The following is a 230,686-nucleotide window of genomic DNA, read 5'->3' as shown; positions in this document are numbered from 1 at the left end:
GGAGAGCAAGATCGGATTGGCCGAGTGATCGGCTGCGCTGCCCGGTTCGCCCACCTTCAACAAGGTTGAGGAGGTTTGCTCGCCTGCCTCGATTACAAGCCCGGACACATTAACCCCGTCTACGTCGTCAACAACAATGACGTCTTGCCCGTTATCCGGAATCAACGTCGGCAGTCCGATACCGTATACAACGGTGTTGGGGTTGGTTACACGAATCGTGTCGCTCAGATGATAAATGCCGGGCGTGAAGAACAGGTTCTTCCCATCCTCCAAAGCCGCGTTAATCGCTGCGGAAGTAGCGGTGTCGGGCCTGGCGATATAGAAATCGTCGATCGAAATCGACTGCCCCGGCGTCTGGCCGTTCGCCCAGCTGACGCCCTGCGTATTCGTCTCAAGCGAAGGAACAAACACCTGGTATTGCCCTTGGTTATCGACATAAAGATAAGGCTTCTCTTTAACAACCGGCGTTTTATCGATGACCGTATAGGGAGGATCCGGAAATTCGCCGGATGGCGCGTTTTTATCCCCGACGAATACCATGTTCCATACGCCGTTCGACCAGCTGTTCCACTCGCTGTTGCGGGAGAACCATTGCTGCTGCGAAGCCGGAATGATATTGGCGTCAATCTTGGAGTCCGCCAAATATCCGCCGCTGGCCCAGCCCGCATCCCAGGAAGCCGTAAAATCAAACAGATGCATGTCCTTGCTTACGACATGAACGCGGCGCATCGGGGCCGCTTGAGAGACGGCGTATCTGACGGTTGCATTCGGATCCTGGGGAGCGATCTTCAAGTTCTCGATGGAACGCCAGAAGTTTCGGGTAGCATTGCCGTTATCCCACTTCGCGTCGACATTTAAGGCGCCCGTTATCGTAACATCATCCGGGTTCTGTCCAAGACCCGCTACGGATGTGTTGAAGCCGACATTCATATTGACGCTGTAGGTACCCGGCTTGAATAGCAGCGCATACCGTTCGTTGCCAAATTCATTTTTTTCCTGTTCGCCGTACACGGCGCTGGTAACGCTTTCAATATCGGTTTTAGACATGGCTGGGTCGAAGACATACACATTTGGACCAAATATCGTGGAGTTAGCGGAGGAGCTTGGAATTGCAGCATGCGTGACGGCGGGATAAACGGTGTTAAGACTGACGGCGAGCGCCACTGCGGATACAGCCGCGGTCACCTTCTTCATCTTCTTCATAATTGCCTCTTTACCTCCCAAATCATAATGGATGGAAGTCTAGTTGGCAGTTCTAGCTAAATAATAACGCTTTCATTTCCAAATGAAGAAGGGGTGAACTTTAGATTATAGGTGTTGTAAAATTAAGGACTTGATACGTAATGTCTCAAGTCCTTAACAATTGATCCCGCCATGACGGGTATTTAGGGGTCCAACCGTATTGCTGTTTTGCCTTTTCGTTGGAGGCCCCCCGCTCGCCGCGGTTCATGCCATCCTGCACAACCGGCTCCGGTGCGCCAAGCGACTTGGCGTATAAAGGCAGCCAGATCTTCCCTTCCACCGGTTCATCATCCACGATGTTTACGGGGCCAGCCGGCCAATCCAGCGCCTGTAGGGCAGCGCGGGCTGCATCTTCAATATGCAGGAATGAGGTCCGGCCATCGGTTGCCGGAACTTTGCCCAGCTTCACCTGCCCGGCAAACATCCCGTTATCACCATCATAAAACGTTCCCGGCCCGTATAAGGCCCCATAACGCAAAATAACGGAATGCGGCATTTCCGCGGCTGCCCGCTCCATCGCAATAACGCCGTCAACCGAGATTTTTCGCGGCAGAGGCGCTTCTTCGTCGAGACGATCCTTTTCGGTTGCGACCGATTCGCCGGGCTCGTAGGCCCAGGAAATGCTCTGCACAATCATTCGCGGCACCTCGGCAGCCAAAGCTGCATCAACCAGATTACGGGTTCCCTCCATGCGAATTCTCGCATTATCCGCCAGGTTCCATTCGCTGAGAGCGGTCAACTGATGAATTACAACATCCGGACGGTAATCCGCAAGCAGCTCGGACAATCTGTCCCTGTCGTATACATCGGCAACAACGGCGGCTGCTCCTGACTGCTCGATTTGCTTCAGCTTGGATGCGCTTCTGGTCAAACCCATCACCTCATGCCCCGCTTCGGTCAGCATAGGCAGCAGCAATCTCCCGACAACGCCGGCAGCGCCGGCAACAACGATTTTCATAGCGGCTTCTTTTCTCCCTTCAACTACGGAATTATTGCGGCTGCTCCTTGCGCGGGCTCTTCAGCTTGATTCGGAATAACAGGCGCAGCAGCGGCGGTACCGCAAAGAAAATAAAAAAGGTGCGGAATAATTGATAACCGGACACCATGGACAAATCCGCGTTGATCTCATGGGCGAGAATCCCCATCTGATCCATCCCGCCAGGCGCGAGGCTTAATAAAGCCGTGGACCTCGATACCGGATGAAGCAAGGTCATCAGCTCGCTCAGCCCCCATGCGCAGAGCATGAGCACCAGACCGCTTCCTATGGCAAAAGAAAACGTCCTTGCCTTCCGCTGAAGCTTGCCCGGCTTAAGCAGCAGACCCACGTACGTGCCGATCATTAGCTGCGCGGCGCTTGTTAGCGTCGACGGAAGCGACGGACCGTGCAGCCCGATTCCTTGCAGAACAGCTGTAGCAATCGCTGGCCCCAGCAGAAAAGCCGTCGGAAATTTGATCCGGTTGCCCGCAATGGCACAAATGACGCATGCCGGAGCGAAGATCAGGATGCTCGGAAACAGCGCTGCCCAGTTATCGTGCTTGGCCGCCAAAGGCGCGGCTGCGGCCGCTGCGTCATGCACCTGCCCGAAGATCGGACTAAACACGAGTAACGGAATCCCGATTACGATAATCATCAGCCGGACGACCTGCGTCACCGTGACAACCGTCAAATTTACGCCTTCGGTCTCCTCGGCCAGCGCCAGCACCTGCGACAAACCGCCGGGGACACTGCCAAGCAAAGCGGTCTTGAAATCCGTATCCGACAGCTTCGAAACCGCAAACGCGATTCCGCCGCATAACAAAAGCAAAATAACGGTCATCAGGCACATCGTGGGAAGCTGCTCGCCCATCTCTTTAAGCGCCGTTCCCGTCATGGACAAACCGATGGTGTACCCGACAATAATCATGCCGGAATTGCGGAATTGTCCGGGCCATCTATACTTGCCTTTCCGTACGTTTGTTCCGATTAACACTGCAATCATAGGCCCTAACAGCCAGGGAATAGGCGTCTTCAGAAGGTAAAAAACAATTCCTCCGCCCAAGGCGGTTAAAAGAGTAATCAAAAATTTGAATCCGTTAGTTTCCAGCATCGCTTGCCTGCCCATCGTTGGAATCCTTCCTTTCCTTACCCGTTAATCATACAGGAAAGTAACGATGCCTGCATATTCCTGCAGCGATTCTTTCTTCACGTCAAGCTCCTTCACTTCCTTGCTTGGCTTGCCGGCTGCCGAGATGAAACGTTCCACTTTATCGAACAAAAGCCTGCCGGGCAGTCCTAGCGCTTTGGTCCGGTAATGCATCGGAATCGTAATGGCCGGTTTCAGCTGGTTCATAACCGCAGCGGCATCCGAACCGTTTAAGGTCATTTTGCCGCCGGCCGGGACCATCAGAATATCCACCTTGCCGATTTGCGCGATTTGCTCCTCAGTCAGAAGATGTCCGAGGTCGCCGCAATGACATACCGTCAACCCCCCTGCCTTTATGACGTACACGATATTGGGGCCTCTTTTCTTGCCGCCTACTTTGTCATGGAAGGTTGGGATGCCCGTGATGGACACCTCCTTCTTCCCGTATGGCCTCGGTTGATTGACCAGCATATATTCGCCGGAAGCGACTTGAATCTGGTTATGATCCTTATGATCATGCGTGACGATCACGATGTCGGATTCGATGTTTTTCGGCATCCTGTAGCCTAAGAGTCGTCCGTAAGGATCGATTAAGATCCGCGTGCCTTCGTCTGTTGTCAGCATGAAAGAAGATTGGCCATACCATTTGAGCTTCATAATAAAAATTCCCCCTTAGAATTTGTGCGTAATTTTGCACATTTTGGAACAAGGTGAAACGGCTTGGCAAAGCGCGTTTCAATCCGTTAAAAACAGGCGATTGATCGATTCTAATCCAATAAATCGGATATCGTATAGTTGCCCAGCACAAAATAAACCTGGTCGGAAATATCCGCCATGATTTGCTTGAAAGACTCGTTTACTTTTTTGCCGAAATGATGATTCCCGGTTGTGTCCAGCATGCGGTCCCACGGAGGCTCCTCCTCATGCACGGTCTTGTACACCTCGCGGAGCGTAACAAGCTCCGGACGTCTGGCCAGCTGGTAGCCGCCCGTACGTCCTTGCTTCACCTCAATGATGCCGCCCTCCGCAAGCTGTGACAAAATCTTGCGCAAAGCGGTTGGCTCGCAATGAATCCGCTCCGCGATCTCGCTGCTTGTCAGCAGCTCTGTCTGGGAAGCCAATACGATTAAGGCCTGTACGCCAAATCCAAACCGTTTCAGTTGTGCCATAGCTGCGGGACTGATTCCTCCTAAATTAAAATATGTGCTAATTTTAGCACACTTTAAGTCATAAACAAAACGAAGCCCGTCCAAGACGTTATCGTCATGAACGGGCCGGTTGATTAATGCGCTTAATGGCTTTTGCGCTCGCTGTGCTGCTCGAAAATATAACCGCCGACGCTTTCATCTGCTAGCACGGGTGTTTCAACCCGATCGAAAATGTTGCGGATAATATAGATTTCATCCCCATCTACGCAATGAACGCCAATCGAAGAGTTCCGCATGACGTTGCTAGCGATAACAATGTTCTTGTTGTATTTTCCGCTGAAGCCCGCCGACTTGATTCCGATACATCCGGCTGCTCCGTAGCGTGGGAAGAAACCGCAGTTATCGAACTCGCAATCTTTAATTACGATATCCGTTGCATGACCTCCCTCCGAATGGACCGGCAGCTCCGCGCCAAGCAATACGCCGGGGTTCATCGTATTTTTATACAGATTGTTGATCAGATACAGGTGATCATTGCGAACGAGATGGCCTGCGCCGGCAATATTGATAAAAGTTGAATCCCTGCACACGTAACGGTGCGGCTCCCAGCATGCCGCAGCTGCCAAAGTGCCGATTGCCGCCCCCTCCGGCAGCTTTTCCCGGAATCGAATCCGGTATAGATGCCCAAGCCCCCTCTTGCCTTCATGCATCCAATCCGTAATGGTGAGCGGGAAGCTCTCCTCTCCTAAGTGAATATCCACGATACTTCCGCTAACGAGCGAAGCGAAAGTATATTTACAGAAGAACACCGCCTCCTTCTCGTCAAGCAGCTCCTCCAGCACCAGCCAGTTGCTGTGCATGTTCTGGCCGTCCATCCTTACGCCTTCGATATGCATCCGGGTTATTTGAATTTCACCGCTGCATTTGAAGAGCTTCCAGGCGTCGCGCGGTGCGGTGAATAAGTTATTCCCTTCCGGACGGAACACGACCCGGTCAGCCGTGATCCCCCGGCAGCTCTCTGCCAGCATCGCGAAGCCGTTTGCGTTCATCGTCCGTATATTGGAGAGCTTCAGCTTATCGCATCGGGCAAAATAAGTCTGAAAATCCGTTCTGGCACCTTGATGCCAGGACAAATATTCGCCTATCCGCACCTTCGAGGCGACTGCAGGATCGTCCAGGGTTAATTCCCGGTCGCCAGTGCGAATCCAGGGCTTCTCCGTTCCGTTGCCGTAGGTGACGCTCTCGCCCATCAATGCGCCGGTATCCGGATGAATCCGATTCATGCAATAAGCGCCCATTATCTCTTCGCATCGGTTTCCTTCAAATACCTTTACTACGGTATGCCTGTCATCTTTGCTCACGATAACACCCGCCGAAGCGAAGTTAGGCTCTCTCGTAAACGCAATGCTGTCGAGCGACAGCTCCGAACAATCCTCGCACCACAAAATGGCGGGAAGATAACCGTGAATGGTTCCGTCGTTCCGGCCAACCAGAACAGTTGCAGGCTCGCCTTGTTCGTCAATTGCCCCTTGAAGCGTTAATGTTTTGGCTCCTTTGATAATAAGGTGGCAGTCTTTGCTGCCACTCTCCGAGCTGCCCGCGTCATGCTCAAAGCCTTCTGTTTCAATAACGATCGCGCTGTCCAGCATATACCGGCCAGCTTCAAATACGACTTTGTCCGCATTCGAAGCAATCGCCCGGTCAATTGCCGCTCTGATGCGACTGGCATCGTCCCCGCCGGTAAAATCTTTAACGTATATCGTACGCTCCATTGGCTAGTCTCCTCGCAGTTGATCATGCGTTAAATCTACTAGATATCGTCTGTCATTGACATGTACGATTCTACGTTTAAATGAATTATTCTTCGGCCTCGCAGAATAATGCCGTTAATCGTTGAATCGTGTTATTTTCCGTGGATTCGCTAACTGTTTTGGAATTTGGCCTAACCTTATAATGAAATAGCCGATGCTGCCTATCGTTAAGGAGGAACTCCGTATGAAAACGCTAATTCTCGTGGATGACCAAGCGGTCGACCGCAGATGTCTTCCTTGGTCCGAGCGGGACTGTACCCTAGTCGGGAAAGCTTCCACCAACGAAGAAGCGTTAGAGCTTATCAGGCAACTGCTGCCGGATTACTCGTTGATTGAAATTAAACTGCCGGCCATGGACGATAGAACGTTGAAGAACAAGCTTGGCGATTCGGTACCATGCGCTATTCTGACAGCCCATCAGGATCTGAAGGATTTCAAAGTATCGAGCGCTGTGGAACATCCGCTGCGCAGGCATTTTATTTGGCAGCTGCTGTCCTCGGTCTATGAGAAGGATAACGAAATCAGACAGCAGGCAGCCGAGCTGGGCATTTGCCTGGAAGCGGACGCTTTTGTCCTGATTCTCGGTCAAGTCGACAATGTTGCCCGATACAAGTCCAAGTATTCGGTGAAAGATCATTACCTGATCGAATGCAGCATGCTTGATATCATCCGGGAGTCGCTGACACCTGTCTTCCCGGGGCAGTTCGAGCTCTTCCCCCTGGAGTTTGGCAAGTTCGCTATTTTGCTGCTGCAACAGCCTTCTCAAAGCACGGAAGAAATAAGGAATAAGTGCCTGCAGCTCGAACGGAGCATTGCCGGGCCGCTTCGGTCCTATCTCCAAATATCGGTTACCTTAGCCGCGAGCGGAGTCCTGAAATCCCCATCCATGATCCGCGAAGGCTTCATTCAGGCGGAAAAGCTGTTCATTTACCGGTTCTATCAGGAGAGCTCCCGCTCCATTTTCGCCGACGGAACACCGGATTTCCGCCCTCTTACGGAACCTTTGCGTTCCGAATTATCCGGGCTAAGTGTGTCTTTGCACAATAAAGCAGATTCCGCATCAACTCAGAAAAGCTTGAACAGCCTTTACGCGCTGCTTCTTTTATATAGACCGGAGCCCGGTGATGTGCTTGCCTGGCTGGAATCGCTTGGCTCCTCCCTCCGCCGGGACTCCGCTTTGCCGGAATGGCCGGCTTTTAGTCATATTGAGCGTTTGGCCGAAGCCATGGATCAATTGCGCGCTTGGCTGCGTCAACGCGACGCTGCATACGAGGCGGCTGAAGCCGCCTCCGTTCGGCCGGAAATTGCGCGTGCCCTGCATTATATCAAACAGCATCTCACAAGGAAGCTTACCATCAACGATATCGCTCATGAAGCAGGATTAAGCCCTTCTCACTTCAGTCTTTTGTTTAAGAAAGAGATTGGCAAATCAGCGATCGATTACGTCCTTGAAAGGCGGATCGAGCTGGCGAAGCAGTATTTGCGCGAAGGGAAATACCGAAATTACGAGTTGGCGGAGATGGCGGGCTTTGCCCATTATTCCTACTTCTCGAATACGTTTAAAAAATATACCGGAATGAGACCAAATGAATACAAAAACACATTGCGAATGAACATTCCTTTATAAACGGTATGAGAGCGCTTCGTCCTTGGACGGAGTGCTCTTTTTTATAGTATGGTTATTCATAACCGCCTACGAGGGATAATGAAGAAGAGGTGAACAGCATGTGGAGACCGGACAGACAGGATAAAACGCCGCTGTACCAGCAGATAGCGAATTATCTTGAGCAGAGAATATCGTTGGGTGAGCTTCCTCCGGGCAGCCAATTGCCATCGGAACGCAAGCTGGCCGGGCAATTGGGAGTTAACCGGAGCACGATCGTACAGGCTTACGAAAATCTTCGCGCTTCCGGCATGATCGAGAGTCTGGCAGGGAGCGGCACCCGCGTTTGCGGTCATTTATGGGGAATGGAACCTTATCCCAATTGGAACCGGTACGTGGAAGGCGGCATCCTTTTGCCCAATCTGCCTTTTATGCGGAGAATCAGAGAAGCCTCCCAGAGCGGAGACCCGTTTATTAATTTGGCGAACGGAGAGCTGGCTCCGGAGCTGTCGCCGAACGAAGAGATTATCAGGATTATGCGGAATCAGCCTTTTCATGAGCCGCTCGGCTACGGAGATCCTCAAGGCTACGTCCCGCTTCGGTCGGCGATTGCCCGTTTTCTGCAAGAGCAACGCGGGATTCAGGCAACTGACGATTCCATTCTCGTTACCTCGGGCTCGCAGCAGTCCTTGTATTTAATAACGCAATGCCTGCTAAGTCCCGGGGATGCCATCGCCATAGAGAACCCGTCCTACTGCTACTCCCTGCCCATGTTCCAGTCGGCGGGAATCCGGCTGTTTGGTTTACCCGTAAACGAAGATGGGGTTGATCCGGAGAAAATCCGAGCTTTTTACAAACAGCACCGGATTCGCATGGTGTTCTTGAATCCCAATTTTCAGAATCCAACCGGAACCGTAATGAGTGCAGAGCGCAAGGCTGAGGTGTTGAATTGCTGTGAACAGCTCGGGATTCCGGTCGTTGAGGATGATCCGTTCAGCTTAACCTCCTTTGATGACGCCGCGCCGCCTCCAATTAAGGCCATAGATCGGAACGGAAGCGTATTATATATCGGTTCTTTATCGAAGGTGGCTGCCTCCGGTCTAAGGATCGGCTGGATGGCAGCCCCCCATGCCGTTATCCGGCGTCTATCGGACGCACGTCAACAGATGGATTTTGGCCTGAGCCTGTTCCCGCAATGGATAGCGGCCCATCTGCTCGAATCCTCTTCGCTGGCTCCTCATCTGGAGCGGTTGAGAGATTCGCTGCTTCTCCGCCGCGACATTATGGCTGGAGCCCTGCACCGGGAGCTCGGAAACGAGGTTTCCTTCGAGCTGCCTCGAGGCGGATTAAATTTATGGTGCAAAATCAACAATACAGTCAAGGACTACCGCCTGTTGAACAACGGGATCAACAATGGCGTTTTGTTCATTCCGGGCAGCGTGTTTGGCGCAGATCCGGGTTATGTCCGGTTGTCCTATGCCCGTTCTTCGATTGACGACATTGAAGCGGGGGTAGATAAGTTCGCTCAAGCTTTAAGAGAAACTTTGTCCGAATCATAAACATTGACGTATGCCAGGTCCAGATTCCGGACTACAGGCATACGTCAATTTCTTTGTAGAGGCTAATGAAGTTTACTGTCCGCCTCGAGAAGCTCCTCGCCTCGGACTGCCATGCGTCCGAATAACACGATAAGAAACGGGCCGGAGACAAACGCCGCCGTCAGAAAGATAAAAGAGATAAGTTCCTTCATGCTGTACCACCCTTTGCTTTATGATGTTTGTGGACCCATCATAAAGTTCATTAGGCCTTCTGTAACCAGCCAATTCATCGGGAATTAAGCCATCCAATCCACCCGGTTTACGCGCGGCTTCCCCTCAATTCCATAATATCCTGTTCCTTGCTGGTGAGCTCCAGCTGCAAGCGTTTGATGGTTGCTTCCAGCTTCTCAATCGTTTCATGATCGCTGTCGGCAGCCATGGCGGTTTGCTCTAGGACAGCTGCAGGAACTTTCGCCGTCGATTCGGCTTTCCGGCTTTCTTCGGCATACGAAGGATCATACAGAAGCGGCAGCGCCGGCTTCGAAGACTGAATCACAATGCAGTCGGAAGCAAGACCCTGGCAGAATGCCTTCACTACAATTTCGCCCGGTTCGGTTGTCGCCCGGATGAATACTGTAGCTGTCCCAAACTGCGTACGCATCGGATTGGCCCCCGGTAACGGACCATCAATGATTTCTCCTGGTCCTTCCACAACAAAGTGGATGTACTCGTTACCAAGAACCTTCGTAACGCCTTTATGGTCCACGAGCGTGGCGCGAACCGGAATAAAATCGGATCCGTCGGCGGTCAAGCCGATATGGACGTCATCCACCTCCAGCGTCACGCCGGCAAGCCATTCCGAGTAAACCTTCTCTTCGCGGCATACCACTTCGCCGTTGATAAGTCCCTCGGCAATCATGACGATTTCGCCGGTCCGATGCCGCCATTTGGACGAAATCTCACGGAAGTTGAATACATCCTTAAAGATAACCGGAGGATGAGGCATTGACTTGTAATTCGGCTCAGGCTTCTGCGTGCCGATCACTTTTCCAAGCCAAGTCAGACGGACTTCTTCACAGTTCGTGAACAAGATGACGTCGCTGCCGGATACCTGCGTCAGCTCGTGGGTAATATAGACCATCGGGCCCGTTTGAATACCACTGAGCTTAAAGTCAGGCGAGTATTGGCTCTTGAACAGATAGTAGGAATAACGCGGAATGCGGTAAAGATCAAGCACGCCGCCCAGGAACGGATCCGGATGATAGCCGCGTTGATGGTCAATGCCGCACCATACCGTGGCGCCGACGCGCTTCGGAGGCGTGGCATACACGCCGTCGAGATCCCGCGCTCGAATCATTGCCTGATTAAGCATCGCTTGCTCGCCCCACTCGCGCTTCACGCGGGTCATGGCGTTCTGGGAGCCGAAGTTGTCTACCTCGCCGCCATCGCCGTATTCCCTCGTCAGCGAGCATTTCTCGTCCTCCATGCTGCCATGGTAATAGAAGTCGAAGCCGGCTTCTTTGGCGCTGTCAACGTCCGCGCAGGTGAAAGCCCCCGGGAACGGGAATTCTTCATGGACAATCCTGTGCATTTCCTTCAGCATGGATACCGGCTGATCGTCGGTTTCGTTAAGCGCCGTTTCCCACAGCAGAACGGCCGGACGGTTTCGATCCCGTCTAACCATCGCACGGGTATCCTCAAAGACACGCTGCTCGAACACCGGATCCTCGTGATTATAGAATTGCCAGCCTGGGTTCGCTACCGTGACAAGCAGTCCAAGCTCATCGCAAGCATCCATAAAAGCGGAAGCCAGAGGATAATGAGCCGCGCGCACAACGTTGGAGCCGCCTTCGCGGAGCAGCACCGCATCCCGCCATTGACCGGAGTTCGGCAGCGCATTGCCTACATAGACGTAGTCCTGATGGCGGTTGACGCCGCTCAGCTTCTCCCCGATATAGGATTTGTTGACGAAGAAGCCGTCGTCGCCGCGCATTTCGAACAATCGGATGCCGAATCGGGTCTTGAAGCTATCGACGATTTTCCCGTTTTCCAGCACTTCGGTCCGGATGAAATGGAGATACGGATCGTTAGGATGCCACAGCCTGACGTCTCTTGCATCCATCTCCTGAATGAAGGTACCCTTCTCGCCGGATTTCAGCTCCGCCAGCTCTTCGAAGACAAGCAATTCCTTGCCATCCTCATTCTCCAGCACGGTGCGCAGCGTAAAGCAGCGACTTGCTCCGTCCTCATTCACAACCTCCGTACGCACTTCAATGTCCGCCTGATTTTGCGACACATCGCGGATCCCGATAAATACGCCGCCGCCCGCAACGGTAGAGCTGAGCAGGTTATGCGTAACATGGAGCTGCTCGGTCGAGATCAGATACACATCGCGGTAAATCCCTCCGAGATAGCTGAAATCCAAGTAATCCTGCGGCTTGCCCGGCGGATAAGTCGGATCGTTGGAATTGTCTGCCCGCACGGCAATGACATTCTCCCGCCCATCCTGATAGACAAGGTGGCTGATGTCTGCCGCGAACGGAAGATAACCGCCCAAATGCTGTACGGCCGGCTGCCCGTTCACCCAGACATCCGCAATTCCCATTACCGCTTCGAAATGAACAACGGTCCGTTTGCCCGCAAGCTCGCGGGGAAGAATGAACCGCTTCCGGTACCATGCCGTACCTTGGTAATTGCGCATTCCGCTCGCATTCTCGCCAAGAATTTCGAGGCCGTGAGGCAGCGATGCTGCCTCCCAGTCTCCGTCGTTGAACTGCTCCTCGTGAGCCCCTGCGGCATCGCCTTTAAAAAAGCGCCAGCCCGGATTAAAATTAAATACCTGTCTCGGACTTCCTTCAATCCCGAAAAAGCCTGCCGTGGAATATTGCGGTACCCTCTTGTCATGTCTCATTGCAAAATCTCTCCTTCTCTTCTTAATCCAAGCCCAGTTCTTTGCGCAGACCTAAGGTATATTCGTTAAAATGCGCTGCTTGTTCGAAAATCGGCTTGTTCGGATCTTCGCCTTCTTTAAACGCATGCTGTACTTCGTCGCTCCACCATTGCACGTATTCCGAAGCGCCAACGATTTTGCCAACCGGCTCGGCTCTCATCTCAACGCCAATGGTGGCCAGGATATTCGTACCCTTCCAAATCGAAGTTTCGACTAGAGCATCCTTCAGCTCTTGGTCTTCCGTAAGCGGGAAGTCACCGTTTTCGAGCATCACCTTTTGAGCTTCAATCGTATTCATGAACGCGAGGTATTTCACTGCCGCATCCTGATGCTTGGAGCCGCTAAGCACGCCAATACCCGTGCCTACTGTATATCCAACCTGTTTCGCTTTGCCGCCTGGAAGCGGTAATACATCCCAGTTAAACTTGGCATTTTCCCGTTTGTTTCTGCCTTCCCAAACTCCGTGAATTTCGAAGGCAACGTTACCTTTCATCCAGCCCGAGCCGGATTTTTCAAGGTCTGCCCACAGCCCGATGGAGTGGTCTACGTCTTGCAGGTTCTTAATCCATTCGATGTCGGCCTTAGCTTCTGGCGTTGTGAGCAGGCTTTGCTTCCAATCTTGATCCATGAAATACAAGTTAGGAGATGTGCCGTTATCTACGCCTATTACGCCAGCAGTAATGATGGAGTTGAATTGGCCGTAAGAAATACCGTACTCGCCAACGCTAGGATCCGTTACTTTTTTCGCAATTTCGCGATAGTCATCCCATGTCCAGTTATTAGCCGGCATATCGATGCCGTGCTTAGCGAGCAGGTCCTTATTTACATAAACGATGATTGGATTTTCCGCGCGCGGAATACCCAGCTGCTGTCCTTTGAACTGCAGCGCTTCGAGCGAGCTTGCCGGAATTTTGGCCGTGCTGAGCACCGGATCCGACTTCATATACGGCGACAAATCAACAAGCAGATTGTCTTTTGCAAACGGAATGGTATCCTGCACCCAAATAATGTCAGCAGGAGTGCCTGCCGCTTGAAGCGCAGTCGCTTTCTCCAGCATATCGCCTACACCGCCGCCATCGGCGAGCGCGATATTGATCGTAATGTTCGGGTACTTCGCATGGAACATATCCAGAACCTTTTGCTCATTCGGAGAAACGGCGGAACCGCGAATGTACGTCAGCGTGATTGGCTCATCGGACGGTTGCTCCGATGCTTCCGTGCTTGCGGCAGCTGATTCAGCCGGCGAATTGCTTGGTGAGTTGTTTGGCTTGTTATTATTGTTCGAGCAAGCACTCAGAATAAGCGTGAACAGCATCATTACGGAAAATAGCATCATCGAAATTCTTTTCTTTGTCATGGACGAATCCTCCCGTTATATGAATCGTTTATTAAGATTGCGAACTGCCGTTTGCTCCCCTTATGATGTTTCACATGCTGCTGACCCCTGAAGTCCCCCGTATTCAGCCCCCCGCATCACCCCTTTCAAGCCCCTTTCAAGCCATTATCGCTATGCCGGTTAGTCCACGAGACCCGTACGTTCGATTCCTTCAACGAACCAGCGCTGAGCAATCATGTAGAGTACCAGCGGCGGGAACACAATCAGGAATGCGCCGGCCATCTTGGTGCCTTCCGTTACCGGATTCTGCGTCATCATCGCCATGCTTGGATTGTCGCCGAAGATCGCTGTCTCAAGACCCGCCAATTTGTTGGACAGCGGAATGAAATCACCCGACAGGAACATGGAGGTCAGATACCCTTCATTCCAGTACCAGATGAAGGAGAACAGGAAGACGACCAGGCACGCCGACGAAGCAAGCGGCATAATAATCCGGAAGAACAACCGGAACATCGAAGCCCCGTCAATCATGGCCGCTTCTTCGAGCGCCTTCGGAAGGGACAGGAAGAACTGCCGGAAAATAATGATAAAGAGCGCGCTCTTGATCCCTTGACCGAACAGCGCCGGCACGAGGAAGACAAACGGCGTGCCAAGCCAGCCCAGCTTGCTGAATATGACATATAACGGAATCATGATCACCTGCGGCGGTATCAAAAAAGTCAGAAAGACCAGCGCGAAGAAAAGCTTCTTCCCGGGAAATTGCAGCCTTGCCAGCGCATAGCCGGTTATGGCGCATACAAATACCTGAAGCAGGGATCCTCCAACCGCCAGCAGCATGGAATTCATGAAAGACCGCGGATAACTTAGCCCTTTGAACGCACGGGAGAGATTATCCCAGTCGATCGTCCGCGGAATCCATTTCACCGTAGGGTCCAGCAGATCGGACAACCCTTTCAGCATGGTGCTGATCATGTAGAAAAACGGCTGAAGATATAAGTACGCTATAATCGACAGCATAAAGTAAATGAACAGCTTGGCGAGCAGCCCGTCATTCATGTGCTGACCAAGTACCGCCAGCTTGATCCGCTGCGCCTTGCGGCTGTTGACATAGGAGCGGACCTGGCGCGTGTACCGCCGGACGACAGCTTCGGTCTTCATCTTTAAGCCCTCCTCGCCTTATTGGAGCTGTTAAGGAACAGCATAATGAGTGCAATCAGAATCATAATCAAGATAAAGTAGAGCCAAGCAATGGCGCTGGCGTAACCGTAACCGGTCGAGATATCAAACATGTTCTTTTTGATCTGTTCCATAATGGGATTAAACGGAAACGTAAACAGATCCACCATCGTGTACAGCAGGTTCAAGGCAATAAACGGCTTTATGCCAGGAAGCGTGATTTTCCAAAAGCTGGTCCACGGTGATGCTCCATCAATGCGCACGGCCTCGTAGATCGATTTGGAAATCGTTTGGAAGCCTGCGATAAAGATAAGAATCTGCACCCCCGACGACCATAGAATCAGAATCATCATGCCAAGTATGTCCAGCAGCGGTTTGGCGAGCGATTCGCTGAAGTTTTCCGTCACGTAAGTATCAATGCCATACTGGGCGATAAACGGTACGTCTCCCGCTCCCTGCTGGAACAGCTCCGTTAATACTTGGCCGGTAGAGAAGATAACCGGCAAGAAGAAGACGGCCCGGAAGAGAAAGCGTCCGGGAAACTGCTGATTCAGCAGGATCGAAACGCACAGCGAGAAAATGATGATGATCGGGATCATAAAAATCATCTGCTGCATAAAAACAAGAAGCTGGATGGTAAATTCGTTATCCTTAAATAACGCATCCTTAAAGTTCTGCATGCCAATGTAGGTATACTTGAATCCGGTGCCGGACAAGCTGACTTTCTGAAAGGACAGATACAGCGACCAGCCGATTGGAAAGGCCATAAATACGGCGAATCCGATCATCCAGGGCAGCATAAACAAATAGCCCGCTCCGTAGCTTTTCCACTTATAAACAAACTTGGCCATCACCTTCGCCCTGTCATTCATCGGCTCGCCTCTCTTTCAACATCGAATCTTCCATTGTTGTAGTCGACCGTCACGCGGACGCCGTTGCCGTACTCCGTCACGTAAACGCCGGCTGCACTCTCGTAATGATCCGTAATCGGCTGGTTATCGGTAGAGGCCATCCGTTTCATGTCCGCATATTCCTCAAGCGCTTGCTTCTTCCACTGCTCGTATCGGCTGCTGAAAATCCCATACGTGGTCGTATCCAGCAACGTTCGGCTTGACTCTGCCGTCAACATGAATGCCGGCACAGCGCCATATTCAATGCCTTTAAGCCTCTCAGCATTAATGTCGTTGCGAAGATTGCCGGGCGCCATCGTATAGGTCACGCTGCCGTGCAGGGCAATCGGCATGAATGGAACCATTTCGTCAACCATGTAGAAATGATTGGTGTCTCTTGGTATTCCATTGATGTGGTCGATGTGGCCGAAGGAATACGAGTTTCCTTGATATACGCCGCTAAATCCCAGCTCCTTGCGCGTCATATCCAGGATTGAGTTATAAATAAGGGCCGTATCGTCGCGGGTGTACCTATAATTCGGATTGTAGTCGCGGGTAAGAAAATTCCCCAGCTCCTCGTACAGCACTCCGTCGACGCCGACGGCTTTCGCTTCATGCACAAGCTTCTCCGCCAAATGATAGGTGACATTAGGCGTTAGAATAAAATCGCTTCCAAATAGCAGAACGTCGCCTTCGGCCGAACGAACGCCAAAGTTCTTTGGCGACAAATCGTCGATTTCGGAATCGGCATCGACAAAGTCAACATTAAGCACGATCTCATAACCGAGCTCATGAGCCTTGTTAACAAGCGCCTTCAAACCGGCTTTGCCGCCAAGCTTTTTCTCGACATTGAAGGGATCCGTATTATAAAGCCTGCCATGGCTTTGCCAGCCATCCAAGGTGATGCGCGCATGTTCAACGCCCGACTGCTTCAGGTCGTTTATGATTTTCTGGGCCTGACTGAAGGTAGTCGCCACTTCGTAATCTTTATTGTAAAAGTTCGAATTGCCGCATATAATCATCAGCTCAAAGGGCACATCGCCCTGTGCGGTCTGAATCGGCTGCAGCTTGCCTTCCGATGTCAGTTCGTCGCGATACCGCTTAGCCATCCCCACGTAATCCGCTTCTTTGCCCGTCAGGAAGGAGTACTCCACTTCCCCGTCAAGCGGTGTCCGCTCATCCTCGAAGACTCTTGTTGCTTTACCGCCCAAACTAAGACGGCGGTCATATTCCTCGCGATACACGAATTTGGCGCTAACCGAATTAAAGGAGCTTACAACCCCCGAAGGCAATGCGCGAATGGCCGCCTTTGATGCTCCCGCCTTGATTATGGCCAGGAAAGCATCTTCACCTTTTTTCATGCCGAATACCGGCACGGCAGGGTACACGGCCGTGGAATCATAATTCGGTGATTTCGTGGTAATCTCAGGCCCGTAAACCGGCTGATTATAACCTTTGCCAATCAGCTGACGGCTTCGCGGGAAATGCATAAGCGCGCCTGGTCCGTCAGGAACAAATAGATAACCTGCTTCATCCGTTCCATTCGCTCCGAAGAACGGCAGCACCTCGATTGACACGATTCGGTTATTTCCGTTCTCTTCCATTCCGCTGTCCGGGACAACCACCTTAAGGCCATTTTCAGTTAACGTATACACCATGGTGAACTTGATTTGAAGCTGGGTCAGGTCGTAATGGACGGCTATGCCGTCCTCCTGCTTGGCGACCGTCCATTTCACGCCGGAACCAAGCGCATTGGCGACCTTCCGCTGGATCGAGGCCTGCTCGTAATATTCCAGAATAAACGGCGATTCCAGGTTTGTGCGCAGATCGCCCTTTACCGTTTCCCCGGCAAGCGCCGACGGACTAGGATTGCTGTTCCAATACTCGCCGCTGTGAAGATTCTTCACTCTTATTTGCCCGGTTGACTGCTGAAATTCAAGTGCGTAACCCGCATTGCTCGCCGCTTCGGCAAATCCCTCGCCATTTACGGCATCCGCCTTCCAGGCATCTCCCGCAATGACTGCTACTGCTTCCGCTTTTCGCATATCGATACCGGTTTTGTCGGTCAGTGAGCTATCCATTTGGCTTTTCGCAAAAAGCACGATACCCGCTGCAGCAATGACGATGGCGGCTACGAGAAGGACTTTCCGTCGCGGCCTGATGTTAATGAAGCTACCCAAGGAAAGCCACCTCCTTATACAGCTGATAAATAAAATCCGAGAGGTTAAAGGTCAGTCCGGCGCTGATGACGACAAACAGCCAGATGACGCCAATAGTTCCGATCGTGATGGCTGAATTTTTGGAATTTTCAATAAAATCAAAGTTGTGAATCACCTGCGAGCTGACAAAGAACAACAACACGACCCATATCCACATAATGCTCGTAATCGAGGAGACGAGAATCCCTTCCTCCAGAACGAGGATATTGGTAAACGCGATGATCGGAATCGAGAGCAGTGCATAAGGCAGCAAGGCGAATATGCTGGCTTGCAGCACTTCCCGGAAACGGCCTTCCCCATCCTTGACCGTGCTGACCAAGTAGTTGGCGATAATCCAAGTGAACACAGGGACGAAGAAGAAAAGAATCTCTGACCAAGGCCTAATCTGCCTGAGATCAACCGGATGAAAGATATACCCGCTCCAATACAGGGATGCCAGCTTAACAGCGGTCACAAGCAGCAGGATAATGAGCAGACTCCAGTATGAAACGTTCCTTCCTTTGATCCGGTAAAACCCTTCATACGGATGCAGCATCGTATATCCGCAATCCCGCAAATCACGCGTAATACCTTTCAAAAATTCGGGAGTGTGCACGAGATAATAACGAATGAATCTCTTAATCCCGAACCGGTAGATCAGCCAAAAGCCAACGATGGCGGCAACCAAGTAGCCAAAATTCCGTTCGATCCAATTCATCCGGTATGACCAGAACGCCTCGGAATAGCCTTCTACGTCATAGGACGTTTTGAAATCACGCATGGCTTCCACGGTATGGCCTTCCTTCTGGGCAACCTCGCCTAGAGCGAGGTACGTCAGGTTGATGGTCTCGTTGAGCGAGCTTACCTTGCGCCAGTTATCCGCGCCTTTCTCGTAGTCGCCGACGTAATAGTCGGCTGCCGCATCGAGAATCGCATTGCCAAATGCGGTCCGGTCGTAAGCCTGCAGCATGTTCAAATCCGAATCAAGCACCCAGAGCCGGTCCTTCGAATCGATTCCGATACTGGAGGGATACGAAAGCACGCCGCGCCGTTCCGATTGCTTCCGAACGCTTCCGAAGGTAAACAATTGCGAGCCTTCCGGGCTGAATACGGAGATCATGCTGTCAATGTCATCGTCTCCCGTTACTTTGCGGTCCAGGACGTAGTAAAAGTCCCTCGAGTCGGCTGTAACATCAACGATCTGATCGGAACCGGAGATAAGTCCCGAGTTGCTGAGCCTGTTTTGTCCGCCGGCCGTCAGCTTTTTCACCTGATCGGACTTGACGCCCAGCGTTGTCGTGAATAAGAAGCCTGAATGATCCAATGTGATATTGCTGAGCTCGTGAGGCAGCTTCTTGTTCTCCTGCGCCATCTGCTCTTCCGTGAAGATCGCCTTCTTGACCCGGTCAAGCAGCGTCACGCTTGCTTTGTTACCACCCAGAAAGCCTGTAAATTCTCCGTTCTTGTCGACCCGGACAAGGCCTTGGTACGAACCCTTCGAAACAATGTACATCATGCCTCGGGCATCAACAGCCATTTTGACCGGCACGAAATAGAAGGATTTCGGCACCAGCGAATTGGTCGGCTTCTGGAATTCCTTCACGAAGGTCCCTTCCGCGTCAAATACCGCAACCCGGCGATTACCCGTGTCGGCGACATAAATCTCGCCTTCCGAGGTTACGAATACGCCTTCCGGCGCATTAAGCGCGCTTTTGCCTTCCTGTCCGCCTACTACCCGAAGAAAACGGCCGTTTCTGTCAAACACGACAATGCGGTTATTCCCCGTATCCGCTACGAACAGCTGATCATTCGAATCAATAAACAAGTCGCTTGGACCGCTTAGAGCATGCTCGCCAACATTAGTAACCGTCATCCCCGTCGCGTAGATATCCTGCATATAGTACAATCTGTCCCCTGCACCGCCGGTACCATGATCAAGATAGAACGTATAGTAAGGCTCCCTTGCGGATGCGGCGGTTGGAAACAACATCGCCAGCAAGAGCACCAGCCCTAACAACGGCATGTATTTACGCATATGAAACCCTCTTCTCTGGCTTTATTTCACACCGGAATGCACCATCGTCTCCATAATCCGCTTCTGGGCGAACAGGAAGATAATGAGATTCGGCAGAAACATGAGCAGGCCCGCCGCGGCCGCCATGCCTTGGCCTGCCACCGTATTATTGGCCCCGCTCGTGAGCGTCGTTATGTAGTAAGGCAGCGTCTTCATCGTCTCATCCTGCATGAAGAGAGTGGACGCCTGCCCGTCGCTCCATACGCTCTGAAAGGTAATGATCGCGATGGTGGCGAGTGCCGGCATCGCAAGCGGCATGACAATCTGAAGGAAGATGCGAAGCTCCGAAGCCCCGTCCACCTTGGCCGCCTCCACGAGCTCGTTTGGAATCTGGTCAACGAACTGCTTCATCAGAAATACGGCAACGGGCGACGCAATAAACGGCAGGATATGCCCGAAATACGTATTGTTAATCTGCAGCCAGCTGATGATCAGATACCGGGGAATGGCCACTGTCTCCGGCGCAAACATAAGAGACAGCATAATCATGGCCATTACGGCTTTCTTCAGGCCGAACTGATATTTGGACAATACGTACGCCGCCATGGAACAAGAAACGATAACAGCAACCAGCGATATGGATGTCACGATGATGCTGTTGAACAAATAACGAGAGAAAGGAACAACGCTTGCCGAGGAGCGCAGGAAGAGATCGTAGAAGTTGGATAACGTCGGCTCCTTGACCAGAAAAGTAGGCGGGAACATGAACAACTCGTTATAAGGTTTAAACGCATGGTTGATAATGAACACGATCGGCAGCGCAAGGAACGCCGCCAGGAGCAGCAGGCTGGCGAGCAGCGCAGCTTCAAACAACGTCATCCGCCTGATTTGGTTGAACAGCGTTTGCATGTCTACTCACCGTCCTTCGGGTTAAAAAGTTTGTAACTGATCTTTAAGGCCACATAAGACATGAGGAGCAGCACGACCGATACCATGGACGCATATCCAAGCTCAAAACGAATAAACGCATAATCATCGATATGGTTAAGAATGAGATGGCCGGAGTATTGCGGCGTGATCGGAAGCCCGGTCAGCTGGACGGAAATCGAGCCGGCCTTCAAGGTGCCGACAATGGCCATAACGGCGCTGAACAGCATTTGCGGCTTCATCGAAGGAATGGTGATGTAATACACCTCTTGCAGCCTGCTCGATATTCCGTCAATTTTGCCGGCCTCGTACAGTTCCTTGTTCACGGTGTCCAATCCGGCCAGCAAGGAGAGGAATCCGACGCCAAAGCTCATCCAGACCGTGACGATAATCATAATCGTGAGCAAATATTTCGGATCCTGAAGCCATAACACGGGCTTGGAGATCATGCCGAATTTCATCATAAAGTTGTTGACGTAACCGACATAATCTCCGCTAAAAGCGGCCTGCCAGACGACCGTCAGCGCCACGCCGCCCGCTAGAGACGGCGCGTACACGGCAAGCGTTACGATATCCCGGATCGACTTGGGCAGCTGATAGATCAGCCAGGCGATAAAGAAGCTGAGCGCATAGCCGCAGGGACCAACAAAAAAGGCGAATTTCAGCGTATTGGGCAAGGCGTATTTCATAAAGACGGTATCCTGCGTAATGAGTGCAATAAAATTGTCAAAGCCTACAAATTTCGGAGGGTTAAAAGCATCGTAAGAAGTGAGACTCATAAGCAGCGCCAGGGCAACCGGCACCAGAATGAAGGCAATAAAGCTGATCAGGAAAGGCGCGAGAAACAGGTAAGCGAGCTTCTCCTTCCAAGCTCTCGCGAGCATCCCCTTAATATCCGGCATCAATATCCGCCGCATTCTGCTTTTCATTCTTGGCTTGGCTGCCGGTCCCGGGACTGTCCGAACGACGGTCACATCTTTCATGGCTGCACGGTCCTCCAATCGTAAGGCTTATCAATGACAGGCATGCTGAGATCATAGCTGCCGTCCAGGTTTAAATTTTGCTGCTTGCGCACCATCTCGCGTTCCAGATCGGTAAACGATTTGTCCAAAGACTCTTTCGGAGGAACCTTCTGCACAACGGTTCTGTTCCAGGCAAAATCCATTTCCCTGGCTAGATAATAGCCGCCCGGGAGAGACGGAATGTTAAGGGTCCAGCGGTTCTGCTCCTCCATTGCGGAAATGTCCGCCGATGGCCAAGGCATTTCGGCCAGCGATTGCATATTAGCCGTATTCCAGCGGTATTCCGGACCGTTAAACGATTCGATGTTCCTGCCGTATTCGAGCTGGACCTCCTTCGACGTCCACCATTTGAGGAATGTCCACGCCTCATCCTTTTTGTTGCTCTTCTCCAAAATCATGCCTGCCTGCATATTGTTTGGCGCCCAGCGGGCCACCTCGCCATCCGGCTGCTCAATGCCCGGCATTGCCGCTACTCCCCAGTCTCCTCTGATTTCCGGAGCAGAGACGAGGAGTTGAATATACGTATTAAAGTCGGCTACGCCAATCGGCATATCTCCGCGTTTGAAGTGATTAAAGAAGGATGGCACATCCCGCGGCAGATCGTATTTGCCGAATAAATCGGTCCACATCGTAAAGGCTTTGTACGCCTCTTCCGTATCGAAGCCCGGCTTCAGCCCGTCTTTCGAATACAGCTGTGCGCCATTCTGAAGGAAGAACGGTGCATAATCCTTGGACGGATAGTAGAACGTCATCGCATTCTCCTGCAGCGACGGCAGCAGCTTGCGGACATCGTCCCAAGTTTGCGGCACCACTACGCCAAGGCTTTTCAATATACTTTTCCGGTAGTACATCAGATAATAAGACTGCGTTTCCGGCAAGGCATAAACTCCCTGGTTAAAGGTGAATGACCGCATCGCGCCCGGATTAAACCGGGAGAAGATTTCCTTGAAATCCGGGAATTGGCTTAGATCGGTCGAAGCCTTGCGAATCGCATAGTCCATCGGCATATCCATCGGCACGCCAAGGGCGGCATCCGGCTGGTCATCTCCCGCGTTGCTCAGGAGCAGGGCGTTCGGATCCGGCATCAGATTGATGTTTACGTTAATTCCGGTTTGCGGCGTGAAGTACTGATTCACCATTTCCTGCAGCAGGTCCGCGTAGTCACGCCCTCTGGCCACCCAAATTTGGAGGGTGTCGCCATTCTTCTCGCTGCGGGTATCGTATTTCAACTGGAAAGTCCGCAAAAAGTTAACCGCCGTGTACGGAATTTTGGTCGCCCAGTTCGATTCCTTCAGCTCTGGCTTTGCTCCAGGCGCTTTCACCACGAGATAATCCATGGTCATCCCTTGCTGAGAGAAGGAATCCAACCATGTGCCAAGCCGGGTCTGCAGGTCGGTCACTTTACCCATCTTTTGCGGGATTTTATCGATATCCGCTACCAGATCGTTCAGAACCTCAATGCCGATATTGATTGAATTGGTCGCATCGTTCGTATTCTGATTCAGACCGTTCATATAAGTCTCCACCGTCCGCAGCTGATCTCTCACACCCGTCAGGCGCGATTCAAGATCCGGAATATACGAGGCGAGATCCCATGTCCGGTTCGCGTCTCCTCCGGATGCGCCGTAATCGCCGGTAACCTTGCGGATCATCTGCTCCAGCTCGAACATCTCGGAGATGGCGCTGCGCAGCGACAGGATAGCAGGATCGAGCAGCGATGCGTCGGCCACGAACCGGATATTGTGCTTGCCTTTTTCCAGATAGAACCGGTACGGCTTGCCTTCCTTGTCCTGAATCGGATAAACGGTCAGCTTGCCGTTATAAGGGAATGCGTAGTGCAGCATCTCTTTGAACGGGGTTTCTCCGTCGATCTGGATCGTACGGTAAATGTTTGATTTGCCTTGAAACCGCTGCGTATACTTCACGTCAAGCTCATACCAGCCGGTCTCGGGAATGTCTACCGTCCATTCCGCCCATTGTCCAGCCTTCTGCCAACGGTTGCCGTCGATGGCATTATAGACAACCCGACCTTTCGGATCCGGGGATACATGCGGCTCGTTTACGCTGCCGACCTGAACGGACGGATGAGATTTGCTAGAGTAATTCTCCGCTTCCATAACGGAGAACCAGTTGGAAGCATTGCCGCCGGCCGTTTGGGCTTCAGCGGTTTTCTGGTCGTAGGAAGGCAGAACCTCGGGTGCAACGAGCCTGATCGCGCCCCATTTCATTGGCTCGTTAAGAGCCTGGAAGCGCAGCGTGTGCTGTCCTTTCTTCAAGCTGAAACGCAGAGGCTCGGAAGAAATCGCATAGTTGCGCAGCCTCTCGGTTTCCCAGCCTTTAATAACGATCTGCGCCGAGCGGATTTCATTGCCAATCGCATCCTTCGCATAAGGACGAGTCTGGTCCTTCCAGTACTTGACCAGCTCAATCGACTTTGCTTCCGCAAACGGATATTGGCCGTCAATCTGCAAGCCGTAAAAAATGGAGCTTGTGCTGTTCTCCTGCAACGGCTCATATTCCAACTCGATCTGGTAAAGACCGTCGGCCGGCACATCGACGTTCCATTCGATCCAGCCTTGGCCGTTATCCCAAGCTAACGATTCCGCACCAGCCGTGGAACCGTTTGCAACTGAATGTTTGGCTTGGTCGCCGCTTGCTGCAAAATGAAGAGGATTAATGCTTACCGGCTTTCCCTGATAATCGCCTATGCCCTCCGAGGCATATCCCTTAAGAACCTCATAATAATAAGGACTTCCTTCTCCGTCTTCAAACCCCTCGAGCTTAATGCTTTCCGCGGATAGAACGGGAAAAATTTTGTGTCCCTCGTCCATCGACCGATACGCGTAAAAGAGAACAATGAGAACGATTAGAGTCAAATAGACATATCTTTTCCGGACCTTCATAGCTGCCCCCGCCGGCTGTCCGAACGGAGATTGACGCCCGTCTCCGCATCAAAGAAATGAGCCTTCTCCATCTGGAATCCGATCTCGATCGTGGTTTTCAGCTCATACTTGTCGTCCGAATCGTCGATTCGGGCTACCACGCTTGTTTCCCCGAAATTCAGATACAAGTATGTATCCGCGCCCATATGCTCTTTAATATCGATTAAAGCGCTTACTTTATTCGGATTATCCTGGAGCCATACCGGATCACTGACCAGGTGTTCAGGACGAATGCCCAGAATTACGTTACGCATGGAAGGCGCTTCGCGAAGCTCCGGGTAGAAGCTCTCGGGAATTCGCAGCCTCACCCGCCTGTTATCGAAATAAAGACGGCCGTCGCTTTCCTTGATGCTGCCCGCAATAAAGTTCATGGCCGGCGAACCGATAAAGCCGGCAACGAATTGATTGGCAGGATTCTGATAAATTCGCTGCGGTGTGTCCGCCTGCTGGATGACTCCGTCCTTCATCACGACAATCCGCGTTCCCATCGTCATCGCTTCGGTCTGGTCATGCGTCACGTATACGGTAGTTGTTCCAAGCTCCTGATGCAGCCGTATGAGCTCCGCCCTTGTCTGCGCGCGAAGCTTGGCATCCAGATTGGAAAGCGGCTCATCCATCAGAAACACTTTTGGTTCCCGAACGATCGCCCTGCCCAGCGCGACCCTTTGCTTCTGACCGCCTGAAAGCTGGTTTGGTTTCTTGTCCAGATAATTCGTAATCTCAAGAATACGGGCTGCTTTCTTCACCCGCATATCGATCTCATGCTTAGCGGCCTTCCGCAGCTTAAGTCCAAGTGCCATGTTCTCGTAAATCGTCAGATTCGGATAAAGCGCATAGTTCTGAAACACCATTGCGATATCCCGATCCTTCGGCGATACATAATTTATGAACTTGTCTCCGATATAAATCTCTCCGTCCGAAATATCCTCAAGCCCGGAAAGCATTCGTAAAGTCGTTGTTTTCCCGCAGCCTGACGGCCCTACCAGGACAAGGAACTCGCCGTCCTCAATGTCCAGGTTAAAGTCGTTAACGGAAGGTTTCTTCTCTGAACGATAGGTTTTGTATACATGACGGAATGAAACGCTTGCCATAAGATCCCACCTTCAACCCCATACTGTTTACAAAAATATACTATAATTATTAAGTAAAATTGTCAATAATTTTTAGTTAAATTAAATACTAAATTATAGTTTAATTTATCGATCCATTATAAAGACTCCCGAATCACAAAGTCGGTCTGGAAGATATGATGAAGCGTATAATCAAGCTCGCCCTTCGACTTCGAAAGCGCGGCCTTGACGGAGTGAACGCCGATTTGGAAAGCAGGCACGCTGATCGTAGTCAGTCCCGGCGATACATAGCCGGCCACTTCAATATTGTCAAACCCGACAAGCTTAACCTGCTCAGGCACGGATATGCCCATCATCTGGAACGCGCTGAGTGCGCCAATGGCAATGGCGTCGCTTGCCGCAAAGAATACTTCCGGCAGCCTTGCGCCTTTATTAATCCACTTCACGACCGCCGCCCTTGCCTTCTCCATGTCGAAATCATCCAGCTCCACGATCGTATCCGGCTCGAAAGTCCGTCCCATAAGCAGATGCAGGTCCTTGAAGGCTTCAAAGCGGGCCTGCGAGCTGGGACCGATAAAGCCGATTCGGTCGAACCGGTTAAAAATTTCGGTCCTCAGCCAATAAAGCGTATCGGCATAAAAGTTCACGCCAACGTAATCAACATCGTCAGGCAGCATATTCTGCTCAATGCCGGCGATGACCACATGGATGTTGTTTTGCCGCAGCAAGGAGAAGTATTCCTCATCGGAGCCTGCGACCCAGATTACCGCCGTCACTTCCATTTCAAGCAGCTTGTCGCATAATGATCTTGCCGTATACAAGCTCAAATTCAGACAGGAAAAAGCCATTGTCACCCCAAGCCTGAACGCTTCCTTCTCTATGCCCTGAATAATCTGATACGTATAGGTGCCCGACAACACGTAATTGGGCATCCCGATGACGTAAGCCAGCTTATAGGCGGTTACGGCTCCGGGTGAGCCGTTCTTATCCATCCGCCTTGCCTTGTACCCCATTTCTTCCGCAAGCGACCAGATGAGGGCCTGCGTCTCCTCGCTGCATACGCTCGTATCGTTATAATTGACCACCTTCGAAATGGTCGTAACCGATACGTTCGCTTTCTTTGCTATGTCTTTAAGTCTTACCATCGTTCCACCTCAAGCCTTCCAAAATTACTCCTTCACGGCAGCAAGCTGCTGTATTTCCTTGCCGTTAATCCGGCTGACCAGCACGCCTTCCTGGCAGCGGTTGCCGGAAACCTCCACATAGCTGCAGGCTTTCAGATCTATCACATACGGAAGTTCGTCTGCCTGCCGATAACGGTCGCTGAGCTCGACGACGTTATTCGTGAAGGTGAAACCGGCGATGGAATGACCCGTCGCAAGCACGGGATGAAAAGTCCGGAACAGGTTCCGTTCAATCGCTATATTTTCGTGATACCGGCCTTCAAACGACTCCGGATTTGTGATCTCGGGATCGATGTCAATGATGCCTCTTCCCCAGAACGGATAACAGTAATTGCAATCCTCGAAAACATTTTCCCTGATGGCAACGCTTCGTACTGCCCCCGACTCGAACCAGTAATTCGCGTCCCCCGATATTTTGATGGCGGCACCCGGCGTGCTGATGACGTTGCCTTCGAACAGTACCTTGCCCGGCGTAGTGATGAGAAATCCCCTGGCGCGGTTTGCCCTCGCGACGCAGCCGTGCACGTGAAGATCCGGCGTCCGCGTCAAGTTCTCCAATCCGTCGCCGCCGTTGACATCTGCAGGAAGCGGCGCTTCCAATTCCACCAGCATATATTCGGCGTTAATGGCGCGGACCGCTTTCACCTGCGATTCGAAATAAGGCAGCAGCGAGTCGTTTCGGACCAGACGGACACGATCATCTGGATGAAAGACCTGAATTCCGCGCTGCTGCGGATGAACCAGCCTGCACAGAAGGTCCTCCCCATGGCGCTCGGATACTTGCGCATAAATGCTGTGGACGTTGCACGGATCGTCCATCTGATTCTCAAACAAGCAGTTTTCGAGTTCGATTTTTCCTTGGCAATTAACGAAATGCGTAGCGTCGGCTGAAGCGCTGAATAAGCGGTCTGAATGAGGGCGGGGCATTACGTTAAAAGCTCGAAGATGCAGGTACTCCGAATTTTGGGCGATAAAGCCCATGCCTATGGAGGCATGAAGATCAACGTCTTCGACAAGGATATTGCGGCTGTTATTCACGAAGATGCCCGGGCAATCCCGGTATCCGGACTGGAGCAGTACGATATCCCCGTTCTCCGGAGAATAATGATCAAACCCGCTGTAGCGGATGCGGCGCTTTCCGCTCTCTTCCACCGTGCCGCGATCGTAGTAGCCCCACATGAGGATGTCCCCAGAGCCTTGCTTTGGGGCTTTTGTATGAGGGTCCATTACGATAATCCCCTTAACAGGCTCCTTCCAGCCTTCGCCAACCGCGATAAGCTTCCCGCTGCTTACCTCATAGGGATAATCCTCCGATATGCTTACGTCGAAGCCCGATTCGTCAGCTTGAACAACGGTGCCTTGCGTGATCGTGGACCGCTCGTAATCGATCGTGAAACGGGTTAGCGTAATATCCGAACTGTTATCGATGACAAAAGGCGTCGTAAGACCATGCATCATAAAGGTTGAGCCCTGCCCGTCAAGCGTGAAGCCGTTCATCCCAATCAGCGGAAAAGCTATCTTTCTTGTTTTCTCCTGATCGTGATTGGAAATATAATACAGGCGTTCAAGAGCCTTCTCCGGCCAAAAATGGTAGGTCCCTTCGGGGAATACCAGCGTGGCGCCGGGAATGCCCCTGCAATAATCGATTGCCCGAAGGACGGCCAGCGCAGCGTCTTCTCCCCCGTCAGGCTGCAAACCAAACGATTCCATGGACACGTACAAAAACATCTCCCCGTTTCTAAAAGATCTGAATTTCGTAATCACAGTTTAGTCTCTTTCGAGATTATACTAACATTTAAGCTTAATTTCTTCAATATTTATCTAAAATTTTAGTTTAAATTAAACCTTTTTTTTAAATACGCAAAAAAAATCCGCCGCTTTGTTGAACAAAGCGGCGGATTTCCGGCCAATGGCTATTATAGCGACTGGCGCTCAATGTACTGCGTCGGGAACAGGTAGCGTACGGCAAAATCACGCTCCCCGCGAAGTCTCGACAAAGCGGCTTGCACAGCCATAACTCCAATCTTGTAGGTTGGCACTTCAATGGTGGTCAACTCAGGCACGAAATAACTGGACATCTCTATATTATCGAAGCCAAGTACGCGAATTTGATCCGGAATCTGAATGCCTTGTCCTTTAAGAACGGTCATGGCGCCAAGCGCAATGGAGTCACAGGCAGCAAAGATGGCATCCGGCAGAGCAGCGGCCCGCTGCAGATAGGATTGCATGACGATTTTCGCTTCTTCGATTGTCCAACCTTCCATATCAAGAATAAATTCTTCCTGAATCGGCTTTTGCAAAATGCCATGAGCATCTATAAAAGCATTGTATCGCGACAGTTTTTTCGGTCCGATATACCCTATGCGTTCAAAGCGGTTAGCGAAATGCGTCTTCATCCAGCGAAGCGTCTCCGAATAGAAATCAACGCCGACATAGTCAGCATTGTCAGGATAATAGCCCGGCTCGATGCCTGCAATCGTTATTCGAATCCCCAGCCGCTCAATCACCTCGAAGAAGGCTTCGTTGGTGCCGGCAACCCAGATAACGGCCTCTACGTTTGACGCTGCCAGCTTCTCGCCCAGCATCTCCGGCGTGTACAGATCCAAGTTCAGGCAAGTGAAAGTAATATCGGCCCCTCTTCGGATAGCTTCCGACTCAATGCCTTTAATAATCTCATAGCTGTAGGATTGCTGCATAACATAGGAAGCGGTTCCAAGAACATAAGCAATCGTATACGTGCGGTCGGTCTTGTTTGTCTCCTGCTTGGCATTAACTTTCTTCTTCACTTTGTATCCCATGGAATCAACGAGCGACCAGATCAGCTTCTGCATCTCTTCGCTGCAAACGCTCGTATCATTATAATTCACGACTCTTGACACGGTCGTTACGGATACATTTGCTTTTTTGGCAATCTCGCTAAGCGTAACCATAGCAAACCTCCGATTTTCTCATTTAATCTATATTTTTTTAGTATAATTGTATCGCGCAAATTTCACAATCTTTGTGTTTGTACTTGCGAATTTTATGTAACATTCTCGTTTGAAAATAGAAAGGGGCTGTCCCAAAGGTCATTCATATGACAACTGGGATAGCTCCTCTTTACTTTACGTTATTCACTTTTGCCGTCGACTGACGGATGTGGATTTCCGGCCGCAGCACGATTCTTTTTTTGACCGGCTCGGCTTCGTCCAGATTGGAAATTATTAATTGAAACGCCTGCTTCGCCATGCTGGCAATCGGCTGAGCGACGGTCGTGAGCGGCGGATCAACGACCGCAGCCAGAATCGTATCGTCAAAGCCTACAATCGACAGCTCCTCGGGAACCTTTATCCCGAGACTTCTCGCTTCCTGCATCGCCCCGATCGCAAGCACGTCGTTACAGCAGAATATCGCGGTGGGACGATCCTCCCGGCCCAGCAGCTCGCCGGCGCCGCGGCGTCCTTCCTCTACCATATAATCGCAGATGACGAGCTTACGGTCGTCGAACGAAATCTGATGGTCCTGCAGCCCTTGCTTGAAGCCGCGGATCCTTTCCCGGGCGCTGCTTACCTTCAATTGCTCCGACAAGATGGCGATCCGGGTATGACCCATCTCCGCCAAATGCTGCGCTGCCATCAAGCCGCCTACATAGTCGTCGGCTACAACCGTGTCTACCTCCAAAGCCGCCGCTTCCCGCGAGATCATCACGATCGGGATGTTCCTGGCTTGCAGGTTTGTCAGAATGTCCAGGTTGTCTACCCCGGTTCCGATAAGAATGCCGTCCACGTTCTTTTGTTCCAAGAGGGCAATATAACGTTCCACTCTCTCGTCTTTATTGTCCGTGCTGCACATGATCACGCTGTAGCCCAATTGATGCGCCTGATCCTCGATAGCCCTCGCAATCTCGGAGAAGAACGGATTGGATATATCCGGAATAAGCAGACCCAGCGTATAGGTCTTCTTCCCCATCAGCGCGGAAGCATTCACGTTAGGCTGGTAATTCATCTGCTCCATAATTTTAAAGATTTGTTCCCGTCTTTTCTTGCTGACGTTGCCTTTACCGTTAATGGCATTGGAGACAGTGGCAATCGAGACCCCTGCTTCTTTCGCCACATCGTATATGGTTGCTTTCATGCCGAATCCCTCTGAAAAGTAAGATGGGGGATAGATGACCTATCCCCATGATTTCCTATTATGAGTGTTTCTATCGGCAGTTGCAACCGTAGAGAGCGCCAATTGAAGGACTTACTTGGTCGCAGCGTTCAGGATCCATTGATGATCGGGATCATTGTGGAATTTCCATATCCGGCGAGGTCCCGCCATGACATTCAGGTAGTAGACCTCATAGCCTGGAGGTGCGGCAACCGGATGGTAGCCTCTAGGAACAAGCACGGCCTCGCCGTTCTTCACGACCAGCGTCTCATCCAAATCCCTTTCATCCGTATAGACGCGCTGAATCGCATAGCCTTGCATCGGATCTACCTTGAAGTAATAGGTTTCCTCCAGAAACGATTCCTCCGGAAGGTTATCCCGGTCATGCTTGTGAGGCGGATAGCTGGACCAGTGTCCGCTTGGCGTAAACACTTCTACGACTAGAAGACTGTCGGCCGGCTCCTGCTCCGGCAAAATATTCTGGACGAGGCGTTCGATATTGCCGGAACCCCGCACTTCCGTCCCTACCTGTTCGGGCGCGATCAAACGCGCTTCATGGTTTCCGTGGCCGGGCGCGGAACAAACGGCAACCTCCAGTTCCGTAAGAGCCTCGATCCCGTAAGATTGACCATTTGGAATATAGACGGAATACGGCGGAATTTTCTCGAATACGCTCATCCGTCGGCCGATTTCGTTCCATTCCTTGCCGGCGGCGTTAACATTCGCCAGCCCGCTCAGCAGAACAAGGCATACTTCCTTGTCTTCCGTTTGTCTCTCGACGGACTGACCCTTCCGCAATTTCAGAACCTCAAAGCCGACGTATGTCCATCCTGCCGATTCCGGCGTAATGGACAGGACGGAGCCGTCCGGACCCGCTGTCCTCTCTGGAGTGACGATAAGCTTGGACATGTTCGTATACCTCCGTTATAGTTTTGCGGACTGCAGCAGCAATTCGTCCAGCTCTGACAGCTTGATCGAACGGTTCAGCTTGCAGGACAGCTTCGCGGCGAGCGCGATCCGTTCCGCCTGCAAGCCGTCTTCCCCGGTAACCGGAAGTGCCGTGCCGTGCACTAGACTGTCGATAAATTGCTTCGATTCATCCGCATAAGCGCCCATATAACGCTCCAGGAAGAAATGCAGCGGTTTGTCGGAAATAATTCCTTCCGCCGTGCTGACAACAGCCGTATTCGGATGATCGTTGGCTATCGCAACGCTGCCTTTGGAGCCGAATACTTCAACGCGTTGATCGTAGCCGTACACCGCTTGGCGGCTGTTGTCGATGACGCCAAGCGCGCCGTTTGCGAACTTCAAGGTAACAATCGCGGTATCGATATCCCCGCATTCTTCAAATACCGGATCAACAAGCACGCTGCCTTGCGCGAATACTTCCACAACCTCGCTGCCGGATACGAAACGCGCGATATCGAAATCGTGTATGGCCATGTCCATAAACAATCCGCCGGAAACTTTAATGTATTCCTTGGATGGCGGGTTCGGATCGCGGGAAGTGATTTTCACGACATGCAAATCCCCGATGGTTCCCGCTTCCACATGCTCTCTTACCCGTTTGAAGTTGTGATCGAAGCGGCGGTTGAATCCGATCTGCAGCTTAACCCCTGCTTCCTTCACCGCTTTAATCGCTTCAGCCGTTTCCAGGATGGACATGCTGACCGGTTTCTCGCAGAAAATATGCTTGCCGGCTTGCGCCGCCTGCTTGATCAGCGGCACATGCGTGTCTGTAGAGGAGCATATAAAGATGGCATCGATATCCGGATGCCCGATAATCGCATCGGAATCTTTGGTCAAGAGGCCAATGCCTTTTGCCGCCGCCCACGCTTCAAGCTCCGGTCCGGCGAACAGATCGCTGACGCCAACGATCTCGACCTCCGGATGCTTAAGCAGATTTTCCGCATGTATTTTACCAATTCGGCCAGCGCCGATGATGCCGATTCTCACTTTTGACATCGAGTAGACCTCCCGTATGATCGATTACCAGCGTGTTGTAACCATTTTCTTGCGCGTGAAGAACTCGATGCCGTCGGTGCCGTTCGCGTGCAGGTCGCCGTAGAACGATTTCTTCCAGCCCGAGAACGGGAAGAAGGCCATCGGAGCCGGTACGCCCAGGTTCACGCCAAGCATGCCCGCATCGATCGTTTCGCGGAATTGGCGCATCGACGCCCCGCTTTGCGTGAACAGGCAAGCGCCGTTGGCGAATTCGGAACGGTTGGCCAGCTCGATCGCTTCATCCAGCGTGTCTACGCGTACGACCGACAGGACCGGAGCGAAAATTTCATCCTCCCAAATTTTCATCTCGCCTTGCACCTTGTCAAAGATCGTTGGGCCAACAAAGTAGCCTTGACCGCTTGATGCCGCATCCTTCCGACCGTCGCGGATCAGCAGCGCGCCTTCCTTCTCGCCGATGTCGATATATTTAAGCGTGCGTTCCTTGTGAGGTCCGCGAATAACCGGGCCAAGGAATACGCCGTCTTCCATGCCGTTGCCGATCGTAATGTTGTCGGCAGCTTCCTTAAGCCTGCTGACAAGCGTGTCGCCAACCTCGCCTACGGCCACAACGACGGAGCATGCCATGCAGCGCTCGCCCGCGGAGCCAAAGGCTGCGTTTACGATTTCTTTTACCGTCAGATTCAGATCCGCGTCCGGCATAACGATCGAGTGGTTTTTCGCGCCGGCAAGCGCCTGCACGCGTTTCCCGTGCGCCGAAGCCGTTTTGTACACATACTCGGCTACCGGTTGGGAGCCAACGAACGAAATCGCCTTAATTACCGGATGCTCCAGCATGCCGTTTACGACATCATGCGCGCCGTGAACGATATTAAACACGCCTTCGGGAAGTCCAGCTTCCTGCAGCAGCTCAGCCAGACGGTTAGCCAGAAGCGGCGTACGCTCCGAAGGCTTCAGCACAAAGGTATTGCCGCAGGCAATCGCAAGCGGGAACATCCAGCAAGGCACCATCATCGGGAAGTTGAACGGCGTAATGCCGCCTACGACGCCAATCGGATAGCGGTACATGCCGGATTCCAGATTGGTTGCGATATCGGGAAGCTGTTTGCCCATCATCAGGTTTGGGGCGCCGGCGGCAAATTCCACGCATTCGATACCCCGAAGCACTTCTCCGTACGCTTCGCCGTAGCTCTTGCCGTTCTCCAGCGTTACCAGCTTCGCAAGCTCATCCCAGTTGTCGACCAGAAGCTGCTGATATTTGAAAAGAATGCGCGCTCTCTTAGGCACCGGCGTGCGGCTCCACGTTTTGAACGCTTCGGCAGCCGTGCGTACAGCGAGATCAACGTCTTCTTTCGTAGACAGTGGAACGTTGGCGAGAACTTCTTCGGTAGCCGGGTTGTAAACTGGCTCGCTTAGCGTTGCGGCAGCTTCTACCCATTGACCGCCGATCCAGTTTTTTAATTGTTGCGTCATAGGAGCACCTCTTCCTTGTATTTGCGAATTAAACGACGATTTCACCGCGTTCGCAGCGGGCGATATATTCATGAACCTGCTCGGCTCTTGGCATGGCATCCGAGCAGCTGTGGCTGGAAATAACGATACACGCGGACGCGCTGCCGAACTCCATGCTTTTCTCGAGCGTCCAGCCCTGCATCACGCCGTACAGAAAGCCTGCCGCATAGGAGTCGCCGGCGCCGAAGGTCTTGATCACCTTTGCCGGGAACGACTTGGCCCGATGGCTTGCCCCGTCCTTCGTGTAAGCGATGGAGCCTTCTTTGCCGTGCTTGATAATGACGATTTGCGCGGAATGATTGAACCATCTCGATGCCGTGCTATGATCGTTATGCTCCTGCTCGAAGCATTCCATCATATCGAACTCTTCCCGCGTACCGAGGATAATGTCGCATTTCTCGGCGGCGAGATTATAATAAACGGCCGTTTCCTCTTGCGATTTCCATGTATAAGGGCGGTAGTCCAGATCAAAGGCAATAACCGTGCCATGCTTCTTCGCATATTGAAGCGCTTGGAACACCGCTTCGCGCGAAGGACTTTGGGCAAGCGCCGTTCCGGAAATAAGCAGCAGCTTGGATTTGGCGATCAGCTCCTCATTCACTTCGCTTGGCGTAAGCAGCAGATCGGCCGCGTTGTCGCGGTACATCAGGATACTGCAGTCAGTTGGACTCTTAATCTCGGTAAATGCAAGACCGGTAACCGCACCCGTGTAGTCGTTTACGACATTGCTTGTATCAATCCGGTTCTTCTCCAGATAATCGCGGATAAAGCGGCCCATTTGATCATTGGCGATTTTTCCGATAAAAGCGGTCTTTAGATCAAACCGCGACATTCCGATCGTAATGTTGGCCGGAGATCCGCCCACATATTTCGTAAACGTGCTGGTCTCTTCCATCGGACGGTTAATTTCGTTTGCGTTCAGGTCGATGCAGAGACGGCCGATTGCCGTGAAGTCGAGAGACCGGTCAGCCGGAAACTTGATGTCGTTCATTGGGATTCCCCCGCTTTCGTAGGAAGTAGCGACTCCAGATAAGCAATGGCTTTGGATGCGAATTCGTACGCCGGAGCTTTGCCGGGATCCTGTTCCCCCTCGAGCATCGCCCAGCCGTTATAACCGCGGGCCAGCAGCTCTTCCACAACCGGGCGGAAATCAAGATCGCCGGTTCCCGGAACCGTAAATACGCCTTTGCGGATGCAAGTGATAAAATCGGCCTTTTCCGCGCGCGCTTCATCCAGCACCCGCTGTCTTACATCCTTCAGATGAATGTAGGCAATCCGGTTATAATGCTTGCGAAGCACCTCGAGCGGATTCGCTCCGCCATAGTAGGCATGCCCGGTATCAAACAGCAGGTACACCAGATCCGGATCGGTCAGCTCCATCAGCCGGTCGATTTCTTCCGGGCTCTCTACGGCCGTTCCGCCATGATGATGGTAGGTCAGCTTAAGGCCATGTTGCTTGGCCAATGCTCCGGCTGCGTTTAGCCCTTCGGCAAGACTCTTCCAGCCTGCCTCGTCAAGCGGGATAACTTCCTTCTCGTTTGGCGTGCGCCGGGGATCGAAATGAAGCGAACCGCCTACCTCGCAAGTGCTGATCACCGTACTGCCCATTTCTTTGAGGAATCTGACATGCTGCTCGTAAGCCGCAAGCTCTTCTTCCCGGTAGGCCGGATCCGAGAAAAGCACGGATTTCCACTGGGATACCAGCTGCAGGTTTCTTTTCCCCAGCTCCCGCTTAAGAACCTCGATATCCGTCGGATACTTGCGTCCCATCTCGGTTCCTGTCAGGCCTAACCGCTGCATATCATCCATAATCTGCTCGTAAGTGGTGTCGGCACCATGCTCCTTCACATCTTCTCCGACCCAGTTGATCGGATGGGCGCCAATCTTGAACGGCAATGTCTTCATCAGCCTCAGCTCCCTTAACGTCTTATATCGTTCTTGCGGCGCGGATCCGCTGTTTCATGTCCAGATGCGCGTCCAGCACTTTATTGCTGACCGACACTTCCGGCACGCCAACGTTCCACCAGGATTCGTAACCGGCTGTGTTGGTACCCGGCACGACAGGAATTTCGATCAAGGTCGATACCGTCTCCTGCTTGGCTTGAAGGAGCGCTGCCTTAAGCTCTTCCGCGGAATTCGCCTTATACGCTTTAGCCCCTAGGCTGCGGGCATGGGCTGCGAAATCAATCGGCATGTAACCGCCGGTAAGACGTCCCGTAGCCTTGTCGCGATAACGGAATTCATTGCCGAAGCCTTCGCTTCCGTGGCCCCGCTGCAGGTTATGAATACACTGGAAGCCGTGATTATCAAATAACAAGATGGTGATTTTAACGCCTTCCTGCAGGCTTGTGATCAGTTCGGAATGAAGCATGAAGTAGCTTCCGTCCCCTACAACGGCGTAAACCTCTCTTTTGCCTGCCTCTGCGAGCGCGGCGCCAAACGCTCCGCTTACCTCGTAGCCCATGCACGAAAAACCGTATTCCATATGGTACGTCTTCGGCTCGGCCGGTCTCCACAGACGGTGCAGATCCCCCGGCAGACTGCCTGCCGCGCAGACAATAACGGAGCTAGGATCAATATGATTCTGGATAACGCCAAGCGCATGGGTCTGCGCAAGCCCCTGCTCATGCTCCAGGGTATATAACCGGTCTACCTCGTCATCCCAGGTCTTCTTCAGATCCGCAACTTCATGCTCGCCGTAACCGCTTTGGTAGCCTGATGCGGCAAGAGCGTCGGCAAGCAGCGTTAGTCCCGGCTTGGCATCGCCTGTCAAGGCAGCGCCGCCCCATTTGGCGGAATCGAGCGGACTTACGTTAATGTTTATGAATTGAACATCATCCGCAAACGCCGATTTGGAAGACGTGGTAAAGTCGGAATACCTGGTACCTACCCCGATGATGACATCCGCTTGCTTGGCCAGCAGGTTGGCAGCCAGCGTTCCCGTGACTCCAACGCCGCCAACATTGAGCGGATGATTCCATGGAAGGACGCTTTTCCCGGCTTGCGTCTCCGCTACCGGAATGCCGTACGTCTCCGCGAAGGCTTGAAGCTCGCTTACGGCCGATGCGTACAATACGCCCCCTCCGGCGATAATAAGCGGCCTTTTCTTGCCCTTAAGGAGCTGGACTGCGCGCTCTACTGCATCCTTGGCAGGCGGCCGGCGGTCGATATAATGAATGCGCTTACTAAAAAACGCTTCGGGGTAATCGTAAGCTTCCGCTTGGACATCCTGCGGCAAAGCCAAGGTTACGGCACCCGTCTCGGCCGGGTCCGTGAGCACGCGCATCGCTTGGAGCGCTGCCGACATGAGCTGCTCGGGCCGTACGATACGGTCCCAATATTTGCTGACCGGCTTGAAAGCATCAGCAGCGGACACCGTATAATCGGAAGCGACCTCCAGCTGCTGAAGCACCGGGTCAGGCTGACGGGATGCAAAGTTGTCTCCAGGCAGCAACAGCACGGGAATGCGGTTCACGGTTGCGGTTCCGGCGGCGGTTACCATATTGAGCGCGCCTGGCCCGATGGAAGAGGTGCAAGCATAGATTTGCAGGCGGTTCTTTTGCTTGGCAAAGGCTGCGGCCGCATGCACCATGCCCTGCTCGTTTTTGCCCTGGATCAAGCTCAGACTGCCGGGGCTATACTCCAGTGCCTCGCCGATCCCCGTTACGTTGCCGTGTCCAAAAATCCCCATGACGCCTTGAACGAACTTGATCTCCTCGCCATCGATTGAAACATACTGCGCATCGAGGAACCGTACCAAAGCTTGGGCCATCGTCAATCGAATAGTAGTCATAGTACCTCCCGTTTGTTAATCGCTTAATTTGACATAAAGTAAGTAAATATAAAGTGTTCATTCGACAATATGATACAAAGTTAAGTAAAATTAGTTAAGCGCTTAACTCCATTATACATACCGCCCTGGATTTTTCAATTCCTTTTCGAAAGAAAATTTGATTCTGCCGGGGGGAGTTATGGTATTCTTGAAAAAATACGCAAATGAAATCATACGGGGTTGTTTATGACTACATCATCTTTCCATGCACGGGATACGCGAGCCCAAATCCTTGAGACCTTTTTAAGGCTGTATGACAGCATGCCTTTGGAACGAATTCATATCAAAACCTTAACGGAAGCAGCGGGCATTAACCGGGGAACCTTTTATCTTCATTACTTCAACCTCGAGGACTTGCTCGAGAGCATCGAGAATGAGCATCTGGAGGCTATCATTCAACTTGGCAATAAAGCGCGCCATCTCTATCTCTCCACCAAGGACGGCGAATTCATGCGGTATTTCATCCCCATCTTTCAATACATGGAAAAGCATCATAGAGTGATAAAAATAATAAGCGGTCCGCACAGCCGCCCCCATTTCCGGGAAGGATTGCTTAAAATCATCCGGCAAAACGCGATGGCTCGTTTTGAATCATTGCTGTCCGGCTACCGCGGAAAGGATCTCATTATTAGAGAATTCCTGATGGAAAGCGTCATCAACGGCACGCAAGGCATTCTTATCCGGTGGATCCAATCCGATATGAACCTCTCGCCGGAGGAGCTGGCGAGGTTAATGAGTCTGATCGTGCTCAAGAGTCCGATGGAGAACATGTTTACCCTATAAGGGCTATAAATTGAGACAGGGCGGAATCCGTTGATTCCACCCTGTCTCTTCTATTTCTTATCCTTATTCATAAATGCGGATTTCAATCACTTCGGCGCGCTCGCCGCCGTTGGTTTCCTTCACTACGGTCCGGATCCGGTCCGTCCGTACCGGCTTGCCCAGCGTGTGGATTTTTTTGCGGGTACGGTTCATGCTGTCGCTTGCGACCGCGATCCATTCGCCGCTTGCCCACGCCTGCACCTCGTACGATTTAGCAACCTCCGGAATGACAAGGAACGGCGTCTCGTGGTGATGAAGGTTAATCAGGTCCTCGTTCACGTCATCGTTAAACGTAATATGAATTTCCTTTACATCGGCAGGCTCGGCTAGCGCAACCTCCACCCACTCTTCCCGGTCTTCCGCTAATGGCTGGGATACCCACAAATGCGGTCCGCCGTACGGACGCGCATACCCGTCAATCACTTTTTCGGGCGCAAAAGCGTTTGTGCCAACCGCAAAACAGAAAGACTTGCGCACCAGTCGTTTCATAGACCATTCAATCACCGGCTGATCCGGCTGATGGTCTTCCAGATCGGAGCTGACAATCGGCTTAACGCCTCTCTCGAACGCTAATACGCCGGTAATCGGCACGGTTGACGTATGAAGGCTGGCCAATCCATTAGCGCGGATAATAACAAACACGTTACAAGGCTCGTTTCCAAAAAGCGCACTATCCGCCGGGACATCCAGCCATTGGTTCTCTCCCGCCTCAGCCGGGATGGTTAACGCTTGCTTGAAGCTCGCGGGCACGTAATTCTCCGGACGTCCCGTGTCCCAAAGCTCAACCGTCAAGCTGGTTGCTTCTGATGCGGACACGAGAATTCGCAGTCCGTCAAAGCCGCCGTCCGCCGGAAACGTAAATCCGGCATCCGAAGCAAGCGGGTACTCTACGGCCTGACGGTCAAGCCGAATTTGCGTCATCGTACTGGATGCCGTCACCGTGCCCGTTCTCGCCAAATCCGCCGGATCTTCATTGCGTATACCAATAATCGAGGAGTCCATGCGCAGCATCGTTTGCTGAAGCTCCGTTAAGTGCTGCTCGCGCAGCTCGCGCGGCGTAATGCCTTTGCACACGGACAGCGCGGCTCCAACGCCGGCCGCCTCCCCCATTACCGCGCAGGTTGCCATAACGCGCGTTGTTCCAAAAGCAACATGAGTGGCGCTGACATTTCGTCCAGCGAACAGCAGGTTGCCGACGTTACGCGAGTACAAGGAGCCAAACGGAATATGGTAAATGCCGTCGGCATGCAGATGCTTGGAGCCGCTCTCGGTTGCGTACATGCCCTGCGGCGGATGAAGGTCGATCGACCAGCCGCCAAAGGCGATGCGGTCCTCGAACGGACGCTGGGAAATCACGTCGTTTTGCGTCAGGATTGTATCGCCAAGAAAGCGCCTGTACTCCCGCTTGCCCGGAATGGAGCCTACCCATTCCAGCGTCATATGCTCGGCTTCGAATTTGCCCGAGTTTTTAATATAATCCCAGATGCCGTAGATAACGGACCATAATTCATCCCGAATCCGTTCGTTCTCATGAACGGTATCGAGCTCGCCGCCCCATTCGATCCACCAGTAATGGCAGCCGGAATCGCCGCTGCGGATTACGCGCTTGATCGGAATCGAGGTCGTCGTAATATCCTTGGCGAAGGTAGGGGCGACGAACCGGACCGGCTTCCCGGTATCTTTCGTATAGAACAGCAAGGTGCTGCCCAGCGTAATGTCGTCCGCAACCTCCGGCGCCCAATCCTCCCCGTACTCCTGGCGGGCTTCCCGGCCAATCCGGTATGCCGCCCCCGCAAGGAAGCCAACGAGCCCGTCTCCCGTGCAATCAAGGAATACGGCGCTCTCAAACGTAATTTCCCGCTCCGAGCCCATCATCCAGCCGGTTACGCTGCGAACGGTCCTGTCGTCGAGTTCTCCGTCAGCTTCCACTTCCCGGACATCCGTATTCATAAACAGTGACAAATTCGGCTCCGCCCTGACCGCTTCCAGCAGCGTCACATCCCAGAGATAAGGGTTGCCTTCCGGATTGCGGTATTGATTCTGGGTAAAAAGCTCTCCCATAATGCCCGTTTCGCGGGCATACCGGTTAACGCCATGCCCGGTTGCGCCGCATACCCATACCCGCACCTCGGAGCTGGAATTGCCGCCCAGCACCGGCCGGTTATGAACAAGCGCCACCTTTTGCCCCAATCTTGCGGCGGCAATCGCCGCGCTGATGCCTGCCAGCCCCCCGCCAATAACCGTTACGTCGGATTTAACCGTCTCGTGTCTCAAGTCATAAGCCTCCTTCAATTTAGCCTTTCACGGCCGAACTGGAAATGCCTTGTATAATGTACTTCTGGCCAAGCAGGAAGATTAGAATCATAGGAACGATTGCCGCCGAAGAGGCCGCCATCATGCCATTGTAGTCAACGTTGTTTTCCAGAACGAAATTCTGGAGTCCAAGAGGAATCGTATACAGCTTGGGACTCTGCAGGAAGACCAGCGCATTCTCGTAATCGTTCCACTGCCAGGAGAAATCGATAATCGCAAACGTCGCCAAGGCCGGCTTAGCCAGCGGCAGAACAAGACGGAAGAAGATCCGGAAATGTCCCGCGCCGTCAAGAAAGGCCGATTCCGTAACCTCCTTCGGGATGCCAAGGAAAAACTGCCGAAGCATAAAGACGCCAAAGATCGAGAACATGGCAGGCAATATGAGCGCCCAATGCGTGTTATAAATATGAAGCCAGTTAAACATAATGAATTTCGGAACAAAAATAACCTGGGGAGGAATCATCATCATGGATAAATAAACCATAAAAAGGGTGTTCCGCCCTTTAAATTCCGTACGAGCAAAGCCGTAAGCGGCAAGAGCCGACAGAAAGACGGCGCCGGCCGTGCCTATCACCGAGATTTTCAGAGAATTCAAATAATAAGGCATAAAATTGTAGCTTCCCGTCCATATCCGCTTATGGCTGCTCCAATCGAGCTTCGATGGAAGCCATTGGCGGAACACTTCGCTTGGGGTCTGAAAAGAGGTGCTGATCATCCATAAGAAGGGGACAATCATAAACAACCCTGCGATCAGCATCAAGATCGTGGCGGTAAGCTTAACCGAGAGGCTTTTGTTCGTTTCAATCATCCGGCTTGCTCCTCTCTTAATAATGGACCCATCGTTTTTGGCCAACCCACTGGATGATCGTAATGATAAGAATAAACGCGAACAGGAACCAGGAAATCGTGGACGCGTAACCCATCTCGTAGTAACTGAAGGCCGTTTTGTAAACGAACAGCGATAAGATCGTCGTGCTGCCGCTTGGGCCGCCGCCCGTAATCGCCTGGATAAGCGAAAAAGATTTTACGGTCATAATCAGACCCGTAATAAGCAGCATAAAGGTCGTTGGGCTTACCAGCGGCCATACGATCCGCCAGGTAATGGTTGCCGAACCTGCTCCGTCGATACGCGCCGCTTCAAGCTGCTCGGTCGAGATCTCCTGAAGGGCCGCCAGGTAAATAATCATGTTGTAGCCAAGCATAAACCAGATCTGGATAACGTCGATCGCGTACATCGCCGAGCTTGTATCCGCGAACCAGCCCGGAGGCGATACAATGCCGATAAAGCGAAGCACTTCATTGATTGGTCCTTCGGACGGCTGAAACAGCAGCATCCAGACAAACGCAACCGCAACGCCGCTTGAGATATACGGCAGGAAGAACATCCCCCGGAGCAAGCCCTTCAAGTACACGCTGCGGTTGAGCACCAGCGCGACGAGGAACGCCAGCCCCAGCGAGACGGGAACGGAGAACAGGAAGATGGCGGTATGCTTAAGCGAAGCATAGAACTGATCATCGCCGAACAACCGGTTGATATTGTCCAAGCCGGTGAACTTCCAATTGGGATTAGCGAATTGATAATCCGTAAACATCATGACAAGCGAATACAGGGCCGGCAATATAAAGAAAGCGAGAATGCCGAGCATATTCGGTAAAACAAACGCGTAACCAATCCAGCCTTGCTTCTGAATCCAGCTTTTTCCATTCACAGAAAACGCCGCCTTTCTTGATCGTATAAAGCCCTCTGAATATAGCAAAGAGAGAAGAAGGAAGCGGGGAATCCTTCTTCTCTCTTGGGGGCGAAAAGGCTATATTCGGTTACTTGATATATTCCTGGTGACGTTTGGCCATATTTTTGAGCGTCGTATCGAGATCCTGCTCGTTCAGGAAGTATTTCTCGTACTCTTCCTTGCGCGCATCCAGCGCCTGCTGCGGCACGCTGAGCTGGAAGGAAGGGAACTGGCCGAATACGACCTTGTTCATCGATTCGGTATCGTACTTGTCCTCTACCCCTTTAAGCAGCAGATCCATCGCTTGTTTGTTGTCGACGCTCTTCGAGGCCGGAATACGCCCGCCGCTTGCCATCGGCAGCATGCCGCCGTCCGCATACCATTTCGCAAACTTCCAGGCAGCGTCCTGATGCTTGGATTTCGCGTTTACGGAAAGCACGTCGCCTAGACCGCCCGGATATTTGTAATCCTTTTGATCCGCCGTTACTTTTGGAATCGTAGCGAACGCGATTTTGAAGTCATGCGGGAAATTGGTCAAGTCATTCGCATTGCGGAAAATAAATTCGCCCGCCGACAGCATCGCTGCTTCGCCTTTCAGGAACATCGTGTCTACCGGCATCTTGCTCGTTACCTGCTCGCCGTACTCCGGCGTCGATTTGTCCACGAACATCATGTCATGCACCGTCTGCAGCTGCTTCTTCCAAAGATCGTTATCGAAGTTGGAAGTTCCGTCCGGCTTCGTTACGCCAAGACCGGCAATCGTTCCGTCGATCGTAGCCGTAAAGGCGGCATCATGCTGAAGAAGCCCGTATACCTTGTCTTTCTTCAGTTTGTTGGCGTAGTCTCTCAAGTCGTCCCAGGTCCAGTCCACAGACGGGATTGGCAGTCCGGCAGCGTCAAGCATATCTTTGTTCAGCCAGATAAACAGCATATTTTTCTTTGTGGGGATGCCGTAATATTTGTCCCCGATTTTCCATTGCGCGGCATCCTGCCCCATCTGATCGTCGATGTTGTAATCGGTTTTGCCGCTGAGATCCAGCGCTACGCCGGCGTCCACGCGTTTTTGCAGACGGGTGAGCGTGTAATTGATATAAAGATCTGCATCCTGTCCGGTCATAAGCGCCGTGTCAAGCTTCAGGTTGCCCGGATCATCGTTGACGTAGCGGATATATTCAACCTGAATACCCGGATTTTCCTTATTCCAGTTGTCAATGACCGCTTGAGGGCCGGCTTCCGCGGGAACCGCTCCCCACAAGGTAAGCTTTACTTTCTCGCCGGGTTTGCCTGCCGGAGATTCGCTTGCCGTACCGGGGCTTGCGCCGGTATTTCCGTTATTGCCGCCGTTGCTTCCGCATGCCCCAAGAATCGTTGCAGCCAAGGTCGTAATCAGTACTGTCTTGAACCAACCTTTTCTTTTCATTCGTTTTCCCCCTTCTGAAGATGCCCTGCCTGTTTGCTACGTCTTTAACTTTATCACCTGCCCGGCAATTGGGGGATGAACAGCGTTTGGGGAATCATAGAACGAATTTTTGTTCTTTGCGGTATTCGTTTGGCGTGACGCCGCACCAGCGTTTGAAGATTTTGATGAAGTAGTTGTCATTCTCGAAGCCTACGGTTCGGCCGATATCGCTGACGGTCCGCTCGGTTTCGGTTAACAGCATTTTCGCAGCCGCAACGCGGCGGTTCTGGATATAATGCGTTAAGGTGGAGCCCGTCTTCTTCTTGAACAAATCGCTGACGTAGCTTGCATCCATGCGGATCAAATCAGCGAGACTCTTCAAGGTAATGTCCTCGGCGAAATGCTCTTCAATATAGGCAATAATGCGGTTCATCTCCGGATGGTCGGTTGGTTCCTGCGCCGTCTTTTCCGGAAACCACTTGTCCGCCCGGCGCAGCTTCTCCATTCTCGCAAGCTCGGCGGCCACCTTCTCCATTACCTGCCTTAAGCCTGCCAGATCCAAAGACAGCTTCATCACGTAGCCGGAAGCTCCATACTCCACTGCCTGGCGCGCATATTCGAATTCGCTGACCGCCGTGAGCATAACGAACCGGCACTCGAAGCCCTCCTCCCGGGCAAGCTGCAAGAGCCTCACGCCGTCCGTCACCGGCATAAAAATATCGGATATCACCACATCGGGCTGAAGCTGCCGAATCATCCGCAGGCCTTCCTCGCCATCCGCAGCCTCGCCAACAATCTCAAACGGAATATCCGCCTTCGAAAACAATTTGCGCAAGCTTGCTCTTGCATGCTGCTCGTCCTCAACGATTAAAGTCCGCCACATCGGTAAACCCCTCCTCCGCATAAGGCTTGGATAACAGCAGCGGGCAATTCATCGTTACCCGCGTTCCTTCCTCCGACGATTCCAGCTGAAGTCCCGAAGGCTGATTTTTGAACATAAGCTCCAGGCTCTCGCGAAGGTTCTGAATGCCGATGCTTTTCCGTTTCCGCACCGATTGTCTTTCCTTCGCCTTCTCGATGCCAACTCCGTTGTCGATCACTTCCAGAATAAGCTGCTTGCCCCGGCTAGCCGCCCGTATATCGATGCGTCCTTCCAATTGGGATTGCCCAAAACCGTGAAGCAGCGAATTCTCGACAAGCGGCTGCAGGCAAAACTTCGGAATAAGCGCGTATTCCAGCTCGCCCTCCACCTCGTAACGAACCTGAATGCCATGCCCGAACCGCTTCCGCTGAATGTCCATGTAAGATTCGATGAGGACGATCTCCTCCTTAAGAAGAATGAGGTCAGCCTCCGTATTTAGCGTCGTTTCCAGTATTTTGCCCAGCGATACGCATATCTCGTAAATATCGTCCTCGTCCTTATCCAAGGCAATGCTTTTGATCGTGTTCAGCGTATTCAGCAGAAAGTGGGGGTTCATCTGCCCCAGCAGCACCTGGAACCGGACAAACTGCTTCTGCCGCTCCTCCAGCTTCAATCTCTCCAAGAGCGCGTTAATGTCGGCAATCATGGAGTTGAAGCTTCGGGTTAAGGCCAAAATTTCGCCTCTTCCCTGCTCCGGCAGCTTGGCCTTCAGATTGGATTTGACCGTGGTTTCCATCTTTCGCTGAAGCAGCTTCAGCGGTCCGGTAACCGTGGAGGAGATGAAATAAATCATCAGCATAAACAAGATCAGAATGGCGATATAAACGGCAAAAGAACGCTTCTTCTGCTTGTCCACCTCATTAAACAACAGCGATAACGGAACCTTCTTGACGAGATAACCGTCAAGCTCCTGAATTTTGCTGTAGGTATACATGATCTGGTTATTCAAGATCGACGTGGAAGAGGAGGCATCACTCTCCCCATTCCGGCCGGCGGATGCAATGGACGCGGCAACGGCTGGCGGGACGCTCTCTTCGAGTGAGGATTGAAGGATCGTATTGCCGCCGGCATCCAGCAGAAAATAGGCCCCTTCCCCGCTGCTGCCCTGCGTTTTTTCCGCAAACCAGGCTTCGTAATCGATGCTGAACCGCCCGTATGCAAAAGGCTTCAGGCCGTCATCCCTCAATACTTCAAACAGGCTGAGCATCCGGTTGCCCTTTACCTCCCGGATTTCGGTAGATTGGTCATTCGCGCGCCATATATACCGCTGACCGCCTTCCCGCTTCAGCTCCCGCACCCAGTCCTCCGAGCTGATCTCCTCGTAATTCAGTGAACTCTCGGGCGTATAAGAAGTGTAAGCGTTTCCTTTCAAGTCGATCAGGGTGTAGTAAACCGTAGCCCCGGTAAGGAAAAAGCTGTTTTCGATACCGGCGAACTTGTTTTCAACGATTTTTTTGCGGTTGATGGCATCGTATTGCTCCGGCTTCTGCATAACCTGGCGAAGAACGGAATCCTGCTCCAGCAGCATTCCCGTCTTCATGACAAGGCTCATCAGATCGACAAGATCGGTCTTGAGCCCCTCCAGCTGCTCGATGCTTTTGTCCGAGGCGTTCCGTTGGAGCAGCCCTTCCGTCTCCCGGAAATTATAAAGAAATAGCACGGCGATAGGAACAAGAAGAAAGACTAGGAGAGACAGCAAGATCCGGTTTTTAAACGTAGCCGGCGTTAACAAGCGGAATAATCGGGTGAACATTGGCGCTCAGTCCTTCACTTGGATGTATACCTCTCAATTTACTTGACGGTACGCCCGTCCGCAAGGGAAATGAATAACAAAAAGCGGCTGCGCAACCGCGCAACCGCTTTGACCAAACGCTTATTTCTTTTTGCTTCTTCCCTTTTTAGCCGTTGAAAACTGGATATGGACTCCGCCGATTTCGCTCAAGAGAACATTGCGGAACACAAATGCCGCCACGTTGTTATAGTTGCCGTAGAAGTCGGAGAGGTCATCATTATAGAACTGGACAACCTTAATCCGGAATACCGGATAAACGTAAGTGCTGCCGAAAATCGACCGAAGGGCGACAAACTGGAAAATCCGGTTTGTGCGAAAGGCGATCCGGTACAGCCCGGCCAGCTCTCTTGCCGTCAAGGGACGCGTAATCGGGCTAATCGTTTTCCCGCCGCTAATGATCTTAACATGAATACTGATCTCGCCAATCACCTTGTCCGGGGCGATCAGGGTTGCTAACGCTTTCGCCTTTTTGTATCCTTTTACGAACAGCTTTACCTCGAATTGACCGTCACCGTGATCCTCCAGCGGCCCCACCTTTACGAGCGGATCTTTGCCGACCGAATATTTGATTTCATTGAAATACGTAAATTCCGGCGGAGATAAACTGATTCTTGCTTTCTTCCCGTCCGACATGTTGAATCTCCTCTCTCCTATGACGATTACTAGTATCCTATTTTAAGAGAGAGGAGACGGTTACCGCATTCAACCAGGCGGGAAAACTATTTTTTTATGCTTTTGCATCCGCATAAACGTAATACGTGCAGCCTTGCTCCGCTACAAAACAACCGTCGTTAAGCCGAGCAGCCGTCCCTTGTCCATCCTCCACGCGTATAGCCCCGGCATACCGAAGCTTGCAAACGCCGCTTCTTCCCGCTTCAATGGCAGCCCGCTTCAGCGTTCCGTTCTCCCATTCCAGCTCCACTATATAGCCGCCTCTTGCCTTCAAGCCGCTGATCCGGCCATTCGCCCACGAGGCTGGCAGCGCAGGCAGCAGATCGATCGTACCCAAATGGCTTTGTAGCAGAAGCTCGGCTATGCCTGCGCTTCCGCCGAAGTTTCCGTCAATCTGGAACGGCGGATGGGCGTCCAGCAGATTTGGATATGTGGATCGCGCAAGCAAGGTTTGCACGGCACCGTAAGCCTGCTTCTCATCCTTCAGGCGGGCGAACAGATTCAGCAGCCAAGCGCAGCTCCAGCCGGTATGCCCTCCGCCGTTCGCCAGCCTGCGATCGAGCGTCGCAACAACCGCTTCCAGCAGCTCCGGCGTATTCTCGTTAATCTCTTTGCCCGGATAAACTCCGTATAGATGCGAAACGTGGCGGTGACCCGGCTCGCTTTCCTCGAAATCCTCATACCATTCCTGAAGCTGGCCGTGACGGCCAATCTTGTAAGCCGGAAGACGATCCAGCGACGCAAGCAGCTCGTCGCGGAACTGCGTTTCTTCCACGCCTAATAGATCAATGGCTTCCAGACAGTTCCGGAACAGATCGCGAATAATAGCGATATCCATCGTTGAACCATACGACACGCTGCATGGCACTCCGTCGCTTGTCAGGAACTTGTTCTCCGGCGAAGTGGACGGATTCGTAACCAAATCGCCGTTAGGCCCCTCGACCAGCCAATCCAGGCAGAATAAAGCCGCTCCTTTGAGCAGCGGATAAGCCGTCTCGCCGAGAAAATCCTTATCGAGGCTGTAAAGGTAGCTTTCCCATACCTGACGGACAAGCCATGCTCCGCCTAGCGGCCAGAATGCCCAGCTGGCGCTTCCGCCGGTTGGCGTCGTCATTCGCCAGATGTCCACATTATGATGGGCGGTCCAGCCTCGGCTGCCGTAATGAATTCTCGCTGTTCGCGAACCGGCCTCGCTCATTTCCTTCAGCATAGCGAAGAGCGGCTCATGGCATTCGCTTAGGTTGCATACTTCCGCAGGCCAATAATTCATCTGCGTATTAATGTTGATCGTGTAATCGCTATGCCATGGCGGCGATACATGATGATTCCAGATTCCCTGCAGGTTGGCAGGCTGGGTACCCGGTCTCGAACTGCCCATCAGAAGGTAACGGCCGAAATGGAAATAGAGCGCCTCCAAATATAGGTCCTGCTTGGTCGTTTGGTAATCCGCAAGCCTGCGGTCCGTTGGCTTGTCGGCACCGTCCGTTTCATTCCCTAAAGAAAAGGATACGCGGTCAAACAACAGCCGGTGATCCTCGGCATGGCGGCTGCGCAGCGCTTCGAATCCTCGCGCCGCCGCTTCCAGGCGAATGGAGCAGCGTGCCGAGCAAGCTTCTTGATCCGGCGGCTGGTCGTACCCGGCAAAGCCCGTTTCGGCAGTCAAATAGATATGAAGGTAAGACGCGTTCCGAACCTCAATCCCCTTTTCTCCGTTCTTCACCGTTCCGTCGGTCTCCACCTTCACCCGGATCTCGAATGGCAGCCCAAGCCCTTCTTCATAGACGACATCCATAGGATGATCTTTATGATAATTGCCGGCCACATGGCTTGGCGCTTGTCCAATCAGATGCAGCTGCCCGTCTCCTGATTCCGCTAACCGGTATTGCAGCAAGGAATCAATTACGATATCGCGATTCAAAGTTCCTCCGGCAGCTTCGTAACGGACGACTAGCGCCTGGTCCGGCACGCTTACGAAATATTGGGTCTGTACCGTAACGGCGCCATCCCGATAACGGGCTGAGGCAATCCCCTCATTCAGATGCAATTCCCGTATATACTGCGACACGTCGAGTTCCCGGTCTTCTCTGCGCACGATCGAAATACCGCCAAGCGGCAAATAAGGCTCAACATCCCGTCCTTGCATGGTTGATTCGATCAACCGCTCGGCTTCCGCGTATTTCCCGGAAAATATAAGGTCTCGCGCCTTGGCCAAATACCGCTGTGCTTCATAATTAATCGGATCACGAGGAAAACCGGCCCATAAAGTATCCTCGTTCAGCAAAATTTGATCGATGTCCGTTCCCGCGAATACCATTGCGCCAATCCGGCCGTTACCGATGGGCAAAGCTTCTTCCCATGCCTGCGCCGGCTGCTCGTACCACAGCTTCCAATCCCGTACTTTCCCCAATCTCCATCCTCCGCTCCCTAAGCCCAAAGAGAGCCCGCATCAATCGGGCTCTCTAATAGTCCATAATGTATTATTATTCGTTCCACAGCTTCACGCGAGCTTTAACCAAATCCTCGCGGATTTTTTCCGCCTTCTCAACATCGGCTTTTACCAGCTCTTGTTGGTAGGCATCCCAAATTTTATCAAAGTCTTCCGGTTTAGCCAAGATCGCTTCCGGAATGCGTTTCCAAGTGATGTCCGTCAGTTTCTTCTCGATAACCACGGCTTCGCTGTCGCCTGGAACCGGAATGTTCCAAGCAGCGCCCCAAGGCTTAACTTTGAACTCTTCTTCTTTAGGGAATAAGTCTTTCCAGGTCGTTGCGCCGTAAGCTTTAAGCGTTTCTTTCTCGACATCGTTAAAGCCTGCCACGATTTGCTCTGGGAAGTTTGTAGTGTAATAGTTGCCGCTTGGATCCTTCACGCCGTCGCCGTAGTGACCGCTCAGGAGATTGTAGAGACCGATACCCGTTTCTTTGGTAAAGTTGACAGCATCGTTGATTTTGCGGTTATTTACGTCTTCAGGAATAACGCGTTTGCCGTCAACCACATTGTAATGCTTGCCTTCGATACCCCAGTTTACGAGCACTTGACCTTCGTCGGAAGCCAGGTAGTCAAGGAACTTGATTGTACGAACCGGATCCGGATTGTCTTTGGAGATCGCTACGCCGCTGCCAGCCATGAAGCCTGTTGGCCAGAACGATGCTTCCTTGATGTCTTCCGACATCGTAACCGGGTAGTGTCCGTAGCCTTGATCGAATTTGCCTTCGGCTTTCAGAGCTTTCTCGCCGTCGCCGTAATCCCAATCCTGGTCAATCAAGCCAAGGACGCGGCCGGAAGCGATTTTCGCTTTGTATTGATCATATTTTTGTACGAAGCTTTCCGGATCAAGCAAGCCTTCCGCGTTCATATGGTTCAGCCATTTGAAGTATTCTTTCTCTTCCGGACGACGGAAGTGATAAATGACTTTCTGCGTATCCACATCGATGTTGAACTCGCCGTCATCGGAACCGCCGGTCGCGAGGAATGCCGGGTTCGTTACCGAGATGTACATATGCCAATCGTCGGCATTCAATGTCAGACCGATATTCGGGTTGCCGTTCTCGTCTTTCGGATGAAGAGCAAGATAATCTTTGATCGCTTTCTCGTAATCCGCTACCGTGCGGATTTGCGGGTAGCCCAGCTCTTTAACAACGCGGTGCTGCAGCTCGAAGCCGCCGCCAGCGTTGAAGTACTGCTGGCCGATTCCGTTATAGGAAGGAATGACATAGATGGAATGGTCGTCATCGCTGTAACGAAGACGGCTCATATTGCCTTCAAAAAGCTTCTTCAAGTGAGGAGCATATTTATCAATCAGATCGGTCAAATCAAGTACCGCGCCAGCGTCAACGAATTTTGCGATGCTTTGTTTCGCGCTGATCAGATCCGGATACTCGCCGCTCGCCGCAATCAGGGACGATTTTTGAACCGCATCGCCTACCGCGAATTCCGCGTCAAGGGTAATGCCTGTTTTCTCTGTAAGGGTTTTGCCAATCTCGTCCTGCATATTCGCCCAGTTCGGGGACGGGTCTTCGCTGTAATAAGTCAATGTGAGCGGGGAAGTATCTTCCGGCGCCGCAGAGTTTGTTGCATTGCCGCCAGTGTTCGCGCTGCTGCTATTCGCTTCATCATTGTTATTGCTGCCGCAGCCCGCCAGCAAACCGGCAACTAACGTGGTAGACAATGCGAGGCTTGACCATTTGCTGATTTGATTCATGTAATAACCCTCCTATATATTTATGAGAACCATATCGTATTAACGGGTTTCCCCAACAATACCGCTTCTAATCATCAGATCAGCCTTTTACGGCGCCTAATGTCATGCCTTTAACGAAGTATCTTTGCAAGAAAGGATAAACGACCAGGATTGGCACGGTTACAACGATCGTAATCGCCATTTTGACGGATTCCGGCGACACGGACGACATCATTTGCGTCATGTTCGAGTTATGGATATCCACGTTATTGCCGGAAGTCGTGCTTTGCAGTACCTTCATCAGCTCGAACTGCAGCGTGGTCAGCGATTCTTTGGAGCCGTTGTAGAGATAAGTGTCAAACCAGGAATTCCATTGGCCAACGGCAAGGAACAAAGCGATTGTTGCCAGCGCCGGTTTAGCCATCGGGAGAATAATGCGCCAATAGATCGTAAAATCGTTCGCGCCGTCGAGCTTGGCCGACTCTTGCAGCGCATAAGGAATGCCATCCATAAAGGAGCGGATGACGAATACGTTAAAGGCGCTTACGAGACCCGGAAGGATGTAGACCCAGAACGTTCCCATCATGTGCAGGTCGCGGATCAGGAAGTAGACCGGAATCAGACCGCCCGATACATACATCGTCAGCGCCAGGAAGACGGATACGAATTTGCGTCCTTGGAAATCGGGACGGCTCAGCGTAAACGCGAGCATCGAAGCGCTGATCAAACCAACGATCGTGCCGGCTACCGTACGCAATACCGAGATTTTGAAGCCGGTAATCAAGCCTCCGAAGGAAAAGATTACTTTATAGTTTTCAGTCGTAAATTCGCGCGGGAAAATCGTAATCCCGCCCCTTACGCTGTCAACCGACTCGTTAAATGAAAGAGCAAGCACGTTCAGAAACGGATACAAAGTGATGATCATTACGAAGATAACGAATACGTATACGAACACACTCAGAAGCCGGTCTGACAGAGGCGCGCCGCCCAGCAGTCTTTTTGATGTCATGGCTCACCCTCCTCCTTACATGATGCTTTCTTTCGTAATTTTCTTAAACAGTCCGTTTGCCATAAACAGAAGAATAATACTTACAACCGAGTTGAAAATATTAACCGCCGTACCAAATGAGTAACGGCTCATCTGCAGACCGTATTCAAGCGCATACAAATCAAGGACTTGCGAATAATCGCGAACAAGATTGTTGCCAAGCAGGAACTGCTTCTCGAAGCCGATCTGGATCAAGTGACCGATGGACATGATGAGCAGGATCACAATCGTCGAACGAATGCCCGGCAGCGTAATGTGCCAAATCTGGCGGATGCGGTTCGCTCCGTCCACTCTTGCCGCTTCGTACATCTCTTGGCTGATGCCCGCAATCGCCGCCAGATAGATAATGGTGTTCCAGCCCATCTCTTTCCATACATCGGAGACGGTGACGATGCCCCAGAAGAAATGCGGCTTCGCCAGGAACTGAATCGGCGTATCGATAATGCCAAGCCACATCAGAATTTCGTTTACCGTACCGTGGTCCGCCGAGAGCATCTTGGATACGATACCCGCTACGACAACCCAGGATACGAAGTGAGGCAAATACGATACGGTTTGGGCAAACCGCTTGAATGCCATGCTGCGGACTTCGTTAAGCAGAACCGCGAAGACGATCGGTACCGCAAAGCCGGCGATAATGCCCATAAAGCTCATGGCCAGCGTATTTCTCATCACAAGGTAGAACGTATCGTCTTGGAACAGCGTTTTGAATTGATCGAAGCCTACCCAGTCCTGCTCCCAGAACGATTTGGCCGGCTTGAATTTCTGGAAGGCCATTGTCCAGCCCCAGAGCGGATAGTAACTAAACACAAACACCCAGATTATGAAAGGCAGCGACATCATGTATAAGTATCTGTTACGGATAGCTGTTTTCCAAAAGTTTCTCTCTCTTTTTTTTCGCGTCTGCTGCTGAACGCTAGTTGTGACCGCTTTCATTGGTATCCCTCCTGCCTTATGCATTCATGATAACGGATACATGGCAGATCTCGGTACCCAAAGGATTTGGCATAAAATCATATAAAAATTAGTGTAAGCGGATTCACCGCATGAAAAAAACGCATGATTTTCTCCGGTCGTGAGAAAACCACGCGTTCCTTTTAGGAATCCTTCTTTCGGTATACAGACGGCGAAGAGCCTACGTACTTGCGGAATTTGCTGTGGAAATAGTCGACGTTCGCGTATCCGACCATTTCCGCAACCTGGTACACCTTAAGACCTTGCTCAAGTAATATTTTCGCTTGTTCCATCCGTACTTTATCCAGATACGTGTTGAAGTTTTCTCCTGTAACCTGCTTGAACAGCTTGCCGAGATAAGCGCTGTTATAGTTAAACAGTTCGGCGAGCGTCTCCATTTTCAGGTTCTCCTTGTAATTCCGGCGAATCAGGTCGATCATGCGGTTGATCTGCTTGTCCGCGGACGAATGATCGAGGGCATCGGCAATCTGATCGATAATCGCGGATGCCAGTCTAGTGAGCGAGCTGACCCGGTACTCGCGGAACAGCTCCGGTATGCGCTGCCGGTAGTCGCGGACCGGAAGCTCCGGCCGCTTGGACGCAAGCTTGTCGAGGATAGACGACACAAGCTCTACGAATGCCGCCTTCATCTCGGCTTCGCCAAATCCCGCTGCTTTCATCGCTTCAGCGGATTCTTCGATCTGCTGCCGGATCGCTTCCCGGTTTACAATCTCAAGCGCGAGGTAAAGCTTTTCCGCCGTCCCGGTCAAATCCGGCTTCGCGCCCTCATGCCCTCCCGGGAGCTGCGGATCCTCGGTCATTATCTGACCGCCCTCCAGGAAGAACCTGTTTTTCATCCGTTCAAGCGCCTTCTGATAGGCAGACGGAATATCCGTAAAGCCCGCTATCTTGCCACCGGTCACGACGGTAAAATCCGAAGCCAATCCCTCGCAGGCACCGGCAATCATCGCATGCATTTCCCGCAGGAACCGCTCATTGCCGAGACCCTTGTTCAGAAGGATCAGCAAATACGGCTCCATGGCGACAGCAAGACCCGAGCCGGATTGCTCCAGCCGCTCGGATAATCGGCGTTTTATATGAGCATGGCCGGCTGTCTCCTCTTCATTCCGTTCATGCGTCTTGATGAGCAGCAGTTCGAACTCCGTCCAATCCAGTGACGCGGACAGTTGAGAAAGACTAGGGCCTGCGCTTCCTTCGGCGAGCAGCCGCTTCAAGTCATCCTCCGCATTGCCTTGACGTTCGTCCAATCGTTTCCGGCGGGTCTCATATTCGAGATCCAGCTCTTTCCTCAGGGATTGCAAGTAATCCATCAACTCGTCCTCGTCGACGGGCTTCAGCAAATACCCGTCAATCCGCTGGACGATAGCCTGCTTGGCGTATTCGAAATCCGCGTAACCGCTCAGAATCAATACATGCATCGTTCCGCCGTTCTCGCGGATCGTTCTGATCAGCTCAAGGCCGTTCATCTCCGGCATCCGGATATCGACGATAATGAGATCGAGCTCATGCTGCTCGCACTTCTTCAGGGCATCCTTGCCGTTGGCTGCCGTATCCACCACTTCGTAACCGAGACTCTCCCATTCCAGCAAGGTTCGGAGACCTTCCCGAATCATCGGTTCATCGTCTACAAGCAATACTTTATACATACAAATCCTCCCCAAAAGGCAAGGTGAAGGAAACCTTCGTCCCTATACCCGGTTCACTCTCGAATTGAAGCCCGTGCTCCGGTCCGTACGTCAGCTGCAGCCGCAAATGGACGTTGCGGAGTCCAATCCGGTTGTTCTCTGCATCCTCTGTTTCGTTCAAATGCTGGGTAAGCTTCTCCATTTTCTCGCGGGTCATCCCCGCTCCGTTATCCATGACGTCAACCCGGACATAATCGCCTTCCCTGGCTGCCCGAACCGTTACCTTGCCGCCCTCCATCTTGTTCTCGAAGCCGTGAATGACGGCATTCTCGACAAGCGGCTGAATAATAAGCGGAGGAATCGGCACTCTTTCCGCAACCGGATCCACGTGAAGCTCGTAGGATAACCGGTCTTCGTACCTGAATTTCTGAATGTCCAAATAGCAGCGGACAATATCCATCTCGTCGGCAAGCGGCGTAAGCCGCTGAGTCACCTCGATGCTGCGCCGCATCAGCTTGCCAAGCAGGCGGACCACCTGCGAAATCTCCTTTTCCCCTTTCAAATGGGCCTTCATCCGAATCGATTCCAGCGCGTTAAACAGGAAATGCGGATTAATCTGGCTGGCCATCATCTTCAGCTTGATCTCGTTCTGCTTGGCTTCGAGCAGACTTTTCATCTTGTTCGATTCCTGGACTTCCTCGACGAGACCGTTAATGCTCGACACCATGGAATTGAACTGCCTGGACAGCTGCCCAATCTCATCCTTGCCGTCAATCTCCATCACGATGTCCAGCTTGCCGGTCGCCACCTTCGTAATATGCTTGCTTAAACGGAGCATCCGCTTCGTAATGATGGTGGACACGCCAATAATCAGGAAAATAGCAATAATCAAGCTAATTGAAATCACCGTAAGGGCTAACGAATTAATCCGGTTGGCATCCGCTACAATCGTGTCAACGGAGAACACGGAAATGATGCGGAGCGTATTTCCGCTTGCTTCGGGTATCAATGGCTCAATCAGAACACGCGAGGCCTGACCGTCTATATTGGCGGAATACATCCCGCTTCTCTCTTGCACGATGCTTTGCTCGTAGTCGATTTCCTGCAGCGTTTTCCCCGCCCGGCCCATCCGGTTTGCCGCGACAATCCGGTTGCTGTCGTCAACGATCATCGTCTCGAAGGACTCCTGATTCAAGATGCTGTTCAGAGCCTGCATATTCAGCGTAATGACCAGAACGCCGCTTGTATTGCTGCTTGAAAAACTGATTCCGCGCACGAGACTCAAATAATTCCGCTTGTCCCGCTCATCCTCGAGAAAATACCAATTCACGCCGCTGCCGGGATTTAACGCATTTGTATACCAGACGGATTCCTTAATCGAATTGTCCGGCTGGATGAAATCCCAGTTGTTCAGCATCGTTGGATTTTCCATGTAAAACCGGATGTTCGCCACTTCGTCATGCTGCTGCCGAATCTCGTTGAAATCCGTATATTCCCGGTATGCCTTAACGACCTCGTAAGTCGATTCGTATTTCCGGTTCGTCACTGCCTCCAGCCGGCTGTTCTCCAGACGGTAAGCGCTGTCGTAAGCAACGTTCATCAGCTCGGTCGTTCTTGCCTTGACCCGCTGCACGTTCGTATGCGTCTGCTCCATCGCGTTATCCAGCGCCATATTGCGCAGCTCGTTTGTCAGAAACACGCCAACGATCAGAATTGGAATGAATACGACTACGATGCAGGATAAGATGAGCTTTGTTCTCAGCTTCACGTTGTTCAGCAGGTGCGAGAACATCTGAAACATCTTGCCAGCCCCCTGTCACCATCACAGAAAAATTTGATTGCGTTTACATTCTAGGGGTTCAACCGCTAATTGTACAGGGATTTTATCTCCAATTTGTCGGGTATGAACGGTTGCGCCTGCATGTTAAAATTTTTGAAACCCCTTACAATTAAAGGAGCTGACATTTGTAGTGACGCAACTTTCGGAAGCAAAATATCCATTTCAAAACCCCGACCTGCCGCTCGAGCAGCGCGTTAATGATTTGGTTAACCGATTCACCCTGGAAGAAAAAATCAATCTGATGTGCCAATACCAGGACGAGATTGCTTATCTTGGCGTCAAAGCCTACAAGCATGGCACCGAAGCGGCGCATGGCATGGCCTGGCTGGGCGAAGCAACAACCTTCCCTCAGCCGATTGGCCTCGCTTGTACCTGGGACAAAGACCTGCTGAAAAAAATCGGCAGCGTCATCGGCGACGAAGCGCGAGGCTTCTATTCCCAGAATCCGGCGCATAACGGTCTGACGTTATGGGCGCCAACCGTCGATATGGAGCGCGATCCGCGCTGGGGCCGTACCGAAGAGGCTTACGGCGAAGACCCGCATCTGACTGGCAAGCTGTCCGCGGCTTTAACCCAAGGCATTCAGGGCGACCATCCGTTTTACGTGAAAGCGGTCGCATCGCTCAAGCATTTCATCGGCAACAATAACGAGATCAATCGCGGAGAATGCTCCGTCAGCCTCGACCCGCGCAACAAAAACGAATACTACCTGAAAGCGTTCGAAATTCCGTTCAAGGAAGGCGGAGCGCTGTCGATGATGACCGCCTACAATTCGGTGAACGGCGTTCCCGCCAACATCAATCCGGATGTGAACAACATCGTCAAACGGGATTGGGGCATGAACGGATTTGTCGTAAGCGACGCCGGCGACGTGCTTGGCACCGTCAATGACCATCATTACGTCGAGACGTACAAGGAAGCGGTAGCTCTGACAATCAAAGCCGGCGTAGACAGTATTACCGACGATCACCCGATCTCGAAGCAGGCGATCCGCGATGCGCTGGCCGAAGGAATGCTGACGGAAAACGATCTCGACATCGCGCTGCGCAATACGTTCCGCGTCCGCTTCCGTCTTGGCGAATTCGATCCCGCAGACCGCAACCCTTATGCGGCGATCGACGCATCGGCGATCATGAAGCCGGAGCATGCCGAGCTTGCCCTTGATGCCGTGCGCAAAAGCATCGTGCTGCTCAAAAACGACGGTCTCCTGCCGCTATCCGCGGATAAGCTGAGCAAGGCTGCCGTTATCGGCCCGCTGGCCGGCATCGTGTACCGCGACTGGTACAGCGGCCTTATGCCGTATTCGATTACGCCGTTTGAAGGCATCCGGAAGAAAATGAACGGTGCCCATCAAGCAGTAACGCTGGCAACGGGCAGCAGCCGAGTGAAGCTTAAATCGCTGAAGAACGGCAAGTACGTGAGGCTTGGAAGCGACGAGAAAAACTCGCTGTCCGCAAGCTCCCATGGCTCCGATTCTGCCGATCTGTTCGAAACGACAGACTGGGGCTGGGACAGCCATACGCTTATCGCGGAAAATAACAAGCTCTACCTGACAACCGACGATGAGAAAATCACCGCATCGTCCGAGCATATCTGGGAATGGTTCACCAAGGAAGTATTCCACGTTCGTCCGCAGCATGACGAGAATGTCGTGACCTTCACGACCTGGAACAACCGTCCCGTAACCGTCAATGCCGAGAGCGGAGCCCTGGAAGTGCGGGATGGCGATGCCTCTGTCGCCGAGCCGTTTGCGGTTGAAAAAGAAACCGACGGCCTGCAGGAAGCGATTGCCGCCGCGCGTAACAACGAAGTCGCGGTTGTTGTTGTCGGCAATCACCCGCTCATTAACGGGAAAGAAACGATTGACCGCCCCGACCTGACGCTTGCTGCTTATCAAGAAAAGCTCATTCGCGAAGTCTATGCCGTTAATCCGAATACCGTTGTTGTGGTAGTCGGCAGCTATCCGTTCGCTATGCCTTGGGTCCAGGAGAATATTCCTGCGATCGTCTATCTGTCGCATGCCGGTCAAGAGCTTGGCCATGCGCTGGCTGACGTCCTGTTTGGCGACTACAACCCGGCTGGACGCGTCAACATGACCTGGTACGAGTCGGCTGACCAGCTTGGCGAATTTATGGATTACGACATTATCAAAAGCGAACGCACTTACCAATATTTTGCCGGAAAGCCATTGTATCCATTCGGGCACGGTTTGTCCTACAGCCGTTTCCAATACGATGCTCTCAAGCTTGAGCAGTCCGAAGATTCGATTACCGTTAGCTTCCGCGTTACGAATACTAGCGACATTGACGGCGAAGAAGTCGTTCAGCTGTACGCCAGAGCCTTGGAATCCCGCGTGAAACGTGCGCTCAGACAGCTTCAATCGTTCGATCGCATTGCGCTTGCTGCCGGTGAATCAAGGGAAGTAAGCTTCGTGCTGGACCGTTCCGCTCTCGCTTTCTGGGATGTAACCAGAAGCAAAATGTGCGTCGAGCAAGGCAGTTACGCGTTTCTCGTTGGCGCATCCTCCGGCGATATCCGCCTGGAAGGAGCCTTGACCGTTGCCGGCGAAACGATTCCGCCGCGCGATTTGTCCCAAGTTACGGGAGCCGTGAATTATGACGATTATTCCAATATCATCATCAGCGACAATGCCGAAGGCGGCGACAGCGCGGCAACAACGTCGTCCGTTGCATGGCTCCGTTACGATGACGCCCTGATTGGCGAAGAAATTTGCTTCTTCGAAGCCAGAGCCTTGTCTGCGAAAGGCGCATCCCTTGAAATCCGCCTTGATGGTCCGGACGGTCCGCTCGCTGGCAGCCTGACGCTTCAAGCAAGCTCCGCTTGGCAGACAGTCACGGCATCGGTCGAGCAAGCAGCCGGCAACCACCAAGTGTATCTGGTAGTTAGAGGCGAAGGCGAAACGAAGCTGAGCTGGTTCCGCTTCGGCAAATAGATATTTGTTAGCCCGGAAAGAGGAGTGAAACTCTCTTTCCGGGCTTTTTTGTTGCCGTGCGTATCTTAGTTACGCACGAATGGGCGAACAGCCGCTTGCTCTTTGGGAGCAAGCGGCCGGTCGCCTATCGTTTTACATCTACAGTTTTACAATGATCTTCTGACCGGAGGCTGGAACGAGCTTCAAGCCTTCTGAGGTTTGCTGCGAGTCAGCGCCTTCCACAGCCGCTGCTTGCTCAATGCCGCGCAGTACAACCTGCCATGGCTTGCCTGTGCCTTCATAGCTGATTTCAATGGTGCTGCCTGTGCGAGCCGCCTTAGCCGTTGCTTGCGGCTGTCCGTTCAGATCATGGATAACCGCTTTTGCCGTTGCGCCGTCTTCCAGCTCGAACAGGTGCAGCGTGACGTTATCCGCGTAATCGTAGTCCGGCTTTTGGTTGTTGTTTCCGACGGCAAGAAGCGTGTTAGGACGAACAAGCAACGGAATCGAGCTGTAGCCATGCTGCTCTTCTACCCATTTGCCGCCCTCAACCGTCGTACCGTCGATCAGGCTGGTCCATTTGCCCGCCGGTACGTAATATTTCGCCGTACCTTCGGTATTAAAGATTGGAGCAACCAGCAGGCTTTCGCCCAGCATGTACTGACGATCCAGGTAATGCGTCGTTGGATCCTCAGGGAACTCGAGAACCATCGCGCGCATCATCGGTACGCCTTTTTCCGTTGCTTCAACCGCATGGTTGAACAGATAAGGCATCAGGCTGCTCTTAAGCTCCGTGAAGTAACGAAGGACGTCAACGGACTCTTCGTCGAACAGCCAAGGCACGCGGTACGATTCGTTGCCGTGCAGGCGGCTGTGCGAGCTGAGCATGCCAAAGGCTACCCAACGCTTGTAGATATCCGGTGGAGCCGTCCGCTCGAAGCCGCTGATATCGTGGCTCCAGAAGCCAAAGCCGGAAAGACCAAGCGACAAGCCGCCGCGGAGCGATTCCGCCATCGAATCATAGTTCGCCGAGCAGTCGCCGCCCCAGTGTACCGGGTACTGCTGGCCGCCTGCCGTAGCCGAACGCGCGAACAGCATCGCTTCGTTCTTGCCGCGGTTTTCTTCCAGTACTTCGAATACCGCTTTGTTGTACAGCTGCGTATAATAATTGTGCATTTTCTGCGGATCGGAACCGTCGAAGTAAACGACATCCGTAGGGATGCGCTCGCCGAAGTCCGTTTTGAAGCAATCAACGCCCATGTCCATCAGACGTTTCAGATGGCCTTTGTACCATTTCACCGCATCCGGGTTCGTGAAGTCGACAAGTCCCATGCCCGCCTGCCATTTATCCCATTGCCATACGCTGCCGTCCGGCTTGCGAACGAGGTAGCCGTTTTCCATGCCTTCTTGGAAGAGAGGAGATTTTTGGCCGATGTAGGAGTTGATCCATACGCAAATGCGAAGACCTCGTTCTTTCAGGCGGCGAAGCATGCCTTCCGGATCCGGGAACATGTCCGCATCCCACTCGAAGTTGCACCATTCGTATTCTTTCATCCAGAAGCAGTCGAAGTGGAAGACATGAAGCGGAATATTGCGCTCAGCCATTCCTTCAATAAAGCTGTTAACCGTTGCTTCGTCATAGTCCGTTGTAAACGAAGTTGTCAGCCACAGGCCAAACGACCATGCCGGAGGCAATGCCGGTTTGCCGGTCAGCTTCGTGTAGTTGTCGAGTACGTCCTTCAGCGTTTTGCCGCCTACGATGAAGTATTCCAGATGCTCGCCGGGCACGCTAAAGCCAACCTTCGACACGACCTCGGAACCAATTTCGAACGATACGCGTTCCGGATGGTTGACGAATACGCCGTAACCTGCGCTCGATAGATAGAACGGCACGTTTTTGTATGCTTGCTCGGAGCTTGTTCCGCCGTCTTCGTTCCAGGAATCAACAACCTGGCCGTTCTTGATAAACGGAGTGAAGCGTTCGCCAAGGCCGTAAACCTGCTCGCCAACGCCAAGATCCAGCATTTCGCGGAAGAAAGCTTTGCCGTGATCTTGCACATAAGCCGCAGCCTTTTGCGCTGTGCCCGTCACCTTGCGGCCGTTCTGAATGAATTCCAGGCCCCAAGTCGGCGATTTGCGGATACGCGCCTGCAGGCCGCCGCTAGTAAGGGTTGTGTATTGCTCGTCTTGTTCGACGGTTACGCTATGATTGGCATCAACGAGAGTCTCGAATTCAGGGCCAACTTGTTTCACGCCGGCATGGTGTACCCAGCGAACTTTAATGACATCGGGAATTGGAGAGCTGATCTCGGCCGTAAGCATCGTGCCGTTCAGCGTATCGCCCTTGATGACGACCGGCTTTGTTGCCATGTAAGCCGTCAGTTTGCCGTTCTTTTCTTTCAATTCGCGAACGTCAACCGGATATTGCATCTCAACGCCTTCGCGAATTTGCCAATAACCATCGGTAAATTTCATGTTTATGTTCCTCCTCGAATAATTGCAAAGCAATTCGTAAGCGTTTGCTTATTGGATTGTTTAAAAGTCTTGCCTTGCAAGGATTTCTAGGGTGTATCCAGCCTACTCAGTAGCTTCTCGTACCTTGTAAGCGGTTATGTTATAATAATATTGTCTTATTCTCTGTAACTCTTCCTAAATATTGCTCATTATTATCACGATTTTGACATTTGCTATTTTTCTATAGGAGTTTTGTTTATGGATAAATCTTTGCTGAAAGAAGCTCGCAAGCATGGCAACCCGATCTATCCGGTCAGCCTGTACGAAATCACCTGTCCGGCTGATGCCCCTCTGCTGGATTTGCATTGGCATGACGAGCTTGAGCTGCTGCTAGTAACGGAAGGAAAAGCCGTATTCCGGGTAGATTTGCAGGATTATGAACTGCAAGCTGGTGAAGCAATCTTCGTTAATTCCGGTGAGCTTCATTCCGGATACGTTGTGGGAGACAAACCCTGCTCATTCAACGCTGTTGTGTTCCATTCCAGCTTGTTCAGCAGCGGATCCATCGATTATTTGTTCGACCGTTATATTTCTCCCGTTCTTGAGAGAAGATATGAAGTACCCGCCCATTTGCGCCGGGAGCCTGGGCCGGGCATCGAGCTTCTTGCGATGCTCGATCAGTTATTTGAGACTCACCGTAACGAACAAGCCGCTTCGGAGCTTACGATAAAAGGCTTGTTATTTGGCATATTGGCCAAGCTGGTCAGCTTAGGGAAGCCTTCCGTACGGGTGAAGCCGGAACAAGAAGGCTTCCGGATTGAACGGCTGAAGACCGTCATCGAATATATCGAGCAAAATTATGCCGAGCCTATTCCTCTGCAGAAGCTCGCGGAGCTGGCAAGGATGAGCGAGTCGTATTTCTGCCGTTTCTTCAAACGCATGACTACAAAAAGCCCCATCGAATATATGAACAGCTATCGCGTCCAGCAGGCGGCCAGCCGTCTTAGGCAATCAGATGCCAAGATTATGGAGGTCGCGCTCGACGTTGGCTTCAACAGCTTAAGCTACTTCAACACCGTATTCCGACAGCGCTTTGGCTGCACGCCGAGAGAATACCGGAGCCGCCTGCAGGAAAACGCGTAAGCCGGCTGCCTGCGAATCGCAAGCAGGGTCGCCGAGCTAGTTGCGCAACTTATGGTTCCTTAACGATGCGCGGCATCGTTAAGGAAGAAGCAGCATGACTTATTGCGAAGCTTAACGATGTCCCGCATCGTCAAGCAGTCGTTTTACACTTGATTTTGAGCATTTTTGCGCGATTTCAGCGTTCTTAACGATGTCGGGTATCGTTAAGACCACGGCAAAGTCACTAATAGCAAGGCTTGACGATGTGGCATATCGTTAAGCCTCCATCATAAAGGGACTGTCCTTCAGCATTCAGCTCACGGACAGTCCCTTTCATTTTATATTAATTCGAATTCCGCCTCCCGCGCTTCCATCGAGTTCCCTCCAATATAGACGGAAAACTCGCCTTCCTCTGCGCAGTAGCGAAGGTGCTTATCGTGATATTTCAAATCCTCTTCGGTAATCCTGAAGCTGACTTCCCTTGCTGCTCCCGGCTCTAACGTAATCTTCGCGAAGCCTCGCAGCCTTTTTACCGGTCGGACTGTGCTGCCGTAATGATCCCGGATATACATTTGAACGGTCTCTTCGCCAGCATGACTGCCAGTATTCGTTACCGTTACCGACGCAAGAATCGTATCCCCGCGCTGCAACGACGTTTTGTCCAAACGGATGTCCGAATAAGTAAAGGTCGTGTAGCTCATGCCGAAGCCGAACGGATATAATGGGTCGTTGGGACCATCGGTATACTTGGACAAGAAGGCTTCGTGCTGATTGCTCTCGGTTACCGGCCGGCCTGTTTGAAAATGATTGTAATATACCGGGATCTGCCCTTCTTGGCGAGGGAAGCTCATCGTCAGCCTGCCCGTAGGATTATACTCCCCGAACAAAATATCCGCCGCAGCCGCGCCTGCGCAAGAGCCAAGGTACCAGGTTTCCAGAATCGCGTTAACCTTCTTCTCGAGTCCGTTGAATACAAGCGGTCTGCCGTTTGTAAGAACCAGTACGGTAGGTTTGCCCAGCTGCGCAACAAACTCCGCCAGCTCCCGCTGAGCACTCGGCAGTCCGATATCCATACGCGAAGCAGCCTCGCCGCTCATTGTCCATGTTTCCCCCAGCGCAAGAATAACCGCATCCGCCTCTTGCGCCGCCATTTTCGCCGCCGTAAAGCCGCCTTCGATTGCAGCATTTACTTCACAGCCTATTACGATATCCAGCTCTATATGAGGGACAAGCTCGCGAATCCCCCCCGCAAGCGTAATCGTTCGTTCGTGATACTTCGTTCCCTGCCACGGACCCAGCTGATCCTTGCTGTCAGCAAACGGTCCAATTAACGCAAGGCGCTTGATGCTTTTATTGAGCGGGAGAACGCCGTCATTTTTCAATAGAACAGCCGACTTAAGCGCAAGTACCTTACTCGCCTTCAAGTGATCCGAATGAAAATGATACTCTGCTTCCTTCTCCGGCCGGATATACCGGAATGGAACATCCATAATCCCAATCCTGTATTTATACGTTAAAATGCGCCGGACCGCCTGATCCAGCTGCTCTTCGCGCACTTTCCCTTCTTTAATGAGCGTAGGCAAATGGGAGGCATAAGCACGGGTCACCATTTCAATGTCCATCGTTGCGTCAAGTGCCAGCTTGGCCGCTTCCTTGCTGTCTTTTGCCGCACCGTGGGCAACAATCTCTTCAATCGATCCGTAATCCGAAATAATCATGCCGTCGAATTCAAGCTCGTTCCGGAGAAGATCCTTCAGCAAAAACTCGCTGGCCGCGCACGGAATCCCGTCATATTGGTTGAAGCCATTCATCACCGAAGCGGCTCCCGCTTCAATCCCCGCCTGAAATGGCGGCAAATAGAAGTCTCTCAAGGTTCGCTCCGACATATCCACCGTATTATAATCGCGGCCCGCTTCACCTGCCCCATATCCCGCAAAATGCTTCAGACAAGCGATCATCGTCTCCTCGCTAAACAAGCTTTCCCCTTGGTAGCCTTCAACTTGAGCCTTGGCAATGAGCGCCCCCAGGTAAGGGTCTTCGCCCGCCCCCTCTACCACGCGTCCCCACCGGGGATCCCGAGAAATATCCACCATCGGAGCATGGTTGTACGTAATGCCGGTCGCCGTCGCTTCTTTTGCCGCGATCTCGCACGCGAGCTTAATCGCTTCCGGATCCCAGCTGCATGACCAGGCCAGCGGGACCGGAAAAATCGTCTGAAAGCCGTGGATAATATCCGAATTGAACAGAAGCGGTATGCCATGAGGAGATATTTCAACGGCAATCCTCTGCAGCTCGAATATCCGCTCCGACTCCATTGCGCCAAGAACCGTCCCGACTCGTCCCTGCTCCAGGAGCTTCTCCGCGCTTTCGGATTCCACCTCTCCGCCGAGCGACACCCGGGAGCCCAAGCATTGACTCATTTGGCCGATTTTCTGATCTATCGTCAGCTGCCGGAGCAGCTTTTCTACTTGTTCCGAAATATCCTTGTCCGTCCTCGGTTTAATCGGATCTGTGGGACGATTAGCTTGAAGCAACTCTCGCCATCTTCTTGCCGCCTGCATCTTCTCTTTCATTTCAAGTTCCCCTTCCCTATGTAAACCTTTAATTCCATAGTAGAAGAGTGTTTGCCGCGGAACTATCCCTATTATTCGGTTGTGAAAAAGAAGATTTTCGGAAGTGAGTATTAACTCGCCTCACCTGACTATGGTAAAATAATGGAATCTCCTTGAGAGGGTGATTGCTTCTTGATAGAAATAGATCAAAGCCAGTTGATTACTTCCGAAGCCGAGCTTCGTTCGTTAATCGACTATCCCAGTGAACTTGTTCAACATAAAGTGATCTCCGCAATTGATTCCAACTGCCGCGATTTTATCGCCAAATCTCCTTTTCTCGTTGTATCGACTGCCGATTCCTGCGGGCATTGCGATGTATCCCCACGAGGCGATTCGCCGGGGTTTGTTCATGTTCTGGATGACAAGCATCTGATTATTCCGGAACGCCCGGGTAACAAAAGAATAGACACTCTGCGCAACATTTTATCGAATCCGCATATCGGCATGCAGTTTTTTATTCCGGGGCTTGGAGAAACTCTAAGAATAAACGGTCATGCTTACCTAACGAAAGAGGAGAATCTTTTAAAACCGCTTTCCGTAAAAGACCGCGCACCTCAAATCGGGATCGTCGTAAAGGTCGAAGAATGCTATATGCATTGCGCTAAAGCATTTCTTCGCTCCCGGCTGTGGAAGCCCGAAACCTGGCTCGGCAACGAGCAGCTTCCCTCCCCCGCCCGAATTATTTCGGAGCATGCGAATCTGGACGGATCAACCCCGGAGGTTATTGCCGCCAGGCTTGAAGACGGCTATAAGAACCGGTTGTATTAATCATAATGCGAGGTTTTTTCAATGAATTTAGACCGCAAAGTGGATGGCTTTATAAACAAGTCCAAGAAGTGGAAAGAAGAATATATCAAGCTGAGAGAAATCGTGCTCGACTGCGAATTGACCGAGGATTTCAAATGGATGCATCCATGCTACACGCATGAGGGCAAAAACATTCTAATCATCCACGGCTTTAAGGAGTATTGCGCCATTCTGTTTCAGAAAGGCGCTTTGCTTAAGGACCCTAACGGCATTCTCATTCAACAGACGGAAAACGTGCAGGCCGCGCGCCAAATCCGGTTCACGAACGTGGAGCAAATCATAGAGATGGAAGCTATCCTGAAGGCTTACATTCTTGAGGCCATCGAGGTCGAGAAATCCGGCCAGGAAATTTCTTATAAAAAAAATGACGAGTATACGGTCCCGGAAGAGCTCCAAGCAAAATTCGATGTCCGGCCTGCTTTTAAGGAAGCGTTTTACGCGTTAACGCCAGGCCGGCAAAGAGCGTACCTGCTTCATTTCGCTGCTGCCAAGCAATCCAAAACGCGCGAAGCCAGAATTGAAAAATATTATCAGCAGATACTTGACGGCAAAGGATTAAATGATTAGGGCACAAAACTCTACCGCCTCGTAATGAGACGGCAGAGTTTTTCTTATTTGCCCCACTATCTAGCTGTATGCTGCAACGTCATTTACCTGTATCTCCCTAACTTGTATTTCACCTGCTCCAGCAGGGGTTGTGCTATCGCTCTTGCTTTCCTTGCGCCTTCTCTCAAGATATCATCCATTTGGTCCTTGGACGCCATATATTGATTGTATTTCTCCCGCGGTTCCTCCAGGAAAGCGTTCATTACCTGAAAGAGCTCCAGCTTGGCTTCTCCCCAGCTGATACCGCTTCGGAATCGCTCACGCATTTCTTCGATCTGCCCATCCGTAGCAAACTCTTTATATAGCAGAAAAATAGTAGAGGCGTCAGGGTTTTTAGGCTCGTGCGGCGGGGTAGAATCGGTCTTGATTCTGCTAATCAGCTTCTTCAAGCCGTCGGCCGACTCAAACAGTGGAATCGTATTGTTGTAGCTTTTGCTCATTTTTCGGCCATCCAGCCCCGGTATTACCGCGGTTTGCTCATCCACGATATAGTCCGGCAGCTTGAAGGTCTCCCCAAAGCTGCGATTAAAGGCTTCCGCCAAATCCCTTGCAATCTCGACGTGTTGAATCTGATCCTTGCCGACCGGAACTTGATCCGTCCGGAAGAGCAGGATATCCGCCGCCATAAGAATAGGGTAAGTAAACAAGCCCATGTTGACGCCAGCATCGGTATCCACGCCTATCTGCTCGTTCTTATCCACGATTGTCTTATAAGCATGAGCACGATTCATCAGGCCTTTAGGCGCCATGCATGCCAGAATCCAGCTTAGCTCGAATATTTCCGGCACATCCGATTGGCGGTAAAAAACAACCTGCTCCGGATTAAGTCCCAAAGCGAGCCAGGTTGCGGCAATCCCGTAAGACAAGTCGTTAAACTCATCCCGATTTTGAATAAACGTTAGTCCATGATAGTCGGCGATGAAATACAAAGCCGTATGATCTTGATTTTTCGCAATCTGCAGGGCCGGCTTGATAGCCGCGATGTAATTGCCGATATGCACTCTTCCGGTTGGCTTGATGCCCGTTAATACAATGCTCATGCTCTTGCTCCCTTCCTCCCTATCAAATAAAAAAGGGGCTCTCATCCTTGGAAAAGGACGAGAAACCCCGTGGTACCACCTTCATTAGCCCGATTCACGCAAATCGGACTCGCTTAGACGTATCGACGCATGCTGGATGCTGGAATACGCGTCTCTTGTAACGACGAGACTTTCGCCAAAGCCTACTCAAAATCTTTTTCGGTTTGGATGCTCCGAAGCCCACTTCGGCATAATCCCTACACTGATTCGCACCACCCATCAGCTCTCTGGAGTATTCGTTATGCGTACTCTCTTCATCATCGCAAGTTGGTATTTTATTTTGTTATTCCATTTTTACAACACAACGAACAGTATTGTCAATTATTTACTTCAAAAGTTGTTCGGTATCCCGAATGACTTCCCTCAGCAGGCTAAGGGCTTTCTTTAAATCATTCGGACTTTCCGTGACCAGGGCGAATATTTCATTTATCCGATGAGCGTATTGGCTTGGTGCATTAGAAAACGAATCGACGATAGCAGATGCTCCCTTCTCATTCATCAAGTAGGTCTCATTAACCGCAAACAATACCTGATTCAAGCAAGCCACAGATCTGAAGCAGCAGCCAGCGATATAAGATAAATCTTTTTTATGGATGCCCTTGTATCCATTCTCGAGAGAAAAGCCTGCCTCCCAGAAAAACCTTTGAATCACTGCTTGTTTAAAAGCAGCAGGATACGGAGTCGTTCTGCTTTTTAGTTGACCCACAATCCCCGTAGGATCCCATAACGCTTGGCACAGCGCTATCTCGGCCAAATAGATCGAATTGACGAATCCATGGGGATGTCCCGGCTGGTAATCCATAGTGATTTCTCCGTTGATGCATTGTTCGATCACTTGCGACACTTTGCGTTGATCCCGATAGAGAAAATCGACGGGAAATTGATTGATTTTCAGCCAGCCCCCGCCGTTAATCCACGGTCCCCATTCGCCTGTTTCTGTCACAACGTTTTCTCTATGCTCGTCGTCCATTCCGGCAGCGGCTTTACGAAGCTCGGATATGTCGAGCCCTGCCTCGGAATCGTAGTAGATCCCAATATCGATATCCGAATTGGGGTTGTCCGTCCCTCTAGCCCTTGAACCGCCGAGAACAATAGCCGTTACGCCTTTTATTTGTTTCAGATTGCCCACCATATCCGAAATCATCTTCGTTATCCCCATAATCCTCACCAACCTCTATCATCAATTATGTTCTATTATAATGATTTCCGTTATCCGCTTGAATGGAGAGCTTTTTTATATAAAAAACTGCCCCTAAAGGATCGCCTTTAAGAGCAGCTCTATAAAACTATTTCGTATAAATCCGGTACAGGACCACCGCTGTTTGCGCTTTGGTCACATTGCCCCGCGGGTCGATCCTGCCGCCGCTGCCGATAAGGATGCCGGCTTTCACCAACGTTGCCATATCCTCCACCGCGTATTTAGCAATCGAACCGCTGTCCTTAAAGCCGTTCAGATCGGAAGCGCTGCCTGCCGCTGAGGCATCCAGCTTGCCTGCCGCCTTCAGTGCGCGCACGACAAAGGAAGACATCTCCTGTCTCGTAATCGGGGAGTTGGGCTGGAATTTATCATTACCGGTTCCATTCGAAATGCCCAGCGACCTAGCGGTTCCGATGGTTTCATAGTAAGAGTCGGTCGTCTCCATATCCGCAAAATTTGCATCAAACTTGGCCGTAAGCCCCAGCGCTTTCATCAATCCATCGATAAATTCCGCTCTTGTGATAGGAGCAGACGGACCAAATACATTCACTGAAGCGCCGTTCATCACGCCTTTCGCCGTCATCGCTTCAATGGCTTGGGACGCCCATTGGGCGGAAGAGATGTCGTTAAAAGCAACCTCAGCATAGGCAACGGCATACTTGCTGAAGTGTGTCGTCGTAAACATGACTTGCCCCGTTGCCGGATCGTATCGCCCGCTTGGAACGGGATGAAGCTTACCCGCGCCGTCCACGTACCAGATTACAATCCGCTCCGGATTTTTCAGTTCTTCGGCTGTTGGCTTGTAATCGATGCCGACGGTAACAGGCGCATCCGGGTTATTCCAAGCGATAACCTTGCCGTCCGCCATAGCTGTCAGCTCAACCATCGGATGCGAGCCAATACGATCTTTCGCTTCGGCTGGCAATCCAGCCACGTATGCCTCTGCAAGAGATAAACTCACTTTCCCGCTTACTTGCAGCTCAGAAGAACTAAACATGTTGTTCGGGATGACCATCGTACCTGCCGGTGTCGCCAGCTCTACTTTCTTATCGGCTTTCAATTGACCGGCCGCGGAGAACAGCTCCTTCGGCAGATCAACGGTATAAGCCTTCGCGGAACCAACGGCCGATAGGCTTACCTTAATGGTCTTCACGCCCCTTTGATCCGCTTTAGCCTGACTTAACAGGACAGCCAGCACAGAGCTGGACAACTCCGCTCTCGCGGCATCGCCTGTCTGCGCAACCGGCTTGAGTTCAACCGTGCCGTTCACGGGAACCGGCGAAGGAATGCCATTGCCGTTTGATGGAGGAGTTGACGTGCCCGGATCACCGCCGTCGCCTGGATCAGTACCCGGATCCGGATTTTCCGCACCTTCCGTTGTCACTTGAATGTAATCAATAATCACATCCGAGTCGCCGGGGTCGCGCTGGATCTTAATGGCTGCGCCTTCCGGAATATCGACAGGTACCGTTACTTCCTCATAATGACCGGTCCAGCCGCCCGTATTCGCAAACACGATATCCGTTTTCTTCTCGCCGTTGACATACAGGCTGAGATGGCGGCCCGCTTCCTCCCCGGAATAACCAACGGTAAAACGATTGCCGGCAATCACGTCCGGGAACTCCAAATAGCTGCCATCCACCCAAATAAAATGAACCGCTTGCCCGTTAGAAGCCGGGCCGTCCACAAACGGAGAAGTCGCATGGCCGTCTCCATCCGCGCCGAACAATTTCGCATACTCGGCTTCGTATTTATCCGATACCGCCATGTCGATCAGATTTACCGGAACATCCGGCTTGCCGTCATCCTGCAGCTTTACTTCGACACCTGCGGGGACGGCTATTTTGAACTCTTTTGCCTGCGGCGCGCCTTGCGTATCGGGGAATAGAAGCTTTCGCTTATAAGCTCCGTCCACGTACAGGCTCATCTGTCCATCCGCGGTGCTGCTGTAATTCACGAGCAAGGAAAGACCGGCAACCGTGCTGGTGACGGTCAACCCGTTGCCCGCCGTTTGGTCGTTATCGGTGCGAATCGTCAAATTATCTAGACTTACCGGATTTTCGCCAGGCTTCGCTTCGAATACCAGCTGAACCGAGTCTCCCGCCGAAATCGATACCGGAACGGACACCACTCCATAGGTTCCCGTATATCCGCCCGTATCCGAGAAGACGACCTTTTTCTTCGAGCCGCCGTTGACATACAGGTACAGCGTGCCTTCGCCCTGGCTGGCGTAACGGATATCCGCCGTATTACCGGCAATGACATTGCGGAAGGTCACGCCTGACGCAGGCGTATTGATGCCGCCAACGCTTAATCCTCTTGAAGCCTGATCCGCCGTTACAAAAGCGCTGCCCGACAGCTCCGCGTCCTCAGCTTCATAAATGCCTTTTACCTTTACATAATCCAGGTTGACCTCGCTGTCTCCCGCATCCTTCTGCAGCTTGATCGCAGCGCCTTCCGGAATAGACGCCCGAACCGATACGGTATTGTACTTGCCGTCCCAACCGCCGCCTTCGTAAGCGGGGAAAACAACGCTCTGAACTTTTTCGTTGTTCATATAAAGCGTCAGCTTGCGGTTATTCGAATCGCCGCTTGCATAAGCGATTTCAAGCTCGGTTCCCGCGCTTGCGCCCGGGAATTCGAAGGAGCCGCTCCCGTTATCCGGCGCCCACAGCCGTGCAGCGCCTTGGCCGTTGGATGCCGATGCGTCGTTATAGGCGCCGGGCTTAATGCCGTCATTCGACTCTCCGTTCATAACTGAATATTCCGCTTCGTATTTGTCCGAGATCCGGAAGGCATCCAGCGATACCGTCTCGGCTGCTCCTTCATTGCGAAGCTCGATGGAAGCGTTGCCCGGGATATGCGCTTTGATCTCCAGCCAACTCCATGCGCCGGAAGTAGCCGGGAACGCAGCCGTGCCATTCGGCTCTCCGTTTACGTATAGCTTCAGCTCTCCGCTCTCCGCGGCAGCGTAACGGACGAGTATCGCTTTGCCGCCTTTAACCTCGGAAAGCGTAACCGCCGCACCGTCACCAAGCGCATTAACTTTCCAGCCGCCCGAAGCATTCGCGTCAGCCGAAGCCTCAACTCCGTTCAACTGCCCGTCTTCCGCTTCGTACCGATTGTCCGATGCATAGTTTCCGGCAGCTTCGGCCGAATCAATCGCGGCAGCCGGAGCAAAAGTATCGCCGCTGTCATGCTTCAGCGAAACAACTGCACCAGCCGGAATTTCAACGTCGGCGCTTACCGTCGCATAAGCCCCCTCAGCCGTTGCCGGGAAAGAAACCGTGCCTTTCTTCATGCCGTTCACGTAGAGGCTTAACGTTCCGTCAGCGGCACTTGCGTATTTGACAACAAGCCTGCTGCCTGCATTCATCCCCGGAAGCTCAAGCGAATCTCCAGCTGCTCCGAGACCGTGAACCGCATAGCCGTACATGGCATTCCCATCGGAAATAACGGCTGCTTGGCCATACAGATTCGCATTTTCCGCTTCGCGCTGCTTGTCGCGGATTTCCATATAATCAATTGGCGCGGTATGGTCGGTCTGCTTCGTATTTTGCAGCTTGATTACCGAGCCGTCCGCCACTCTCTCATCGGTCTGAATCACTTCGTATTTGCCCCAGGATCCGGTATAAGGCATCACGATATCTTTCTTGTAAGCTCCGTTTACGAATAAGCCAAGCTGTCCGTTCGTACCCGGATTCTCGCCTTCCGAATAACGGACGCGCACCTCGTTGCCGCCCCGCACGCCTTGCACCTCAACGGCATCCCCGATATCGGCAAACGCCCAAGCCCAATAGCTGCCGGAGGGTCCGTTTGGCTCGGTTACCGCGTTATACCAGGTTCTGGCATTGCCGTAGAAATTGCCGTTCTCCGCTTCGTAGACACCGGTCAGCTTTATATAATCGAAGTGAACCGGCGTATCGCCGTTGCCGTCATTCTGAAGCTTGATCCTGGAGCCAGACGGGATGTCGATATCCAGCGCGCGCTCGGCAAAAGGGCCGCTCCAGCTGCCGGTTGGCGCAAACGTTATTTTCTGGGCAAACTTGAAGTCTTCGCCCGGCTTCGCTACATACAAGCTGAACCGGCTGGCCGATTGAACCGCCTCGTTCGTATAGCCAATGATTACGCGGTTAGCCGCTTTGACATGGTCGAACTGGACATAAGCGCCTTCGCCGCCGGTCGCGATGACTTGCCCTTGGGCGGATGCGGGAGAAGCTTCGCCTTCGTAATGGGCTGCCGCACCGCCGCCAACAACGGCCGCTTCCGCCTCCATTTTATCCGAGAAGCCCGCATAATCCACAATAAGAGAATCATCCGCCGCGTTGCCCGCTTCCTTCTTCAGGATGATTTGCATGCCGTCCCGAATATAAGCGTTCAGCACCGCCGTCCGGTACCCCCCGCCTGTTGCCGGCAGTCCAATAACGCCAAGCGTATCGGTCTTATAGACCGAAGCGTCATCCACGTTATCCCGGTACTTGGCATAAACGGTAAACGAGGCATCCGTATTGGATTTATACCTTACCGAAACGGAGCCGGCGCCGTTCTTGTTGGTGAAAGCGATAAAGCTTCCGTCTGCCGCAAAGCCCGTCATTGCAGCTCCGCCCGATGCGGTCCGGTCATCCTGCAGGGCAACACCGTCAGAGACGGTGCCGCTGTTCTCCGCTTCGACAATTCCCGCTACGTCCAGGTTATCGACGCGAACGCGGCTTCCGCCGTTCTCGCAAACCAATTTCACCGCGGCTCCGGCCGGTATATCCGCATCTATCGGTCTTACATTATAAGCGCCTTTCCAAACGCCATTTGCCGGGAAGACGACATCCTTTTTCCTAGCGCCGTTGACGTAAAGAGCAAGTTTGCCGTCCGCTTCGCCTGCATACCGGACAAGCAGCTTGTTGCCGGCTTTCACATTGGTGAACTCTACCCCGTCGCCTGCTGCCGCAAGATCCGCTCCCGCTTCGCCGGAAGCTTTGATGTCGGCGTATACGGAGGCTCCGCCAATCAAGTTCGCCGTTTCGGCTTCATTCTTCTCGATAACCGAGACGGAATCCAAGCCGACTGCGGCTGTACCGGAATCAGCCTGCAGCTTAACCGCTGCTCCCGCCGGAATATCTGCGTTAGCCGTCGTTGATTTGTAAGCGCCGGTTAACGCTCCCGTCGCAGGGAACCGGACATCGGTCATATGGCGTCCGTTCACGTACAATGCAAGCTGCGCATCCGCCGCTGCCGAGTAACGAACCTGCAGCTGGCTTCCGCCCGCCACGCTCGGGAACTGCAAGGAATCCCCGGTGCCGGAGACCACCGCCTGCTTGCCGCTGTAGGCAGCCGCATCCCCGGCGACCGCCGCAGCTCCGCCTAATACGGCCGACTCCGCTTCATACCAGCCAAGGCTGGCAATCGAGTCCAGCTGCAAGCCTGCTGCGCTGTTATTGCCGTTTCGCTGAATGACGATGGTTGCATCATTCGGTATGGCACTGTTGATATAAACTTCCCTAAACGCGGATGAGCTTCCGGTTGACGGGAAAGAGACGTTAAAGCTTTGGCCGCCGATATACACCGTCATGCTGTTATCCTGCGTGCCGGAATAACGGATCTTCAGCTGTTTGCCGCCAACAACTCCGTTAAACACCGTGGAAGCTCCCGGAAAATCAAGATCCGCCGCGACGCCGCTGCCGGAAGCAGCCGGATTGGCAAAACCATGCGCTCCGTTGTACAAACCGGATGCAAACTCCGCTTCGTAATCTCCGTTAACCTGCAAATAGTCGATATTCATCTGCCCGCTGCCGGCCGTTTCGCGTACCAGCTTCAGCGTCTTGTGCCTGGCTTGACGCCCGCGCCGCCAATTTCCAGATAACTTCCTTGCTCCGCGGGCAAGGTCACGCCTTGACCGCCGGAAGCCGCAGCATCTTGATACAATGAACCGTTAGTCTCGGTATCCGCTTCCGCTTCGTAATAGCTGTAAGCCTGCAGGCTGTCCAGCTTTACCGCTCCGTCCCCGCTATCCCGCACAAACTTCGCCGAACCAAGCAAAGGCACATTCGCATGGATGTACATCTCGCCCCAGCCATCCGTTGCCGGGAAGCTGACCCTCTCCTGGAAGGAGCCATTGATATAGAAGCTTAGCGTGGTGTCCGCTGCCGCCGAATATCTCACCTTCAACAGACTCGCCGCATTAACGTTGAAAAATTGCACGGTCATGCCTTCCGCCGCAAGCTCCGCCAGCTTCCCGCCCGATGCCTCGGCATCCTCGGAAATAACGGCATCGGACAGCGCCGCAAGCGGGTCTTCCGCTTCCAAGGCGGCTGTCGAAGGATAATCCAGCGTCCAGTCGCTAACGGTCAGCGGATTGCCTTCCTCCTTATACAGGTTTTGCGCAAAATAGAGCGTTCCTCGCACGTTAAACGACTTTCCGCCCGACGAACCGTCCTTATAGAACGCTGTTGTATCCTTAAGCGCCAGCCGTTTCGCTGCCGCCGTCTTTACAAGGCCCGCGGTCTGCGAGGTCGGGTTGTAATGATTAAACTCCGACGTATGGAAGCCGTATTCGATAATCTTCGGAGCATCCGGGTACTGGGCCATAAAGCGGTCCATTCCCTGCTGCAGCCTCGGCTGGTTAATGCGCTCCGAAGCGGATGCCGTTTCATCGGGGGGACTTCCCGCCGGATAACTGTAGTTATTCAGGAAATAACCGTCCGCTTTATGCGCAATATCCGCATAGGACGGCGTATGATAAGCGAAATCCCAGCCGTAAAACACGCTTAGATACAGCTTTGCCAAGGAAGAATCGCCTAAAATATCGCGCAGGCGGTGCATGAGATCATCCGCATACGCCACCTGGCTGCTCGACCATTCCGGGTTGGCGCGGCCATCCGAATACAACGCGTTCTTGAAATGATCGGCTACGGCACCGTCGTCAACCGGCATGTTAACGGCAAAATAAGCGACATCCTTCAGCCTGTCATTCGCTTTCAGATAATCCAGCAGCGCCGTATAGCCATGCTCCGGATCATTCGTATTGTAATGATTAATGACGCTGACCGCATCGCTGTGCGCCGGGTCGTTATCGTCCCAATCGAAGGTGCTGCCGTCGTAGGCCTCGATCCGGATAATTGCCTTCTGACGGTTTTTCTCCAGCTCATCGAATAACGCATCGCGGTCGGCGTCCGTCATCTGGACAATGTTGTAAAAGCCAATCGCGTTCACGTTCGTGGCTTCCTTCATCCGTTTGAAGTCAAAGACCATTCGCTCCCGGAAGTTCGCATCCGGGTTGAAAATATAAGTCGAACCGTTAATCGCCCCGTCCGGATTCTCGTACAAGTCCACATATGGCCCCTCATAGGGCGTCATTGCCGCCGCATCGGGGGATGCGGCGGCTTTGGCCTTGCCCGCGGGAGCCATTGGGCTGCCTGCGATGCCAAGCGTTAACAAACTGGCTATCAAGCCGATCTTCAAGCTTTTCTTCATCACGTTGCTTTCTCCTCTCCATGCTGCCGACGCTATTAAGGCAGGATGACATAATCGATGTTGACCGCGCTGTCCCCCGAATCCCGTTGAAGCCGTACCGTTGCGCCCCAAGGAATCGTGACGGACAACGTCTTGGTTGCGTAAGTACCCGTCCAGCCGCCTGTCGAAGGAAACGAAACATCCTGGACATGCTGTCCGTCGATATACAGGCTTAGCTGATTGTTGCCCGAGCAGGCGTACCGGATTTGCAGCGAGTTGCCCTTCTTGCTGTTGAAGAAAGCAAGCGCATCGCCGGCCGCATCCAGTCCTTTCACCCCGGAACCGCCGGAAGCCGCCGAGTCGGCATAGGTAACCGCCTGCCCGTATCGGCTGCCGTTCTCCCCTTCAATCTTGCCGGTTGCCGGGTATTCCAGCGCCCAATCCATGAGAGCCGAAGGGCTTCCTTCTTCCTTCAGCAGGTTATAGCCAAAGTACAGGCTGCCTTTTACGTTCGCGTAATTGGTTTTATAGAAATTGGTCGTAGCTTTGAGGGCCTTCTGCTTCGCGGCTTTTGTCTTAACCAGTCCCGCCGTCTGATTCGGATTCACGCCGCCGTTAAACTCGGAGGTATGAAAGCCGTATTCGATGACCGTATTTTTGCCGCTGTATTGCGTCTGGAATTTCGTCATGCCCTGCTGCAGCCGCGTCTGATTGATAAGGACCGCATCCGTTGCGGTTTCGTCCGGAATCGTAGAGCCGGGATAGGTGTAATTGTTAAAGAAGTAGCCGTCGGCGTTCGAGCCCGTGTACGAAGGAATGTCATAAGCAAAATCCCAGCCGTAAAAGACGCTTAAATACAGCTGCCCTCCCGAAAAACCAAGGGAACTCAGCTTCGTTCTCATCTTGCTGACAAAGCTCGACGCATAGCTGATCTGCCTCGTCTGCGACGTTGACGAATTAATGCCGCCAAGCCTCGTCTGCACGGAAGGATCGTCCACCGGCATATTCAAGGCAAAGTAAAGCACGCTGCCTCTCTTGCCGGCGCTGCTCACGTCAGCGAGCAAAGAATTGTAATGGTTAATTACCGTATCCGCATCGGAGATATTAAAAGCAAAATTGCTCGTATCATACCATTCAATCCGGACAACGGCCTTCATGCCAAGCGCTGAAAGCGTGCTGAACAGAAGATCGCGGTCGCTTTGGCTAATATTTTCGAGACCGTACAGGTTTAAGGTATTGATGTTGTATTCGCTCTTCATAATCGGCAGGTCATGCTGAATGCGCGCGGCCGTATCCTTGCCGGGATTCAGCTCGTATTCCGCGCCTTGAATCCAGGTGCTTGCAGCGACGTAGCTGCTGTAAGGCGTCATGCTGCTGACCGCGTAGACGGAAGGAATTTTCATCAGGCTAATCGCAAGAATCGTTATCATGGCATACAAGATAGATTTGGACAGGAAACGTCTGTTCATCTTCCAACACCCTCCATTATTCGTTTTATGAAAATGTTGAATGCGCTTGCAAAACGACCGCCAAACGAAAGGGAATTGCATGATGCAATTCCCTCTACTCTTTATGCCCCTTCTTACTGCAAGCCTTTATCCAGCTCGGCCGTTACGGACTTCACCTTAGGCTCGATGCTCTTCAGGAACGAATTCCATACTTGCTCAGGGTTATTCGATACAACGGCTTTAATGAAGTTATCGCGCACATCGTCGCCAAACGTACCGTATTTGTTTTTGTTCGGTGCGGTAAAGAAGTCCAGATCGTAGTTGTTAGGCGTCATAACCGGACCGGCCGCTTCTGCTTTCTCTACATAGGTTTTGAGCAGGTCGTTTTTCAGGTAATCGCTGTAGAGCGGGTTGCCTTCCAGCCATACGTCCGTGCCTTCAAGAATGAACCATTTCGTAAACATTTTTTGGTCGTTAATGTAGTTCTTGCCGTTATCCTTCGTAAACGAGTAATTGCCTTGCGCATCCTTCGGCCAAGTTACGTTAACCGCGCTGCCGTCTTTTGTCCAGTCCACGCCTTGCGCGCCGTATGCGTTTTTCTCCAGCTGTTCCTGCTCCAGCAGCCAGTCGCCCATTTGCAGCCAGCGGTCCATCTTCTTGTCGTCGATCGAGGAAGCGAACGCGAACGAGCCCCACCATTCGAATTTCTCTTTCACGTGTACTTTGCCGTCCGGCATGGTCACCATAAATACGCCGTAGTCCTCGTCTTTGAAGTTTGGATTGGTTACTTGCATTTTCGTGATAATGTCTTTCATGTTGGCTACGTTCTGGTTGCCGTAGTACACGCCGACGCGTCCCGCATACAGGCGGTCGAGACCTTCGCCGTCTTTATAAGCATAGGAATCTTTCGCCAAAAGTCCTTGGTCGTACAACGATTTCACTTGCTTGATGCCTTCGAGCGTCTCCGGCTGCGCGGCGCCAAATTCCCACTCGCCGTCTTTCTTGAAATAGGTCTGTATATTCGGGTTGAATTGGAGACCAAACGTACCCGACCAGCCCTTGCCGCCGCTTCCCACTTCAAGCGGAACCAGCTTGTCGCCAAGCTTGGCGGGATCCTTCTCTTTCAGCTCTTTCAGGTAATTCGTGAGCTCATCCCATGTCATGTCCTGCACGGGAGCAAAATCATGACCCATCGCTTTCGCCCAGTCTCTGCGGTACATGTACATTTCGGTGCCAATCTCGTTGTACGGATTGCTCACGATAACTTTCGGGAAGGCGTACAGCTTGCCGTCCACCTTCACTTTGTCGTAGATCTTGTATTCCTTCGTCAATTTGTCCAGGTTCGGATACTTGGACGTATCGATCGCTTTAAATACGCCTTGCTTCGCCCAGCTTACGTATTCGCCGTAGTTCAGGTTGTACCAGGCCACCACTTCGGGAAGGTCGTTGGAAGCGACAAGCGTACGGGTTTTTTGATCCCATACATCGCCCAGAACCTGCTGGATTTTGATATCGATATTAAACTTCTCCTTCGCTTCCTTTACGAGAGGGAACGAATCGAAGTCTGCCGGCGCATCCAGCGAGTAAACCTCGTAGGTGTAATGCTCGGCGTAAGGATTCGAATCCGCAGCTGCCGATTCGGCCGGCGCGTTTGTTGCGGCATCCGCTTTGCTTGTTTGATTCGCGTTGCTGCTGCCGTTATTATTGCCGTTGTCCGTATTGTTGCCGCCGCATGCCGCCATAACGGAGCTTGCGATCAGCAGGGTGCCCAGTGTTGCAGCCACTTTAGTCGCTTTCATGGTAGTGAACTCCCCTTCGTCTGTTTAATATCTATTATCATCCTATATTAGGACTTAATAGCGCCAACTACGATACCTTTGACGAAATACCGCTGCAGGAACGGATAAACCATCATAATCGGTACGATAACAATGACGACCGAAGTCGCTTTAATGCCCTCGGAGAAAGAGCGGATGCCCGCTTCCTGAGGAATGTTGATGTTTCCGTTGCTCGAGAACAGAATGTCTCTCAAGATCAGCTGGATCGGAAACAGCTCGCGCTTGCCGATGAACAGCCCGGAGAAGAACCATTCGTTCCAGCGGTCCACCGCGTAGAACAAGGACAACGTCGCAAGGGCGGGTGTAACCAAAGGCAGCAGAATCTGCACGAGCGTGCGGACCGGTCCGGCACCGTCAATGCTTGCGGATTCCTCGATTTCCTTTGGCAGCTGCTCGAAGAAGTTTTTCATGATAACCATGTTAAACACGCTAAGGCCAAACGGAATAATAACCGATGCCAGCGTATCCCGCAGATGGAGATCATCCACCAGGAGATAGAACGGAATGAGACCGCCGCTGAAGAACATCGTGAAGATAACCAGGTTCATAAACAGGTTTTTGCCGGGAAAGCTTTTTTTCGAAAAGCCGTAAGCCATCGTGACCGTCAGGAACATGCTGTAAGCTACGCCGGCGACAACGATAATAATAGAGTTCAGGAACGACCGGAAGATCGTTGAATACTCAAACACGTAACGGTAATTGATAAAGCTGATGACCTTCGGGTACATAATGTCCGGGTTGGTCATATATTCCTTCTCCGTTGTTAGGGACAGCACCACCGTATGATAGAACGGGAAGATGACGAGTATGCCCAGGAAAGTCAGGAGAATCAGGTTAAAGTAATCGAAGAAATCCCATCTCTTGCGGCTCATTACATAATGCCTCCTTCGCCAAGCATCTTCGCGATTTTGTTGGCAAGGATCAGGAAGATGAAATTGATCGCCGATTTGAACAATCCCATCGCCGTGCTGAAACCATAATCGAAGATGGAAGAGTTAAACGTCACCCGGTAAATATAGGTATCAAGCACCTCTGCCGCATCCTGCGTAATCGGGTTGGTCAAATTCAGAATCTGGTCGAACGCCCCGTTCATGATGCCGCCAAAGGCCAGAATAAGGAGGATGACGGCTGTCGACTTGATACCGGGCCAGGTGATGTACCACATTTTCTGATAACGGTTCGCTCCGTCAATTTCGGCCACTTCGTATTGCTCGGGGTTGATGCCGGCGATTGCGGCCAAATAAATGATAGCCCCCCAGCCTGCCCCCTTCCAGATCGACGTGATGTACATAAGCGGTCTGGTCAGGCTTGAATCCGCAAGAAACTCGTAGCCCGGGGATCCGAACAAATGAAGAATCTGGTTGATCACCCCTTCCGTTGACAGGAAGTTCAGCATGACGCCGGCAACGATAACCCAGGACAAGAAGTTCGGAAACGTATAAATCGTTTGCAGCAGTCTCTTGTATCTTCTGGCGCCCAGCTCGTTGATCAGCAGGGCAAGAATAATCGTAGCCGGGAAGCCCGTTGCGATATACCAGAAGCCCATCCGGAACGTATTCCAGAAAGCATCCCAGAACAGCGGATCCTCCTGCAGCGTGCTGAAGTTGCGGAAGCCGACCCACGGACTATGCATGATGCCTTTATTGATCATGTATTCCTTGAAGGCAAGCGTCACTCCGTACATCGGATAATACATAAAGACGAAGAGGAAGATCATGCCCGGCAGAATGAACAAATAGCTGTAACGGTTTTTTTTGATCTCGTTCCATACCGATTTGCGCCGGACTTTCGCAGCAGGCTCGGCAAGGGTTGGCGCGATTGATGGCATGGATGTCCACTCCTTTACCCGGCACTCCAAGTGCGCCTCACTTGAATGCCGTATCTGTCGTTGTAAACGTTTACTGGCCTAACTATAAAAGATCGCCGCCAAACGGACTATGGACGATTTTCGGTTTGTAAAACGGAGAAATTTCGGATGCCGTTCCGCAAAACCTTTTTGGCCCGCGAACTATCTTGCCAATTCCATAGAGACGGAAGTACTATAAGAATCAGACTTGACCGACGTTTGTGGAGGTGGCCCGAGCAATGTACAACATACTTCTAGTGGATGATGAGCCATGGTCCTTGCTTTCTTTGAAAAACTCATTCCCTTGGGACAAATACGACTGCCGGATTGCGGGGGAGACCCATAATCCGTTTGAAGCCTTGGAGCTGCTCCGGTCAAATGATTATCACGCGGCCTTTGTCGATATCCGCATGCCCGGCATGACCGGACTCGAAATCATTCAGACCGCCAAGCAGCTTCAGCTGCATACCGAATTTATCATTACGAGCGGATACGCCGACTTCTCTTATGCGCAGGAAGCGATTCGTAACGGCGTGTTTGATTACATGCTGAAGCCGATTAACAGCTCGGAGACAGATCCCCTGCTTGCCAAGCTTAAGGAGCATTTGGAAAAAAAGCGGAGGGCGGAAGATGAGCAGCGGTATGAAAGCGTTGCCAGAGGGGAAGGGAATTTTGAAGAGCTGTTCCGGATGCCTTCCGGCAAAGAACCTTTGCCCTTCTGGTATGCGATGGAGGAAAGAGGCGGGATTGCCCAAGGCGGAGTAGCGGAGGACTGCAACAGATGGAGCTTTAATCTAGGGACGACAACAACGGTTCGTGTCGTTAACGGCAGCCAACCGCCGGAGCTGGCTGTATCTGCAGCTGCAGGCCGCTATCTGGGGATTAGTTCGGTTTCGGAACAGATTGAGCAACTGCCCCGTCTAGTCAAGGAGGCTCGAATGGCGCAGTATGGCAGGTTCGTGCAGCCGGAGCAGTCCGTGTTCGCTTATCGGTCTGCCAAGTACCCTCTAGTACTCGAGCTTGCCGACCAGCTGGAAACCGCCCTTTCCTGCGGGCAGGACAGCTTGCTCGTCAGCTTGTTCGGCAAGCTGCCCGAGCATTTCAAGAGTCAGTCGCTTGGCATGGAGGAAGTGTTGTTTCTCGTCTCCAATATCCGGACGCTATTGCTCAGATACCGTTCCGACAACGGCATATTCCCCATGTTCGCCGACTTTGAGGATCCGGAAGCGCTATTCTATCATTTTGCCGACTTTACCGCCTTATGCGCCCGCCTGAGCGATTTCTTCGAGCCCGAGCGGGAGTTTGCCGAACCGGACAAAGGCTCTACGGTAAACGAAAGCTTCCTCAAGCTGCTGCATGACGTGAACCAGAACTTCTGCTCGAAGCTGCAGCTGAGCGAGCTTGCCTCCAGGTACCACCTGAACTTTACTTACTGCTGCGATCTGTTTAAAAAAACGACAGGCAAAACCTTCGTGCAATACGTAACCGACCTGCGCCTGCAGCGGGCGGAAAAGCTGCTCACGCAAACCGACCTGACGCTCGACTTGATTACCGACAAGGTTGGATTCAGCGATACGAACTATTTTTCGAACGTATTCAAGAAGCATTATCAGCTGACCCCTGCCAAATACCGGAAGGAAGCTGCCCTAAAAAGATGAATCACGCTGCGGAGGCCTAATCTGACATGCTGGCATCGTTAAAAAGCATGAAGCTCAAAAAGCAATTGCTGCTGTTAATCCTCATCTCCATCCTGTTTATGTTCATCTTGGAGGTCTTCTACTATTTCGCTATCTCGACTATCATCCAGAGCCGATCGGAGAAATATGCCGACAATTTGCTGACCCAGCTGGTCGAGCGCATCGAAACCTCCAATCAGAACGTGAAGAAGGCAACGGAGCTGCTTTCCTTCAACAAGTATACGCAGCTGTTTCTGGACAGCGACGAAGCGGCTATGAAGCAGACGTACAGCGAGATTTTGGCCGGCATTACGCCCTATTTTGTCCAGTCGAACGAGCAGGTGAGCAATATTATTCTGGTGGATATGGACGGCATCAAGTCGAGCGACCACCGGTATCCGACAACCTTGCTGGACCATATCGAAGTGCAATACGCCTTGTACGACAAGACGCGGAATACCCATGCTTTTACCGATATCGTCAAGGATCCGGTTACGGACACGTATTATTACGGGTATGTACAATCGGTTTACTGGTCGCAGGAGAACACGAATCCGTTTGACAAAATCGGCACCTGCATCGTTCAATTGTCAACCGAAAAGCTGGATTCCTTCCTGCATGGCCTCAATATGACCAAAGGAACGAAGTTTCTCATTCTTGATGCTTCGAACCGGATTGTATCGAGCAATGACGGCTCCTTCAAGACAGGCGCGAAGGTGTCGGACCAGCTGATCAGTCTCGTTAACTCGCCTTCGAAGCAAAGCCGTTTCCGCGAAAGCGGGGTCAGCAACCTGCTTCAGGCGAAAACGATCAACGAGACCAATTGGAAGGTTGTCAGCATGATTCCTACGCATGAGATCAGCGATGACCTGAAGCCGGTCCGCGTGACGGGCATGGTGCTCGTGCTGCTATTCCTGCTCCTGTCCGTCTTCTTTGGAGCGGTATTCAACCGGAATATTACGCGCCCGATCACAACCTTGATCCGATTCCTGAACCGAATTGAGCTGCACAAGCCGACGCAGCGTCTGCAAACCAACGAACGCAACGAATTTGGCGAATTGTACGTGCATATCAACATGATGCTGGATGAGATCGACAAAATGACGCATGAAGTCATCAACACGCAGTCCTCCCTTTACGAAATGAAGCTGGCGAAAAAACAAGCCGAGCTGTCTGCCCTGATCAGCCAGATTAACCCGCATTTCATGTACAATACGCTGGATTGCATTAAAGGAATCGGCTATGCCTACAACGCCAAGGAAATCGTTCTTGTCACGGAAAGCCTGTCGAACATTCTGCGATACAGCATAAAAGGCGCCGAGGTCGTCTATGTCCGCGAGGAATTGGCCTGCGTCCGCAATTACCTGTCGATCATCTCTACCCGCTTCGGCAACCGGTTTGAATTCGAATGGGAGATTGACGAGCCAATCGAGAGCCTGCGGATGACGAAGTTTATTTTGCAGCCCGTCGTGGAGAACGCAATCTATCATGGTCTTGAGCCCAAGCTTGAGAAAGGTTATTTAAAAATAAGAGGCTACATGCAGGAGAAGCGGTTATTCTTCGAGATAACCGACAACGGGATTGGGATCGAGGAGGGTAAATTCGAAGCCCTCGTGGAGCAGCTGAGCCAAGGCGCAGCGCTTGGCCTTCCCGGCTCGGATAACCGCGGCATCGGCTTATTGAACATTAATGACCGCATCCGGCATCTGCACGGGCCGGGGTTCGGTCTTCATATTCAAAGCGTATCCAATCAAGGCACAACCGTCCTGATTACGCTGCCGATTTTATCGGATTGAAACAAAAAACGGTACAGGCTCTAAGCCTGTACCGCCTTTTTGTTCAGCAATTGTTCGAACGCATCGTTGAAATACTGCATCACGTATTTCGCCACATGACATTCGAAGGACGCGTAATCCGTTACTACCTGCGACGGATCCGCTATAAATTCGCGTACCCGTTCAAACGTGAATTGCGGCTGATCAATAAACAACGTATTGGTTGCTCCCGGTACGACTATGAGCGACGAATGCATCAGCAGCTGGGAGGATAAAGCGTTGGAAGTCAGGGAGAGCGAATCCTCGGAGCCGACCAACGTCAGCGTTGGATGGGCCAGTTGCCCAAAATCCATGTTCACCGGAGACTTCATGTACAGCTCTAACGTATCAAAATACGTATCCGGCGCTACCGATATGTAGGCCGATATGATTTTCCCGTATAACCCGTTATCCGGGGACAGCTTAAAGATTCCGCTAACCATGCTTTCAGCAAGAGAAAGCATGGCCCCTTTGCTTGTCAGCCGCTTGCGGATATGGACCGCGGATTCGATTGTTTTTCTTGGCAGAAAGGCTGGCGTGGATAGCAAAAGAAGGCTTTTGACAAGCTCGGCATGCAGAATGCTGAACTTCACCGCTAAGGTTGCGCCAAAGCCATGACCCAGCACATGGACCGGTCCAAGCTCCAGCTGAAGCAGCAGCAAACGCAAGTCCTCCGTAAACAGCTCCCAGCTTAGCGCAGCATCGCCCCGACCGGTACGGCCATGGCCCCGAAAATCGAATGCAACAACCCTGTAATGCGCATAGAAATAAGGCAGGATAGGCTCCCAAACCTCCTGGTTCAGCCCCAAGCCATGTATAAAAACGATGGTTTCCGAAGTAGATTCCGCATTATAAATCTGATAGTTGACCGGAATATCCCGTAATTGGATAAATGGCATAGAATCCTCCTACGCAATGAACTGAATCTATCATATCGCCATTACGTCCATCCGTCTGTTGACTTTAAGTCACATTGCAGATAATCTCAAAGGAGAATACTAGATTCTGGGGGCGGGACTAACGTGGATATTCGCATCGAATTTGGACAGAGAATCAAAGAGCTGCGCGCCCGGAGCGGAATGTCACAGGAGCATCTGGCCTATCGGGCCGGCCTTGACCGGAGTTACATAAGCGGCGTTGAGCGCGGGGAACGGAATGTCAGCATTATCAATATCGAGAAGATCGCCTCGGCCTTGCAAATCAGCGTGACCTATCTATTCTCGGGCGAACGCTTCTCTCCCAAGCAGGCCTATCAGCCGAAGGACTTCCTTGTTCCTTTCAAAGACCGGGTTCATTACACGCTGGATCCGGATAAAAAGCTGCTGTCTTTCCAGGTAAACGGCCTGGCATCGGGCAAGCAGGACGTCGAGTACATGTCCAATATCGTGCTTGGCATATGCTCCGCATACGGGAAAGACGAGCTGGACGTTCTTGTCGATCATCGCGGCATGGTGACCTCCGACGGCCAACCGGTCGTCTATTCGCCCGAGGTTGCGGAAAGAGCCGTGCAATTCCAGCAGGAGCTTACCGCCTACAGCAAAAAGGTGCTTGTGCTTTGCAATTCGGAGTTTATGGTCGAGCAATTGAACCATGTAGCGAAAGCAAGCGGCATTTACGATAAAGCGTCCCATCTGTTCGACAAGGACAGGGATATGGTCGGCAAAGCATATGAAACCTTCGATATTCATGACCATCCGTTTATCCGGACGAACAAATAATAAATAACCGCCCTTTCCAGGGCGGTTTTTTTGCATTAAGACAGGATACCGTTCAAGCGTCTCGGCCGATTCACCAGATAAATACTGCCAAGCACCAGCACAAGTCCGATTAATAGCGAATAGGTAAAGGGCTCATGCAGGAATACGGTGCCAATGAGAATAGCTACAAGCGGAATCAGGAAGGTGAAGGATGCTACCTTGCCTGCCTCTCCCGAGTCCATCAGCTTATAGAAGACAAGCCAGCCAAGCGCGATAACAAAGACGGAGATGAACAGCAGGCTGACCACAAATCGGCCGCTCCATTCTACCTCCGACCAGCTTTCGGTTAACGAACCAAGCCCGGTCATAAACACGCCGCCGATGAGCAGCTGCATCGTAACGAGCCAAATATGATCCACCTTGCCGCTGGATTTTTTTACATAAATGGTACCAAGCGCCCAGCTGAGCGCAGATCCCAGCGCAAGCAGAATGCCCGCTGCCGAAATATGCCCCGATGCGCCGCTCGCCCCGCTGGATATCACCCCTACGCCTGCAAAGCCCAGAACCAAGCCAATCACCTTTAACCCGTTCATCAGCTCGCCAAGCCATAACCAGGAGAAAAAACCAACCAGTACGGGCTGAAGAAAAACAATCGCCGAGAACAGACCGGCCGGCAAATACTGAATGCCAATCGTCTGAAGCCCGTAATACAGCACAACGTTAACGACCGCGGACAGAAGATAAATAGGCCATGTCTGCCGGAATTGCAGAAGGCGGTATCTTGGGACCGCGGCAGCTAGAAGGAGCAAGCCTCCAAGGAGCGTCCTGACTCCCGAGAACAATATCGGCGGCATGAAATGAAGCGCGTATTTGGAAAGCGGCCAGTTGATCCCCCATACCAGCACGAGAAATGCGATGAGTACAACGGTTTGCCGCTTCGATAAGGTTTGCATCATGAATGTTTCCTTTCTGATAATGCTCTAATGTCCCAGCAGGAGCGGCGTCAAAAACAAGGTAATAATCGCCGTCAGAATCATTGACACGCTGGATACGGTGCCCGAGATGCTGCCAAGTTCAAAGGCTTTGGATGTCCCCGCCCCATGGGCGCTCGTTCCAAGCAGAACACCGCGCGCAACCTCGTTGCGGATCCGGAACAGGCGGATAATCGGAGGCCCGACCAAGGAGCCGAAAATTCCGGTAACCATAACAGCAACAGCCGTTATCGTCGGAATGCCGCCTATAGATTGGGAGACATTCATCGCGATCGGCGTTGTTGCGGAATGCGGAATAAGACTGTAAATGATTTTATCATTAAGTCCAAAGCCTTGCGCCAGCCACAAAGACGAAGCAACGGCAGCCGCCGAGCCGGTGAATACGCTGATCATGATCTGCGCGGCATGCTTTTTGACGAGATCATAATGTCTGGACAACGGAATAGCAAACGCGATCGTGGCCGGCCCCAGCATATCCGACAGCCAATGGGCACCCGTGTTATAGTCGGCATAACTGGTTCTTGTCATCGCCAGCAGCACGATAAGCACCAACGGGGTCACGATTAATGGCGATAAAAGCATAATCGGTTTATAACGGTAAATTTTTTGGGCCAACATATAGACAACTACGGTAATAAGCAAACTTACGGCCTCCATAATCATACTTGCGATTCCTCCTTTCGCTTAGCAACCCGCTGCGCCACCAGTCCGCTGCATAACATGACGATAACGGTGCCTAATGTAAGAACAAGCGCGATTTGCACGCCGGCGCTCCTAATAAGCTGCTTGTAGCCAATAATGCCCACCGCGGGAGGGATAAAAAAGAGCAGCATCGTCGCTATAAGCCAATCGGAGCCGGACTCCACGAGTTTGCGCGGAATTATCTTCGCCTGCAGCAGGATAAACAGGATCAGCATACCCAGAATGCTGCCGGGAACAGGCAAATGAAGCCATCCAACCATATGATTCATCAGCCACGAGAATACCATAAAGAACAAAACCTGAATGATTAATTTAGCTGCGTAACGCATAACGGCCAACTCCCTTTAATGGAAGTGTACAGCAGCCCTTTTCATAGGTAAAATACATTTACAGAATGGTTTTCATTCCAATTATCTATGGATAAGGAGAAGCCTGCGCTTGGATATCAGACATTTGCAGTATTTTGTGGAGGCCGCCCGCTTCCAGAGCTTCACGAAAGCCGCGCATTCCCTATACATTACCCAGCCGACTATCAGCAAGATGATTAAAAATCTGGAAGAGGAGCTGGGGGTTGTCCTTTTCGAACGCGTCGGCAAAAAAATCGCATTAACCGATGCCGGCTCGATTCTGCTGGAGCAAGCCCAGCAAATGGTCCAATCGTTCGGCAATATGAACTCGCGGCTGTCCGAGCTGATGGAGCTTAAGGTCGGCCATATTCGCATCGGCCTGCCGCCTATGGTCGGAGTCACCTTCTTCCCCCGCATTATCGGAAAATTCCGCGAGAAGTATCCCAAAATTACGATGCAGCTGTTTGAGCACGGAGCTAAAAAAGTCGAAGCCGACGTAGGCTCCGGAGCGCTGGATATCGGAGTTATTCTGCTGCCGACGAACGACGAGAAGTTCGAATCCTTCTGTTTCTTGCGGCAGGATCTCATGCTGGTTGTCCCTCCGTCGCATAAGCTCGCCGGCCGGAAAGAAGTGCCGCTTATCGATCTCAAGGAAGAGCCGTTCCTGTTCTTCCATGAGGAATTTACGCTTCATGACCGAATTCTTGCCGAATGCGAGAAGCTGGGCTTCCAGCCGGATGTCGTCTTCAAGAGCACCCAATGGGATTTCATCAGCGAGATGGTAGCCGCAAAGCTCGGAATCGCGCTGCTGCCCGAGGCGATATGCCGGGAGCTCGATCTGGAGCGGCTTCGCATCATCCCGCTGACCTCGCCAAGCATTCCCTGGCATCTGGCCATGATCTGGCGCCGGGACAGCTACCAGTCATTCGCTTCGCGGGAATGGATTGCTTTTGCGCGGGAGGCGCTTCAGCAGGAGCTTTGAACAAAAAGAACACGACTTCCCTTATTGGAAGCCGTGTTCTTTATTTACTCCGTTATTTTGCTGCCTCTGTCAAATGAACCGTAACTCTCCAGCCCCATTCCGTAACAAGCATATAATCTTCGCCTGGCTGGAAACCGGTCGTATCAAATGTATATTCTTGATCTACTGCATCATCAGGAATTACAACTTTGCCACCGAAATTATTGTTAACTTCTTGCTCATACTCGTAGTTCCCGCCCGGTGTATCATCAAGAACAAAGTAAACCGTTCCGCCGTGGGTTGCTGTAAAATGAATCACCGTTCCCACCGGCACTGTCATGCTGTTTTTTCTTTCGCCATCTACCTTAATTAACATATAGGAGTCGTGTTGATACGATATTGTTTCATCGTTCTGATCATCGCCATTTAAGGTCTCTAAAGTTCCTGCCGCAATCTTAAACCGCACCTCTCGCAGCGTAAACTTTTTCTCAGGTGTATAAAGAATTTCATTTCCGTTAATTTCCACGACATCTCCCGCACTTAGCGGCAGAAACTCATCGTTGCTGTCTTTTGTGGCTACTGTTATCGCCGTGCGGAGATCTTTACCCTCAACCAGCTTTACATCCCGGTTAAACTCAATTCTGAACTTCTCCCACTCGAAGTTGGTCTCGGCACCGCCGCCCGCCGAAGCAAGCGGAGTTCCGGCCTTATCCAGGACTGTAACCATCCGATGATAAGAAGATTTACCCTCGGAATCGATGACAACCACGTACATCCAATTGTTGAAGGTTAAATCGCTAGTATCAAAGCTTGCCGGAACATCTTTTTTCACTTCCATTTTCTTGGCTTTACCGGCATCAACCAAAGCATTCAGCATATCGGTATTTTCGAAGTATTCATCCGTGAAATACGCTACCCCGTCACGTGTACTTGTCACCGTTACAGGTTCGCCGCTGATGACTCGGTCTTGGGCAAGAGCTATCTCAAAATACATGCTTCCCGGATTACTGCCGCCGGTATTGCCGCCGCCTGTGTCGCCACCGCCGGTATTGCCGCCGCCGGTATTGCCACCGCCGGTATTGCCACCGCCGGTATTGCCGCCGCCTGTGTTGCCGCCGGCGCTCCCGCCTCCAGCGCTGCCTCCGCCGAGATCACCGCCGCCAATACTGCCTTGAGTATCCGTACCTGCAGGCTGCTCTTTTCCGCCGACATTCACTTTGACATCAGAGGGAACATTACTGCCGGTCTCCATTTTGTTCGGGGCCTTATCCATGGATACGCCAGTGGAGTTAACAACCGCTTTTTCAACCGTACCTTCACCAAGCATCTTAACCGCGGCGTTTAGTACCGCATTTACAATGGATGCTTCCTTGTCAGCTTGCACGCTTGTTCCGGCAGCCGAGTCCGCCACAACCATCTGATCAATAGATCCTTTTGGGATCTGAACAATGATGCTTTCCGCTTCAACATTGACGGTATCAAAATGCCCAGTCAATACAACGCGCGAATTATTCGGCAATTGATTCGAAAGGGTTACTTTACTAATATCGGCACCTTCTGACGCCTCCAACTTGGCGCCGGTTTGAACGGTTATTTCCTGAACGGTCGTTTTACCTTGCGCTACGATCCGCACAGTGCCTTCCGCTTTATTAACGATTACGGTAAGAATCACGGAATCTTCAAGATGAATGCTGTTCTCGCCTCCGCCATATACGAAGGTCTTTCCATGAACGGTAACGTTTTTCAAATAAACATCGCCATTGCCTACACCTTTGCCAATAATCAGATCGCCGGCAATGTCCATATTTTGAAGGGTGGTGCCTGCCGAATTCACAATAACGCTGCCAGATTGTTTCTGCACGCCTTCGGCAGGGCCGTTAACCCCCTCTTCCGTCCAGATACCGTAGGTATTAAAAGCACGGTCTAGAATGCTCGCTGCTTCAGCGCGCGTAACTTGCCGGGCCGGCTTGAAATCTCCATCCGTGTATCCTGTGATAATGCCTGCTGACGCAGCGGAAGCAACTCCCTGTAACGCCCAGCTTGAGATCTTGCCGGCATCATGGAACGAAGCGTTTGCAGTTGCCGCCGGAAGCGAGAGCAGTTTTGCTATTGTTAGCGCTGCTTCCTCGCGTGAAATATCGGCCCCCGGTCGGAATGTTCCGTCCGTATAACCTTTCATGTAGCCTGTCCCTAAGGCAACGGCTACATCATTAGCGAACCAGTCCGCAGCAACGACATCCTTAAATGGATTCTCTGCTGCTTGACGATATTGGAATAGACGATTAATTAGTGCTGCCCATTCTGCGCGCGTAATAGCACGCTCCGGCTCAAACTTCTGTGAGGTTACACCGTTAATAACCCCTCTTGAACTCCAACGGTCAATGGCCGATTTTGCCCAGTGCCCGGACACATCAACGAAGCTCGCGGCGGTATCATTCACAGCCGTTGTTTCCGAGGTTTCCTTGGGTTCCGGGGTTGCCGCGCTTGCCGCTCCTGCGAACAACGCTCCACATACAAGCAGCGTCGCAAGCAAAAGACTAGTTACTTTTTTCATGATTCGCGCTCCCTATTTGGTTATTCTTGCCTACTAAATTCACCTCTACTAAAATATCATAGCAGGTACTAAAGTTCTATAACTATTTTCAAATTTTTAGGATGTTGCAGGAATATTAGTAATAACAGCAAACAAATAAAAGGGCGATTGCTGCATCCTGATGGAAGCAAAAATCGCCCTTAATATAGATTTACATTAAATCTAAAATGCTATATTTAAATATCCTCGTTTAGCTTCCGCTAACCCGCGGTCCTCCCGGAGGCAGGCCGCCTGGACCACCTGGACCTCCCGGTCCGCCCGGGCCGCCTGGTCCCGGTCCGAATCCCGTTCCGAATCCTGATCCAAATCCTGGTCCAAATCCCGGTCCGCCCCATGGCGGACGCGGAGGCGGGCCCCAGCCCCACCACGGCGGACGCGGCGGTTGTCCCCAGCCCCACCATGGCGGTCTCGGCGGCTGCCAGCCCCACGGCGGCGGGAATCCGCCTTGCGCACCTGGCGGAAAGCCACCTGGGACAAATGTCCGATTAGATTTCGTCATTGTAAATGACTCCTTTATCAGAAAAGTAATGGAATGCCTGCGTTAGCGTATGCCAATACCCAACGGTTGGTATAGGCAACCGTACACCTTCCCGGGAATAGGTGAATACCCTATAGCAACTTTTCTGTTATGGAGGACCAACATGATTCCCATTTATCCTTATTACAGCCAGGAAACCAAATGCAAGCAGTCACCGGTAACCTTCCCCCCGCAGCATCAGGATCATCAGCCCGGCCTGGAATATCTCATGAATCCGACTCCGATCTCGGATAACCCGGCATACAAGGGCAGCGGCAAACTAAAGGGCAAGGTTGCGATTATTACGGGCGGTGACAGCGGGATCGGCCGCGCCGTTGCGATCGGATTTTCCAAGGAAGGCGCGGATGTAGCGATCGTTTATTTGTACGAACGCGAAGACGCGCTGGCAACCAAGCAGATGGTAGAGCAATACGGAGGACGCTGTTTGCTCATCGAAGGCGATCTTAGAAAGCCGGAATTTTCCTCGGAGGTTGTACGAAAAACAATCGGGCATTACGGCTGTCTGGATATCCTGGTCTTAAATCAAGCCGTGCAATTCCCGCAAAAATGCATTCTGGATATTTCCGACGAGCAGCTCGAGGATACGTACCGAACAAACATCTTCCCGCACTTCTATCTAACGAAAGCTGCCCTGCCCCACCTGAAGGCCGGCAGCTCCATTATTAGCACGGCATCCGTTACGGCTTATGCGGGAGCACCGCTGCTCATTGATTATTCCTCGACCAAAGGGGCCATCGTCTCCTTCACACGCTCCTTGTCTCTCCAGCTCGTAAGCTGCGGCATACGCGTAAATGCCGTTGCTCCCGGGCCGATCTGGACGCCGCTTATCGTATCGAGCTATTCCGCTGAATACGTCAAAACCTTTGGCCTGGAGACGCCGATGAAACGCGCAGGTCAGCCGTTCGAGCTTGCTCCTACTTATATCTATCTCGCTTCCGACGATTCTTCATTTGTTACTGGTCAAGTGCTGCATGTAAACGGCGGGGTTATGACGGAGACGTAGACGATTCCATCCCGTCAGCGAGCGACACAAGCTTGTTAATCGTGTTCCAGTTGCGGACGGTGGAATGTACGCCAAGCTTTTCCGCTTTCACGGCGAGTTTGGAATTACGTACCGTTTCATAAAACAGCAGATACAAATCCCGTCCCTTACAGTCGAAGAGCTCCTTATCCGTCTCGAACGACCGGAGCGTCTCCAGCTGCTCAGCTGTCGGCGCTTCCAGCATCATCGACACATACAGGTATTCTCCCTGCGCCGTGACCGCAGCCGCCGCAAGCTGTTCTTCGGTAAACGGGCAGCTTGCGGCGATAACCCGCATCTCCTCCGCTGTCCGTATAATGACCTTGATTGAAAGCCCAAACACCGTTTCAATCTGCTCCTCGATCCGGCTCCGCAGCGCGGCTTCCCCCTCATCGGATTTGAACAGAATATTGCCGCTCTGAATATACGTCTGCACATCCTGCAGTCCGATTGCGGTTAAGGCCTCGCGCAAGTCGGCCATCTTGATTTTGTTTTTTCCGCCGACATTAATGCCTCGCAGCAACGCAATATTTACGGTCATCGTTCATCGTTCCTCCTTCATCCTCTCAAACTGCTTGGCGTGCAGGTCTTTGTATACCCCGTTTTGCTTAAGCAGCTCTTCATGCCGACCCTTTTCCACAATCGTTCCGTCCTGCACGACCAAGATTTGATCGGCGGCCATTATGGTAGACAACCGGTGCGCAATAACGATACTTGTCTTATTCTGCAGCAGGACGCTCATTGCCTTCTGAATATAGTACTCCGATACCGTATCAAGCGAGGAAGTCGCTTCGTCCAGAATAATGACAGCGGGATCTTTAAGAAGAACCCTTGCAATGGAAATCCGCTGTTTTTCCCCGCCCGACAGCTTCATCCCCCGGTTGCCCACAACCGTGTCGTACCCGTCCGGCAGCTCCATGATGAACTCATGGATATAGGCCGCTCTGCACGCCTCCTGCATTTCCTCTTCCGAAGCTTCGTCATTGGCATACATCAGATTCTCCCGAATCGTCCCGTTAAACAAGTAACTATCCTGGGTGACCAGGCCAATCTGGGACCGGAGCGACTCCAGCGTCATATCCTTGATATCCGTACCGCCGATCCGGATACGGCCGGAGCTTCGTTCATACAGGCGCGGCAGCAAATTCGTGATGGTTGTCTTCCCCGCTCCGCTTGGACCAACTAGTGCTGTCATGGTCCCCGATTCGGCCTTAAACGAGACGTTCCTCAGAGCGGGCTTGTCCTTCTGATAAGCAAAGCTTACATCCTCAAACTCAATATTTTTACCCGAAATATCCACTGGAAGCGCCTCCGGCTTATTCACGATGACCGGCTCCATGTCGAAATAGTCGAAAATCCGTTCAAACAAAGCAATCGAGCGGTTGATATCAACGTATAGATTCGTCATTTGGCCAAAAGGTCCGTAAATCCGCCCGAGCAAAGCAACAAAGCTGATAATTTCCCCGACCGATATCTCGCCTTGAATATACAAATAACCGCCATACAAATAAATCAGCATCGGTCCGATCGTCGTAAACGTGGACAGCAGCATCATAAACCAGCGTCCGGCCATCGATTCTCTGATCTGAAGACGGGTCGACTCGGCGTTTACGGCCTTGAAGCCTTCGTATTCCTTCCGTTCCTTCGTGAACAGCTTCATCAGCAGGTAACCGCTAATGCTAAGCGTTTCCTGGATGATATGGTTCTGCTCGGACATTTTCTCTTGGGTCTCTTTCGCGATTTTCCAGCGGACGCGGCCCATCTTTCTCGTTGGAAAAAGAAACAGGGGAACTACAACCATTCCAAGAATGGCCAGCTTCCAGTTCATGACGAACAGCGTACCAAGCGTGGTCGCAAGAATAAACAGATTGCTCGCAAAATTGACGACGGTGCTGTTGAACACGCCCTGAATGCCGGAAATATCGCTTGTCATTCTGGTAATGACTTCGCCCTGCTTTACATTGGAATAGAACTGCATGGGCATCTTTTGCAGATGGCGGTACATCTGGTTTTTCATATCGTATACGATATTTTGCGAAATATAGGAGTTGAGATAGCTCTGCAGCACGCCTAGCAGGCCGGACGCAACCGTTGCCGCAAGCGATATGAGAACCAGCTCCGCGAGCAGCCTCATATCTTTATTCGGCAGCGCATCGTCCACGATATGCTGGATAAAAATCGGCGGCAGCAGCCCCAAACCCGAGGATAGAAGCAAAATAAACAACACGACTACGGTCTGTTTCCAGTAAGGGACAAAATAAGCGGAGATGCGGACGAGCATCGCTTTCGTAATAGTCGGCTTCGCTCCGTCGTCAAACTTCATTTTGTTAAAGCCCATTCCCCCTGGACCCCCGTATATTCTGGACATCGGTACCCCTTCTTTCGTAAGCGTCCGCTTAGAGATGGCTCAAAATCTGCTGATGCAGCTGATGCAGCTTGTCGACATCTTCCGGAGGCAGGTTCTCAAGAGCGCCGCTCAAGGCTTTATAAGAGGCCGCTTCCTGATTGTACAGCTCGCACAGCTCTTCGCCGGCAGGCGTAATAAACAGCTGAATCTCTCTCCGGTCCTGCTCCGAAGGCTCTCTGGCAACAAGCCCTTGCTGAACAAGCTGATCGATATGAACGCTGACCCGGCTTTTCGCGAAGACAAGCTTCTCCGTCAGTTCCTTCTGCTTCTGCCCGGGGTTCAGCCGCACCGACTCCAGTATATTGATCTGATGAACGGTTAAACCGAGATTAGCCGCACTGTGAAAAGCCAGCCTCTTCAGTTGGCGGGTAATCCGGAAAAAAGACTGGTAAATATCCATTGCATCCGTTGCCATCTTGGAAACCCCTTCTTAGTTATCGTTGTAAACCGTTACGGTTGTAAACTAATTATACGCAAAAAGAAGAGAGCCTTCCAGCCCTCTTCTTCCGTGCCTAAAGTGTTACCATAGAATTTAGTATAAAGGATATTTCTGCCGCAAATCCTCCCGGTGAAGCACATGAGAGTCCTCGCGAATGTAATGGCAGACATAGGAGCGGCGCCAGCGCTCCTTGCTCCGGTTTTTGCCTGACGAATGGATAAGAAGCTCGCTGAAAAACAGGATATCCCCCTTCTCCATCACTACCGGGGTCTGCCTGCTTGTATCCACGCCTTCCGTCTCCTCGGTCCAGGGCTCATGCTCCTCGATGTTTTTGACCGCGCCATGGGGCAGCAGCCCAAGCTTATGGGTGCCGGGCATGACCCATAAGCAGCCGTTCTCGACATCGATCAGCTCCTCCATCGCCGTCCATGCGGCAATCATCGTCATCGGATCATTCTTGATATAGTAATAATCCTGATGGGCAGCCTGTCCCGGCGAGCCCGGTTCTTTGTAGAAATACATGCTTTGCACGCATACCGCTTCTTTGCCCATCAGCTGCGCAAGCGCCCCTCGGACCAGCGCATGCTTCATCAGCTGCCTGGACATGCCGTCATGCTTATGCGGATTAAAAAGACGCAGCGAATATTTCTTGGACTCCTCGCAAGCCGCCCATTCCGGCATAGGAGACTGGTTCCTGATATCGTAAATGTGTCCGTTAAAGGCATCAATCAAATCGCCGGACATGCCGTTCTTCCATAACAAATATCCGTTCTCTTTGAAAAAAGCAATCTGTTCATCCGACAGGGGAGTGAGCGGAGCCGTATAAGTCGTGTTCACTAATCATTCTCCTTTAAGATTGATTTTGCTCGAGCGATACTCTCATCGTACTCCCGCCACCGGTTCCGGACAATGGCTGCGAATTACACAATCGTGTCTGTCATTGATATTTCCAATCCGTTACCCTTACAATCATGGTGAGGTGATTTTATGCATGTAGCATCAGCCGTAGCTGGCTCCGTCGTCTATCCCCCTGGCGGAAAATTCGGTCCGCGCATTCAACAGGATCTTCAGCTTGTGATGCTGTACACCGGAGAGATGTCTGTTACGATCGACGGCCGGGAGCTCCATGTTCAGCCCGGACATGTCGTGCTGCTTATGCCCGGGCACGAAGAGCAGTTCGTCTTCTCGAAAACCGAGGATACCTGGCACCGCTGGATTGCGGTGCATGTGCCGGAGCTGGAAGAGCATATCCGGGAATCGTTCCGGCTGCTGCCGGAATGCCTGCCGCTTAACGAGGAAATGAACCGGCTTACGGATCTCCTGCTCCGTCTTCAGCGGGATACTCTGCCAACCGATCCCGTCATTCTGCAGCTTGGACTCGCCGCCTTGCATTTGTATCCGATTGAATCGAAGCGGTCTTTGGAGCAGAAGGAGAAGCATCCGGCGATTTATGCGGCATTAGCCTGGATAAGCGAGCATTTTGCCGAGGAAGCAACCTTAAAGGAAATAGCCGCTGCCGCAAACGTCTCTCCCGAGCATCTGGTCAGACTGTTTAAGCAATATGAGCAGACTACGCCATTTCAATATTTATGGAACTTCCGCATTCAGAAGGCGGTTGAACTGCTTACCAATACGGGGCTTACCGTGACGGAGATCGCGCAGCGCTGCGGCTTCAAGACCTCCCACCACTTTGCGAGGCAGCTAAAGCAGGCCACCGGACGTACCGCCTCGGAGATCCGGCAATTGTCATGGAGCGGTCTGCGTAAGGCTTAAATCGGATGCATTCATCGCTTGCGCCGGTAAAAGCACCCCTTCGAGGTAGGTTTTATTATGCAGGACGGACGGGTGATCCCGGCGGTAGGCGCGTGCGATTTCATTATGCTCGCAGGCTTTCAGCCATTCTCCAAGCTTGTCGTAACAGGCGCAAAGCTGAAGATGAGGCAGCCAGGTTGAGCAAGCTGTGTTTTGCATGGGCTTAACGATCGTGTAACGAAAAAATTCATCAAAAAAAGCACGGAGCCGCCGCTCCGCGCTTTTTTCTATTAAGTGTTGTAAGGATCAATCGTTTGAATCGTACCGTCTTCGTTGTACTTCAGCTCGGTAAATTTCACGCTGCGCTTATGGTCTACGCCGCCGGAAAGCGATGCATCATGGTAGAACAGATACCACTTATCCTGGAATTCCACGATGGAATGATGGGTGGTCCAACCGATTACCGGCGTCAAAATGGTCCCTTTGAAGACAAACGGTCCCTGCGGATTGTCGCCTACCGCATACACGAGCTTATGGGTAGAGCCCGTTGAATACGAGAGATAGTACTTGCCTTTGTACTTGTGCATCCACGGACCTTCGAAATAACGGCGGTCTTCGTCGCCGGCAAGCAACGGATTTCCTTCTTCGTCCACGATCGATATCTCTTTTGCCTCGGATTTGAAGGTCAGCATGTCATCGCTCAGTTCCGCTACACGCGGACCAAGAGCTGGCCCGTTTACATCCGGATCTGCGGCATCCGCAACGAATTCGCCGGTTGTCCACTTCTCCAGCTGTCCGCCCCACAGACCGCCGAAGTACATATAGGCTCTGTTATCTTCATCCACGAGAACGGCAGGGTCGATGCTGAAGCTGCCGGGAATATAGTTCTCTTCTGCTTTGAATGGCCCCGCCGGAGTCGAGCTTGTTGCTACGCCAATGCGGAATATGCCCTCTTGGTCTCTAGCAGGGAAATACAAGTAATAGGTATTGTTCTTGAATGCGGCATCCGGTGCCCACATTTGCTTGGACGCCCAAGGCACATCCTTCACATGAAGAGCTTCGCCGTGATCGACGCACGGGGAATTGACGTCGTCCATGGACAAAATGTGATAATCCTCCATCTGATACTGATCGCCGTTATCGTTAGTCGGGCCGTCATGATCGAGGTCATGGGAAGGATAAATATAAATTTTGCCTTCGAAAACATGCGCAGAAGGATCTGCCGTAAAAATATGAGTTACGATTGGTTCATTTGGTTTGGACATATGCTTATTCTCCTTTTCGCGCATAACTGGTACCATGCTAATACACCTTTTTCATTCTAACTTTATTCAGCCTGCGTTAAACTACATAAATTAAAGAACATTGCCTGTAAAATTAAGATTTCCGCGCAAAAAAACCGTGCAATCGGCGGATCGCACGGTTTTTTCCCAGTTTTTGCACAACGATTATGTTTCCGTTGCGAGTACGATACGTCCGCGGCCGTGTCCCGCTTCCGAGCGGATATGGGCTTCGCGCGCTTCTCCCAGCGGATAAAGAGCCTGGACTTGCGCGTGAACTGCACCTTTGACGATCAACTCCGCAATGTCCGATAAATCCTGCTTGGAGGCCAGTGCCGAGCGAAGCACGCGCACCCTCTCCTGCTGTCCACGCTCAAACGGAGGCTGACCCGCAATGGTAAGCAAAGCCCCTCCCGGCTTGATTAACGCCCAGGAACGTTCAAGCGTGGCGCCGCCAACCGTGTCCAGTACGAAATCCGCTTCCCGCTCCAGCCCCGCTTCAAACGGACCGGCCGTATAATCAATCGCGTGATCCACGCCAATGGACCGGATAAAATCCATATTCGAAGGGCTGGCCGTTCCAATCACATAGGCCCCTTTCCATTTGGCGAACTGGACGGCAAACAAGCCTACTCCGCCGCCTGCACCATGAATAAAGACGCGGTCCCCGGCCTTGATGCCCGCATTGTTGATTGCGCACCAGGCCGTCGTTGCTCCGCCGGAAATCGTTGCCGCTTCGGCAAAGCCGATGGAGGAAGGCTTAAGCGCGACCGAATCCGCAGGAGCCGTTGTGTATTCCGCATAGGTTCCGTTGATGCTTCTTCCGAATACCTCCTGCCCGGTTATAAGCCCGGTCACACCCGGACCCGCGCTTTCGATTACGCCGGCAAAAGCCGTCCCGGGTATGACCGGGAATCTCACGGGCATCGGGAATAATCCTTTGCGGATTTTCCAATCCACGGGCAGCACGCCGGCAGCAGCAATACGGATCAGCACCTCGCCTTCCTTCGGGACCGGTTTTGGAGCTTCCTCCAGCTGCAGCACCTCGGGGTCTCCAAACTGATAATAACGGATAGCTTGCATCGTTTGAGCCATAGAATGGGCCCTCCTTATTGGAATGTCATGCGGAATCGTGTAAAATTAACATACGGAATGAACACATATTGAGTATACTCACTAATAATTTGATAACCAGACTATAGGAATTCATGTGTCAAAAGTCAAGGAGGAACTATGGAAGCATCCGAAACGACGATACCGTCAGCCGGCCATCTGCTGGAAACGCTGCTCCGGACAACCCACCGGCTGCATCTCCGGTTCGAAGCCCAATTATCCGCCTTCGAAGTTCCGGAATATTTGTCCGGACCAAGGCTGCGCTTCCTTGTCTCTGTCGCCGAAGCCGGACAAATCCGGATGAGCGATATCGCCGCAAAGCTTGGCATCAAGCCGCGGACCGTTACGCAATTCGTGGATGCGCTTGAGCAGGAGAAGCTGATCGTTCGCCAACCTGACCCGGAAGACCGCCGGGCTACTTTTATCCAATTATCCGACACAGCGCCTCCTCTCATTCAACAAGCGCGGCTTGCGATGAGCGAGTCCGCAGACATGGTGCTCGCTTCGATAACGCCGGAGGAACGCGGCGAGCTGCTGCGTTTGCTGCATCAACTGAGCGAATAACCGGAAAGGATTACAGCTTATGAGCTTTTCATATACCGATGATGATGTCCGTGTGTTATGCGGCCGGTTTGCCTTCGAAGAAGGAGAGGCCATCTGGCAGGCGGGCGGGGTGACGATATTGCGGTATGACCCGGACAAGCCGTTCTGCGAAGCCAATGTCCGGACGAACCGCGACCTGACCGTGACGGCTACCCGCCTCCGCGGCGAGATCGTGGCAACCTGCACCTGCCCGGACTTTGATCCCGAAGATAAATATTGCGAACATGTCGCAGCCATGCTGCTGCATCTGTTAGAGCTGCCTGAGATGCCTGAGGAAGCGCTAAACCTGGCCCGCATCTCGGCAAGCGACCAGCTGCTGTCGTCCAGCATATTGGACTTATTCGGCAGCCGGGAACGGGGTCAGTCCGCGCTTCTTGGCAGTACGCGTTATGTAAGAGATACCCGCATACCCGTTGAGATTCAGTTCACCTGCGTGATCTTCTCGAGCGGTTACCGGAACTACCGGATAGGAATCGAGCTCCGGACGGGTCTTGGCAGGCTGTACGTCGTGCCGGATATCCGCGCATTTATCGAAGGAATAGCCTTAAACGTCACTCGCACCTTCTCCAAGCAGTTTACGTTTAACCCTGCCGAGCACCGATTCCGAAATGAAGATTATGCCTTGCTGGGCGAATTGGCCCGGATCAGCAGGAACGAAGCGCTGTATCAGGAGGAGGCGGCTCCTTTCAACGGAAAGGCTCGCGGAAAACCAAACAACCGGATGCTTATGATTCCCCCGGCGGATTGGCCAACCGTGCTGCCTCTGCTTGCCGCTTGTCCTTCCGTGCTGATTGATCAGGAGGGCACCGTTACCGCCGGCCTCCAAATAAACGACGAAGCCTCTCCTGTCCGATTCGAATTTGGCGAGCAGGACGAGAGCGGCTTTCAGTTGAATGTTGAAGGATTAGACAAGATTACCGTCTTACCCGCCTACAACATGGTGCTGAGCGAAGGCCGGATGAAGCGGCTTCCCGAGGCCTCGTGCAAACAGCTGGCCGATTTCAAAAATATGCTGGACGCCTCGCACCGTCGGCATGTCGTCATTTCGCCGGAACAGATCGAGCCTTTTATGGAGAAGGTTGTCCCCGAGCTGATGAAGCTTGGTCAAGTTCAAGTGACTCGGAGCGTATCGGAAAAAATCGTGCAAACTTCCCTGCAGGCGAGACTTTATCTGGACCGGATCCGGGACCGACTGCTTGCGGAGCTGGAGTTTCAATACGGGGAGATCAAGATCAACCCGCTGGCGGCTCACGCGGATTACAAGACCGGGGACCGTATCCTCCTCCGGGACGGAGACCGGGAGAACCAAATTCTCGATATTATGGAGCAAAGCGGTTTTATTACCACCGAGCTTGGCTACTACATGCAAGACGAGGACAGCGAATACGAGTTTCTAAGACATACCATTCCCAAGCTGGAGAAGCTGCTGCAGGTCCATGCCACCTCGGCCGTCAAGACGAGAATCGTTGCCCCGAATACGCCGCCTTTGCTGAAGGTTGAAGTGGACGAGAGAACGAACTGGCTGGAATTCAAGTTCGAGCTGACCGGCATTTCCGACGACGAGATCCGCAGCGTGCTCCGTTCTATCGTGGAGAAACGCCGATACCACCGGCTGCAGGAAGGCGCGCTGCTGCCGCTCGAGGGCAAGGAATACGAGGCTATTACGAGGATTATTAACGAGACCGGCTTCCTCCGTTCGGACCTGAATCAATCCGTCTTCCGTATCCCGGTGGCGCGCGGACTCCATCTCGGGGATTTCGAGAATGAAGGAAGGACCATTCAGCTCGGCAAATCGCTGCGAAAGCTGCTGGCTCATATCCGCAACCCGGATCACCTGGAATTCGAAGTACCGGTCACGCTGCGGCATGTGCTGAGGGATTATCAGACTTACGGCTTCCAATGGATGAAGACGCTGGCCCATTACCGGTTCGGCGGCATTCTCGCGGACGATATGGGACTTGGCAAAACGATTCAAAGCATCGCGTTCCTTCTCTCCTGTCTTCCGGAGATCCGGGAACTGGAGCAGCCCGCCATTATCGTTACGCCGGCTTCCCTTATGTACAATTGGCTTAGCGAGCTGAAGAAGTTTGCTCCGGAGATCCAAGTCATCATCGCAGACGGCACGAGACCGGAGAGAGCTGCCAAGTTAAGGTCCCTGAAAGGGATAGACGTCGTCATCACGTCGTACCCGCTGCTGCGCCGGGATATCGAGCTGTACGTCCAGCGCTTCTATCATACGGTTATTCTGGATGAAGCGCAGGCGTTCAAAAATCATACCACCCAAACCGCGCAGGCCGTAAAAGCGCTGCAGGCCAAGAACCGTTTCGGGTTAACCGGTACTCCGCTTGAGAACAGAGTCGAGGAGCTGTGGTCCATTTTTGGCGCCGTGTTCCCCGAGCTGTTCCCTGCCCGCAAGGTGTTCTCCGACCTGCCGAGGGAAAACATCGCGCGCCGCGCGCGCCCCTTCCTCCTGCGCCGCCTGAAGACCGACGTGCTGAAGGAGCTGCCGGATAAAATCGAGACCCTGCAGGCCACCAGTCTGCTGCCGGAACAGAAGAAGCTGTACGTCTCGTATTTGGCCAAGCTGCGTACGGAAACCGTCAAGCATCTGGATAATGACCGGAGCTTCCAGCAGAACCGGATCAAAATTTTGGCCGGCCTGACCCGGCTGCGCCAAATCTGCTGCCATCCGGCGTTATTTATTACCGATTACGAAGGCAGCTCCGCCAAGTTCGAGCAGCTGTTCGAAATCGTGGAGGAGTGCCGCAGCACGGGCAAACGGATGCTGATCTTCTCGCAGTTCACCGAAATGCTGGGACTCATCAGCAAAGAACTGGTCCGCCAGGGCATCACTTATTTCTACCTCGACGGCAGTACCAAAGCCGCCGAGCGGGTGGAGCTATGCAACCGGTTCAACGACGGGGAGAAGGATATCTTCCTCGCATCGCTAAAAGCAGGCGGAACAGGACTTAACCTGACGGGTGCCGATACCGTCGTTTTGTATGATCTGTGGTGGAATCCTGCCGTCGAGCAGCAGGCTGCCGACCGGGCCCACCGGATTGGTCAAACCAAGGTGGTTCAGGTTATCCGGCTGGCAGCCCACGGCACGGTTGAAGATAAGATGTACGCGCTTCAAGAACGGAAGAAAAATATGATCGACGACATTATCCGGCCCGGCGAGGAGCAGCTATCATCGCTTACCGACGCGGATATCCGCGAGATTTTGGCGATTGGCGCCGATGAACGGGATTTGTAAGAGGATTGGAATAGACGAAAAAACGGCTGTGCGAACTTTAGCACAGCCGTTTGTTTATATTCCGGATGCCCGGAAGCTTTTAACCGGACCATCCGGCATTACTTGTCTAATGTTACCCGCTCTCCGTCCGCAGGGATCAGAACCTGACCAAGCAGCCCTTCCGCGCTTAACGCTTCTCTTAAAACATCTCTTGTCGCCAAACAATGATTAATCGTATCCATATGAACGGCAACTACCTTCGTAGACGGTGCGTAACGGCATACCCGGATGACATCCTCCGCATTCATTGTAATGGGATCGCCAACGGCAAATTGCGCCCCGCCCGCATTGATTACCGCGACATCCGGCTTGAAAGCATCCAAAGCATGCTTTACTTCTTCACACCAGATGGTATCGCCCGCGATATAAAGGGTCGGCTCGCCTTCCGCTTGAAGAACAAAACCTGACACCTGGCCCATTCTTTCGCCGATCTCTCCCGTTCCATGCCTTCCGCTTGTTCTTGAGATTGTAATGCCTTTATAGAGGACGGATTGCCCGATTTCCGTTACGCTAGCAAAATGCTGGCTTGTGATCGCTGGCCCGTCTCCCGGCTGGCAGAACAGCGGTGTCGACTTCGGCAGCGATTCGATTGCGGCGGCATCCCAATGATCCGGATGGAGGTGGCTGACGAGAATAACCTCCGGCTGCAGCAGCTTTTCCTTAGGAAAAGGCAGCGGTACAAGCGGATTGCGCCGGTCATTCGTTGAATTCATAATCGGCGGATTTACGCCGGCGTCGCTAAACATCGGATCAACAAGAAACTGTACTCCCGCATAGTCCAGCCACAGCGTCGCATGTCGGATTAATCGTATATTCATTTTGTGTCCCTCATTTCTTAATGTGTCTGATACAATTATAAAATAAAGCCGCATCGCGCAGAAATAACCTCGTGAAACGATTTAGCCGCTTTTATTTTCATAATGAAAGGATTCTTCCGACATGTTAAGCTCATACGGAATTGACGATATCGACAGACAAATATTAAGCTGCTTGATTGCGGATGCCAGCCAGTCTCATAAATCGATTGGGGAACAGGTGCATATGACCGGACAGGCCGTAGGCGCCCGCGTCCGCAAGCTGCAGGACCTTGGCATCATTGAAGGCACAACGGTCAATTGGAATCCCGAGAAAATCGGCCTGACCGTCCATGCCTTTGTCACCGTCTTCTTGTCTTCCAACACGGCTCATCAGACGTTCCAGCAATTCGCGGGCAGCAGCGGCCAGGTTGTTGAGATTCACCGCGTCAGCGGCGAAGGCTGTTATTGGATGCGCGTGCGCGTCGGCTCGCAGCCGGAGCTGACCGGCTTTCTCGACGAACTGCTTGCCTACGGCAACTATAAGGTAAGCTTGTCTATTGGGCAGATGAAGTAAAAAAAAGGAGCCGCGTTTATCGCAAACGCTGCTCCTTTTATTTTATTCCAGCACGCTTTTGTACCGGTCCGGCCGATAGCCTGCTTTTTCCGCCATGATGGCGGCAAGCTCCTTGCCTTGCTCCCGCAGGTCATCCATGTATAGATCGGCTTCGATTCGGCCTCTGGACATGATAAGCGCACGGTCGGTAACCGTCTCAATCTCGTCAAGGTGATGGGTAACGATCAGGATCGTCTCATCCCCCTTCAGATTGCCGATCATCAGCTTCAGGAAGTCCCGCCGCGTAAACATATCTTTGCCGAGGAACGGTTCATCCATCAGAATATATTTGGCGCCCTTCGCCATCCCCGCACTGATCTCCAGCTTGGATTTCTGGCCTCTCGAGAAGGTGCGAATGCGTTTATCGGGCTCCAGCTCATAAAATTTCAGCAGCTTGTTATAATACGCAGAGTCAAATTGCGGGTAAAAGGCGGAAAGAAATTCCGCATACTGAACCGGTGTCAGCTTCGGAATGTAGCTTCCCTCTTCGGTTATATAAGCAAGCTGCTCATACTGTTCCTCTACAGGACGGCCGTTCAGCAAAATGTCCCGATGCTGGACCTCGCCCAGCCCCATAATCGCTTTGAGCAGCGTGGTTTTCCCGCTTCCGTTCTCGCCCAATACGCCAACAATTTCGCCGCTTGTAATGGTCAAATCCCGGACATGCAGGATAGGTCTGGCATTACCGAATGTTTTCTCCACGTATTTTAATTCAAGCATGGCTCGCTATTCCCCCTTTCCTCGCTCAAGCCTAAGATGGTCGAATAAACGATAGTCGTAGAGCTGGAGATCATAAGACGATCCTTCCGGCCAGTTAAAGGTATTCACCAGATCATCGTTCAAATCCGATACTAGCTCGCCCTCGTAAAGAAGCCGATTCGCCTTATACACTCTTATCATTAAATGAATAGGCAGGAAGCTATCAAACCGATCCTCTGGTCTAGGTTCCGTAAACGTATAAACCAAATACAGCCTTCCACCCAGGTATTGCATGTTCATTCGGCTGCGATAATAATCCTTCCGGGTGCTTGCATAGTCCAGATTGGTCGTATCCACCAGCTGCATGCCGTATTGGAAATCGATACTCCATACCGTTTTGTGATAAAAGGTATGCTCCGTTTGAACGGAATTGTTCTGAAAGACAAGATTCAATACCATATCATTGGAATAAGCCTCATATTGATCCGAATACATGCTGCTCGATGGATCAAGCATGATACTGCCAAGCATCTTCCCGCTTTCCGGATCGTAACCTCTCACGACGACATGCCCGTGCTCCTTCAATATAAGCGCAAGCTTGCCGCCCGCTGCCGCAAGTCCAAGCACGGCAAGAGAGGCACCTTCTTTATTCTGATCCAGACTAAATTCAGCCACTGTCCGGGTCGTTCCATCCTTTGCAAAAGAAAGCTCGTAAATGCCGTTTGTGCCCGTATTTTCTGCCGTGGTTGGCACGGTAAAGTACAGATGATCTCCAAGCTTTGCGAGTCCATACTCCAGCGAATTGGAATATTTGCTGTCCGAGTCCGCGTTCACAATATTCGTATATACCAGCGAGGACTGGCCGTTATTCTTGGCATTTAACAAATTCTTGTCGTAATACATCACGTAAAACGCGCCTTCTCCGTGCACCTCATATTCCAGATTGTCTATCCTTTTTTTGCCCCCGTTAACGTACTTGTAATGATCCGGCAGAAGTAGAGGAGGATCGTACAACTCTGTATGCACCGATAATTGCCCATCGTTAATCTCAAACGTCGTGCTGGCGTACTGGTCGCTAATATCTCCTGAGATGCTGATCGGGTTGATTGCCGACCGATCGCCAAAGCGGTCTTTTAAATATAAGGTTCCCGCATTCTGATGGGCATGGTTCAGCCAGGCAAAGATTCCAATTAACAAGATGGCTATTACGGCGGCCGGAATCGCTAGATGTCGGGATAGCTTGCGGACAATCATCAACGTACACCTCTCCTTATTCCGCTGGCCGGATCCGGATATTTTCAAATTCCCTGTTATGCATTGGATCATAGTCATAGCTGGTTGCAAGGTGTTCGACCCGATTGCCGTCCTGGTTCCGATCCGTTACAAGCTCGCCTTCATACTGAAGCTTGGATGCCTTGTATACCCGTATCATCAGATGTTTGGGCCGGGCGATGTCGAACACGATATTGCTTTCCACCTTGGTTTCCGTTGACTGATAGATGACGTAAAGCCTGCCATTCGCGTAATTGGCGCTTTTCAAGTCGCGCAGGTTTGACTCCATATCGTCCGGATAGGTTACGGCCGTTTCGTCCAGCAGCTTTACCCCGTTTGCCAGATCAAAGCTCCATACCGTTTTACGCACTTGACCTTGGTCTGGATTGCTCATAAACGCCAAGCATAACGTATTGCTGACGGAATCCGAATACGATTCATACGATTCATAGAACGAACGGCCTTGAACCGCTTTAGCGGAACCCGAGATAGAAAAGCCGCTAACGGCCGCTTCCCCTAGCAGCTCTCCGCTCTTGCTGTCGTAGCTCCGAATCACCAGCTTCTGGTCCTCCTCCAGCACTAATGCAAGCTTGCCGCCAACCGCTTCAAGTCCAAGCACCTGTATTTCAGAAGAGCCGTCACCTTTGTTTTTATCCAGGCTGAAGGTGGCCAACGCCTCCGATTCCGGCAATTGCCCTTTGTAATCCCTGCCGCTTGTAAAGGTTAACGCATAGATTCCGGATGTTCCGACATAACGGTTCGTCGACGGCACTGCGAAATAGTATTGATCTCCAACGCTGGCCAACCCGTATTCGAGCCGGTTCGTGTAAGTGGCCGTATTATCGCTTCTCGGCTGATTGCTGTCGTCATACTCCGTGATATTCGGATGTACCGATGCCTGCCAATAGCTGCCTGGATCGTTTGGATCTCTAGCCACAATCGAATCCGGGGAAAAGATGTTGTCGAACCTCCATTTCCCTTTTAACTTATCAGGCTGCGTGCTGTTGTACCAAACCGCCCGCGGCGGATCAAAAAGCTTCGTACCCGTCGTCACCTTTCCGTCGAACAGCTTAAACAAGGTACTGTGAAAGCCGTCACCGAGCTCGCCGCTAATGGTCACATCCGACAACGCCGCTTGCTCTCCTTCATGATCCTTTAAATAAAAGACTCCGTTATCATTGTCCGCATGAACCAGCATGAATTGCGACGCAATCAGAAGCAGCGCCAGAATGAATATCGGAAGGGCCGCATGGCGCGATAAGATTTTCCCTAAACGCTGCATCAGGCGATACCCCCTCTCCGGACCAGCCTCGTGCTATGCCAGATGAAGAAAACGCTCAAGAGTAACAGGGATATGCTATACGCATACAGCTTTGCCATCGTCCAATCCATATTTGGCGCTTCAATCTGACCATTAAAAATATGCCTGACGATCCACCCTGCGGCTACGACGAGAATGATGTACCAATGCCGTCTGCCGCGTTCGCACAGGAACGCATAATAAAGTCCGGTTGCCAGGCTTACGAGTATGCTGACCGAAGCTACCCAACCGCTGATGCTTATCGGCAATAATACCTTTAGAAAGTTGGATCGGATAAAAGCAAGGAACAGCCCGTTATGCATCACGAACCTGCCGTCCGCATAGCTTCCGATATGGCTCGCATAAGCCGAGTACCCCCAGCGGATCGCAAGTAAATGAGCGGCAAAAAGCAACAGCAGCCCGATTATAAAAGATAGCAGGTTGCTCCAATAATACGCCTCGCGTTTTACCGGTAGGGTTAAGTACGTATAAATGCTTTTGCTTCCCCAATACGCGTTGTACTGCTTCATGAGAAAATAAACGCAGAATGCCGCAATAAACACAAACAGCGCCGTCTTGCAGCCCGATGTATAATATAGGCTCTCGAATCTTGGATGAACGGAATTTTCGTTCAGTTTCTCTGCCGCCGATTGCAGCAGAAGATAAGGCGTAACGATCATCCCCGCCGTCAAAATCAAAATAACGGGCAGCATGGATGCAAATTGAATATTAAGCAGCCGGTACAAACCTTTCACTTGCCAGCACCTCCTGTATTAATCGACTAATACAATCACTGTATAAAAATTTATTCCCACAACTCCGTTATCAGCTCCACCGTTTTCTTGAACGATAGATTCGCTTCCTTGGCTTCCGCGATAAACGCCGCCACCATTTCCTTGGTCAGCTCGCTTTCAATCCGGCCGTAAATCTCATCGTCCAGATAGATCATGCTTCCCGTAGTGCTGCTCGTTCGGACATACCCCTCATCCTCCATCAGCTTAAACGCCTTCTGAACGGTATTCGGGTTAATGTTCAGCTGCATCGCGATATCCCTTCTGGAAGGAAGCTTGTCGCCGGATACGGCCCATCTTAGCAAAATACGCCGTTTCACATACAGGGCAATCTGCATATAAACCGGCATTTTATTATTCAGCTGCAAATCCTGAAACGTCAGCAATACCTCTCACCTGCCTCCTGCTATGACTGTATTATGGCAGTAATACAATGAGTTGGCAAGGGGCATTTGCAAGCCATCCTGCCTTATGCATTGTTTTCAAGACATTACGCATTTGTTACTATTAAACTAAAACAAGCAAAGGAATAAATCATAATGTCTTCGACTTCTCTGGAAACGGTCGCTTATCGTGAAATTCGGGAGCGCATTATGCGCGCGGAATATATGCCCGGCTCCATGTTATCGGAAAATGAGCTTGCCGGACTGCTCGGCATGAGCCGGACGCCTATCCGTGCAGCTATCTCCTTGCTGGAACGGGAAGGTCTTGTGGGAACCTTTCGCGGACGGGGAGTAATGGTTAAGGAAGTGTCCGCCCATGATTTCAGCGAAATGTATGAGGTTCTAGTCTCTATGCAGCTGTTCGCGCTGGACACGGCCTTAAAGCGCCAGCTTGCTTTCGATGTGGATACGATGAGCCAATTGCTTGAGCGGCAGCAGCTGGCTTTGGAGCAAAACGATTACTACGGTTATTACAACCATACCTTGCTGTTCACCGAAACAATCCTTCGGACCATTCATAACGAAAGCATGCTGCAAATTATGGAGCTGTACCGCGGGCGGTATGTCTTCCATACCGTTGCCTACCGCAAAAAATATCCGCAATATCAGCCAAGCCGTTCTGTTCAGACGAACCGCCGGATTTACGAAGCCATTAAGAGCGGTAATATCGCAGCGGCCAAAGCCGCCGTCACGGAGCAATACGCCGATGTCCATGAGCAGTTCATCCTCGGCGGACTGATGAGATAGACAATTTGTCGCCTTGCTGTTCTTAATAACCATTTGCCCGGCGAATAGGCCGATAAGCTAAAGACTGCCCGCGCAGTCTTTTTTATTGGATACTTCATCCTAAATCTATTGACTCTCCCTCCGCTCTGACTTGCCTTTGGAATTCGTGCAGAGGAAAAACGGGTTTACCTGATCGTTCCTTAGTAGAAAAGCATTAATTCTATTAAATAATTTTGTGAGATATTACCTAAACTGGTTCCTTCTTTCGAACCGTTTATATATACTTGAATTATGATTTCTCTGCCCTTTGCACGACCATTATCCGTAGGAGGGTACATATGGAGAGGACCTTTTCGATTTCCCGCTATCCCGATGTAAAGGCCGTGACGAGCCAGCTTGATCGGCTCATCGAGCAGCCGATTTATTCGATCAGACCGGATGCTTTGAAGAAGTACGAAGAGGAATATTTTGAAGCGAAATGCGCGAAATCGAAAGAGATGATCGACGTAGCCAAGGAGATTATCCCAGGCGGCGTCCAGCATAACCTGGCCTTTAACCATCCGTTCCCCCTCGTATTTACGAAAGCCGAAGGCGCTTACCTCTATGACGCCGACGGCAACCGCTATTATGATTTCCTGCAGGCCGGCGGCCCGACGGTGCTCGGAAGCAACCCGCCCGAAGTACGCCGGAAGGTCATCGAGCTGCTGAACGACTGCGGTCCCTCAACCGGACTTTTCCACGAATACGAATATAAACTAGGCAAAAAAATCGCCGACAGCATCGACTCCGTCGAGATGTTCCGCATGCTGGGCTCCGGCACGGAAGCCTGCATGGCGGCGATCCGCGTGGCAAGACTGGCAACGAAGAAAAAAAAGATTATCAAGATGGGCGGCGCTTATCATGGCTGGAGCGACCAGCTTGCCTACGGCATCCGCATCCCCGGCTCCAAATGGACGCAAGCGCATGGCGTTCCGCGTTATATCTTCAAGCATACCCAGGAGTTTTTCCCGAACGATCTGGAGGATCTGGAGCGAAAGCTCCGCTTCAATCAGCTACGCGGCGGCACGGCAGCCGTCCTGATCGAGCCGGTTGGACCGGAAAGCGGCACGAGGCCGGTTGATCGCGAGTTTAATAAAGGCGTGGAGCAGCTCTGCCGCAAATACGGCGCCCTTCTTATTTTCGACGAGGTGGTTACCGCCTTCCGAATCGGAATGTCCGGCGCTCAGGGCTATTACGGGGTTTCCCCGGATCTGACGGTCTTCGGCAAGGTCGTTGCCGGCGGTTATCCGGGTGCGGGCGGTCTTGGCGGCAAGAAGGAATACATGAAATATTTGTCCGCGGGCATCGAAGCCGGAAGCAAGCATAAGAAGGCGCTTATCGGCGGTACGATGGCTGCGAATCCGCTCAGCTGCGTTGCCGGCTATTATACGCTATGCGAGATTGAACGGACGAATGCGATCCCGAGATCCGGCCGGATGGCCGACCGGCTCACCGAGGGACTTCAGGCATTAATCGGCAAATACAAGCTGCCGTTTGTCGCTTTTAACCAAGGGTCGATCTGCCACCTGGAGACGGTAGGCACGATGCATTTTGCCATCAACTGGTCGAAGCCTTGGCAAATTCCGAATGTATTGTCGGAGACGTCCAGACGAAAAAGAGAAATGGAGCATATGGGCGCTGCCTACATGGCCGAAGGTATCGTAACTCTGGCAGGCAGCCGGCTGTACACCAGCGGGGCTTATACGGAAGAAATGATCGACGACGTTCTTGTCCGCTTTGACCATATTTTCGGCCATGTAGCCTTATTGGAGGGATAAGAAGGATGCCCGAGACAGCTGTCGAGGAAGCCAAGCAGCGTGTTATCGAAGCCGGAATCAGGCTGATGGAAACCGGTCTGATTGCCCGCACCTGGGGGAATGTAAGCCACCGCGTCGAAGGCGGCAGGTTTGTCATTACGCCTAGCGGCAGGGATTACCGCTCGCTTACGCCGGATGATATCGTTACCGTTCAAATATCGGACTGCAGCTATAGCGGCCCGACCAAGCCTTCGTCCGAGAAGGGCGTGCATGCCGAGGTCTACAAACGTTTTCCCAATGCCCATTTCGTAATCCATACGCATCAGGAGTATGCATCCGTCATCAGCGCGTGCAATGTGGATGCCGTTCCGATAGAGGAAGGCATGCTGGCGGGCCGGGTATTATGCGGGGCTTACGCGCTCCCGAGCACCAGGAAGCTGCAGCGCAATGTTGCTAAAGCGCTTACGCGCACCTCCAACAAAGCTATTATCATGAAAAATCACGGAGCCGTCTGTTACGGTGCCAGCGATACGGAAGCATTCGAAGCCGCCTTGGAGCTGGATCAGGCTTGCCGCCAGTATATCGACGATACGTATAAGAGCTTGACCGGCGAGCAAGAAGCAGATGCGGCGGCATTAAGCCGGTTTGCCCTTGGACTGGGTTATTCTTCTCCGGCGCCTGTATCCCGGATGCTGTATCACAGCAGAAGAACGAAGGATGGGTTTCTGCTGTTTAACGATTCCGGCTCCGAGCTCCTTGTCCGGAATGGCGAGCTGAATGCCGCCCTGCCGGAGGAGGCTAGCGTCTATCAGCAGATTTACCGTAAGCATAAGCAGATTAACCATATTCACTGGAGCGGCATTCCGGAGGTTGCGCTTTTCTCCCAAACCGGGCAGCCGCTGAAGCCGCTGCTTGACGACTTCGCCCAGCTGATCGGTACCTCGGCAAGGAATACGGCACTTTCCCCTTCGGAGGTATCCGCGGCTCTCAAAAGCTCTTCAGCCGTGCTGATCCGCGGAATGGGCGCTTTATGCTGCGGCGTGAACTCTGATGAAGCTCTTGCGGTAAGGATGGTTCTAGAGAAAAATAGCAAGGCCCATATCGGAGCCAAGCTGCTGGGCCAAGTCAAGCCTATTCATTACCTGGAAAGCCTGTTGATGCGATTTGTGTATTTGAAAAAGTATTCCAAGCAGGCCGCAGTGACCTCCTAGCCGAAAGGTGGAATTGTTATTAAAAGAATCTTCCTCACGAAATGGATCATTCTTTTATCGATTGTCCCGGTTATCGTATCGACCGAAATGATGTGGCTCTCCCTAGCGCCGATCTCAAGCTTGGCGGAAGATTATTACGGCGTGGGCAGCATGTCCGTCACGTTATGCTCCATGAGCTTTATGATCATGTTTATTTTATTCTCCATGCCTGCCTCTTGGGTTATCGACAAATGGGGATACAAAGCTTCTCTTCTGATCGGCGCGGGTCTGACTGCCGTATTTAGCTTGCTGCGAGCCTTGTATGCGGACGATTTTACGCTAGTCCTGATCTTCCAGTTCATTCTGGCGATCGGGCAGCCCTTTCTGCTTAATATCGCTACAAAGGTAGCCTCGGACTGGTTCCCGCTGCAGGAGAGATCCACGGCAGCTGGCATTCTGACGCTAGCCCAATATATCGGGTTTATCATTCCGATGGCGCTTGCTCCCGCTATCGCGGAAGCTTCCGGCATCCCCGGCCTGTTTATGTGGTTTGCGGCGTTTGCCGTTGCAGCCGCGGGTCTTGCAGCTGGGTTTGCTTTCGTGAAACCTCCCGCTTCCCTGTCCAACGCCGCCCCCCGACAAGAGGTCTTACGCTTCCAATCGATTGGTCTTCTTATCGAGAACAAAAGCTATTTCCTTATCCTGCTCGTCAGCTTTATCTGCATCGGCATTTTCAATACGATTCTTACCCTGCTGGAAACGATCCTTTCTCCCCGGGGATTCACATCCGAGGAAGCCGGACTTGTTGGCGCCGTCTTTATCGTCGCCGGAATAATTGGCGCGGTTGCTCTGCCGATCCTGTCCGATAAATACCGGACTCGGGCACCTTTTTTTATTGCCGCCATCACGCTGCTCATTCCCGCCTACCTGGGGCTGACCTTTGCGGAGCAGTTCATTCCGGTGACCGTTATTGCCGGGCTTGCGGGCTTCACCATTATGGGCGTCGCCCCCATCTTGTTCCAGCACGGCTCGGAGCTTGCGTATCCCGTGCGGGAAGGCACTTCCCTTGGCATGATTTTGCTGATGGGGCAGGTTTCCGGCATTGCTTTCGTTTATTTGTTTGAAGTTCTGAATGAAGCGCTGGACTCTATCGTATGGCCGATGCTGCTGTTTGTCGTGCTGACGGCCGTTTTGCTTCCCGTCACGCTCCGCATTCCGGAATCGGCCTGCCAGTCCGCGGATGAAGATACCCATCAGTCGATGTAAAAGGTAAAGGCGGGTGCAGCCAATGAGTGCTTACGTGCTCACTTACGATGTAGGAACCTCCGGCGTCAAAACATGTCTTTACCATCTGTCCCCCTCCTTATCGCTTGTGGCCAGCGCACTGCATGGCTATGAGCTTACGATTCTGGAGAATGGCGGCGCGGAGCAGGATCCGGCGGACTGGTGGCAGGCGATGCGGGCAACAACAAGCCAGGTACTTAAAGATAGCGGCATCCCTGCTTCGCATATCAGCGGCATCTCTTTTTGCGCCCAAATGCAAGGTCTTGTGCTTGTTGACGAACAAGGCGCGCCGGTCAGAAAAGCCATGAGCTACATGGATACCCGGGCTTCCGAGGAGCACCGCAGGGGAATTAGGCACGGCCTTCAATTTGCCGGCGCCAATGTATTCAAGCTGCTTAAGTCGCTGGCGATCACCCGCGCCGTTCCGGCCAGCGTCAAGGATCCCGTCTGGAAATACCGATGGGTGCGGCGGCATGAGCCCGAGGCGTTCAGCCGCGTTCACAAGTGGCTGGATGTCAAAGAATATCTGCTCTTCAAATGCACGGGCGAATTTGTAATGACCGAGGATACCGCTTATGCGACGCTGTTGTACGACGCGGGAAATAATCGGTTCAGCAAGGAAATGTGCCGGATGTTTGGCGTTCGGACCGAGCATTTTCCGAAGGTGATTTCGTCCACGGCAATGGCCGGATTATTAACGGCCGAGGCGGCCGCGGAGCTCGGGCTTAAGGAGGACACGCCCGTATTTGGCGGAGGAGGCGATGCCTCTCTAATAGGCGTGGGGGCCGGTGCGGTCGCGGAAGGCGATACGCATATTTACCTGGGTACATCCGGTTGGGTATCGACGGTTGTGAACCGGCAGATTATCGATGCCGGCAGCATGATCGCTTCCATCGTAGGAGCAAGGCCGAAGCATTATCATTATTTCTGCGAGCTGGAAACGGCGGGCAAATGCCTGGAATGGGTCAAAAACCATCTGGCCCTGGATGAAATCGGCATTTATTTGGAGAAAAAACAAGTGTCCGAATCGCAAGAAACGATGTACAGAAGCCTATACGATTACATGATGCATGCGATCAAAGACGTGCCCGCCGGCAGCAACGGCGTTATCTTTACCCCTTGGCTGCATGGCAACCGCTGTCCGTTTGAAGACGCGCACGCGCGGGGATTGTTTTTCAACATCAGCATCGAAACGGGGAAAACCGAGCTGATCCATGCCGTGCTGGAAGGCATCTGTTACCATCTTAGATGGCAGCTCGAAGCGCAAGACCGGAAGATTAAGACTTCCCAGGCGATCCGTTTTGTCGGAGGAGGCGCGCTTGCCCCGCTCACCTGCCAGATCCTCGCCGATATTCTGGGACGAACGATTGAAACGGTTGACAGTCCGCAAAATGCGGGCGCTGTCGGGGCAGCCATTACGGCGGCTGTCGGACTTGGCATCGTTCCGAATCTGGACGCTGCCAGATCTTTTGTGCAGGTACGCGCCTCCTATACGCCCAATCCCCGGAATAAAGCCGTCTATGATACGTACTTCGGTGTATTCAAATCCTTGTACAGACGAAATAAAAAAGCATTCGGCATCTTAAATAATCTCAAAAGCAATGCAGATGTTTTTCAGGCCCCGCTATGATACAATACTTGAATTGACGGGCTTTACACATTTAGGGGGCTTTAAGGACAACTATGCTTATTATTGGAATTGCTGGCGGCACCGGCTCGGGAAAAACCTCGGTGGCCCGCTCTGTTATTGAACGGCTTGGCGAAGATAAAGTAACCTTTATCTCGCAAGATAACTATTACAAGGATCATCCTCATCTGAGCTTTGCCGAGCGCGAAGGTCTCAATTATGATCATCCGCTTGTTTTTGACAACGAGCTCTTAATCGTGCATTTAAATCAGTTGAAATCCGGGCAGGCGGCCGAAGCGCCGATCTACGATTTTGCCAACCACTCCCGGTTTAAGGATAAGACGGTAGCGCTCAAACCTTGCAAGATCATCGTTATAGAAGGGCTTCATGTGCTGTCCGACGAAAATTTGCGTGCGATGCTTGATATCAAGGTGTTTGTGGACACCGATCCGGATGTCCGCATCCTCCGCCGCGTGCTGCGGGATATTGAAGAGCGCGGCCGCTCCATTCAATCGATTCACGATCAATATTTAAAGACGGTTAAACCGATGCACGAAGCCTTTATCGAGCCGTCCAAAAAATACGCCGACATCATTATTCCCGAAGGCGGGCAGAACGAAGTAGGCATTCAGATGCTGTCCATCCTTATGGAGAAATATTTCTAAACAGACGAAAACGAAAGGGCTGTCCCGCTTGGGGACAGCCCTTTCGTTTATCTTTTCCGGTAAAGCTTGTTAAACAAGCTTATGAGCTTGGATTTTTTTCCGGTAAGACGAGTAATACCAGCCTAACATCGCAATCGCTAGGATGGGACATAGGAACAGCAGCTGATAGACATGGTTGTAGGCATGCTCCAGCGTGATGCCGCTCATCTTATGAAGCAGAAGTCCGCAAATCGCCACCGACAAAGAGCCTCCGAAGAACTGAATGAGCTGCATCATCCCCATGCCGGAGCCAATCAAATGCCTTGGCAAAATACTGGAGGTCTGGTTATTAAGCGAAGCCAGCGTTGCCGAGAATGCCGGCGAGAAGAGCAAATACCCGCACATGATAACAAACGGCGAGCTGCCAAGAGCCGTCATAAACAAAGCCAGCACGGCGGTCAAGACAGCCGTTCCGATAAACAGGAACCGGACATTGCCGTACCGGTCGAGCCAGCGTCCGACAAACGGCGTTAACGCCGCCGATAAAATCGCTCCCGGAGCAATCAGGAAGCCAATCAGCATCTCCGATTTATGGAACAGGTTCGCCAGGACAAGCGGCATCAGGAACAGGTTGCCGAGGTTAATGATAAGCAGGCAGAAGCCTACCACAAGCAGCCGGATATAGCCGGGCTGGCGGAATACCTCCGGATTCACAAAGGTTCCGATGCCCTTCGCTTTCCGGATATGGAGCACGTGAATCACAATCGTAATCACGCTGATCAGAAGCCAAATGATGGACTGCTGCGTTACCGCAATGAGCAAGGAAGTCGCATTGATAACGGTCAAGGCAGCCCCCCAATAATCAAAGCTGGCCGGCTGCGGATTTTCCTTCGGCAGCAGCTTCAACAAGACCGGCAAAATAGCCAGCACTAAGCAAGTAACTACAAACAAACCGTTCCAGCCAAAATATTCGCTGATGACGCCGCCTACAATCGGCCCAAGACCAAACGCCATTGCGCTGCCGGCCGCGATCATCGAGATCGCGCGTCCTCTTCGTTCAACCGGGATATAGCGGCTTGCTAGTACAAGCCCCAGTCCGGCCATCGTACCCGCTCCTGCCGATTGCAGAATCCGAGCCGTCAGCAGAAGCGCGAAATTGTGGGCAAAGATTCCGAGCACCGAAGAAAGACCCAATATAAGCAGCCCTATCGCTACCAGTCTGCGTATGGGAGCGATATCCGATAAGCGGCTGTAAATCACCGTTGATAGGGCATATCCGATCGAATAGCTGGATACAATCCATGAGCCGAGATCCGAAGTGATTCCGAGATCGTTGATAATACTTGGTACCGAGACGTTAAACATGGTCGTATTCATGACCACGACAAACAAGCCCAGCATCCACACGGGCATTACAATTCTGTCATTCAAGTTGTCCACCTTGTTTCCTTACAAAGTTACTTTACTTTGTTCAGTATAACACAAAAAAAGACGAAGCATGGTTTCACCCCTGTTATGAAAACCGATTAACGTTAAAACGCTATAAAGCCAAAACATTCGGCATAGCTATTTTAGTATTTGCACTTTATAGTAAAGAAGATAATGTAATCGATTCCACAAGCGATGAGGAGGCCTGCTAACTATGCCAAAGCTGTTCATTGCAGAAGAGGAAGATCTCATTCCCAACAAATCGGCTGTACAAAGGAATGAATGGCCGTTTGAAGAAATGAAGCACTTGTTTGACCATCTTGCGACTTGCCTTTCAGGAGCGATAAAAGAAGTGAAAAATTTGGAACAGCAGTACCTGAACATCATCGCCGGCGATACCTTCGGCACATCGAAGCCAAATGTACATCAGCTGTATTATTCTTATAAGGAAGCGTTAAAGGCTTTGGAGCAGCAATTTAATCAAGGCTCAGAGTTGTACCGCAAGCTGAGCCTGAATCCGGGGCGAACGCCAAAACGGAAGGTTCAGCAAGCCTTGGAAGTCATCGAGGCCTCCTATGCGGACCACGGGATGACTTTGGCCGGCGTTGCCAAGGCTTTGTTTGTCTCCAGCACCTATCTATCCACGTTGTTCAAACAGGAGCTTGGAATTAATTTCCTTGATTATGTTCATCAATTCCGGATCGAGAAAGCCAAAGCGCTGCTTCAGACCGGCGATATGAAAATCCATTCCGTTGCCAAGGAAGTCGGTTATTACGACGAAGCTCATTTTACGAAGACGTTCAAGAAATGGACCGGAATGCTGCCGTCTCAGTACAAGAAGGAAATGGCCGTCAGTGGATAAGAAAGAGCAGCAAGGGCAAGCCAAAGCCCGCTTGCCCTTGCTGCTCTTATGCGTTTAACTGATGGCGCTGGCGATAAGCGAGCGGCGTCATCCCCATCTTCTTCTTGAACACCTGGAATAGGTAGTTCGTATTCGTGAAGCCATGATTGACCGCAATGGATTCCACCGTGTTCGAGGTCTCAATCAGCTCTTCGCAAATGCGCTGCAGCCGGAAATCCTCCAAGTAGCTGCTGAAGGAGCTGACCCCGTACCGGTGAAAGACACGCTGCAGCTGTCTTGTGCTGATCTGGATCCGGTCCGCAACCTCCTGAAGGGTTAGCGGTCTCGCGTAATTATCGTAAATATATTGCTGCGCCATCTCGAAGCGATGCGCTTGAATATCCCGCGAAGGAAGCATCTGCTGACCATCCCGGTCCACGGTTGCTTTTGCGGCGCGCAGCAGGATTTGAATCAAAGACTGGCGGATCGTCGTATAGGCTCCAAGCTCTCCGGATCGCCAAGCCATGTAAGCCTGGAGGAAGCATGTCATGGCATCATGCTGATCCATAAACGGTCGAAGCGGAAAATCGGCCAGTGCCTGCATGCAGGCTTCCGACTCTTTATTTTCCCACTCCGAGCCCCATCCTTCCTGATCCTCTCCGTCCGGAAGACGCGTAATATCCACATGCAGGCACAGCTCTTCCATGCCGGACCGGTTATCCGCCGTTTGCTGGTGCACAACGCCGGGACCCGTCAAATAAAACATGCCGCTGTTCAGCTTGTAAATATGGTCAATCAAGGTGACCGTTCCTTTGCCGCGCGGCACGAAGTGGAATTCAAACTCCGAATGCTTGTGGAACTTGATCAGCTGTCCCGGCTTAAAGGTGGTCAGATGCCATTTAAGCACCCGGATTCCGTAACGTCCCCATCTGAAATGCAGATCAAGCCTTTCAAGCGCATCCATCTTTTCTTTCATAATGGCATAAGGATACGGTCTTGCGCTTACCTTGCTGTCGGACTCCATAATCTGGTCCCGATCATCCATGCCAGTCATTGTATTAGCGGATTTCTTCAATACGTACAGCCCGCTTCTCGGCAACCGAGCGGTTGGACGCTTCCATCAGCGCCGTCAGATCCTGCGCCATGCGGATATTCTCTGCTGCAACCGTATTATTTTGAATATGGTCAGCCCATTGCTCGAACGCCTTATTGCGGCCGCTGGCCTTATCCGCTTCCGTCCACTGCGATTCACCGTTCTTGTTGCTGCGGACGAGAACGCGGTCCTCCGGCGTACCGTAGAGCAGCGAGCCTTCCGTGCCGTGAATCTCGATCGTGAATGGCGAATGGGCATTCACGAAGCCCGCTTCCACGATACCGATAGCGCCGCCGGCCGTCGTAAGAATGGATACCGCGTTATCCTCCACGTCTTTGCCGGTTACGTAACCGTACGAAGCTTGAACCTGAACCGGCATTTCGCCAAGGAACAGTCTAGTCAAATACATCGGATGGCAGCCCAGGTCGATCAGTGCGCCGCCGCCGCATTGCTCCAGGTTGTAGAAATGCTCCGGAAGCCAGTTTGCGGTTGCTCCGTTATGGGACAAGCGCACGCGCGTCAAGGTAACTTGGCCCAGAATGCCGGATTCCAGCACGTTCTGAATGGAAGACGTATACCAATCGTTTAATCTTGGCAGCGATACGGTCAGCTTAACGCCTGCTTCTTCCACTGCCGCCAGAATCTCGTTAACTTCCTTCGTTGTAAGCGCCAACACTTTTTCCGTGAAGATATGCTTGCCGGCTTGCGCGGCTTTCACCATAACCTCGCGGTGAATATTGGAAGGCGCGTCCACGATCACCCCGTCAATATCCTCGCGTGCAAGAAGCTCATCCAGATTAGAGAAGAAAGGAACGCCCAGCTTGGCAGCCGCTTCTTCGCCTCTAGCCGGGATTTCGTCCCATACCGCTACGATTTCCGTATCCGGATGCGCTTGCGCCTCTCTCGTGTAATCCCATGCGTGAACATGCCAATAGCTTAACATTGCGACTCTAATCATATAACTTCCACTCCTCAGACCGATTATTTGGAATAACTACATATTTGCGACTTATTTCTAAGGTAGCACACCATTTAGCAAAGTAAAACTAGAACATAAAGACATTCTGACTATAATTATACGACAAAGACAAGAACTTTTTTAAAGCCTTATTGACTCTAAATATCGGTCAAACCTATAGTAAGGGCATAAACAACTTTTTTATCTAAATCCATTTAAACGGAGGCTGGACATGAGTAAATTACTGAAGGTTGGCATCATCGGCTGCGGCGGTATCGCGAATGGCAAGCATCTTCCTGCGCTGAGCAAGAACAAGAATGTTGAAATCGTTGCCTTTTGCGACGTCGTTGTAGAACGCGCGGAAGAAGCATCCCAAAAATACGGCGCCGAAGGCTCGAAAGTATACGCGGATTACCGCGAGCTGATTGCCGATCCGTCGATCGATGTCGTGCATGTATTAACGCCTAATGACTCGCACTCCTTTATTACGATAGATTCCCTTGAAGCCGGCAAGCATGTAATGTGCGAGAAGCCAATGGCTAAAACAGCCGCGGAAGCAAGAGCCATGCTGGATGCCGCGAAACGCACGGGCAAAAAGCTGACGATCGGTTACAACAACCGTTTCCGTCCGGACAGCCAAGTGCTGAAAAAGATTTGCGAGCAAGGCGAGCTGGGCGAAATTTACTACGCGCGCGCTCATGCGATCCGTCGCCGCGCGGTTCCGACTTGGGGCGTATTCCTCGACGAAGAGAAACAAGGCGGCGGCCCTCTTATCGATATCGGTACTCACGCGCTTGACCTGACGCTGTGGATGATGGACAACTACAAGCCGGTTTCCGTAACGGGCTCCGTATTCCATAAGCTTGGCTCGAAGGAAAATGCCGCTAACGCTTGGGGACCTTGGGATCCAGCGAAATTTACGGTAGAAGATTCCGCCGTAGGCTTTATCAAGATGGAGAACGGCGCAACAATCACGCTTGAAGCAAGCTGGGCGCTGAACACGCTTGATATCGACGAAGCAAAATGCACGCTTTGCGGTACCGAAGGCGGCGCGGACATGAAGAACGGCCTTCGCATCAACGGCGAAGAGAACAGCCGCTTGTTCGTTAAGGAAATCGACCTTTCCGCCGGCGGCGTAGCGTTTTATGACGGCGCTTCGGAGCGCGATATCGACGTGGAATGCGCGGCTTGGATCAATTCGATCCTGAACGACACGGATCTGGTCGTAAAAGCGGAGCAAGCTCTTGTCGTAACCGAAATTTTGGAAGCGATTTACGAATCCGCCCGCACTGGCGAGACCGTATACCTCAATCGCGAAAAAGTTGCGAACTAAATAAATAAACAAAACGGTTGTGCCTGTTTAACAAGCACAACCGTTTTTTTATACATTGTGAAGCTTATCCGGGTTGCGGACGATAAATATCCGGTGAAGCACCCCTTCGCGCTGCTCAAGAAATACGACCGAATCTACGATTCCTTCCTGCCTGAATACGAAGGCGGGTTCCCCGTTTAACGGCTTCAGCTCTACCGTCATCTGGCTTGTAAACTGGGATTTGCGGAAAATGCCCAGCAGGAACTGCGCCACGCGCTCCCTGGTTTCGATTGGCCGGACCGCTGCCGATGTTTTGCCTCCTCCGTCGGATACAAGCACGGCATCCTCCGCCAGCATGGATAGCACGGTGTCGACCTCGCCTTCGGATAAGGCCGCTACGAACCGGTTTATCCACGCCTGCTCGATTGTACCGCCAGCCTGCAGCTCTTCCTCCGTTATTCCCATCTTTGATCTGGAACGGCTCATCAGCTTGCGGCAGTTTTGCTCGCTTTTTCCCGTTAATTCCGCAATATCCGGATAATCGAACCCAAGCGCTTCTCGCAGAACAAATACGGCTCGTTCCGAAGGCGACAGCCTTTCGAGCAGAGCAAGCATAGCGTAAGACAGCAGGTCATGGCGAACTATTTCCTCCAGTCCGTCATCGTAGTATTGTGCTATCGGCTCCGGCAGCCACGGACCGACATATTGCTCCCGGCGTACTCTTGCCGAACGCAGATGATCCAGACAGCGATTCGTTATCATTTTGCACAAATACGCTTTGGGCTCGTGCAGCTTATCCGGGTTCATGTTCTGCACCTTCAGGAATATGTCCTGAACCGCATCCTCCGCATCGGCGACAGAGCCGGTTAACTGATAAGCAAGGCTGAACAACAACCCTTTATAACGTTCGTACAGCTCAATCATATGACGTCTCCTTATGATTTCAGCATACTAGCGTAATCCCAGACAAAACGTTTGATTTTATAAGATAAACTTCCCGAAATGATTATATCAAGCCCCCATTTGCGCGTCCATGTGATTCCCCGTCCCGGACCAAGTCCAATCGTAAAGCCTTCCATTACCTGCTTATGGCGGGGAGCCTCGCTGCCGTTCCGGTCCGCCGCGATGATTTTGCCTAATCGCTGTGCCTGCGGAATGGCCTCTTTGCAGGTCATTCCCGCGGCTTCGCCGCTATCCGGGTCCACGATAAACGCGCAGTCCCCAATGGCATACACACCCCGGGCTTCCTTCACGCGGTAGCATTCGTCCACGATAAGCCTTCCGTCCTTCGTTACCGGGAGCCCAAAGCCGCGGACGGCGGGATTCGGAACAAGACCCAGCGTCCATACCGTAAGGCCCACCGGCAGAGCTTCGCCATCCGAGAGCATTAGACAGCCATTCTCCTCGCGTACCGCTTTGCATAGGTGATGCACGGATACGCCGCATTTCGCCAGCTCATCCTCCAGCTTGCGGCTTGCCTTCATTGATCCTTCCCGAAACAAACGGTCCTGGGCATTTAGCAGATGGACCCGGATTTCTTCGGGGTTAAGTCCCTGCCTCGCTGCTTCTTCTCTCATGGCGTACGCTAACTCCGATGCCGTCTCCATGCCGGTTATTCCCGCCCCGGCCACGGCTGCCGTGAGCAGGCGACGCCGCTCCTCCGCGCTGCTCTCCGCTCTTGCGGCCTGCATATTGCGGCTCCACGTATCCCTGATTCGTACTGCCGACTCCATTCCCGTCAGGGCAATGCCGCCTAGTCCCGTTTCCGTCTCGCGGGCAACGCTGCCAACCGAAACAACCAGCGTGTCATAAGCAAGCCGAACGAGCTGACCTTCCGCATTCTCGTATTCGAGCACTTTAGCAGCCGCATCTATATGCTTGGCTTTTCCTTGCACGTGCTCGGCCGTTTCCGGCAAAATCTGCCGCCAAGGCACCGTAATCGGATCTGCCCCTACCGCCGGCTTGAACAAGAGCACCTTGCGCAGATGATAAGGATTCGGATCCAATAAGAGAAGGCGAAGCTTCCGTCCTTCCGCATGACCGCCATACTGCTTCCACACCGCTTTGACCGCATGGATTCCCGCATACCCGCCGCCAACGACAACAACCGTCCATTCCTTCATCGATGATCTCTCCTCTTTTTCGCTTTTACCAATAGAACGGGGAGAGATCTTTATTTGTGACACCAGGCATTAACAAGCTGACCCTATTTTTACCCCGGTTGGCTTGTTTTTTTGCTCGATTGGAAACATTATAGAGATAAGCAAACAATGGAAAGGAGGCCGCCTCTTGAAAAAAATAGTTCTGATTCGCCATGGGCAAAGCGTATGGAATGTCGAGAACCGGTTCACGGGCTGGACCGATGTAGACCTGTCGACGCAAGGTCTGGATGAAGCCCGTGAAGCCGGAGAAATCTTGAAAAAACACGGCTACGTGTTCGACATCGCCTATACCTCCGTTTTGAAACGCGCCATCCGAACCTTATGGATCATCCTGCAAGAGATGGATCTCTTATGGATTCCGGAGCACAAGAGCTGGATGCTGAACGAACGGCATTACGGCGCCCTGCAGGGGCTGAACAAGGCGGAAACGGCCGCCATATACGGAGAGGAGCAGGTGCATCTGTGGCGCAGATCGGTGGATGTCCGTCCTCCTGCACTCGACTCAACGGATCCGCGGTACGTAGCTGCAGACCCTCGCTACAGCGGACTCAAGGATGGCGAATTCCCGTTAACGGAGAACCTGGAGGACACGGAGGCGAGGGTTCTGAACTATTGGAATGCCGAAATCGCTCCCGCCATCTCCTCCGGAAGCCAGGTGATTATAGCCGCCCACGGGAACACGCTGCGGGCACTTGTCAAATATTTGGACCAAATTCCGCCGGACGGCATTGCGGATCTGAATATCCCGACCGGCATTCCGCTTGTGTATGAGCTGGATGACGAACTGAAGCCGGTCCGTCATTACTATCTAGGCTGGGAAGGCCCGTATCCGAACGGCCAGATTCCGACGCATATAGCGCCTGTGACAAGATGAGCCGGCTTCGCCGCCTTAGGCTGCGGAACGCTTTTCAATCCGCAGAATTCCAGGCCAGATTTATTGGAATTCAAATCTAGCCGTTGCATTCCCGTTGCCCATCTTCTACAATAGAATCCAACATTGCGTATAACCCCGGCAATACGGGCCGGGGGTTTCTACCGGGAACCGTAAACTCCCGATTACCAGCATGCTTCTTCAGCATCGGCGGTAATCGGGAGTTTTTTATTTTATTAAAAAAGGAGAGAATAGCCGGCATGAATACCAAAGACAAAATCGCCAAACGAATCGAAGTGGCAGCCAAACGCGAGGCGGCGGATCTTATTATCCGAAACGGCAACATCGTAAATGTGTTTACGGGCAGCATCCAATCTGGCGATATCGCCATCGTGGACGGCGTTATCGCGGGGATCGGCCGGTATACGGAGGGCCTGGAGGTGATTGATGCCAAAGGGCAATGGGTCATTCCCGGCTTGATTGACGGGCATGTACATATCGAGAGCTCAATGCTGACGCCGCGCGAGTTCGCGAAGGCGGTTCTGCAGCATGGGGTCACGGCCGTTGTGACCGACCCGCATGAAATGGCTAACGTAATGGGCAGCAAAGGCATTCAATACATGCTTGACCAATCCGAAGGCCTTCCCCTCGATATTTACGTCAATCTGCCGTCCTGCGCACCCTCTACTCCGTTCGAGACAAGCGGCGCAACGCTGGAAGCGGAAGAGCTTCGCCCGTTCTACGCGCATCCCAAAGTACTTGGCTTGGCTGAAGTGATGGATTTCCCCGCCCTTGCTGCCGGCAATCCCGGTATGGTCAGTAAATTGGCTGACGCAAACGAACTTGGTGCGCATATCGATGGTCACGCCGCCGGCATTAACCGGGAACAGCTCAATCTCTATATGGCCGCGGGCATCCGCACGGATCATGAAGCTATTGACGCGGAAGAAGCAAGGCACCGGCTCGAGCTTGGCATGTATCTGATGATCCGAGAAGGTACGGTAGCCAAGGACCTGGAAGCGCTCCTTCCAGCCGTAAACGCCGGGAACAGCCGGAGATGCTTGTTTGTAACGGATGACAAACTAATCGACGACCTTCTCGAAGATGGAAGCGTCGACTACAGCATCCGCCTGGCCGTAAGCAAGGGGCTGGATCCGGTTACCGCCGTTCAGATGGCGACCATTAATGCCGCCGAATGCTTTGGCCTCCGCCATCAAGGCGCAATTGCTCCCGGCTATAAAGCCGATCTTGTTATCGTTGATGATCTGGAGAAGCTGGCGATCCGGCAGGTATTTAAGGAAGGCGCATGTATATTTCGTAACGGAGAGCTTCAGGAGGATGCTTTTTCGGCTTGCGCTGCGCATGCTTCTCCGGAACCCCTGCTTTCATCCGTGATTCAGACCGGAATGATGCCGCTTCGAGCGGATGCTCTTGAGCTTCCGCTCGAGTCCGATACCTGCAATGCGATCGGAATTATTCCGAACTCTCTTGTGACCCGGCATTTGAAGGAACAGGTTGCAAGAGATCGGGAGCTGAGGTTTATTCCTTCGGCAGCACGCGACCAGCTTAAGCTTGCCGTCGTTGAACGTCATCACCGGACGGGCAATATCGGGCTTGCGGTTGTCAAAGGCTTCGGCTTCCGCAAAGGCGCGATCGTTTCGTCGGTAGCCCACGATTCGCACAATATCATCTGCGCGGGAGTAACCGATGAAGACATGCTGCTTGCTATCGGCCATGTGGCTGCGATGAACGGCGGGCTCGCGGTTGTCGCGGACGGAGTAGTGCTTGCTTCCTTAGCCCTGCCTGTCGGCGGCCTTTTGTCCGAGCAAAGCTATAGCGAAGTGAATCAACAAATGCTTGGCCTCTATGCGGCGCTTCGCACGATCGGAGCCCCGGATGCCTTCAACCCGTTCCTGACGTTATCCTTCCTGGCTCTCCCGGTCATCCCTGAGCTCAAATTAACGGACAAGGGCTTGTTCGAATTCGCGTCAAACCGTCATATCCGCGTTCAAGCCTGATAGCGGCATGTCTCCTCCGCTTGCTATAATAAGGTAAGGCTAATGCTTGCGAAGCATGAATAATCACATATAGCCTGAAATACAGCCCTTATTTGCGGATATTCATTTTAAGAGGAGCGAAAATAGATGACTCGTTGGGTAGATCAATATATCCGGAATGAAGCAGAGCAAGCCCGGGTATCACTGGTAGACAAATTGGCGGCTAGTTTCGCGGAAAGAGCATCCCGGCACGACCGCGAAGGTTCGTTTCCGTTTGATAATTTCGCGGATTTGCGAGAGGCGGGATATTTGAAGCTTACGGTTCCCAAAGTATACGGAGGAGAAGAAATTTCCCTCTACGAAATGGTGATGCTGCAGGAAAGACTGGCTTACGGCGACGGTTCTACCGCGCTTGCGGTTGGCTGGCATATGGGACAGATGCTGCATCTGCGCACTTCCCGAAAATGGCAGGAGCCTGTCTTCGCTGACCTATGCGCGGCCGTTGTCAAAGACGGAGCAATGATTAACACCTTCGCCAGCGAAGCAGCTTCCGGCAGCCCAAGCCGCGGCGGAAGGCCGGAAACAACGGCAGCCGCGGTGGATGGGGGATGGCTTATCACGGGACGCAAAACGTTCAGTACCTTATCGCCTATTCTGGACCGTTTTGTTGTGACGGCTTTTATCCCGGGGGAAGACAGCGCTTCGGATTTCCTCGTGAAACGCTGCGAACGGGTTTCGATTATCGAGACCTGGGATACGCTTGGCATGCGCGCAACCGGAAGCCACGATGTTGTGCTTGATCGGGTCTTTGTTCCCGCGGCTCACCGGCTGACAGGCAAAGGCGTGGATGACGGAGGCGGCTGGCTGCTGCATATTCCGGCCTGTTATCTTGGCATTGCGCTTGCGGCTAGAGACTATGCCCTTTCCTTTGCAAATTCCTATAAGCCCGGCCAAATGGACAAGCCGATTGCGGCGATTCCATCCGTCCAGCATTCGATTGGCCAGATGGAGCTTGAGCTGCGCACCGCGCATACCATGCTGTATACCGTCGCGGACCGCTGGGATCGGGAAACAAGCGAGAACAGGCCAGCTCTGAAAGCTGACCTTGGTCTCGCCAAATATATCGTTACGAATAATGCCATCAAGATCGTTGATCTGGCGATGCGGATCGTTGGCGGCACCAGCTTATCCCGTCAGCAGCCTCTCGAGCGTTATTACAGGGATGTCCGGGCGGGATTGCATAATCCGCCTATGGACAATGTAGTCATTCAAAATCTGGCCGCAACGGCTTTAAGCGAATTTGAATAAGGGGGTTCCCGAGGAGGCGCTAGAACAAATCGGCATTGCCGCGTTTAAGCGCCTCTTTGTTTCCTTTGATGAAATATTCATGATCCCCGAAACGGCTCATGGCCTGCCGGTCAGGCAGCCATACCCATTCATCGATTTCCGTCTGGCAGCGGTGTGCACGGAACGCCGCAAGCTTCGCTTTTTTATAGCGGCTTACGTCAATCCGGGCAATCTCCTCTTGGCTATAACCGTAAGCCTCCGGGTAGGCCAGCGAATCCCCGAACGAGATGAAATACAAGGCTTTCGCAAGTCCCGTGCGGGCAAGCGCTTCAATCGTAGCTTTGCCAATCGCGCAATGATCCGGATGCCCGCCCCATTTCTCGTGAAAGGTAAGAATAGCATCGGGGTCAACTTCCCGTATGTATCCCGCAATGCGTTCGGCCAACTGATCCGGATCGGCAAACTCCACCGTTTTATCGCGAATGCCGAAGAAATGCAGATGCTTGACCCCAAGGCATTCGCACGCTTCCCGAAGCTCCCGCTCACGGGCCGCGGCCATCGTCTCGCGGTTCAAATAAGGAGGATTGCCCATTCGCCTGCCCATCTCGCCTCTTGTTGCGCTAATAAGCGTAATCTCTGCGCCGCTGTCGGCATACTTCGCTAACGTACCGCCGCAAATAAAAGACTCGTCATCCGGATGGGCAAATACGGCAAGCAGCTTTCTTGGTTCTGTACTCATTCCGCAAACGGCTCCTTTCCGAGATGCAGCGCAACGTTCATTCGTCCTCTGTCATCGTAGCCGGCCAGCAGCAGCCGTCCTTTCGCATCCAGCTCGCAATGCGTGAGCGCTTCCATTCGGAGCCAGCCGATTTGATCAAAGCGTAAAGCAATCCGGAACGGCCCCTCTCCGGCTACGAAAGCCTGCGCCAGCTTCACCTTGAAATTTCTTACAAACACATAGGATGTTGCTTCGCTGTGGACGTAAATCTCTTCCCCCGTGAACGTACGCAGCAAATCCTCTGCTTCCAACGGATTTATCGGATTCATGATTGCATCTCCCCGGATTCTTCCTTCGATTCCCGCTTCAGCCTTTCCAGACAAGCTTGGCATACGCAGGCTTTTCCCATTAATTCAGACGGAATTTGCTCAAACACCTTTTGCGGAAAAAACTCCTTGCTGCACCAGCAAGCTCCGGCCGGCAGTCCTTGCAGATTGCCGCATCGGTTGCTCCCCTTGCAGATCGGACATTCGCTTGCTACCATTTGGTTTCCCTCTCCTTAACAAAAAAACTATCCGGGCATTCCCCAAAGCTGGAGCAGCGGATAGTCTCGGTTCGAATCGTTAGCTTTGCGGCTTCGGCTCCGTGCTGATCTGCCATTTGATGCCGAATTTGTCTTCTACCCGGCCAAACAGCGTACCCCAAAATTGCTTCTCCAGCGGCATAATCACCCGGCCGCCTTCCGACAGGTTGGCAAAGGCTTGCTGCGCCTCCTCGTCCGTTTTGAATTCGAGGTTCAGATCAAAGCTGGTGCTGCGTCCCGGAGGCTCGTGCATCGTATCGGCAATATAGAAGATAACACCCGCAGCTTGAAAAACCATATGTATGATTTTGTCCTTCATCGATTCGTCCGTACCCGGAGCTTGCCCATACGTCATTTGATCGATGATCTGACCGCCAAGAGCCTGCACGTAAAATCCCGCTTGCGTTTTCGCGTCCTCGGAGTAAAAATACGGTGTCAGCTTTGCCATTTGACTATACACGTCCTTTGCCGTTAATGATCTTGCCCACTTATTCTACCCTACAAATGGTTGTTTTTCGAGTAGGTTCTTTGAAAAAACATAAATAGCCGTGCAGGCGCTGAGCCTGCACGGCTATGCATTTCTATTCGTTTTTACAACGCCCTCACGGGCTCCTTCTCGCTAAGCGTTCTGAGATAGTTGGCGATAACCCTGGCCAGCTGCTCGGGAGCTTCGACCAGACTCATATGGGCGACGCCCTCGAACGTATTCTCCTGAATATGCGGGTAATCGTACGTCGACTTCGGCGTCTCCTGTTCATTGACGGAGAACGTATCATCCGGAGTCACAACCTCATCCTCCGCCCCGGCCACCAGCAGTATCGGATACGTTGCTTCATGCAGCATCGCGCTTCGGTCCGGCCTCATCATCATGCCTTCAAGCGTATGAATAGCTCCCTTTGCAGACATTTTGAGTCCGGCCTCTTTAACCTTTTCCACCTCATCAGGCATATCTTGCCTCTTGGATTCCTTGAACAGCTTCGGAATCAGCTCGTGTACGTAAGGCTCGATTCCTTCCTTCTGGATGAAGGAAATATCCTGGTACCTTTTCCTTTTCACTTCTTCCGTGTCCGGCAGAGCGGTGGAATGAATCAGTCCGAATCCGGCCAGCTTGTCAGGGTATTTATCCGCAATGGCCAGCGTCACGTAGCCGCCTAGAGAATGGCCGAATACAACGGTTTTTTCAATGCCAAGCTTTTCGATCAATGCATTGATATCGTCGGCCATCACTTCCATCGTATACACATTGTCCGGTGCCGATGTTTCGCCATGGCCCCTCAGCTGCGGCATAATGACACGGTAGTGATCGGTCAGCAGCGGACAAACATTATGCCAATAATGGGACGATCCGCAAAAACCGTGAAGCAGAATAATCGCTTTTTCGTTTTCCTGACCGCATTCTTCATATACCATATCGATGCCATTGACATTTACCTTATGCTTATCCATCGATCCCACATCCTTTTCGATTTGAAATGCTATCATGTCATTACTTAACCAGCTATCGATTCGTTGAAACATTATTATCAGACAATTCTGAAATCTATTGAGAAAACAAAAAAACAGCCCCGGAGAGCTTAGCTCCAGAGCTGTTCTTGGCTGCTTTATTTCGATACCGTTTTATTGTAGATATCGATTTTTTCCGTAATTTGCTTGGCTGCGTCGTCAAGCGCCGCTTTAACGTCCTTCTTGCCCGTGAAGACTTCCTCGATTGCGCCTTCCACCGTCTGGCGCGCGTCGGGGAATACGCCCATTACGGCGCCTTGGCTGGCCGTGCTTGGCTTGGAGGCATGAAGCTGGTCAACAGCCGTCTGGAACTGCGGGTATTTCGCCAGGTTATCCTTTACGATCTGCTCGTCGTAAGCTTTTGTCGTAATCGGGAAGTAACCGGTATTGATATGCCATTCCGCCTGCACGGCAGGTTCAGCCAAATACTTCATGAATTCCCAAGCAGCCTTCTGCTCTTCCGCCGGCTTGTTGTTCAGAATCCAGTTGCTCGCGCCGCCGACAACAACGCCGCCTTCGGACGATGCGTCAGGCTTAGGCAGGAAAGCGGTGCCCACTTCGAACTTGCCCGCCGCCCCGTCAACAATGCCGCGAAGCGAAGCCGTCGAGTCCAGCGTCATCGCGATCTGGCCAGCCAGGAACGCTTTTTTCGTGTCATCCGTCTTGCGTCCAAGGTTCAGAGCCGACTTGTTGTCGACCATGCCCTTCCACCAAGTCAGCGTAGTCACTGCAGCTTCCTGATTGATGAGCGATTCCGTCGCGGCGCTCTCGCGGCCGTTGCCGTTATTGATAAGATCTTTGCCCTGATCGGCAAGCAGCTGCTCCATGAACCAGCCGTAGATTGCGAAGGAAGCTCCCGTTACGCCGTTTCCGGTCAGTTTTTTGGCCGCGTCAGCTACCTCTTGGTAAGTGACAGGCGGTTTGTTCGGATCAAGGCCGGCTTTCTTGAAAAGGTCCTTGTTATAGTAAAGAATCGGATTGGAAGTATTAAAAGGCATGGAGTACTGTTTGCCGTCAAACGTATAATAACTGCGGATATTGGGCTCCAGCGAAGAGATATCGTAGCTTTCCTCGTCGATGAACTGCTGCACCGGCGTTACGGCGCCGGAATCGATCATGAATTTCGAACCGATCTCATACACCTGGATCAAGGAAGGGCCGGACTTGGAATCCATGGATGCCTTCAGCTTGTTCAGGCTTTCGTCATAAGTGCCTTGGAAGACGCCTTCTACCTTAATATCGGGATGCGAAGCGTTGAAATCGCTGACGAGCTTGTCCGCAGCCGTTCCGAGCTCGCCGCTCATGGAATGCCACCAGACCACTTTGACAGGCTCTTTGGCCGGCTCGGTGGAAGCGGCGCCAGCGTTTGCCGCGGTGTCCGTATTGGAAGCCGAAACGGTAGGCGACGGTTCATTTCCGCCGTTGTTCGGATTCGATGCGCAAGCTGATAAAGGCAGCACAAGCATTGCCGCCACAGGCAGTACCATTTTCCAATTGCGTTTAACCATGGTTTCTTTTCTCTCCCTTAAAATAATGTTTGTTTTCTATATGGCAAGTCCGTTAGGACAAGTACCCGGGTTAAGATCAGCCCTTTACCGCGCCGGCCGTAATGCCCCGCACGAGCGGCTTCAAGCCTAGCGCGAGCAGGGCAAACGACGGCACCAAGACAAGCGCGACTCCGCACAACACCAGATTCCAGCTTGTCAGCTCCTCGAACTGGAGCATCGCGATTCCGATCTGGACGGTCCGCATCGCATCGCTGCTAGTTACGAGCAGCGGCCACAAGTATTGATTCCATCCGTTCAGGAATACGTATACCGCAAGCGATGCGGCAGCGGGACCGGACAACGGAAGCACGATGGACATGAAGTGACGGAAATGCCCGCAGCCGTCTATGCGCGCCGCTTCAAAAAGCTCGCGGGGCAGCTGCATGAAGAACTGGCGGAGCAGGAACACGCCAAAGGCCGAAGCGGCAAACGGTACGATAAGCCCTTGAAACGAATCGAGCCATCCCCAGCTTTTGACGGTCAAATAGTTGGGAATAATCGTGACTTCCCATGGAATCATCATGGTGCTGATAAATAGAGCGAACCAGAAACGGCTGCCGGCAAACCGAATGTAAACAAAGGCATAAGAGGCCAGCGCCGCCGTCAGCACCTGGAGAATCATAATCGAGACCGCCAGAACAAAGCTGTTGAGAATAAAGCCGAATATCGGCACGGTATCAATGGCGTTCTTCAGCTCCCCCGTGTAAAGACCGGAAGGAAGAATCTTTGGCGGAAATTGGCTTGCTTCGTCCGGCGTCATGAAGATTTGGGCAAGCAAGTAGAGCAATGGCCCAAGCACTAACAGCGACAGCAGGACGAGCAGTCCGTAAAGGCTGAATAAGCGGAATGGACTGCGCGGATGACTGAAAGCCTTCACTGGTAATGCACCTTCTTTCCAAGGAAAAGGAATTGCACCGCTGTCAGCAGAAGCATTAGAATAAACAGGACGATCGCCAGCGCGCTGCCGGTGCCGAACTGGTAGTTAATGAAGGCTTCCCGGTAGATGGAGTACACCAGCACATCCGTTGAACCCGCCGGCCCCCCCCTGGTCAAGATATTGATTTGTCCGAAAGATTGGAAGGCGCTCATAATCGACACAACCGCAAGGAAGAAAAGCGTTGGCGACAGCAGCGGCAGCTTGATCGAGAAGAAGGTTCTCCACATCGAAGCGCCATCGATTCGCGAGCTGTCCATGACATCGTTATCGAGCCCCTGAATAGCGGCCAGCAGCAGAACAAACGGAAAGCCGGAATTCATCCAAACGGTCATAAGGGAGACGGAGCCAAGCGCCGCACCCGGATCGGTCAGCCACTGGACTTGTCCGAAGCCGATTTGCCCAAGCAAATAGTTGAGCATGCCAAGCGATGGATGGTACAAAATCATCCACAGAATGGATGCCGTTCCGACGGAGAGGGCGAGCGGAAGCGAGAAGATGAAGCGGAACAGCTTGCTCCCTTTACCCGCGGAATGAACGAGGCTGGCGCATAGCAAGCCGAGAACCAAACCGGCCGGTACGGTCATCAGCGTGAATTTGACCGTGATCCAGAGACTGTTCCAGAAGGCGGACGATTCCATCATCCGGGAATAATTGTCCCATCCGGCATATGCGGCAACCCTGCCGCGGGGGTCGGTAAGTTGAAAGCTCAAATAGACGGAGCGAGCCATCGGATAGAAGAAAAACAGGATGAATATAGCCACGCTTGGCGCCAAAAACAGGTAACCGAGGAGATGCTCCCGCATTCTTCGCAGCAGGCCTGCGTTGATCCGGCTGCCAGGCGTTGCCGCGGATGCCGGAGACAAAACCGGCTTGGATTTGTCTGAATAGAGTGACGAATTCATGTTTGACTACAACCGCCCTTTCAAGAAATGGCTTAACCTGATATAGCTTGGCAAGTCTAAGGATAACTCCCGTTTGTAACTCCTATGTCAGCGTTTTATTAAGATTAGGAAATGTGACAACGCTTACTTGAAAATAAACCGTCCCTTTCTAAAGATTTTCTTTAGATTTATAATCGAATGGGGACATGCGAAGCTTCCCCGCCTATAATGAAGGCGAACGACGGGTCATCCATTGGATGTCATTGAAGCCCGACTGGGAGGGAACAAGAAGATGCCGAGGGAAATCGAGCCAAATATTCATGCTAGCAGCCCTATTGTTATTGGCCATAGAGGCGCAGCCGGAGAAGCACCGGAGAATACGCTTGCGAGCTTTATGCTTGCGGCCGAGCAAGGCAGCCATATGGTAGAGTTGGACATTCACCTGTCGGAGGACGGCAAGCTCATTGTTTGCCATGACGACACGCTGGACCGGACGACGGACAGTTCCGGAGCGATCCGCTTGCTGCATTCCGCCACCATCCGCGAAGCGGATGCGGGAAGCTGGTTCTCGCCTGCTTTTGCCGGGGAGAAAGTCCCGTTTCTGGAGGAAGTATACGATCTGCTCCCGCAGCATATCGAAATCAACGTTGAAGTCAAGGACTCCGCGGGCTCCCTTCTCGATCAGGTCCTGCTGGATTATCTCCGCGGCGAAAGCCGTCTGGAGCGTACCGTTGTTTCTTCTTTCGACCATAAGCTGCTTCTAAGGCTGAAGCAGGCTGAGCCGGAGCTCCGCATCGGATTGCTGTATGCGGCCGACCTCATCCATCATGCTTCGTACGCGGCGCTGCTGGAGACGGAGGTCTGGTCGCTTCATCCCCATCATGGACTTATCGGAGCCCAGGATGCCGAGGACGCTCTTGCAGCCGGTCTTCAAGTCTACCCTTATACGGCTAATCATCCTGCCGAATGGGACAGGCTGGTTGCCGCCGGCGTCACAGGCATCATTACCGATTTTCCGGGTCTGTTGAAAGAGCATCTTAATCGTCTTTAATCGCTTGGACACGACTAACAGCCTGCACGGGATCCCGTGCAGGCTGTTTTTTTATGAAACTATTAATGAAGTAAACTATTTGATGTGCTTTTTGCGAAAAGAAGATGTTTCACCTCCCCGAATCGTGGTTAATTACCTATCAAGCAAGACAAGCAAGGACAACGAAACAAGCAAGCAATCCAATCGAAAGAAAGAAAGGTGATTAATATGTTAGGATGGGCTCTTCTGTTCTTCATCTTCGCAATCGTCGCCGGCCTGTTCGGGTTTCTGGGCATCGCCTCCGCGCTTGCGGGTATTGCGAAAATCCTGTTTGTGGTCTTTATCGTCCTCTTTATCGCATCGCTGATTTTAGGACGAAGACGAGCATAACCGGCAAGCGCCGGCAACACCGTTTCATTAAAAATCGAGGAGGAATTACAATGACAACTCAAACCATGACGACAAGAGTGCACACGGTCAACAACATGCTGGAGGTACAAGAGCAGGTTCACCGCTTCGAACGCGAGGGCTATGCGAGAGAGAATATCTTTGTACTGACTCACGATAAGGACAGAACGGAGCGCATTGCCAAAAATACCGATGCCGAGCAAATCAGCGTAGCGGCGGAAGGCGTCGGAACCGCCATCGCCAATATTTTCCGCTCCACCGGCAATGAACTTCGCGCCAAGATGAGATCGCTTGGCATCTCGAAGCAATACGCGGAGCATCTGGAGAAAGAGATGGACAGGGACAAAATTCTGGTCATTGCCTGGGGCGGCAAGGAGTACAAGGATGACGAATACGACTCCTCCGTCTACTATTACCCGGAATACCGCTTATAATCGAACATTCTAAAATCAAAGACCTACTCCTACGGGTAGGTCTTTGATCTATGGTATAGTGTTAAAAGAATAGAAACAAAGAAAGGAGTGCTCCGGATGAGTATTATCATTGTTGACGATAACGCGACCAACCAACTTATCATACAGACCATCCTGAATAAGGCCGGTTATCGAAATCTATTAACGGCCTCGTCAGCCCATGAGCTTTACGATATGCTTGGCACAGGAGGCTCCACTTCCTCGACAGACCTGGATGTCGAGCTGATTCTGATGGATATGATGATGCCGGACATCGACGGGATTGAGGCATGCCGCACGGTATTGCGGGACTGCCGCTACAAGGACATTCCCATCATCTTCGTAACCGCCGTTGGCGATTCGAACAAAATGGCCCAGGCCCTCGATGCGGGAGCCTGCGATTACGTCATGAAGCCAATCAACCGGATGGAGCTTCTTGCCCGTATCCGTTCGGCGATGCGGCTGAAGCAGGAAATCGACCGGCACAAAGAACGAGACAAAAATATGAGATATAATCTGGAGCTGGCCAAGCAGGTGCAGCTCAGCGTGCTCAGCACGGAAATTGACGATGAGAACATGCGGATTAATGCCGCCTACCAGCCTTCTTCGGAGCTCGCCGGGGATTTCTACAACTGGTATCGGATTGACAAGAACCGTTACGGCGTGATCCTTCTGGATATGATGGGCCACGGCATCTCTTCCTCTCTTGTCTGCATGTACATTTCGTCGGTGCTGCGGGATACGATAACCCGAATAAACGATATGGAACAAGTCATGCATGAGCTCAACCGTTACATGAATCAGCTGCATATCAAGGACGAGCTGATGAACTACTATTTTACCGCCATCTATTTGGTGCTTGATGTGGAGAACAAAACGATTGAATACGTCAATGCCGGCCATCCCCCGGGAGTCGCCTTCCTGGACGGCAAGCCTGCCCTGCTTGAGCCTTGCTGCAGCGCTATTGGTTTATTCAATAAGCTGAAGGTAAGCAAGGGCCTTCTGCAATATGAGCGGGACGCCGGGATTATCCTGTATACGGACGGATTAACCGACGGCATGGCTGCGATAACCGGTGAAGAACCATCGAGCGATAGATTAATCGATCTGATGAAAAACGAAGATCGATTAGATCCATCCGGACTGGTGGCTTCCATGATCCCTCAGGATAGCGGTATGATTCAGAAGGACGATATTTGCCTTGTAACCTTGTATACGAAATAATTTTTACTCCAGCCTGTTTCAATCCCCCCCCTGCCCGGGTAATCGATAATAAGGCGAATGACAAAGGTTGGAGGGATAGCTTATGAAGAATGCATTTATAGCATGTTACCTTGCAGGAGGGATCATCGGCGTCGTACCGCTTGCTTACATGTCTCTTCCTCATCCCGTTCATGAGCTGCAGACAACGGCCACAGCATCAGCATCCGAGTGGGCAACCTTCTCTCACGCGGACTACACGGTTACAGACCTCAGGCTGCAATCCGTCAACGGGCTTTCTCTTTACGATGATAAAATAACCGTCGAGCGCATGCTTGGCGAACCGATCCGGGTTACAAGCGATGAATGGCTAACCGAAATGGAAACCTACGAATATCCAAACATGGACATTGTATTCCGTGACGGAATCATGGATGAAATCAAGGTCAGCGGCAGCGCAAGCACCATTTGGATCGATGACGAAGAAATCCCGGTATCGATCGAAGCGTTAATCGAAGCGCTCGGCGAGCCTGATTATAAGGCGGAGGACGGCATCGTATACGAACGCCAGGAGAATGTTCTCAAGCTGTTCATTGATTACGACACCGGCACTCTTGAATCTATCGCCTATTACCATATCTCCTCCGTCTAACGGAGGACTATTCTAATTTAATGATCGGAGTGGATCTAATGAAGTCACAGCAATTCCAGATTGAGCAAAAAGAAACAAACGACAGCTACATTTTATCTCTTGGCGGAGAGCTGGATTTATCGGTCGTCACCCAGCTGAGAGCCGCATTGGAACCGCTGATGGAGCGGACGGACCGCGGTCTCGTGCTCAATCTTCGCGATTTGAAATATATCGACAGCACGGGCATCGGCATCATCGTATCCGTGCTGAAATACCGTGACGGCATTCATGCGCCGTTCTCCGTCCAAGACATTCCGCCGAGCATTCAACGGCTGTTTGATTTGACGGGCATATCCGGTTATTTATCGGAAGGGACAAAGGGTTAATCATGATAAGATTACAAATCCCTTCCCATGCCGATTATATCGATATCGTAAGAGTATGCCTTTACGGTATTGCGTCCAAGCTCAATTTCTCATATGAAGACATCGAAGATATGAAGGTCGCGGTATCCGAGGCGTGTACTAATGCCGTGCTGCATGGGGGTTCCGGCAAGGAAGACGGCAGCCTGATTGACGTTACCTTCCAGCCATCCGAGGCGGGCATCACGATTATTGTCAAGAATGACGGCCCTCCGTTCGAGCATACCGAAGCCGGGATCTCCAGCCCTCCCCTGCAAGGGATCGAAATCAGCGAGCTGCCGGTTGGCGGGCTCGGCATTTACTTAATGGAAGCTCTTATGGATGAAGTATTGGTGCAGTCCAACGAAAGCAGCACCGAAGTGATTCTTACCAAATATGTAAGCGAATGAGAAAGACCGGCGAAAATTCGCCGGTCTTTTGCTTTGCCGCAATCGTCTCTTATTAGGTTGCCAAGCCCTCAGTTGAACAGCTCGTTGATTATATTCGTAATGTTCGTATTTGGGTCGGCTGCTGGATGTAGCGTAGTCCAGCAGCCGGAGCCTATTAATCTAATCCTTCTTTACAAACAACCGCTCGCCGTCGGCGAGCTCCTCGTAATGCTGCTTCCAAGGAGCGATCAGGTATTCCATGCTTCCCAATCCCAATATTCCCGCTTCGGTTAAGCTCTCATGGAATAGGCGATGCACGCGGCCCTGCAGCTCGGGATTAAAGTAAATCATGACATTGCGGCATAAAATCACATGGAACTCGTTAAACGTACTGTCCGTTGCCAGATTATGCTGCGCGAACATCATATGCTGCGCCAGGGAACGGTCAAATATCGCGTAATCCCGGTCAGCCGTGTAATACGCCGAGAACTCCTTTGTTCCGCCTGCCTGCAGATAGTTTTTGGTAAAAGTCTGCATCCGCTTCAGAGGGAACTTCCCTTCCTTCGCCTGCTCAATGGCACGCTCGCTCATATCGGTCGCGTAAATTCTGGCCTTCCCGAGCAGTCCTTGCTCCTGCAGCAGAATAGCCATGGAGTACACTTCTTCGCCCGTCGAACAGCCCGCATGCCAAATCCGGATTTCCGGCAGCTTGTCCAGCAGCGGAACGGCCCTCTCGCGAAAAGCACGGAAGAAGCTTGGATCACGGAACATTTCCGTTACTTTAATAGAGAAATCGTTGGTAAGCTTCTGAACGTAATCCGGCTCATGCAGAATCTTCTCCAGCATTCCGGTAACCGTCGGCACGCCGTCCATATACATCCGGTTCCGGATCCGCCGCCTGAGCGAGGATCTCAAATAATGGCGAAAATCATAACCGTAAGCTCGGAACAGCCCTTCAATCAACAGCTCGATCTCAACGTCTTCCCATTCGTTAGCCGGCAGTTCATCAAGCGTATGATCCGGTAAATAGTGCTGCTGATCGTCCATTTAGTTCCCCACCTGTTTCGTCAGCCATACCTGCATAAGCGAATACAATTGATCCATCTGTAAAGGCTTGCTGATGTAATCCGACGCACCGGCTTCGAGGCACTTGTCGCGGTCGGACTTCATCGCTTTGGCCGTCAGCGCGATAATCGGCATGGCCTGAAGCTCTGGCTGCTTGCGCATCTCCCTCATCGTCTCATAGCCATCCATCAGCGGCATCATGATATCCATCAGCACCAGATCAAAATCTTTATTATCCTTTAAGAGATCCATGCACGCCCTGCCGTTGCCCGCGACCGTCACCTGCATCTTTTTGTTCTCCAGGGCGTTAACGAGGGCAAACACGTTGCGCGCATCATCTTCAACCAGCAGAACCTTCTTCCCGGCGAACACGCTGCCTGACGCCTGATCTTCTTGGGCCTGCTCTCCGGGCTGGTGCTTCTCTTGTACCGGATCCTCTTCAGCCAGCTCCATAGCCGCCGAGGCTTCCATCTGGGCCAACTGAATGGAATCAACCATTTCTTGGCTGAGCATCGGCAGATAGACGGTAAAGCAGCTGCCCTCGCCAAGGGCGCTATCCAGCCGGATATACCCGCCCAGCAGCTTCACAAACTCGTTGCAGATGGACAATCCCAGTCCCGTACCGCCGTAAATCCGGTTGGTCTTGCCGTCCACCTGCTGGAAGGCTTCAAAGATCAGCTTCTGCTTGTCCTTTGGAATGCCAATGCCCGTGTCCTTCACGGAAATCGCCAGCAGCCCGTCGTCCGTATGGTCAAACCTTAATTGAACGGAGCCCTTCTCCGTAAATTTAAAAGCATTGGACAGCAGATTTTTCAAAATTTGCTGCAGGCGTTGTCCATCCGTATACCAGAGGGTTGGAAGGGTCTCGGACATGTCTATGGCAAAGCCGACTCCTCTTTTTTCCGCTATGGGGTTAAAGGTCAGCTTCAAAAGCTCCGGGATTTCCGTCAGATTCACTTCATCCACGGTCAGAATGACTTTCCCCGCTTCAATCTTCGACAGATCCAAAATATCGTCGATCAGCTTGAGCAAATCCGTGCCCGATGTATGGATAACTTTGGCGTAGCCTTCTTCGTCTTCGTTTAACGTATGGTTCTCGTTCTCTGCCAGCAGCTGGGATAAAATCAGAATGCTGTTGAGCGGCGTACGAAGCTCATGCGACATATTCGCAAGGAAATTGGACTTGTACTGCGAGCTCTTCTCCAGCTGCTCGGAGTAATCCTCCAGTTCCTCCTTGGCCTTCTCGAGCTCTTTGGTCTTCTGCTCGGCGACCAGATATTGCTCTTCCAGATGCTCGGTTGTCATCCGCATCTCTTCCTGCTGCATCTGCAGCTCTTCGGTTAGCACCTGCGACTCGCTAAGCAGACGTTCGACTTCCATGCGTCCGGCTACATTGTTAACCGCAATGCCGAAGTCTTTTTCGACCTCCTCCATCAGCCTCAGATGCTGGGAGGTGAAGGACTCCAGCGAAGCGAATTCGATAACGGCTTCCAGCCTGCCCTCATATTCAATGGGCACGATCAGTATGCTGCGCGGCTCAAGCTGAAATAAGCCCGTAGAAATAAGAGGAGGACTCTCATTCGTCTGATTAATTAGGAAGATACGTTTTTCTAAAGCGCATTGCCCTACTAGTCCTTCTCCAAAGCGGATATCCGGCTTTCCTGCAGCTTCTTCCGAGCTGGCATAAAAGGCCAGCTTCTCCAGACGCTGCTGATCGCCCGCCCCTTTCCGGATATAAAATACGCCGTAGGAAGCGTTCACCATCGGCGCAACCTTCGTCAGAAAAGTCTGGGCCAGCACCTGCAGATCATTAATGCCTTGCGTCATTGTTGCAACTTCCGCAACCTTGGCCTGAATCCAGCTTTTCGCTTCGAGACTGGCAAGCAGCTCGTTGGTTGCATCCCCCAGCTCCTTGATCTCGTCTCTTGTCTTGACTTTGATCCGGGTTGCCAGATTGCCGCCGGAAGAAGCGATTTCCTTAATGGTCTCCACGACCTGCTTGATTGTTTTCACAATGGAGCCGGACACGAAGGATACAATCATAAACGAAATAATGGTTGCGACTAGCAGCAGGATGTAGATGACGACCGTTAGTATTCTATTCTTATTTTCAAGATCAATGATTTCAAGCCTTGTTGCCTGGACTTCCTGATTTCCGATGCTATCGAATTTCGTTCGGAGGCTGTCCATCTGCTGTTTGCCAATATCTTTGTTGAAAACGTCTAAAATATCTTCAGTTTGAGCTTGCCTTTTCATTGCAATCGTAGGCTCTGCCACCTTGGTGAGCCATTCCTGTATTGTCATCTTGACATCTTCAAGATCTTTTTGAGTTATTGGATTTGAAATATAAGCGTATAGGCTCGTATAGTTTGATTCCCACTCGGATTTACTTTTCTCGTAGGGATCCAGATAGTTCTCTTCTCCTGTAAGCAGATATCCCCGGTGGGCAGTTGCCATATTTAGGGCATCATATTGAATGGCGGAAATCAGACTTTGGATTTGCACATCCCTGGTCGTTATCGTCTCAACCTCGTTTTGCAGCGCCTCAATACGGTCCGTCACCGTTACAATCGAAGCCCCTAAACAGATAAGAATAAGGAAATACCCGATTGCAATCTTGGTTCTGATATTAAATTTGAGTGCTCGAAGCATAGAAATCTCCTTCTCTCTTAATCTCTTAAAGCAAGTATACCATTATATTTACAATTAGACGGCTGTTTCATTTACATATTTCTAGGGTATTTAAAGAAAAAAAGAGGATGTGATTGTCATGGATATTTTCATTCAGATCATTATAGCCGTCATTACGGTTGCTTTCGTCATCCTGATGTTTTTCCTTATTCAGACCATCAAAGCGTTAACCGCAACCTTAAACGAAGTTCGCAATACGGTTGGGGAGCTTCGAACCGACGTCTCCATGATCAGCGGAGACGTGAAGGAAATGATTCATAATACCAGTGAAATGACCATGGATGTCCGCACGAAGCTCCGCTCGCTGGATGTCGTATTCGCAACCGTGCATGACATCGGCCAGACTCTTCACAGCTTTACCGGCGTCATGAAGGAAACGGCTGCCGGCCTCGTTACTTCAATCAAAAGCAAGTCCCAGCGGGAGATCATCGATAGCGAAAGCGCCCGGCCGAGCAGCGGAAGCGGCAAGGTTACGGCTGCCATAGCCGACGGCATTATTTCCTCCTTGAGGATTTGGAGAAAACTCAAACAACATTAAGCTATAATAGGATAAGCGGAGAGGAACGGGAACAATGATGAAACCATGGACTAGCTTGACTATACCGGCGAAAGCCGAATATATTGACATCGTGCGGCTGACTCTGTCGGGGCTCGCCGCCAAGGAAGGCTTCTCTTACGAGGAAATCGAGGATATGAAGGTAGCCGTTACGGAGGCATGCAGCAACGTTGTTCTGCATGCCTATAACGGAGGGGAATTCGGGGTTATAGAGGTTATCTTTGAAGCAGAGAAAGACTCCTTTCAAATACGGGTGAAGGATTCCGGCAACAGCTTTCATTACGAGCCAACCGTTATTGCCCAAGCTTCCCTGCACGAAAAGCCTTTAATCGACGCGAATGTGGGAGGTCTCGGTCTATTTCTGATGCAGGCTTTGATGGACCAGGTAGAGGTCCACTCGGAATTAGGCACCGAGGTGATTCTAACCAAGCGACTTGGTAGGAAAGAGGAGATGGCATGAAATCACAATCGTCCTGCCTGAATCAGCAACAGATTACCGATCTGCTTCAAAGATACAAGGAAACGAGCTGCAATGATGCCGCAACGGCATTGTTGCAGCATTTTGAATCATTGGTGCGGATGGCCGTATCAAAAATTTCTAGAAACCGCCCCGACCTCTACGAAGACCTTTATCAAGTCGGACAGATGTCCATGCTGCGGCTGTTCAAGCAGTATGACAGCGACAAAGGCGTTCCATTCGAGGGCTACGCCATGAAAAGCGTCATTGGTCAGCTTAAAAACTATTTGCGCGACAAATCTTGGTACATACAGGTGCCACGGAATATGAAGGAAAAAGGCCTGCTCGTCCAAAAGGCCATCGACGAGCTGACAACCAAGCTCGAGCGCTCTCCCAAGATGGACGAGATTGCCGCATATTTGGGACTATCGGTGGAGGAAACGATCGAGGTCCTGTCTTCCCGTGAATCCTATCAATACGTCTCGCTTGACACCCCGCTCTCCAGCGAAGGCGACAGCGCGACAATTGGCGATATCATCAGCGATCACAGCGATAAATACAGCCATGTCGATAACCGGATTGCCTTGAACGAAGCAATGGCGCAGCTAAAGGAAGAAGAGCGCAAGGTGCTGGTTCTGGTCTATCAGCATGGCCAATCCCAGCGTGAAATTGCCGATCAGCTTGGCGTATCCCAAATGAGCGTATCCCGCTTCCAGAAGCGCGCGCTTGATAAATTAAGGCAGCTCCTTCACCCGCCGCAAAGCGAAGGAGGCTGAACGAACCGTCTGTCTTCCCTTGGGAGGACAGGCGGTATCTTTTTGCCTGCCCAATAAGCGCAAAAGAAAGAGGCTGTCCGGTGGACAGCCTCTTCCTTCGATCCTCTTCTTAATTCGTAGTGGATCTCACCTTGTCTTTCACATCGTCTTTGGCGGCGCTGAAGGCATCCATGACATGCTCGTTGGATTTCTTCGCCCTATCCGTCAAATCCGACGCCTCTTCCCTAACGCTGGACAGAACATCCTTTGTTTTGTCCTTCGCCGTAGAAGCAAGTTCCTGAGTACGCTGGCTGAGTGCCTGGAACTTATTCGAGATATCCTCCCTCAGCTGCACACCCGTTTTCGGCGCAAGCAGAAGCGCCCCGACAGCACCTACCGCTGTCCCGACAATTGTACCTACCAGCAGACCGCTACCTGTGTTTTCCTTTGGCATAGTTATCTCTCCTTTATTCCGTTCTCGTATTCGAAACCGTATTTTCGATCTCGTATTATCTATTACACGTTTGCCGGTTCTTTGAAACAGCAAAATTTATCCTTGTCCTTTTTATAAAAACCATTGCATCTTTTAATGTTTATATCATATACTGTTTACATAATAATCAGTGTACATTGTACACAGAAACGAGGCGCTTTGTGAAATCAATAGCGATTGAAGTATCGGGTCTCCGTAAAAGCTTCGGCAAGCAAACCGTGCTAAGCGGACTTGATCTATCCGTACCGGCCGGTTCCGTCTTTGCCCTGCTGGGTCCTAACGGAGCAGGCAAAACAACCCTGATTCATATTTTGTCTACCTTAATTGCACCCGATGGCGGAAAGGTATTCGTAGGAGGCTTTAATGCCCAGACCGAGCAGGAGCTCGTCAAGCAACAGATCAGCCTCACGGGCCAGTTCGCCGCTGTGGACGAGGTCTTGTCCGCCGAGGAAAACTTACGCATGATCGGCAGGCTTTCAGGGCTTAGTTCGGCACATTCCCGTACGCGTACGGAGGAGCTGCTAAAGGCATTTGATCTTGTTGACGCCGCAAAGAAACGGGTAAAAACCTATTCGGGAGGCATGCGCCGAAGACTCGATCTTGCTATCAGCCTTGTGGTAGACCGCCCCGTTATCTTTCTGGACGAACCTACAACCGGCCTCGATACCGTCAGCCGCCGGGCATTGTGGGATATCATCGGCGAACTGGCGAGTCAAGGCAGGACCATCTTTCTGACTACGCAATATTTGGAGGAGGCCGATCAGCTGGCCGATCAGATTGCCGTCATTAACGGCGGCCGGATCGTGGCGACCGGCAGTGCCGAGCAATTAAAAGCACGAGTCGGAGGAGAAGTCATTGAATTATTAAACGGCCATGATGAAGTCATTCATACAGTACCGACAACCGGCAGCATTCAGGATATAAGCCGTACGCTGAATGAGCTTGTTCATTCGGTTCCGCCCGGGACGCGGGTCCAAATCCGAAGACCTAGCTTGGATGACGTATTTGTCGCTTTAACAACAAACAGGAAAGAGGTGCAACGCGTATGATCGCTTCAACCAAACCTGTAAAACCGGCATCCGTGCTGACAACCAACCTTGTCTTCATTGGCCGCAGTCTCCGTCACAGCCTGCGCAATACGGAGGCTCTCATTATGGCGATTATGCTGCCTGTGATGCTGATGCTTCTTTTTACTTACGTCTTTGGAGGAGCAATAGATTCCACCGGAGATTACGTCAATTACGTGGTACCCGGCATTATTCTGCTATGCGCGGGGTTTGGCTCTTCGAGCACAGCCGTTGACGTATCCAACGATATGACCAACGGCATTATCGACCGGTTCCGGACGATGCCGATTAAAAGCCTCAGCGTTGTGACCGGTCATGTCGCAGCCAGTCTCGCCCGTAATTTGTTCGCAACCGGCGTCGTATTTGGCGTAGCCATGCTTGTCGGTTTCCGTCCAAACGCCGGCTTTATCGAGTGGGTGCTTGCGCTCGCCGTCATTACCCTATTCATATTGACCTTCACCTGGTTATTCGCAGCAATCGGCCTGGTAGCGGGAAGTCCGGCGGCAGCAAGCGGATACGGCTTTGCTCTTCTGTTCCTCCCTTATCTGTCCAGCGCCTTTGTGCCAACGGACACCATGCCTTCGTGGCTGCAAGGCGTAGCCAATCATCAGCCGATTACGCCGGTCATCGAGACAATCCGGGGATTGCTGACGGGCACGCCGCTCGGCAGCAGCGCATGGTGGGCGATCGGCTGGTGCCTGCTGATCTTGACGCTTGCGTTCGTCTGGAGCATCTCCTCCTTCCGCAAAAAGGCGGGACGCCGTTAACAGGATTCCGCTCATAGAAAAAGCCAGCCATCTGATGATTTTCATCAAACGGCTGGCTTTTTTCTCATCTAACCTTTGGAAGCGAGATAATGCTCAATTCCATCCAGAATCCGCTCCAGGCCGAAATCGAAATCATTGCCGATTGGATTATCCGCCGGATTCTCCTCCGTGTATACGCCTGATGCAATAAGCGGCTGCAGATCCGGATAATGCTCCTCCTTCACGAGAATCTTAAGCGCCTTCGTATAATCGAGTCCGCTGAAGGAGCCTGGACTTGCCCCACCTTCAATCGCTCGAACCATGTCCCTTTGAATTTGACCGGTGGAACGCGCGTAATTGCTGAGCAGCAGAACGGTAGACATTTTCTCAAAGTCATTAAGCGGAAGCTTCCGCATCGGCCGCAAGGCCAGATCCACGAACAGAAGATTATTAGGAGTTAGAGGCACGCCCGATACCGGAATATCCGCATACCAGGGATGCTTCAGAAATACGTGAATGCAATCCCGCACATACTGCCGCATACCCTCGCGCCAATCCGCCTCTTCTTCCTCCGGCCTATCCGGAAGCTTGCAGACCGACTCCTGCATAAGCAGCAGTAAATCGTCTTTGCTTTGCACATAGCGGTAAAGCGACATCGCCGTAAAACCCAAAGATGAAGCAACCCGGCTCATCGAGACAGCCTGAAGTCCTTCCTTATCCGCCAGCTCTACTGCAGCCGCAACAATTTGGTCGATAGAAAGCTCGCGCTTCGGTCCCCTCTGCGATTCCTTCACCAGCCCCCATGCCAATGCAACTCCCCGCGGCAAGGATTTTAGTACGTCTTCCTCATCACCATGCTCCATCCCATTATCCTCCATACCGGTCTCGCCATAATTGTGTACTTAATAAACAGTATATCACAAAAGATGCGGCAACAAAAAAACAGCCCCTGTCAAGGAGCTGTTTCTTCTAATCCATGCCATGCTCTTCGCGGATCTTGTACAATCCCCGGAGCAGCAATTCCGCAGGATCGCGGTTAATCAAAAGATGCGTATACAAGAGATGCAGGGAGAAAGCGCAAACATTATTGCCGTCGGAAATCGCCGGGAAACCCGTTTCGAATACAGGTCCTTTCAGCTCTTCGTTCCAGGCAAGGCCAGCATGTACCTTCTCCTCGGGGAATTCGTCTTCAACAGACTTGATGCAATGCGGGATGAGAACTTTATCGATTAAAGCCTTGGCATCATCTTCGCTTGCAGGAGGCTGCGGAAGCGGCTTTCCCCCTTCGGTCTTCATCAATTCGTAGAAGAACGAAGCCATCCATTCTGTCGCCTCTTCGTTGCCCGCTTGGAAATTCGCGATTAACTCACGAAGGAAAAAGCCGCAAACGTAATCGCTGCCGGATTCATCCTTCACTTTGTAAACAAACACGGGACCGTAAAGCTCCTGGTTCAATACTTGCCCTTGAACATCTTCGAAATGCTGTCTCAAAGCGACAAAGCCGTTATGTTGGACCGCCTTGACAAGCTCAGCGAATTGCTTCGCTTCTTCCTCTGAATTGCCTTGGATCTCTTCGTTTGTCGTCTCATTATTCATTATTCGCTTCACCCGTAATCATCATATCATTCCAACAAATCATCAGTCTAGTCCAAAAGAAAAACCGCCCCTCGCAGGAGACGGTTCATCAATCGTTCATCAATCCACTTCACTCTACGCCATACTTCTGACGAAGCTTGGCCAATTGGACGAGAATCGTATCCGAAGGATCGCGGTTGAGCTGCATCATTTTGTACAGATAATGAATCGGGAAAACGCATTTTTCTTCCGGAACATCCTTGAAGCCAAGCTCAAGAACAGGCGTAAGGTTCTCGTCAAGCCCTCTGTTGCCCGTAATCGCAAGCGGCGCAAACTCCTCGCTGACCGCGCTAAGGCAATGCGGGAACAACACATCATCGATGAATTGTTCCTCTTTCTGTTCGCTGTCGGGAGGAGCAGGCAGCTCTTTGCCGCCTTTGTTCGTCTTCATCAGCTCGTAGAAGAAGGACGCCATCCATTCGCCGGCTTCTCGGCCGCCATCCTGGAACTGTTCAGCCAACTCGCGCAGGAAGAAACCGCAGTCATAAGATTTCTTGAAATCATTGGTCACGCGGTAGATAAAGATTTGCCCAAATTTCTCATCGTTCACTAATAGACCTTCCACATGCGGAAAAAACGGTCTCAGCGTCGCGAGTCCCTTCTGGAAAATCGTCTTCATCAGCGCATCCCAGACTTCGGTATTATCGTTATTTTCGTTATTATTCGCATTCGTCAAATCATTATTCATATAGTAATCACCCTCAAGCATCATACCATCCGGCGCTTTGCACCGTCCAGTGCTATACTTTTACAGCGCCTTAGCCCTTGCTTACGTAAGACGGCAGCTGCTCGATGCCAACCAGCCGCAAATAGACAAATAGCTGTCCTTTGTGATGAATTTCGTGGTCTTTGGCATTTTGCAGCAGAGCGTGGCCCGAAAGCGAGTTGCCGAAGAAATCGATTGGCGCTTCAAGCTGTTCCGGCGTGAGGGAACGAAGAACGGCTTCCGTTTGTTCCGTTGCCGCAGCCACGACAGACTTCAATTCCTCGATTGTTGAAGGCGCAGCGGGCTTAGCCCCTGGCGTGTATACGCCGTTTTGAACCGTTTTCGCAAACATATCCATCGCGCCCGTAATATGCAGAACAAGCTGGGCCAGCGACATTCCTTTCTCCCATGGCTTGTAAGACAGTTGTTCTGCCGATACGAATCTTCGTTTTCATCTTTCAGGCTTTTTCCCGGTTGCACCAGTCTGCGGTAAAGGCGGCCATCACCTTCGCATATTCGATCAGCTCACTAAGATCAAGGCTTTCGTCTACGGCATGCGCTTTGCTTAATTCACCCGGCCCGTAAATAACCGTCGGGATTCCTGCACGCCCGATCCAGCCTGCATCCGTAACCGTTGGAGTCATTCCGACCTCGGCTGCGCGGTTCAGCACAGCGCGGTGATTCGTCAGCAACGTCTTCACTCCATCGTTATGCGGATCAATCTCTAATGAAGGAAAAATTTCTCCCCGCTCCTCGATCATCGATCTGCCGCCCCACCGGAACGTTGGCGGATGATGCCGCAGCCATGGATCGCCTTGCGCCACGCGCATTAGATGCTCTTCAATTTCCGCGGCTACCGATTCATAATCCTCATCCGGATAAAAATGAACCGTAATCCAAAGCGAGCAGCGGTCCGCAACAAACGCGGCGTGGCGTCCCCCTTCGATAACGGCCGGATTGATCGTATTGGAGCCCGGCGGGAAGCCCGGATAGGACTTCGTTACTGCCCAATGCCTCTCAAGCTCCTGCAAGCCGGCAATAAGCTTTGCCATCTTCTCGATCGCGCTGGCCCCATGCAGCCCGCCTCCAGCGTGAATCATCCGGGAGCGCATCGCATCGTGATGGGTAACCGGGCTTTGCACCGTAACCCAGCCGGTAATCACTCCGCCTTGCCCTTGAACCGCGAGATGGCTTGTATCCGCCACAATGGCGAAATCCGCCTCGCAGCCACGCTCCATGCAGGCTCTTGTGCCAGCCTCGCCGGCCTCCTCCCCGATAACCGATTGGAAAAACAAATCCCCCTTCAGCTCGATCCCTGCTTCCGCCAGCAGCTTGATGGCAAACAGCAAAGCGGCAAGGCCGCCTTTCATATCCGCTGTCCCGCGGCCGTATACACGTCCGTCGTTAAGCGTTAATTGAAACGGCTGGACGGACCATTCCTTGCTGTCGCCTACTTCCGCCACGTCCATATGCCCGTTCAGAAGCAGACTTTTGTATGAGCCGCTCTCCGTTCCCCGTTTGACGGCCGTTACGTTCGGATCTCCCGGATAAACCTCCCACAGTTCCGTCTCGAAGCCAAGACGATCCAGCTGTTCCTTCATAAAGATCTGCGCTTGCATCGTATTGCGCGCCGGCGGACTTACCGTCGGGAAAGCGACCAGCTCAGAGAGCAAGGCGACTAACTCATCCTGCCTGCTTTCCACCTGATCGAGTATAAGCTTAAGTCCAGCTTCCTTCATCTATTTCATCCTCATTTCGTAAGGAAAATGTCACCCTTACTATAGAGGATTACAATCATGCGGACAACCTTAACAACTCTCAAAAAAATTTACATTGCGTTAACATGAATAACGTTTTGCGTTTACGTAGCCCAACTACAATAACTCATGTAAGCAAAACAAAAAACAAAAGTTTGGAAGGGGAACCTACTAAAATGAAAAAATCTCTGATCGTCACGATGGCACTGACATTGTCGTTATCGCTCGCAGCTTGCGGCAATAACAATACGAACAACGGTGCAAGCAATGGTAACGCTGCCGCTACAAACAATGCAACAACAAATAACACGGCTTCCGCTGATCTGTCCGGTTCGATTCTGGCAGCAGGCTCTACTGCTCTCCAACCGCTGGTTGACCAAGTATCCAAAGAGTTCATGGAGAAAAACTCCGGCGTATCGATTCAAGTTCAAGGCGGCGGCAGCGGTACTGGTCTGACGCAAGTATCGGAAGGCCAAGCCCAAATCGGCAACTCCGACGTATTCGCTGAAGAGAAGCTCGATGCCGACAAAGCAGCCGAGCTGGTTGACCATCAAGTAGCCGTAGTCGCTATGGCTGCCGTAACGAACAAAGACGTTGGCGTTGACACCCTGACAAAACAACAGCTGGTTGACATCTTCACGGGTAAAGTAACGAACTGGAAAGACGTTGGCGGCAAAGACGAGAAAATCCAAATCGTTAACCGTCCTTCCAGCTCCGGTACTCGCGCTACTTTCGAGAAGTTCGCGCTTGGCACTAAAACGGAAGACCTTCAAGGTTCGATCCAAGAGGATGCTTCCGGTACGGTTAAGAAGCTTGTAAGCGAAACACCGGGGGCTATCGGTTACCTGGCTCTGTCCTACCTGGACGATTCGGTCGCAGCTGTTAAATACGAAGGCGTTGAAGCAACTGTAGATAACGTAGCTAACGGCACTTATCCGGTATGGGCTTACGAGCACATGTATACAAAAGGCGAGCCTGATGCAGCGACTAAAGCTTTCCTCGATTACATGGTTTCCGAAGATGTTCAAGGCGAACAAGGCGACGTAGTGGAAATGGGCTACATCCCGGTTAGCAAAATGGAAGTTAAACGCGATGCTCAAGGTGCCGTAACGAAATAATCAATCTCTAAGTATATAAAAGGCAAAGTCAAGAGGCGGGCCAGCTCGTCTCTTGACTGCATGCCTATATGTTAACTATGTAAAGGGTGGTCACGATGAAGAAGTCTAATGATCGGGAAGTAGCCACGCCGCATCTTGCGGAGGAATGGGTTGGCAAAGTATATACATTCATCTGCATCTTGTTTCTTATCATCACCATTTTTTCGATGGTTTACTTCGTCGCTTCAAAAGGACTTAGCACCTTTATCGTAAACGGCGTAAACGTAAAAGATTTGTTAACAGGACTCAAATGGAAACCGGATGGCGAGCCGCCGTTATTTGGCGCATTGCCGTTTATTTTCGGATCGTTCAGCACGTCGATTCTTGCTGCAATCATTGCCGCTCCGCTGGGGTTCTGCGCAGCGGTATTTATGATTGAGCTCTCTCCGAAGCTAGGCCGTACGTTTATGCAGCCGGTTATCGAACTGCTTGCAGGCATTCCTTCCGTTGTATACGGATTTGTTGGTTTAAGCGTCATTGTTCCATTATTCCGCAACCTGTTCCCTGGCCAAGGCGTCGGGATCGCAGCAGGCGCGCTTGTACTCGCCTTTATGATTTTACCTACGATTACGACTATAGCAACGGATGCGCTGGCTTCCCTGCCCGCGGGCCTGAAGGAAGGCTCCTACGCGCTTGGCGCAACCCGTTGGCAAACGATATATCGCATTGTCCTGCCTACTACGCTTCCCGCGCAGATGACAGGTATCGTGCTTGGCATTGCGAGAGCATTTGGCGAAGCCCTTGCCGTTCAGATGGTAATCGGCAACGCGCCTCATATCCCGCACTCCCTGTTCGAATCGACTTCAACGCTGACCAGCGCCATTACGCTTAGCATGGGCAATACGGCGATGGGCTCCGTTCAAAATAACGCCCTGTGGTCGCTTGCATTAATCTTGATGCTTATGACCTTTGTATTCGTCTTTATCATTCGCTGGCTGGAAGGAAGGAAGAAGCTATGAGTGCCAAAACAGTAGATAAAATCGCAACCGGCATTATTATTTTCGTCACGGGCTTAATCGCTCTCGCCCTGATCGGACTTTTGGGCTACATTTTATTCCGCGGCCTTGGCCATATCAGCTGGCACTTCCTGACTTCCCCGCCGGAAACGATCCGTAAAGGCGGCGGTATCGGACCTCAGCTGTTCAACTCGCTGTTCCTGCTTGTTCTTACGATGATCATTACCGTGCCGCTTGGCATCGGTGCCGGCATCTATATGAGCGAGTACGCTAAAGGCGGCAGGATCACCTCCGCAATCCGTCTGGTCGTCGAAGTTTTGTCTTCCTTCCCTTCGATTATCGTTGGTTTGTTCGGCCTTCTTGTTATCGTTAATAAATTCAATCTGGGCTTCTCCCTGCTGTCCGGCGCCATCGCGCTGACGATCTTCAACCTGCCGCTGATGGTGCGGATTACCGAGCAAGGTCTCCGCAGCGTACCGCTTCAGCAGAAGGAAGCAAGTCTTGCGCTTGGTATTTCCAAATGGAAAACCATCCGTTCGGTTCAACTGCCGATCGCCCTGCCCATCGTGCTTTCCGGTTCGATTCTGGCTGCCGGCCGGATCTTCGGGGAAGCGGCAGCGCTTCTGTTCACCGCCGGCATGAGCAGCCCGCGCCTTGACTTTTCCGACTGGAATCCGCTCCATAACGCTTCGCCTCTTAACCCGATGCGTCCGGCCGAGACTCTTGCCGTTCACATCTGGAAGGTTAACTCGGAGGGTCTTGCTCCGGATGCTACGCAAATCGCGGCAGGCGCTTCGGCCGTGCTCGTTATTACGGTTCTGCTCTTCAACCTAGGCGCTAGGGCGCTGGGACGTTACATGCATAATAAATTCACGGCTTCGAAATAGGAAAGGAGTAGAGAGCATGACAGAAATCGCATTGGCCGCCAAACAATTAAATGTTCACTACGGAGAAAAACATGCCGTTCATGACGTCTCGCTTGATTTCGCCGAAAAAGAAGTGACCGCCTTGATTGGTCCTTCCGGCTGCGGCAAATCCACCTTTCTCCGAAGCTTGAACCGGATGAACGACTTGATCCCCTCCTGCCGGGTTACCGGCGACATCTGGCTGAAAGAGCAGAAGATCAGCGGCACGGAAACGGATGTCGTGGCACTTCGCAAAAAAATCGGGATGGTATGGCAGCGTCCCAACCCGTTCCACAAATCGATTTACGAGAATATCGCTTTTGGCCCGCGTTATCACGGCATTAAGAACAAGAGGCAGCTGGATGAGCTTGTCGAACAATCCCTGCGGAAAGCCGCAATCTGGGAAGAAACCAAGGACCGTCTTCATAAATCGGCTTTGGCTTTATCCGGCGGTCAACAGCAGCGTCTCTGCATCGCGCGCACGATTGCCGTTAGGCCCGATGTCATCTTGATGGACGAACCGGCTTCCGCGCTTGATCCGATTTCGACCTCCAAGATCGAAGAGCTGATCTCCGAGCTGAAGCAGGATTACAGCATCGTTATCGTTACCCATAACATGCACCAGGCTGCGCGCGTTTCCGACAAAACCGCCTTCTTCCTAAACGGACATGTGGTTGAATACGATAAAACGGAGACGATCTTCACCAATCCTACGCATCAACGGACAAATGACTATATTACAGGCCGTTTCGGTTAATGAGGCGGCTTATCGAATAAGGGCTAGACGAACCGGTCAGGTTCATCTAGCCCTTATTGTCGTTATGGATTAATAACCAAGAATACTCTTTGTTTTACCGAAGATGTCGTTAGCCATTTGCGTGTAACGATCACTGCCGTTCGCTTGCGTTTGTTTGACATAGCTGTCGAAGTTGTCGATCTTCTCTTGGCCCGTAATGAATTTGAGCGTCATCGTGCTTACATAATCCATAAGCGGCTTCGAGATCAGGTTCAGCTGTTCGCTTTCGTCCGCCGTAGCCATAATCGGCGGCGCTACTGGACGAGCCGTACGGTTGTTCAGAATGCGGTTGTTGAAGTCGATTTCGCCGTCCGTCATTTTCGACTGTCTAAGCTTCGTCGTACCGCCGTATGCGAATACGCCGCCGCCGAAACCGTAGTCTGCGTTCAGTTTTTTCGTTGCCGTAGGGTTCATGCCGTTGTAGGTAATATCCGGATTAAGCGTAATTTTACCGCTTGCGTCCTTCGTGTAGGTCTCGCCCTCTACACCCCACAGGCTTAGTGTTTGACCTTCATCGGAGTACCAGAGCCAGTCAACGAAACGAAGCATTTTAATGAAATTCTCTTCGCCCAGCTCTTTCAAAGCATTTTCACTGATCATAATGCCGTTCTCAAGACGGGAGTTTTCAACTTGCAGCTGGCCTTTAGGACCGCCTGGAGGCGTGATGATCATCAGCTGGGCATTTGGATCTTCCATCTTTGTTTGGATATCCGTGAACACTTGATAGTTGGCGTTGATCACGTAAGTATCGCCTTTGTAGAACTTCGCTTTTGCCGCATCGTCTTCTTGCGTGAACGATTCCGGATCCATGATGCCTTCCGTAATCAGCTTATTGAAGTACGAAACATAGTCTTTGAAGTCTTGCGTATTGTCGGCGAATTCGAATTGCTTCGTGTCCTGGTTGAAGCGCATGCCGTTTGCTTTACCCCAGCCAGCCGTTACGCCGTATTCCACAGCTGCGATATTCAAAGTGGATTCGCCTTTGGATTGATCGGAGAATACGTATTTAGCGCCTGTGAATTCTTTAACCTTCTTCATCGCCGCATAGAAATCTTCGTATGTCCAGCTCGTTTCTTTGGACAGGTCTACGCCGGCTTTCTCGAAAACATCTTTGCGGATAACGAACGAGTAGCCGCCGCCCGGCGCTTCCCACATGCCCGGAAGAACGTAGTATTTACCGTTGGCTTGCATCTTCGCTTTCAGGTCGTCTTCCATGCCCCAAGCTTTTACCGCTTTTTGATAGTTAGGCATGTATTGCACATAGTCGCTGATCGGAACGATTTGCCCGCCTGCAACGAATGCGGATTCGTCATAAGTTTTAGGGATGATATACGGAGCGTCGCCGCTGTTTACGAGAAGCGATTTTTGGTTCTCGTATTCGGTTCTCGCGACAACCGACAGGTCAAACGATACGTTTGTTTTCTCTTGAATGGCGCTCCAGATTCTCCAGTCCGCTTTGTAAGGATAACCTTCATTGTCGCTAAACATCATGGAGTACTTTACCGGCTCATTCGAGTGGAACGTAACGTCCTCACCGTAAGCGTAATCTTCGGCCGGTTTGTCCGATGCCGCAGCATTATCCGAACCAGCCGCGGTATCCGCTGGCGAAGCCGAGCTGTTGCTTGGTTTTTCATTGTTATTCCCGCTGCAAGCCGCCATAACGAACATCAACATGATAACCGATAAAATCAATCCCATTGCTCTACTGAATCTTTTCATGCCGTGCCTCCCTTTTAATAATTGCATTTATATAACAGAACTTGGCCTCATGGCCGTTCCGGTTATATCGCGATTTACCCTTTAACGGCGCCAATCATCATGCCCTGCACGAAATACTTCTGTACGAACGGATAGATGCAAATCATAGGTAGCGACGTTAATACCATCGCAGCCGATTTAACGGTAGCCGCAATCTGCGTCGTCTGCTCCGCGCTTGCTCCAAGCTCAGCCGGGCTGATCGCCGTTTCAATAACCTGCCGCAAATAGAGGGCAACAGGCCATTTCTCCTTCGACTGCAGGTATAATGAAGCATCAAACCAGCTGTTCCAGATCCCTACCACAACAAACAAGAGCATGGTTGCCAGAATCGGCTTGGATAATGGCAGCGTAATTCGAAGGAAGATGCCATAGACGTCAAGTCCGTCAACCTTGGCCGATTCCTCCAGCTCGTTAGGGAGACTGGAGAAAAACGTCTTCATCAAGATCACGTTAAAGGCGCTGATCGCACCGGGAATAACAAGAGCCCAAATGGTGTTGCGCATATCCAGCGTTTTGGCTACGAGAATATAGTTCGGGATCAGACCGCCGCCGAAATACATCGTGAATAGTACAAATGGGATAAAAAACTTGTTAAGGCGAAGCTTTTCCTTTGAAAGCGGATAAGCCATTACAGCCGTCGCCGACACGGCAATGAGAGTTCCCACTACCGCGTACAAAATCGTATTTCCGTAATAGCGGAAGAAATCCGGCTTGCTGAGAATGACATTATAAGTAAGCGTAGTGAAATCTACGGGATAAAACGTTACCTTTCCCGCGTAGACGGCAGCCTCTGAGCTGAAGGACTGCGCAACCAAATAAACGAACGGATATAAAGTAAAGAGGACAACTACGGTCATGATCAATGCGTTTACGCCGTTAAAAATGCGAGAACCTGGAGTTGCTTTCACGATCGGCACTTCCTTCCTACCACAGACTTGATTTCGTCGTTTTTTTCGAAATAGCGTTCGCTGTCGTTACCAGAATCAGACCGATAACCCCTTCGAACAAGCCGACAGCCGTTGCATAGCTGAAGTTGGCGTTCGTAATACCCATCCGGTACACGTAGGTCGAGATAACATCCGCCGTTTCATAAGTAAGCGGGTTGTACAGAAGCAAAATTTTCTCAAAGTTCGAGCCCATAATGCCGCCGATATCAAGAACGAGAAGCGTCATAATCGTAGGCAAAATACCCGGAATCGTGACATGCCATGCAAGTCGGAACCGGCTGGCGCCGTCAATCCGAGCTGCTTCGTAAAGCTCCGTGTTAATCCCTGTCATGGCTGCAAGGTACAAGATGGTGCCCCATCCAAGTCCCTGCCAGATGCCGGAGGACACGTAAATGGTTGAGAACCATTGCGGCAGCGAGATGAATTGAATCGGCTCGACGCCGAAATGACCAAGGAGCGCGTTAATCGGACCCGATACGGATAACATCTCTTTCACCATACCCGCCAGAATAACCATGGAGATAAAATGCGGGAGGTAGGAAACGGTCTGAACGAATTTTTTCAGCTTCAGCCTTCTGATCTCGTTGATCAGGAGCGCAAAGATCAAGGTTAACGGGAATCGGACAATCAGATACGCAACGCTGAGAAAAATATTGTTCCAGAACGCCCGCCAGAAGGTGGGATCCTTCATGAACATCCGGAAATACTGCAGCCCTACCCATTCCGCACCAAGGAAGTTTGGCCCGCCCCGATATTTTCGGAAAGCGATTACATTCCCGATCATGGGAGCGTACTTGAAAATAAGAAAATAGATGACGGGAATCACGAGAAAGGAATACAGCTTCCACTCTTTCCTGACATGCTTCCAAAGCGGCGTCACATCCAAAACCTTGCTTGAGCCTTCCATTTATGTCCACTCTCCTCTAGTCCATTTCGTCTACCGACCGATTAAAAATAGCTATATTTAACTACTTTTGTCGCATAGTCAAGCAGCCCCCATGATGAAATAATGCAAATTAGAAGTCATTCAACAACAAATGTATTCGCTTTCATTGGGTTCATTATAGCTTTATTTGATAAGCCGCTCTTCGTAAATATAGCTTTCGGCTTCTCAAATATTGCCTTTTTTGAGAGACTTATTGATTTCGGAAGAAGAGAATGCCATTATCTGAATAGTTACCAACAAGAGAGGAAGAGTGATACATGATTCCCATTCTAAACGGAGCCAAAGAAACGGTATCCTACGGTGAACATCCCGGATTGCGCATTTATTTGAACAAAGAAGTCGAAGACTATCCGATTCACTGGCATACCGCCGTGGAAGTCATCATGCCTTTCGAAAACATTTACACCGTTATCGTGAATGAGACCAAGCATGTCCTCTATCCGAACGATATTCTGGTCCTGCCTCCGGGCGAGCTTCACGAGATTTTTGCTCCGGATTCCGGGACAAGACTTATTCTTCAGTTCGACTGCTCGCTGCTGTACGCACTGAACGGCTTTGACTCCACCTTTCATTTGCTGCGCCCTTGCCTCTTGATTACGGCAGAGCAAAATAAAGAGCTGCACGGCTTGTTACGGCCGATGCTGCTTGAGCTGGTAAACGAATATTTCAGCCACACGATGCTGAAGGAAGCATCCACTTACGCCAAGCTTATCTCCTTCTTTGTCGCGCTTGGCCGAAACTTTATGCGTGAGGAACGCCGTTTCCCGCGTACCAAGAGCCATAAGCAGCACAAATATATCGATAAGTTTTTGCAGGTTTGCAACTATATGAACGAACGCTGTACGGAGGATATTCGGGTCGAGGAGCTCGCGGAGCTGTCCGGCTTCAGCAAGTATCATTTCACGCGCATGTTCAAGCAATATATGGGGTTGTCTTACTACGACTACCTGATCCAGCATCGCATCATGCATGCCGAGAAGCTGCTGACCGATCCGAATTTATCGATCATGGAAGTGGCGATGAGATCGGGGTTCGGCAGTCTGCCGACGTTTAACCGGGTGTTCAAGACGTATAAGAAATGCACGCCGTCGGAGTATAAAGCTTTGCACGGAATGAGCTTAAACTGTTGAATTTGATGATGGACGGTTAGAGTGCATGCTGCGCATTCGAATGAGGTGCATGGACGGTTAGAGTGCAAACCGCGCATTTGAATGTGGGGACGGTGTATATGCAAGCTGCGTATTTGAACGTGGGGACGGTATATATGCATACTGCGCATTCGAATGTTCTTCCGATCGCCATTGCTCGGGGATTCCTTGGAACAATTCCAATTGGATTGGAATCCCCTCTCAAAAGCGAACGTTTCACTTCTCCAGAATCATTCAAATACTCCGTTGCATCCTACCTTTTTTTGGGGGGAGAAAAACGAGGCCGTGCGGTTTTAACCTGCACGACCTGTTTTTAAAGAGTTGGGAGTTGCCGCTGCCGGCTTTTGCGGATGGAGACAGCTGCTGAAGCTAAGGCAAGGATAAGAACCAGACCGGCAGTTAACGGATTGTAGAGGACGGTGCCTTGCCAATTGACGACCAGTCCGCCAACGCTGGCTCCGGCGGCGATGCCGACCTGAGTAACGGATATATTCAGGCTGATGATCAGATTCGACGCTTGAGGTGCACGCTCGATGAAGTAAGTCTGCGTTGCAGGACCTAAGGTGAACATCGACATAATCCATAGCGATAACAAGGTGATGGCAACCGGAAAGGAATGAACGGCCAGCGGCAGCAGCAATAGCGCGATTACGTGAATCGTGACGCCGATCAATATTAATTTGGCGCTTCCCCATTTGTCTACGGCAGAGCCTCCAAGCCTTGAGCCAACCGTACCCGCCAGCCCGAACAGCAGCATCGTAAGGCCGATGTCGCCCGTGCTTCTATGAAGAATGTCGCCAAGGAAGGAAGCAATATACGTAAACATCACGGAGTTGCCCGCTTCCCTGAACAACACAAGCAACAAGGCGTAGAAGATTACCGGATTAGCGAGTACCCCCATTTGCTGCTTGAAGGGCACCGGAGCGTCTCCTTCAATCTGCGGCAGCAATAGAGCAAGACCAACAAGAATCACCACGCCTCCTAGGCCAAGGAACAAAAAGATCGTCTGCCAGCCGTACGTATTCGTCAAAGCGACGCCCAGCGGAACGCCCAGAATCATTGCGCTGCTGAATCCGAGAATAATCGTTCCGATCGCACTGCCGATTTTTTCAACCGGCACCATCTTGGCCGCTGCGCCAAACGCTGCCACGATAAAGACGCCGGAGCTAACCCCAAGCAGCATTCGCGCCGCGATTAAAACCATAAAGCCTGTGCTTGCAATCGTCAGAACATTACCGGCAATAAATACGGCTATGGCGAGAAGCAGCAATCGTTTTCTCGGTATTCGGGCGGATAACGCAATGACAACCGGGGTACCAATCGCAAAAGCCAAAGAATACACCGTAATCAACTGGCCTGCCAGGCTTACCGATATATTCATTTGATCGGCCAACACATTCAGGATTCCGGCAATGACCAGCTCCGAGGTGGCTGTGAAAAATACCGCGAACATTAAAACGTAAATCACCAGACGATTCATACCGACACTTCCTTTACCAAACGATTTGTTAATTCGGATTATAGCGAGGCTGCTTACTTTTAGTAAGAACGCAATTTGTTTTGTTCTAATCCATCCTTTTGGAGTAACTAACCGTTTGGTAAGTGACTTAAAAGACAAAAAACCGTAAGAGCATAGCTCTTACGGTTGGTTACAAGCATTTCCCCTTACGAACGGCTAAGCCGGGGATTAGGAGAATCGCCCCATTTTTGCACCCATTTCTCCATCTCCCTAAGCGCAGCCTGAAAATCTCTGCCCTTCTCGGTCAAGGAATACTCGACGGTTACCGGCACTGTCGGAAATACCTTGCGCATGACAAGGCCGTTGTTCTCCAGATGGCGTACCGTGTTCGTTAACGATTGGGTCTTCACAATGGAGATGTTCCGTTGAAGCTGATTAAATCTTAACGGTCCGTTCATCAGCTCCTCCAGTACGAGAAACGCCCATTTCGCCCCCAATATTTGAAGCACCTCGCAAATGCTCGAGCCTTTCTCTTCGCCGCTGATTGCCTCGTTGCCGCCTTCCATGCCTCTAGCCTCCTAACCTGACTCAGCTGCCGACCACATCAATCGGCGTTTCTTGTTCGTTAACCTTCACCTGAATGCTTCCGGCCTTTTCATGCTTGTTTAGCTTATAGATAGACAATGGCTTTATGCGTTTATCCTGCAAATTGGAAGTGTCCTGAACATCCAAATCAATCGTTAAAATATCCCCCTGCAGCTCTGCGCGAATACTTGCAAGGAACTTCGCCTTCTCGCCCTGCCCGGCGAAAGAGTAGTTTACGATCAAATACTCTTCTTCTCCCGGCACCGAGTACAGGTAGATCCCATTCTTGCTTTTATTCCGGTCTGCAAAAGACTTCACCCTCTGATCCAGCTTATGCGAATCGGCTTCCTTAATCAAGGATGAAGATTGACTGCAGCCGGTCATGAGAACGATAAGCATGATGAACAAGCAAACGATCTTTTTCATAGGATCCTCTCCATTTGCAATGGAATTCGCTTCACTACGCTGACTTTACCATAATCATCCAGCCCTGCATAGAAAATAGCCGTGCAAATAAATTGCACGGCTATCTCTGACTCCCCCAAATCTTTGGTTAACTTAAAAAACGGAACATTAAAATGATTCTGTAGAAACGTAGTGGTCGCTTTTGTGAGGGGATTCCAATCCATTTGGAATTGTTCAAGGAATCCCCGGGCAATGGCGATCGGAAGAACATTCGAATGTGTAGTTTTTCTGTTAACCCACCCGAATGCGCAGTTTTTCTACAGTTAACCAAACGCTACCCCTTTATCGAACCAAGCAGCGCGCCTTTGGCGAAGTGCTTCTGCAGGAACGGATAGACGAGCAGAATCGGCAGCGTGGCGACAACGATAACGGCCATCTTCACCGCCTGATCGGGCGGAGGAACGGCGCCGTCAAGGCTGGAGCTGTAGTCGAACCCGCTGGCGAGTACAACGATTTGGCGCAGCAGAACCTGAATTGGCCACATAGTGCTGTCGTTCAAATACAAGATGGCGTTCAGATAGGTGTTCCAATAGGTCACCGCGTAAAAAAGCGAGATCGTTGCGATCGCCGGCATCGACAGCGGCAGCACAATCCGGAACAAAATACCGAAATCGCTGCAGCCGTCCATCTTGGCCGACTCCTCGAGCCCTTCCGGGATATTCTGAAAGAAGTTGCGAAGGATGATCATGTTAAAGGCGCTGATCGTAAGCGGCAGGATAAGCGCGGCATACGTATCAATCAGATGCAGCTCCTTTACAACAAGGAAGGTAGGAATAAGTCCGCCGTGAAACAACATCGTAAAAACGACCATAAACATGATCGTTTTGCGCCCGTCCAGATCTTTTCGGGACAAGCCGTACGCCATCATCGAGGTTACCAGCATGCTAAACGCGGTTCCGATTAAGGTTACGCCGATGGATACCGCGATCGAGCGGAAGATCGTATTCGTCGAGAAGACGAACCGGTACGCTTCAAAGCTTATATCCGTCGGGAAAATAATAAATTTTTTGACTGCCATTTCGGCGCTTGTCGTTAAGGAGCCGGCTACGACATGAATAAACGGAAGCACGGTCGCAAGCGAGAAAATCGCGAGCAGCGTGAAGTTAACGATGCCAAACAGCCGGCTTCCCATGGTTCGATCCTGGATCATGCTGATTCCTCCCGGTCATCTCTTAATAAATACCTTCGGATCCGAATTTCTTGGAAAGCTTGTTCGCCGCAACGACCATGATTAAGCCAACGACAGACTTGAACAGTCCAATCGCCGTGCTATAGCTGAATTTCCCTTGCTTCAGACCTGCCGTATAGACATAGGTATCGATAATTTCCGCCACGTCGCGGTTCATGGAATTAAGCAGCAGATACACATGCTCAAACCCAAGCTCAAGCACATCACCGATTTTTAAAATAAGCAATACGATAATGACGCTGCGAATGGCTGGAAGCGTTATATGCCAAATTTGATGAAGCCGGCCGGCACCGTCCATGCGTGCCGCTTCGTACAGCTGCGGGTCAATCGCCGCCATAGCGGCCAGGTAGATAATGGTTCCCCATCCGGCTTCCCGCCAGATGACCTGGATAATATAAGTCGGGCGGAACCACTCGGGACTCAGCAGAAAGTTTATTTTCTCGAAGCCTAGCGATTCCAGTACGGCATTCACGATACCGCCGTCCATCGTCAGCATGACGTAGCTGATCGAGACGATAATGACCCAGGACATAAAATGCGGCAAATAAATCAGGGTTTGGAAAAGCCTTTTGAAGGCATTTAATCGAAGCTCGTTCAGCATTAGCGCCAATATGATCGGTATGGGGAAATAAAACAGAATATTGAACCCGAACAAAATCAATGTATTCGTCAATATGTTCAAGAAATCCGGCTCCGTAAACAAGCGGCGGAAATGCTCGAGGCCTACCCACTCGCTGCCTCTGATTCCTTTAAACGGCTTAAAATCCTGGAAAGCTATAATCAGGCCAAACATCGGGGCGTACTTGAAAATCAAGAAATAAAGAAGTCCCGGCAGCACCATGACATACAGCCATACATTGCGGCGAAAACGCCTCGTTCTCTCTCTTCCGGTCGTTGGCGCCAACACCTGCGCCGGTTGAACGATCACTTCCTCCATCCTGCCTCTTCCTCTCTTTAGGTGTGGATCGAAGAGGCTGCTAACGAATCAGCAGCCTCCTCGGCTAGCTTTTTACTCGCTTATTTTTTATAGGCCGCGTTAAATTCTTCGATAATCTTGTCTCCGCCGCGCTTCTTCCAGTCCTCAACCGCTTTATCGAAGCCGGCTTTATCGATTTCCCCGTAGATGTACTTGTACGTCGCATCGGTAATAATCGTCTGCAGCTCGACGCCTTTTTCCGTATAAGTCTCGGAATCCAGCGCCGCCGCAGGATCCATAATCGCGATTTTCTCATTCTCCTTCGCGAACTCTTCCGCGTGAATGCGCGCAGGCAGGGAATAGTAGCCCTCATACATGCCGTTCGTCTCCGCTTCTCCAATCAGGCTGTCCTTGTAGCCTTTTACTTCGCGCTCGATCAGATCCGACGCATCCGTTACTTTTGCCTTGCCGTCTTCAACGGTGTAATGCGTGCCTTCGATTCCCCAGAACATCATATTGGCTACTTCCGGCGTCATCTGCTTATCGAAGAAGGCCAAAACCTTCTTCAGCGCGGCTTCGTCTTTGATCGCGGATTTAGGGAACAAAACGACGTTGTTGTACCCCGGAATAGCCCAGGTTGCCTGCTCGCCGTTTGGTCCCTTAATAAGAGCCAGCGTATCGACGACGGCATTCGGAACGTTCTTGACCAGATCCTTGTTCAACGAGTCGACATCCGACATCGCGCCGATATACATGCCGGCTTTGCCGCTTGTAAACAGGCTGATCTGATCGGTCTTGCTGGTTGCGGCGAAATCCTTGTTCATGGCACCCGCATCGCGAATCTGCTTCATGGCGTCCATAGCGGCCGTATACTGCGGGAACGTGAAATCAGGCTGGAGCTGGCCGTCCTTATCGCCCCAGTTATTCGGGGTTGCGAACCAGGAGGCAAGCGTCTTGAATGCTCCGTAAATCAAGTCGTTCCGGTCGGCAAGCCCAATCGTGTTCGCTTTTTTATCCCCATCCGGGTCCTTCTCGGTGAAGGCTTTGGCCATCGCGATGACTTCATCCACCGTCTCCGGCGTCTTCAAGCCAAGATTGTCCGCCCAATCCTTGCGGTAAATAAGACCTTGACGGGCAAGCGGACGGCCAATGTACAGCGAGTAAAGCTTGCCATCGACCTTCGTGTTGTTCAGAATCAACGGCTTCAGCTTGCTCAAATTCGGAAACTCGTTAAGGTAAGGACCAATCTCCCAGAATTGACCGTCGCGGATCGCGCCTTTCATTTGAACGAACGTCGCCTGGTTCTTCAAATAAGTAACTTGCGGAAGCCCCCCGGTAGCGAGCGTAGTGTTCAGCTTATCTTCATACGTATCGGCCGGAAAAAACTGATAGGTCAACTTTGTGTTCGTCAGCTTCTCAATTTCGTTCTTGATCGTATCCGGCGGTGTTTGGGCAACGTTAAGAGGAAGCATAATCGTAATTTCCGTCGGCTCCTCCGCTGCCGGCTGCTTGGTCGCTTCCGCCGAAGCTTCCTCGCTTGCGGCTGCCGAAGCTTCGTTTCCTCCGTTATTTGCCGCGCTGCCGTTATTGCTGCTGCAGGCTGTCATCATCATGCTAAGGCTCATAACCGTTCCTAGCAGAATAGCAAACCCCTTTTTGTTCATGCTTATTGACCTCCACCTTTAATGGGAATGATGCTGCAAATCAACCTTAACCCGCGCCGGCAGAGTTCCGATACAATCATTCCTTCCGATTAGCCTCCCGCATTCAACCATCTGTCCTAATGATTATCCGACCTGAGATTGAGCATCGAAAAACGGCAGAAAAAAAGCCCGATTCGTTAGTACGAACCAGGCTTCCCTCTCTATTAATCAAAATAGGATTTCGTGAATTCCTCGATAATCTGCTCCCCGCCGCTTCGCTTCCATCTCTCTATTTCCCTGTTAAAGCCATCCCCATCAATCTGCCCCAGAATATAGTGATAGGTAGCATCCGCAATAATCTTGTTCAGCTCCTCGCTATGCTCGTCAAACGTAACCGACTCCAGATTCACCGTCGGATCCTTAACGATAAACTTTTCGTTATCGACGGTTAGCTTCTCCGCCAGCGCCAGCAGCGGATCCTCCTGCGCAACCTTCATCAAATTCGGATTGCTCAGATCGGCAATCATCAACGAGTAGAGAGGGCTTACTTCGGAAATCCGGAGCTGTTCGCTTTTTACGGGCAGCAGCACATCTTTGCCTTCCAACGCATAATGCTTGCCCTCCAGCCCGTATTTCATCAGATTAGCCGCGTCCGCCTCCATCGAGCGGTCGAAAAAGGCAAGCACCTGCTTCAGCTCATCCTCCGTCTTGATCGCGCTCTTCGAGAATAGGAACAACCCGTTGAAATTCGGAATCGACCATACCTTGTAACCGTCCGGCCCTTCAATCCGGTTCACAACCGTAAACCTTGCATCGGGATTAATCTGCTTCGCTTCATTGGACAAACGCTGAACATCCGTCATGCTGCCGATATAGACGCCGGCTTTGCCGCTGATCAGCAGATCGCGCTGAATATCCTTGCTCGTGACCACAAACTCCTGGTTGATCAGCTTCTCGTTGTACAGCTTCCGCATGAAATCCATCGTGTCTTTATACTGCGGCGTTTCGAACTCCGGAATAATGCTATGGTTCTCGGCGGCCCAGTTGTTCGGGGTTCCAAAGTACGAGCTTAACGTCTTGAACGCTCCAAACACCAAATCATTGCGGTCGGTCAAACCAATCGTATCCTGCTTGCCGTCCCCGTCCGGATCTCCGTATGTAAACTGCTTCATGACGTTGTACAGCTGATCGATTGTGTTGGGCGGATCCAGCTTCAGCTTCTCAAGCCAATCCGCCCGGATAATGACGCCTTGCCTGGAGGAAGGACGCTCCGTATACAGGCCATAGATTTTACCGTCTACCGCGGTTTGGTTCAGAATGCTGTCGTTCAGCCGTTTCAGATTCGGATATTCGCTTAGATACGGCCCTATCTCCCAGAACATGCCGGAGCGGATCGCGCTTTTCAGGAAGATGTAATCGGTATATTTCACGAATGTAGCTTTCTTGAGCGAATTCATCGTTAAAGCGGCATTCATCTTATCCGTGTAAATCTCGTCGGGAACCCAGTCAATGATCAGATTCGTACCGGTCATCTCCTCTATCTGTTCAACTAACGCAGAGTCGGGGCCTTGCGGAAAATGCAGCGGTGCCATAATGGTAATAACCGGACGGGTTTGACTCGCCGCGGGGCTGTCCGAATCTTTTGCGCTTGAGCAGGAGCCTAGCAGCATCGCTGTCACTAAAAGCCCCGCGCAAACCGATAACCTTCCTCGATGATCATTGAAAAACATAGGATTCCCCCTTTATCTGTTCAAATGATTATTTCCGGAGCTAATGATTATTGTCCTATTGATGGTCCATCGCCTACAATAGAAACATATTTACGATGACGGGAGTTGGTTAATCGCTTGCGCTCTTTCAGTTTCCTGACCAAAATGACCATCTTCGGGATTTTGCTGAGCACGCTGCCCGTGTTGTTTATCGGCATTTTTTCCTATGTCACTTCCTCCAGCGAGATTCAAAAGGATGTAAATAAAGGAAAATATCAGCTGCTCGTTCAAATTAATGCCAATGTAGATCAAATTTTAACGACTGTCAACCATACCTTGAATCAAGTCATTAACTCCAACGTGTTAAAACAGACCATGAGCAGCCCTTTAAATGTAAGCGATTTCAGTTTATATGGGAACCTGCGCGACGAGCTGCTGCACATGCAATCCTTCGATACCAAGCTCGAGGACGTCGTCTTGATCAATAACCGTCATAACTGGATGATCAAAAATTCCGGTCTTTACCGCTTCGACCAGTACCCCTACCATGACCAGCTGAACGGGCTGCTCGAGTCCAAGGAGGAAACCTCCTGGGCGATGAACCCTTCCGCCTGGTTCTACAGCGAGGAAAGCACCGGCAACGCCAGATGCGAGTATAACATTAGCCTGATCAAGAAGCTTCCCGTCACGGAGCGTAATCCTTACGGGCTGATCATGGCCAATATTCCGACCTGCAGCCTTCAGGCTTTGTTGCAGCAGGATGCCCGGAAGAGCGATACCACCTTGGTGCTGGACGATAAATATCGCATTTTGCTTCATCCCGACCCTTCCGTCATCGGCAAAAAGGTATCCGAGCTTGGTTTCGACGGAGAGCTTCGGCTTAACGAATCCTCCGGCCAATTCCGCTCCCTCCTTCATAACCAGGAGTATTCGGTCACCTATTACAAATCTCCGACCAACGGCTGGATCTACATGTCCATTACCTCGATCGCCAGCCTTACGAAGGAATCGAAAAAAATCGGGATCTACACGCTCGCCGTCTGCCTGTTTATGCTTCTGGTAACCATGCTTCTTGCCTGGCTGGGCTCCCGCCGCATGTATTCGCCTATTCAAATGCTGCTTAAGCAGATGAATGTCGGTACGCCCGAGATCCGGCAGACGCGAAAAAATGAATTTCAGGCGATAGGCGAGCAGATTCAGCAATTGTTCCAGTCCAAAAGCCGGCTGGAGAGCGAGCTCCAGCAGCATTTGAAGCAGGTACGCACTTTGTTCCTGGCCAAGGCTTTGCAGGGACAAGTAAAAAATAACGATCTGACCGAGCAGCTGGAGAGGTTTGGTTACATCGAACAGCTTGGAGCATGGGATGTGATGGCTGTGATTACCGTGCAGATCGACTCGCTTGAAGGCACCCGCTACGGCAAACCGGATACGGAGCTGCTGCTGTTTGCTATCCACAACATGCTCGAAGAGCTAATCCCGGCGGCTAACCGCCTGGGGGCGGTCACGATTGACCATACGGTCGTTACGCTGATCGGCAGTGCCTCCTCCAAGGACAGTGACTTCAAAACGGCCTTGTTTCCATTGACCGAGCAGCTTCAGCAGCAAATCCAAAGCCTGCTGGAGCTGACGATCAGCATCGGTATCAGCCTTCCGTTCGATTCGGTCAGCCAGATTCCGCTCGCCTATCAGGAAGGCTTGGAAGCGCTGAAGCATCGGCTTAAGCTTGGGGAAGGCATCGTCATGCAATACGAGAACGTCAATCAGGGCAAGCATTATTTCAATATCCGTTATCCGAACCATCTGGAGAACGATCTGATCGACGCGATCAAGCTTGCGGACAAGGAGAAAGCCAAGGAGCTTCTCCACTGCTTCCTGGTGCCCGTGTTCTCTGCGGAAATGTCGCCTCAGGAATATCAATTGCCGCTGGTCCGTTTATTGAACAGTCTGCTTGTCGTGCAGCAGGAATCGGGCATTAGCCTGAATCAGATCCGTCAAGGAAAGGGCTCTTTATTCGAGGAGCTGCTTAAGCTTAATACCGTGAAGGAAATCGAAGATTGGCTCTGGAGCAGGGTTGTTTGCCCAATGATCCAAATCTTTATGGATCGGCAGGATGCCCAATATCATAATATTTCGGAGAAAATAATCGACCTGATCCATAATCATTACGATACGGATCTGTCGCTCGAGGACTGCGCCGCAAAGCTGAATTATAACGCCAATTACTTAAGCAGCGTCTTCCGGAAGGAAACAAACACTTCCTTCAGCGAATATCTGGCGGCTTACAGGTTCAGCATGGCGAAGAAATGGCTGCGGGAAACGGATACGCCCGTTAAGGATATCGCCTCCCGCTTATGCTATAACAACCCGCAAAACTTTATCCGTTCCTTCCGCAAGCTGGAGGGCATAACGCCCGGCCAATACCGGGAGAAGCATGTTGCGACTTAAGGGCAATAAAAAAGCTGTGCCAGTAAACGGCACAGCCTCACGTATTTTCACTGGGCAAACTGCGCATGAATTTCGTCAAACAATGCTTTCAGGTTTGGAGCTGCATTGTCCGAGAACATCAGCTTCAGATTATCGTCGGACGTTTCTGCAGACTCTGCCGAATACTCGTACATCTTTTCCTCGTAGGCTTGAATGGCCTGATCGGTAACTTCATGACTGGCAATGGCAAGAGCAAGCTCCGCTGCGTCCCGCATGGCAAGGTTAACGCCTTCGCCTGCAAACGGAGACATCAGATGGGCAGCGTCCCCGATCAGCGTAATCCCCGGCTTATGCTCCCACTTCAAGCCTACAGGCAGCATATAAATGCGTCTTGGCAGAACAAGATCCTCGGACTTATGAATGTAATCCCGGAGCGGCTCTGCCCAATCATCGAAAAACGCTAGCAGCTGCTTCTTGGCCTCCTTCGGCTTGTCAAACGGGATACCGCAGGTGTCCAGCCAGCTTTGCCCGGCCGTAAAGGTCAAATATACTTTTATTTTTCCGTCCCCATTTAGCTGCGCGAGTATTCCTTTGCCATCATCAAGCGCAAACACTTTGCCTCTTGCGTTAAAAGCCGCCTGATCCGGATGCGTCTTCGCATCCACATGCAGCTCAACCATCGTTAAACCCGAATACGAGACCTGCGCCTCGGTCAGCAGCGGGCGAAGCTTGGAGAAAGCGCCATCCGCGCCTATTACCAGATCAGCGGTCACTTTCTCGCCATTGTCAAAATGAAGCTCATGCTGACCGCCTTCCAGCGCAACGGCTTCCGTCAGCTTGCATCCGTAACGGACCGTTCCATTCTGCAAAGCATTCAGCAGCAGATCGCATAACGCCCCGCGGTCAATCTCCGGACGGTCGCCTGGCTCACCGTTCTCCGCTCTTTCATCCATATAAATCTTGCCGGTTTTGTCAAACAGGCGGAAATCCTCTCCCTCATAACGGGCAATTGCCTGGAATTGCCCGAGAAGCCCCGCTTCCTTCAGCGCCATCTGGCCGGAATCCTCATGAATATCAAGCGAGCCGCCTCGCTGGGCGTTTCCATCCTGAGCGTCCCGTTCATAGACTGTTGCGGCGATGCCATGCCTTTGCAGGATGAGGGCGAGGGTAAGTCCGCCTGGACCTCCGCCGATAATCGCGATATGTTTCTCTGTATGATTCATCATAAAGTTCATCTCCTATATCCATGTTTGTTGTTTGTTTCTTACACGGATATAGTAACGCTGCTCCTTAAACTGAATTTAAACCCGACCAAAAACTTCGCTTTTTTTAAAATGACCGCCTCTAAAATAAAAAAAGAGATGGCCATTATGCCATCTCTCCGATAAAGCAAATGTTATGTCCGGCGCATATAAGCGCGAACCGTAATAGGCGCAAATACCGCAACGATAACCAGGGCGCCCACCAAAGACCAGACAAGATCCGAGCCAACCGTGCCGGAATTGGTCAACTCCCGGACGGCCGAGACAACGTGGGAAACCGGGTTGATGTTTACGAACCACTGCAGCCATTTTGGCATCGTATCTGCCGGTACGAATGCATTGGACATAAACGTTAACGGGAACAATACGAGCATTGAGACCCCTTGCACGCTGGAAGCCGTACGGGAGATAACGCCAAAGAACGCAAAGATCCAGCTCATCGCCCAGGAGACGAAAATAACGAGCAAACCGGCAAGAACAACGCTGCCGACGCCGCCATCAGGACGGTAGCCCATAATGAAGCCCATGGAAAACGTAAGCACGGTAGCAATCGTATACCTGATCGTATCGGCCAACAGGGCTCCCGCGAGAGGGGAGATCCTGGCAATCGGCAAGGATTTGAACCGGTCGAAGACGCCTTTGTCCATATCCTCCCGGAGCTGAACGCCGGTTACGATGGACGTGGTGATTACCGTCTGGACAAGAATACCCGGTATGATCACCGGCAGGTAGCTTTGCACGTCCCCGGAAATCGCTCCGCCAAAAATATAAGTGAACATCAAGGTGAAAATGATCGGCTGCAGCGTAACGTCAAAAAGCTGCTCCGGAGTGCGGCGGATTTTCAAAATCCCCCGGTATGCCATAGTCAACGAGTGACGCAAGGATTGCGTAAAACTCGTGTGGTTTTTCAGATGACCTGTTTTTACTGATGAACTCATACGTTTACAGCCTCCGCTCTTTTTGTTTCGGTTCCCGCTTCTTGCGTTTTTTCTTCTACGCCATGTCCGGTAATGGTCAGGAATACTTCATCAAGGGTCGGCTTCTGAACGCTCACTTCGGATAAAGTAATGCCTTTCTCGCGAAGCGCAATTAACAAATCCGTAACCAGGTCGGCATTGGCCATAGGGGCCGTAATTTTGGCAGCTTCGCTTGTTAAGGTCGCTTGTACCTGAAGCACATGCTCGACTGTATGCTGGGCGATTTGGATATCGGATGGATTCTGAACTCTCAAATGCAGCGAAGACGTCCCTACGGATTGCTTCAATTCGTCTACCGTGCCCTCAGCCACGACATGACCGCGGTCAATAACGGCGATCCGGTCAGCCAGCTGGTCAGCTTCATCCAGGTATTGGGTCGTGAGCAGAACCGTCGAGCCCGTATTCACCAGTCGGCGGATCGTATCCCACATTTGGGCGCGCGTACGAGGATCAAGGCCTGTTGTCGGTTCATCCAGGAAGATCAGCGGCGGCTGGGCGATCAGGCTGGCAGCGAGGTCCAGACGGCGTCTCATACCGCCGGAGAAATTCTTAAGCGGGCGCTTGGCCGCTTCCGTCAGTCCGAACTCTTCCAGAAGATCGGCGGCTTTCTTCCGCGCTTCCGCACGTCCCAGTCCAAGCAGACGGGAGAAAATAATCAAATTCTCGGTTGCGCTGAGCGACTCGTCAACCGACGCGTATTGGCCGGTAACGCCAATTAATTGGCGGACGATCTGCGATTCCTTCTGCACGTCATGACCAAAAATCCGGGCAGAGCCCGCATCCGGACGCAGCAGCGTCGCCAGCATGCGGATCGTTGTTGTTTTGCCTGCCCCGTTTGGACCAAGCACGCCGTAAATGGTGCCGGCTTTCACGTTCAGATTGACGCCGTCTACCGCCTTGTTATCTCCAAACACTTTAACAAGACCGTTTGCCTCAACCGCCCAGTCGCCGTTGTTTGGCTTCTTTACATTCTTATATTCCATTCCTGTTTCCTCCCAAGAATTGTTGATGTCATCATCTTACCGTTCATTTTTAAACTGAATTTAAACGATCGTTACATTCCGAATCAATGCTTCAATCTTAAGCCAATCCCTTTACTGGTAAATCAGTCTGCAGATGTATTCGCGCATGACCCGCAGGACGAAAAACAAAAAAACCGCCCGGGAGCCCGGGCGGTTTACCGCTTAATTCGACAATCCGGCTGACCGGAGCATCTTCATGACCAGTACCGTTGCCTGCTCTTTGGTGACGGTAGTCTGAGGAGCCAGGCGGTGTGTGGACACGCCTTTCATAATTCCGCGCTCAACGAGAAGAGCAAGCGAAGCTTCCGCGTAGCCTGACACCTTGGAGCGGTCCGCGAAATGGTTTAACACGGAGGAATCCGCCTGCGCTGTTACACCGGCATAGGCCAATGCTTTTGCCGCAATAACCGCCGTTTCTTCGCGGGTGATGGCAGCCGTTGGATCGAAGAGGCCGTTTCCTTTGCCGTTTACCAGACCGGCTTTTTTCGCCGCCGCAATATCTGCGGCATAAGCGGAATCCGCCGCCACGTCTTTGAATGCCGTTCCTGCGCTAGCGTAGTCGGGCAGGATGCCTAACGCTTTTGCGATTAGGGATGTCACTTCCGCACGATTCAGGCTGCGCGCTCCGTTAAACCTGCCGTCAGCGTCAACGCTCACGAGCAGCTTGTAAGCCGCCTGCGATACATCCTGCTTAGCCCAGCTTGTTAGCGTATCCGTAAAGGAAACCGTCGTCTTCACCAGCCCGTAAACGCTATTGCCTTTCCGCTTCAATTCCGCGGTTACGGTTCCGTCGGCATTTTCCGTGAACAACACGGGAACCGGGCGAAGCTCGTTCTTCTCAGGCAGGTAAACAACGCCCGCTGTTTGCGCTTTGTTAATCTCCGTGCCTTTGACGGTGAAGGCATGCGATAAGAAATAATCGCCGAAGTCCGTAATTTCATTAAATGTACCGTTGGCCTGTTTGCCTTCTATCTTGAAGGATAGCGGTGCCGTCACAAGCGGGATACCGCTTTGCTGCAGCAGCTTCGGATCCAGAGTCTCCACTGAGATCCGGATATCCGTTCCCGCCGGCAAAGCGGCTGCCGGAATCGAGAACGCCGAACTGTTCCAGCGGACGACAATAACCGAATTGCTGTCTTTAGCCGCAATTGCCGCGGTAATTTCCTTAGGCAAGGCAACTTCAAGCTGCTTGCCGTCGCCCTCCACGATAATCGGGAACGTTGAGGACGCAGCCGAGGCGATCTCCTTCAGCGCCGCTTCGCTTGGCAGGCTGACCAATAGCTTATCGCCGTCTTTTGCAACTTGCGTAATCAAGCCTTCATGCTCTTTTGCCGGCTCAGACGGCGTGGTCTTCACAGGAGCTGTCTTGGCTGTCAGAAGATTACCGAAGGCCGATACGTTTGCGAGCTTGCCGTTGTCTTCTTGAATCGCCAGCACCTCAACGGCGTAACTTGTGTCAGGGGTTAGACCCGTTATATGAAACGACGTACCCGAGGTAGATCCCGCCAACGCTTTATCTACGTATACTTCGTAAGCCGTTGCATGCTCGGAAGCGTTCCATTTGACTGTGATGCTTCCACTGCTGGTCGAGGCTGCCTGCAAGCCGGTTGGCGCGGACAGCGCATCCGGATCAGGTATGCCTGTAATCGGAAGATCCTTGGCGAGGCTTGTCGTTAACGTCCGGTTGCGGTCCCCGCTAATATCCCAGCTCATGACGCCTGGCAGATCAAGTGACCTCGCAAGCGATGCAATATACATCATCGAGGACTCGTCATTATAGGTAAGGAAGACGCCGTTGTCCGCATTGTACAAATAGGAAACCTTGGCTTCGTTGTTCCATTGATGCTCGTAACCCTCAGCATGCAAGTAATTTTCCTCTATGTCGGTAAAATCGAAGATGCCGTTTTCCCAGGTGCCAAAAGGCGTCCCGCTCGCGCAGCTTTGATATTGACCGCCTGGTTCGCAGCCGATCCAGCCTTTTCCATAGAAGGGAATGCCTATATTCACTTTGTAGTTCGGCACGCCACCATTCAGCTCGGCAAGCACGCCGCCAAGCACGTTGTTGCGCTTCGCGTAATCCTTCGGATGATTCTTGTCGTAATAAAGCGGAGAGTTATGATGGGCGAGCGTATCCCAGCTTCCGCTGTAGTCGTACGTCATAATGTTGATAAAATCCAGATCATCCGAGGATTCGCCCAGATTCGAATGAACGACAAAATTATCCCCTTGGCCCGCTGCGATCGTCTGCAAATAATATTTGCCGTCTTCCGAGCCCGCCGCATCCAGCGCTTCCCTTACGGCTTGCGCCATCCGTCCGAAGTTTTCCTTGTCCAGCGGGCTCCGGGAATTATCGTCCTCGCCGCCTTCAACCGGGTATTCCCAGTCGATATCGACTCCGTCAAGCTTGTAAGCGCGGAGAAATTTGACAACCGAATTGGCGAAGGCGCGGCGGGTTTCTTCCGTGCCTGCCATATTCGAGAAGTTATTCGACCAGGACCAGCCGCCCACGGAAATCATCAGCTTCAGATGCGGGTTCGCATCGCGGATCGCTGCCCATTCCTCGAAGAGCGCCAAGTCCACCGATGGGTCCCCGACAATTATCTCTCCGTCATAGACATAGCCGGTCTGCGTTGGAACAGCCGCGTTCTGGCATGCGGCAGCGCCTGAGCCAAAGCCTCTCCAGCACAGATCCGCGAAAGCGAGATTCACATGCGTAATTTGCGAGACATCCACGTCGGACGGATGGTAGTTCCGTCCCGTACTGCTTGGAGACCAAAGCGTATAATAGGTAACGATATTATAATCGGCCCCCGGAACAACCGTAATCGGCGAGCTGTCTGCCGAGCGCCAAAGGGCGTTTTTGGCCGCAACCTTAAAGTCGTAGCTTGTTCCTTCCTGAAGACCGGAAGCGACATAGCGGTTCTCGATACTGGAACCGATAAGCCGGCCATTCGCATAAATATCGTAGCCGGTAGCGCCGGGGGTCTCCGCCCATCCAAGCGCCGCCGTCGTTCTGGTGGCGGTTACCGCTTGCAGTCCATCGGGTGCAGCCAGCCCGCCCCATGTTACCGTCACGGCGTTGCTGCTTGCCGACACCTTCGGCATGTTCTGGGCTCCAACCTCAAACTTATACGCGGTACCGGCGGCATTGCCTCCTTCAGGAAGCGTATAGGTTACCGTATTGGAACCGTCCCATATGCCCTGTTTCCAGGCGCCGTTTACATACAGATCGTAGCCGTTTGCGCCGGGGCTTCCGGTCCATTTCAAGGTGATGCTGTTATCGGTAATCGCAGTCGTCCGGAGGTGTCCGGGAGGAGCAAGCGGCGGCTCCGGGTATTCGCTCGTGTCGGAAGCCGTAGTAAATTCGATGACGTTGCTTTTGAATTCGAGGGACGGCCTGTCGGCATACCAGGTAATATAGACCCGGTAAGTCGTTTCCGGCGTTAACCCGCCGATTTCCTGCTTGCTTCGGTCTCCCCAAGTCATCCAAGCATCGGTATCCGCGTTCCAGATGTCGATATCATTGTTATTCGTCTCGTCGCCTATCAGGTCCCACGCAATTTTCGCCGTATTATGAGTAATGAGATCCGCGCCGTTCTCGTCTTGGGCAATTCGCAGATTAGCAGGTCCGCTATGCGCGGGAGGAACGGCTTGCCCTTCCTCCGCGCGGGCATTTGGAGCAAAAGCGAAAATGCCCGCCAGGATTGAAACCACTAATAACAAGGGGAGATTCCATAAAGATCTTCTCATCGTCGATAAGCTCAATTATTTCACCTCTATTGGATTTGAATTAGGACAGGCCCCTAAGTCCGTCTAGCCGCTAGACCCCGCTGCAAGCATTTGTCTGCATAACGTAAGCAGTCTCCCATTCATCACCACCATGTATTTAGTTACATTAAAGTTGTTCATTTCCAGTAAATCTATCATGGAATAGGATCCGGATTCAGGTAAGGTGGAAAATTCCATTATGGAGGGATATTATAACGTTATAAGGTTTTGTGAGGGAGAAATTTATTCGAAATAGAAAGAAGGCGTTACTCCCTGACCCCAGAGAGTAACGCCTTCTTTTTTCCTATTTTTTTGTGAGGTCAACCCGTTTTTCCTGCCCGTTCCACTGTACCTTCGCGCCAAGCGCTTCGGCCAACGTACGGACGGGGACATAAGTGATGCCTTTGGAATCGTCATACAAGCCGTCGTCGATTTTCTTGCCGTTTACATAAACGGTAATGGGCTCCATCTCCTCTTCCCCTCTCTCCTCCTGCACGTCGTCCAATTCCATTTCAATGACATCAAATGCCGTCAAATCATTTGTTCTAATGATCGACATCAGCTTTGCCGCATAATCGGGGTCGGTAGCGTATCCGCAGGCATACAATGCCATCGTCTGCTGCTCCGGGGTTTTGGCTGACCGAACGCGGTCGTAACGGCTCTTGGCAAACAACAGATCCTGGTCTTTATAAAAGTCGTAAATGGAATCATACGCCCGCCAATCTGCCTTCTGAGCAACCCTGGTCCCGTTATAGACCTCCCAGGTGGAAGTGCATACCGTACGCCCTTTCCAGAAGGCATTCGGACTCCCGCTGCCAACCTTGTAGCCGCCAAGATTGTTCCATTCATGAATTTTCCCGCCGGTCTCCAGCCAGTTCTGCGCCAGACGTACGCTTGGCAGAAGCGGCGAACCTTCCTTCCGCACCTTCACAACGGTAGATGACAGAAAGGCGAAAAACGCCTGTTTCGTAAGCTGCTGCGTCATATGCTGAATGCACCCCCATCGCTTTTTTGAGTGACTACTCGATGAAAAGCTCATTTCCCGAAACGGCAAGCCCAACCTTGCCGCCAGCCGGATAAAGCGACAGCTTGCCGTCGCGCCCATTGTAATAAGCAGATCCAGCCCGAAGCGGAACGTCTACCTCGGCAATCCCCCGGATTGCTACTTCCACAACCTCTCCGGAAGCGCCATTAGAGCAGGCTATCCCCTGCGGCGTTAGAAATGGCTTTCCGTAGGATAATTTTTCGTCGTCGCTGTAAGCGGTCATATAGATCTGATTGCCGTTCGGATCAGCGCCCATGCAGAAATACCGGTAATCTCCAAGCGGAAGAAACACGGGCAGCGTCCCCTCCGAACACGGAAACGGGTAGTGCTGATCTTCCGCATCCGAATCTATATTCAGCAGGCTTAAGAACATGGTTTGATGCGGATCCGATAAACTTGGGCTTCTCCCGCTATCCCATCTGGCCTGGTAGAATACAACGGCTTTGCCGCCGGACTCCACTCCAACTTTAACGTCCAGCGTTTTCCGGTTCACCGATCTGGTGTCTGCATATTGAAACAGCTTGTTATTGGAGAAACGGTAAGGCGTAAGCTCCAATAGCTCCCCATTCACATTGTGGGTCGTCACCTGGACAAATCCGCTTCTGCCGTCGGCAATGAGTCCTCTTGTTGTTCGGTCTACCAGCTCGAAATACTTGTCGGCCAGCTTGCATAACAAGCCGTTACCGTCCACCTCTACCACAATCATTTTTGAATCGGTGTGGATGGCGGCAAGGCTGGTACCAATCCGAATGGCAGAAGCATTCATTCTCTGATAATCCAGGTACTCCACCTGGTCAAGAGGCTTAAAAGTCACGCCGGACTCGTTAATCAGAAAGCGGATTACCCGGGCTGTAACGGAAAAGCTAGAGTTCACGCCTACATGGAGCAAATAACCGTTTCCAAGCTTTAAAATCTGACTTTTCATATAAAATTCCGATAGATTTAAGCTTGTTGTTGTCTTTCCGCCAAGCCCCGTGTCCGTTATGCTGCCCGTTAACAGCTTGAACTCCTCGAACGAGCTGCCCGTATTAAGCTGCTTCGAGTCGTAGGCAGGGGTAATTCTCTGTTTGTATAACAGCGCAATAACGCCGGGAGCCAGCTCCACGATGGATAGATTATCGACATGACTGTAAGAGAACGTATGAGACTGAACAGGCTTATAACCGTCTTCAACCGGCTGAAAAATGGACAGCTTTCCATGCCACGTATCCCGTTCCCGGTATGCGACTACGACATAACCGTTGGACAAAGCTAAAGAAGCCATGCTTCTTGTAATCAAGCTGTTATGGTCACCGGTTGCCGAATGAAATTCGCCGACTCCGGAGCTGATGAAACGGGCAGGCGACCACCCGCAGCGGAACAGCTTCAATCTGCCTTGGCCCGCCGCTATAAAACCTGTTGCAGCATGGGGGCAAAAAAGAAAGCCGTAAGCCTCGGCGCCTCTGTCCCAAATATTGATCAGCTGTTCTTTTACGTTCAGATCATCGATCAGGTTCTGATCAGGCGCCATCTTGAAAAGGATAGCCTGGGTATAGGCGTAGCCAGGCTCGGGTTCATGACTAAACGCAAGCACAAACAAGGATTGACCGATAGCCGTCAGCGTCAGCTTGTTATAACTGCTTTTGACCGTAGTCAGGAGTGTCTTGGACGTTATCTGTTTATTATTCCCGTCGGTCGTGTCAATGAGAGTCAAGACAAGCGTTCCGGCTGCCTTATTGGATACCGCGGTCACGAACCGCTTCTCGGATATTTTGACGGCATCATAGTAGGCATCGGTTACATTGCTTGCCGTAGAACCTCCGTTAACCGGAATATTCGCGGCTTCGCGCAAAGTAATCGGATGAAAGGTCAAAGCGGTATCCAATTTGATACTCAAAATGAAATGGACCGGTGAAAGCACCCAATGCTTAAGCTCGTTCTGCCAGCTCCCCGCCGTAACGATAACGGACTTATCGGCGCCCACGGCAAGCCTTTCCCCGTTCCAGGTCACCACTCTCGTAACAAGCGAGCCCTTCGTGTCGGATTCCTTCACCCAATAGCTTGCTGCGAACATACCCGCCGATAACCTGCTGAAGGCAAATCCCGAATACAGGTTCGCAGCGGCGTCAATCTCCTTCGCATCCCCTTCAAGGGAGATCTTATCATTGGGACCGATATTGCATACGGATGCCTTTAGCCTCCAAGGGGCTGCTTTCGTGCAATGCCATACCAGCAAAAACTTGCTGTCGCTTAAGCTTTCGATCGCCGGGAGCGAACCGGAATACAGCTCCAAGCGGGCTGGTTCACCAAGCTGCAAACCGCTATCGTTCCATCGGATCGTCAGCAACGTCCATAACGATGTATTGGATTCCAGGTAACAAAGGATGCCCATCTCTTCCGAAAGCGGCTTGAATTGAAACTCATTTATACCCTCTACCCCATAAATCGGAAGCTTCTTTACAGCCGATACGGACATTCCGCCTGCTCCCGTTTCCACCCGGTATATCGAAATGACTTTCTGCGATGCCCCGATATACAGATAGCTGTTGCCTCCCATGAAATAAAAGGCCTTACCGTATTCCTCGCTGTCCAAATAAAGCACATCCGGACTAAACCGGGGCAGCGCGTCAACAGGCATTTCGGCATTCCTGTAAAGCATGTTGTCAAAGATCGAGACGACGTCATCCTTCTCGACCGACTCTCCCGGCGCAACCGGGAAGGAGCGTCTGATCGAAGACGTTCCGCCGCCGCCGGTCAACCCTTTTAAGGAGCTATACACCCGGAATCACCTCGACTCCGGAGATATCGAGCGACAAGGCGCCGGCAACAGCTTGAGACGCCGCTATCTTTGTTCCTTTCGGCAGCACCGTCTCAAAAGAAAACTTGACGGTATCCTCGCCGCTGATGCTGGTCCCAATCCGCTGGGTTTCGGCGCTTGCCGTTTTTCCCGGCCGGATAATGTACAGCTTCAGCTTGGCGCCTATGCTCGTCGTGTTATGGATGACGATGCTCTTCAGAATCGTCTTTTGCTGCAGCGTCACAAGCTCCGTCAACGTTACGCCCGGCTGTCCCGCGTATAAATCCACCGCGGAATAGACTTCATACGCCATATGCTATTCCCCCATCCAATGCAGGCAAAGCGCGTTGCTTATTTTCACGTTCATTTCCTTCTTCAGCCGCTCGAGCTGCTCTTCCGTCTCATCCAGCGCCTGATTCACCTTCTGCGCACCGGCATATAAGCTGTCCGGGGCAGCCGGATCCAGATTAATTCGGTTCGTCTTGCTCATCGCTACTCCCCCGCTTCTCCTAAGATAAAGTTACCATCAGCCGCTTAGCCCGCGGCGTCTCCGCTTGGCTGTTTACCGAATTCGATTGTTTAATGCGGATCCGGACCTTCTGCGAGGCTGCGACCGTTCCTTCATATTTGAACTGCGTATAGACGCCTGACTGCTGGCTTACCCTAGGCGTTGGAAAAGCTACCCAAGTAGCCGCTCCGTCCACGCTGTACTCTACGGTTTGCGTAGTTCCTGAAGGCGTATGGAAATCGACGTAGACGGTAATCTTCGTAAACGTTTCGTTCGTAAACCATTCCTTGCTGACATAGGTGCCGTTTGCTTTATAGGACAAAGCCCCGGCACCAATCGCACCGGTCTGGATGACCGGCGAGCTCTTCGCGTTGCCCGACAACAGTGCGCGAACGTAAACGTCCTTGGTCATCGTACCGAGGGCGGTTACTCCCGCGTCGTTAAGCGCATACCAATTGGCTCCGTCCGACGACCATTGCCATTGCAGATTGCTGCCTTGCGGAACGACCTGGCTTGTCGAGAGCAGTAGTTGAGAGACGGAGATCGGCAGCGGCAGCTTTCCGAATTTCAGGATTCCGGACGGCTTCTTGAACTCCGCAGCATACAGGCGGAACTTCAAATCCATATCCTGATGAGGGGTCCAAGCCGTCGCGTTGGAGCTCGAGAAGAGCAATCCAACGGTGTACGGCTGACGCGAGACGATATTGCCGCTCGCGAGATCCTTGCCGGACATTTTTGCAACAAACACCCGATATTGGCTCGAGCCCGTCAGTACCACAACGGCGTATTCCACATTGGCTTGAAGCAGTACCGGATCGCTGAACGCGAACTTGGTCGGCACGTCGCCCTTCAGCGATACTTTTACCGAGCCGGCTTCCAGTACTTTGGAGGCCAGGACGGTTGTTCCCGGATAACCGTTCACCACGTTGCGAAGCTGTACCGTAACCGGCTTTGCCTTATAAGCGCTGCCTCCCGATGCATCCGCATCCCTGGTTTCGAAAAAGAGCTCGATGCTTGTAACGAACCGCTCCTCCGGCAGCAAAAAGGTCTGGGCAAGCGGATCAATCTGATTCCACCACGGCACCTGCCAGAAGGTCTGCTCGATAATCTGCTTACGGCCGACGCCAACATAAGAGGTTCTTGATTCATTTTGAATCTGGGCCACTTTTACCCCTCCTACACGTAGTTAAAAATACGAACTTCCCTCGTACCTGTCCGGATGTTCGGCGGAATGGCAAAGGTAGCGACAAATTTGCCTGCGCCATTGGCCTTTATCGTGCCGGGCTTTGTTCCCGCTTCATAGCTATTCGCCGGAACCAGCATTACGTCCACGCCGTCAAAGGTGGCCTGCAGGTTATTGCTGTTTGGTTCAAAGCCTTCGCCGTACACCGTTACAACCCGCTGACGGATAAACGGAATATTCTCGTCCAGAATGACGCGGGTCTCCGTCCGGTTGCCGGTCCACCAAGCATCCCACCAGCCCCATACCGTCTGATAGATGTAGGATGTCTCCACCCAGGAATCCTGGGAAGGCGTCAGCCGGATCGTGGCCTGGGAGCCAAACACCTGATACGGATTGACGTTAAGCGCCTCCGTTCCATAGCTCTGATCAATGATGAGCTGCTCCGCATAGTCGAGGGTCAGGAGCCGTTCATGCTGATGCACCGAATCCAGACTTTCGACTTCCATTTCTAAGAAAAGCTGGTTTACCGGCAGCTGCAGCGTTTGATTCGAAGGGTCAATCATGGCATCAAAGCCTCGCTCGAGATCGGCGCGCTCAAAGTTCGTGAAGTTATCGGTAAAGAAGCCTTTCTTAAAAGTAGCCGGATCCGAAATCTGCGCCGTCCGGTCCAGCTCCAGCATCGCCTGGTTATATTCCGCCCGCTCCAGGCGGTCCAGCAGGGAGCGAAGCTCAAGCATCGTCAGCCGTTTCGGCTTGTTGTTCACGACAACAACGTCGGAGCCTGCCGGCGGATATTGCAGCTCGCCAAGCTCCAGAACATCCGGCGGCACGGGCGGCGAAGGCGGGTGAATATCGGATTGCCCGGTTACAATCCGGATCTGCCCGTCAGCGGTCAAATAGAAAGCGTCTTTGCGGGATAAATAGTAATCGTACGTTACGTTAAAGATCGAGCCGGCAACCGGAAGATCGCCGTTCAGCCAGGTGACCTCATTTTTACCTGCCTCCAGCTTGTAGTCCGTGCCCTGCGCCATTTGCTTCATATACTCGAAGGTTACGCGGTACGTCTCCCCGATATTTGGCCGTGTCGTGCCGATAGACCAGTCGACGCTATTCTCGGTAAGCTGATAATCCTTGCCCTTCACGTAGGTCTTTGTCCCTTGCACGATGCTCACAATATCAACGACGGCCTCTGCGGGAAGCGCATCCTGTGCGGAGGAACCGCCTCTCGTCATGCTGATATCCGATAGTCTCACCCTGGCGGTAATTTCCTGAATGGCCTTTACCGGCTTGCTGTTCAGCGAGTAACGGGTCGTGCCGGCAGCGAAGGTTTTCACTTCGTCCGATACCCTGCGCGAATCGAGCGATTTCTTCAGCTTGATCCGGGTCGGAACCAATCTATTAATCTCGTAGCCCAGCACATAAGCCTTGCCCGCTTCAATGACAAGCGTTACGTAATCGCCTTCTGCCGGTTCGATAAAGCCGTCCATCCCCGAGACCAGGAAGCTTCCGCTTGCATCGTAGGTTCTTCTGGCAAGTACCGGCGTAAAGCCTTCCAGCTCCGGCGGAACCTTGGCGGTAACGACTTCCCCGTCAGCCAGCCGGTACATCGGAATAGCCGCCGCGTCGTTTAACACCCACTCGGGCGTCGCAACCAGCCGATCCATCCCCGGCGAGCCAAAGTTCGCGTAACCTACAGCCGGATCGAGCAGCTCTTTTTGCATTTCGTAAGTGACGGTTGTATAGGTAATCTTAAGGCCGATAATTTCCTCGCCATGACCCGTAATCGGAATGATTCTCTCGCCGATATCGTGAATCACGCCGTCGAAATAGACGGTTGCGGGAAAAATAATGACTTTCTTCTTATCATCCTGGACGTAAATTTGTCCGCCTTCGATCATATGGCCCGAGCCGAATATAACGTCGCCCATCCGCTTATCCCGGTATAAGGAGAGCGATTGCATCTCGTTTAATTCAGCCGACTGCAAACGCCTGCCGCTTTGCGCCTGCAGAGCGACCCAGCGTTTGTCCGGGGCGAAACGATTGTATATGCTCATGAACGTTCCTCCTAGAACTCTACGATAAATTCAAGAAACTCCCGCTGGTCCTCTGTCCGGTGAATCGGCGAGCGGTTGTTGACGACGAGGGCATAACCGTGGCTGCTTACCTCCTCCGCGGTAACGGCAAGCTTGCCGGGCAACGTGCTCTCGGCCAGAACCAAATCCGTTACAATGGCACTTTGCCGGTAGCTGACAGCCGGCAGCTCCGTACCGGTAATCCAGGCCGCAACATAAACCCAGCGAACGAGGCCGGACATGGCTTCCTCCTCCGTGATCATTTTCCAACGCTGCTCGAACTGGATAATATCCCCTTCGGGATCCGGGATAACAAAGCGGACCTTCTCAGCCTTCTTGTAGCCGATCGGCTCATTAAGCTGCGAGGAGCCTGATACCTCGGGTACCGTGTCGGTCTCATTCCAAGTTGACTGCTTGCCGATTCCGATCCAAATATTGTCGGTGCGGACGAGATGCAGCGCCTGAAACGCCCGCATCCCGGCGACCGAAGCCGTGTAACTGACTCCCATCTCATACTCCTCCTAAAAAGAATCTCGCGCTCACGTGCGATAATTCTTACTTCGTATGCCTTTCCTATGGATTCGCCGGAGCAATGGTAACTGCGGACTGCTGGATCCGCAGCTCCTTCTCCGTGAAGTACAGCTCATCGGTGAAAAACACGCCCGGCGACCACCAAGCACCCCGCTTTGCTTCCGCTTTACTGATTCCTGTATATATGGCCGCTACGGAACCCGTGCTGACCTTATTCCCGCTGACCTCATCATAATTCAGCTTTGTTTCCCGGTCCGGTCCCGGATACAGGCTGCGCATGGTCCCCGCCTTCGAATTGTCCAGCTTCACCGTCTGCTTCAGCATAACGGCAAGCCAATACTTGAAACCCGCAAAGCCGCTGATCTGAATCAGCTTGCGGACGATCTCGACCTGGTCCGGATTCACGTAAATCGCGGTAATTAGCGGACCAAAAAACTCGCCGTCCGGGAACATCGCGTCGTCGCCCGATAAGGTGTAGCCGTCATCCGGACTTAGCCGGAATGTCTCGAGCGCAGACAAGCCAAGCGCATCAATCGTTTCCCGGTTCAAGGTACCGGAAGAGCGCAGCTTGGCAAGAAGCGCTTCCCGGTCCTCCTCCTGCAGCTCCTGCTTCCACAAATAAAGCCACTCGTCCGGTGATTCGGACAAAAACAGCGAATGCAGCAGCCTCCCTTCCACATCAGGAATATCCGGCCCCGCTGCATCCATAATCGCATTCATCTGCCTGCTCTCGTGATAATAGTCAGGCAAATATTGAATTAGCGGCGAGGTCATACGATAATCACCTCCGCCTGAAGGCTCCGGTCAATCGGCAGCTCCAAATTCGCTTTGGGTTCAAGAATGGAAGCATCCTCCGCCCCGGCCGCAATAAGAGCCGCGACAATCTTGGACAAGTAGATCGTTCCGCCGATATCGACCTTCCTGAGGTATGCGTAAACGGCATTTTTCGCTGCTGCCTCATTTAATCCAATGACCTTGACCTTTACGGTCATCGGCTCCGGAATAACCGGCTTCACGATGACATCCACCCCAAGCGGCTTCTTCAACTCAATCAGCTTCCGCACCTCGAGGCACACATGCTCCAGATCGCCGTCGGCGCCAACAACAACATCCACCGTTCCGAGGCCGCGGCCGCAATTGATCGCCTCCGCGTAAGTGACGCCGGTTACGGACAACGCCCAGCGTTTGTAATCCGATTCGGTTCCGCCATGCTCGGGATTTCGTTTCTGGTACAAAATGCGGCCGCGAAGGGATTCATCGGATTCCTGATTCAAGCCGCCAGCAGCGGGAGCTATATGGTTAACCGTCCAAATATCCTTGACCGGATCAAATAAGAGACGGATCGTATCCGCTTTTACATTGCCGATAACACCGGGCTGTTTACACCTTGCCGTCACCGTTGTTTTCCCTTGGCTTCCGATCACCGCCTCCGCGGTTGTGGCATAAGAGATATCCGAGTTCTCGATACCAACCGTTGTCCCCTCCGGAATAACCGCATCCGGGATACCGGTAAACGTCAATTCGACCCAGGCTGCCGCAGCCGGCGTCCGTTCAAGACCGTAGTCTTTTGCGATTAAATCGAGAAAACGCCCCTCTGCCGTAACGGCGAAAGCCTGCTCCAGTATGCTGCGAAACTTGCTTTCCTCAATCCATAGCTGCATGGCGATTGGCGCAAGGGCATCGTAGATAATCGAGCCTTCGCTTTTGTCCAGCCCGTTATCCACCCGGTCCAGCAGCTGCTGCAGCTTCGATTCGAAGCTAAGCGTATTTGTACCGTCCAAGCTACAACACTCCCTCGTACCGGATCAAACCCGACGTGGAATCCACCTTAAAGGCAGCTTTCACCTCGTCGTTTTCCCACAAGATCTCGAAATCATAGACACGGTTTATTCGTTCATCGTAAACAAGGGCTTCCGTTATCATCCGGCTCATCTCTACCTGAATAAAACCTTGCGTATAAGCCTTGCCCAGCATCAGCTGCACCTCGCACCCGTAGTCCTGCGAGTAGATGGGATAGGCAAAGCGGATCGTTTGAATCGCTTTATGTACAAACTGCTTGATGGCATCCAAGCCATCGATTTGCCGGCCGATTTCACCCGTCTCCAGATCAAGACTGTAGGTGCGCAAGACCGGCTTCTTCTTCACGATAACATCCGGAAACCCGATATCGGGGGTAAGCCCCATTTGCTCTCCGCCTTCCTGTAAGCAGTTAATAGGTTACGATCCGGTCGAAAACAAAAAACTTTTGTCCGCCCTCAAACGCAATGACCATCACTTTGTCGCCTTCTTTAAGCACGTCATCCTTCTTGTCGTCGTTGATGTAATGGATTTCGCCTTCCTTTAGGCTGAAATCTCTATCTTTGAGGCCGACTTCAACGGAGTAAGGATGGGTATGCGTGAAGGTGGACGATACTCCCGTATCACCATCGAATTTCTGAGTGCCAATCGTCGTTCCCCCGCTGTTAGTCAGATTCACTTTTCGTTTGATCTGGCACAGCCTCTCGGCAACCACGATCAGCTCCTTCGGAATAATCAGCTTGTCGCTGCCCTTCAGCTTGATCTTCAAATCGGGAGGATCCGAGACAACCTCGGCTTCCATCAGCTCCGGCAGCTTCATCGCCTGGATGCTTTTGACGCTATGCTGTTTAATCAAGTCCCCAAGCGACATGGATGCACCTGCCTTCGTTTAATATTGGACAATCCGGTCGATGACGAAAAACTTCTGACCGCCCTCAAAGGTCATCACCATGACTTTGTCGCCCTCTTTCAATAGATCATCCTTCTTATCGTCATTGATGTATTGAAGCTCGCCTTCCTTCATATCGAAGCTTCTGTTCTTCAATGCCACCTCAAGCATCGTCTTCGGATGGCCATGGGGAGAAGTATCTGGAGTAGGAGGCGGCACCGTGTGCGGCACCTCTGCAATGGTCACCTCAAAAGACTGCTTTCCGACATCCGTCTGCCTGCCCGCGTTCAGGTTGACCTTCTGCTTCACCTCGCATAGATGCTCGGCGACAACGATCAGCTCCTTCGGGATGATCAGCTTATCGCTGCCCTTCAGCTTTATCTCCAGCTCCGGCGGAGCCTTCGTGACCTCAGCCTCCATCAGCTCCAGCATCTTCAGCGACCGGGCGCTCTTCATGCTGTGCTGCCTGATCAGCTCGCCTAGTGACACTTCGGTTCACCTGCTTTCCATCCATTCAGGTCATCTCGGTTAAGGTCAGGGACATCTTGTGATAACGGCCGTTAAACTGATGATTGTCTTCCTCTACGGCATAGGTCCGTTCTATGCCGAGCTCCGGAACCTTCACCACGATAGCGGTGCCCGCAATAACCTCTGATATTCCGATAACCTCGTCAAGCTTAAGGGATTTCTTGACTTTCCCTTTCTCGGCGAGCAAGAGATCCGCCGCTTCCTGCAGCTGCGCGCGATTCTGCTTTTCCTTTACCTTCTCGTAATGCTGAAGGACGCCAAACTGCTTCTGCAGCGATTTGTTCTCCGCCGTGGCAATAATCGTCTGCTTCTCCTCGCCGCCCTGCAGCTTCACCTTCGTAACGGTCTCTTCAATCGATTCGCCGTACGAATAATCGATAAGGTTAATGCCGGTCTCGATGACCCAGTTCCGGCTGTTTTTCCTGTACGGCACGAGCTGTACTTTCCCTTCCTTCGAATACAGCGAGTAGCGGATGCCTTTCTGCCGGTAAGTGATCGCAAGCGCTTTTTTCGCCATATCGAACAAGGTCTCTTCATCGCATACCAGGTAAGGGATAACATAGCCGGTATCCTCGACGGTTCCTGCCGGAATGGAAAAGTCCGTGCACAGCTTGCTTAGAATCGCCGAAGCCTTCATGCTCTTGAACACGTAAGAGTCCTTGTTGTTCGAGAGATAGATTAACTGATCGTACGCGGTTAAGCTTAGCTTCCCGGGCTTGTATTCGGCGTTAAAGACAATCCCGCGAAACAGCTCCTCTTCCCCGTCATGCAGCATAATGCCGGAACCGTTAGGGATCATGGCAGGACTGACCTCGCCCTCCTTGGCAAAAAGCAGGCTGACCGCCAGCTTTCGCACCGCCTTCTGGGAGCTGCCCGACCATTCAACCGTTTCCACAAGCGTAGTGACATCCGTTGTTTTGCCGTTGTCGACAAGCATGACCCGGATCATGGAATCACCAGCACTTGGTTCGGATAAATAGTATAGGGCGGTTTAATGCCATTGGCCGCGGCAATTTTCTCGTAAGGCACCCCGACCATCCGGTCGATGGCCCATAACGTATCGCCTTTTTTGACGGTATAAGAGGTAGGCTTCACGGTCTGGTTCGGTCGCTGCCCCTTGCTGCTGATTTCCGCAACCTTCTGCCCGTTCTCTTCCTTCGTCTCGATCGTACGGGGCTTTGTATACTTGAACTCCCGAAGAGACAGCTCATAGTAGATGCTGCCGATATCGCCGGCAATCTCGCGGTAAGACAACGACTCGATCGTTACCGCCACCGTCAGCTTCTGCCCTTCGGGATTAATAATGACGAACTGGACGGGAAAGCCGCTGAACTTCCAGGTTTCAAGCTGGTCGACGCATTTCTTGGGAGGAGGAATATCCTTGTAGGCGCAATACGGACCGTAATGCTGGGGAAAATGGGAGGAGAATTCGTACGTCTTCAGCACCGGATCCTGAATGACCGTCACCTGGCCAAGTCCCTGAACGGTTACCGTTTCATTCGCGGAGCCCGCCGTCACCTTCAGTTCGGAAGGATTGACGGGCAGCCACAGCGATTCCGCTCCGTTGTTATAGGTGAACCAGAACTCAACCGGCATACACGCCTTCTCCTTCCGTTAATAAATCCTCTTCCAGCATCCGTTTCAGCTTCTCGATAAAACGGTCCTCGTCCGCCTCGTCATGAACGTGAATCTCGCCAACCAGGTTTGCAATCTCGATCGACTTCGAATTGTTCACCGAGCCTCCGCCGGAAGGGCCGTAAGGCTGAAGCATCGCGCTTTGCTGCTCCGCCGAAAGCTGACCGCCGCGGTACTGATTCGCCTGCTCCGAGGTGAGCACCATCTCGCCTTGGTGGAGCTCGGCAATGTAACCGTTGAAAGGCACCCGGTTCAAACCGTTCAGGTGGCTGCCGTTAATAGGCGTAACCGCCATATTCACCGTTGCCGTGGCGCTGCCGAAGATCGACTTGACCGAATCCCATATTTGCTGCACCGTCTGGACAAGCGTCCCCCACATCGATTGAAAGCCTTGAATGAGACTTTCCATAAACTGCGTTCCGAAAGACATCGCCTGCTGAACGAAGCCGGTCATCAGGTCATAGACGATCCGCACTCCCCAAGCAAAGGCGCCAACTACGATTCCCCACATCAGAGCGGTAAATTCGCCGATGCCCGTCAGTACGGGCGAAATAACCCCCCATAGCGCAGCTAGCGTGCTAGCCGCCCAGTTGTACATCGTTGTAAAGGCGTTGACGACAGCCGCGGAGACAATGCCCCAGGTTTCGATGAAAAAGGCTTTTATCGCCGTCATCGTGTTCGTAATGACCGACCACAGCGACCGCATGGCCGACTCCAATGTCTCCACCACGGTAAAAAAAGCTTTGACGGAAGCATCGATAACCGCTTCAAAGGTTCTTTTGATAAATTCGACGATTGCCGGCCCCGCCGCTTTCATAAAGCCGACAAAAGAATGAAAGCTTTGAATCGCAAAGGCAATTGCCGCGTCAATTGCGTTGCTTAGCCATTGCCTGATCGTTTGCACAGCCGTCTTCACAAAGCCGACCGCGCTCCAAAAGCCTCGCCTAATCGCATCAATAGCCGTATTGAAGGCATTCCCAACAAAAGCGGATATAGAATCCCATGCCCTTTGAATGGCTGACCATGCGGTCTGGACAGCCGACACGACAAAGCTTGAGATGGCGCCCCAAACCTGCGTGACGATTTGCCATACCGGCATGATTGCGCCCTTTACCGTCTGATAGAGCTGACCTAGCCCAGACACATACCCGTATACGAAGGCCTTCGCGTAATGAATCGACTTGGCGGCAAAGCCGGTAAGCAGGCTGCCTATCTTGCCGATTGCTCCCATGACCGCGTTCCGGATCGTCTGTACAGCCCCTTGATGATCGCCGGCGGCTCCCTGCCATACGCCCTTGAATATGCCTCGCAGCATATCCATCGCCGCCTGCCCGATCCCAACAATGGTGTCGAAAGCGGCGGTAATGATGCCGCTCACCGATTGGAAGGCGGAACGGACGGTGTTGAAGATAAAGGATCCCGCTCCGGAGACGATCTTCACCATGCCGTTCCAGACAAGCGAATAGAATTGGAAGATTCGCATCATGACGCCGGAAACGGTTGCCCATACGGATTGGAAGGCCGCGCTGACCGCCTGCCAGGCCTGCGTGAGCAGCTGCGTCGTCACCGATACGATCTTGCTCCAGGTCTGGGTCAGCCAAGCTTGCAGCTGCGCGCCAAGCTGGGTAACCGTGCTGACGAGCTGGTTCCAGCGTGCAATCGTTCCCGTAACCAGTTGGTTCACAAATTGCTGTACGCCGGTTACGGCATTCGACCATAGCTGATTCATCCAGGCGCCAAGATCGGAGAACAGCTGCTTGGTATCCGCGATAAATTGCTTCATCGATTGAACAAAGCCGTTATAAGCAGACACAATCCAGGCGATAGCCGCCTTGGTCTTATCTTGAATGCCGCCCCAGTTACCCGTCCAGGCTGCCGTGAGCAGACCGATGGCGGCAACCACCCAGAAGATCGGATTGGACAAGAGGCCAATAAAGACGCCTATCCCCGAGATGATAGAAGCAACGGTAGAGATGACCGTAAAGGCGGCAAAGGCTGCTACAAGTCCGTTCAGAACAGGCCTTAACGAGTCGAAGTTGGCGCTAACCCAATCGAGTGCCTTTTCCAGCCAGCCAAATACCGGACCCAGCACATCGGCAAGCCATAAGAAGCTTTTCACCAGAACGTCTACGGTCTTGGCCGCTATGTTCTCCAGCTTCTTGAAGCCGCCGTTCGTCAGCCAGGTTACGAGCCGCTGCATGATGGGCTTCACCTGATCCAGCGCGGCAACTCCCGCATTTTGCAGGGAGCCCTTTAGGCCCTCCGTGACGATCTCCCACATGCCGTTCGCCGATTCGTTCAGCTTTTTGGAGCCGCCATCGAACCATTTGCCCGCATCCGTCAGGAACTTGTTCCAGCTGCCTTTCTTAAATTCGAAGCCGAATTCCTCCAGCTTCTTGTAATCCTTGCCGTTCGCGGCTTCAATCGCTTCCATGGCTTCGGCGACGGTCTTGCCGGGGTTAAAGCCAGCCATATTCTCCGCCAGCTTGACCAGCTGCATCGCCTTGCCCGTATCGCCTTTAGTCAGCTTAATAGCCTGGGTACCGCCTTTGAGCACATCATCGGCCGAGAACGCGGTTGTCTGGGCATTATCCCGCAGCGCCGTCCAATAATCGGCAAATGACTTCTGAAGGGCGGCGGCGCTTGCCGGCCCCTTCCCTTTCCCGCCTTTGCCGCCAGGCGGCTTTAGCTTGCTGACCACAAAGTCGAAGCCAATCCTGTCGGTTTCAAGATCTGCCGCTGCGCCAACGGTAGCGGTACCGAAGCTTTTCAACTGCTCGCCAACTCCGCCGAACACCTCCTGCATGCTCTTCAGATGATCGGCGAACGTTGGCTTCTTCTCTTCGGCCCCGGCAGGAGGCTTTGCGGCTGTCTTCTTGCCGAAGATAGCCTGCACCGCCTGCTTGCCAAGGCCTTGCTTCTTAAAGGTTTTAAAGCTGTTCAAAAAAACGGAGGCTCCTTTTTTCTTTGCGCCTTTTTTGAGAGCCAGTTTAAATCCTGCGCCTGTCAGTGCGGCTGCGGCTGCCATTCCTAACCGCCTCCTTCCTCTCCCGCTTGCATGGGCTCACTTGCGGCCCTGCGCGCGCGCTGCCTTTCGTTCCGCTTCGATCTCCGTAAACTCGGAGGCATAAATAAAAGCGCGGTGGTAATCATCCATTTGCCAAAGCTCCTGCGGGGGAAGATGATGCTTCTGCCAGACCCGGTGGGAGATCAGGGCATGATAATCACCACTGCGGATTAGTTTTTTGCTTCTTCCACCAGCTCTTCAAAGTCCGTATCAAAGCCGTTCACGCGCTGAACCGCTTGAATAAGCTCGGCGTATTCGCCGCCTACGTTCAGAATCTCTTTGACCAGATCGCATGGGTCCACCAGACCGTAGCTGCCCAGCAGCTCCTGATCGCGGAAATCCGGATAAACGGTTGTTTCAACGGCCAGACGGCAGGCGAACCGTTTCCAGTCCACTTCTTCGCCGACTTTCTTGCCTTTTTTGAATTGCGGTACCGTGCATTCGTCCTGCAGCTCTTCGATCCGCTTAGTGTCCACAGCTTTCAGCTTGAATGGAATCGGGTTGCCTTCTTCATCCTCGAAACGCCGCGATACGAGGATCTCCTCGATAGCTGCCTGCTTCGCCTTGCCCTTCATGAACACATTCATCGATTTTGTTGCCGTTGTCATGGTCCATTCCCCTTCCGAGTTAGAGAGTATTATTCAAAGCCGTCCTTAAGAGCCTCCGGTATTTCGGCACCTTCGAAGGTAAACGGAATTTCCTCTTCCAGCACTTCGGCTTCTACGTTGAACTGTCCGATCTTTACCGAATCAATATTGCAGTTCAGCAGCGTTATGCGTTCTGTACCGCGGCCGGAGCCCGGATCGTCAAGCACGCCCTGCAGCGTGAAATACACATCTTTGCCCGAGGTTGCGTATTCCAGCAGCATTTTGGAGAACTTGGTCGTTACTTTATAAAGCGTCAACGTACCGGTACCGCTTAAGGATGTTGTCTTCTTGCCAAGCCAGCGGTTGCCGAGAACGGCCACGTCCACCTTGTTCTTCTCGATCGTCGCTTCAAACGACTTGGCGTAGCCGATTTCCTCGCTGTCAATAAACAGTCTTGCTTCCCGGCCGTTGATCGTATTGTCCGCACGGAATTTTGCCATCGATTATCGCACCTCCACCGTAAAGAAAAATTTCTCCATACTGTCTACCGGCTGAATGCCCAGATTGACATACACTTCGTCCCCGACCGATCGGACCGTGTCGATCTCGAAATCTTTAATAAAATCAACGTTCTGGATTGCCCCGGCATCCTGCAGATCACGCAAATATTGATTGGCGGCAGCCTTGAGCAGGGCATGGCCGTCTCCGTTATTATCGATTTTGCCGATATAGCTGTCGTTGGCGACCCGTGCAAAATCATTCGCAATCGCGTCCAGCACGCGGACTACGCGATTTTTCGAGAAGCGGCCGTTGCGGGTCTGCGAATAGGATACGAGAGAGTTGATATCCTGCTCGACCTTCACCTTCACGCCGTCGTGAACAAAGACGAATTGGCCTTTCTTCAGCGCCTCGATCACCTGGCTGTTCTTCAGACGCGGATTCGCGTCAACCGCTCCTTCATAAGCGCTGTACGTATTGGACTGAATGATCGAAGCTCCGGCGGTAGCTCCGGCTACCCAGGCAACGGCATCCAGCGCGCTCAGCGTGGTGCCGTCCAGCAATACCACGCCGTTGCCAACGCTGACGATTCCTTCATAGTCCGAAATATTGGAGAATGCTCCGTCTTTTACGGGCGACGCGATAACGCCTTGAATTTTCTTGCCTTCTTCCTCGCGCATCCGCTTGATAAACGATATAAACGAGATTTTGAGATTATCATCCGAGAATGGATAGGCGATAACGTCAAAATGCTGCGTCTCCGTCGCTTCCAGATACTCCGTATGATCTCCGCCCGTTACCGAGCTGTTTGTACCTCCCGCAAGCGGGGAGCCCGCTGTCTTATCAACGCCGCCCGTACCGGAGAACGTTACCCAAGCGTTAGCCTTCAGCTCGGACGCGCTGCCGACGAGCTGCTGGTCAACAACACGGCCGCTCACCAGCGTTTTAACCAGCTTCTTTGCCGCTCCGGACGGGTCATCCTCTGCAGCTATGGCAATATCATTGCCTCTTGATCCGGTATGTATGGCCGTTGCCGTTACGGCGTTAGTATCCGCGCCAAATGTCACCTTCGCACGTTCGCCGGCATTCAGCCTGTAGAGAAGCAGCGTCTTCGCCCGCTTCTTCGCTTCGCGCACCTTGATCATCTTCGGATCGTTGATGTCGTAGCCAAGCAGCTCAAGCACATCGCTGTCGGTCTCAATCTTCAGGAACGTTTTCGACTGCCCCCAGCCCAGCTCAAGCGGCATCGTTACCGTGCCTCGCTCGCCGGATTTGATCCGCTCGAGCGCGGCGATCTTGAAGTTCATATACAATCCCGGTCTTACCTTCTCCACGCCTTGAATCCATGTTCCTCCCGCCATCTTAACGAACCTCCCTTTGCATATAGGCGTTGATCAGCGCTTGCGCTTCCGCAATGGTCAGCTCATGAGCGCTTGCTCCGTATAAAGCACCGTCAACCACTTCCGGATTTACCCGGAATAGCTCCCGCGCGTTTCGGCGCAGGCTTTCCGCCGTATAACGCGTCTCCGCCGTTTCTAATCCCGCGGCAGCCGGCGCGCTTTCGAGCGCATCCCCGGGTACTTGCGCCGGTGGCGGCTGGACCTCGCTTTTTCTAGGTCTAGGCATCGCTTTTCATCCTTTCCGTAACCGTTACGGTATTTACTTTCTCGTACGTTTCCCTTTCAAAGCCGATCTGTCTGGACCACTCCAGCGTTAATTGAGCTTCTCCGGTGCCGCCCATCTGAAGATCGAGCTTGTCAATTCGAATGAACTCGCCGGTCCTTGCACCATCCTCGGCGAGGCAAGGAATCCGGTACCTCGGCGCGCGGATCGCGTCCGCTATGCTGTCGGCTGTCATAAATGCTTTGCTGTCGGTCTCCTCGAACACCTTGATCACTAGCGTATACGTCTTGCGGAACGACACCAGGTTGCCCGGGCTGTCTGCAATCCGCGGCGGCGGGAACGCCAAGGCCGGCAGCGTCTTCTCCTCCGGCACATCGCCTATATACAGTTCGGCGCTGATCAGCTCCCCGCAAAAGGACGCAATCGACACGATGTCGGCAAACAAAATCGACCAGCCCCTTCATGAACGTAATCTGTTTCAGTGTAAGCTGAGCAGAGCTTATTTTCGGTACATGCCCTGTATGAGTTCTGTATGAAAATGGCTTAAGAAATGCCTAGTTTTTGACTAAAGCTAAGCGAAACGCCTCTCCGGACAACAAAAAAAGCCTCCCGCAGGAAGCTTCTGTTTTCGTATCGTCTGTCAGATCATATTGGCTGCTTTTAAGATGGAAGATATCGTATGTATGGCTCTCGACTTGTAAACATCGTAAGTGCTCTTTGGTATCTTCAGCACAAATTCGTATATGTATTTATCCTTCTTCTGCTCAAAAAAACATCGGGTCAAAATTTCCTTCCCCTCATAAGGCAGCGCCTCCAGCGCCCGTTCGATCGCTTTGCATTTTCCGGCATATTCAGCAATTTGGTCAACCCTATGATCCCACTCGGAAATATCGACTACCGCTTTCATTGACGGGTAAGCTTTCAGCAGCTGCTTCACCATCCGGCGATCGGAGTCCGTCACCTCTACATGGGCCTCAAGCAGCATGCTATTACATTCCTCCATCAGAATCAAAATAACCTAGATTACCTAGCTGAACATCACCCTCCATTTAAAGGTAATACCTATTTTACCAAAATTTTCTGTTTTGTGAACAGTTCCTTTGAACTATAAAAAACGGGAATAGTCACCATGGTTTACCATGCGATCTATTCCCGTTGTCTTCAGGAAGCTGCTATTTCACCCACAATTTAAATAGTCCTTCCGTAATCCCAAGGTTGTACATATAATAAAGGCCGAACAAAAAGCTCACCGTGCCCGCGGCCTGCATCAAACCGCGGTTCCATTTGACGCTTGTCTTGCTATATACAAACGGAATGCCCAAAATCGTTGTGAAAATCAGCATGCCCGTAATCGTTCCGATGCCGAATACCAGAATGTACATCGCGCATTCCCATACCGATTCTACCGTCGACAGGGTCAGAATAACCATAGCGGCGCTGCCGGCCAAGCCATGAATAAATCCGATGACCGTTACTTTGATGAGGGAGGACTTGTCGTGCTGATGGGAATGCTGGTAAGCGCGCTTTACCGATACGACGTTTTTATATCCCAAGTAAACGAGCATAATCCCTACCAGAAACTCCAGCGACATCGCCCACACTTCCGGAAGCTCTCCCTTTAGCAGGACAAGCACCATTCCTACGATAAACAAGGTGCTGGTATGGCCGATGCCCCAGAAAATCCCCGTTAACGTAGACCGCCACAGCTTTTTTTGATTGCTTACCATCGTTGACACCGCGATAATATGGTCGGGTTCAATGGAATGCTTGATGCCAAGCACCAGACCAAGCAGCAAAACCGTTATTAAACTCCCCACCACAATACAGCCTCCCAACCGTCTCTCTTTTTCTATTTAACCATTTTGTTCCATCCGAACTCTATCATAAACCTGTTTAAGAGGGATGCCAAGCGTGCTTGCGATTTTTTTGCAATCCTCGTATTCCGGTGCCCATTGGACTACTTCTCCGTTATACAAGCCTTTCTTGACCGTGACTGGCCCCCATTCCGTATGGACGGTTTCAAACACCCGCTCCAGCCGGTGAACGGTCAGCGGATAATAGCGGATGCCAAGCGTGGTTGTCTCGCGGAACAAGATCGCTTTCATCGCCTCTACTTTGTCCTGCGCGCATAAAAGCTGAAGCATCGTTCCCGGTCTGTTCTTCTTCATATAGATCGGGGTATAGAATACATCATTGGCGCCCGCCTCAAACAGCAAGTCCATCACGTACCCGAGCCACTCGCCCGAAATATCGTCCAGGTTCACTTCGAGCTTGACCATTCCGCTGTCTTCATGCTCATATGCCGGCTGATTTAACATGACTCCCGACTCCTATCCCTGCAGCTAATCGCCAATGACAACGCGCAGCACATTCGGATGTTCCGGGAACGTCTTTGTCCCAGCTCCGTATCCGATCGCCTCCACCTTGAACGATGGCATGGGGCCAAAGCTCTCGGCAAGCACCGCTGCGATAGCGGCGCCGGTTGGCGTAGTAAGTTCCGCGCGGATCGTCGACTGCTCGAGCGGAATGCCCTTAAGCATTTCGAGCGTTGCCGGCGCCGGCACCGGATAAATGCCGTGATCGATCCGGATTTTGCCGACTCCTACCGGTACGGGCGCGCATTTCACCGTTGTAATCTGCAGCTGGTGTAGCAGAATCGCCGCACCGACAATATCCACGATGGAATCTACGGCGCCTACCTCGTGAAAATGAACCCGTTCCAGCGGCAAGCCATGAATCTTCCCTTCGGCCTCGCCAATCTTCTTGAAGATTTGAAGCGCGGTCTGCTTAACCGCGTCCGTCAAGTCGGACTTTTCGATCAGCTGGACAATGTCTTTATACGCCCGATGATCATGGTGGTGATGGCCATGATCATGCGAATGGCTGCGGCCGTGATGATGCTCGTGATCGTGCGAATGGCTGTAGCCATGGTTGTGATCATGACTATGCGAATGATGGTGATGGTCATGCTGGTGCTCGTGGTCATGTTGGTGGTCATGATCATGATGATGCCCGTGATCGTGGTCATGATGATCATGATCGTGCTCGTGGCTGTGCCCATGATGATGCTCATGACCATGGCTGTGCGCATGGCCCTCATGCTTCAGCTCGACATCAAACTTCAAAGCCTTGATGCCGTTCTTCATCACATGCTTCCAGATGAGGTCGTATTCGTCGCTGATCTGAAGCTTTTTCAGCTCTGCCTGCAGATGAGCGGCGTCGCCTCCCGCATCCAGGAGAGCGCCGATAAACATATCTCCGCTAATGCCGGAGAAGCAATCGATATACAAGGTTTTCATAGGCCAGCGGCTCCTTTGTTTATAAGCTGATGGATAAGCGCGGCGTTGTATCCGCCGCCAAATCCGTTGTCGATGTTGACTACGCTGATGCCGGAGGCGCATGAATTCAGCATGGTGAGAAGTGCCGACAGTCCGTTGAAGCTAGCGCCGTAGCCCACGCTGGTCGGCACCGCAATAACCGGATGGGCGACAAGGCCGCCCACAACGCTTGGCAGCGCCCCTTCCATTCCGGCTACCACGACGGAAACGGCGGCTTGCTGAATCTCTTCCGCATGATGCAGCAGGCGGTGAATGCCCGCAACCCCAACATCGTAGAAGCGGCGTACGCGGCTTCCCAGAACTTCAGCCGTTACAGCCGCTTCTTCGGCAACGCCCAGATCCGAAGTGCCGGCCGCCACAACCGCAACAAACCCGTTCAGCTTGCTCTCTTGATTATCCGCATGCTTCCAGAACAGAAGTTTCGCTACGGGATCGTATTGATAATCGGAGCATTCGATCCGAATCTGATCCGCCTTTTCCCGAGACACGCGAGTAATAAGAACCTCATGATTTTGCGTCTGCAAAGCTTTCGCAATCCCGATGATTTGCTCCGCCGACTTGCCTTCCCCATAGATGATTTCAGGGAAGCCCTGGCGTTTTTTCCGGTGATGGTCCACCTTCGCAAAGCCCAGATTCTCGAATGTCGCCAGCTGCTTGGCTGCATCCTCTACGCTAAGCCCGCCGTTCTGTACCTGTCTTAGCACCTCTTCTAGCATGTATTCACCTCTTAAGCCTTTTCGGATCTTTAGAACAATGCTGCAATACTAGCTGCCAATTTCTCGTAGCGATCATAAATGGCTTTATACGCCTTGCTGTTCCCGGAATTCGGATGCACCGCTTCCCCCATCGGGATATTAGACTTGATTGAAGCCAGATCCTTTTCTTCCCCGATAGCGACCAGCCCAATCCAGGCGGCTCCCCAAGCCGCACTGTGGTGGTTCTCCGAAACGTAAATCTCCGCTTCGAAAATATCCGCCATCATTTGCAGCCAAAACGGCGAACGCGCCAAGCCCCCGTTGACGTAAATTTTCCGGGAAGGTCCGGCAAGCTGCTCCAAAGCCCGTCCAATCTGATACAGATTAAACGTAATGCCTTCCAGCACGGCGCGGACATAATGCGCCTTCGTATGGGCAACGGTCATGCCGTAAAAATTGCCTCTTGCCCGCGGATTCCAGAGCGGCGCTCTCTCCCCGTTAATATACGGGAGGAACAGCAGGCCTTCGGCACCGGGAGCGGACTTATCCGCCTCCGCGAGGAAGCTCTCGTAGCTGCCTTGATCATTCAAAAGCTGCTTCAGCCATTGCAGCGCGATGCCGCCATTGTTCGTAGGTCCGCCGATAATATAGGAATCCTCGGTAAACGAATAGCAGAACGTCTCGCCACGGCTGCTGACTTTCGCCTCATGGGTTACCTGACGGATTGCTCCGCTTGTCCCGACCGATACGGCAACCTCCCCGGGCAGCAGCGCGCCAATCCCCAGATTGGCCAGCTGGCCGTCCGCGGCGCCAATGGCCACGGGCAGCTCCGGAGCGATTCCCATTTCTTCTGCAATATCAGGGTTTATCGCACCTAAAAGGGTCGTAGGAGCAACAATCTCGGATAGCTGGCTTGCCCGAATACCGACCAAATCCAGCATTTCCCCATCCCACTCGCGCGTATGCGGGTTAAACAATCCGGTAGCCGATGCCATCGAATAGTCGATGACCCGCTTGCCAAACCAGCAATAAATCAGATATTCCTTAATCGACATAAAGAAGGCTGCTTGATGGTACGGCTCGTAGCCGGCGTCCTTCATCCATAACAGCTTCAGAAAGGGCGACATCGGATGGATTGGCGTACCCGTCCTTGCATAGTAACGCTGACGCTCTTCCTCTGTCAGGCGTTCCGCCTGATCCGTACCTCTTCCGTCCGACCAGATCAAGGCAGGAGATAACGGCTTACCATCCCACCCTACCGGCACAAGAGAATGCATAGCCGCGGAAAATCCGAGGACGGCAACGTCGTCCTTCCCGATTCCCGCTTTTTGAATCGCATAGCGTACAGCGAGAACGGCCGAACGTTCAATCGCTTCCGCGTCCTGCTGAACATAGCCTACCTGCGGGTATTCGGAGTGAATAAGCTCCTCCGACTCCGCAACCAGATGGCCCACGCGGTTAAAAACACAGGCTTTGGCGCTGGTTGTGCCCAGATCAAGCCCAATGACGTAATTTGACATTCCGATAAACCTTCCTTTTCCCCAAGCGTAAACGGCTTTTGGTCCGATTATAGATGAAGCGATCGATTCATGCTGCCGCTCCGGTATCCGAGCAGGTCAAGGGTTACGTATTTATAACCAAAGGCTTGAAGCTGCTCTACGATTGCCTCGTGATGAGCGAGGACAAGCGGCATATCGCCAGGCTCTACCTCTATTCTAGCAATCTCGTCGTGAGTACGCACGCGAACTTGGCGAATACGGAGCGATTTCAAGTAAGCCTCCGCGCGCTCCACCTTCAGCAGCTTCTCGTTCGTAATTCTCTCGCCGTAAGCAATCCTTGAGGACAAGCAGGCAAAGGAAGGCTTATCCCATGTCGGCAGGCCAAAAGCCTTCGACAGCTCCCGGATTTCCTGTTTATATAAATCCGCCTCCAGCAGCGGGCCTCTAACGCCTCTTTCCTTGGCCGCCTGCATGCCGGGACGGTGCTCATTCTTGTCATCCGCGATTACGCCGTACACCAGATTGGCGAAGGAACGCTCTTCCAGCAGCGGGAACAGGTGATCAAACAAGCTGCTTTTGCAAAAATAACAACGGTTCTTATTGTTCTCCGCATATCCGGGAATGGCGAGCTCCGAAGTCGAAACGACCTCATGCTGAACGCCGATTTGCTTCGCCAGCCTCTTGGCCTCTTCCAGCTCGCTGGACGGATAAGTCTCCGAGTCGGCCGTAACGGCAAGCACGTTCCCGGTCCCAAGCGTCTCAACCGCCGCTTTTAACAGAAAGGTGCTGTCCACCCCTCCGGAAAAAGCAACCACAACCGATCCCATCTCGCGAAGGATGTCCTGCAGGGCAACATATTTTTCAGTCGGCACTTCCATTCCCCTCTCTAGATCGTCATGCTGCCGAAACCGCCGTCCACGCGGATCAGGGTTCCCGTTACGAAGCCCGATGCTTTCTCCGAAGCCAGCCATACCGCTGCGCCTTGAAGCTCCTCCGGCGTTCCGAACCGGTTCATCGGCGTATGCCGCATAATCGAGGCAACACGTTCCTCGCTTAATATTTTACGGTTCTGTTCAGCCGGGAAGAACCCCGGAATAATGGCATTCACCCGGATGCCTTGCTCGGCGAACTCGCGCGCAAGGAACTGCGTAACGCTGTTAAGCCCTGCCTTGGATACCGAATAAGTAAACACTCTGGACAGCGGAGTTGTGGAGGATACGGAGGAAATGTTAATAATGCTGCCCGTCCGCTGCTGCTCGATCATTCGCTTCGCGAAGATTTGGCAGGTGAGCACGATTCCTTTCAGGTTGACGTCCATGATGTCGTCATACTCTTCCATTTCCAGCTCGAAGAATGGCGTTGCGCTGTTCTTGCCAGGAGCATTCAGCAGAATATCGCAACCGCCTCTCCATGCTTCAATCTCCGACTGCACCTTAAGCAGCGATTCCTTCGACAATACATCCGCATGGAACGCCTTCGCGCTGCCGCCATCGCTGATAATGGAGTCCACGACATCCTGCGCCTTTTCGAGATTCCGTCCGACAATCGCAACATGCGCGCCATGAGCGGCAAGACCTGCTGCCATCGAAGAACCCAGTACGCTGTTGCCGCCGATTACGACCGCCGTTTTCCCCGTCAAATCAAATAGATTAGCCGTCATTTCTCTTCTCTCCCCATGTCTATGATCTAGAACAAGTTCCCGTCTTTATCGAAATCCAGCTCATACAAATCCTTCACAATTTCCATGCGCGGATGATGCTTCACGTATTCCAGTAGAGCTTCCGACACTTCAATCTCGCCGATCTCCAGCGTGTTTTTGATTCGTACCATTTTCACTTGGTCAAAATGCAGAATATTGCAGGTCTTGATCGATGCTTGAATCGTCTCGCGGTCATTCGGAAGCGTCGTGGCAATCTTGGTTGGCGCCACAACCGTCGAAGTTAGACCGTTTGCATACGTCTTCTCAAGGTCCATCTTGTCTACGAGACGCTGCGTTGTGAAATCCGCCGTTCCAACGCCGTTCGCGTTGCCTTCCGTCTGATGCGTCAGGTCAAGCACCGCCATTTTGTTCACGTCCGGCCCGCCGTGGGCGTAAGGCGTCGGATAACGGCCCGTAATGTTCGGATCCATGCCGTCGCCGCTGATGTTCTTGCCGATCTGGTCAATAATGAGCACGTCAAGCTGGTCGAAGAAAAGCTTAGGCAGCAGCTCTTTCGCTTGGGCAAGGAATTGCGGCTCCCGCTCTACGATTTCATCCGGCGTCAGCGTTTCGATGAACCGTACTTTATCGAAAGCATTCTCGATCGACGCTACGCCAAACAGCACCGGCTTCTGCTCCATAATAAGCTTTGCCATAGCCGGGACATTCTCCGCCATGTATTTGAAGCCAAGCTGATGGCACGCCTCGGCGCCTCTTTGCTTGCCTAGACCGATGCTGATCATCTTCATGATACCGCTTTCCACATTACCCCTAAACGCCGTATGCGGCTTCACGCGGTTAATCACGACAATGCCGTCGGCCGCGGCGGCGAATTTATCCAAATAGACGGGAAGGCCGTTCGGAAGCTCGCCAAGCTGCACGACCTCCATCGAGGAGCGAATCTCGCAGCCTGCCGTTTCCTCCGTTACGCCCAGATGCGCCAGCACCTCGCGTTGTCCTTCCGCCGTCGCGCCGCCATGGCTTCCCATGCTGGGAACGATAAAAGGCTTCGCTCCGGCATCCTTCAGGAACTTCACGGTAACCGCCGTAATCTCCACCAGGCGGTCAAGTCCGCGGCTGCCCACCGCGATTGCAATCTCCATCCCCGGTTTGACGCGGCTTGTAATTTGCTCCCGCCGGAGCTTCGGCAGCAGCTCGCTTGCGATATCCTCTATTTTTGTATCGTCGAAGTTGACTTTCACCTTGGCCATGCGCGGAATCGGAATATCCTTGACCAGATCCTGCAAAATACCCATCCTGTCATCGCTCCTTTTATCGCTCTAATAATTTGTTTGTTTAATGAACAAATTAATTGTATTATCAATGTAACAAGCACTATCTCCATTGTCAATTCCGTATTTGCTACTATGCTTACGATGCAAGAATCGTCACAAAAAGCGTGTGACGATTCTAAGTCTATGCTTACGATGCAAGAATCGTCACAAAAAGCGTGTGACGATTCTTTTTAGGAGGAAAAAAATGATTACCGGCGACGCTTCTTATATAAAGAAAATGAATCGTTCTCTGATTCTGAAAGAAATATTGAAGGAAGGCATGCTATCGAGAGCCGACGTCTCCAAAGCAACCGCCCTTACCCGGGCGACGGTGTCGGGACAGGTCGCGGACCTGCTTAGCGAGGAACTAGTCGTCGAGAAAGAAATCGAATACAACCAGGTCGGCCGCAAGCCGATTATGCTGTCCATCAACGCGGAGGCCGGATACGCGATCGGCATTGATCTGGAGTATGATCAGATTTCCTTTGCGATCTCGGATCTGCAAGGCTCTCTTGTCTTAACCGACACTATGAAGCTGCAGCAATACAACGCTTATGAGGATATCTTGCTCTTGCTGACCGGGCAGATCAAGCGCTACCAGGAGCGTTTCGCGGACAGCCGATACGGCATTATCGGCATCGTAATCGCCATTCACGGCCTGGTCTCAACGGATGAAGTGATTCATTACATCCCTTCTTTTGACTGGCATGACGTACCGCTAAAGCGCGATCTGGAGAACGCTCTCGGCCTGCAGGTCAAGCTGGAGAACAACGCGAATCTCAGCGCATTCGCAGAGTGCGTATTTTTCCATCACGAGACCAACGATCTGTTAAGCGTAACCTTGCATTCCGGCATCGGGATGGGTATGATGTTTAACCACTCCTTCTTCCGGGGGCAAGACGGCTTTGCCGGGGAGATTGGCCATATGATAGTTGTTCCCGGCGGCCTTCCGTGCAATTGCGGCAATAAAGGCTGCTGGGAGAAATACGCTTCCGAGACTAGCATCCTCCAGCTATTGCGCGCCAAAAAGCCGGGCGAGGACATGACTTACGCGCAAATCGGGCGCTGGATTGAAGCGAAGGATCCGGATGTGACGGAGCTCATGGAGCAGTTCATCTATTATCTGTCCATCGGACTCAATAACATGATCAATATTTATAATCCCGAGGTTGTTGTGCTGGACAGCGAATTGCTGCGGATTTATCCGGATTCCCTTCAGCTTATTGAAGCGAATTTAAACTCCAGGGTCAGCCACTACCGCGAGATCAAGATTTCGACCATCGGGAAAAAATCCTGCGTGCTTGGCGCATGCGCGATTGCCATTCAGAGCTTCCTGCAGGTCCCCGTCTTGAATCTTCCGTATAAAGGGTAAGAAAAAAAGCGGTGCAGAGTTTATTCTCTGCACCGCTTTGCTTTTATTCGTGGAAATTCGTTCCGTCCGTTACAGCCTTCACATAACCCGCACGGATGACAAAGTCGCCGAAATTCTCGCCTTGGTTGCGCTCGGCCGCATACCGGTTAATGATTGGCGCAAGGGTATCAATGATTTCGTCTTCGCCGATATTTTCCTTGTACATCTTGCTGAGGCGGTCGCCCGCGAAGCCGGCACCCATGTACATGTTGTATTTGCCGGGCGATTTGCCGATAAAGGAAATTTCGCCAAGCGCCGGACGCGCGCAGCCGTTCGGGCAGCCTGTCATCCGGATGTTGATCTCTTGGTCCGCCAGTCCCGCGTTAGCAAGGATTGGCTCCAGACGGTCGATCAGGGACGGCAGATAACGCTCTGCTTCGGCCATGGCAAGACCGCATGTCGGGAGGGCTACGCAGGACAAAGCGCTGCGGCGAAGCGCCGAATAGTTGGAGCCTTCCGCAATGCCGAATTCCTTCAGAAGCGCAACGATTTTCGTCTTCTTCTGAGCGGAAACGTTAGCGATCACCAGGTTCTGGTTAGCCGTCAAACGGAAATCTCCGGTATGGATCTTGGCAATCTCGCGAAGCGCCGATCTCAGCTTATTGCCTTCCGTATCAACAACGCGGCCGCCTTGAACGTACAGGTTCAAATTCCATTTGCCGTCTTTACCTTTGATCCAGCCGTAACGGTCGCCCGTATGCTCGAAGCGGAATTCGCGGGCAGGCGCAAGCTCCCACCCGAGACGGTCATGCAGCTCGTCAATGAACCAAGGCAAGCCATGACGGTCGATCGTATATTTGAAACGAGCGTATTTACGTACGGAACGATTGCCATAGTCGCGTTGGATCGTCACGACTTTTTCCGCCACATCCAATACTTGATCAGGGGTTACAAAACCGATGACTTTGGCAAGCTGCGGGTAAGTCGCCGTATCGCCGTGCGTCATGCCCATGCCGCCGCCAACGCTGACGTTAAAGCCGGCAAGCTTGCCGTCTTCGCCAAGGATGGCAATAAACCCAAGATCCTGCGAGTACACGTCCACGTCATTCGAAGGAGGAACCGCAATACCGATCTTGAACTTACGCGGCAGGTAGACCGGTCCGTAGATCGGTTCCACTTCGCCTTGCTCCGCGCCGTCCACAACCTTCTCGCCGTCCAGCCAGATTTCATGGTAAGCGGGCGTTTTTGGCGCCAGATGCTTCGTCAGCTGCTGCGACCAGTAGTACACTTCGCTATGAAGCTCCGATTGGTACGGGTTAGGATTGCACATGACGTTACGGCTAACGTCCCCGCACGCAGCCAGTGTAGACAGCATAGCCGCATTGATTTCTTGAATTGTTTTTTTCAGGTTCCATTTCAATACGCCATGCAGCTGGAACGCTTGACGCGTAGTCAGCTTCAGGCTTCCTGTCCCGTATTTATCGGCCAGGCTGTCCATCAGAAGCCATTGCTCCGGAGTCGCGACACCGCCGGGCGTAACGACGCGAAGCATAAATTGATAATAAGGCTCGAGCTTTTGCTTCTGACGCTCGTTGCGATAATCGCGGTCGTCCTGCATGTAGCTGCCGTGGAATTTCAGAAGTCGGTTATCCAGCTCGGGAAGGCCGCCCGTAATCCGGTTCGCCAGCGACTCGGTCAACGAACCGCGCAAATAGTTACTTTCGAGTTTCAGATGCTCCACGTCGCTCGGCGGTCCGCCGACGGGCTCGACTTTATGGTTCTTTGCCATTGCTGTTAGCTCCTTTGCCCCATGTTATGGGTCCATACTTATCTATTGCTATGCGCTGCCGGTCGAGCGCCTAGTATACGTCGCGTTGGTAACGTCCTTGCTCTTGCAGAGCGGTCAGGTAAGCTGCCGCATCCTCAGGCGATTTGCCGCCGTATTGGCCGATAATCGACAGGAGCGCGGATTGAACGTCATGAGCCATATGCTTCTCGTCGCCGCACACATAAACATGAGCGCCGCTTTCCAGCCACTTGTACAGCTCAGCGCCATTCTCCAGCATGCGGTGCTGTACGTAAACCTTCTCGTCCGAATCGCGGGAGAATGCTACGTCCAGCTTCGACAATACGCCGTCCTTCAGCATGCGCTGCCAATCCGTCTGATACAGGAAGTCGGTTACGAAGTGACGGTCGCCGTAGAACAGCCAAGTCTGACCGCCGGCACCCGATTCCTCGCGCTCTTCCAGAAATGCGCGGAACGGAGCAACGCCCGTGCCGGGACCAACCATGATGACCGGCGTTTCCGGATTAGCCGGCAGCTTGAAGTTCGGGTTCTGCTGGATAAACACCGGCAGCTTGTCGCCAGGCTGCAGTCGTTCGGATACAAATACCGAGCATACGCCTTTGCGGTCACGGCCATGCGCTTCGTACTCCACCTTGCGGATGGTCAGATGCACTTCTTCCGGATGCGCTTCGATGCTGCTTGCAATCGAATAAAGACGCGGAGGCAGCTTGCGGAGCAGGCTTGCGACATCTGCCGCTTTCAGCGTCCAAGGCGCGTAATCGCGGAGCAGATCAAGCAGATCGCGTCCGTTCAGATACGCCTTCAGTTCTTCTTTATTTTCCGGTTTAACAAGCTCAGCCAGCTTCGCATTGCCCGAGAAGGCAACGGCTTTTTCCAGCAGCGGCTTCGTTAATACCGTAATTTCGTAATGATGGAGAAGTGCATCGCGGAGCGAGGACGTCTCGCCGGCTTTGCCCGTTACAACCTTCTCATCCGCATTCCAGTTCAGAAGCGCGATGATGTCGTCCACCAATGCCGGATCGTTCTGCGCGTATACGCCAACGGCATCGCCAGGAGCATAAGTCAGACCGGAGCCTTCGAGCGACAGCTCCAAATGGCGCGTCTCGCGGTCGGAGCCTCTGCCATTCAGGTTCAAGCTGTCAAGCACCTCGGCCATAAACGGATTCGAACGGGAATATTCGGACTCGCCCGCTGCTGCCGGAGAAGCCGATACCGCCGCTCCTTGCGGGGCCGCTGCTGCCGATGGCGCCGCGCTAACCGCGCTGCTGACTGCTGCAAGCCAGCCGGCTGCCGCATCTTCGAAATCAACGTCGCAATCCACGCGGTCAACGATACGTTCTGCGCCAAGCTCGGCAAGACGGGAATCGAAATCCGCGCCTGTTTTGCAGAAGAATTCGTACGACGTGTCGCCAAGAGCCAGAACGGAGAATTTCAAGCCTTCCAGCTTGGGAGCGCGTTTGCCATGCAGGAATTCGTAGAACGTTAACGCGTTATCCGGCGGATCACCTTCGCCGTGCGTGCTTGCGAGTATAAACAAATAACCGACTTCTTTTAATTTGTTGGTCTTGAACTGGTTCATCGCCGACAACGTCACGTCAAAGCCTTGTGCTTTCAGCTTTTCGGCCAGACGGCCGGCAAGTCTTTGCGCATTGCCTGTTTGCGATCCGAACAAAATGGTTGCATCCTTAGGACCTTGCGGAACCGCAGGCAACGCAGGTACTGCGGCCAGTGCGGTCACAGGCGCGTCTGCAACAGCCACTCCTGCGGCAACCGATGCCAGAGCCGTGTTATTGCCCGCGCCGTAAAAAGCCAAATAACCGCTCAGCCATTGCATTTGGGATCCTGTTAAAGTTGGGAGCAGCTTGTTCAGCAGTTCTGCCTGCTCGCCCGTAAACGGACTATTCGTCACTTGAAGTTGCAAACAACATCCACCTCACATCAATCTATAAAATCCGACTTCGACACTCTGTTTTTTACTATACTTAATACTAACGCAGGCTTTCGCAAGGTTCAATGCGTTCGTCGAAAAATGTCTATAAGATATTCTGTAATATTAATCACTTTTATTTATAAAGCTGCGAATCCGGACGAATACGGCTTAATTTTTCCCTATTTATGGCTGTATAATGCTTTTTGACCTCTTGCAGCCGGAGCAACCGGGAAGTTTCATACCATTACGTGCAGGTGTAAAAATGATTATAAAAAAATGCACCTCATTAAATGAGATGCATCGAGTATCTTATCTTTTTATCTTGCGAAGTTATGTCCGCCAATCCGGGCTACAACCTCGAGGTTGCTCCAGAACGCCCCTCTGGTGACGTTCGGATTATAGAAATAAACGGCGTCGTATACGTTATTTCTCCCGTTCAAGGCATCCTTCGCTGCGCGAAGCGCGCCGGCGTTCGGCTTGCTCTTGTCTAGCAGCCCGTTGTGGGCTGGCGGGAATTGCTTGCCGGAGTAGATTACATCGTGAATGGAATCCGGAAAACGGGAGTCCTTCACCCGGTTCAGAATAACATTCGCAATGGCAAGCTGTCCTTCGTAGGAGTCTCTGCCCGCTTCGATTTGGGAAATCTTCGCAAGCAGCGTTAAATCGCTTTGCGTAAAAGAGGAAGCCGGATTATCCAGGAACGAAGGGATAATGACTTTTAATTTAGTTCCGGGCTTTACCTGATCCTTGCTGTTGAAACCGTTACGCTTGAGCAAAGCTGCGGCGCTGATTCCGTATTCCTTGCTGATCTCGGCAAGACCGTATTCTTCGGTTACGGCCGCGCGGTCCACTTCGGTCAGCTTTGCCGTATTCGAATCGGTATCCCACGACAGATCGGCGTGGAGCACGTCTGCCAGCTGGCGGAGAGGCACATACATTCTGCCATCCTCCATGAATGGCACCGCGTCCATCTTGTAACGGCTGTCGTTGAAATACACGACCGGTACGCCGTTTCCGAATACAACTTCATCGTTATAGGCAGTATCTATTGTAAGTTCTTCATTATTGCTGTCCCAGCTGATCTCGGCGCCAAGCATCGTGGCAATGCGTGCTGCCGGTACATACATTCTGTTCTTTTGCGTAATTATGGAATCTGACAGCTTCGCGTTCTCGCCGTTTACCCGAACCGTTGCGCCCGCTTCTGCCGCAGAAACGCTTGCAAGCGGTCCAGCACTGAGCCAGAGAAGCGCTAAAGCCATTACGCAAGACATGATCTTCACAGATTTTTGCATGCTATGTATGATCATATATACCTCCTTGAATAAATGTAGGTATAAAGCCCTGAACCATTCATGCTCTGGGTAATTGTACCACATGCAAATATGAAGTTTGGATTAACATTTTCACAGAAAAGCTGAAATACGCTTGAAATTCTTTCATTTTTCTCATAAAAGGCCGATTTGTTTCTCATTTATTATTAATTTATACTATTAATAAATAGTTGGTCGTGAAGCAACCATAGGCGGTAGTGCCGGTCGCTCGTAACACGCGGACAAACCAAAGACCTCCGGGGATCCGGAGGTCTTTGGTTATAAATCCAGGTTACTTTTTCTCCGGCAAGCCGTTGGCTTCGCGGATCAGCGAGAAGTATTGGTCGGCGAGGACCACTTGATACTCAGGACCAAGCTGAGCCGTTACGCCCGCCAGATCCGTTGGCGTCATGCCCCATGCCAGGATGCCGAGGGAAACGAAGAGCGGCGATTTGCCGTCCCATTTCGCTTTCGCGTCCGCGAGAGCTTTTTTCGTATCGTTCACGGAGCCTACGCCTTGAATGTTGGACGTTGGAACACCGTCTACGATGTCTACCTTGGTAAAGTTATCCCAGCCGATGAAAAGGCCAGGCACATCGTATTGATCGCGGTACGCCGCATTGTTCGCTTTGCTGAGCGGCAGGTTTTCACCATTCAGGCGGTTAAGCACATAAGGGATGTTCATGCCGGTTTTCTTCAGGTAGTCTTTCGTATTATCCAGATAGTCGGTAAGAGCCTTCTCCGGCCAAGCCGCAGGGTAGAAGTAACCCGCTCCGGAAGGTCCGGCGATAATCTGATCGTTAGCCGTTGCCGTGCCATAGAAGTAGTTCAGCATGGCAGGAGCGGCATCGTACAGCAGCGGGCTTGAAGTCCAGTTGATCGGCACCTGGCCGCGTTTTGGATCATCCCACAAATTCCGCAGTCTATGCTGGTTGTATTGCAGGTTGTCGCCTTCGCTGAAGGTATACGTGACGTAAATCTTGTTATCCAGCTTCACCGGCTTCGGAGCCTTAGGCTTCGAGAATTCCGGCTTCGTGCCGGAGAATACGGTCATATTGCTGAACCAGTCCGCCGCGAGGACGTACACGCCATGATTCGAAGCGACCTCAACGCCGCTGAACTCGCCTTGGAAATCGTTGCTGAACCATCCGAGGTACGGTGTTCCCGGCTTCACATCGGACAGGATTTTCTCGAACAGCTCCTTCTCCGCAGGATCGTTGGAATCCAGCCAGAAGACCATTGCTTTATTGGCTACCGCGTAATCGCGCAGGTAACCGTATGGCTCCTTCGTCAGGGAAGAGAACGGCTGATCGTTGGTTGCGCTCACCTTGTACTCATTCCACATCTCAACCGACATGGTCAGCGCTTTTGTGCCTGCGGGCGCCGTGAACTTATACGTGAAATAGTTGCCGCCATCCGCAAAACGGTGGCCGCCGCTGCCCGAGGATACCTGAGAGCCTTGCGGATCGTACAGGTAAGGCTTCTCTGCATCCGTACCCGGCAGGAAGTGAGCAATCTCTACTCCGTCGGCCTTCACCGAAATTTCGTGAACCGCCGATCCCCAGCCATCCTGGGTGAAAGCGTCCCCGAACTTCACGTACACATCAGGCTTCGCCAAGAAGGACGACAGGTCGAGATCATACACTTTGCGGTTCTTCGCATCGCGCTCTTCCGTCTGCTCCTGCGCTACAACCTTGTAAGTATCCGGCTGATTCGCCGGCGGACGAGCGGATACTTCCGGGCTCAAGCCAACCAGCATCCGGTGGCTCGTTTCCTTCCACAAATTCTCGTACTCCCATGTATAAGCATCTACGCGATCTTTGAATTTGCCTTGAAGATCCTCGATGACCTTGAAGTTATACGGCGCGGCTTCCAGCTTTGCGGCCAGCTCGGGGCTTACGGCCACGCCGTCGCGAAGTCCCGCCAGCGTTGTTGCCACGTTTACGGAATCCGGTACGTTAGGATCATAGATAATGATACCTTTTACTTCTTTTTGGAACTTTTTCAAAAGATCGAAATGATCGTCGCGTACTTTATAGTCGACGTCCAGATCGTTCAGCCATTTGAACTTGCCTTCTTCCTTGCTCTCCAGCAGGTAGATGCGGGGCTCTTTACGGTTGACGATCCCCTGCAGGGTAGACAGCATAAGCTTCACATCGCCCGGAGCGTCATAAATGTCGGCAACCTCCAGCTGCTTGGGCTGCTTGAAGGTCGGAAGCTGTTGTTTGTCCGGCCATGAAATGGCGGATCCTTGTGCAGCCGGCTGCGGATCGGCATACGATCCTGCCGCCGTGAAAGACAGCGTACTGACAATTGCTAGACTGATTGCCGTTAACTTTCGAATCATGTTCTCACACCTCTTATGGTTTAATTAGTGATGCTGCAAATTCGAAAACGAAACGCTGGCTTCCCACCTCCTAGCCGTGCATCATAGCTGTGGCCCTCATACAAGACATATTATATATATTGTATATGTCATTTCAATAACTTCGACAAAAATTACCAAATAAATAGTTCTTTTCGTCTGCCTTAAGGTCTAAAGTAGGAGTCCATTGCTTTCGCAACCCATCAAAAAAAGACTTCCGGAATACCGGAAGTCTTACTCGGTTAGAGCTACTTATTCTCCTTGATTACCTGTTCAGTCAACCCTGTTATAGCTGCTTCATCTAATTTGTTATACTCCATCGTGATTGAACCTTCCCTGCCGTTAAATACCAGCAACTCGCGGTCGCCTGCAGCTGCTCTCTGAACCTGCTCACCGTCAATTACAATATCCTGACTATCATCCAAATCGGACTCGAAACTACTATAGGTTATTGTAATGAACGTTTCACCTTGATAGGGTCCGTATAAGATATCCTTATTTGCTTTCTGTTCATCTGCCAGTTTAACCAGCTTGCCTTTATGATTGGTGTAAGCAACAAGAATCTCTTGCTTGTCCCCAATAGCATTTCCCTTCTCATCCATTGGTGGACTAACGTGCTGAACATAAGTGGCTTCATAGCCATTCAGCTTGGGGATTTTAAATGTAAGATTGGATTGCTCAATCTTTTCCTGGGCTCTAGCAAGCCCGTTAGCAGAGCTCTGACATCCGGCTAGCAGCAGCAAGCACGCACAGAAGAGCATACCTAACTTTTTCATATGATCACCTCGCTGTTACTTATTAAAGAGTCTCCCTCCCTATTCCTCCTTATAATCGGGAAAAAGACTTCCGTTTACCGGAAGCCTCCTGCATTCATCAGTCCTCTATCGCCGCCTTGCGGCTATTAATACGGCGGATCAGCTCGGGGTCGAACTTGGCCCGTCTGTCGTACGTATACAAGCCGTTTACTTCCTGCTCCACGTCGTACAGCTGCGTATAGCAGAAACCGAACATCTTAGGATGGTCCAGCAGCGTATCCGTCAGACCCGCATAACGGGCAATGAACGCCTCCTCCGATACCGGACGGTCGCCGTAACCCCACGACTTCTCGTCCTTCTGTTCCGGATTCCACCAGATCCCGCCGTATTCGCTGACGAAATAAGGCTGGCCTTCATACTGCTGCCTCTTAGGGAACGTATTAAACACTTCGCCGCCGTTTTTCATCGGCTCGTATCTCGCCTTAAACGTCTCCGGATTCTGGTCGTAATCATGGACGTCGAATATATCCGTGACGACATGGAAATTGCCGCTAGTATCGATAACCGGACGCGTCGGGTCCATCCGCTTCGTCACCTCGTAGACGATGCGGAGCACCTCGTTATTTTGCTTGGTCCCGTCCTTATCCCAAGTCTCGTTAAACGGACACCAGCCAATGAGCGCCGGATGGTTGAAATCCCGTTCCATTCCTTCCAGCCATTCCGGCAAAAAGCCGGCCAGCCCCTCCGAAGTCGTGATGTCCAGTCCCCAGTTGGCATGCTCGCCCCATACCAGGTAACCAAGCTTATCCGCCCAATACAGGAAACGGGGCTCGAATATTTTCTCATGCAGCCTTGCGCCGTTAAAACCAAGCTCCATCGAGATCTCGATATCCTTGCGAAGATCCTCGTCGCTTGGAGCCGTATAGACGCCATCCGGGTAAAAGCCCTGATCCAGCACAAGCCGTTGGAATACGGAATTGCCGTTAATGCGGAATGCCATGCCGTCCAGCTTCACGCAGCGAAGCCCAAAATACGATCGGACCGTATCAAGCGTCTGCCCGTCCCGAACCAGACTGATCTCCAGATCGTACAATTGCGGATTGCCCGGCTCCCAAAGATGAACCTCCGATAATGGGAGCGTAAGCCGCGACGACGGACCGGATACCGTCCCACTCGCCGAACCGGCCGTTGCCCCATCGTACGATGCGTTCACAGCCAGCGTTGTGCCTACCTGAACCCCGCTTCCGCCAAGCTGCAGCTCCAGATGCGCGCAAGCGTTATCCGGATCTGGGACAAGCTTCATCCCTGCCAAATAAGTCTCCGGAACCCGTTCCAGCCAGACTGTCTGCCAAATGCCCGTTGTACGGGTATAATCGCAGCCCGAAGAGAAGTAGCCACCGCATTGCTTGCCACGCGGCTGACGCCCCGAGCGCTGATCATCTACCGCATATACGGTAATCACATTGCTGCCCGCCGACACCGCGAACGTAACATCAAAGCTGAAGGAGGAATAACCGCCTCGGTGCCTGCCTACCGCCGTACCGTTTACCCATACTTCCGCTTCGTAATCCACAGCGCCAAAGTGAAGCAGAATCCGCCCGCCGTTTGCCCATTCATCCGGAAGTGTAATTTCTCTCTTGTACCAGACCGCCGCCATAAAATCCTTGTATTCTACGCCCGAGAGCCTGCTCTCCGGGCAGAACGGGACGGTAATCGTACCGGAGAGCTCAAAGCCGGGTTCCTGGAACCCGCGCTCCTTGCCGCTTTTGCCGTGGTCGATCTCGAACTGCCACTGTCCGTTCAGATTGATCCAATCAGGCCGAACCCACTGGGGACGCGGATATTCGGGACGGGGAATCGTAAGTTTCATAAGTTAGCAAGCTCCTTTGCAATTAGCCTTTAATCGAACCGACATAGACGCCTTTAACAAAGTATTTCTGCAGGAACGGATACACCATTAGAATCGGCAAGGTGGAAAATACGATCGCGCAATACTTCACCAATTCCCGGAAAGCGGTCGCGCTGGATGCGCTGTCGATCACAACGCCGCCGGCGCTGCCCTGAGTCGTAGCCGTGGAATCGTTCGCGACCAGAATTTCCTTCAATAATAGCTGCAGCGGGAACTGATCCCGGTCCTTCAGCAGCACCATCGCGTTAAACCAGGAGTTCCAGTTGCCCACGAGATAATAGAGGAAAATAACGGCGAGCGTCGCCTTGGACAGCGGCAGAATAACGTTCACGAGCAGCTTCAGCTGGCTTGAGCCGTCGATAATCGCCGCCTCCTCCAGCTCGGCCGGAATCGACTGAAAGCCGGTACGAAGCACGATCATATTCCAAGTATTCAGGGCCGTAGGCAGAATCATCGCCCACAGATTGTTGTACAGACCGATATCCTTCATTAATAAGAACCAAGGAATTAATCCGCCGCCGAAAAACATCGTCACGGTAATGATGATCATGATATATTTCTTGAAATACAAATCGCGCCTGGACAGAACAAAAGCGCCCATAATCGTCATGAGCATATTCACCAGCGTTCCAAGCCCTACATACAAAATTGTATTCTTGTAGCCAACCAATAGACTGTTATCCTTGAAAATGAGCTTGTAGCCGTCCATCGTAAGGCCAAGCGGCTTTAACAACACGCCTTTATGCGCGACCAGTCTTGCCGGGTCGCTGACGGAAGCGAAGATGATATGGACGATCGGATACAGGCAGCACAATGTTAATACCGTAAGCAGGACATAGATCATGACATCAAATGCCCTGCTGCTAAGCGAATCATATCTCATCGTAATAGCCTCCCCTTTCTACCATAAGCTCACTTCGGATTTGCGGCTTGCGATTTTGTTCGTTACCCAGAGCAGGGCAAAGTTGACCAACGAGCTGATAAGACCTACGGCCGTCGAATAGCTCAAGCTTGCTTCGCGCAAGCCTCTCCGGTAGACATAGGAAGCAATAACGTCGGCTCTATCATAGGTAAGCGGATTGTAGAGAAGGATAATCTTCTCGTAGCTGGACGCCATGATGCCGCCTACCGCGAAGATAAACAGGATGATGATGACCGGGCTGATCTGCGGCAGCGTAATATGCCACATTTTCTTCAGCCTGCCGATTCCGTCCATATCAGCCGCTTCGTACAGCGTTGAATCGATCGAGCTCATGGCGGCGAGATAGATGATGCTGGACCAGCCGATCGTCTGCCAAATGTCGGAGAACGTATAGATTGGCCTGAAGAAACTCGAATACCCGAGCAAGGAGGTGTAATCCTTACCCGTGATCAGCTGGAGCAGCTGGGTAATAACCCCTTCATCCGCCGTAAAAATATGAATCATCCCGCACACGACAACCAAAGAGATAAAATGCGGCATGTAAGTGATCGTCTGGACCAGCTTCTTGAACTTGCCGTCGCGTATTTCGTTAAGCAATAACGCCAATACAATCGGAGCGGTAAAGCCAAAGGCAAGGCCCCATGCGTTAAGAAGCAGCGTATTTTTGACGACTCGCCAGAAGTACGGACCTTCAAAGAAATCGATAAAATGCTTCAATCCGACCCAGTCGCTGTTCGAGAAGCCCAGCAGAGGCTTAAAGTCCTTAAACGCGATTAACAGTCCCCACATCGGCCCATAGCAGAAAATAACAAACCATGCGATGACCGGTACAGCCAGCATATAGACAAACCAATTTTTTTTAACGTCCTTTTTAATGATTTGACCCGTTCTCATGCATCCACCGCCTTATATCCCAGGTAGGGCATCGCCGACTGCGGAGTCCGCAACACGGCCATGCCCGTTCATCTCCTGTGTGAACCTTAACCTGAATTTACCGCGCGTTATACCGGTCAAGCGCAGCCTGATGGATGCTCAGGAACTCGTCAAGCCCCATCTTCTTCGCTTCGCTCAGGAATTTGTCATAGGCATCGACCGGCAGCTGGCCCTTGATGATTTTGGCAAAATATTCATTGCGCAGCGTCGACAGCTGGTTGCCAAGCTCCGCTTCGCGGGAGGCTTCTTCCGTCGTGAACGTGATCGGAGGCATCGCTGCGCTCGTATCCATATTTTCCGTCCAAGTTTTCCGGATATCTCCCGAGTAGCTGCCCTCTGCAACGATCAGCGGGTTGGAGTTATGCTCGTCGCGGATATCCGGCCAGGAGTGCATGCGGTATTTGACAAGAGTAGTCGCCACCGGCTGACCGTCCGGATCCTTGTAAATATAGCTTTCCGGCTGGAAGTAAGGCTTGCCTGTCTCGTCAATCAGATGCACCTTGCCGTATTCGCCGTAGTTCAGAATCTCCCAGCCCTTCTTGCTGTAAGCAAAATCCAGCCATCTCATCGCCGCTTCCACATCGTCGGCTTGAGTCGTAATCGCAGCGGAGCGGCCTGTTCTTTTGAAATTTTTATAGGTGGTAGCCGCCTTGTCGCCGGCATTCAGAACCGGGTTTAAAGCGCCGACGAAGTCGATGTTGTTTTGCTGCTTCCAGTAGCTCCACATCGTATCCGGAGAATCCATCATGACGGCCGTTTTATCCGAAACGGCGCTCGCCATCCGCTGGTTGAAGTCCGCCGTCGCCCAGTCTTTGTTCAGCAGTCCCTCTTTGTTCCATTGCTGCATGGTGGCCAGGTAGTCCTTCGCCTTAGGCTGGGCGGGACCCCATTGCACTTTGCCGTCCGCATCCATAAACGTCCAGTCCCATACGCCGTAAGCGCCGTTAATGATGCCGGTAAAGATCTGGCCGTAAGTCGAACCGTAGTTAAGAGGTTCGCTGTAACCGGCTTCCTTCGCTTTGGTCAGGAACGCATGCCATTCGTCGATCGTATTCGGCACTTCGAGCCCCGTCTTCTCGAGCGCTTCCTTCTTGATCAGCATGCCGAACCACATCCATTCGGAATAAGGAGCGATGCCGTAGAAGCCCAGCAGCTTGCCGTTGTCCGTTACCGTTGTTTTTCTTCTTGTCTCATCGGAGTTGCGCCATTCGCTATAGTTCGGAGCGTATTTATCCATGTCATCTGTCAAATCCAGGTAAGCGCCGTCTTTAACGCCCGCTTCCATTCCGCCCGGGTAACGTTCCGGTTCGATAATAATGTCCGGCAGCTCGCCCGAGGACATCATCAGCGTAAACGCGTCAGCTTCTTGGCCAACCGGCGGCGTAATGAAATTCACCTTGATGCCGGTTAATTTTTCAACCTGCTTCTGTACGACCTGATTATTCATATCCGGAATTTGCGAATCGGCCGGCAGCCACACGTCGAGCGTGACGTCCTTTTTATAAGGGTAAGCTTCATAATGGCTCGGAATTTTCTCGTCGTACAGGTCGCCGAGATAAGTATCGTTTAACGTGTTGTTGACTTCATCCATCTGCTCTTGGGTTGGGGCTTTATTGCCGCGGATGGTTGGGCTGATATCCGAGAAAGCCGTCGTTTCCGCCGGCGCCTGCGAGCTATCTGCTGTTGCGGCCGGATCCGCGGACTCCTTCGAATCATTATTGTTGTTGCTGCAGGCCGCCAGAGCGGAACCGGTCAGTACGGATACAAGCAACAGGTTAAGCAAACGTTTCTTCATCGTTCCCATATTTTTATCCCCCTTAATGTCAACGTTTTCATTTTAAAATAATGGAAATAAAATGATTAAACTCGACCTTTTCAGCATATTCATGAGCTTTTTCGCCGTTTCATCTCGCAGAAAAACTATTTAGTTACAGAATTGATGTATTAATTGATAAAAAAAGAGGTTGCTTATTCTCCCGACGGAACCTTCAAGTCAAACGCATCCCCGTAAGGCGCTCCAAAATCGGGCGTTCCGTCCGGATGCCAGCCAAACTTCTGAATACGGGTCGCTCGATGCTTGGTCTCTACTCCAGGCGCGTGCAGCGCATGGTAGACCATCCAATCCTCCTGATCATCGGGCGACTTGGTAAAGCTGTTGTGTCCGGTTGCGTACACCCCGTTCTCCACGCTTTTCTTAAATACCGGCTGCATCGTTTTCGTCCAGGAACCCGCAGCCATCGGATCGGCCGAATCCTCCATGGTCAGCATCCCCAGCGAATAATCCTCGGACCAAGTCGTGCTGGCCGAATAAATGAGAAATGTTTAATCGGGTTCATGTCGGCCGTCAATTCATGTACCGGAATAATGCTGACGATGCTCCATCCGTCGGCTTGCTCCAAACCCTTTTCCTGAACGATAACCTTTTCCCCGTTAATCTTCGTTTTCATTCCGCTTGTCAGATTGTCCCGGTCCGCCGACAGAATATCCTCGAATAACACTCCGCGGAAGCTTGCCTGATTGGAAGCGATGACCTCATTGCTGCTGTTCAGAATATACAAGGCGGAATGAGGCGTAAGCTCCGTGTTTTCGATCAGCTCCTGCAGCTTTTCGATATTGACCATAACGGAACAATAACCGGTTCTTTGGGAAAAATGAACGCCGCCTATCGATTCGATAATGGGTGCCACATAAAAGAAATACTCATTTCCGGATTTCCCGTCTTTGAACAGATCCGTAAAACTTCCCTTGTCTAAAGCCGTGCTATCGTTTTTATACTTATTGATAAACGCGTTATATTGATTCATGAAAAAGATATCGCCGGTTATCGAATCCACGCTGTAAACCTTTCTGCCTTCATTATCATTAATGACAATGCCGCTTACGTAGGAATTAAAGGCTCTCATATACTCCATCAGGTCGATGACGTAATTGCCGATATCGATATCTCTCGCGTAATCATTGTCCGCCGTTGTAAACTCCTGAATTTTTCTATTATCTACCGCAATATTCGTGCTGATCTTTATATCGTTGAACACCGAATCGATCTTTTGGCGCGTCTGCTCAATGATTTTGTTGCCGTAATTGGCAGCCCGTGTCTGGGTCAGATTATAAAAGCTGAAATAAAAATAAGCCTCCATAAAGGTAAAGAGGATCACCGTAAATAACACGATAAGGAAGATCTGATGCTTAAGCTTCAGTTTGCTGATCTTCAAGCTGCACACACTCCGATACGTTTTTTAAAAATCAGCATTTTCTGTACTTTGCCGGGGTTATTCCGCATTGCTTCTTGAATACTTTATTGAAATAATAATAATCCATGATTCCTACCTTTAACGCTACTTCCTCGACGGACATTTCCGTATGCTTCAACAGCTCGCAGGCTTTGTTTATCCTGAGTTCCGTGACATATTCCGAGAAGGTTTTCCCCAAATTCTTCTTGAACAACTGGCAGCAATAAACCTGATTAAGGAAAAACTTCGCGGATAAATCCTTCAGGTACAGCTTGGTAGAATAATGATTATCGATATATTTCACCATCTGAGCGAAATAGGAGCCGATATCGCCTTCACTTGCGCATTGGCGGTTCAACTGCCTGATGTAGAGAAGAACGTCATATAAAAAGCCGCATAAGGACTCAAAATTCTCAAAACGCTCCTTGAGCTCGGCATAATTGAGGAAGCCCAGCTCCATGTCTTTCAGCTCCTCATAAAAGGAAGCCAATAATACGCCGACCACCTGATTCCATAAATAAACAACCTCCCCCATGCCCGCATTATTTTTGCTGAAATCGTTTTTAAGCCTCCCTATGGTATCCTCCAATGCCTCAAATTGTTTCTCCTGGATCATGACGGAAATGCTATCTATATACGGCTTGACCGTATCCAGCTTTTGTTCGTACTCGAACAGCCCTTTCTCATCCTCATTCAAAAAAACCTTGGAGGCCGCCAGATCCGATTCCTTAATCAGCTTGGCAAGATCCTTGTAATGATTCGAGATGCTGCTGATTCCCGCAGCTTTAATGTCCGTCCCCGCCCATTCAAGCCCCTGCAAGTTCGCCAATTGGCCGCTTTTTAGGATGTACAGCGTTTTCCTTGATCCCAGCTCTATCTCCAAGGTATGCTCGACATCAAACCTCTTTCTGCCGCAGATTTGATCACGATTCGAATAGACGATAAGCGCGCGATAATAGTCTTCACCCGAAGAAGAATTAAAAAAAGGCGTTAAACGGCTCAATTCATGGTTGTCCGTGGACATTAACGCCTCCAGAATAAGGTTATTGCGATGACTTCTTTTTTTGGCAAAATGGACAGCCAACTTATGTATGAACGATTCCGCAAGCTCAATATCGATAGGCTTCAGGAAATAATCCAGCGCGCCGTATCGTATAGCTTCCTGCGCATAGGCAAACTCGGCGAAACCGCTTACAAATACAAAGTCGGCTTCCACGCCCTTTTTCTTGGTCATCCTCATCAGCTCAAGTCCGGAAATTTCGGGCATTCTAATGTCCGTAACGATCAGATCGGGATTTTCCTCGCATATAAACTCATATGCTTTGTGGACGCTAGTGAACTGACCCGTTATTTCGAATCCGTGTTTACTCCAGTCAAAGGCATTACTAATCCCTTTAATCGCCCAAGGCTCATCATCCACAATAATGACACTATACATAAGTACCTCCCGATAGGTTCCTGTCGTCATAATCGCAGTCATTCGCTTTATATAGACAAAGGCCTATGGACCCTTAAGTCCATAGGCTTGCCAGCCAGCCAACCCCTTATATCACTTCTTGTTTGCCTGCATCGCTTCGTAAATTTTCACATTTTCTTCCATGACAGCCTTGCCGCCAGCTGCCATATACTCGTCCACAAGCTTGTCGTATAAGCTGTCGAAATCGGAAGGCTTGCATACAATCAGTTTATCGGTCATTTGTTTGTTCATATCCCCAAGCGTTTTGCCGAACTTGATGTTGGCATCATTTGGCGTATCGTAGAAGAAGGCGGTGTAACCGTCCGTCGTATTGATTTTGTAGGACTGCTCTGCCGTCTCTTCTAATCCGGCATACGAAGCGGAAAGGGCTTTAATATTCTTCTCTTGATCGCCAAGCTCAACGCCGTTTACCACCAGGGTATAGTCGAGGTTTTGCGGACTCGTCTGCATATTGTCGCCGGTTTGCGCGATAACCTGCGGGATTCCGTCAACCGTTTTGTGGTTAACTCCTTCTTCCCCGTATTGCAGGAAAAATAACACCTCGGGGTTCGCCATCCAGTTCAAATATTTAATCGCCAGCTCCGCATTTTTGCTGGATTTCGGTATAAAAACATTTAAGCCGTTTTCATTGTAAATCATTTTTTTGTATTTGCCTTCCTCGTTTTTAAACGTATCGATCGGGATAAAGTTAGCATCCGGCACATTGGCTTTTAGCGGCTCGCTTATATTTTGTCTAAACGCGTAATCCCAGTTCGCGCTGAAAAATCCGACCTTGCCGTTTGTCACGTCCGCGTCCGCCTGCTTTGCCGTCTTATCCAACGCAAAATCGGGGCTGATCAATTTTTCGTTGTACAGCTTGTTGAGGAATTTCAGCGATTCCTTGTTTCCGGGCTTTAACCAGTTCGGAGACGTTACGAAATCCTCCTCCGACTGCTCGCCCCAGAACGATTCGGCCAAATTGCCGGTTCCGTAATTCATGCCGGTCGCCGCCAATCCCCATGGAATAACGCCGTCAACCCCTCCGGGATTTTTGTCTCGGAATGCAACAAGAGTATTATATAACTCATCTCTGTTCGTCGGAACCGGCAGCCCTAATTTGTCCAGCCAATCCTTACGGATGAAACTGCCGATCCAAGCCAGCGATGTTCGTTTTGCGGGGATCGCCATCTGTTTTCCGTTGAATTGCCCGTAAGCAAGAACGGTCTCACCCAGATAATTTTTCAAATCCTGGCCGTACTTTTCAAGCAATTCCTCCAGTGGCATAATCCCGTTAATCTTTGCGTACCGGGATACGGTTGCGCTGTCATAGGTAAAGGAAATATCCGGCGCTTCGCCCGCTGCCATCATGACGTTCAGCTTATCAATCTCCTGCGATCTCGGAACCGGAACAAATTTTACGACCGCATTGTTTGGCTTGCCGAAATGCTCGTTAATATACCTGGTCCAAGTGTTGTTGTTCAAATCCGGCTGGCCTTGTATGCCTCTGTCAAATACCTCCACCGTAAGCGTAACCGGCGAGCCCGAAGGGGCCTTCGTCTCCGTAGAAGTGGATTGGCTCTCTTTATTATTGTTGTTATCGTCGCCGCAGCCAGCCAATCCGCCCGCTAACAGCGTGAGAACGGGCAGTAAAACCAACATTTTTTTGTTCATATTATCAACCTCGCCTTTTCCAATAGTATACTTGCCTCTTTTCTTTAACCTTTAATTGCTCCCGTCATTACGCCGTCAACAAAATATTTCTGAAGCTTCGGGTAAACCAGCAAAATCGGAACGGTAGCGAACATAACGCTTGCAGCTTTCAAAGATTCGGGTACGATAAAAGCCCCCGTGCTGCCTTCGCCTTGCTGCGTATCTAACTGCTGATTGGCGGTAATGATTTGATAGAGCTTTAATTGCATCGGATACAAATTCTTGTCCGTAATGTAAAACAACGCGTCCTGGAAGCCGTTCCATCTATCAACCGCGTAAAAGAGGCTAAGCGTTGCGATAGAGGGCATGGACAATGGCAGAACCACCTTGAAAAGAATCCCCCATTCGTTGCAGCCGTCGATCGCGGCCGCTTCTTCCAGGCTTTCCGGAAGGGAAGAGAAGAAGGTTTTGAGGATGATCATGTTAAAAACGCTCAAGGCGCCGGGTAAGATCAGACTGCTCACCGTGTTCATCATGTCCAGGTTTTTCACCAGAATATAGCTGGGAATCAGTCCTCCGCTGAAATACATCGTGAACACCATGGCGGTTAACAAAAAATTTCTGCCCATTAATCGTTTCTTCGTAAGCGGATAGGCAGCGCATATCGTTAAAAACATACAACATGCGGTAAATAAAATCGTGAGCACAATGGTATAGCCGAGTGTATAAAGCATGTCGACATCGCTTAGAATCGTTTTATAGGTTTCAAGCGTGAATTCTACCGGCCAAAGCGATACCTTCTGCGAAATGATAGCGTTATTGGAGCTGAGAGAAAGCGCTATCATATACAAGAACGGAACGAGACAGGTTATGGAGACCGCCGTGATGAATAAAATAATCAGAATGTCCACGAGATTTGTTTTTGACTTGTTCAATCCACTCACGCCCTTTACCAAATTCCTTGCTCGCCTATTTTCCTGGAAATATAATTAGCCGACACGAGAAAGATCAGCCCTACAACCGACTGGAACAATCCGACAGCCGTTGCTTGAGAAAAGTCGCCGGACCCGATCCCGATTCGATACACGTAAGTGCTGATCACATCGGAATAGTCGCTGACAAGCGAATTGCCCATGACGAATGGCCGGTCGAACCCAATGGAAACCATTCTTCCGATCTGCAAAATGAGCAGGATAATGATGGTTGGCTTGATGCCCGGCAAGGTGATATGCCAGATTTTGCGCAGCCTGCTGCATCCGTCCATATCCGCTGCCTCGTACAAATCCTTGTTTATTCCGATAATGGCGGCCAAATAAAGGATGGTCCCCCAACCCGCGCTCTGCCAGATTCCGACGGCCACATACATGATCAGCCAGTTTGTTTTGTCGGAGAGAAACTCGATTTTGCCAAGACCAAGGCCGGATAATATCGTATTGGCCATACCGCCGGACGAGAACATCAGGTATACCATGCCGCCGATAATGACCCAGGACAAAAAATGCGGCAGATAAAGAACGGTTTGCGTAAATTTTTTGAATCGCGTAAATCGGAGCTCATTCAACAAAATCGCCAGTATTATGGGGGCCGGGAACCCTGCCGCCAAATCCAGCAGGTTCAAAATGAGCGTATTTTTCAAAGCGCGGTAGAAGCTGTCCTGCTGGAATATAAATTGAAAGACGTCAAATCCAACCCACTCGCTGCCGCTGATGCCTTGAAAAATGTTGTAATCCTGGAAAGCCATTAATACGCCGTAGATCGGCGCATATCTGAATACCGCGATATACGCCATGGGCAGCAGCAAGAGGGCATATAACAAATAATCTCTTTTGATGTTTTGAACGAATCGGTTTTTTCTCCTTAGATTGACCCGCTGGCTATCGCTGCCTAAAACCGCTTTCACTTTTATCAACCCCTCTTTCCGTATAAGGTGAGCTCATGTAAAAAATTATACCTGTTGGGATTTTTAATAAAATGTAATTTATTAAGTGCCGACTTGTAATATATTAAAATAACAAAAAAAGGGGGTGTCCCATAAGTCATGAAAATGACGAGGGGTGCCCTTTTTTATCTAGGCTAAACAGCAGCCTGTTCAAGAAATGCCCAAACAAAAAGAAGCCGACCCTTGTTAAAATGGAGGTACCACCCAACCATTCTAATTAAAGAGAGGCTTCTTTATGTACAAAGAATATACCATGGATCAACTGTCCTTACCAATGGACTTGCAAGAAGATATCCCCGAAAATCATCTTGTACGCGTCATCAACGATGCGGTCAATCGCTTAAATATGAACCTCTTCACCAAAGCTTATCCCGGAGGTGGCCGGGACGGCTATCACCCAAAAATGCTCATGAAAGTCGTTATCTAGCCTACACACAGCGCATCTACTCCTCTCGTCAAATCGCCAAAGCGGTACGTGAAAATATCATGTTTATGTGGTTGGCTGCTAGGCAATGTCCAGATTTTCGTATAAAGACGTATTGGAGACCGTCTTTACGGCTGTTCTTCAGTTTCTCATGGAAGAAAACTACATAAAGTTGGAGCAATACTTCTTCAGTACTTGCTCATCCTGCCTCTCTGCCTCTTCAATATAGCGAACAAGGTTTTTACCTTTTCTTGCAGCATCATTTTCTGTTTGACGACAGCCTGGCCCCAGACAAACGTGTAACGATTGGCATTGGCTTCGATCTTCGTGACATCCAAGCATTCGAGAACTGGTTGTATGACGAGAACGAAGATACCTGGACATGTGCGGCAGGCCAAGCACGGTCTCTATGCCTCCCTATATCCAAAGCCCCCGCTTGCGCAGGGGCTCGTATGGCGTTTTCGTGTTTACTTGAATTGACCCGCGTCGATAGCTTTTTGCTTCTCATCCAGAATTTCCTGATAACCGGCATCCAGATAAGTCTTCTTCGCATCCTCATAGACTTTGTCGAATTGATCCTCCGGCGCCAGAGCCACCTTCACGTAAAGCTCCTGGAAGAGCGAGTTCAGATCGGCTTTGTACTCGTTTACTTTCTCGAGCACAACGCTGAACAGCGCATCCGGCGTACGGAATTCCGCTAACTTCTCAAAATTATTCAGCACATCTTCAGCCAGGTGCTCGTAGCCGGGAGGCGACCAATTTTGCAAGTAGGCTTTGCGCGTTACAGCCGGATCCGTGTATTGCACAACTTCGCTGACGAGTGCGAAGTAGTCTTTATTGTTGTTCTGGGACAGTACGGATTCCCCTTTGTAATCCGGATTCTTAACGGCAAGACCGTCTGCATCCAGCGTATAGTTCTGGCCTTCAACACCGTTCTGGAGGTAGAACAGGTTCTTCGGCTGACTCATCCATTCGAGGTACATCCATACAGCGGCACGTTCCTCATCCGTCGATTCATAATTGATACCCATAATCAAGCCGAATGGCCAGTATGCACGGCCTTGCGGCTTGTTTCCTTCCGGAACTCCAGCCGTACCTGGAAGTACCGCAAATTGCGCATTCGGATTGTTCTTCAGTGTAGCTGTCAG

The 230,686-nt window shown here is 51.8% G+C and carries 193 protein-coding genes, 2 pseudogenes, 1 riboswitch and 1 other annotated feature (2 of these 197 running past the window's edge); of the genes and pseudogenes, 48 read left to right on the top strand and 147 right to left on the bottom strand.

Annotation, left to right across the window (positions count from 1 at the left end):
* The 6 genes from EV294_RS03720 to EV294_RS03695 form a co-directional block, all read right to left on the bottom strand.
* Positions 1–1,203 carry the start of an S-layer homology domain-containing protein gene (locus EV294_RS03720; RefSeq protein WP_132303937.1) on the bottom strand. It extends 2,643 nt beyond the left edge of the window, so 1,203 of the gene's 3,846 nt are visible here — the first part of the coding sequence; it begins with the start codon at positions 1,201–1,203; the stop codon falls past the left edge of the window.
* A 145-nt stretch (positions 1,204–1,348) separates the two neighbouring features.
* The gene (locus EV294_RS03715) at positions 1,349–2,200 is read right to left on the bottom strand and encodes an NAD-dependent epimerase/dehydratase family protein (RefSeq protein WP_132303935.1); all 852 of its coding nucleotides are present in this window, start codon (positions 2,198–2,200) and stop codon (positions 1,349–1,351) included.
* A gap of 31 nt (positions 2,201–2,231) precedes the next feature.
* Positions 2,232–3,329, bottom strand: a complete 1,098-nt coding sequence (locus tag EV294_RS03710) for an AbrB family transcriptional regulator (protein ID WP_243711579.1) — start codon at positions 3,327–3,329, stop codon at positions 2,232–2,234.
* Positions 3,330–3,371: 42 nt separating this feature from the next.
* A complete protein-coding gene (locus EV294_RS03705; protein WP_132303931.1) occupies positions 3,372–4,022 on the bottom strand; it encodes an MBL fold metallo-hydrolase in 651 nt (216 codons plus the stop codon).
* Between the two features lie 110 nt (positions 4,023–4,132).
* Complete coding sequence (locus EV294_RS03700; RefSeq protein ID WP_132303929.1) at positions 4,133–4,534, bottom strand: Rrf2 family transcriptional regulator; 402 nt, start codon at positions 4,532–4,534, stop codon at positions 4,133–4,135.
* Between the two features lie 122 nt (positions 4,535–4,656).
* A complete protein-coding gene (locus tag EV294_RS03695; RefSeq protein WP_132303927.1) occupies positions 4,657–6,285 on the bottom strand; it encodes a hypothetical protein in 1,629 nt (542 codons plus the stop codon).
* A gap of 223 nt (positions 6,286–6,508) precedes the next feature.
* Between EV294_RS03695 and EV294_RS03690 the strand changes: the two genes are divergently transcribed.
* Positions 6,509–7,951, top strand: a complete 1,443-nt coding sequence (locus tag EV294_RS03690; protein WP_165930568.1) for an AraC family transcriptional regulator — start codon at positions 6,509–6,511, stop codon at positions 7,949–7,951.
* A 98-nt stretch (positions 7,952–8,049) separates the two neighbouring features.
* On the top strand, positions 8,050–9,486 hold the full coding sequence (gene pdxR / locus EV294_RS03685) for a MocR-like pyridoxine biosynthesis transcription factor PdxR (RefSeq protein ID WP_132303923.1): 1,437 nt from the start codon (positions 8,050–8,052) through the stop codon (positions 9,484–9,486).
* A 62-nt stretch (positions 9,487–9,548) separates the two neighbouring features.
* On the opposite strand, the gene EV294_RS30870 is transcribed toward pdxR, so the two are convergent.
* The 21 genes from EV294_RS30870 to iolD form a co-directional block, all read right to left on the bottom strand.
* The gene (locus tag EV294_RS30870; RefSeq protein WP_279513507.1) at positions 9,549–9,677 is read right to left on the bottom strand and encodes a hypothetical protein; all 129 of its coding nucleotides are present in this window, start codon (positions 9,675–9,677) and stop codon (positions 9,549–9,551) included.
* Positions 9,678–9,784: 107 nt separating this feature from the next.
* Positions 9,785–12,376: a glycoside hydrolase family 2 protein gene (locus tag EV294_RS03680; protein WP_132303921.1), complete on the bottom strand. Its 2,592-nt coding sequence runs from the start codon at positions 12,374–12,376 to the stop codon at positions 9,785–9,787.
* Positions 12,377–12,398: 22 nt separating this feature from the next.
* On the bottom strand, positions 12,399–13,772 hold the full coding sequence (locus EV294_RS03675; RefSeq protein ID WP_132303919.1) for an ABC transporter substrate-binding protein: 1,374 nt from the start codon (positions 13,770–13,772) through the stop codon (positions 12,399–12,401).
* A 159-nt stretch (positions 13,773–13,931) separates the two neighbouring features.
* On the bottom strand, positions 13,932–14,909 hold the full coding sequence (locus tag EV294_RS03670) for a carbohydrate ABC transporter permease (protein ID WP_132303917.1): 978 nt from the start codon (positions 14,907–14,909) through the stop codon (positions 13,932–13,934).
* A 2-nt stretch (positions 14,910–14,911) separates the two neighbouring features.
* Positions 14,912–15,799: a carbohydrate ABC transporter permease gene (locus tag EV294_RS03665; RefSeq protein ID WP_243711555.1), complete on the bottom strand. Its 888-nt coding sequence runs from the start codon at positions 15,797–15,799 to the stop codon at positions 14,912–14,914.
* Complete coding sequence (locus EV294_RS03660; RefSeq protein ID WP_132303915.1) at positions 15,796–17,997, bottom strand: DUF5696 domain-containing protein; 2,202 nt, start codon at positions 17,995–17,997, stop codon at positions 15,796–15,798. Before EV294_RS03660 ends, EV294_RS03665 begins: the two co-directional genes overlap by 4 nt.
* Positions 17,990–20,050 (bottom strand): YIP1 family protein, encoded by a 2,061-nt coding sequence (locus tag EV294_RS03655; protein WP_132303913.1) that lies wholly within the window; start codon positions 20,048–20,050, stop codon positions 17,990–17,992. The genes EV294_RS03660 and EV294_RS03655 overlap by 8 nt, the downstream gene beginning before the upstream one ends.
* A 21-nt stretch (positions 20,051–20,071) precedes the next feature.
* The gene (locus tag EV294_RS03650; protein ID WP_132303911.1) at positions 20,072–20,938 is read right to left on the bottom strand and encodes a carbohydrate ABC transporter permease; all 867 of its coding nucleotides are present in this window, start codon (positions 20,936–20,938) and stop codon (positions 20,072–20,074) included.
* Between the two features lie 2 nt (positions 20,939–20,940).
* The gene (locus EV294_RS03645) at positions 20,941–21,939 is read right to left on the bottom strand and encodes a carbohydrate ABC transporter permease (protein ID WP_243711554.1); all 999 of its coding nucleotides are present in this window, start codon (positions 21,937–21,939) and stop codon (positions 20,941–20,943) included.
* On the bottom strand, positions 21,936–24,881 hold the full coding sequence (locus EV294_RS03640; RefSeq protein ID WP_132303909.1) for an extracellular solute-binding protein: 2,946 nt from the start codon (positions 24,879–24,881) through the stop codon (positions 21,936–21,938). The genes EV294_RS03645 and EV294_RS03640 overlap by 4 nt, the downstream gene beginning before the upstream one ends.
* Positions 24,878–26,011, bottom strand: coding sequence for an ABC transporter ATP-binding protein (locus EV294_RS03635; protein ID WP_132303907.1), 1,134 nt, complete (start codon positions 26,009–26,011; stop codon positions 24,878–24,880). The genes EV294_RS03640 and EV294_RS03635 overlap by 4 nt, the downstream gene beginning before the upstream one ends.
* Positions 26,012–26,127: 116 nt before the next feature.
* The gene (locus EV294_RS03630; RefSeq protein WP_132303905.1) at positions 26,128–27,135 is read right to left on the bottom strand and encodes a LacI family DNA-binding transcriptional regulator; all 1,008 of its coding nucleotides are present in this window, start codon (positions 27,133–27,135) and stop codon (positions 26,128–26,130) included.
* A 24-nt stretch (positions 27,136–27,159) separates the two neighbouring features.
* Positions 27,160–28,884, bottom strand: a complete 1,725-nt coding sequence (locus EV294_RS03625; RefSeq protein ID WP_481856046.1) for an alpha-1,3-galactosidase-related protein — start codon at positions 28,882–28,884, stop codon at positions 27,160–27,162.
* Positions 28,885–29,090: 206 nt separating this feature from the next.
* A complete protein-coding gene (locus EV294_RS03620) occupies positions 29,091–30,104 on the bottom strand; it encodes a LacI family DNA-binding transcriptional regulator (protein WP_132303901.1) in 1,014 nt (337 codons plus the stop codon).
* Between the two features lie 169 nt (positions 30,105–30,273).
* A complete protein-coding gene (locus EV294_RS03615) occupies positions 30,274–31,287 on the bottom strand; it encodes a LacI family DNA-binding transcriptional regulator (protein WP_132303899.1) in 1,014 nt (337 codons plus the stop codon).
* Between the two features lie 111 nt (positions 31,288–31,398).
* A complete protein-coding gene (gene iolB / locus EV294_RS03610) occupies positions 31,399–32,214 on the bottom strand; it encodes a 5-deoxy-glucuronate isomerase (RefSeq protein ID WP_132303897.1) in 816 nt (271 codons plus the stop codon).
* A gap of 15 nt (positions 32,215–32,229) precedes the next feature.
* Positions 32,230–33,270, bottom strand: coding sequence for an inositol 2-dehydrogenase (iolG, locus tag EV294_RS03605; RefSeq protein ID WP_132303895.1), 1,041 nt, complete (start codon positions 33,268–33,270; stop codon positions 32,230–32,232).
* Positions 33,271–33,294: 24 nt separating this feature from the next.
* A complete protein-coding gene (locus tag EV294_RS03600) occupies positions 33,295–34,740 on the bottom strand; it encodes a CoA-acylating methylmalonate-semialdehyde dehydrogenase (RefSeq protein ID WP_132303893.1) in 1,446 nt (481 codons plus the stop codon).
* A gap of 28 nt (positions 34,741–34,768) precedes the next feature.
* Entirely contained in the window at positions 34,769–35,770 is a 1,002-nt protein-coding gene (gene iolC / locus EV294_RS03595; RefSeq protein WP_132303891.1) for a 5-dehydro-2-deoxygluconokinase, read from the bottom strand.
* The gene (gene iolE, locus EV294_RS03590) at positions 35,767–36,684 is read right to left on the bottom strand and encodes a myo-inosose-2 dehydratase (protein ID WP_132303889.1); all 918 of its coding nucleotides are present in this window, start codon (positions 36,682–36,684) and stop codon (positions 35,767–35,769) included. Before iolE ends, iolC begins: the two co-directional genes overlap by 4 nt.
* Positions 36,685–36,706: 22 nt before the next feature.
* Entirely contained in the window at positions 36,707–38,572 is a 1,866-nt protein-coding gene (gene iolD, locus EV294_RS03585) for a 3D-(3,5/4)-trihydroxycyclohexane-1,2-dione acylhydrolase (decyclizing) (RefSeq protein ID WP_132303887.1), read from the bottom strand.
* Positions 38,573–38,872: 300 nt separating this feature from the next.
* On the opposite strand from iolD, the gene EV294_RS03580 reads away from it, so the two are divergent.
* Positions 38,873–39,394, top strand: coding sequence for a TetR-like C-terminal domain-containing protein (locus EV294_RS03580; RefSeq protein ID WP_165930567.1), 522 nt, complete (start codon positions 38,873–38,875; stop codon positions 39,392–39,394).
* Between the two features lie 63 nt (positions 39,395–39,457).
* Here EV294_RS03580 and EV294_RS03575 read toward each other — a convergent pair whose 3' ends face one another.
* From EV294_RS03575 to EV294_RS03515, 13 genes are all read right to left on the bottom strand, one after another.
* Positions 39,458–41,725 (bottom strand): FAD-dependent oxidoreductase, encoded by a 2,268-nt coding sequence (locus EV294_RS03575; RefSeq protein ID WP_347813048.1) that lies wholly within the window; start codon positions 41,723–41,725, stop codon positions 39,458–39,460.
* A gap of 1 nt (position 41,726) precedes the next feature.
* Positions 41,727–42,554, bottom strand: a complete 828-nt coding sequence (locus tag EV294_RS03570) for a carbohydrate ABC transporter permease (protein WP_132303881.1) — start codon at positions 42,552–42,554, stop codon at positions 41,727–41,729.
* Between the two features lie 16 nt (positions 42,555–42,570).
* Entirely contained in the window at positions 42,571–43,455 is an 885-nt protein-coding gene (locus EV294_RS03565) for a carbohydrate ABC transporter permease (protein WP_132303879.1), read from the bottom strand.
* A 109-nt stretch (positions 43,456–43,564) separates the two neighbouring features.
* Positions 43,565–44,896 carry an ABC transporter substrate-binding protein gene (locus EV294_RS03560; RefSeq protein WP_132303877.1) on the bottom strand — a complete coding sequence of 444 codons (1,332 nt, stop codon included), beginning with the start codon at positions 44,894–44,896 and terminating at the stop codon, positions 43,565–43,567.
* A gap of 94 nt (positions 44,897–44,990) precedes the next feature.
* Positions 44,991–45,758, bottom strand: a complete 768-nt coding sequence (locus tag EV294_RS03555; RefSeq protein ID WP_132303875.1) for a response regulator — start codon at positions 45,756–45,758, stop codon at positions 44,991–44,993.
* Positions 45,736–47,550 carry a cache domain-containing sensor histidine kinase gene (locus EV294_RS03550; protein ID WP_132303873.1) on the bottom strand — a complete coding sequence of 605 codons (1,815 nt, stop codon included), beginning with the start codon at positions 47,548–47,550 and terminating at the stop codon, positions 45,736–45,738. Before EV294_RS03550 ends, EV294_RS03555 begins: the two co-directional genes overlap by 23 nt.
* A gap of 120 nt (positions 47,551–47,670) precedes the next feature.
* Positions 47,671–48,222 (bottom strand): hypothetical protein, encoded by a 552-nt coding sequence (locus EV294_RS03545; protein WP_132303871.1) that lies wholly within the window; start codon positions 48,220–48,222, stop codon positions 47,671–47,673.
* Between the two features lie 94 nt (positions 48,223–48,316).
* Positions 48,317–50,668, bottom strand: coding sequence for a glycoside hydrolase family 95 protein (locus EV294_RS03540; protein WP_132303869.1), 2,352 nt, complete (start codon positions 50,666–50,668; stop codon positions 48,317–48,319).
* 73 nt (positions 50,669–50,741) lie between these two features.
* Positions 50,742–52,460 (bottom strand): ABC transporter substrate-binding protein, encoded by a 1,719-nt coding sequence (locus EV294_RS03535; protein WP_132303867.1) that lies wholly within the window; start codon positions 52,458–52,460, stop codon positions 50,742–50,744.
* Between the two features lie 79 nt (positions 52,461–52,539).
* Complete coding sequence (locus EV294_RS03530) at positions 52,540–53,448, bottom strand: carbohydrate ABC transporter permease (RefSeq protein ID WP_132303865.1); 909 nt, start codon at positions 53,446–53,448, stop codon at positions 52,540–52,542.
* A 15-nt stretch (positions 53,449–53,463) separates the two neighbouring features.
* Positions 53,464–54,423: an ABC transporter permease gene (locus tag EV294_RS03525; RefSeq protein WP_132303863.1), complete on the bottom strand. Its 960-nt coding sequence runs from the start codon at positions 54,421–54,423 to the stop codon at positions 53,464–53,466.
* Between the two features lie 161 nt (positions 54,424–54,584).
* Positions 54,585–56,108: a response regulator transcription factor gene (locus EV294_RS03520; protein WP_132303861.1), complete on the bottom strand. Its 1,524-nt coding sequence runs from the start codon at positions 56,106–56,108 to the stop codon at positions 54,585–54,587.
* Positions 56,101–57,888: a sensor histidine kinase gene (locus EV294_RS03515; protein WP_132303859.1), complete on the bottom strand. Its 1,788-nt coding sequence runs from the start codon at positions 57,886–57,888 to the stop codon at positions 56,101–56,103. Before EV294_RS03515 ends, EV294_RS03520 begins: the two co-directional genes overlap by 8 nt.
* A gap of 169 nt (positions 57,889–58,057) precedes the next feature.
* Between EV294_RS03515 and EV294_RS03510 the strand changes: the two genes are divergently transcribed.
* Positions 58,058–60,880: a glycoside hydrolase family 3 protein gene (locus EV294_RS03510; RefSeq protein ID WP_132303857.1), complete on the top strand. Its 2,823-nt coding sequence runs from the start codon at positions 58,058–58,060 to the stop codon at positions 60,878–60,880.
* Between the two features lie 138 nt (positions 60,881–61,018).
* Here EV294_RS03510 and yicI read toward each other — a convergent pair whose 3' ends face one another.
* A complete protein-coding gene (yicI, locus tag EV294_RS03505; RefSeq protein ID WP_132303855.1) occupies positions 61,019–63,334 on the bottom strand; it encodes an alpha-xylosidase in 2,316 nt (771 codons plus the stop codon).
* A gap of 237 nt (positions 63,335–63,571) precedes the next feature.
* Between yicI and EV294_RS03500 the strand changes: the two genes are divergently transcribed.
* Positions 63,572–64,456 carry a helix-turn-helix transcriptional regulator gene (locus tag EV294_RS03500; protein ID WP_132303853.1) on the top strand — a complete coding sequence of 295 codons (885 nt, stop codon included), beginning with the start codon at positions 63,572–63,574 and terminating at the stop codon, positions 64,454–64,456.
* Between the two features lie 317 nt (positions 64,457–64,773).
* On the opposite strand, the gene EV294_RS03495 is transcribed toward EV294_RS03500, so the two are convergent.
* Positions 64,774–67,008 (bottom strand): glycoside hydrolase family 3 N-terminal domain-containing protein, encoded by a 2,235-nt coding sequence (locus EV294_RS03495; protein ID WP_132303851.1) that lies wholly within the window; start codon positions 67,006–67,008, stop codon positions 64,774–64,776.
* A 174-nt stretch (positions 67,009–67,182) separates the two neighbouring features.
* On the opposite strand from EV294_RS03495, the gene EV294_RS03490 reads away from it, so the two are divergent.
* Complete coding sequence (locus EV294_RS03490) at positions 67,183–67,815, top strand: pyridoxamine 5'-phosphate oxidase family protein (RefSeq protein WP_132305260.1); 633 nt, start codon at positions 67,183–67,185, stop codon at positions 67,813–67,815.
* Between the two features lie 21 nt (positions 67,816–67,836).
* Positions 67,837–68,421 carry a YdeI/OmpD-associated family protein gene (locus EV294_RS03485; RefSeq protein ID WP_132303849.1) on the top strand — a complete coding sequence of 195 codons (585 nt, stop codon included), beginning with the start codon at positions 67,837–67,839 and terminating at the stop codon, positions 68,419–68,421.
* Positions 68,422–68,504: 83 nt separating this feature from the next.
* Here the strand turns inward: EV294_RS03485 and EV294_RS03480 are convergent, their stop codons facing one another.
* The 8 genes from EV294_RS03480 to EV294_RS03445 all read right to left on the bottom strand — a co-directional run bounded on the left by EV294_RS03480 (position 68,505) and on the right by EV294_RS03445 (position 83,294).
* A complete protein-coding gene (locus EV294_RS03480) occupies positions 68,505–69,500 on the bottom strand; it encodes a tryptophan--tRNA ligase (protein ID WP_132303847.1) in 996 nt (331 codons plus the stop codon).
* A 50-nt stretch (positions 69,501–69,550) separates the two neighbouring features.
* Positions 69,551–69,809 (bottom strand) — a binding site (T-box leader).
* Positions 69,810–69,864: 55 nt separating this feature from the next.
* Entirely contained in the window at positions 69,865–70,698 is an 834-nt protein-coding gene (locus EV294_RS03475) for a nucleotidyltransferase family protein (RefSeq protein WP_132303845.1), read from the bottom strand.
* A 127-nt stretch (positions 70,699–70,825) separates the two neighbouring features.
* The gene (locus EV294_RS03470) at positions 70,826–76,510 is read right to left on the bottom strand and encodes an S-layer homology domain-containing protein (protein ID WP_132303843.1); all 5,685 of its coding nucleotides are present in this window, start codon (positions 76,508–76,510) and stop codon (positions 70,826–70,828) included.
* A gap of 32 nt (positions 76,511–76,542) precedes the next feature.
* Positions 76,543–78,204 carry a carbohydrate-binding protein gene (locus tag EV294_RS03465; protein WP_132303841.1) on the bottom strand — a complete coding sequence of 554 codons (1,662 nt, stop codon included), beginning with the start codon at positions 78,202–78,204 and terminating at the stop codon, positions 76,543–76,545.
* 32 nt (positions 78,205–78,236) lie between these two features.
* Entirely contained in the window at positions 78,237–79,649 is a 1,413-nt protein-coding gene (locus tag EV294_RS03460; RefSeq protein ID WP_165930566.1) for a carbohydrate-binding domain-containing protein, read from the bottom strand.
* 113 nt (positions 79,650–79,762) lie between these two features.
* Positions 79,763–81,427 carry a type 2 periplasmic-binding domain-containing protein gene (locus tag EV294_RS03455; protein WP_132303837.1) on the bottom strand — a complete coding sequence of 555 codons (1,665 nt, stop codon included), beginning with the start codon at positions 81,425–81,427 and terminating at the stop codon, positions 79,763–79,765.
* Between the two features lie 47 nt (positions 81,428–81,474).
* Entirely contained in the window at positions 81,475–82,338 is an 864-nt protein-coding gene (locus tag EV294_RS03450; RefSeq protein WP_132303835.1) for a carbohydrate ABC transporter permease, read from the bottom strand.
* Positions 82,338–83,294 carry an ABC transporter permease gene (locus tag EV294_RS03445; RefSeq protein ID WP_132303833.1) on the bottom strand — a complete coding sequence of 319 codons (957 nt, stop codon included), beginning with the start codon at positions 83,292–83,294 and terminating at the stop codon, positions 82,338–82,340. The genes EV294_RS03450 and EV294_RS03445 overlap by 1 nt, the downstream gene beginning before the upstream one ends.
* Positions 83,295–83,551: 257 nt before the next feature.
* Between EV294_RS03445 and EV294_RS03440 the strand changes: the two genes are divergently transcribed.
* Both EV294_RS03440 and EV294_RS03435 read left to right on the top strand, forming a co-directional pair.
* Positions 83,552–84,970, top strand: a complete 1,419-nt coding sequence (locus EV294_RS03440; RefSeq protein ID WP_132303831.1) for a helix-turn-helix domain-containing protein — start codon at positions 83,552–83,554, stop codon at positions 84,968–84,970.
* A 26-nt stretch (positions 84,971–84,996) separates the two neighbouring features.
* Positions 84,997–86,784, top strand: a complete 1,788-nt coding sequence (locus tag EV294_RS03435) for a cache domain-containing sensor histidine kinase (protein WP_132303829.1) — start codon at positions 84,997–84,999, stop codon at positions 86,782–86,784.
* Between the two features lie 20 nt (positions 86,785–86,804).
* On the opposite strand, the gene EV294_RS03430 is transcribed toward EV294_RS03435, so the two are convergent.
* Entirely contained in the window at positions 86,805–87,701 is an 897-nt protein-coding gene (locus tag EV294_RS03430) for an alpha/beta fold hydrolase (RefSeq protein ID WP_132303827.1), read from the bottom strand.
* A gap of 123 nt (positions 87,702–87,824) precedes the next feature.
* Here EV294_RS03430 and EV294_RS03425 point away from each other — a divergent pair, with 123 nt between their 5' ends.
* Entirely contained in the window at positions 87,825–88,520 is a 696-nt protein-coding gene (locus EV294_RS03425; RefSeq protein ID WP_132303825.1) for a helix-turn-helix domain-containing protein, read from the top strand.
* A 35-nt stretch (positions 88,521–88,555) separates the two neighbouring features.
* Here EV294_RS03425 and EV294_RS03420 read toward each other — a convergent pair whose 3' ends face one another.
* From EV294_RS03420 to EV294_RS03410, 3 genes are read right to left on the bottom strand one after another with little or no spacing between them, the layout of a single operon-like run.
* On the bottom strand, positions 88,556–89,452 hold the full coding sequence (locus EV294_RS03420; RefSeq protein WP_132305258.1) for a DMT family transporter: 897 nt from the start codon (positions 89,450–89,452) through the stop codon (positions 88,556–88,558).
* 27 nt (positions 89,453–89,479) lie between these two features.
* The gene (locus EV294_RS03415) at positions 89,480–90,154 is read right to left on the bottom strand and encodes an LrgB family protein (protein ID WP_132303823.1); all 675 of its coding nucleotides are present in this window, start codon (positions 90,152–90,154) and stop codon (positions 89,480–89,482) included.
* Positions 90,151–90,522: a CidA/LrgA family protein gene (locus EV294_RS03410; protein WP_132303821.1), complete on the bottom strand. Its 372-nt coding sequence runs from the start codon at positions 90,520–90,522 to the stop codon at positions 90,151–90,153. Before EV294_RS03410 ends, EV294_RS03415 begins: the two co-directional genes overlap by 4 nt.
* 109 nt (positions 90,523–90,631) lie before the next feature.
* Between EV294_RS03410 and cidR the strand changes: the two genes are divergently transcribed.
* Complete coding sequence (cidR, locus tag EV294_RS03405; RefSeq protein ID WP_132303819.1) at positions 90,632–91,522, top strand: cidABC operon transcriptional activator CidR; 891 nt, start codon at positions 90,632–90,634, stop codon at positions 91,520–91,522.
* Positions 91,523–91,574: 52 nt separating this feature from the next.
* On the opposite strand, the gene EV294_RS03400 is transcribed toward cidR, so the two are convergent.
* The gene (locus EV294_RS03400; protein WP_132303817.1) at positions 91,575–94,055 is read right to left on the bottom strand and encodes an S-layer homology domain-containing protein; all 2,481 of its coding nucleotides are present in this window, start codon (positions 94,053–94,055) and stop codon (positions 91,575–91,577) included.
* Between the two features lie 229 nt (positions 94,056–94,284).
* Entirely contained in the window at positions 94,285–94,593 is a 309-nt protein-coding gene (locus EV294_RS03395; RefSeq protein WP_132303815.1) for a hypothetical protein, read from the bottom strand.
* Positions 94,594–94,735: 142 nt separating this feature from the next.
* On the opposite strand from EV294_RS03395, the gene EV294_RS03390 reads away from it, so the two are divergent.
* Positions 94,736–95,635 carry an SDR family oxidoreductase gene (locus EV294_RS03390; protein ID WP_132303813.1) on the top strand — a complete coding sequence of 300 codons (900 nt, stop codon included), beginning with the start codon at positions 94,736–94,738 and terminating at the stop codon, positions 95,633–95,635.
* On the opposite strand, the gene EV294_RS03385 is transcribed toward EV294_RS03390, so the two are convergent.
* The 4 genes from EV294_RS03385 to EV294_RS03370 form a co-directional block, all read right to left on the bottom strand.
* The gene (locus EV294_RS03385; protein ID WP_132303811.1) at positions 95,619–96,194 is read right to left on the bottom strand and encodes a DUF1697 domain-containing protein; all 576 of its coding nucleotides are present in this window, start codon (positions 96,192–96,194) and stop codon (positions 95,619–95,621) included. The two genes, EV294_RS03390 and EV294_RS03385, sit on opposite strands and share 17 nt — an antisense overlap.
* Positions 96,195–96,197: 3 nt before the next feature.
* Positions 96,198–98,021, bottom strand: a complete 1,824-nt coding sequence (locus EV294_RS03380; protein WP_243711553.1) for an ABC transporter ATP-binding protein — start codon at positions 98,019–98,021, stop codon at positions 96,198–96,200.
* Positions 98,022–98,049: 28 nt separating this feature from the next.
* Positions 98,050–98,475, bottom strand: coding sequence for a MarR family winged helix-turn-helix transcriptional regulator (locus EV294_RS03375; protein WP_132303808.1), 426 nt, complete (start codon positions 98,473–98,475; stop codon positions 98,050–98,052).
* A gap of 117 nt (positions 98,476–98,592) precedes the next feature.
* Positions 98,593–99,336, bottom strand: a complete 744-nt coding sequence (locus EV294_RS03370; protein WP_132303806.1) for a phytanoyl-CoA dioxygenase family protein — start codon at positions 99,334–99,336, stop codon at positions 98,593–98,595.
* A 150-nt stretch (positions 99,337–99,486) separates the two neighbouring features.
* Between EV294_RS03370 and EV294_RS03365 the strand changes: the two genes are divergently transcribed.
* Positions 99,487–100,272, top strand: coding sequence for an AraC family transcriptional regulator (locus EV294_RS03365; protein ID WP_132303804.1), 786 nt, complete (start codon positions 99,487–99,489; stop codon positions 100,270–100,272).
* Positions 100,273–100,329: 57 nt separating this feature from the next.
* A complete protein-coding gene (locus EV294_RS30990; RefSeq protein ID WP_347813047.1) occupies positions 100,330–100,452 on the top strand; it encodes a hypothetical protein in 123 nt (40 codons plus the stop codon).
* 89 nt (positions 100,453–100,541) lie between these two features.
* Here EV294_RS30990 and EV294_RS03355 read toward each other — a convergent pair whose 3' ends face one another.
* Complete coding sequence (locus EV294_RS03355; RefSeq protein ID WP_132303802.1) at positions 100,542–101,516, bottom strand: glycoside hydrolase family 43 protein; 975 nt, start codon at positions 101,514–101,516, stop codon at positions 100,542–100,544.
* Between the two features lie 183 nt (positions 101,517–101,699).
* On the bottom strand, positions 101,700–102,626 hold the full coding sequence (locus tag EV294_RS03350; protein WP_132303800.1) for an NADP-dependent oxidoreductase: 927 nt from the start codon (positions 102,624–102,626) through the stop codon (positions 101,700–101,702).
* A gap of 138 nt (positions 102,627–102,764) precedes the next feature.
* Between EV294_RS03350 and EV294_RS03345 the strand changes: the two genes are divergently transcribed.
* Both EV294_RS03345 and EV294_RS03340 read left to right on the top strand, forming a co-directional pair.
* Positions 102,765–103,208: a MarR family winged helix-turn-helix transcriptional regulator gene (locus tag EV294_RS03345; protein WP_132303798.1), complete on the top strand. Its 444-nt coding sequence runs from the start codon at positions 102,765–102,767 to the stop codon at positions 103,206–103,208.
* Between the two features lie 19 nt (positions 103,209–103,227).
* Positions 103,228–106,503, top strand: coding sequence for a DEAD/DEAH box helicase (locus EV294_RS03340; protein ID WP_132303796.1), 3,276 nt, complete (start codon positions 103,228–103,230; stop codon positions 106,501–106,503).
* Positions 106,504–106,601: 98 nt separating this feature from the next.
* Here EV294_RS03340 and EV294_RS03335 read toward each other — a convergent pair whose 3' ends face one another.
* Entirely contained in the window at positions 106,602–107,360 is a 759-nt protein-coding gene (locus EV294_RS03335) for an MBL fold metallo-hydrolase (RefSeq protein WP_132303794.1), read from the bottom strand.
* Between the two features lie 121 nt (positions 107,361–107,481).
* Between EV294_RS03335 and EV294_RS03330 the strand changes: the two genes are divergently transcribed.
* Entirely contained in the window at positions 107,482–107,913 is a 432-nt protein-coding gene (locus EV294_RS03330) for an Lrp/AsnC family transcriptional regulator (protein WP_132303792.1), read from the top strand.
* 42 nt (positions 107,914–107,955) lie between these two features.
* Here EV294_RS03330 and EV294_RS03325 read toward each other — a convergent pair whose 3' ends face one another.
* The 5 genes from EV294_RS03325 to EV294_RS03305 are packed head-to-tail and all read right to left on the bottom strand — an operon-like array spanning position 107,956 to position 112,400.
* Positions 107,956–108,672: an ATP-binding cassette domain-containing protein gene (locus EV294_RS03325; RefSeq protein WP_132303790.1), complete on the bottom strand. Its 717-nt coding sequence runs from the start codon at positions 108,670–108,672 to the stop codon at positions 107,956–107,958.
* 6 nt (positions 108,673–108,678) lie between these two features.
* Entirely contained in the window at positions 108,679–109,908 is a 1,230-nt protein-coding gene (locus tag EV294_RS03320; protein WP_132303788.1) for a hypothetical protein, read from the bottom strand.
* Positions 109,909–109,921: 13 nt separating this feature from the next.
* Positions 109,922–111,205: a hypothetical protein gene (locus EV294_RS03315; protein WP_132303786.1), complete on the bottom strand. Its 1,284-nt coding sequence runs from the start codon at positions 111,203–111,205 to the stop codon at positions 109,922–109,924.
* Complete coding sequence (locus EV294_RS03310; protein ID WP_132303784.1) at positions 111,205–111,978, bottom strand: hypothetical protein; 774 nt, start codon at positions 111,976–111,978, stop codon at positions 111,205–111,207. The genes EV294_RS03315 and EV294_RS03310 overlap by 1 nt, the downstream gene beginning before the upstream one ends.
* Before the next feature lie 50 nt (positions 111,979–112,028).
* A complete protein-coding gene (locus EV294_RS03305) occupies positions 112,029–112,400 on the bottom strand; it encodes a GntR family transcriptional regulator (protein ID WP_243711552.1) in 372 nt (123 codons plus the stop codon).
* A gap of 153 nt (positions 112,401–112,553) precedes the next feature.
* Here EV294_RS03305 and EV294_RS03300 point away from each other — a divergent pair, with 153 nt between their 5' ends.
* The 6 genes from EV294_RS03300 (at position 112,554) to udk (ending at position 119,745) form a co-directional block, all read left to right on the top strand.
* On the top strand, positions 112,554–113,204 hold the full coding sequence (locus EV294_RS03300; protein WP_132303782.1) for a GntR family transcriptional regulator: 651 nt from the start codon (positions 112,554–112,556) through the stop codon (positions 113,202–113,204).
* A gap of 317 nt (positions 113,205–113,521) precedes the next feature.
* Positions 113,522–115,000: an aspartate aminotransferase family protein gene (locus EV294_RS03295; RefSeq protein WP_132303780.1), complete on the top strand. Its 1,479-nt coding sequence runs from the start codon at positions 113,522–113,524 to the stop codon at positions 114,998–115,000.
* Positions 115,001–115,005: 5 nt separating this feature from the next.
* A complete protein-coding gene (locus tag EV294_RS03290; RefSeq protein ID WP_132303777.1) occupies positions 115,006–116,190 on the top strand; it encodes a class II aldolase/adducin family protein in 1,185 nt (394 codons plus the stop codon).
* Between the two features lie 87 nt (positions 116,191–116,277).
* Positions 116,278–117,435 carry an MFS transporter gene (locus EV294_RS03285; RefSeq protein ID WP_132303775.1) on the top strand — a complete coding sequence of 386 codons (1,158 nt, stop codon included), beginning with the start codon at positions 116,278–116,280 and terminating at the stop codon, positions 117,433–117,435.
* Positions 117,436–117,457: 22 nt separating this feature from the next.
* Positions 117,458–119,083, top strand: coding sequence for a xylulokinase (locus tag EV294_RS03280; protein WP_132303773.1), 1,626 nt, complete (start codon positions 117,458–117,460; stop codon positions 119,081–119,083).
* 53 nt (positions 119,084–119,136) lie between these two features.
* The gene (gene udk, locus EV294_RS03275) at positions 119,137–119,745 is read left to right on the top strand and encodes a uridine kinase (RefSeq protein WP_132303771.1); all 609 of its coding nucleotides are present in this window, start codon (positions 119,137–119,139) and stop codon (positions 119,743–119,745) included.
* 69 nt (positions 119,746–119,814) lie between these two features.
* Here the strand turns inward: udk and EV294_RS03270 are convergent, their stop codons facing one another.
* A complete protein-coding gene (locus tag EV294_RS03270) occupies positions 119,815–121,164 on the bottom strand; it encodes an MFS transporter (protein ID WP_243711550.1) in 1,350 nt (449 codons plus the stop codon).
* A 202-nt stretch (positions 121,165–121,366) separates the two neighbouring features.
* Between EV294_RS03270 and EV294_RS03265 the strand changes: the two genes are divergently transcribed.
* Positions 121,367–122,014, top strand: coding sequence for a helix-turn-helix domain-containing protein (locus tag EV294_RS03265; protein ID WP_132303767.1), 648 nt, complete (start codon positions 121,367–121,369; stop codon positions 122,012–122,014).
* 46 nt (positions 122,015–122,060) lie between these two features.
* Here the strand turns inward: EV294_RS03265 and EV294_RS03260 are convergent, their stop codons facing one another.
* Both EV294_RS03260 and EV294_RS03255 read right to left on the bottom strand, forming a co-directional pair.
* On the bottom strand, positions 122,061–123,068 hold the full coding sequence (locus tag EV294_RS03260; protein ID WP_347813046.1) for a helix-turn-helix domain-containing protein: 1,008 nt from the start codon (positions 123,066–123,068) through the stop codon (positions 122,061–122,063).
* On the bottom strand, positions 123,052–124,044 hold the full coding sequence (locus tag EV294_RS03255; RefSeq protein WP_132303765.1) for a Gfo/Idh/MocA family protein: 993 nt from the start codon (positions 124,042–124,044) through the stop codon (positions 123,052–123,054). The genes EV294_RS03260 and EV294_RS03255 overlap by 17 nt, the downstream gene beginning before the upstream one ends.
* Positions 124,045–124,276: 232 nt before the next feature.
* On the opposite strand from EV294_RS03255, the gene EV294_RS03250 reads away from it, so the two are divergent.
* Positions 124,277–125,377, top strand: coding sequence for a Gfo/Idh/MocA family protein (locus EV294_RS03250; RefSeq protein ID WP_132303763.1), 1,101 nt, complete (start codon positions 124,277–124,279; stop codon positions 125,375–125,377).
* 48 nt (positions 125,378–125,425) lie between these two features.
* Here EV294_RS03250 and EV294_RS03245 read toward each other — a convergent pair whose 3' ends face one another.
* Together EV294_RS03245 and EV294_RS03240 are read right to left on the bottom strand one after the other, a co-directional pair.
* Entirely contained in the window at positions 125,426–126,280 is an 855-nt protein-coding gene (locus EV294_RS03245; RefSeq protein ID WP_132303761.1) for an RNA polymerase sigma-70 factor, read from the bottom strand.
* Between the two features lie 11 nt (positions 126,281–126,291).
* Positions 126,292–127,479, bottom strand: a complete 1,188-nt coding sequence (locus tag EV294_RS03240) for an NAD(P)/FAD-dependent oxidoreductase (RefSeq protein ID WP_132303759.1) — start codon at positions 127,477–127,479, stop codon at positions 126,292–126,294.
* A gap of 166 nt (positions 127,480–127,645) precedes the next feature.
* On the opposite strand from EV294_RS03240, the gene gpmA reads away from it, so the two are divergent.
* From gpmA to EV294_RS03225, 3 genes are all read left to right on the top strand, one after another.
* Complete coding sequence (gene gpmA, locus EV294_RS03235; RefSeq protein ID WP_132303757.1) at positions 127,646–128,392, top strand: 2,3-diphosphoglycerate-dependent phosphoglycerate mutase; 747 nt, start codon at positions 127,646–127,648, stop codon at positions 128,390–128,392.
* A gap of 107 nt (positions 128,393–128,499) precedes the next feature.
* Positions 128,500–128,597, top strand: a riboswitch (purine riboswitch).
* Positions 128,598–128,649: 52 nt separating this feature from the next.
* Complete coding sequence (gene ade / locus EV294_RS03230; RefSeq protein ID WP_132303755.1) at positions 128,650–130,407, top strand: adenine deaminase; 1,758 nt, start codon at positions 128,650–128,652, stop codon at positions 130,405–130,407.
* 126 nt (positions 130,408–130,533) lie between these two features.
* Positions 130,534–131,694: an acyl-CoA dehydrogenase family protein gene (locus EV294_RS03225; RefSeq protein ID WP_132303753.1), complete on the top strand. Its 1,161-nt coding sequence runs from the start codon at positions 130,534–130,536 to the stop codon at positions 131,692–131,694.
* 19 nt (positions 131,695–131,713) lie between these two features.
* Here the strand turns inward: EV294_RS03225 and EV294_RS03220 are convergent, their stop codons facing one another.
* The 8 genes from EV294_RS03220 to EV294_RS03185 all read right to left on the bottom strand — a co-directional run bounded on the left by EV294_RS03220 (position 131,714) and on the right by EV294_RS03185 (position 137,863).
* Complete coding sequence (locus tag EV294_RS03220; RefSeq protein WP_132303751.1) at positions 131,714–132,412, bottom strand: PIG-L family deacetylase; 699 nt, start codon at positions 132,410–132,412, stop codon at positions 131,714–131,716.
* Entirely contained in the window at positions 132,409–132,720 is a 312-nt protein-coding gene (locus tag EV294_RS03215; protein WP_132303749.1) for a DUF1806 family protein, read from the bottom strand. Before EV294_RS03215 ends, EV294_RS03220 begins: the two co-directional genes overlap by 4 nt.
* Complete coding sequence (locus EV294_RS03210; protein WP_132303747.1) at positions 132,717–132,935, bottom strand: cysteine-rich CWC family protein; 219 nt, start codon at positions 132,933–132,935, stop codon at positions 132,717–132,719. Before EV294_RS03210 ends, EV294_RS03215 begins: the two co-directional genes overlap by 4 nt.
* A 79-nt stretch (positions 132,936–133,014) precedes the next feature.
* Positions 133,015–133,422 (bottom strand): VOC family protein, encoded by a 408-nt coding sequence (locus EV294_RS03205; RefSeq protein WP_132303745.1) that lies wholly within the window; start codon positions 133,420–133,422, stop codon positions 133,015–133,017.
* Positions 133,423–133,565: 143 nt separating this feature from the next.
* Positions 133,566–134,420, bottom strand: a complete 855-nt coding sequence (locus EV294_RS03200; RefSeq protein ID WP_132303743.1) for an alpha/beta fold hydrolase — start codon at positions 134,418–134,420, stop codon at positions 133,566–133,568.
* Between the two features lie 155 nt (positions 134,421–134,575).
* Positions 134,576–135,985, bottom strand: coding sequence for an ABC transporter substrate-binding protein (locus EV294_RS03195; protein ID WP_132303741.1), 1,410 nt, complete (start codon positions 135,983–135,985; stop codon positions 134,576–134,578).
* A gap of 76 nt (positions 135,986–136,061) precedes the next feature.
* Positions 136,062–136,901 (bottom strand): carbohydrate ABC transporter permease, encoded by an 840-nt coding sequence (locus EV294_RS03190; protein WP_132303739.1) that lies wholly within the window; start codon positions 136,899–136,901, stop codon positions 136,062–136,064.
* Positions 136,898–137,863, bottom strand: coding sequence for a carbohydrate ABC transporter permease (locus EV294_RS03185; protein ID WP_132303737.1), 966 nt, complete (start codon positions 137,861–137,863; stop codon positions 136,898–136,900). Before EV294_RS03185 ends, EV294_RS03190 begins: the two co-directional genes overlap by 4 nt.
* Before the next feature lie 271 nt (positions 137,864–138,134).
* On the opposite strand from EV294_RS03185, the gene EV294_RS03180 reads away from it, so the two are divergent.
* From EV294_RS03180 to EV294_RS03150, 7 genes are all read left to right on the top strand, one after another.
* Positions 138,135–138,893 carry a glycerophosphodiester phosphodiesterase gene (locus tag EV294_RS03180; RefSeq protein ID WP_132303735.1) on the top strand — a complete coding sequence of 253 codons (759 nt, stop codon included), beginning with the start codon at positions 138,135–138,137 and terminating at the stop codon, positions 138,891–138,893.
* Between the two features lie 207 nt (positions 138,894–139,100).
* Positions 139,101–139,262, top strand: a complete 162-nt coding sequence (locus tag EV294_RS03175; RefSeq protein ID WP_015843467.1) for a DUF1328 domain-containing protein — start codon at positions 139,101–139,103, stop codon at positions 139,260–139,262.
* Between the two features lie 50 nt (positions 139,263–139,312).
* Positions 139,313–139,714, top strand: a complete 402-nt coding sequence (locus EV294_RS03170; RefSeq protein WP_132303732.1) for a YflT domain-containing protein — start codon at positions 139,313–139,315, stop codon at positions 139,712–139,714.
* Between the two features lie 96 nt (positions 139,715–139,810).
* A complete protein-coding gene (locus tag EV294_RS03165) occupies positions 139,811–140,956 on the top strand; it encodes a SpoIIE family protein phosphatase (protein ID WP_132303730.1) in 1,146 nt (381 codons plus the stop codon).
* A gap of 82 nt (positions 140,957–141,038) precedes the next feature.
* Positions 141,039–141,584, top strand: a complete 546-nt coding sequence (locus tag EV294_RS03160; protein ID WP_132303727.1) for a hypothetical protein — start codon at positions 141,039–141,041, stop codon at positions 141,582–141,584.
* A gap of 38 nt (positions 141,585–141,622) precedes the next feature.
* Positions 141,623–141,949: an STAS domain-containing protein gene (locus EV294_RS03155; RefSeq protein WP_132303724.1), complete on the top strand. Its 327-nt coding sequence runs from the start codon at positions 141,623–141,625 to the stop codon at positions 141,947–141,949.
* A gap of 2 nt (positions 141,950–141,951) precedes the next feature.
* A complete protein-coding gene (locus tag EV294_RS03150; protein ID WP_132303721.1) occupies positions 141,952–142,374 on the top strand; it encodes an ATP-binding protein in 423 nt (140 codons plus the stop codon).
* Positions 142,375–142,533: 159 nt separating this feature from the next.
* Here the strand turns inward: EV294_RS03150 and EV294_RS03145 are convergent, their stop codons facing one another.
* Both EV294_RS03145 and EV294_RS03140 read right to left on the bottom strand, forming a co-directional pair.
* On the bottom strand, positions 142,534–143,400 hold the full coding sequence (locus EV294_RS03145) for a CheR family methyltransferase (protein ID WP_207918091.1): 867 nt from the start codon (positions 143,398–143,400) through the stop codon (positions 142,534–142,536).
* The gene (locus tag EV294_RS03140) at positions 143,401–146,070 is read right to left on the bottom strand and encodes an ATP-binding protein (protein WP_132303718.1); all 2,670 of its coding nucleotides are present in this window, start codon (positions 146,068–146,070) and stop codon (positions 143,401–143,403) included. It abuts the gene before it with no gap.
* Positions 146,071–146,188: 118 nt separating this feature from the next.
* Here EV294_RS03140 and EV294_RS03135 point away from each other — a divergent pair, with 118 nt between their 5' ends.
* Genes EV294_RS03135 through EV294_RS03125 form a run of 3 tightly spaced genes read left to right on the top strand, consistent with a single transcriptional unit; the run spans position 146,189 to position 147,898 of the window.
* Positions 146,189–146,647, top strand: coding sequence for a DUF948 domain-containing protein (locus EV294_RS03135; protein ID WP_132303715.1), 459 nt, complete (start codon positions 146,189–146,191; stop codon positions 146,645–146,647).
* A gap of 37 nt (positions 146,648–146,684) precedes the next feature.
* Complete coding sequence (rsbW, locus tag EV294_RS03130) at positions 146,685–147,125, top strand: anti-sigma B factor RsbW (RefSeq protein ID WP_132305248.1); 441 nt, start codon at positions 146,685–146,687, stop codon at positions 147,123–147,125.
* Entirely contained in the window at positions 147,122–147,898 is a 777-nt protein-coding gene (locus EV294_RS03125; protein ID WP_132303712.1) for a sigma-70 family RNA polymerase sigma factor, read from the top strand. The genes rsbW and EV294_RS03125 overlap by 4 nt, the downstream gene beginning before the upstream one ends.
* A gap of 109 nt (positions 147,899–148,007) precedes the next feature.
* Here EV294_RS03125 and EV294_RS03120 read toward each other — a convergent pair whose 3' ends face one another.
* Entirely contained in the window at positions 148,008–148,331 is a 324-nt protein-coding gene (locus tag EV294_RS03120; protein WP_132303709.1) for a YtxH domain-containing protein, read from the bottom strand.
* A gap of 200 nt (positions 148,332–148,531) precedes the next feature.
* Between EV294_RS03120 and EV294_RS03115 the strand changes: the two genes are divergently transcribed.
* Positions 148,532–149,419, top strand: a complete 888-nt coding sequence (locus EV294_RS03115; protein WP_132303706.1) for an ATP-binding cassette domain-containing protein — start codon at positions 148,532–148,534, stop codon at positions 149,417–149,419.
* The gene (locus EV294_RS03110; RefSeq protein WP_132303703.1) at positions 149,416–150,204 is read left to right on the top strand and encodes an ABC transporter permease; all 789 of its coding nucleotides are present in this window, start codon (positions 149,416–149,418) and stop codon (positions 150,202–150,204) included. The genes EV294_RS03115 and EV294_RS03110 overlap by 4 nt, the downstream gene beginning before the upstream one ends.
* Before the next feature lie 68 nt (positions 150,205–150,272).
* Here the strand turns inward: EV294_RS03110 and EV294_RS03105 are convergent, their stop codons facing one another.
* From EV294_RS03105 to EV294_RS03085, 5 genes are all read right to left on the bottom strand, one after another.
* Positions 150,273–151,046 (bottom strand): TetR/AcrR family transcriptional regulator, encoded by a 774-nt coding sequence (locus tag EV294_RS03105; protein WP_132303701.1) that lies wholly within the window; start codon positions 151,044–151,046, stop codon positions 150,273–150,275.
* A gap of 106 nt (positions 151,047–151,152) precedes the next feature.
* Positions 151,153–151,779 (bottom strand): hypothetical protein, encoded by a 627-nt coding sequence (locus tag EV294_RS03100; protein ID WP_127495988.1) that lies wholly within the window; start codon positions 151,777–151,779, stop codon positions 151,153–151,155.
* A 109-nt stretch (positions 151,780–151,888) separates the two neighbouring features.
* The gene (locus EV294_RS03095) at positions 151,889–152,506 is read right to left on the bottom strand and encodes a hypothetical protein (RefSeq protein ID WP_132303699.1); all 618 of its coding nucleotides are present in this window, start codon (positions 152,504–152,506) and stop codon (positions 151,889–151,891) included.
* Positions 152,507–152,576: 70 nt separating this feature from the next.
* Positions 152,577–152,948, bottom strand: a complete 372-nt coding sequence (locus EV294_RS03090; protein ID WP_347813051.1) for a DinB family protein — start codon at positions 152,946–152,948, stop codon at positions 152,577–152,579.
* A 34-nt stretch (positions 152,949–152,982) separates the two neighbouring features.
* Positions 152,983–154,263, bottom strand: a complete 1,281-nt coding sequence (locus EV294_RS03085) for an acetylornithine deacetylase (protein ID WP_132303696.1) — start codon at positions 154,261–154,263, stop codon at positions 152,983–152,985.
* A gap of 194 nt (positions 154,264–154,457) precedes the next feature.
* Between EV294_RS03085 and EV294_RS03080 the strand changes: the two genes are divergently transcribed.
* The 4 genes from EV294_RS03080 (at position 154,458) to pstB (ending at position 158,056) form a co-directional block, all read left to right on the top strand.
* Complete coding sequence (locus tag EV294_RS03080; protein ID WP_132303692.1) at positions 154,458–155,399, top strand: phosphate ABC transporter substrate-binding protein; 942 nt, start codon at positions 154,458–154,460, stop codon at positions 155,397–155,399.
* A 95-nt stretch (positions 155,400–155,494) separates the two neighbouring features.
* Complete coding sequence (pstC, locus tag EV294_RS03075) at positions 155,495–156,397, top strand: phosphate ABC transporter permease subunit PstC (protein WP_132303689.1); 903 nt, start codon at positions 155,495–155,497, stop codon at positions 156,395–156,397.
* Complete coding sequence (pstA, locus tag EV294_RS03070) at positions 156,394–157,281, top strand: phosphate ABC transporter permease PstA (protein ID WP_132303687.1); 888 nt, start codon at positions 156,394–156,396, stop codon at positions 157,279–157,281. Before pstC ends, pstA begins: the two co-directional genes overlap by 4 nt.
* A gap of 16 nt (positions 157,282–157,297) precedes the next feature.
* Complete coding sequence (gene pstB / locus EV294_RS03065) at positions 157,298–158,056, top strand: phosphate ABC transporter ATP-binding protein PstB (RefSeq protein WP_207918089.1); 759 nt, start codon at positions 157,298–157,300, stop codon at positions 158,054–158,056.
* 69 nt (positions 158,057–158,125) lie between these two features.
* Here pstB and EV294_RS03060 read toward each other — a convergent pair whose 3' ends face one another.
* From EV294_RS03060 to EV294_RS03050, 3 genes are all read right to left on the bottom strand, one after another.
* Complete coding sequence (locus EV294_RS03060; RefSeq protein ID WP_132303682.1) at positions 158,126–159,814, bottom strand: ABC transporter substrate-binding protein; 1,689 nt, start codon at positions 159,812–159,814, stop codon at positions 158,126–158,128.
* A gap of 74 nt (positions 159,815–159,888) precedes the next feature.
* A complete protein-coding gene (locus EV294_RS03055) occupies positions 159,889–160,710 on the bottom strand; it encodes a carbohydrate ABC transporter permease (RefSeq protein WP_132305246.1) in 822 nt (273 codons plus the stop codon).
* 67 nt (positions 160,711–160,777) lie between these two features.
* The gene (locus EV294_RS03050; protein WP_132303680.1) at positions 160,778–161,707 is read right to left on the bottom strand and encodes an ABC transporter permease; all 930 of its coding nucleotides are present in this window, start codon (positions 161,705–161,707) and stop codon (positions 160,778–160,780) included.
* Positions 161,708–162,003: 296 nt separating this feature from the next.
* On the opposite strand from EV294_RS03050, the gene EV294_RS03045 reads away from it, so the two are divergent.
* Entirely contained in the window at positions 162,004–162,876 is an 873-nt protein-coding gene (locus EV294_RS03045; RefSeq protein ID WP_132303677.1) for a helix-turn-helix transcriptional regulator, read from the top strand.
* Between the two features lie 331 nt (positions 162,877–163,207).
* Here the strand turns inward: EV294_RS03045 and EV294_RS03040 are convergent, their stop codons facing one another.
* The 7 genes from EV294_RS03040 to EV294_RS03010 all read right to left on the bottom strand — a co-directional run bounded on the left by EV294_RS03040 (position 163,208) and on the right by EV294_RS03010 (position 170,881).
* Positions 163,208–164,374, bottom strand: coding sequence for an MFS transporter (locus tag EV294_RS03040; RefSeq protein WP_132303675.1), 1,167 nt, complete (start codon positions 164,372–164,374; stop codon positions 163,208–163,210).
* A gap of 185 nt (positions 164,375–164,559) precedes the next feature.
* Complete coding sequence (locus EV294_RS03035; protein WP_132303672.1) at positions 164,560–164,919, bottom strand: winged helix-turn-helix transcriptional regulator; 360 nt, start codon at positions 164,917–164,919, stop codon at positions 164,560–164,562.
* A gap of 22 nt (positions 164,920–164,941) precedes the next feature.
* Positions 164,942–165,364 carry a hypothetical protein gene (locus EV294_RS03030; protein ID WP_132303670.1) on the bottom strand — a complete coding sequence of 141 codons (423 nt, stop codon included), beginning with the start codon at positions 165,362–165,364 and terminating at the stop codon, positions 164,942–164,944.
* Positions 165,365–165,677: 313 nt separating this feature from the next.
* The gene (locus EV294_RS03025; protein WP_132303668.1) at positions 165,678–166,553 is read right to left on the bottom strand and encodes a carbohydrate ABC transporter permease; all 876 of its coding nucleotides are present in this window, start codon (positions 166,551–166,553) and stop codon (positions 165,678–165,680) included.
* A 22-nt stretch (positions 166,554–166,575) separates the two neighbouring features.
* Positions 166,576–167,529: an ABC transporter permease gene (locus tag EV294_RS03020; RefSeq protein WP_132303666.1), complete on the bottom strand. Its 954-nt coding sequence runs from the start codon at positions 167,527–167,529 to the stop codon at positions 166,576–166,578.
* Positions 167,530–167,609: 80 nt separating this feature from the next.
* Positions 167,610–169,172: an extracellular solute-binding protein gene (locus EV294_RS03015; protein ID WP_132303663.1), complete on the bottom strand. Its 1,563-nt coding sequence runs from the start codon at positions 169,170–169,172 to the stop codon at positions 167,610–167,612.
* A 203-nt stretch (positions 169,173–169,375) separates the two neighbouring features.
* Positions 169,376–170,881, bottom strand: coding sequence for an extracellular solute-binding protein (locus tag EV294_RS03010; RefSeq protein ID WP_132303661.1), 1,506 nt, complete (start codon positions 170,879–170,881; stop codon positions 169,376–169,378).
* Between the two features lie 117 nt (positions 170,882–170,998).
* Here EV294_RS03010 and EV294_RS03005 point away from each other — a divergent pair, with 117 nt between their 5' ends.
* Complete coding sequence (locus EV294_RS03005; protein WP_132303659.1) at positions 170,999–173,305, top strand: helix-turn-helix domain-containing protein; 2,307 nt, start codon at positions 170,999–171,001, stop codon at positions 173,303–173,305.
* 47 nt (positions 173,306–173,352) lie between these two features.
* On the opposite strand, the gene EV294_RS03000 is transcribed toward EV294_RS03005, so the two are convergent.
* The 32 genes and pseudogenes from EV294_RS03000 to EV294_RS02845 all read right to left on the bottom strand — a co-directional run bounded on the left by EV294_RS03000 (position 173,353) and on the right by EV294_RS02845 (position 207,539).
* A complete protein-coding gene (locus tag EV294_RS03000) occupies positions 173,353–174,519 on the bottom strand; it encodes an FAD-dependent oxidoreductase (protein WP_481856025.1) in 1,167 nt (388 codons plus the stop codon).
* A gap of 161 nt (positions 174,520–174,680) precedes the next feature.
* Positions 174,681–175,484 carry an ABC transporter permease gene (locus EV294_RS02995; RefSeq protein ID WP_132303653.1) on the bottom strand — a complete coding sequence of 268 codons (804 nt, stop codon included), beginning with the start codon at positions 175,482–175,484 and terminating at the stop codon, positions 174,681–174,683.
* A complete protein-coding gene (locus EV294_RS02990; protein WP_132303651.1) occupies positions 175,481–176,506 on the bottom strand; it encodes an ATP-binding cassette domain-containing protein in 1,026 nt (341 codons plus the stop codon). Before EV294_RS02990 ends, EV294_RS02995 begins: the two co-directional genes overlap by 4 nt.
* 201 nt (positions 176,507–176,707) lie before the next feature.
* The gene (locus EV294_RS02985; protein ID WP_243711548.1) at positions 176,708–180,295 is read right to left on the bottom strand and encodes a glycosyl hydrolase family 18 protein; all 3,588 of its coding nucleotides are present in this window, start codon (positions 180,293–180,295) and stop codon (positions 176,708–176,710) included.
* Between the two features lie 322 nt (positions 180,296–180,617).
* Complete coding sequence (locus tag EV294_RS02980; RefSeq protein WP_243711547.1) at positions 180,618–181,298, bottom strand: glucosaminidase domain-containing protein; 681 nt, start codon at positions 181,296–181,298, stop codon at positions 180,618–180,620.
* Between the two features lie 34 nt (positions 181,299–181,332).
* Entirely contained in the window at positions 181,333–184,116 is a 2,784-nt protein-coding gene (locus EV294_RS02975; RefSeq protein ID WP_132303646.1) for a hypothetical protein, read from the bottom strand.
* Positions 184,109–184,447: a hypothetical protein gene (locus tag EV294_RS02970; RefSeq protein WP_132303644.1), complete on the bottom strand. Its 339-nt coding sequence runs from the start codon at positions 184,445–184,447 to the stop codon at positions 184,109–184,111. The genes EV294_RS02975 and EV294_RS02970 overlap by 8 nt, the downstream gene beginning before the upstream one ends.
* 3 nt (positions 184,448–184,450) lie before the next feature.
* Positions 184,451–184,624: a hypothetical protein gene (locus EV294_RS30205; RefSeq protein WP_165930565.1), complete on the bottom strand. Its 174-nt coding sequence runs from the start codon at positions 184,622–184,624 to the stop codon at positions 184,451–184,453.
* A gap of 19 nt (positions 184,625–184,643) precedes the next feature.
* Positions 184,644–185,807 (bottom strand): hypothetical protein, encoded by a 1,164-nt coding sequence (locus EV294_RS02965; protein ID WP_132303629.1) that lies wholly within the window; start codon positions 185,805–185,807, stop codon positions 184,644–184,646.
* A gap of 11 nt (positions 185,808–185,818) precedes the next feature.
* Complete coding sequence (locus tag EV294_RS02960; RefSeq protein WP_132303627.1) at positions 185,819–187,879, bottom strand: DUF4815 domain-containing protein; 2,061 nt, start codon at positions 187,877–187,879, stop codon at positions 185,819–185,821.
* An 11-nt stretch (positions 187,880–187,890) separates the two neighbouring features.
* Positions 187,891–188,406 (bottom strand): hypothetical protein, encoded by a 516-nt coding sequence (locus EV294_RS02955; RefSeq protein ID WP_132303625.1) that lies wholly within the window; start codon positions 188,404–188,406, stop codon positions 187,891–187,893.
* A gap of 64 nt (positions 188,407–188,470) precedes the next feature.
* Positions 188,471–189,202: a hypothetical protein gene (locus EV294_RS02950; RefSeq protein ID WP_132303623.1), complete on the bottom strand. Its 732-nt coding sequence runs from the start codon at positions 189,200–189,202 to the stop codon at positions 188,471–188,473.
* Complete coding sequence (locus tag EV294_RS02945; protein ID WP_132303621.1) at positions 189,199–190,209, bottom strand: baseplate J/gp47 family protein; 1,011 nt, start codon at positions 190,207–190,209, stop codon at positions 189,199–189,201. Before EV294_RS02945 ends, EV294_RS02950 begins: the two co-directional genes overlap by 4 nt.
* Before the next feature lies 1 nt (position 190,210).
* Complete coding sequence (locus EV294_RS02940) at positions 190,211–190,612, bottom strand: DUF2634 domain-containing protein (RefSeq protein ID WP_132303619.1); 402 nt, start codon at positions 190,610–190,612, stop codon at positions 190,211–190,213.
* A gap of 25 nt (positions 190,613–190,637) precedes the next feature.
* Entirely contained in the window at positions 190,638–191,096 is a 459-nt protein-coding gene (locus EV294_RS02935) for a DUF2577 family protein (protein WP_132303617.1), read from the bottom strand.
* Between the two features lie 18 nt (positions 191,097–191,114).
* The gene (locus tag EV294_RS02930) at positions 191,115–191,603 is read right to left on the bottom strand and encodes a DUF2577 family protein (RefSeq protein ID WP_132303615.1); all 489 of its coding nucleotides are present in this window, start codon (positions 191,601–191,603) and stop codon (positions 191,115–191,117) included.
* Positions 191,604–191,628: 25 nt separating this feature from the next.
* Complete coding sequence (locus EV294_RS02925) at positions 191,629–192,591, bottom strand: XkdQ/YqbQ family protein (protein ID WP_132303613.1); 963 nt, start codon at positions 192,589–192,591, stop codon at positions 191,629–191,631.
* Positions 192,588–193,238, bottom strand: a complete 651-nt coding sequence (locus EV294_RS02920) for a LysM peptidoglycan-binding domain-containing protein (RefSeq protein WP_132303611.1) — start codon at positions 193,236–193,238, stop codon at positions 192,588–192,590. Before EV294_RS02920 ends, EV294_RS02925 begins: the two co-directional genes overlap by 4 nt.
* Positions 193,228–196,305, bottom strand: coding sequence for a phage tail family protein (locus EV294_RS02915; protein ID WP_132303609.1), 3,078 nt, complete (start codon positions 196,303–196,305; stop codon positions 193,228–193,230). The genes EV294_RS02920 and EV294_RS02915 overlap by 11 nt, the downstream gene beginning before the upstream one ends.
* Positions 196,306–196,514: 209 nt before the next feature.
* Entirely contained in the window at positions 196,515–196,952 is a 438-nt protein-coding gene (locus EV294_RS02910) for a phage tail assembly chaperone (RefSeq protein WP_132303607.1), read from the bottom strand.
* A 29-nt stretch (positions 196,953–196,981) separates the two neighbouring features.
* Positions 196,982–197,431: a phage tail tube protein gene (locus EV294_RS02905; RefSeq protein ID WP_127496018.1), complete on the bottom strand. Its 450-nt coding sequence runs from the start codon at positions 197,429–197,431 to the stop codon at positions 196,982–196,984.
* A 3-nt stretch (positions 197,432–197,434) separates the two neighbouring features.
* Positions 197,435–198,790: a phage tail sheath family protein gene (locus EV294_RS02900; RefSeq protein ID WP_132303605.1), complete on the bottom strand. Its 1,356-nt coding sequence runs from the start codon at positions 198,788–198,790 to the stop codon at positions 197,435–197,437.
* A 1-nt stretch (position 198,791) separates the two neighbouring features.
* A complete protein-coding gene (locus EV294_RS02895; protein ID WP_132303603.1) occupies positions 198,792–199,055 on the bottom strand; it encodes a YqzN/YkzM domain-containing protein in 264 nt (87 codons plus the stop codon).
* The gene (locus EV294_RS02890; protein WP_132303601.1) at positions 199,048–199,497 is read right to left on the bottom strand and encodes a hypothetical protein; all 450 of its coding nucleotides are present in this window, start codon (positions 199,495–199,497) and stop codon (positions 199,048–199,050) included. The genes EV294_RS02895 and EV294_RS02890 overlap by 8 nt, the downstream gene beginning before the upstream one ends.
* Before the next feature lie 195 nt (positions 199,498–199,692).
* A complete protein-coding gene (locus EV294_RS02885; RefSeq protein ID WP_132303599.1) occupies positions 199,693–200,037 on the bottom strand; it encodes a hypothetical protein in 345 nt (114 codons plus the stop codon).
* Positions 200,038–200,224: 187 nt separating this feature from the next.
* Entirely contained in the window at positions 200,225–200,872 is a 648-nt protein-coding gene (locus EV294_RS02880) for a HupE/UreJ family protein (protein WP_132303597.1), read from the bottom strand.
* 33 nt (positions 200,873–200,905) lie between these two features.
* Positions 200,906–202,351 (bottom strand): annotated as a pseudogene (larC, locus tag EV294_RS30580) (nickel pincer cofactor biosynthesis protein LarC).
* Complete coding sequence (gene larB / locus EV294_RS02865; protein ID WP_132303591.1) at positions 202,348–203,106, bottom strand: nickel pincer cofactor biosynthesis protein LarB; 759 nt, start codon at positions 203,104–203,106, stop codon at positions 202,348–202,350. Before larB ends, larC begins: the two are co-directional and overlap by 4 nt.
* Positions 203,107–203,135: 29 nt before the next feature.
* Entirely contained in the window at positions 203,136–204,605 is a 1,470-nt protein-coding gene (locus EV294_RS02860; protein ID WP_132303589.1) for a gluconokinase, read from the bottom strand.
* Between the two features lie 47 nt (positions 204,606–204,652).
* Complete coding sequence (gene larE / locus EV294_RS02855) at positions 204,653–205,462, bottom strand: ATP-dependent sacrificial sulfur transferase LarE (protein ID WP_165930564.1); 810 nt, start codon at positions 205,460–205,462, stop codon at positions 204,653–204,655.
* 8 nt (positions 205,463–205,470) lie between these two features.
* On the bottom strand, positions 205,471–206,244 hold the full coding sequence (locus tag EV294_RS02850) for an SDR family oxidoreductase (RefSeq protein ID WP_132303585.1): 774 nt from the start codon (positions 206,242–206,244) through the stop codon (positions 205,471–205,473).
* A 26-nt stretch (positions 206,245–206,270) separates the two neighbouring features.
* A complete protein-coding gene (locus EV294_RS02845) occupies positions 206,271–207,539 on the bottom strand; it encodes a nickel pincer cofactor-dependent isomerase, group 22 (RefSeq protein ID WP_132303583.1) in 1,269 nt (422 codons plus the stop codon).
* A 223-nt stretch (positions 207,540–207,762) separates the two neighbouring features.
* Between EV294_RS02845 and EV294_RS02840 the strand changes: the two genes are divergently transcribed.
* A complete protein-coding gene (locus EV294_RS02840) occupies positions 207,763–208,929 on the top strand; it encodes an ROK family protein (RefSeq protein WP_132303581.1) in 1,167 nt (388 codons plus the stop codon).
* A 43-nt stretch (positions 208,930–208,972) separates the two neighbouring features.
* Here EV294_RS02840 and cysI read toward each other — a convergent pair whose 3' ends face one another.
* From cysI to EV294_RS02765, 15 genes are all read right to left on the bottom strand, one after another.
* Complete coding sequence (cysI, locus tag EV294_RS02835; protein ID WP_132303579.1) at positions 208,973–210,697, bottom strand: assimilatory sulfite reductase (NADPH) hemoprotein subunit; 1,725 nt, start codon at positions 210,695–210,697, stop codon at positions 208,973–208,975.
* A gap of 70 nt (positions 210,698–210,767) precedes the next feature.
* A complete protein-coding gene (locus tag EV294_RS02830) occupies positions 210,768–212,636 on the bottom strand; it encodes an assimilatory sulfite reductase (NADPH) flavoprotein subunit (protein WP_132303577.1) in 1,869 nt (622 codons plus the stop codon).
* 326 nt (positions 212,637–212,962) lie between these two features.
* Positions 212,963–213,952, bottom strand: coding sequence for a cell wall hydrolase (locus EV294_RS02825; RefSeq protein ID WP_132303575.1), 990 nt, complete (start codon positions 213,950–213,952; stop codon positions 212,963–212,965).
* 295 nt (positions 213,953–214,247) lie between these two features.
* The gene (locus tag EV294_RS02820) at positions 214,248–216,302 is read right to left on the bottom strand and encodes a GxGYxYP domain-containing protein (protein ID WP_132303573.1); all 2,055 of its coding nucleotides are present in this window, start codon (positions 216,300–216,302) and stop codon (positions 214,248–214,250) included.
* A gap of 266 nt (positions 216,303–216,568) precedes the next feature.
* Positions 216,569–217,096 carry a hypothetical protein gene (locus EV294_RS02815; RefSeq protein ID WP_132303571.1) on the bottom strand — a complete coding sequence of 176 codons (528 nt, stop codon included), beginning with the start codon at positions 217,094–217,096 and terminating at the stop codon, positions 216,569–216,571.
* 97 nt (positions 217,097–217,193) lie between these two features.
* Complete coding sequence (locus EV294_RS02810) at positions 217,194–218,945, bottom strand: glycoside hydrolase family 2 protein (RefSeq protein ID WP_132303569.1); 1,752 nt, start codon at positions 218,943–218,945, stop codon at positions 217,194–217,196.
* Positions 218,946–218,967: 22 nt separating this feature from the next.
* Positions 218,968–219,867 (bottom strand): carbohydrate ABC transporter permease, encoded by a 900-nt coding sequence (locus EV294_RS02805; RefSeq protein ID WP_132303567.1) that lies wholly within the window; start codon positions 219,865–219,867, stop codon positions 218,968–218,970.
* Between the two features lie 18 nt (positions 219,868–219,885).
* On the bottom strand, positions 219,886–220,800 hold the full coding sequence (locus tag EV294_RS02800) for an ABC transporter permease (protein ID WP_132303565.1): 915 nt from the start codon (positions 220,798–220,800) through the stop codon (positions 219,886–219,888).
* A 97-nt stretch (positions 220,801–220,897) separates the two neighbouring features.
* Positions 220,898–222,643, bottom strand: coding sequence for a type 2 periplasmic-binding domain-containing protein (locus EV294_RS02795; RefSeq protein ID WP_132303563.1), 1,746 nt, complete (start codon positions 222,641–222,643; stop codon positions 220,898–220,900).
* 164 nt (positions 222,644–222,807) lie between these two features.
* Positions 222,808–223,107: a family 43 glycosylhydrolase gene (locus EV294_RS02790; RefSeq protein WP_243711546.1), complete on the bottom strand. Its 300-nt coding sequence runs from the start codon at positions 223,105–223,107 to the stop codon at positions 222,808–222,810.
* Positions 223,101–224,051 (bottom strand): cache domain-containing protein, encoded by a 951-nt coding sequence (locus EV294_RS02785; protein ID WP_132303561.1) that lies wholly within the window; start codon positions 224,049–224,051, stop codon positions 223,101–223,103. Before EV294_RS02785 ends, EV294_RS02790 begins: the two co-directional genes overlap by 7 nt.
* Before the next feature lie 31 nt (positions 224,052–224,082).
* Positions 224,083–225,507 (bottom strand): response regulator transcription factor, encoded by a 1,425-nt coding sequence (locus EV294_RS02780; protein ID WP_132303559.1) that lies wholly within the window; start codon positions 225,505–225,507, stop codon positions 224,083–224,085.
* A gap of 111 nt (positions 225,508–225,618) precedes the next feature.
* Positions 225,619–227,196, bottom strand: a complete 1,578-nt coding sequence (locus EV294_RS02775; RefSeq protein WP_132303557.1) for an extracellular solute-binding protein — start codon at positions 227,194–227,196, stop codon at positions 225,619–225,621.
* A gap of 44 nt (positions 227,197–227,240) precedes the next feature.
* On the bottom strand, positions 227,241–228,110 hold the full coding sequence (locus EV294_RS02770; protein WP_207918088.1) for a carbohydrate ABC transporter permease: 870 nt from the start codon (positions 228,108–228,110) through the stop codon (positions 227,241–227,243).
* 14 nt (positions 228,111–228,124) lie between these two features.
* Positions 228,125–229,075, bottom strand: coding sequence for an ABC transporter permease (locus tag EV294_RS02765; protein ID WP_132303555.1), 951 nt, complete (start codon positions 229,073–229,075; stop codon positions 228,125–228,127).
* A gap of 274 nt (positions 229,076–229,349) precedes the next feature.
* Between EV294_RS02765 and EV294_RS31055 the strand changes: the two are divergent.
* Positions 229,350–229,725: pseudogene (locus tag EV294_RS31055) on the top strand (transposase); the annotation flags it as partial.
* Positions 229,726–230,005: 280 nt separating this feature from the next.
* On the opposite strand, the gene EV294_RS02755 reads toward EV294_RS31055, so the two are convergent.
* Positions 230,006–230,686 carry the 3' end of a type 2 periplasmic-binding domain-containing protein gene (locus EV294_RS02755; RefSeq protein ID WP_132303553.1) on the bottom strand. The gene runs 981 nt beyond the window's last position, so the window shows 681 of its 1,662 coding nt (coding positions 982–1,662); its start codon lies beyond the right edge, outside the window; the stop codon is at positions 230,006–230,008.

Origin of the sequence: Paenibacillus sp. BK033 (assembly GCF_004345425.1) — a bacterium.
GTDB lineage: Bacteria > Bacillota > Bacilli > Paenibacillales > Paenibacillaceae > Pristimantibacillus.
This window is presented reverse-complemented; position numbering and strand designations above follow the sequence as displayed.

Bases quoted from the DNA above. Each gene is read 5' to 3' on its own strand.
- EV294_RS03715 (WP_132303935.1), bottom strand. From the start codon at position 2,200: ATGAAAATCGTTGTTGCCGGCGCTGCCGGCGTTGTCGGGAGATTGCTG.
- EV294_RS03710 (WP_243711579.1), bottom strand. From the start codon at position 3,329: ATGCTGGAAACTAACGGATTCAAATTTTTGATTACTCTTTTAACCGCC.
- EV294_RS03705 (WP_132303931.1), bottom strand. From the start codon at position 4,022: ATGAAGCTCAAATGGTATGGCCAATCTTCTTTCATGCTGACAACAGAC.
- EV294_RS03700 (WP_132303929.1), bottom strand. From the start codon at position 4,534: ATGGCACAACTGAAACGGTTTGGATTTGGCGTACAGGCCTTAATCGTA.
- EV294_RS03695 (WP_132303927.1), bottom strand. From the start codon at position 6,285: ATGGAGCGTACGATATACGTTAAAGATTTTACCGGCGGGGACGATGCC.
- EV294_RS03690 (WP_165930568.1), top strand. From the start codon at position 6,509: ATGAAAACGCTAATTCTCGTGGATGACCAAGCGGTCGACCGCAGATGT.
- pdxR (WP_132303923.1), top strand. From the start codon at position 8,050: ATGTGGAGACCGGACAGACAGGATAAAACGCCGCTGTACCAGCAGATA.
- EV294_RS30870 (WP_279513507.1), bottom strand. From the start codon at position 9,677: ATGAAGGAACTTATCTCTTTTATCTTTCTGACGGCGGCGTTTGTCTCC.
- EV294_RS03680 (WP_132303921.1), bottom strand. From the start codon at position 12,376: ATGAGACATGACAAGAGGGTACCGCAATATTCCACGGCAGGCTTTTTC.
- EV294_RS03675 (WP_132303919.1), bottom strand. From the start codon at position 13,772: ATGACAAAGAAAAGAATTTCGATGATGCTATTTTCCGTAATGATGCTG.
- EV294_RS03670 (WP_132303917.1), bottom strand. From the start codon at position 14,909: ATGAAGACCGAAGCTGTCGTCCGGCGGTACACGCGCCAGGTCCGCTCC.
- EV294_RS03665 (WP_243711555.1), bottom strand. From the start codon at position 15,799: ATGAATGACAGGGCGAAGGTGATGGCCAAGTTTGTTTATAAGTGGAAA.
- EV294_RS03655 (WP_132303913.1), bottom strand. From the start codon at position 20,050: ATGCGTAAATACATGCCGTTGTTAGGGCTGGTGCTCTTGCTGGCGATG.
- EV294_RS03650 (WP_132303911.1), bottom strand. From the start codon at position 20,938: ATGCAAACGCTGTTCAACCAAATCAGGCGGATGACGTTGTTTGAAGCT.
- EV294_RS03645 (WP_243711554.1), bottom strand. From the start codon at position 21,939: ATGAAAGATGTGACCGTCGTTCGGACAGTCCCGGGACCGGCAGCCAAG.
- EV294_RS03640 (WP_132303909.1), bottom strand. From the start codon at position 24,881: ATGAAGGTCCGGAAAAGATATGTCTATTTGACTCTAATCGTTCTCATT.
- EV294_RS03635 (WP_132303907.1), bottom strand. From the start codon at position 26,011: ATGGCAAGCGTTTCATTCCGTCATGTATACAAAACCTATCGTTCAGAG.
- EV294_RS03630 (WP_132303905.1), bottom strand. From the start codon at position 27,135: ATGGTAAGACTTAAAGACATAGCAAAGAAAGCGAACGTATCGGTTACG.
- EV294_RS03625 (WP_481856046.1), bottom strand. From the start codon at position 28,884: ATGGAATCGTTTGGTTTGCAGCCTGACGGGGGAGAAGACGCTGCGCTG.
- EV294_RS03620 (WP_132303901.1), bottom strand. From the start codon at position 30,104: ATGGTTACGCTTAGCGAGATTGCCAAAAAAGCAAATGTATCCGTAACG.
- EV294_RS03615 (WP_132303899.1), bottom strand. From the start codon at position 31,287: ATGAAAGCAACCATATACGATGTGGCGAAAGAAGCAGGGGTCTCGATT.
- iolB (WP_132303897.1), bottom strand. From the start codon at position 32,214: ATGTCCAAGCTTATCGTCACTCCAGAGAGGACAGCGGGTCCGGACGGC.
- iolG (WP_132303895.1), bottom strand. From the start codon at position 33,270: ATGTCAAAAGTGAGAATCGGCATCATCGGCGCTGGCCGAATTGGTAAA.
- EV294_RS03600 (WP_132303893.1), bottom strand. From the start codon at position 34,740: ATGACGCAACAATTAAAAAACTGGATCGGCGGTCAATGGGTAGAAGCT.
- iolC (WP_132303891.1), bottom strand. From the start codon at position 35,770: ATGAACGACATCAAGTTTCCGGCTGACCGGTCTCTCGACTTCACGGCA.
- iolE (WP_132303889.1), bottom strand. From the start codon at position 36,684: ATGAAGACATTGCCGTTCAAGATTGGCGCCCATCCGATCAACTGGGTC.
- iolD (WP_132303887.1), bottom strand. From the start codon at position 38,572: ATGACTACTATTCGATTGACGATGGCCCAAGCTTTGGTACGGTTCCTC.
- EV294_RS03580 (WP_165930567.1), top strand. From the start codon at position 38,873: ATGCCTTTGGAACGAATTCATATCAAAACCTTAACGGAAGCAGCGGGC.
- EV294_RS03570 (WP_132303881.1), bottom strand. From the start codon at position 42,554: ATGATTGAAACGAACAAAAGCCTCTCGGTTAAGCTTACCGCCACGATC.
- EV294_RS03560 (WP_132303877.1), bottom strand. From the start codon at position 44,896: ATGAAAAGAAAAGGTTGGTTCAAGACAGTACTGATTACGACCTTGGCT.
- EV294_RS03555 (WP_132303875.1), bottom strand. From the start codon at position 45,758: ATGTGGCGGACTTTAATCGTTGAGGACGAGCAGCATGCAAGAGCAAGC.
- EV294_RS03550 (WP_132303873.1), bottom strand. From the start codon at position 47,550: ATGTTCACCCGATTATTCCGCTTGTTAACGCCGGCTACGTTTAAAAAC.
- EV294_RS03545 (WP_132303871.1), bottom strand. From the start codon at position 48,222: ATGTCGGACGGGAAGAAAGCAAGAATCAGTTTATCTCCGCCGGAATTT.
- EV294_RS03535 (WP_132303867.1), bottom strand. From the start codon at position 52,460: ATGAATCAAATCAGCAAATGGTCAAGCCTCGCATTGTCTACCACGTTA.
- EV294_RS03530 (WP_132303865.1), bottom strand. From the start codon at position 53,448: ATGACATCAAAAAGACTGCTGGGCGGCGCGCCTCTGTCAGACCGGCTT.
- EV294_RS03525 (WP_132303863.1), bottom strand. From the start codon at position 54,423: ATGAAAGCGGTCACAACTAGCGTTCAGCAGCAGACGCGAAAAAAAAGA.
- EV294_RS03520 (WP_132303861.1), bottom strand. From the start codon at position 56,108: ATGTATAAAGTATTGCTTGTAGACGATGAACCGATGATTCGGGAAGGT.
- EV294_RS03515 (WP_132303859.1), bottom strand. From the start codon at position 57,888: ATGTTTCAGATGTTCTCGCACCTGCTGAACAACGTGAAGCTGAGAACA.
- yicI (WP_132303855.1), bottom strand. From the start codon at position 63,334: ATGAAATTTACCGATGGTTATTGGCAAATTCGCGAAGGCGTTGAGATG.
- EV294_RS03500 (WP_132303853.1), top strand. From the start codon at position 63,572: ATGGATAAATCTTTGCTGAAAGAAGCTCGCAAGCATGGCAACCCGATC.
- EV294_RS03495 (WP_132303851.1), bottom strand. From the start codon at position 67,008: ATGAAAGAGAAGATGCAGGCGGCAAGAAGATGGCGAGAGTTGCTTCAA.
- EV294_RS03485 (WP_132303849.1), top strand. From the start codon at position 67,837: ATGAATTTAGACCGCAAAGTGGATGGCTTTATAAACAAGTCCAAGAAG.
- EV294_RS03480 (WP_132303847.1), bottom strand. From the start codon at position 69,500: ATGAGCATTGTATTAACGGGCATCAAGCCAACCGGAAGAGTGCATATC.
- EV294_RS03475 (WP_132303845.1), bottom strand. From the start codon at position 70,698: ATGGGGATAACGAAGATGATTTCGGATATGGTGGGCAATCTGAAACAA.
- EV294_RS03470 (WP_132303843.1), bottom strand. From the start codon at position 76,510: ATGAATATCGACTATTTGCAGGTTAACGGAGATTACGAAGCGGAGTTT.
- EV294_RS03460 (WP_165930566.1), bottom strand. From the start codon at position 79,649: ATGAACAGACGTTTCCTGTCCAAATCTATCTTGTATGCCATGATAACG.
- EV294_RS03455 (WP_132303837.1), bottom strand. From the start codon at position 81,427: ATGAAAGCGACTAAAGTGGCTGCAACACTGGGCACCCTGCTGATCGCA.
- EV294_RS03450 (WP_132303835.1), bottom strand. From the start codon at position 82,338: ATGAGCCGCAAGAGATGGGATTTCTTCGATTACTTTAACCTGATTCTC.
- EV294_RS03445 (WP_132303833.1), bottom strand. From the start codon at position 83,294: ATGCCATCAATCGCGCCAACCCTTGCCGAGCCTGCTGCGAAAGTCCGG.
- EV294_RS03440 (WP_132303831.1), top strand. From the start codon at position 83,552: ATGTACAACATACTTCTAGTGGATGATGAGCCATGGTCCTTGCTTTCT.
- EV294_RS03435 (WP_132303829.1), top strand. From the start codon at position 84,997: ATGCTGGCATCGTTAAAAAGCATGAAGCTCAAAAAGCAATTGCTGCTG.
- EV294_RS03430 (WP_132303827.1), bottom strand. From the start codon at position 87,701: ATGCCATTTATCCAATTACGGGATATTCCGGTCAACTATCAGATTTAT.
- EV294_RS03420 (WP_132305258.1), bottom strand. From the start codon at position 89,452: ATGCAAACCTTATCGAAGCGGCAAACCGTTGTACTCATCGCATTTCTC.
- EV294_RS03415 (WP_132303823.1), bottom strand. From the start codon at position 90,154: ATGATTATGGAGGCCGTAAGTTTGCTTATTACCGTAGTTGTCTATATG.
- EV294_RS03410 (WP_132303821.1), bottom strand. From the start codon at position 90,522: ATGCGTTACGCAGCTAAATTAATCATTCAGGTTTTGTTCTTTATGGTA.
- EV294_RS03400 (WP_132303817.1), bottom strand. From the start codon at position 94,055: ATGAAAAAAGTAACTAGTCTTTTGCTTGCGACGCTGCTTGTATGTGGA.
- EV294_RS03395 (WP_132303815.1), bottom strand. From the start codon at position 94,593: ATGACGAAATCTAATCGGACATTTGTCCCAGGTGGCTTTCCGCCAGGT.
- EV294_RS03390 (WP_132303813.1), top strand. From the start codon at position 94,736: ATGATTCCCATTTATCCTTATTACAGCCAGGAAACCAAATGCAAGCAG.
- EV294_RS03385 (WP_132303811.1), bottom strand. From the start codon at position 96,194: ATGACCGTAAATATTGCGTTGCTGCGAGGCATTAATGTCGGCGGAAAA.
- EV294_RS03380 (WP_243711553.1), bottom strand. From the start codon at position 98,021: ATGTCCAGAATATACGGGGGTCCAGGGGGAATGGGCTTTAACAAAATG.
- EV294_RS03375 (WP_132303808.1), bottom strand. From the start codon at position 98,475: ATGGCAACGGATGCAATGGATATTTACCAGTCTTTTTTCCGGATTACC.
- EV294_RS03365 (WP_132303804.1), top strand. From the start codon at position 99,487: ATGCATGTAGCATCAGCCGTAGCTGGCTCCGTCGTCTATCCCCCTGGC.
- EV294_RS30990 (WP_347813047.1), top strand. From the start codon at position 100,330: ATGCAGGACGGACGGGTGATCCCGGCGGTAGGCGCGTGCGATTTCATT.
- EV294_RS03355 (WP_132303802.1), bottom strand. From the start codon at position 101,516: ATGTCCAAACCAAATGAACCAATCGTAACTCATATTTTTACGGCAGAT.
- EV294_RS03350 (WP_132303800.1), bottom strand. From the start codon at position 102,626: ATGGCTCAAACGATGCAAGCTATCCGTTATTATCAGTTTGGAGACCCC.
- EV294_RS03345 (WP_132303798.1), top strand. From the start codon at position 102,765: ATGGAAGCATCCGAAACGACGATACCGTCAGCCGGCCATCTGCTGGAA.
- EV294_RS03340 (WP_132303796.1), top strand. From the start codon at position 103,228: ATGAGCTTTTCATATACCGATGATGATGTCCGTGTGTTATGCGGCCGG.
- EV294_RS03335 (WP_132303794.1), bottom strand. From the start codon at position 107,360: ATGAATATACGATTAATCCGACATGCGACGCTGTGGCTGGACTATGCG.
- EV294_RS03330 (WP_132303792.1), top strand. From the start codon at position 107,482: ATGTTAAGCTCATACGGAATTGACGATATCGACAGACAAATATTAAGC.
- EV294_RS03325 (WP_132303790.1), bottom strand. From the start codon at position 108,672: ATGCTTGAATTAAAATACGTGGAGAAAACATTCGGTAATGCCAGACCT.
- EV294_RS03315 (WP_132303786.1), bottom strand. From the start codon at position 111,205: ATGCAGCGTTTAGGGAAAATCTTATCGCGCCATGCGGCCCTTCCGATA.
- EV294_RS03300 (WP_132303782.1), top strand. From the start codon at position 112,554: ATGTCTTCGACTTCTCTGGAAACGGTCGCTTATCGTGAAATTCGGGAG.
- EV294_RS03295 (WP_132303780.1), top strand. From the start codon at position 113,522: ATGGAGAGGACCTTTTCGATTTCCCGCTATCCCGATGTAAAGGCCGTG.
- EV294_RS03290 (WP_132303777.1), top strand. From the start codon at position 115,006: ATGCCCGAGACAGCTGTCGAGGAAGCCAAGCAGCGTGTTATCGAAGCC.
- EV294_RS03285 (WP_132303775.1), top strand. From the start codon at position 116,278: ATGATGTGGCTCTCCCTAGCGCCGATCTCAAGCTTGGCGGAAGATTAT.
- EV294_RS03280 (WP_132303773.1), top strand. From the start codon at position 117,458: ATGAGTGCTTACGTGCTCACTTACGATGTAGGAACCTCCGGCGTCAAA.
- udk (WP_132303771.1), top strand. From the start codon at position 119,137: ATGCTTATTATTGGAATTGCTGGCGGCACCGGCTCGGGAAAAACCTCG.
- EV294_RS03265 (WP_132303767.1), top strand. From the start codon at position 121,367: ATGCCAAAGCTGTTCATTGCAGAAGAGGAAGATCTCATTCCCAACAAA.
- EV294_RS03255 (WP_132303765.1), bottom strand. From the start codon at position 124,044: ATGATTAGAGTCGCAATGTTAAGCTATTGGCATGTTCACGCATGGGAT.
- EV294_RS03250 (WP_132303763.1), top strand. From the start codon at position 124,277: ATGAGTAAATTACTGAAGGTTGGCATCATCGGCTGCGGCGGTATCGCG.
- EV294_RS03245 (WP_132303761.1), bottom strand. From the start codon at position 126,280: ATGATTGAGCTGTACGAACGTTATAAAGGGTTGTTGTTCAGCCTTGCT.
- EV294_RS03240 (WP_132303759.1), bottom strand. From the start codon at position 127,479: ATGAAGGAATGGACGGTTGTTGTCGTTGGCGGCGGGTATGCGGGAATC.
- ade (WP_132303755.1), top strand. From the start codon at position 128,650: ATGAATACCAAAGACAAAATCGCCAAACGAATCGAAGTGGCAGCCAAA.
- EV294_RS03225 (WP_132303753.1), top strand. From the start codon at position 130,534: ATGACTCGTTGGGTAGATCAATATATCCGGAATGAAGCAGAGCAAGCC.
- EV294_RS03220 (WP_132303751.1), bottom strand. From the start codon at position 132,412: ATGAGTACAGAACCAAGAAAGCTGCTTGCCGTATTTGCCCATCCGGAT.
- EV294_RS03215 (WP_132303749.1), bottom strand. From the start codon at position 132,720: ATGAATCCGATAAATCCGTTGGAAGCAGAGGATTTGCTGCGTACGTTC.
- EV294_RS03210 (WP_132303747.1), bottom strand. From the start codon at position 132,935: ATGGTAGCAAGCGAATGTCCGATCTGCAAGGGGAGCAACCGATGCGGC.
- EV294_RS03205 (WP_132303745.1), bottom strand. From the start codon at position 133,422: ATGGCAAAGCTGACACCGTATTTTTACTCCGAGGACGCGAAAACGCAA.
- EV294_RS03200 (WP_132303743.1), bottom strand. From the start codon at position 134,420: ATGGATAAGCATAAGGTAAATGTCAATGGCATCGATATGGTATATGAA.
- EV294_RS03195 (WP_132303741.1), bottom strand. From the start codon at position 135,985: ATGGTTAAACGCAATTGGAAAATGGTACTGCCTGTGGCGGCAATGCTT.
- EV294_RS03185 (WP_132303737.1), bottom strand. From the start codon at position 137,863: ATGAATTCGTCACTCTATTCAGACAAATCCAAGCCGGTTTTGTCTCCG.
- EV294_RS03180 (WP_132303735.1), top strand. From the start codon at position 138,135: ATGCCGAGGGAAATCGAGCCAAATATTCATGCTAGCAGCCCTATTGTT.
- EV294_RS03175 (WP_015843467.1), top strand. From the start codon at position 139,101: ATGTTAGGATGGGCTCTTCTGTTCTTCATCTTCGCAATCGTCGCCGGC.
- EV294_RS03170 (WP_132303732.1), top strand. From the start codon at position 139,313: ATGACAACTCAAACCATGACGACAAGAGTGCACACGGTCAACAACATG.
- EV294_RS03165 (WP_132303730.1), top strand. From the start codon at position 139,811: ATGAGTATTATCATTGTTGACGATAACGCGACCAACCAACTTATCATA.
- EV294_RS03160 (WP_132303727.1), top strand. From the start codon at position 141,039: ATGAAGAATGCATTTATAGCATGTTACCTTGCAGGAGGGATCATCGGC.
- EV294_RS03155 (WP_132303724.1), top strand. From the start codon at position 141,623: ATGAAGTCACAGCAATTCCAGATTGAGCAAAAAGAAACAAACGACAGC.
- EV294_RS03150 (WP_132303721.1), top strand. From the start codon at position 141,952: ATGATAAGATTACAAATCCCTTCCCATGCCGATTATATCGATATCGTA.
- EV294_RS03145 (WP_207918091.1), bottom strand. From the start codon at position 143,400: ATGGACGATCAGCAGCACTATTTACCGGATCATACGCTTGATGAACTG.
- EV294_RS03140 (WP_132303718.1), bottom strand. From the start codon at position 146,070: ATGCTTCGAGCACTCAAATTTAATATCAGAACCAAGATTGCAATCGGG.
- EV294_RS03135 (WP_132303715.1), top strand. From the start codon at position 146,189: ATGGATATTTTCATTCAGATCATTATAGCCGTCATTACGGTTGCTTTC.
- rsbW (WP_132305248.1), top strand. From the start codon at position 146,685: ATGAAACCATGGACTAGCTTGACTATACCGGCGAAAGCCGAATATATT.
- EV294_RS03125 (WP_132303712.1), top strand. From the start codon at position 147,122: ATGAAATCACAATCGTCCTGCCTGAATCAGCAACAGATTACCGATCTG.
- EV294_RS03120 (WP_132303709.1), bottom strand. From the start codon at position 148,331: ATGCCAAAGGAAAACACAGGTAGCGGTCTGCTGGTAGGTACAATTGTC.
- EV294_RS03110 (WP_132303703.1), top strand. From the start codon at position 149,416: ATGATCGCTTCAACCAAACCTGTAAAACCGGCATCCGTGCTGACAACC.
- EV294_RS03105 (WP_132303701.1), bottom strand. From the start codon at position 151,046: ATGGAGCATGGTGATGAGGAAGACGTACTAAAATCCTTGCCGCGGGGA.
- EV294_RS03100 (WP_127495988.1), bottom strand. From the start codon at position 151,779: ATGAATAATGAGACGACAAACGAAGAGATCCAAGGCAATTCAGAGGAA.
- EV294_RS03095 (WP_132303699.1), bottom strand. From the start codon at position 152,506: ATGAATAATGATTTGACGAATGCGAATAATAACGAAAATAACGATAAT.
- EV294_RS03085 (WP_132303696.1), bottom strand. From the start codon at position 154,263: ATGAAGGAAGCTGGACTTAAGCTTATACTCGATCAGGTGGAAAGCAGG.
- EV294_RS03080 (WP_132303692.1), top strand. From the start codon at position 154,458: ATGAAAAAATCTCTGATCGTCACGATGGCACTGACATTGTCGTTATCG.
- pstC (WP_132303689.1), top strand. From the start codon at position 155,495: ATGAAGAAGTCTAATGATCGGGAAGTAGCCACGCCGCATCTTGCGGAG.
- pstA (WP_132303687.1), top strand. From the start codon at position 156,394: ATGAGTGCCAAAACAGTAGATAAAATCGCAACCGGCATTATTATTTTC.
- pstB (WP_207918089.1), top strand. From the start codon at position 157,298: ATGACAGAAATCGCATTGGCCGCCAAACAATTAAATGTTCACTACGGA.
- EV294_RS03060 (WP_132303682.1), bottom strand. From the start codon at position 159,814: ATGAAAAGATTCAGTAGAGCAATGGGATTGATTTTATCGGTTATCATG.
- EV294_RS03055 (WP_132305246.1), bottom strand. From the start codon at position 160,710: ATGACCGTAGTTGTCCTCTTTACTTTATATCCGTTCGTTTATTTGGTT.
- EV294_RS03050 (WP_132303680.1), bottom strand. From the start codon at position 161,707: ATGGAAGGCTCAAGCAAGGTTTTGGATGTGACGCCGCTTTGGAAGCAT.
- EV294_RS03045 (WP_132303677.1), top strand. From the start codon at position 162,004: ATGATTCCCATTCTAAACGGAGCCAAAGAAACGGTATCCTACGGTGAA.
- EV294_RS03040 (WP_132303675.1), bottom strand. From the start codon at position 164,374: ATGAATCGTCTGGTGATTTACGTTTTAATGTTCGCGGTATTTTTCACA.
- EV294_RS03035 (WP_132303672.1), bottom strand. From the start codon at position 164,919: ATGGAAGGCGGCAACGAGGCAATCAGCGGCGAAGAGAAAGGCTCGAGC.
- EV294_RS03030 (WP_132303670.1), bottom strand. From the start codon at position 165,364: ATGAAAAAGATCGTTTGCTTGTTCATCATGCTTATCGTTCTCATGACC.
- EV294_RS03025 (WP_132303668.1), bottom strand. From the start codon at position 166,553: ATGATCCAGGATCGAACCATGGGAAGCCGGCTGTTTGGCATCGTTAAC.
- EV294_RS03020 (WP_132303666.1), bottom strand. From the start codon at position 167,529: ATGGAGGAAGTGATCGTTCAACCGGCGCAGGTGTTGGCGCCAACGACC.
- EV294_RS03015 (WP_132303663.1), bottom strand. From the start codon at position 169,172: ATGAACAAAAAGGGGTTTGCTATTCTGCTAGGAACGGTTATGAGCCTT.
- EV294_RS03010 (WP_132303661.1), bottom strand. From the start codon at position 170,881: ATGTTTTTCAATGATCATCGAGGAAGGTTATCGGTTTGCGCGGGGCTT.
- EV294_RS03000 (WP_481856025.1), bottom strand. From the start codon at position 174,519: ATGAACTTTATGATGAATCATACAGAGAAACATATCGCGATTATCGGC.
- EV294_RS02995 (WP_132303653.1), bottom strand. From the start codon at position 175,484: ATGAGTTCATCAGTAAAAACAGGTCATCTGAAAAACCACACGAGTTTT.
- EV294_RS02990 (WP_132303651.1), bottom strand. From the start codon at position 176,506: ATGGAATATAAGAATGTAAAGAAGCCAAACAACGGCGACTGGGCGGTT.
- EV294_RS02985 (WP_243711548.1), bottom strand. From the start codon at position 180,295: ATGAGAAGATCTTTATGGAATCTCCCCTTGTTATTAGTGGTTTCAATC.
- EV294_RS02980 (WP_243711547.1), bottom strand. From the start codon at position 181,298: ATGACGCAGCAGCTTACGAAACAGGCGTTTTTCGCCTTTCTGTCATCT.
- EV294_RS02970 (WP_132303644.1), bottom strand. From the start codon at position 184,447: ATGGCGTATGAAGTCTATTCCGCGGTGGATTTATACGCGGGACAGCCG.
- EV294_RS30205 (WP_165930565.1), bottom strand. From the start codon at position 184,624: ATGAGCAAGACGAACCGAATTAATCTGGATCCGGCTGCCCCGGACAGC.
- EV294_RS02960 (WP_132303627.1), bottom strand. From the start codon at position 187,879: ATGAGCATATACAATCGTTTCGCCCCGGACAAACGCTGGGTCGCTCTG.
- EV294_RS02955 (WP_132303625.1), bottom strand. From the start codon at position 188,406: ATGGGAGTCAGTTACACGGCTTCGGTCGCCGGGATGCGGGCGTTTCAG.
- EV294_RS02950 (WP_132303623.1), bottom strand. From the start codon at position 189,202: ATGACCTCGCCGCTAATTCAATATTTGCCTGACTATTATCACGAGAGC.
- EV294_RS02940 (WP_132303619.1), bottom strand. From the start codon at position 190,612: ATGGGGCTTACCCCCGATATCGGGTTTCCGGATGTTATCGTGAAGAAG.
- EV294_RS02935 (WP_132303617.1), bottom strand. From the start codon at position 191,096: ATGTCGCTTGGGGACTTGATTAAACAGCATAGCGTCAAAAGCATCCAG.
- EV294_RS02925 (WP_132303613.1), bottom strand. From the start codon at position 192,591: ATGATCCGGGTCATGCTTGTCGACAACGGCAAAACAACGGATGTCACT.
- EV294_RS02920 (WP_132303611.1), bottom strand. From the start codon at position 193,238: ATGCCGGTTGAGTTCTGGTTCACCTATAACAACGGAGCGGAATCGCTG.
- EV294_RS02915 (WP_132303609.1), bottom strand. From the start codon at position 196,305: ATGGCAGCCGCAGCCGCACTGACAGGCGCAGGATTTAAACTGGCTCTC.
- EV294_RS02910 (WP_132303607.1), bottom strand. From the start codon at position 196,952: ATGACAACGGCAACAAAATCGATGAATGTGTTCATGAAGGGCAAGGCG.
- EV294_RS02905 (WP_127496018.1), bottom strand. From the start codon at position 197,431: ATGGCAAAATTCCGTGCGGACAATACGATCAACGGCCGGGAAGCAAGA.
- EV294_RS02900 (WP_132303605.1), bottom strand. From the start codon at position 198,790: ATGGCGGGAGGAACATGGATTCAAGGCGTGGAGAAGGTAAGACCGGGA.
- EV294_RS02895 (WP_132303603.1), bottom strand. From the start codon at position 199,055: ATGCCTAGACCTAGAAAAAGCGAGGTCCAGCCGCCACCGGCGCAAGTA.
- EV294_RS02885 (WP_132303599.1), bottom strand. From the start codon at position 200,037: ATGCTGCTTGAGGCCCATGTAGAGGTGACGGACTCCGATCGCCGGATG.
- larB (WP_132303591.1), bottom strand. From the start codon at position 203,106: ATGCTAGAAGAGGTGCTAAGACAGGTACAGAACGGCGGGCTTAGCGTA.
- EV294_RS02860 (WP_132303589.1), bottom strand. From the start codon at position 204,605: ATGTCAAATTACGTCATTGGGCTTGATCTGGGCACAACCAGCGCCAAA.
- larE (WP_165930564.1), bottom strand. From the start codon at position 205,462: ATGGAAGTGCCGACTGAAAAATATGTTGCCCTGCAGGACATCCTTCGC.
- EV294_RS02850 (WP_132303585.1), bottom strand. From the start codon at position 206,244: ATGACGGCTAATCTATTTGATTTGACGGGGAAAACGGCGGTCGTAATC.
- EV294_RS02845 (WP_132303583.1), bottom strand. From the start codon at position 207,539: ATGGGTATTTTGCAGGATCTGGTCAAGGATATTCCGATTCCGCGCATG.
- EV294_RS02840 (WP_132303581.1), top strand. From the start codon at position 207,763: ATGATTACCGGCGACGCTTCTTATATAAAGAAAATGAATCGTTCTCTG.
- cysI (WP_132303579.1), bottom strand. From the start codon at position 210,697: ATGGCAAAGAACCATAAAGTCGAGCCCGTCGGCGGACCGCCGAGCGAC.
- EV294_RS02825 (WP_132303575.1), bottom strand. From the start codon at position 213,952: ATGATCATACATAGCATGCAAAAATCTGTGAAGATCATGTCTTGCGTA.
- EV294_RS02820 (WP_132303573.1), bottom strand. From the start codon at position 216,302: ATGATTCGAAAGTTAACGGCAATCAGTCTAGCAATTGTCAGTACGCTG.
- EV294_RS02815 (WP_132303571.1), bottom strand. From the start codon at position 217,096: ATGAAAAAGTTAGGTATGCTCTTCTGTGCGTGCTTGCTGCTGCTAGCC.
- EV294_RS02810 (WP_132303569.1), bottom strand. From the start codon at position 218,945: ATGAAACTTACGATTCCCCGTCCCGAATATCCGCGTCCCCAGTGGGTT.
- EV294_RS02805 (WP_132303567.1), bottom strand. From the start codon at position 219,867: ATGAGATATGATTCGCTTAGCAGCAGGGCATTTGATGTCATGATCTAT.
- EV294_RS02800 (WP_132303565.1), bottom strand. From the start codon at position 220,800: ATGAGAACGGGTCAAATCATTAAAAAGGACGTTAAAAAAAATTGGTTT.
- EV294_RS02795 (WP_132303563.1), bottom strand. From the start codon at position 222,643: ATGGGAACGATGAAGAAACGTTTGCTTAACCTGTTGCTTGTATCCGTA.
- EV294_RS02790 (WP_243711546.1), bottom strand. From the start codon at position 223,107: ATGCTGACCATGGAGGATTCGGCCGATCCGATGGCTGCGGGTTCCTGG.
- EV294_RS02780 (WP_132303559.1), bottom strand. From the start codon at position 225,507: ATGTATAGTGTCATTATTGTGGATGATGAGCCTTGGGCGATTAAAGGG.
- EV294_RS02775 (WP_132303557.1), bottom strand. From the start codon at position 227,196: ATGAACAAAAAAATGTTGGTTTTACTGCCCGTTCTCACGCTGTTAGCG.